Annotated in this window: 176 protein-coding genes and 2 tRNA genes (2 of these 178 running past the window's edge); 97 read left to right on the top strand and 81 right to left on the bottom strand. The window is 43.3% G+C overall.

Going from position 1 to position 230,686, the window contains the following annotated elements; translation table 11 throughout:
• Positions 1–200: the 3' end of a MipA/OmpV family protein gene (locus OCU77_RS23090; protein WP_048897335.1), read on the top strand. Its footprint begins 532 nt before the window's first position; only the last 200 of its 732 coding nucleotides appear in the window; its start codon lies beyond the left edge, outside the window; its stop codon occupies positions 198–200.
• 108 nt (positions 201–308) lie between these two features.
• Complete coding sequence (locus tag OCU77_RS23085) at positions 309–1,241, top strand: dienelactone hydrolase family protein (RefSeq protein ID WP_084711687.1); 933 nt, start codon at positions 309–311, stop codon at positions 1,239–1,241.
• A gap of 98 nt (positions 1,242–1,339) precedes the next feature.
• Here OCU77_RS23085 and OCU77_RS23080 read toward each other — a convergent pair whose 3' ends face one another.
• The 3 genes from OCU77_RS23080 to OCU77_RS23070 form a co-directional block, all read right to left on the bottom strand.
• Positions 1,340–2,218 (bottom strand): 6-carboxytetrahydropterin synthase, encoded by an 879-nt coding sequence (locus tag OCU77_RS23080; RefSeq protein ID WP_048897639.1) that lies wholly within the window; start codon positions 2,216–2,218, stop codon positions 1,340–1,342.
• 242 nt (positions 2,219–2,460) lie between these two features.
• Complete coding sequence (locus tag OCU77_RS23075) at positions 2,461–2,844, bottom strand: SpoIIAA family protein (protein ID WP_048897337.1); 384 nt, start codon at positions 2,842–2,844, stop codon at positions 2,461–2,463.
• 125 nt (positions 2,845–2,969) lie between these two features.
• Positions 2,970–4,115: a multidrug effflux MFS transporter gene (locus tag OCU77_RS23070; protein WP_048897338.1), complete on the bottom strand. Its 1,146-nt coding sequence runs from the start codon at positions 4,113–4,115 to the stop codon at positions 2,970–2,972.
• A 109-nt stretch (positions 4,116–4,224) separates the two neighbouring features.
• On the opposite strand from OCU77_RS23070, the gene OCU77_RS23065 reads away from it, so the two are divergent.
• Both OCU77_RS23065 and OCU77_RS23060 read left to right on the top strand, forming a co-directional pair.
• Positions 4,225–5,007, top strand: coding sequence for an AraC family transcriptional regulator (locus OCU77_RS23065; protein WP_048897339.1), 783 nt, complete (start codon positions 4,225–4,227; stop codon positions 5,005–5,007).
• A 198-nt stretch (positions 5,008–5,205) separates the two neighbouring features.
• Positions 5,206–5,562 carry a YibL family ribosome-associated protein gene (locus tag OCU77_RS23060; protein ID WP_107302542.1) on the top strand — a complete coding sequence of 119 codons (357 nt, stop codon included), beginning with the start codon at positions 5,206–5,208 and terminating at the stop codon, positions 5,560–5,562.
• 87 nt (positions 5,563–5,649) lie between these two features.
• Here the strand turns inward: OCU77_RS23060 and OCU77_RS23055 are convergent, their stop codons facing one another.
• Positions 5,650–7,212, bottom strand: a complete 1,563-nt coding sequence (locus OCU77_RS23055) for a long-chain-fatty-acid--CoA ligase (RefSeq protein WP_048897341.1) — start codon at positions 7,210–7,212, stop codon at positions 5,650–5,652.
• Between the two features lie 717 nt (positions 7,213–7,929).
• Between OCU77_RS23055 and OCU77_RS23050 the strand changes: the two genes are divergently transcribed.
• Positions 7,930–9,621 (top strand): L-lactate permease, encoded by a 1,692-nt coding sequence (locus tag OCU77_RS23050; RefSeq protein ID WP_107302543.1) that lies wholly within the window; start codon positions 7,930–7,932, stop codon positions 9,619–9,621.
• Positions 9,622–9,740: 119 nt separating this feature from the next.
• Here OCU77_RS23050 and OCU77_RS23045 read toward each other — a convergent pair whose 3' ends face one another.
• Entirely contained in the window at positions 9,741–10,643 is a 903-nt protein-coding gene (locus tag OCU77_RS23045; protein ID WP_048897641.1) for a LysR family transcriptional regulator, read from the bottom strand.
• A 200-nt stretch (positions 10,644–10,843) separates the two neighbouring features.
• On the opposite strand from OCU77_RS23045, the gene OCU77_RS23040 reads away from it, so the two are divergent.
• Positions 10,844–13,693: an FAD-binding and (Fe-S)-binding domain-containing protein gene (locus OCU77_RS23040; RefSeq protein ID WP_107302544.1), complete on the top strand. Its 2,850-nt coding sequence runs from the start codon at positions 10,844–10,846 to the stop codon at positions 13,691–13,693.
• A gap of 1,148 nt (positions 13,694–14,841) precedes the next feature.
• Here the strand turns inward: OCU77_RS23040 and OCU77_RS23035 are convergent.
• On the bottom strand, positions 14,842–15,189 hold the full coding sequence (locus OCU77_RS23035; protein ID WP_146156696.1) for a hypothetical protein: 348 nt from the start codon (positions 15,187–15,189) through the stop codon (positions 14,842–14,844).
• 103 nt (positions 15,190–15,292) lie between these two features.
• Positions 15,293–16,606 carry an anaerobic C4-dicarboxylate transporter family protein gene (locus tag OCU77_RS23030; protein ID WP_048897642.1) on the bottom strand — a complete coding sequence of 438 codons (1,314 nt, stop codon included), beginning with the start codon at positions 16,604–16,606 and terminating at the stop codon, positions 15,293–15,295.
• A gap of 370 nt (positions 16,607–16,976) precedes the next feature.
• Between OCU77_RS23030 and OCU77_RS23025 the strand changes: the two genes are divergently transcribed.
• The 5 genes from OCU77_RS23025 (at position 16,977) to OCU77_RS23005 (ending at position 25,948) form a co-directional block, all read left to right on the top strand.
• Positions 16,977–19,169, top strand: coding sequence for a prolyl oligopeptidase family serine peptidase (locus OCU77_RS23025; RefSeq protein WP_107302546.1), 2,193 nt, complete (start codon positions 16,977–16,979; stop codon positions 19,167–19,169).
• Positions 19,170–19,252: 83 nt separating this feature from the next.
• Positions 19,253–21,457 carry a TonB-dependent hemoglobin/transferrin/lactoferrin family receptor gene (locus tag OCU77_RS23020; RefSeq protein ID WP_107302547.1) on the top strand — a complete coding sequence of 735 codons (2,205 nt, stop codon included), beginning with the start codon at positions 19,253–19,255 and terminating at the stop codon, positions 21,455–21,457.
• Positions 21,458–21,470: 13 nt separating this feature from the next.
• Positions 21,471–23,876, top strand: coding sequence for a proprotein convertase P-domain-containing protein (locus OCU77_RS23015; RefSeq protein WP_107302548.1), 2,406 nt, complete (start codon positions 21,471–21,473; stop codon positions 23,874–23,876).
• Between the two features lie 27 nt (positions 23,877–23,903).
• The gene (locus tag OCU77_RS23010; protein WP_048897350.1) at positions 23,904–25,358 is read left to right on the top strand and encodes an Lcl C-terminal domain-containing protein; all 1,455 of its coding nucleotides are present in this window, start codon (positions 23,904–23,906) and stop codon (positions 25,356–25,358) included.
• A gap of 2 nt (positions 25,359–25,360) precedes the next feature.
• Positions 25,361–25,948: an Lcl C-terminal domain-containing protein gene (locus tag OCU77_RS23005; RefSeq protein WP_053111739.1), complete on the top strand. Its 588-nt coding sequence runs from the start codon at positions 25,361–25,363 to the stop codon at positions 25,946–25,948.
• Positions 25,949–26,106: 158 nt separating this feature from the next.
• Here the strand turns inward: OCU77_RS23005 and OCU77_RS23000 are convergent, their stop codons facing one another.
• Both OCU77_RS23000 and OCU77_RS22995 read right to left on the bottom strand, forming a co-directional pair.
• Positions 26,107–26,973 carry a helix-turn-helix domain-containing protein gene (locus OCU77_RS23000; RefSeq protein WP_107302549.1) on the bottom strand — a complete coding sequence of 289 codons (867 nt, stop codon included), beginning with the start codon at positions 26,971–26,973 and terminating at the stop codon, positions 26,107–26,109.
• Positions 26,966–28,978: an alkaline phosphatase D family protein gene (locus OCU77_RS22995; RefSeq protein WP_048897351.1), complete on the bottom strand. Its 2,013-nt coding sequence runs from the start codon at positions 28,976–28,978 to the stop codon at positions 26,966–26,968. Before OCU77_RS22995 ends, OCU77_RS23000 begins: the two co-directional genes overlap by 8 nt.
• 607 nt (positions 28,979–29,585) lie before the next feature.
• Here OCU77_RS22995 and OCU77_RS22990 point away from each other — a divergent pair.
• The 3 genes from OCU77_RS22990 (at position 29,586) to OCU77_RS22980 (ending at position 31,589) form a co-directional block, all read left to right on the top strand.
• A complete protein-coding gene (locus OCU77_RS22990) occupies positions 29,586–30,200 on the top strand; it encodes a porin family protein (protein WP_048897352.1) in 615 nt (204 codons plus the stop codon).
• A 210-nt stretch (positions 30,201–30,410) separates the two neighbouring features.
• Complete coding sequence (locus OCU77_RS22985) at positions 30,411–30,872, top strand: TetR/AcrR family transcriptional regulator (RefSeq protein WP_048897353.1); 462 nt, start codon at positions 30,411–30,413, stop codon at positions 30,870–30,872.
• Between the two features lie 183 nt (positions 30,873–31,055).
• Positions 31,056–31,589: a chorismate mutase gene (locus tag OCU77_RS22980; RefSeq protein WP_048897354.1), complete on the top strand. Its 534-nt coding sequence runs from the start codon at positions 31,056–31,058 to the stop codon at positions 31,587–31,589.
• Positions 31,590–31,678: 89 nt separating this feature from the next.
• On the opposite strand, the gene OCU77_RS22975 is transcribed toward OCU77_RS22980, so the two are convergent.
• Complete coding sequence (locus tag OCU77_RS22975; RefSeq protein WP_048897355.1) at positions 31,679–32,719, bottom strand: porin; 1,041 nt, start codon at positions 32,717–32,719, stop codon at positions 31,679–31,681.
• A 646-nt stretch (positions 32,720–33,365) separates the two neighbouring features.
• Here OCU77_RS22975 and OCU77_RS22970 point away from each other — a divergent pair.
• Positions 33,366–33,722 carry a RidA family protein gene (locus tag OCU77_RS22970; RefSeq protein ID WP_048897356.1) on the top strand — a complete coding sequence of 119 codons (357 nt, stop codon included), beginning with the start codon at positions 33,366–33,368 and terminating at the stop codon, positions 33,720–33,722.
• An 86-nt stretch (positions 33,723–33,808) separates the two neighbouring features.
• Here the strand turns inward: OCU77_RS22970 and OCU77_RS22965 are convergent, their stop codons facing one another.
• The 3 genes from OCU77_RS22965 to OCU77_RS22955 form a co-directional block, all read right to left on the bottom strand.
• Positions 33,809–34,366, bottom strand: a complete 558-nt coding sequence (locus OCU77_RS22965) for a 3'-5' exonuclease (RefSeq protein WP_048897357.1) — start codon at positions 34,364–34,366, stop codon at positions 33,809–33,811.
• Between the two features lie 191 nt (positions 34,367–34,557).
• A complete protein-coding gene (locus OCU77_RS22960) occupies positions 34,558–35,103 on the bottom strand; it encodes a hypothetical protein (protein WP_048897358.1) in 546 nt (181 codons plus the stop codon).
• A 366-nt stretch (positions 35,104–35,469) separates the two neighbouring features.
• Positions 35,470–35,823, bottom strand: a complete 354-nt coding sequence (locus OCU77_RS22955) for a hypothetical protein (protein ID WP_107302550.1) — start codon at positions 35,821–35,823, stop codon at positions 35,470–35,472.
• A gap of 300 nt (positions 35,824–36,123) precedes the next feature.
• On the opposite strand from OCU77_RS22955, the gene OCU77_RS22950 reads away from it, so the two are divergent.
• Positions 36,124–36,381 carry a hypothetical protein gene (locus OCU77_RS22950; RefSeq protein ID WP_048897361.1) on the top strand — a complete coding sequence of 86 codons (258 nt, stop codon included), beginning with the start codon at positions 36,124–36,126 and terminating at the stop codon, positions 36,379–36,381.
• A 296-nt stretch (positions 36,382–36,677) separates the two neighbouring features.
• Here OCU77_RS22950 and OCU77_RS22945 read toward each other — a convergent pair whose 3' ends face one another.
• From OCU77_RS22945 to OCU77_RS22935, 3 genes are all read right to left on the bottom strand, one after another.
• The gene (locus OCU77_RS22945) at positions 36,678–37,244 is read right to left on the bottom strand and encodes a sugar O-acetyltransferase (protein ID WP_048897362.1); all 567 of its coding nucleotides are present in this window, start codon (positions 37,242–37,244) and stop codon (positions 36,678–36,680) included.
• Positions 37,245–37,521: 277 nt separating this feature from the next.
• Positions 37,522–39,792 carry a patatin-like phospholipase family protein gene (locus OCU77_RS22940; protein ID WP_053111742.1) on the bottom strand — a complete coding sequence of 757 codons (2,271 nt, stop codon included), beginning with the start codon at positions 39,790–39,792 and terminating at the stop codon, positions 37,522–37,524.
• 15 nt (positions 39,793–39,807) lie between these two features.
• Complete coding sequence (locus tag OCU77_RS22935) at positions 39,808–41,808, bottom strand: replication initiator protein RctB domain-containing protein (RefSeq protein ID WP_048897363.1); 2,001 nt, start codon at positions 41,806–41,808, stop codon at positions 39,808–39,810.
• A gap of 1,321 nt (positions 41,809–43,129) precedes the next feature.
• Here OCU77_RS22935 and OCU77_RS22930 point away from each other — a divergent pair.
• The 6 genes from OCU77_RS22930 (at position 43,130) to OCU77_RS22905 (ending at position 51,181) form a co-directional block, all read left to right on the top strand.
• The gene (locus tag OCU77_RS22930) at positions 43,130–44,347 is read left to right on the top strand and encodes an AAA family ATPase (protein ID WP_048897364.1); all 1,218 of its coding nucleotides are present in this window, start codon (positions 43,130–43,132) and stop codon (positions 44,345–44,347) included.
• 4 nt (positions 44,348–44,351) lie between these two features.
• Positions 44,352–45,326 (top strand): ParB/RepB/Spo0J family partition protein, encoded by a 975-nt coding sequence (locus OCU77_RS22925; RefSeq protein WP_048897365.1) that lies wholly within the window; start codon positions 44,352–44,354, stop codon positions 45,324–45,326.
• Between the two features lie 102 nt (positions 45,327–45,428).
• Complete coding sequence (locus OCU77_RS22920) at positions 45,429–47,699, top strand: tRNA(Met) cytidine acetyltransferase TmcA (RefSeq protein WP_107302551.1); 2,271 nt, start codon at positions 45,429–45,431, stop codon at positions 47,697–47,699.
• Between the two features lie 11 nt (positions 47,700–47,710).
• Positions 47,711–48,454: a phosphatase gene (locus OCU77_RS22915; protein ID WP_048897369.1), complete on the top strand. Its 744-nt coding sequence runs from the start codon at positions 47,711–47,713 to the stop codon at positions 48,452–48,454.
• Between the two features lie 202 nt (positions 48,455–48,656).
• Complete coding sequence (locus OCU77_RS22910) at positions 48,657–49,028, top strand: hypothetical protein (protein WP_048897370.1); 372 nt, start codon at positions 48,657–48,659, stop codon at positions 49,026–49,028.
• A 506-nt stretch (positions 49,029–49,534) separates the two neighbouring features.
• Complete coding sequence (locus OCU77_RS22905; RefSeq protein ID WP_107302552.1) at positions 49,535–51,181, top strand: DUF342 domain-containing protein; 1,647 nt, start codon at positions 49,535–49,537, stop codon at positions 51,179–51,181.
• 129 nt (positions 51,182–51,310) lie between these two features.
• Here OCU77_RS22905 and OCU77_RS22900 read toward each other — a convergent pair whose 3' ends face one another.
• The 3 genes from OCU77_RS22900 to OCU77_RS22890 all read right to left on the bottom strand — a co-directional run bounded on the left by OCU77_RS22900 (position 51,311) and on the right by OCU77_RS22890 (position 56,637).
• The gene (locus OCU77_RS22900; protein WP_048897373.1) at positions 51,311–53,254 is read right to left on the bottom strand and encodes an EAL domain-containing protein; all 1,944 of its coding nucleotides are present in this window, start codon (positions 53,252–53,254) and stop codon (positions 51,311–51,313) included.
• Positions 53,255–53,470: 216 nt separating this feature from the next.
• Positions 53,471–54,823 (bottom strand): sigma-54-dependent transcriptional regulator, encoded by a 1,353-nt coding sequence (locus OCU77_RS22895; RefSeq protein ID WP_048897374.1) that lies wholly within the window; start codon positions 54,821–54,823, stop codon positions 53,471–53,473.
• Complete coding sequence (locus tag OCU77_RS22890) at positions 54,820–56,637, bottom strand: sensor histidine kinase (RefSeq protein WP_239685814.1); 1,818 nt, start codon at positions 56,635–56,637, stop codon at positions 54,820–54,822. The genes OCU77_RS22895 and OCU77_RS22890 overlap by 4 nt, the downstream gene beginning before the upstream one ends.
• 241 nt (positions 56,638–56,878) lie before the next feature.
• On the opposite strand from OCU77_RS22890, the gene pdxH reads away from it, so the two are divergent.
• Positions 56,879–57,523, top strand: a complete 645-nt coding sequence (gene pdxH / locus OCU77_RS22885) for a pyridoxamine 5'-phosphate oxidase (RefSeq protein WP_107302553.1) — start codon at positions 56,879–56,881, stop codon at positions 57,521–57,523.
• A gap of 165 nt (positions 57,524–57,688) precedes the next feature.
• Here pdxH and OCU77_RS22880 read toward each other — a convergent pair whose 3' ends face one another.
• The 3 genes from OCU77_RS22880 to OCU77_RS22870 all read right to left on the bottom strand — a co-directional run bounded on the left by OCU77_RS22880 (position 57,689) and on the right by OCU77_RS22870 (position 61,166).
• Positions 57,689–58,366, bottom strand: a complete 678-nt coding sequence (locus tag OCU77_RS22880; protein WP_048897645.1) for a helix-turn-helix transcriptional regulator — start codon at positions 58,364–58,366, stop codon at positions 57,689–57,691.
• 566 nt (positions 58,367–58,932) lie between these two features.
• Positions 58,933–60,123 (bottom strand): putative manganese transporter, encoded by a 1,191-nt coding sequence (locus OCU77_RS22875; RefSeq protein WP_048897376.1) that lies wholly within the window; start codon positions 60,121–60,123, stop codon positions 58,933–58,935.
• 89 nt (positions 60,124–60,212) lie between these two features.
• Positions 60,213–61,166 carry an AEC family transporter gene (locus OCU77_RS22870; protein ID WP_048897377.1) on the bottom strand — a complete coding sequence of 318 codons (954 nt, stop codon included), beginning with the start codon at positions 61,164–61,166 and terminating at the stop codon, positions 60,213–60,215.
• A gap of 762 nt (positions 61,167–61,928) precedes the next feature.
• Here OCU77_RS22870 and OCU77_RS22865 point away from each other — a divergent pair.
• The 4 genes from OCU77_RS22865 (at position 61,929) to putP (ending at position 68,640) form a co-directional block, all read left to right on the top strand.
• Entirely contained in the window at positions 61,929–62,696 is a 768-nt protein-coding gene (locus OCU77_RS22865; RefSeq protein ID WP_048897646.1) for an AraC family transcriptional regulator, read from the top strand.
• Positions 62,697–63,092: 396 nt separating this feature from the next.
• Positions 63,093–66,233, top strand: a complete 3,141-nt coding sequence (putA, locus tag OCU77_RS22860) for a bifunctional proline dehydrogenase/L-glutamate gamma-semialdehyde dehydrogenase PutA (RefSeq protein WP_048897378.1) — start codon at positions 63,093–63,095, stop codon at positions 66,231–66,233.
• A gap of 36 nt (positions 66,234–66,269) precedes the next feature.
• Positions 66,270–66,968 (top strand): aldehyde dehydrogenase family protein, encoded by a 699-nt coding sequence (locus OCU77_RS22855; RefSeq protein ID WP_048897379.1) that lies wholly within the window; start codon positions 66,270–66,272, stop codon positions 66,966–66,968.
• Positions 66,969–67,143: 175 nt separating this feature from the next.
• A complete protein-coding gene (gene putP, locus OCU77_RS22850) occupies positions 67,144–68,640 on the top strand; it encodes a sodium/proline symporter PutP (RefSeq protein WP_048897380.1) in 1,497 nt (498 codons plus the stop codon).
• An 87-nt stretch (positions 68,641–68,727) separates the two neighbouring features.
• Here the strand turns inward: putP and OCU77_RS22845 are convergent, their stop codons facing one another.
• Positions 68,728–70,026: a serine hydrolase domain-containing protein gene (locus OCU77_RS22845; RefSeq protein ID WP_048897381.1), complete on the bottom strand. Its 1,299-nt coding sequence runs from the start codon at positions 70,024–70,026 to the stop codon at positions 68,728–68,730.
• Positions 70,027–70,716: 690 nt separating this feature from the next.
• On the opposite strand from OCU77_RS22845, the gene OCU77_RS22840 reads away from it, so the two are divergent.
• Together OCU77_RS22840 and OCU77_RS22835 are read left to right on the top strand one after the other, a co-directional pair.
• The gene (locus OCU77_RS22840; RefSeq protein WP_144414878.1) at positions 70,717–70,971 is read left to right on the top strand and encodes a helix-turn-helix domain-containing protein; all 255 of its coding nucleotides are present in this window, start codon (positions 70,717–70,719) and stop codon (positions 70,969–70,971) included.
• Between the two features lie 147 nt (positions 70,972–71,118).
• Entirely contained in the window at positions 71,119–72,450 is a 1,332-nt protein-coding gene (locus OCU77_RS22835; RefSeq protein ID WP_107302554.1) for a tetratricopeptide repeat protein, read from the top strand.
• Positions 72,451–72,538: 88 nt separating this feature from the next.
• On the opposite strand, the gene OCU77_RS22830 is transcribed toward OCU77_RS22835, so the two are convergent.
• Positions 72,539–73,237 (bottom strand): HAD-IA family hydrolase, encoded by a 699-nt coding sequence (locus tag OCU77_RS22830; protein WP_107302555.1) that lies wholly within the window; start codon positions 73,235–73,237, stop codon positions 72,539–72,541.
• Between the two features lie 425 nt (positions 73,238–73,662).
• Between OCU77_RS22830 and OCU77_RS22825 the strand changes: the two genes are divergently transcribed.
• Complete coding sequence (locus OCU77_RS22825; RefSeq protein WP_048897383.1) at positions 73,663–74,331, top strand: CatB-related O-acetyltransferase; 669 nt, start codon at positions 73,663–73,665, stop codon at positions 74,329–74,331.
• Positions 74,332–74,413: 82 nt separating this feature from the next.
• Here OCU77_RS22825 and OCU77_RS22820 read toward each other — a convergent pair whose 3' ends face one another.
• On the bottom strand, positions 74,414–74,611 hold the full coding sequence (locus OCU77_RS22820) for a hypothetical protein (protein WP_048897384.1): 198 nt from the start codon (positions 74,609–74,611) through the stop codon (positions 74,414–74,416).
• Positions 74,612–75,224: 613 nt separating this feature from the next.
• On the opposite strand from OCU77_RS22820, the gene OCU77_RS22815 reads away from it, so the two are divergent.
• Positions 75,225–75,315: transfer RNA gene (locus tag OCU77_RS22815), tRNA-Ser, on the top strand.
• A gap of 108 nt (positions 75,316–75,423) precedes the next feature.
• Here the strand turns inward: OCU77_RS22815 and OCU77_RS22810 are convergent.
• Positions 75,424–76,470 (bottom strand): lactonase family protein, encoded by a 1,047-nt coding sequence (locus OCU77_RS22810; protein ID WP_107302616.1) that lies wholly within the window; start codon positions 76,468–76,470, stop codon positions 75,424–75,426.
• A 428-nt stretch (positions 76,471–76,898) separates the two neighbouring features.
• Positions 76,899–77,450 (bottom strand): hypothetical protein, encoded by a 552-nt coding sequence (locus tag OCU77_RS22805; protein ID WP_048897386.1) that lies wholly within the window; start codon positions 77,448–77,450, stop codon positions 76,899–76,901.
• 269 nt (positions 77,451–77,719) lie between these two features.
• Here OCU77_RS22805 and OCU77_RS22800 point away from each other — a divergent pair, with 269 nt between their 5' ends.
• A complete protein-coding gene (locus tag OCU77_RS22800; RefSeq protein ID WP_107302556.1) occupies positions 77,720–78,202 on the top strand; it encodes a glutathione peroxidase in 483 nt (160 codons plus the stop codon).
• Here the strand turns inward: OCU77_RS22800 and OCU77_RS22795 are convergent.
• Entirely contained in the window at positions 78,191–79,189 is a 999-nt protein-coding gene (locus OCU77_RS22795) for a CHAD domain-containing protein (RefSeq protein ID WP_048897387.1), read from the bottom strand. The two genes, OCU77_RS22800 and OCU77_RS22795, sit on opposite strands and share 12 nt — an antisense overlap.
• Positions 79,190–79,424: 235 nt before the next feature.
• On the opposite strand from OCU77_RS22795, the gene hppD reads away from it, so the two are divergent.
• The gene (gene hppD, locus OCU77_RS22790; RefSeq protein ID WP_048897388.1) at positions 79,425–80,495 is read left to right on the top strand and encodes a 4-hydroxyphenylpyruvate dioxygenase; all 1,071 of its coding nucleotides are present in this window, start codon (positions 79,425–79,427) and stop codon (positions 80,493–80,495) included.
• Between the two features lie 77 nt (positions 80,496–80,572).
• On the opposite strand, the gene OCU77_RS22785 is transcribed toward hppD, so the two are convergent.
• The 3 genes from OCU77_RS22785 to OCU77_RS22775 form a co-directional block, all read right to left on the bottom strand.
• The gene (locus tag OCU77_RS22785) at positions 80,573–82,108 is read right to left on the bottom strand and encodes a phospholipase D family protein (RefSeq protein WP_107302557.1); all 1,536 of its coding nucleotides are present in this window, start codon (positions 82,106–82,108) and stop codon (positions 80,573–80,575) included.
• A gap of 161 nt (positions 82,109–82,269) precedes the next feature.
• Positions 82,270–82,518, bottom strand: coding sequence for a hypothetical protein (locus tag OCU77_RS22780; protein ID WP_048897389.1), 249 nt, complete (start codon positions 82,516–82,518; stop codon positions 82,270–82,272).
• 125 nt (positions 82,519–82,643) lie between these two features.
• Complete coding sequence (locus OCU77_RS22775) at positions 82,644–83,654, bottom strand: Preprotein translocase subunit SecY (RefSeq protein WP_204375134.1); 1,011 nt, start codon at positions 83,652–83,654, stop codon at positions 82,644–82,646.
• Positions 83,655–84,074: 420 nt separating this feature from the next.
• On the opposite strand from OCU77_RS22775, the gene OCU77_RS22770 reads away from it, so the two are divergent.
• Complete coding sequence (locus OCU77_RS22770) at positions 84,075–85,487, top strand: aminotransferase-like domain-containing protein (RefSeq protein WP_211320079.1); 1,413 nt, start codon at positions 84,075–84,077, stop codon at positions 85,485–85,487.
• A gap of 36 nt (positions 85,488–85,523) precedes the next feature.
• Here the strand turns inward: OCU77_RS22770 and OCU77_RS22765 are convergent, their stop codons facing one another.
• Positions 85,524–85,757 carry a hypothetical protein gene (locus tag OCU77_RS22765; protein WP_048897391.1) on the bottom strand — a complete coding sequence of 78 codons (234 nt, stop codon included), beginning with the start codon at positions 85,755–85,757 and terminating at the stop codon, positions 85,524–85,526.
• Positions 85,758–86,071: 314 nt separating this feature from the next.
• On the opposite strand from OCU77_RS22765, the gene OCU77_RS22760 reads away from it, so the two are divergent.
• The 5 genes from OCU77_RS22760 (at position 86,072) to OCU77_RS22740 (ending at position 92,468) form a co-directional block, all read left to right on the top strand.
• Positions 86,072–88,609, top strand: a complete 2,538-nt coding sequence (locus OCU77_RS22760; RefSeq protein WP_107302558.1) for an FG-GAP repeat domain-containing protein — start codon at positions 86,072–86,074, stop codon at positions 88,607–88,609.
• A gap of 207 nt (positions 88,610–88,816) precedes the next feature.
• A complete protein-coding gene (locus tag OCU77_RS22755) occupies positions 88,817–89,263 on the top strand; it encodes an acyl-CoA thioesterase (RefSeq protein ID WP_048897394.1) in 447 nt (148 codons plus the stop codon).
• A 108-nt stretch (positions 89,264–89,371) separates the two neighbouring features.
• Positions 89,372–89,462: transfer RNA gene (locus tag OCU77_RS22750), tRNA-Ser, on the top strand.
• A gap of 370 nt (positions 89,463–89,832) precedes the next feature.
• Entirely contained in the window at positions 89,833–91,926 is a 2,094-nt protein-coding gene (gene fusA / locus OCU77_RS22745) for an elongation factor G (protein WP_048897395.1), read from the top strand.
• Between the two features lie 293 nt (positions 91,927–92,219).
• Entirely contained in the window at positions 92,220–92,468 is a 249-nt protein-coding gene (locus OCU77_RS22740) for a hypothetical protein (protein ID WP_048897396.1), read from the top strand.
• 131 nt (positions 92,469–92,599) lie between these two features.
• Here the strand turns inward: OCU77_RS22740 and OCU77_RS22735 are convergent, their stop codons facing one another.
• The 8 genes from OCU77_RS22735 to OCU77_RS22700 form a co-directional block, all read right to left on the bottom strand.
• On the bottom strand, positions 92,600–93,943 hold the full coding sequence (locus OCU77_RS22735; protein WP_048897397.1) for a TldD/PmbA family protein: 1,344 nt from the start codon (positions 93,941–93,943) through the stop codon (positions 92,600–92,602).
• A complete protein-coding gene (locus OCU77_RS22730; RefSeq protein ID WP_107302559.1) occupies positions 93,943–95,328 on the bottom strand; it encodes a TldD/PmbA family protein in 1,386 nt (461 codons plus the stop codon). The genes OCU77_RS22735 and OCU77_RS22730 overlap by 1 nt, the downstream gene beginning before the upstream one ends.
• A gap of 264 nt (positions 95,329–95,592) precedes the next feature.
• On the bottom strand, positions 95,593–96,573 hold the full coding sequence (locus OCU77_RS22725) for a CobW family GTP-binding protein (protein ID WP_107302560.1): 981 nt from the start codon (positions 96,571–96,573) through the stop codon (positions 95,593–95,595).
• A 136-nt stretch (positions 96,574–96,709) separates the two neighbouring features.
• The gene (locus OCU77_RS22720; protein WP_048897398.1) at positions 96,710–98,080 is read right to left on the bottom strand and encodes an L-serine ammonia-lyase; all 1,371 of its coding nucleotides are present in this window, start codon (positions 98,078–98,080) and stop codon (positions 96,710–96,712) included.
• 173 nt (positions 98,081–98,253) lie between these two features.
• Positions 98,254–100,332, bottom strand: a complete 2,079-nt coding sequence (locus tag OCU77_RS22715; protein WP_048897399.1) for an acetoacetate--CoA ligase — start codon at positions 100,330–100,332, stop codon at positions 98,254–98,256.
• A gap of 2 nt (positions 100,333–100,334) precedes the next feature.
• Complete coding sequence (gene maiA, locus OCU77_RS22710; protein ID WP_107302561.1) at positions 100,335–100,970, bottom strand: maleylacetoacetate isomerase; 636 nt, start codon at positions 100,968–100,970, stop codon at positions 100,335–100,337.
• Between the two features lie 32 nt (positions 100,971–101,002).
• Entirely contained in the window at positions 101,003–102,040 is a 1,038-nt protein-coding gene (locus OCU77_RS22705; protein WP_048897400.1) for a fumarylacetoacetate hydrolase family protein, read from the bottom strand.
• Between the two features lie 61 nt (positions 102,041–102,101).
• Complete coding sequence (locus OCU77_RS22700; protein ID WP_048897401.1) at positions 102,102–103,232, bottom strand: homogentisate 1,2-dioxygenase; 1,131 nt, start codon at positions 103,230–103,232, stop codon at positions 102,102–102,104.
• A gap of 401 nt (positions 103,233–103,633) precedes the next feature.
• Between OCU77_RS22700 and phhA the strand changes: the two genes are divergently transcribed.
• Together phhA and OCU77_RS22690 are read left to right on the top strand one after the other, a co-directional pair.
• Positions 103,634–104,470, top strand: coding sequence for a phenylalanine 4-monooxygenase (gene phhA, locus OCU77_RS22695; protein WP_048897402.1), 837 nt, complete (start codon positions 103,634–103,636; stop codon positions 104,468–104,470).
• Positions 104,471–104,539: 69 nt separating this feature from the next.
• A complete protein-coding gene (locus tag OCU77_RS22690) occupies positions 104,540–104,884 on the top strand; it encodes a 4a-hydroxytetrahydrobiopterin dehydratase (RefSeq protein WP_048897403.1) in 345 nt (114 codons plus the stop codon).
• A gap of 121 nt (positions 104,885–105,005) precedes the next feature.
• Here the strand turns inward: OCU77_RS22690 and OCU77_RS22685 are convergent, their stop codons facing one another.
• On the bottom strand, positions 105,006–107,072 hold the full coding sequence (locus OCU77_RS22685) for a serine/threonine-protein kinase (RefSeq protein WP_048897404.1): 2,067 nt from the start codon (positions 107,070–107,072) through the stop codon (positions 105,006–105,008).
• A gap of 261 nt (positions 107,073–107,333) precedes the next feature.
• Between OCU77_RS22685 and tagH the strand changes: the two genes are divergently transcribed.
• From tagH to OCU77_RS22580, 21 genes are all read left to right on the top strand, one after another.
• The gene (tagH, locus tag OCU77_RS22680; RefSeq protein ID WP_048897405.1) at positions 107,334–108,728 is read left to right on the top strand and encodes a type VI secretion system-associated FHA domain protein TagH; all 1,395 of its coding nucleotides are present in this window, start codon (positions 107,334–107,336) and stop codon (positions 108,726–108,728) included.
• A 2-nt stretch (positions 108,729–108,730) separates the two neighbouring features.
• Entirely contained in the window at positions 108,731–109,198 is a 468-nt protein-coding gene (gene tssJ, locus OCU77_RS22675; protein ID WP_048897406.1) for a type VI secretion system lipoprotein TssJ, read from the top strand.
• Positions 109,199–109,323: 125 nt separating this feature from the next.
• Entirely contained in the window at positions 109,324–110,649 is a 1,326-nt protein-coding gene (tssK, locus tag OCU77_RS22670) for a type VI secretion system baseplate subunit TssK (protein WP_048897407.1), read from the top strand.
• A gap of 20 nt (positions 110,650–110,669) precedes the next feature.
• Positions 110,670–111,989, top strand: coding sequence for a type VI secretion system protein TssL, long form (tssL, locus tag OCU77_RS22665; protein WP_048897408.1), 1,320 nt, complete (start codon positions 110,670–110,672; stop codon positions 111,987–111,989).
• Positions 111,989–115,534 carry a type VI secretion system membrane subunit TssM gene (gene tssM / locus OCU77_RS22660; RefSeq protein WP_107302562.1) on the top strand — a complete coding sequence of 1,182 codons (3,546 nt, stop codon included), beginning with the start codon at positions 111,989–111,991 and terminating at the stop codon, positions 115,532–115,534. Before tssL ends, tssM begins: the two co-directional genes overlap by 1 nt.
• The gene (gene tagF / locus OCU77_RS22655) at positions 115,516–116,202 is read left to right on the top strand and encodes a type VI secretion system-associated protein TagF (RefSeq protein WP_048897409.1); all 687 of its coding nucleotides are present in this window, start codon (positions 115,516–115,518) and stop codon (positions 116,200–116,202) included. Before tssM ends, tagF begins: the two co-directional genes overlap by 19 nt.
• The gene (locus tag OCU77_RS22650; RefSeq protein WP_048897648.1) at positions 116,202–117,026 is read left to right on the top strand and encodes a PP2C family protein-serine/threonine phosphatase; all 825 of its coding nucleotides are present in this window, start codon (positions 116,202–116,204) and stop codon (positions 117,024–117,026) included. Before tagF ends, OCU77_RS22650 begins: the two co-directional genes overlap by 1 nt.
• A complete protein-coding gene (gene tssA / locus OCU77_RS22645; protein ID WP_239685820.1) occupies positions 117,023–118,165 on the top strand; it encodes a type VI secretion system protein TssA in 1,143 nt (380 codons plus the stop codon). The genes OCU77_RS22650 and tssA overlap by 4 nt, the downstream gene beginning before the upstream one ends.
• Before the next feature lie 36 nt (positions 118,166–118,201).
• Positions 118,202–118,741: a type VI secretion system contractile sheath small subunit gene (gene tssB / locus OCU77_RS22640; protein ID WP_048897411.1), complete on the top strand. Its 540-nt coding sequence runs from the start codon at positions 118,202–118,204 to the stop codon at positions 118,739–118,741.
• Entirely contained in the window at positions 118,741–120,231 is a 1,491-nt protein-coding gene (gene tssC / locus OCU77_RS22635) for a type VI secretion system contractile sheath large subunit (protein ID WP_048897412.1), read from the top strand. The genes tssB and tssC (OCU77_RS22635) overlap by 1 nt, the downstream gene beginning before the upstream one ends.
• A 123-nt stretch (positions 120,232–120,354) precedes the next feature.
• Positions 120,355–121,887, top strand: a complete 1,533-nt coding sequence (gene tssC, locus OCU77_RS22630) for a type VI secretion system contractile sheath large subunit (RefSeq protein ID WP_048897413.1) — start codon at positions 120,355–120,357, stop codon at positions 121,885–121,887.
• Between the two features lie 13 nt (positions 121,888–121,900).
• Positions 121,901–122,689 carry a type VI secretion system accessory protein TagJ gene (locus OCU77_RS22625; RefSeq protein WP_048897414.1) on the top strand — a complete coding sequence of 263 codons (789 nt, stop codon included), beginning with the start codon at positions 121,901–121,903 and terminating at the stop codon, positions 122,687–122,689.
• A 20-nt stretch (positions 122,690–122,709) separates the two neighbouring features.
• A complete protein-coding gene (tssE, locus tag OCU77_RS22620; protein WP_048897415.1) occupies positions 122,710–123,177 on the top strand; it encodes a type VI secretion system baseplate subunit TssE in 468 nt (155 codons plus the stop codon).
• A 1-nt stretch (position 123,178) separates the two neighbouring features.
• Positions 123,179–125,008: a type VI secretion system baseplate subunit TssF gene (gene tssF, locus OCU77_RS22615; protein ID WP_048897416.1), complete on the top strand. Its 1,830-nt coding sequence runs from the start codon at positions 123,179–123,181 to the stop codon at positions 125,006–125,008.
• Positions 125,005–125,976, top strand: coding sequence for a type VI secretion system baseplate subunit TssG (tssG, locus tag OCU77_RS22610; RefSeq protein WP_162845612.1), 972 nt, complete (start codon positions 125,005–125,007; stop codon positions 125,974–125,976). Before tssF ends, tssG begins: the two co-directional genes overlap by 4 nt.
• A 19-nt stretch (positions 125,977–125,995) precedes the next feature.
• Positions 125,996–128,572: a type VI secretion system ATPase TssH gene (tssH, locus tag OCU77_RS22605; RefSeq protein WP_107302565.1), complete on the top strand. Its 2,577-nt coding sequence runs from the start codon at positions 125,996–125,998 to the stop codon at positions 128,570–128,572.
• 218 nt (positions 128,573–128,790) lie between these two features.
• Positions 128,791–129,273 carry an Hcp family type VI secretion system effector gene (locus OCU77_RS22600; protein ID WP_048897419.1) on the top strand — a complete coding sequence of 161 codons (483 nt, stop codon included), beginning with the start codon at positions 128,791–128,793 and terminating at the stop codon, positions 129,271–129,273.
• Between the two features lie 50 nt (positions 129,274–129,323).
• A complete protein-coding gene (gene tssI, locus OCU77_RS22595; protein WP_048897420.1) occupies positions 129,324–131,174 on the top strand; it encodes a type VI secretion system tip protein TssI/VgrG in 1,851 nt (616 codons plus the stop codon).
• Positions 131,175–131,284: 110 nt separating this feature from the next.
• The gene (locus OCU77_RS22590; protein WP_048897421.1) at positions 131,285–132,235 is read left to right on the top strand and encodes a hypothetical protein; all 951 of its coding nucleotides are present in this window, start codon (positions 131,285–131,287) and stop codon (positions 132,233–132,235) included.
• Positions 132,235–136,305, top strand: coding sequence for an RHS repeat-associated core domain-containing protein (locus OCU77_RS22585; RefSeq protein WP_107302566.1), 4,071 nt, complete (start codon positions 132,235–132,237; stop codon positions 136,303–136,305). The genes OCU77_RS22590 and OCU77_RS22585 overlap by 1 nt, the downstream gene beginning before the upstream one ends.
• 1 nt (position 136,306) lies before the next feature.
• On the top strand, positions 136,307–136,936 hold the full coding sequence (locus OCU77_RS22580) for a HEAT repeat domain-containing protein (RefSeq protein WP_048897424.1): 630 nt from the start codon (positions 136,307–136,309) through the stop codon (positions 136,934–136,936).
• A 53-nt stretch (positions 136,937–136,989) separates the two neighbouring features.
• Here OCU77_RS22580 and OCU77_RS22575 read toward each other — a convergent pair whose 3' ends face one another.
• Both OCU77_RS22575 and OCU77_RS22570 read right to left on the bottom strand, forming a co-directional pair.
• Positions 136,990–138,975 carry a bifunctional metallophosphatase/5'-nucleotidase gene (locus OCU77_RS22575; protein ID WP_107302567.1) on the bottom strand — a complete coding sequence of 662 codons (1,986 nt, stop codon included), beginning with the start codon at positions 138,973–138,975 and terminating at the stop codon, positions 136,990–136,992.
• Between the two features lie 312 nt (positions 138,976–139,287).
• Entirely contained in the window at positions 139,288–141,933 is a 2,646-nt protein-coding gene (locus OCU77_RS22570) for a beta-N-acetylhexosaminidase (RefSeq protein ID WP_048897425.1), read from the bottom strand.
• Positions 141,934–142,820: 887 nt separating this feature from the next.
• Between OCU77_RS22570 and OCU77_RS22565 the strand changes: the two genes are divergently transcribed.
• On the top strand, positions 142,821–143,309 hold the full coding sequence (locus OCU77_RS22565; RefSeq protein ID WP_048897426.1) for a hypothetical protein: 489 nt from the start codon (positions 142,821–142,823) through the stop codon (positions 143,307–143,309).
• Positions 143,310–143,427: 118 nt separating this feature from the next.
• On the opposite strand, the gene OCU77_RS22560 is transcribed toward OCU77_RS22565, so the two are convergent.
• Positions 143,428–144,048 (bottom strand): hypothetical protein, encoded by a 621-nt coding sequence (locus OCU77_RS22560; RefSeq protein WP_048897427.1) that lies wholly within the window; start codon positions 144,046–144,048, stop codon positions 143,428–143,430.
• Positions 144,049–144,385: 337 nt separating this feature from the next.
• Here OCU77_RS22560 and OCU77_RS22555 point away from each other — a divergent pair, with 337 nt between their 5' ends.
• The 3 genes from OCU77_RS22555 to OCU77_RS22545 are packed head-to-tail and all read left to right on the top strand — an operon-like array spanning position 144,386 to position 148,006.
• A complete protein-coding gene (locus OCU77_RS22555) occupies positions 144,386–145,768 on the top strand; it encodes a paraquat-inducible protein A (RefSeq protein ID WP_048897428.1) in 1,383 nt (460 codons plus the stop codon).
• The gene (gene pqiB / locus OCU77_RS22550) at positions 145,761–147,410 is read left to right on the top strand and encodes an intermembrane transport protein PqiB (RefSeq protein WP_048897429.1); all 1,650 of its coding nucleotides are present in this window, start codon (positions 145,761–145,763) and stop codon (positions 147,408–147,410) included. The genes OCU77_RS22555 and pqiB overlap by 8 nt, the downstream gene beginning before the upstream one ends.
• Positions 147,410–148,006 carry a PqiC family protein gene (locus OCU77_RS22545; protein ID WP_048897430.1) on the top strand — a complete coding sequence of 199 codons (597 nt, stop codon included), beginning with the start codon at positions 147,410–147,412 and terminating at the stop codon, positions 148,004–148,006. Before pqiB ends, OCU77_RS22545 begins: the two co-directional genes overlap by 1 nt.
• A 53-nt stretch (positions 148,007–148,059) precedes the next feature.
• Here OCU77_RS22545 and OCU77_RS22540 read toward each other — a convergent pair whose 3' ends face one another.
• Positions 148,060–148,272: a hypothetical protein gene (locus OCU77_RS22540; protein WP_048897431.1), complete on the bottom strand. Its 213-nt coding sequence runs from the start codon at positions 148,270–148,272 to the stop codon at positions 148,060–148,062.
• Between the two features lie 417 nt (positions 148,273–148,689).
• Between OCU77_RS22540 and OCU77_RS22535 the strand changes: the two genes are divergently transcribed.
• Positions 148,690–149,616: an ROK family protein gene (locus OCU77_RS22535; protein WP_239685821.1), complete on the top strand. Its 927-nt coding sequence runs from the start codon at positions 148,690–148,692 to the stop codon at positions 149,614–149,616.
• 75 nt (positions 149,617–149,691) lie between these two features.
• On the opposite strand, the gene OCU77_RS22530 is transcribed toward OCU77_RS22535, so the two are convergent.
• The gene (locus OCU77_RS22530) at positions 149,692–150,069 is read right to left on the bottom strand and encodes a hypothetical protein (RefSeq protein ID WP_048897432.1); all 378 of its coding nucleotides are present in this window, start codon (positions 150,067–150,069) and stop codon (positions 149,692–149,694) included.
• A gap of 196 nt (positions 150,070–150,265) precedes the next feature.
• On the bottom strand, positions 150,266–151,498 hold the full coding sequence (locus tag OCU77_RS22525; RefSeq protein WP_048897433.1) for a serine/threonine protein kinase: 1,233 nt from the start codon (positions 151,496–151,498) through the stop codon (positions 150,266–150,268).
• 541 nt (positions 151,499–152,039) lie between these two features.
• Between OCU77_RS22525 and OCU77_RS22520 the strand changes: the two genes are divergently transcribed.
• Complete coding sequence (locus OCU77_RS22520) at positions 152,040–152,918, top strand: AraC family transcriptional regulator (RefSeq protein ID WP_239685822.1); 879 nt, start codon at positions 152,040–152,042, stop codon at positions 152,916–152,918.
• A gap of 104 nt (positions 152,919–153,022) precedes the next feature.
• Here the strand turns inward: OCU77_RS22520 and OCU77_RS22515 are convergent, their stop codons facing one another.
• Together OCU77_RS22515 and OCU77_RS22510 are read right to left on the bottom strand one after the other, a co-directional pair.
• Positions 153,023–154,483, bottom strand: coding sequence for a sodium:solute symporter family protein (locus OCU77_RS22515; RefSeq protein ID WP_107302568.1), 1,461 nt, complete (start codon positions 154,481–154,483; stop codon positions 153,023–153,025).
• A gap of 11 nt (positions 154,484–154,494) precedes the next feature.
• Positions 154,495–155,430: a DMT family transporter gene (locus OCU77_RS22510; protein WP_048897435.1), complete on the bottom strand. Its 936-nt coding sequence runs from the start codon at positions 155,428–155,430 to the stop codon at positions 154,495–154,497.
• A 522-nt stretch (positions 155,431–155,952) separates the two neighbouring features.
• Here OCU77_RS22510 and OCU77_RS22505 point away from each other — a divergent pair.
• Genes OCU77_RS22505 through OCU77_RS22495 form a run of 3 tightly spaced genes read left to right on the top strand, consistent with a single transcriptional unit; the run spans position 155,953 to position 158,905 of the window.
• Positions 155,953–157,101, top strand: a complete 1,149-nt coding sequence (locus OCU77_RS22505) for an ABC transporter substrate-binding protein (protein ID WP_107302618.1) — start codon at positions 155,953–155,955, stop codon at positions 157,099–157,101.
• A 5-nt stretch (positions 157,102–157,106) separates the two neighbouring features.
• The gene (locus OCU77_RS22500) at positions 157,107–158,147 is read left to right on the top strand and encodes a FecCD family ABC transporter permease (protein WP_390624776.1); all 1,041 of its coding nucleotides are present in this window, start codon (positions 157,107–157,109) and stop codon (positions 158,145–158,147) included.
• Positions 158,144–158,905, top strand: coding sequence for an ABC transporter ATP-binding protein (locus OCU77_RS22495; RefSeq protein WP_048897436.1), 762 nt, complete (start codon positions 158,144–158,146; stop codon positions 158,903–158,905). Before OCU77_RS22500 ends, OCU77_RS22495 begins: the two co-directional genes overlap by 4 nt.
• Before the next feature lie 52 nt (positions 158,906–158,957).
• Here the strand turns inward: OCU77_RS22495 and OCU77_RS22490 are convergent, their stop codons facing one another.
• A complete protein-coding gene (locus tag OCU77_RS22490; RefSeq protein ID WP_048897437.1) occupies positions 158,958–159,407 on the bottom strand; it encodes a MarR family winged helix-turn-helix transcriptional regulator in 450 nt (149 codons plus the stop codon).
• Positions 159,408–159,543: 136 nt separating this feature from the next.
• Here OCU77_RS22490 and OCU77_RS22485 point away from each other — a divergent pair, with 136 nt between their 5' ends.
• Complete coding sequence (locus OCU77_RS22485) at positions 159,544–159,972, top strand: organic hydroperoxide resistance protein (protein ID WP_048897438.1); 429 nt, start codon at positions 159,544–159,546, stop codon at positions 159,970–159,972.
• Between the two features lie 100 nt (positions 159,973–160,072).
• Here the strand turns inward: OCU77_RS22485 and OCU77_RS22480 are convergent, their stop codons facing one another.
• Positions 160,073–161,113 carry a porin gene (locus OCU77_RS22480; RefSeq protein ID WP_048897439.1) on the bottom strand — a complete coding sequence of 347 codons (1,041 nt, stop codon included), beginning with the start codon at positions 161,111–161,113 and terminating at the stop codon, positions 160,073–160,075.
• Between the two features lie 2 nt (positions 161,114–161,115).
• Positions 161,116–161,598 (bottom strand): hypothetical protein, encoded by a 483-nt coding sequence (locus OCU77_RS22475; RefSeq protein WP_048897440.1) that lies wholly within the window; start codon positions 161,596–161,598, stop codon positions 161,116–161,118.
• Positions 161,599–161,711: 113 nt separating this feature from the next.
• Here OCU77_RS22475 and OCU77_RS22470 point away from each other — a divergent pair, with 113 nt between their 5' ends.
• Positions 161,712–164,381: a hybrid sensor histidine kinase/response regulator gene (locus tag OCU77_RS22470; RefSeq protein WP_107302570.1), complete on the top strand. Its 2,670-nt coding sequence runs from the start codon at positions 161,712–161,714 to the stop codon at positions 164,379–164,381.
• 171 nt (positions 164,382–164,552) lie between these two features.
• Here OCU77_RS22470 and OCU77_RS22465 read toward each other — a convergent pair whose 3' ends face one another.
• Positions 164,553–167,441, bottom strand: coding sequence for a PAS domain-containing hybrid sensor histidine kinase/response regulator (locus OCU77_RS22465; RefSeq protein ID WP_048897442.1), 2,889 nt, complete (start codon positions 167,439–167,441; stop codon positions 164,553–164,555).
• Positions 167,438–168,469, bottom strand: a complete 1,032-nt coding sequence (locus OCU77_RS22460) for a cytochrome-c peroxidase (RefSeq protein ID WP_244915161.1) — start codon at positions 168,467–168,469, stop codon at positions 167,438–167,440. Before OCU77_RS22460 ends, OCU77_RS22465 begins: the two co-directional genes overlap by 4 nt.
• A gap of 465 nt (positions 168,470–168,934) precedes the next feature.
• Between OCU77_RS22460 and OCU77_RS22455 the strand changes: the two genes are divergently transcribed.
• The 4 genes from OCU77_RS22455 to OCU77_RS22440 all read left to right on the top strand — a co-directional run bounded on the left by OCU77_RS22455 (position 168,935) and on the right by OCU77_RS22440 (position 174,015).
• Positions 168,935–169,711 (top strand): efflux RND transporter periplasmic adaptor subunit, encoded by a 777-nt coding sequence (locus tag OCU77_RS22455; RefSeq protein ID WP_048897443.1) that lies wholly within the window; start codon positions 168,935–168,937, stop codon positions 169,709–169,711.
• Between the two features lie 2 nt (positions 169,712–169,713).
• Positions 169,714–172,725, top strand: coding sequence for an efflux RND transporter permease subunit (locus OCU77_RS22450; RefSeq protein WP_048897444.1), 3,012 nt, complete (start codon positions 169,714–169,716; stop codon positions 172,723–172,725).
• Positions 172,726–172,946: 221 nt separating this feature from the next.
• Positions 172,947–173,567 carry a LysE family translocator gene (locus OCU77_RS22445; RefSeq protein ID WP_107302572.1) on the top strand — a complete coding sequence of 207 codons (621 nt, stop codon included), beginning with the start codon at positions 172,947–172,949 and terminating at the stop codon, positions 173,565–173,567.
• Positions 173,568–173,637: 70 nt separating this feature from the next.
• Positions 173,638–174,015 carry a VOC family protein gene (locus OCU77_RS22440; protein ID WP_048897445.1) on the top strand — a complete coding sequence of 126 codons (378 nt, stop codon included), beginning with the start codon at positions 173,638–173,640 and terminating at the stop codon, positions 174,013–174,015.
• A 126-nt stretch (positions 174,016–174,141) separates the two neighbouring features.
• Here OCU77_RS22440 and OCU77_RS22435 read toward each other — a convergent pair whose 3' ends face one another.
• From OCU77_RS22435 to OCU77_RS22410, 6 genes are all read right to left on the bottom strand, one after another.
• On the bottom strand, positions 174,142–176,283 hold the full coding sequence (locus OCU77_RS22435; RefSeq protein ID WP_107302573.1) for an ATP-binding cassette domain-containing protein: 2,142 nt from the start codon (positions 176,281–176,283) through the stop codon (positions 174,142–174,144).
• Positions 176,280–178,007 carry an ATP-binding cassette domain-containing protein gene (locus tag OCU77_RS22430; RefSeq protein ID WP_244915162.1) on the bottom strand — a complete coding sequence of 576 codons (1,728 nt, stop codon included), beginning with the start codon at positions 178,005–178,007 and terminating at the stop codon, positions 176,280–176,282. Before OCU77_RS22430 ends, OCU77_RS22435 begins: the two co-directional genes overlap by 4 nt.
• A gap of 11 nt (positions 178,008–178,018) precedes the next feature.
• A complete protein-coding gene (locus OCU77_RS22425; RefSeq protein ID WP_048897448.1) occupies positions 178,019–179,491 on the bottom strand; it encodes a TolC family protein in 1,473 nt (490 codons plus the stop codon).
• Positions 179,412–181,676: an ATP-binding response regulator gene (locus OCU77_RS22420; protein WP_048897449.1), complete on the bottom strand. Its 2,265-nt coding sequence runs from the start codon at positions 181,674–181,676 to the stop codon at positions 179,412–179,414. The genes OCU77_RS22425 and OCU77_RS22420 overlap by 80 nt, the downstream gene beginning before the upstream one ends.
• A 6-nt stretch (positions 181,677–181,682) precedes the next feature.
• Complete coding sequence (locus OCU77_RS22415) at positions 181,683–183,020, bottom strand: HlyD family type I secretion periplasmic adaptor subunit (protein WP_048897450.1); 1,338 nt, start codon at positions 183,018–183,020, stop codon at positions 181,683–181,685.
• Positions 183,021–183,138: 118 nt separating this feature from the next.
• A complete protein-coding gene (locus OCU77_RS22410) occupies positions 183,139–183,471 on the bottom strand; it encodes an Hpt domain-containing protein (RefSeq protein WP_048897451.1) in 333 nt (110 codons plus the stop codon).
• Between the two features lie 308 nt (positions 183,472–183,779).
• On the opposite strand from OCU77_RS22410, the gene OCU77_RS22405 reads away from it, so the two are divergent.
• Positions 183,780–190,862: a tandem-95 repeat protein gene (locus OCU77_RS22405; protein ID WP_107302574.1), complete on the top strand. Its 7,083-nt coding sequence runs from the start codon at positions 183,780–183,782 to the stop codon at positions 190,860–190,862.
• Positions 190,863–191,693: 831 nt separating this feature from the next.
• Here OCU77_RS22405 and OCU77_RS22400 read toward each other — a convergent pair.
• Both OCU77_RS22400 and OCU77_RS22395 read right to left on the bottom strand, forming a co-directional pair.
• A complete protein-coding gene (locus tag OCU77_RS22400) occupies positions 191,694–191,981 on the bottom strand; it encodes a putative quinol monooxygenase (protein WP_048897453.1) in 288 nt (95 codons plus the stop codon).
• 224 nt (positions 191,982–192,205) lie between these two features.
• Positions 192,206–192,385: a MerR family transcriptional regulator gene (locus OCU77_RS22395; protein WP_048897454.1), complete on the bottom strand. Its 180-nt coding sequence runs from the start codon at positions 192,383–192,385 to the stop codon at positions 192,206–192,208.
• Positions 192,386–192,767: 382 nt separating this feature from the next.
• On the opposite strand from OCU77_RS22395, the gene OCU77_RS22390 reads away from it, so the two are divergent.
• Positions 192,768–193,262: a hypothetical protein gene (locus OCU77_RS22390; protein ID WP_048897455.1), complete on the top strand. Its 495-nt coding sequence runs from the start codon at positions 192,768–192,770 to the stop codon at positions 193,260–193,262.
• A gap of 308 nt (positions 193,263–193,570) precedes the next feature.
• On the opposite strand, the gene OCU77_RS22385 is transcribed toward OCU77_RS22390, so the two are convergent.
• Positions 193,571–194,107: a zinc-ribbon domain-containing protein gene (locus OCU77_RS22385; RefSeq protein WP_048897456.1), complete on the bottom strand. Its 537-nt coding sequence runs from the start codon at positions 194,105–194,107 to the stop codon at positions 193,571–193,573.
• A 357-nt stretch (positions 194,108–194,464) separates the two neighbouring features.
• Here OCU77_RS22385 and OCU77_RS22380 point away from each other — a divergent pair, with 357 nt between their 5' ends.
• The 4 genes from OCU77_RS22380 to OCU77_RS22365 all read left to right on the top strand — a co-directional run bounded on the left by OCU77_RS22380 (position 194,465) and on the right by OCU77_RS22365 (position 197,752).
• Positions 194,465–195,124, top strand: coding sequence for a hypothetical protein (locus tag OCU77_RS22380; RefSeq protein ID WP_048897457.1), 660 nt, complete (start codon positions 194,465–194,467; stop codon positions 195,122–195,124).
• A 167-nt stretch (positions 195,125–195,291) separates the two neighbouring features.
• Positions 195,292–195,765, top strand: coding sequence for a hypothetical protein (locus OCU77_RS22375; protein ID WP_048897458.1), 474 nt, complete (start codon positions 195,292–195,294; stop codon positions 195,763–195,765).
• A 182-nt stretch (positions 195,766–195,947) separates the two neighbouring features.
• Positions 195,948–196,889, top strand: coding sequence for a lipase family alpha/beta hydrolase (locus OCU77_RS22370; RefSeq protein WP_107302577.1), 942 nt, complete (start codon positions 195,948–195,950; stop codon positions 196,887–196,889).
• Between the two features lie 5 nt (positions 196,890–196,894).
• Positions 196,895–197,752, top strand: a complete 858-nt coding sequence (locus tag OCU77_RS22365) for a lipase secretion chaperone (RefSeq protein WP_107302578.1) — start codon at positions 196,895–196,897, stop codon at positions 197,750–197,752.
• A 16-nt stretch (positions 197,753–197,768) separates the two neighbouring features.
• On the opposite strand, the gene OCU77_RS22360 is transcribed toward OCU77_RS22365, so the two are convergent.
• The 3 genes from OCU77_RS22360 to OCU77_RS22350 all read right to left on the bottom strand — a co-directional run bounded on the left by OCU77_RS22360 (position 197,769) and on the right by OCU77_RS22350 (position 200,827).
• A complete protein-coding gene (locus OCU77_RS22360; protein ID WP_107302579.1) occupies positions 197,769–198,470 on the bottom strand; it encodes a lipoate--protein ligase family protein in 702 nt (233 codons plus the stop codon).
• Positions 198,457–199,767, bottom strand: coding sequence for a lipopolysaccharide biosynthesis protein (locus tag OCU77_RS22355; RefSeq protein ID WP_048897461.1), 1,311 nt, complete (start codon positions 199,765–199,767; stop codon positions 198,457–198,459). Before OCU77_RS22355 ends, OCU77_RS22360 begins: the two co-directional genes overlap by 14 nt.
• Before the next feature lie 160 nt (positions 199,768–199,927).
• Positions 199,928–200,827: a LysR family transcriptional regulator gene (locus tag OCU77_RS22350; protein WP_048897462.1), complete on the bottom strand. Its 900-nt coding sequence runs from the start codon at positions 200,825–200,827 to the stop codon at positions 199,928–199,930.
• A gap of 266 nt (positions 200,828–201,093) precedes the next feature.
• Between OCU77_RS22350 and OCU77_RS22345 the strand changes: the two genes are divergently transcribed.
• Positions 201,094–201,981: a DMT family transporter gene (locus tag OCU77_RS22345; RefSeq protein WP_048897463.1), complete on the top strand. Its 888-nt coding sequence runs from the start codon at positions 201,094–201,096 to the stop codon at positions 201,979–201,981.
• The gene (locus tag OCU77_RS22340) at positions 201,974–202,828 is read left to right on the top strand and encodes a bifunctional helix-turn-helix domain-containing protein/methylated-DNA--[protein]-cysteine S-methyltransferase (RefSeq protein ID WP_048897464.1); all 855 of its coding nucleotides are present in this window, start codon (positions 201,974–201,976) and stop codon (positions 202,826–202,828) included. The genes OCU77_RS22345 and OCU77_RS22340 overlap by 8 nt, the downstream gene beginning before the upstream one ends.
• A 44-nt stretch (positions 202,829–202,872) precedes the next feature.
• Here the strand turns inward: OCU77_RS22340 and OCU77_RS22335 are convergent, their stop codons facing one another.
• On the bottom strand, positions 202,873–203,748 hold the full coding sequence (locus OCU77_RS22335) for a LysR family transcriptional regulator (protein WP_048897465.1): 876 nt from the start codon (positions 203,746–203,748) through the stop codon (positions 202,873–202,875).
• Positions 203,749–203,891: 143 nt separating this feature from the next.
• On the opposite strand from OCU77_RS22335, the gene OCU77_RS22330 reads away from it, so the two are divergent.
• Complete coding sequence (locus OCU77_RS22330; RefSeq protein WP_048897466.1) at positions 203,892–204,968, top strand: linear amide C-N hydrolase; 1,077 nt, start codon at positions 203,892–203,894, stop codon at positions 204,966–204,968.
• A 97-nt stretch (positions 204,969–205,065) separates the two neighbouring features.
• Here OCU77_RS22330 and OCU77_RS22325 read toward each other — a convergent pair whose 3' ends face one another.
• Both OCU77_RS22325 and OCU77_RS22320 read right to left on the bottom strand, forming a co-directional pair.
• Positions 205,066–206,208 (bottom strand): PcfJ domain-containing protein, encoded by a 1,143-nt coding sequence (locus tag OCU77_RS22325; RefSeq protein WP_048897467.1) that lies wholly within the window; start codon positions 206,206–206,208, stop codon positions 205,066–205,068.
• Positions 206,209–206,217: 9 nt separating this feature from the next.
• Positions 206,218–206,457 (bottom strand): hypothetical protein, encoded by a 240-nt coding sequence (locus OCU77_RS22320; protein WP_146156697.1) that lies wholly within the window; start codon positions 206,455–206,457, stop codon positions 206,218–206,220.
• Positions 206,458–206,606: 149 nt separating this feature from the next.
• Between OCU77_RS22320 and OCU77_RS22315 the strand changes: the two genes are divergently transcribed.
• The 9 genes from OCU77_RS22315 to OCU77_RS22275 all read left to right on the top strand — a co-directional run bounded on the left by OCU77_RS22315 (position 206,607) and on the right by OCU77_RS22275 (position 215,682).
• A complete protein-coding gene (locus tag OCU77_RS22315) occupies positions 206,607–207,323 on the top strand; it encodes a FadR/GntR family transcriptional regulator (RefSeq protein ID WP_084711695.1) in 717 nt (238 codons plus the stop codon).
• Positions 207,324–207,425: 102 nt separating this feature from the next.
• The gene (locus tag OCU77_RS22310) at positions 207,426–208,325 is read left to right on the top strand and encodes a 2-dehydro-3-deoxygalactonokinase (protein WP_048897468.1); all 900 of its coding nucleotides are present in this window, start codon (positions 207,426–207,428) and stop codon (positions 208,323–208,325) included.
• Positions 208,315–208,956 (top strand): 2-dehydro-3-deoxy-6-phosphogalactonate aldolase, encoded by a 642-nt coding sequence (locus OCU77_RS22305; protein WP_107302580.1) that lies wholly within the window; start codon positions 208,315–208,317, stop codon positions 208,954–208,956. The genes OCU77_RS22310 and OCU77_RS22305 overlap by 11 nt, the downstream gene beginning before the upstream one ends.
• A gap of 24 nt (positions 208,957–208,980) precedes the next feature.
• A complete protein-coding gene (locus OCU77_RS22300; protein WP_048897469.1) occupies positions 208,981–209,964 on the top strand; it encodes a TRAP transporter substrate-binding protein in 984 nt (327 codons plus the stop codon).
• Positions 209,965–210,018: 54 nt separating this feature from the next.
• A complete protein-coding gene (locus tag OCU77_RS22295; protein WP_048897470.1) occupies positions 210,019–210,564 on the top strand; it encodes a TRAP transporter small permease in 546 nt (181 codons plus the stop codon).
• Positions 210,564–211,844 (top strand): TRAP transporter large permease, encoded by a 1,281-nt coding sequence (locus tag OCU77_RS22290; RefSeq protein WP_048897471.1) that lies wholly within the window; start codon positions 210,564–210,566, stop codon positions 211,842–211,844. The genes OCU77_RS22295 and OCU77_RS22290 overlap by 1 nt, the downstream gene beginning before the upstream one ends.
• A 9-nt stretch (positions 211,845–211,853) precedes the next feature.
• A complete protein-coding gene (gene dgoD / locus OCU77_RS22285) occupies positions 211,854–213,011 on the top strand; it encodes a galactonate dehydratase (RefSeq protein WP_107302581.1) in 1,158 nt (385 codons plus the stop codon).
• Between the two features lie 2 nt (positions 213,012–213,013).
• A complete protein-coding gene (ilvD, locus tag OCU77_RS22280; RefSeq protein WP_048897472.1) occupies positions 213,014–214,717 on the top strand; it encodes a dihydroxy-acid dehydratase in 1,704 nt (567 codons plus the stop codon).
• Positions 214,714–215,682: a dihydrodipicolinate synthase family protein gene (locus tag OCU77_RS22275; protein WP_084711696.1), complete on the top strand. Its 969-nt coding sequence runs from the start codon at positions 214,714–214,716 to the stop codon at positions 215,680–215,682. The genes ilvD and OCU77_RS22275 overlap by 4 nt, the downstream gene beginning before the upstream one ends.
• Positions 215,683–215,831: 149 nt before the next feature.
• Here the strand turns inward: OCU77_RS22275 and OCU77_RS22270 are convergent, their stop codons facing one another.
• From OCU77_RS22270 to OCU77_RS22245, 6 genes are all read right to left on the bottom strand, one after another.
• On the bottom strand, positions 215,832–216,668 hold the full coding sequence (locus OCU77_RS22270) for an SDR family oxidoreductase (protein ID WP_048897473.1): 837 nt from the start codon (positions 216,666–216,668) through the stop codon (positions 215,832–215,834).
• A 137-nt stretch (positions 216,669–216,805) separates the two neighbouring features.
• A complete protein-coding gene (locus OCU77_RS22265; RefSeq protein WP_048897474.1) occupies positions 216,806–217,441 on the bottom strand; it encodes an alternative oxidase in 636 nt (211 codons plus the stop codon).
• Between the two features lie 178 nt (positions 217,442–217,619).
• On the bottom strand, positions 217,620–218,414 hold the full coding sequence (locus tag OCU77_RS22260) for an endonuclease I family protein (RefSeq protein ID WP_048897475.1): 795 nt from the start codon (positions 218,412–218,414) through the stop codon (positions 217,620–217,622).
• 419 nt (positions 218,415–218,833) lie between these two features.
• Positions 218,834–219,124, bottom strand: coding sequence for a nitrogenase-stabilizing/protective protein NifW (locus tag OCU77_RS22255; RefSeq protein ID WP_048897476.1), 291 nt, complete (start codon positions 219,122–219,124; stop codon positions 218,834–218,836).
• Between the two features lie 167 nt (positions 219,125–219,291).
• Complete coding sequence (locus tag OCU77_RS22250) at positions 219,292–221,061, bottom strand: polysaccharide deacetylase family protein (RefSeq protein ID WP_107302582.1); 1,770 nt, start codon at positions 221,059–221,061, stop codon at positions 219,292–219,294.
• 354 nt (positions 221,062–221,415) lie between these two features.
• Positions 221,416–222,879, bottom strand: coding sequence for a pyridoxal phosphate-dependent decarboxylase family protein (locus tag OCU77_RS22245; protein WP_048897477.1), 1,464 nt, complete (start codon positions 222,877–222,879; stop codon positions 221,416–221,418).
• A gap of 113 nt (positions 222,880–222,992) precedes the next feature.
• Here OCU77_RS22245 and OCU77_RS22240 point away from each other — a divergent pair, with 113 nt between their 5' ends.
• Positions 222,993–224,003 carry a helix-turn-helix domain-containing protein gene (locus OCU77_RS22240; protein ID WP_239685827.1) on the top strand — a complete coding sequence of 337 codons (1,011 nt, stop codon included), beginning with the start codon at positions 222,993–222,995 and terminating at the stop codon, positions 224,001–224,003.
• 97 nt (positions 224,004–224,100) lie between these two features.
• Positions 224,101–225,360 carry a metal-dependent hydrolase family protein gene (locus tag OCU77_RS22235; RefSeq protein ID WP_048897478.1) on the top strand — a complete coding sequence of 420 codons (1,260 nt, stop codon included), beginning with the start codon at positions 224,101–224,103 and terminating at the stop codon, positions 225,358–225,360.
• A gap of 72 nt (positions 225,361–225,432) precedes the next feature.
• On the opposite strand, the gene OCU77_RS22230 is transcribed toward OCU77_RS22235, so the two are convergent.
• From OCU77_RS22230 to OCU77_RS22205, 6 genes are all read right to left on the bottom strand, one after another.
• The gene (locus tag OCU77_RS22230) at positions 225,433–225,897 is read right to left on the bottom strand and encodes a GNAT family N-acetyltransferase (protein WP_048897479.1); all 465 of its coding nucleotides are present in this window, start codon (positions 225,895–225,897) and stop codon (positions 225,433–225,435) included.
• Positions 225,898–226,128: 231 nt separating this feature from the next.
• On the bottom strand, positions 226,129–228,126 hold the full coding sequence (gene fhuB, locus OCU77_RS22225) for a Fe(3+)-hydroxamate ABC transporter permease FhuB (protein WP_048897480.1): 1,998 nt from the start codon (positions 228,124–228,126) through the stop codon (positions 226,129–226,131).
• Positions 228,123–229,073 (bottom strand): ABC transporter substrate-binding protein, encoded by a 951-nt coding sequence (locus tag OCU77_RS22220; RefSeq protein ID WP_204375135.1) that lies wholly within the window; start codon positions 229,071–229,073, stop codon positions 228,123–228,125. Before OCU77_RS22220 ends, fhuB begins: the two co-directional genes overlap by 4 nt.
• A 23-nt stretch (positions 229,074–229,096) precedes the next feature.
• The gene (locus tag OCU77_RS22215; protein WP_048897655.1) at positions 229,097–229,864 is read right to left on the bottom strand and encodes an ABC transporter ATP-binding protein; all 768 of its coding nucleotides are present in this window, start codon (positions 229,862–229,864) and stop codon (positions 229,097–229,099) included.
• Between the two features lie 40 nt (positions 229,865–229,904).
• Positions 229,905–230,609 carry a siderophore ferric iron reductase gene (locus OCU77_RS22210; protein ID WP_048897481.1) on the bottom strand — a complete coding sequence of 235 codons (705 nt, stop codon included), beginning with the start codon at positions 230,607–230,609 and terminating at the stop codon, positions 229,905–229,907.
• Positions 230,610–230,661: 52 nt separating this feature from the next.
• Positions 230,662–230,686, bottom strand: partial view of a TonB-dependent siderophore receptor gene (locus OCU77_RS22205; RefSeq protein WP_048897482.1) — the 3' end only. 2,108 nt of this gene lie beyond the right edge of the window; only the last 25 of its 2,133 coding nucleotides appear in the window; the start codon falls outside the window, past its right edge; the stop codon is at positions 230,662–230,664.

The raw sequence follows: 230,686 nt of genomic DNA, 5'->3' as shown, positions 1-230,686 counted from the left end.
AATCGAATGCATCAGGGCTAACCCAGTTTGATGCCAAGGCATCTTGGGTCTACAAAACGGGGGTCATAGGGTTATATGACTTTTCTGAAAAATTCTTAGGGATCTCTAAGCTAGAACTTGAACACCATGCCAGCAATAGCCCGTTAGTACAAAACAATCTTGGCTGGAAATGGAGTTTGGGAGCGGCATACAAATTTTAATCTTGGTCGGTTACCCCTCGCAAAATGGAATTTGTCTTGCTGTGGTTATCTTGCTTGCACTAACCCTAAAATTTGTAGCTATGCTTTATTAAAATCTGTCGGGGATTCATGATGAACGCACAAGATAAACACAAAAATCAAACAGTCGACTCGCAGCCGCTTCAGCCTATCCCGCAGGAAGCATTCGATTGGTACGATGAATATGCCCATGGTTTGATCGATCGTCGGGAGTTTCTGGCACGGCTGTCAGGTTTAGCCATAGTAGGGATGAACCTGACCTTACTCACGAAGGCATTACTCCCTGACTATGCGCATGCCGAGCAAGTCTCGTTTAATGACCCAGAGATTGTAGCCAGTTATGCAACCTTCGACTCGCCTAAGGGTCACGGCGAAGGGCGTGGCTACCTTGTTATGCCAAACCCGTTACCTGACAGTGCACCTGTGGTGCTAGTGATACATGAAAACCGAGGCCTAAACCCTTATATCAAAGACGTTGCTCGACGCGCAGCAAAGCGTGGCTTTATTGCGTTTGCCCCCGATGCGTTATATCCATTAGGTGGTTACCCAGGCAATGATGATAAAGGTAGAGAGATGCAAAAAAGCCTCGATAAGGCCAAGATCGAGCAAGACTTTATCGCTGCAGCTCAATATCTCAAAGAACATGCAAACAGCAATGGGAAATTAGGTGCTGTCGGCTTTTGCTTTGGGGGCTATGTGGTCAATATGCTTGCAGCAACATTGGCCGATGATTTGAATGCGGGAGTGCCTTTTTATGGCACGCCACCAGAGAAAACGCTGCGTCAGCAAATTAAAGCGCCACTGCAATTTCACTTTGCCAGCTTAGATAAACGTGTGAATGCAACGTGGCCAGACTACGAAGCCGATCTTAAAGCTATCAAGGCGCAGTATCATGCCTATCTATACCAAAATGTGAACCATGGTTTTCACAATGATTCCACAGCACGATACGCCGAACCAGACGCTGAGCGTGCATGGCAACGAACCATGGATTTCTTTCATAAGCACCTCGCAGCCAGTTAAACTCACGAACTAACATCGTATAAACAAAACCCCCACCACTTTCGTGATGGGGATTTCAATATTTATACGTTTATAAGTACAGCTTACAGTGAAGCTATTTACAATGAAGCCATAGCGCCTTTACCGACACCTTCGTAAGCCACGACATCCAGAGTATCATCCTCGTTCAAGGTCGCTTTCACGTGCTGTGCTATATAGCCTGCAAGTAATTCTACGGTTGTGTCTGTATCGAGGATTTCTGTTTCACTGCGAGCAATCGCCAATTCAAACTCACCTTGTGGAGCTGTGTAACGGAAGCCAAAATGGGTATCATCGGTGACTGTCTGAGCATGCTGACTTAACGCAAGTGCATCTACACTGATCTGATCTTCGATTGACCCTAGGTAGATATCTTGCCAGCGCTGAGCCCATTGCAGTTCACGCTCAGCATCACGCTTGCCATTCACCAATAGCTCAACAGGAGAACGGTGACCGTGCGCAATACGTTGGCAGTTACCATCATGCTTTTTCAAACCATGCGTATAGTGATAGAAAGCACCGTCAATATTTTCATGGCGCAAAGTAATTTCTAGCCCTTGCACGTTAGCAGGCAACTCATCTTTTAGCACTTGATAAACATGCTCTGTCACGGTTTCTACTGTGATGGTTTCTGTATCTACCAAGCAGTAGGCTTCATCTGGACAATGTAAATGGATACCCTTTTCGCCACGTAACATATCAAGCGTTGAGTAACCTTCTTTCGTTGTCGCAAGGTGAACAGAAGGATCACGCATTGGCACTAACAGGCGATGATCAACATACTCATCAACCAACTGTTTGATTTGCTTTTTCACACGGCTGAAATCTAACACCATGCTCATTTCATTTAGCTCACCAGACATCACCACATCCAGAATCCAGCTTTCCCCTACCATACCGCGCGTTGCGCAGAGGTACGAGGCATCGATAACGGTAAGATCTTTAACGAATAGCTTCAAACTGAAGTCCTTATTGATAATGGTTGTCGTTTTGCTGAGAGCAGGCATTATACGCGCCAAATACAGTGAGTAAACCATGTAAACATTGTGATGCCCGTCATTCGCTTAGCAACAGGGCTATCATAGGTTGAATGATGGTTAATTCGACTATTTATCGTGCTTATATAACTCATCACATGCAATAAAAAAACGCTAATGCTTACTCTTACAAGTTCAACACAGTTATCACGACAGCTATGCGGCTATGTCGCACCTCGTAACCACGCCAATGCATCAAGCGGATCATCAAAATAGCGAACCTCCCCAGCCACAAACCAGCCCCCCACTTTCGCCATGATCTCTTGCCAATGCTGATTGCCGTAAATAGCAATACGATGAAATTTCTTACCGTGTTTCAGCCCCAACCGTAAATCATCCCATGCGGCTTGGAGCTCCCAACCTTCAAATTCAGTCCCGTCAAAATAGGCGTCGACGATTGGCTTTTCCACTTCAGCCAAGGCTTCATCCAAAATAGGGACTATTTTTTCATAATCGGCATGAGTCAGCGTGCCTGTGGCTTTTAACTCAATAAAAAAAGAATCATCTTTACGTTCGATATCCATTGCTAAACCGTGAACAACCGACATAGCAACCTCCTTCGTGTTGGCAATCGTTTATTTTTCTCTACCTGAGTGTAGCGGCTTTATCGGCACCTGAAAGGAGATTAAAGCATCAAAATAAACCACAAGCGCTAGTAAAACAGCACCCAAGATTAACGGCGTACCTGATAGGCCAAGCAGCAAGCGACAGCACTTGCGAGACATAGCACACTCCCCAAATGTTGCCACCAACCAGAAAGTGCTAACCCTAAACCTAATAATAAATAGTAACTCAAGCCAAAGAGTGCCCCCGCTGTTCCTGCTACTTGCTTATAATTCACTAAGGCTTGACTTAAAATATTAGGAATTGCGATACCAAAACTTATCACCACCAGCATCATTGGTAGTAAGAAGCCAATGCTATCTTGCAACAGCCACACACCGCATCCACCAGCTAAAGCGGCAACGGAAGCCATAAAAACTAATTGTTCCGCTGCGACTTTTTTAGCATGAAGTCGCTTATTTAAAAGGCTGCCAATAAAACAGCCAACGGCCAACACAATCCCACTATAGCCAAAGTCAACAGAAGTAAAACCAAGACGCTGAAAAGCAAAGGGCGCTAATGAGTAATAGCTGAACAGCATGATATTAAATAGCGCGATCAATGCTGAATTCAACCAAAGTCGCTTATCAACAACCATCGTTTTAGCAATATCGAGCAAGCTCAAGCGCGCCCCCACCTCCGGCTCTGAAACCGCTTGCTGCACTTGCGTTTCTGGCAAAAATATTGCGCTGAGCGTCAATAAGACAACGGCAAGCCCCAATAGAGAGCCAAACACCAAAACATGTCCCCCTAGAGTGGCGAGCCAGCCACCACTAAACAAGCCAATCACAGGGCTTACTGCGATTCCTGCCCCCATAATTGAGAATAGCTTGGCTAGATCAGCCCCATCATAGCTATCACGTAGCATAGTTTGAGCCACAACAGAGCCAACAGCAGCCCCAAAAGCAGAGACCACACGTGCCCCTAATAACACTTCAAAGTTAGGTGCAATAATGGCCAATCCTGCGCCTACACCATAGGTTACCAAACCGAGTAACATCGCTGAACGGCGTCCAATCAGGTCCGCTAATATCCCCCAGCACAGTACACCCAAAGCAAACGCAATAAAGTAAACTGATAATGTTTGTGCCGCTGTCGTTTGCGCCACGGAAAAAGTCGCCGCTATATGTGGCAGTACTGGGCTATAGATAGTTTCGATTACTTGAGGAAACATCATGAGTAGCACCATTAACCATGTGCTAGGTTTACTTGTCATTAGTTTGTACCGTTTCATTTGCTCATCTGATGGTTATCACTATAGCTAACACCTAAATGTCTAGTTACAATCATTAGAACAAAATACATCAAAATAAGGACATCCTCTTATGGCGTTAATTACAGGTAATGTCCCCTTCAACCCCGACACATTAGCTGCAAGTGTTGTGGGTATCGCTGCGGATGTTGGTCAACATGATTCAGGTCACCACCAGCACCAAATGGCGCAACTCTTGTTTGCCCCCAAAGGCTGCATGACCATTAACCTAGAACAACAACAAAGTGTATTACCCCCAACGCGCGCAGCATGGATCCCACCAGGTATTCGCCACCGTGCGGTTATGCGCAATGTTGTTTCTTACCGCTCGATCTATTTCTCTCCCGATCTTTATGTCGATCTTTGCCAGATCGAGGATCTCGATCATATTAAGATCGTGAGTGTGAATAACTTACTGGCCGCGTTAATTGAGCGGATGGCTTTTTGGCCATGGGATATGCCAAGCCAAGATCAATCCACGCTACTAGCACTTTTTTGGCAAGAGCTCCAATCCGCTCCACCAGAGCACTTATCTCTGCCGATCCCGAAAGATGCTCGGCTCGTACCTTGGTGGCAACACTTAAGTAGTCAGCATGTGCCGCCACCGCCATTAAACATCATGGCGAAAAACATAGGCGCGAGTGAGAAAACCATCAGCCGTATTTTTAGTCGTGACACGGGGATGCCTTACCAGCAATGGCGGCAACAATGGCGGTTGCTTGCTGCTATCGAATATTTAGCCGAAGGTAAATCTGTCTCTGACACAGCTTCTTTATTGGATTTTTCGAGTGACAGTGCTTTTATCAGCTTTTTCCGCCAACACATCGGCGAAACGCCAAGCCAGTTCATACGCTAAATTGATGATAGTGAGAGAGCCGTAAGTGATAAGGCACTAGCCAATAAGCAGGCGCGATAGCACGCATGGCTATAAATATGTGATTTATTTAGCAGCATGTTTGCTCTAGCTGTTATACTTTGCGCAATAACACACAACAGCCATGGTCTTATCACCAACTGTTGGGCTGTATCGCTATGTACACCTAAAGGTAACAAGATGAATTTAAAGCAAGAACTTCAAAATTTGAATAACCGACTAGACAAGTGCCGCAATAAACTAGCAGCAGCAAAAAGTCGTAACGATCAGCCAGTCGTGAATCAATTCAAAAATGAAGTTGCTAAGCTTGAAAAACAACGTGACAGCATCAAGAACATCCAGTCACGTCAAGCAAACGACAAAGGTAACGACATTAAATCAATGCCATTTAACCGCGCTTTGACCAAAGCAGAACAAGCGGATATGGGTAAACTAAAGAAATCTGTCAAAGGTTTAGTTGTCGTTCACCCTATGACGGCAATTGGTCGTGAAATGAAAATTAAAGAAGTGACTGGTTTTGCAAATAAACCATTCTAAGCCTCTTTAGATCCCATTAAAAAAACGCGGCGCATTAAAGTGCGCCGCGTTTTTTATTGCCTGTGTATATCACCTAACGATTAAACCTTAATCGCAAGTCGCTTTCTGCTGTTGTGCCGCCACTTCTGCTTTAAGGTCTTTTTTCAGAATTTTGCCAGTTGCACTCATAGGCAGTTGCTGGCGGATCTCGACGCTACGTGGATATTTAAACGCCGCAAACTGTTCTTTACCCCACTCATACAAAGCTGTTTCTTCAGCATAGGCATCTTCTTTCAATACCACGTATGCCTTGATTTCTTCGCCATACTCCGCATTTGGAATACCAATCACAGCAACCATAGCGATAGCAGGATGGGTCATAAAGACTTCTTCAATCTCACGAGGATAAACATTAAACCCACCGCGAATAATTAAGTCTTTAACACGATCGACAATGTACATATTGCCATTATCATCGAAACGGCCGATATCACCGGTATGGAACCAACCATCACGCATCGCTTCGTCTGTTGCCTCTGGGCGGTTCAAATACCCTTTCATCACATTATGGCCCCGAATCACCACTTCGCCTTCTTTACCCACAGGAACAGGCTGACCGCTAATATCGACTAGACGGACTTCGACACCTTGGATAGGTTGGCCAACAGACCCCGGAATACGCGGTTGATCAAGGTGATTAAAACAAGCAACAGGGCTGGTTTCCGACAAGCCATATCCCTCTAAAATTGGCACATCGAAACGACTTTCAAAGGTATGAATAACTTCTTTTGGTAACGAGGCACCACCACTAATCGCAATACGTAATGTCGATGTGTCTTCATCGCTTTGGCAATGGTTCAAACCAATATACATAGTAGGGACGCCCGCAAAGGCAGTCACTTTATGTTTAGCAATCAGTGACAGAACTACACTTGGTTCAAAACGAGGCACAAGCACCATACTTGCCCCCATTAAGACCGAAGCATTCATCTGTACTGTTTGACCAAAGGTATGGAACAAAGGCAAGGTCACTAACTGAACATCATCACCTTGGCATCCCATCAATGTTTGCGCCACTAAAGCATTACATACCATGTTACTTTGGCTTAATTCGGCCCCTTTAGGTAACCCTGTGGTCCCTGAAGTATAAAGGACAACGCAAGTGTCACCTTCCTGCCGTGGCACATAATCAGCAAGCGGTGCTTGCTTGGCAATAAAGCTGCTAAGTGTCGGTATACCGTTATAGACCTGCTGGTTTTGCTCAAGCGTCATGACCACCATATCTTCACATTCCGCCACTTGATTGAACGCTGCAATGCCTTCTTGCGCCATAGGCAGATCAGGGGTGCCTTCAAAACAGAAGAAAAATTTAGCTTGTGAGTCTTCAAGGTGATATTTAATTTCTCGTTGACGTAATAGCACGTTAAGCGGCACCACCACACCACCCGCTTTCTGGATGCCGTAATACACAATAGGAAAGAAAGGTACATTGGGGCAGCTCAAAGCAACACGATCACCTGCTTGCAAGCCTTTAGCTACTAATCCATTCGCGACTTGGCCAGCCAACGCATCAAACTGCGCATAGGTAAGCTGGGTATCGCCACAAATAATGGCCGTTTTATTCGGTTTACATTGCGCATTTCGCTGTAGGGCGGCAGCAAGACTCATCATAACGTTACACCTTCATCCTTGATTGCATTATGTTTAGTAGCAATTAAACACTCGTTTAATACCTGCGTTTAATCCCATGCTCAATAGATAGTCAGTCGCAGATTCAAAGTCAATCTACCCTCAATAAATGTTAATTATTTGTGATCAACATTCGCTATTCGCTCTTTCAACCATAAGTAACCCTTTCTACTCGTTATTCACCCCTTAATAAGCGCTGTAATTAAATTACAAAAACAACCCTTTAAATCATATTTCCACGGAATAAGTTGTTAAGTTACGCCAAAAATAAAATCAATTAGCTTTGTACTATCAAGTGATTAGCCATCTTTGGCCCGCACACCATCAAATTCACTTACTTTATTAATGGATATATCGAAAATCACTGTTTCCTGCCATCGCATAATCCCCGCCTTACAATATCGATTAATCAGTTGTTACACCCTTGTTTTATATGGCTTCGTAAGCGTGATCATATTTTAAAACATTCATTAACATTAAACCTTATCGCTCATAAGGTAATTACCCAGCAAAAAAGAGGCATAGCCATACGTTTTTTCAGCCGTAGAATGTCTTCCCCACAAAAAACAGCTAACAGAAAATTACTTTTCTAAATACAGCCTGTAACCCAAACAACATAATTATAAATAAGGCCGCTACACCAAGGCATTTATCTATCCGCTAGGTAATCCGCTGGCCAAGCACATGGAGTGTAAAAACATGACATCCCTATTTTTATCCGTTATGCCCATCGTCATTTTGATATGGATGATGACCAAGAAAAACGGCTTACCCTCGCACATTGCCCTGCCTATCACCGCTTTGATGGTTGGCTTGTTGCAATTGTTTTATTTCAATACTGATTTCACATTAATTAGCGCCAACATCATTGCTGGTATCCTTTCTGCTATCACCCCAATTTCCATTGTTGCTGGCGCTATTCTATTAAACCGAATGATTTACCTATCTGGCTCTGAAGACATTATTCGTCGTTGGCTGGAAGGGATCAGTAAAAACCAAGTTGCACAGTTGATGATCATTGGCTGGGCATTCGCTTTCATGATTGAAGGGGCGTCAGGCTTTGGTACCCCAGCCGCGATTGCTGCGCCTATTTTAGTTGGCTTAGGTTTTAACCCATTGAAAGTTGCTATGCTCGCCTTGGTGATGAACTCGGTTCCCGTCTCATTTGGCGCGGTTGGCACTCCAACTTGGTTTGGCTTCTCTAACCTTGGCTTAGATGATGCTACCCTGCTTGAAACCGGAAAAATTACTGCGCTTATTCACTTTGTCGCAGCATTCATTATTCCACCTATGGCCCTACGCTTTATCGTGAGTTGGGGGGAAATTCGTAAGAACTACCTATTCGTGCTGATCAGTACTTTGTCATGTACAGTGCCTTATTTCCTATTGGCACAGTGGAATTACGAGTTCCCAGCGTTAGTCGGTGGTGCGATAGGCCTTATCATGTCTGTGGTGGTGGCACGCTTTGGGCTCGGACTCGCAACAGCAGAGCAGAAGGTGGCAAAAACGGCAGTCGCCGGTGAAGCAGCAGCACTGGGTGACGCTGTCTCAATGAACATGACATCAATGTCGTCACAAGCAACAACCTCAGGGACTAGCAAGCAATCACAACCAGACAATCAAGCTGTTTCTACAGGCCAAATATTGAAAGCAATGACGCCGACGATCCTGCTGATTGCCATTCTTATCGTGACGCGCATTAAGCAACTCGGTATTAAATCCATGCTGACTGATAGCACTGAACTCTTTACCGTATCATTCGGACCTTTGGGGGATTTCAGTTTAAGTAAAGCGTTAATTCTAAAACTCAGCCATATCCTAGGCACTGATGTTACTTGGGCGTATAAAACGCTTTATGTACCCGCGTTGATCCCTTTCTTATTAGTGGTGTTAATTTCAATTCCATTGTTCAAACTACAAGGTAATATCGTTAAGCAGATGTTTTCTGAAACCGCCAGCCGTATCAAGATGCCATTTATCGCCTTGGTTGGTGCGCTAATCATGGTGAAATTGATGATGACGGGTGGTGAAAACTCGCCAATCATGACAACGGGTCAAGCCTTCTCTGATTTAATGGGCACAAGCTGGCAGTATGTGGGAGCGTATTTGGGGGCTCTTGGCGCATTCTTCTCAGGCTCAGCAACCGTTTCTAACCTGACTTTCGGTGCAATCCAGCAAACAATTGCCTTGAATGTGGGGCTGCCTCAAACAACGATTCTAGCTCTGCAATCTGTGGGGGGCGCTATGGGTAACATGGTGTGTATTAACAATATTATCGCGGTTTCGACTATTTTAGGTATCGCCAATAAAGAAGGCTATATCATTAAACGTACCGTTATCCCTATGATTGCCTACGGGATTGTCGCTGCCATTATGAGTACAGTGGTTTAACGGACAAGGTGAGTACCTTAACCAGGCCGTAAACCCCGCCACATAAAAAAGCGAAATGGGCTGATTCATGATCAGGTTACCCATTTCGCTTTTTGCTTTTCTGCCTGTCTTTTACAGCACTAAAACTTTTCGAGGTGCTTTTGATAACACTGGTATAAATGCTCAATAAATAGCTTAACCTTAATAGGTTGGTGGCGTGTATACGGATAAATCGCATAAATCCCTAAGCACTTCGCAACCTGTTCCTGCAACACTTCAATCAAAGTACCGGCTTTTAAATCTTCCGCCACTAGCACTTTCGGAACATACACCAAGCCTTGACCAAAGAGAGCTGCTCGACGCAGAGCTGATGCATTATTGGTGGTGAAATTACCATTCACCTTAACCGTACAGGGCTTATCAGCACCTTTGAACAACCATTCTTGAGCGCCCGTTTCTTGGTAGCTATACGCTAAACAATTATGCTGTATGAGCTCAGAAGGGGCTTTAGGAATGCCACAACGCGCAAAATAATCGGGGGCACCGCAGATCACCCAGTGAGCATCGACTAACCGCCGCGCAATAAAACTGGAGTCAGGCAGAGCCCCCGTACGAATCGCTAAATCAAATCCTTCCGCCACAATATCAACAAAGCGGTTGTCCAAGTCCATATCAATATGAATGTCAGGGTACTTAGCGCTAAACTCAGCAATAGCCTTTGGCAGTATCAACTCCCCTGAAATAGTCGGCACGCTGATCCTAATCGTCCCCGTCAGGCTTTCTCCTAACCCACTCATGGCTTGCTCAGCATTCTGTACCGAGTAATACACCTCTCTAGCGTGGCTGAAAAACACCTCTCCTGCTTCGGTTAATGTCAGCTTTCGGGTGGTTCGATAAATGAGCTGCACGCCAAGCTCTTGCTCTAATCGAGTTATCCGCTTACTGACCACCGACTTGGTCAAACCAACAAGATCCGCTGCTTTACTGAACGAGCCTTGCTCAATTAAATGGAAAAAAATCAGGAAATCATCTGTGCTTCGCATCATTAGTACACTTTTTGCAACAAACTTATGTATTGGTAGCAGTATATCAACCAAAGGAATGCTATTAAAATGTTAAATATGATAGTAAGTCGATCTTTCGCTAAATAAGAAGCCTTAAAGGGCCAAGCGGACCATAATTAATCCCACTCGCATTTCCTGTCAGTCTGTTTAAGGCAGTTAAGGCCATGGAGCAATAGAACATGCAACATCCCTACACAACACTCATAGAACAATTAAAAGATACCGTTGACGCGCAGCGGATAATTACCGATCCAACCCTGACTTTGGCATATGGTACTGATGCCAGTTTTTACCGCTTAGTGCCAAAAATCATTTTGCAGCTAGACTCACTCGATGAAGTCGTTGCGGCGATCAAAGCCTGCTATGCACTCACTATTCCTGTCACCTTTCGCGCAGCAGGCACCAGCCTATCGGGCCAAGCATTATCAGATTCCGTCTTAATTACGCTGACCAATAACTGGCGTAATTATAAAATCAGTGAAGATGCCCACCAAATCACGTTGCAGCCCGGTATTATAGGAGCGGAAGCCAATAAACTTCTCGCGCCACATGGTCGTAAAATCGGGCCAGATCCCGCTTCTATCAATACCTGTAAAATTGGCGGTATTGCAGCAAATAACGCATCAGGTATGTGCTGTGGTACCGCACAAAACAGCTATAAAACCTTAGCGGGCATGACAGTAGTATTAGCCGACGGTACAGTATTAGATACCCTCAATGCTGATAGCCGCCATGCCTTCCAACACTCTCATGCTGAGTTACTTAACGATTTAGCTGAATTGGCCTCAGTTTGCCAAGAAAATAAAGAGCTGGCCGATAAAATCCGCCATAAGTATCGCTTAAAAAATACCACAGGCTATAGCCTTAACTCGTTAACCGATTACAGCGATCCGATTGATATTTTGCAGCACCTCTTTATCGGTTCGGAAGGTACACTCGGCTTCATTGCCGACATCACCTACAACACAGTGATTGATCACGCCCACAAGGCGTCAGGCCTGTATGTATTCAAAGATATTGAAACCACCTGCCGTGCGGTGAGTGAGCTAAGTAAAACCACCGCAGCAGCTGTTGAGCTAATGGATAGCCGCGCATTAGCATCGGTAGCCAATGAACCCGGCATGCCTGATTTCATCGCCCAGCTAGGGCAAGAAGGCAATACCGAAGCTGCCGCATTATTAGTTGAAATCCACGGAGAAGATAACACCGACCTTGCACAACAAGATGCTGAAATTACTGCACTAATTAATCAATTTTCTCCAATGCACCAAGTGGCATTCAGTACCGATACCACGGTATGTGCACAGCTTTGGGCTATTCGTAAAGGCTTATTCCCAGCTGTCGGTGCCGTCCGTGAAACAGGTACCACGGTGATCATTGAAGATGTCGCATTCCCAATCGAGCAACTGGCGCCCGCAGTACGTGAGCTCCAACAATTATTTACCCGTTATCACTATCACGAAGCCATCATCTTTGGCCATGCCCTAGCGGGCAACTTACACTTTGTCTTTACACAAGCATTCGATAGCCAAGAAGAGATTCAGCGCTACAGCGACTTTATGGATGCCGTTGCCCAATTAGTTGCCGTGGATTACCAAGGCTCACTAAAAGCTGAGCATGGTACTGGCCGTAACATGGCTCCCTACGTTGAATTAGAGTGGGGACAAGCTGGCTTTGCACTGATGCAACGTATTAAGCAGATTTTTGATGTGACGGGTATTTTAAACCCAGGAGTGATCATTAATGACGATCACCAAGCCCACGTCAAAGACCTCAAAGCTATGCCTGCGGCAGATACCCTGATCGACAAATGCATTGAATGTGGCTTTTGTGAACCCGTGTGTCCATCGCGCAACCTGTCGCTGACGCCTCGCCAGCGTAATACCGTGTTCCGTGAAATCAGTCGATTACGTCGCACTGAAGAAGATCCAGCCCGACTGGCTGAAATGGAAAAAGCCTTCCAATATCAAGGGGTCGATACATGCGCAGCGACAGGGCTTTGTGCCGACCGCTGCCCTGTCGGCATCAATACGGGCGACCTAATGCGCAAACTGCGCCAGCAGCACTCGCCAATGGCTAAGTCTATTGCGCGTTGGACTGCCGAGCATTTCTCGACCATCACCAAAACAACCAAAATGAGCTTGGGTGTGGTGAATAGTGTCCACTCTGTGATTGGCACCAAAGGCATGAAAGCAATGAGCAAAACCGCACATAAGTTAAGTGGTGAAAAACTGCCATTGTGGACAGAGCACATGCCACGTTCAGCAGGGAAAATGAAAGCACCGACCATCTTTGCAATTGGTAAAGAGAAAGTCGTCTACTTCCCTAGCTGTGCCTCACGTAACATGGGCACCGAGAAAAATGCAGCCGATGCGCGTCCATTAGCGGAAGTGACCATTTCACTACTAGAAAAAGCAGGTTACGAGGTTGTATTACCGAATAAACTCGACAACTTGTGCTGTGGTATGCCGTATAAGAGCAAAGGCTTTGTCGACACAGCAGCCAATAAAGCGCAAGAGCTAGAAAACAGTTTATGGCAAATCTCAGAGCAAGGTAAGCTGCCGGTATTAATGGATACCAGCCCGTGCGCCAGCCTGAGTAAAGAAACCATGCGCCAAGGCATTACCATTCTAGAACCATTTAAGTTTGTGGCAGATTTTGTGCTGCCTAAGCTCGACATTACGCCACAAGATGAACCGGTAATGCTGCATATTACCTGTACATCTCGCCGTAGTGGCTTAGCCGGTGTGATGCAAAAGGTGACAGAAGCTTGTGCTAAACAAGTGATTATTCCCGAAGATATTCTGTGTTGTGGCTTTGCCGGTGATAAAGGTTTTACCACGCCAGAGCTCAATGCCTCAGCCCTTGCGCCGTTGAAAGCCCAAGTACCAAGAAACTGCAATGAAGGCTATTCAAACAGCCGTACCTGTGAGATAGGCTTATCAGAACACAGTGGCATTGAATACCGCTCGATATTGTATTTAGTGGATAAGGTAAGCCAAGCATCTGCAGTTAGCCAAACAGACTAAAATTTAGCGCTTACTACGTAAGCAAACATCCGCAACAAACCAAAACGCTCAGCAAGGCTAACAGCCCCTGAGCGTTTTTATTTACAGTGTAAAGTGCGCAAGTTGGTAAACTACTATCAGGAAGATTTCAATTGAAAAAGTATGCCTTGTAAAGCTCCCCCTAACACAATCTACAAGATCACAATGTCTAAAGAGAAATAAGCCAGAAAACCACTCAATAGAATTATTTTTTCGTAAAAAACCAACAAATAAAAACAAAACCACAATATAGTTAACCATAAAAAGGTTAACTATATTAGCAAGCAAAAAAATTAGTCACTCATATCATCTCTATGATACTTTTCCAGTCTTTTTATTCTGAAAAAATGCTTAAAAAACATATGTATCACCCATGAGAACGTTCCGAATATTGCTAATACAGACAAAATAACATACAAATTAACATAATATTCAAATGGCTTAGCTTCCTCTAATGTAACAAAGTCAATCAAAGTAAAAGCCATAACCGCAAAAAACAAAATAACGAGAATCCTGAATGACATGGAAAAAGCATTGTAAATAAAAAATAAAAAATCTCTAAATAAACTCATAATTTCTCGCGTAAAATTACTAATCACTTAAAATATGCCCACTAAGACCCAGTGTAGTTTGTTCTCGATCCCCCAATGACTACGAAAAACATAATAGTGAGGAACAGCACATCAAATAATAAATAACTAACTAATCTTGACTAATTAACGGGTGTCTTCGATGGTAGAAAAACGCAGGGTGAAAACGTTGCTGATAACTGTATGACTCCACAAAAGGGAGTGTAAGATCATAAACAGATCTACGGGACAAATCGATTTGAATTGTTCATTAAACGTTCGCGATCTTACCCGCCGCCGTAAAAGAGTGCATACGTATAGGATGTGAAACTACTTTAAATTCACATCATAGTCACAATATAATATTTTGAACCTTGGAGTCAGACCACCAATAGAAGACTTAATGTTTTCACACCTATCAATTAATAGAGTTGCTGGCACTACATCAATATTTTTCACATCAGTAAATAACATTACATTCTCTCCTTTTTCACCTAGGCTACTTCAGTGTACTTTTCTTCATTATAATTAGCACCAACAATTGCATTATTAAGATCAAACTTAGAGCCATAAACTAAATCTTTCATTATTATAAAAGCTTGCAGCATTAACATTTAAAATACCAAGCATAGGCTTTAATGTTTCTCTAATATGCTCTTTCATATTCATTAAGTCTGAGTCTGAGTCTGAGTCTGAGTCTGAGTCTGAGTCTGAGTCTTTCACTTTCATTGAAAAATTGAATATGTAAATATCATATTCTGAATATAATTCAGCACCAATAAAACAAACACTCTTATTTTTGTCATTACAATTAAAGGTTTTCTTTAGTAATCCTTGATTAATAATAACGATATTAGAACTAACTGTAAAAGAAGTTAAACAAAGCAATAAACACATCAACCTTACCATTTATAAATCATCTCACTAGCAAAATTTTGAGTTTTAAGATATAGCAAAAAGCCCCGCAATAGCGGGGCTGATTTGTATATATTGCCTGTGTATTAGTAAAAGTTTACATCACGATACCAGCAAAAATGAAACCAAAGATGATACTGAAAATCATGCTCAGCAAACCTGGGATCATAAAGCTGTGGTTAAAGATATATTTACCAATGTTAGTGGTACCTGTACGGTCAAAGTCGATAGATGCGATGATTGGGCCGTAGTTTGGAATGAAGAAGTAACCGTTAACCGCAACGAAAGTTGCAATGATCACTGATGGTGGAAGGCCTAATGCAATCGCGACCGGTACTAATACCGCTGTGGTTGCACCTTGACTGTTTACCATCACAGATAAACCAAAGAGTGCAAATGCGAACGTCCATGGCGCAACTTCCACTAAACCTGATACTGCTTCTTTTACCATGTCGCCGTGACCACCGATTAAGGTGTCGCCTAACCATGCGATACCAAAGATAGCGACGATAGCGCGCATACCAGCATGGAACACAGAACCTTGCGTAATCGCGTAGCCGTCTGGTTTACAAATCAAAATAATCAAGGCCGCAATCGATAGCATCACGATTTCAATCGTGTGTGCCATGCCCATAACCTGACCATCGAAACTTGGACGTAATGACGGGAAGGCACCCATGATTACCACAGCCAAAGAACCAAATAAGAACAGTGATACCGCGCGCGTTGCTTCTGGTTTGATTTCAAGCTCTTCAACTTTTACTTCCTGTTCCATTTCAGCACGGAATGCAGGATCTTGAAGACGACGTTGATATTCTGGATCGTCTTTAAGCTCTTTACCTAGCTTATTAACAATCACACACGCTGCTGCTAACCCAAGGAAAGTCGCAGGGATAGTTACCATCAATACATTAGCAAGTGTAATACCTTGTGGTTCAAGGAAAGCCACCAAAGCAACAACGGCTGCCGCAATTGGGCTAGCAACAATCGCAAATTGTGATGCGATAACCGCCATGCCAAGTGGACGTTCAGGACGAATACCACTACGACGACTCACTTCAGCAATAACAGGTAATACTGAATAAGCAACATGCCCTGTCCCTGCCATCATGGTGAAAACATAAGTCACTAATGGTGCAATGAAGGTAATTTGGCGAGGGTTTTTACGTAAAATGTTTGAAGCAATTTTGATTAAGTAATCTAAACCGCCTGCTGCTTGCATAGATGCCGCCGCCGCCACTACCGCCATGATCATTAACATTACGTCAATCGGTGGACTTGTTGGCTGCATACCAAACACAAAGCTCAGTATTGCTAGGCCGACACCACCCATGACACCCAGACCAATCCCCCCGATGCGCGCACCGATCAAAATACAGCCAAGTACAATTAAAAATTCAACTAAAAACACATCAATCTCCCTGATGATAAAATTTAAACCAGTACAAAATTCTGCGGGCATGATACTGATTTCATCACAGCGACAATTTAGCATTCATCACACAAATAGTTATTCAACCATGCTATTTGCATGGTTATTGAGCACTATCAAATTAAGCGCATTAAAATTAATTGAATACATACATTTGTGTGCTTCAACAGCGAGGGGGCAGCGCCATATAGCAGCAAAAAAGGATTAAATTGGTTGAAAATACTACACAAGTCATAAAAACATACAAATTAATAGAAATGATAATTGATCTCATTTCTATTTGAGCGCATTATTCCCTCCTTTTCACGTAGCGACTTTCTGCTACATCCAAAATGCAAGAAGACAAACAATGAAGCGTAGTGCCCTGTATCTCCTTATTTCGAGCTTTTCTGTGTCTGCTTTTTCAACACCAGAAACAGCACAACATCCTGAATCCAGAGCGAATGCAGCGAGTTCAACACAACAAGGCTCCACTTTATTGCCTCAGTCTACAGATGCATTTTCGTGGTTGAGAGATGACTCTCGTCAGTCTGAAAAAGTGCGACATTTTCTCACGGAACACAATCAACAAGCCGCTCGCTTTCTAACAAAACAAACGGCGCTGCAACAACAACTCTTGAATGAGTGGCAGAATAATGCCCCTCAAAAGGCGGAAAAACCTTGGCTTATTCGCGGCGATGTAAAATATCGATTTGAGACACGTGACAATTCACGCGTGTTGGTTGAACAGCCAATCCATCAAGCTGCTGAAGATTCAAAAGAACGGATTGTCTTCAACCTGACTCAGCGTGCAGCTCAATCTGATTACTACTCTCTAGGTAGCTGGTTACTTAGCCCAAATAAACGCTTCATTGCTGTTACAGAAGATGTGCGTGGTGATCGTAATTACACTGTGACCGTAATTGACACTCACACCCAGCAGGCTTATGCCCTTATCAATCATGTAAGTACAGAGCTGATCTGGGGAGATGACAATGACACCCTCTATGCCATCGCAAATGAAGCAGGTACATACCGTCCTTATCAACTCGTCAAAACCCAATTATCCGCTCCTCAAAAAGTAGATGTGTTACTCGAAGAAACGGATCCGGCGTGGTTACTATCAAGTTATCAAACCAGCAATAAAAAATACGCGATTATTCAAAGTAATAATCACAATACCAGCCAGCAACAACTACTAAACACCCATACAGGTGAACTACAGACCAGCTTGCAAAAGCGTACTCCTGGTAATGAGTACTATAGCGATATCCAGGGTCAACAAATCCTCAGTCTGAGCAATCATCAAGGTCGTTTTGGTTTATACCAAGGAAAGCTGGGCTCGAACATTCAATCACTTGCACCTTTGTTCATCCCAGAGCCGCAAACAGAAATCAAAAACTGGTATGTTTTTGAAGCCGGTATTGCGCTGGTTCTGACCCAGCAAGGCAAAGACACTTTGCTGGTAATTAACAATGATGGCGATGAAACATTCCGCCGTCCATTATCTGCGAATGGCAAAGTCGCGTGGTTATCCAACAATGGCGACGCAGCCAGTAACCTCGTTCGTATCCGCTCGATGTCGATGACAACCCCACCAAGGTGGTCGGAATTTAATATCGAAACAGGTAAAGAACGATTGCTATCGCAAGACAGCTACCCGACGATCACGCCTAGCAACTACACCTCAACCCAAATTACGGTGAGTGCCAATGGTGTTAGTGTGCCAGTCTCATTAGCCTACCGAAACGATAAAGTGAGCCCTGATAGCCCAGTGTTTCTTTATGGTTATGGCGCATACGGCACGCCAATGAAACCTTACTTTATGCCACAGGTGATTAGCCTACTGGATCAAGGAGCGATTTATGCGATAGCACACGTTCGTGGCGGTGGGTACTTGGGTGATGCTTGGTATCAAGCGGGCAAGGGAATAAATAAACCCAATGGCATTAAAGATTTCCTTGCCACCGCGGAAGTGATGCAACGCTATGTGCCAAGTCGTGACACATCGCGAACAAGCTCCTACGGTGCTTCGCCAGCACAGGCGAAAACATCTATTAAGCGCGACATTTTGACTATCGGGGGCAGTGCTGGTGGCACGCTGGTGGCAGCGGCGATCAATGCTCAACCCTCACTTTTCCGCGGCGCGGTACTACAGGCGCCCTTTGTTGATGTGATCAATACCATGGCAGATCCCTCGCTTCCCCTTACTCAGCAAGAGTATCAAGAATGGGGTAACCCCGCCAAAGCCAGTGATCGCAAAGTCATGGAAACCTACAGCCCGTACGACAATGTTAGTGCACAAGCTTACCCACCAATGTTAGTGCGAATAGGCTTGCACGACAGCCAAGTTCCTTATTGGGAAGGGGCTAAATTTGTGGCCAAACTACAACAACAAAGCACGGTGAATAATCCTTATTTACTCACGACTGATTTTAATGCGGGTCATCAAAAAAATCGGCGCACCGCACAGGCAGCCCAAGCGATGGAGTATGCATTTTTATTAGGGCTCAGCGAGCAAGCATTATCGTCAACAGACACTCATCGATCGAAACAAGAATAATCGCTCGGTAGTCACCGATTTAAATACACGATCTCGTTAGACCATTACACCAATAAAACTACGCCTAGTTAGAGAATAACAACATGAAACTACATCCCATTGCCTTCGCTGTCCTCAGCGGATTGGCTTCGCACGCCTATGCTTCAGATTCAGCGGCAGAATCGGTTGAAAATCCACCCATTCACGCTAATGAAAATAACATGTCGACGGACATCACCCAGATGGAAACCGTCATAGTGACAGCGACAAAAATCGAACAGCCGCTATCAAAAACCAGCGGTTCGGTAGCCGTTATCACCAATGATCAAATAAAGCGAGAAGGCGCAACTGAACTGTATGATGCACTGAACCATGAGCCAGGTGTCAGCGTAACAGGCGGTGCAGGACGACCACAAAATATTACCATTCGAGGTATGACTGGTAACCGTATTGCGATCATCAAAAATGGTGTCAAAGTCGGTGATGGCTATGGGGCAGCAGACTTAAATGACATCGCAGGCCGTAATAGTTTTGACCTCTCTAACGTCAAGCAGATTGAAGTGATTAAAGGTGCCGGCTCCTCACTTTACGGCTCTGGCGCTATTGGTGGCGTGGTAGTGGTAACCACAAAACAACCGGGCGATTATTTAGGCACGAAAGACAGCCATTATGAGGCAAGTGCAAGCTATGCCGGGATCAGCGATAAGCAAAAACTCAGCACAACGATAGCGCAACGTTTTGGCGATCATGAAAGTTTGCTGCTGCTATCAGGCTGGCGAGGCGGTGAAACACGTAACTATAATCGCGACCTCTACGATCGTGAACTTGAAGGCTACAGCACTGACTTTACCCACAACTACTTCTTAAACGATCTCGTGATGCTTAAAGGCACAGTGTCTTACTACAAAGAGACAATGAAACGTGACGATGGTATGGCACCCGTGCAAGAAGATGGGCGCTGGGAAGCGAAGCAGTATTACGAAAATGGTAAAAGCACCAGTTTTGATGCGCAAGTGGGCACAGAAATCGATAGTCTGAATAACCGCTTGTTTGATCATGCCGATATAAAAGCCTACTACCGAGAAACAACCAGTGACACTTATAAAGATGTCTTTATGCAACGTGAACATCAAGGCATTACTGAGAAGCGTCGTCAGGTTGAACAGCGCCTCTACAAAGACACCTTATTAGGTTTCTCTGCCGATCAAACCAAAGATTTTCAACTGTCTGATAACACCGAGCACCAAGTCGCTTGGGGGGTACAGTTTGAACAAAATAAATATAAGCGCCCGATCAACAAAAACATCTACGACTGGCGAGGTACAACTGGCTTAATCAAAGATTCTTTTGCTGATGCCACCATGCTGACTGCTGCCGTATTTATTCACGATCAAATTAAGTGGCAAGACTGGACTATCACGCCAGGGGTTCGCTATGACCGCCAACAGCTAAGCCCAACAGGTGATGCCAATATAGGTGGCATGCAGATCTATGAAAATAATAGCAGTGAAGTATCTCCTAGCCTCTCAGTGGCTTATCAATTTACGCCTGCACTCAACAGCTACCTGAGCTACTCACACGGCTTTAGAGCACCAGCGTACGACAAAACCTATGGTTATGTGCCGCACCTGTTTAACCCGTTGAAACCTTTTATCATCATCCCGAACTCGGAGCTTAAACAAGAAACGAGCGATAACATTGAACTAGGCAGTAAATATGATGACGGTCGATTCTCGCTGTATGCCGCTGTCTTCTACACCAAATTTAAAAACTTCATTGAACAAAAAATGATTGGCCAAGCCGCGGATAAAACGCACTGGCTATTCCAATACCAAAACTTAGAAGGGGTGAAAACCTACGGTTTTGAGCTGTCGTCAGCTTACCAGCTAACAGAAGCATTCAAGCTGTCTGGCAAGCTAGGCCTCGTCGATGGTAAAGACGGTAATGGCGAGCCAATTCGTACCCTGACCCCATTAGAAGGCAACATCCAGCTTGATTATAGCGTAGAAAATATTACCGCTTTCTCACGCTTGAATTTCGCCGCAGCAATGCCAATGGATCGCACCCCTAAATGTTACAACAACGTCGAGATGCAAATCCCATGTGCGACGACCGGTAACTGGGCTTCGCTGGATCTCGGCGCGAGCTACCAAGTCGGCGACAACTTCACCTTATATGCCACCTTGATCAATGCATTCAACAAAGAATACATCCGCTACCAAGATGTGGCAGGCATTGGCGAAGACTCTAAGTCCTATTCAACCGAGCCAGGACGTTATTTCAACATCAATGCTACTTATCAATTCTAAGGATGGATGACTGATGAAAGCGCTTCGATTCAACAAAACCACATTATGCTTATTCACCTTGTTGGCCGCGAGCCAACAAGGTGTTGCCGCAGAGCTTATCTACCCAGCCAATGAAACTATCGTTAGTGATAGTGTTCAAGCGAAACAATTCTTGCTTAATTATTTCCAAGATAAGCCCAACACAGTTATCAGCGATCTATCGGCTCGCTATCAACGCACCAGCTTGATGGCAACGCACTACAATTTTGATGTTATCGACAATCAAGGTAAAAACTGCCACAAGACCTTGGTACTGACCGTAGATAAAGATCAAAAAGTGCAACGCGTCTACGCACAGCTCGATGCATTAACGGGCCAATGTGATGGCACGATCGAGCAACCTCGTACCAATTTTGATATCACTAAACCCGCTATTCCTGCACACGCGAAAACGGTGCCAGTGACAACCCAAGTCTACAATCCCGATCCGCGTACGATGAACCAAGCACCGATCCCAACAGACGGTGATTTTGAACATTACACCTTACCAGCGACCTATCAGACAGTGACTATGCCTGTGCTGTGTAGTACTACGGCTAACCCACAGTGTGTATTGGCCAACGACAAGGTTGTTGCTGTCGACATCGTGAACTTACCCGAAGGGATAGCAGATAAGGCAGAGCAGCAGCCGCAGCAAGGCCACCTCAGTTTTGCACCAGACGCACTCACCAATATTGATGTCACACAAGCATCAACGGCGGATAAATCAGCGGTGCATAACTACTTTTACGATGTGATGGCGTTCTACCATATTGATCACTCACTACGCTATGTAGAAGGGCTTGGCTTTAACCATCTATTCAACCAAACGGTTCAATTTGATGCGCAAGGCTCGAATGAGAATAACTCTAAGTACTTAAACGATATCAACCTACTGTCATTGGGTATGGGGGGATCTCCCGATAGCCTTGATGCTGACGTGATCCTGCATGAGTTCGGCCACACGATAAATTACTTTATCGTGCCTGACTGGGCGTATGGAGACACCAGTGGGATTGGTGAAGGTTTTGGCGATTACTGGGCAGGCATGTCGACTTACCGTACTCAATATCAGCAAGGTACAAGCTTTGAACTAGACACAGTATTCAACTTTGATGGTCATTTTGGCGGCAAAAGTGGCGGGACTCGTTCTCTCAATGACAAAGCGGCTCGCTACTACCCATCCGCTGAATACCAAGCGCATATTTCTGTTAATGGCACCTTGTCTGATCAGCTCTGGTCAACGCCACTATTCCAAGCCCTGAAAGAAGCTGTCGCGACCTACAATGCCGATGCGTTCGAGGCAATGAACAGGATTATTCTTGAAGGCCTCTATGGTTTAGGCCGTGGCGCTAAAATGCACCATGCCGCGCAAAGTATTTTAGATGCGGCGCAAAGCCTCTACCCAAATCATGAATATAGCGCGATTTTGCGTCGTCATTTCAATCACCACAACTTGCTTCCAACCGCACTGATCCTAGCGCCAAACCCGCAATTCATCGATACAGGGTTAGCAACAACAGCAACCCCCAATAACGCCACCAGCAAAGGGCAAGTAAACGCTGTCATCTACAACCCAACCACACGGGATATGACACTGAGCGGACATGTATCGGTTTCGGGGCAATCAGGGTCACAAACCTTGGCTACAGCCGATCAACCATCAAGCCTAAAAGCAGGAAAAAGCCAAACCGTTAACTTCCCTCTTAACGCTCAACCACAATGCGGCCAGCGTATTAACTTAACACTTGATGCTTCCTTCAGCTTCGACAAAAAGCAACGGATGCAACACGTTAGTTTTGAACAAGGTTTCGTATTTGGTCTACCTAAGTTTGCCGAAGCCCCTAAAACACTGAATCAAGAAGTTCTTGACGCTAAAAAAGGCACAAGCCCCCTGCAACCTATGCGCAAAGGGCTTACCTATGCCACTTACTTTAATACAGGCGATCAAGAGTCTGTCGGCAATGATTTCGCCGTTATCACTCACATTTCACACCCTGATCACCGCGAATTGAAAGTCACGCTGATCGCACCAGATGGCCAGCAAGTGATTTTGCACGATCACCAAGCTTATTACCAAAACAGCAAACAAACCGTGTATCGCTTAGCCGATTACCCACAACTTAAACCACTACTGGGCAGTCGGATGGCAGGTGCTTGGCGACTAGAAATTAGTGATATCGCCGTGGGTAATAGCGGCCAATTGATCGATTTTGGCGTCACGCACATTCAGAACTATCAGTGTAAAGCTTCACCAAATAAACCAGATCCAAAGCCACAACCACAACCTAATAACAATAGTGGCGGAGGGGGCAGTGCCCTTTGGCTAACCCTACTTGCAATGCTGCAATTGGGATACACCAAAGCAAGATCAGCTAAACGTCGTTCATTTAAGCGTTAATTCAATTTTTATAGAGAAACTATTATCATGAAAAAAACCTTACTCACACTCACCATAGCGACGTTACTTGCTGGTTGTAATGGTGGCTCAGACAATAAAGCCAGCAACACAACGGGTCCCGATTCGAAGCTGAATTACACACTGAGTGGCGAGGTACAATCCAACTATCTAGCGCAAGATATCACTGTATGTGTCGACTTAACGGAAGACTGGATCTGTAACCCCAGTGAACCAACCACAACAGCCAAAAGTGGTTTGTTTAACATCGCTAGCATGAACAAAGATATTTTGCATGCGCGTATTCTTGCTGTCTCAACCCTCAACGCGGCAGATAACCAAAGTAAAGCCTATACCAACAACACCGTAGTATTAGCAGCGCCACCACTGCAAAAAGAAAGTGGCCACATTATTAACGGTATCAGCACCTTGATCAGTGCGAATATGGGTCATGGTTTAAACCCTCATGAAGCTGCACGTGATGTGAAAGCCAAGTTAGAAAAAATCGGTGTTACCACCAGCAGTGATTTGTTAGCCAACCTTGGTGATCCTCGCTTGGCGACGATTGATAAGAACATCCAGTTACTGTCTGCCAGTGCCAAAGCTGATCAACGTAGCCGTGTGATCGCAACGCTAGCAAAAGAACTGCCACAGCAAAAAGCGTTTATTCAGGCAGAAAATCTCACCGAGCAAACACTCGCAGACACAGTGAATCAGCTGGAACAGAAAAGCATGCCGCGCTTAGTGGGCAATGATACCGGTGTCACGCAATTTTTTAATGGTGCAGTACTTACCGATACCCCAGCTGCAGGCTTCCCATTGCAAGATGCCAATATTGGCTTTGATGCCACAGACAAAAATAGCCACTCTGGCAATGGTTTTAAATTGACTAAGCTAGATGCCAAAGGTAAGGCATTACCCGATAATGCAACCGAATGGAGCTGTGTTCGTGATGAGCGCACTAAGCTTGTTTGGGAAGTGAAATCCAACGACCCTAAATCACCTCGCTGGAAGAAAAATGAATTCGCCTTACAGATCAAAGGGGGCGTTCAACCGCACAGTGAAGACATCAAATACGCCCAGAAGACCAATAAATCAGGTATCAATACCACAGAGCAATATCAGGACATGGTCAACAAAGAACAACTTTGTGGCATCAACACATGGCGCTTGCCGACGCTCAACGAACAATTTGATTTGCTCGACTTTGGCTCAACCGCAAAAGATGCCGATGGCAATCTTATTGGGTTAAATACCCATTACTTCCCTAATACTGAAGCAGGTTATGAAGGCTATGGCTGGTACTGGTCTTCCAGCTTTATGCACGCTGCTTACCAACCTAAAGACATGCATGTGTACAACTATTTGGATCAAGTTAGCGATAGTTTAGGCGACTCAGGCGTTCAAAACCTGTGTAAGCAAGCAAACGCCGAGTGTGATTACCCAACAAAAATGAACGTACGTATGGTTAGCCAAGGAAAATAACAATGAAAAAGACAATGACCAAAAAAGCATTAAGCCATACCCTAATCACTGCGCTTTTTGCGTTAACAGCATCAAGTGCAATCGCTGCAACACAAGAGTGTGATATCAACTTAACCAAATCTGCGCCCGATGTTCGCTTTAAAGACAACCAAGATGGCACAGTTACCGATTTACGTACCGATTTAGTATGGAATCGCTGTACCCTAGGCCAAACATGGAACAAAACCAATAATATTTGCGACGGCAAACCGACAGGGATGTACTGGCAAGCTGCGCTACAGCGAACGGAGATTATTAATAATGATAAATCCGATCCACTGCACCAGTTCGGTGGCCGTCAAGAGTGGCGCTTACCGAATATTAAAGAACTGCAGTCACTGCGTGAATCCAGTTGTATATCACCAGCGTTAAATAAACGCTTTTTCCCACTTAATTTTAATTTCGAATCGATAGAAAGTACCGCGTGGAGTTCAACACCAGCACGAGCATCAATAGGGAATGTATTTGCTTTGGGACTCGCTGATGGCCTTACCAATAAATTCGGCTCAACCGACTATAAGCTTGGCGTGATCTTAGTGAGCGATAAATAATAGGGTAGGTATAGTCTCTGCGCTATTGTCGGTTCAAATCATCAGGTTGATTTGAACCGACCTTATCATCTTTAGATAAGTCGTAATTAGATCAGTCGCATAAGCGAAAGTGCATTGAAAGTCTGAACAAATAAAAGCCGTAACTCACACTGAATAGCTTAGGAATATTCTACCCCACCATAAATATCTATGGTCAAATCACGCACCTTCGCATACTCCCCAGGCGTCTTCCCTATCGTGCTTTTTAAATAACGGATCAAATGCGGTTGATCGCTAAAACCAAATTCCAGTGCCACTTCCGCCCAGTCTATATCAGCATTGCCTCGACGGTATAAAGACTCAAGTAGCAAATCAAGCCGATTCATCGACTGATACTGTTTCAGTGTTAAGCCTGTAACACGAACAAAGCTACGCTCTAATGTACGCTGTGAGCAATGCAGTTGCGCCCCTAATTGTGAAATTGGCATCGTTGGCAACAGTGGTAACGCTTTACACGTCAGTAGGCTGTGCTTATCTGAATGCGCTTGATTTAGCCAAGACAGTAGTACACCTTCTAGCGCATCGCAGCATGTTTCAGGTGCGTCTTTCGCTAATCGTAAAAGTTCGTGTGAGAAATCCTGCCCTTTCGCATCAGAAACACACTCATGACGGTTCAAGTCGAGAAATCTACTGATATCTACTTCCATAACATGCTCTAACTCAACCTGATGCGGCGACATATCCAACGCATACAAAGCCCCAGTATGAAACTTAACCCCTAGCAAAATAAATGCATCCGTGTGATCAACTTGGAATGTCTGGCAATGAGGAAACAACCAGTGGCTTCCCTGCCCCTCAAAAGACACCGATTCATTTGCATACTGATACCCCTGCAACACCGGCGCTATGATCAAATGCGCCGTCGGATCTGGGGTTAACTTTGGAAAGGGATGACTATCATCACCTTGTTTTTTTTCAATACACCAATAACACTCAACATACTGAGCAGCTAATGAACGCTTTGGTGGATATTTCCAATTAATCATATTGCTGATGACTCGATAGACTTGATGGCACTAATTTCTCTATAGGGGGAAAAGCAATCACCTCACCTTTCGCGGTAAGGATCGAAATATGACTTGGACTACCGTCTTCAGCTAACCGCAACTCACCAATCGCGCTACGATTAATCAAACGATCATGGCCATGGGTATCGGGATCACGTTTAAAGATCTTAAGACGCTTCCGCTTTGTTAACCAATTTAGGGGCGATCTTGGACTATAGAGTAGGCGATCCATCGTATCGCAGACCCGCAGTAACCGATTAGGAAACTCATTTTTAATTCCGCTAGAGGTGATCTGAAAAATATTCGGACTCGAACGACGAAAACGGAGCTTGATGTCGTAAGCAAATGAGTAATGGACATCACCCGACAAGATCACAAAATTGGTGGGGGTTTTAGTATGAGTGAAAATACTCAATAAAGTATTTGCCGAACCGGGGTGCGCCATCCAGTTTTCAGCATCAATTAGCAAAGGTTGGCCAAGCCAGGTCATACCGCGTTGCAGTGTCTCAATAAACTTCACCCCAAACATAGGTGCTGCAGAGACAATGATCACCGCAGGTTCATTCAGCATCGCTTGTTGCATCTCTATCAAGGCTTCCCAATCCATTAAGCCCGACGGTTTATTCATTCTCGATTCCGAACGCCAACGCCGTGTACGCGTGTCTAACACCAACATTTTAGGCTGGGTTTCTATGGTGTAATGCCATTGTTCAAAGCGATAAAGATGAGCGATGAACGCATCTTGGTGTGCGGCAGATGGCTGGGAAAAATAGCACCTTGCTAACGCAATGAAACTATCATCAAAATGCTCAGGGGCATTCCCCCAGCCCTGACATAACCAATAACTTATCAGCCCATTACCAATCACACGTCGGGCCAGCAAGCTATCAAAAGCCGCTTTTTCCCAGCCAACGGTTAAATTCCAATCATCAGTGACATCATGATCATCAAAAATCATATAAGTAGGAATATGGGCCATTAAGCGCTGAACTTGCGGTAAACCCGCGACAAACGCATCAAGGTGTTTTTTCTCTTCATGCCAGACTTGCTGCCATTTCGCACTAAGCGTTTGACCATTAACTTTAAAATTTTGTTCTGCTAAACGGTTAGTATTAACCAAGCGCCAGAGCTGTGGTGACCATACCAATAAATACATCGCAAAATATTCAGCAAAGGTGATCAAGTGGTTTTCACTTTCACGAGAGCTAAAAACAGGTAACTGACGCTTAGGTAGTCGCGCTTTCAGACGCCTAAAAAATGAATCCGTCTGATCGACACTATCAAGATCACTGGTATAGTGAGGCAGTAACTTATCGCGACCATAAAAATGGTGAGGGCTGTTAAAAATATCTTGCGCCGTCACAAATTCACTTTCGCAGCCAGCAGGAAGACGCTCATTCGATAAACCCAATAGCTTAATCACTTGCTCTATCGCATCAAGCGTTGGTCCAGCAACATGATCTGCATATATTTGATCACCGCTCATCATTAAGAGCGAAGGACGCTCGCTAACGGCTTGCGCTGCCACTTTGTCATCGGCCGCTACTAAGCTGTCTTGACTTGGGTGGTGAGGGTTGCGACAAGAGCCATGCAAAACATAATCTGCACGTGGTTTAATGCTAAATGTCAGCGCTGATTCATCACGATACAGTAAAGAAGGCATTAAGGCTGTAATATCACCTTGCTGGGTGGCCAGCTGGTATTGCAATGCGGTGTCGGTTGGAAAACACCCTGAAAACTGTGCATGCACCACCCACGCATTGCTGCCAATTTGAATTTGATGCTCAGCAAGCACATCAGCCTGAAAAAAAGACTCAGAAGCTCCCTTGATAGATAGCGAAAATCTAGCCTCCAACGCTTCAGAACTCACCAACCAAATAGAAATATGTGAGGCTGTTACCTTACGTAAGATCGGTCCTGCCAGTAGTAATGGTAATTCTGTCTCCAGATCCTTAGAAAAAAAACCATCAATAACCTGAACCATAGTTTTCACCTTCACTCACTCTTTTCATTGTTATATTTCATTTACTATCGCACCCAATACACTGAGCATCATAGCTTTTATTGCCTCGAATATCAGTGTCATCATTGTATTCTCATCGTTATCGCACACCGCCACGATCAGTGCGCACAAAAAAATAAAAGATACTATCTTTTATTTTTCAAATTAGGTTGATAGAATCCATTGACCAGCAGAATATGATGGTGAGTTCTAACGATGAAAACGGAATCAAACTCACAATCAGATTAGATATGATAATCTCAATATAACGCTGCTGATAATGATAAAAAGAAGTACATAAGCAAGGTATTAACCGAGGAAAAACCGTCGCATTCATGGCGCTAAGTTAAGCCAATAGCTTCAATTCAAAGACAATAAAATCAGATGGATAGCCATACATACAACAGGGTTTAAATGTCATGGTGCAAAAAAAACCTTATCAATGTGACAACATTCACTTATTTAAAAAAGCGTGTTTTTTCATTCTCTCTGATTAATGCTACAACTAATATATTGAAAAATAATAATTATCCGAAAACACAATATGAACGCTTAGCGAGTTGTGTCTTTTAAGGAATAAGGTTAATTCATGAAAAAGCAATTTTTAGCAGCCACTTTACCATTATTAATGTCGTTTTCAGTTGCCGCAGAAAGCACAGCAACTGACACTATAGCGACACAAAGCGAAAGCCACCCAGCAACACTCTCCAACGCTGATATTTCAGGGTTTCGAGTGGGCGCCGGCGTACTAAATCACGACTCAGATGATCTACTTGACGACGCAACAGGCTATGTCATTGAAGCAGGGTACGACATCAACAAGATTTTTGGCGTATCAGCTCGCTACTCGAATGCAACCTTCGATAACGACAATATTCAGAACCCATCAAAACTTCCTGGTGACGTTGAAATTTCAACATGGGGGCTATACTCAGATATCGGTTATACCCTGATTGGTAAAAACAACTTTGCTATAAAACCCTATGGTCTCGTTGGTGTTGAACGCATTAATGTTGTTACCGACTTAGGGAACGAAAACTTTGATGAGAGTGAATATGCATTTGCCATTGGTACAGGTGTTAGAGCAACATTTAATAAGCACTTTGTACTAGCAGCAGAATACAAATTTTCGTCGGTGGATGTACCTGAGTACCAAGATCTCGATCTCGATACCTTCTCACTCATCGTTAACTACAAGTTCTGATAACAGCGACAGCGCTGTGTGTTCAGCTTCTTCCGTTGAACACATCTGCGCTGTAATACCTCGATAAGTAAATCTTCAGGCAGGTTAAGAAACAAGATCGCTTAGCAGCCTACCCTATTGAAGTAATTGTATCTAAAGCATTCTTCATTTCGCACCTACCCTATACTTTCGTGTAGAATTGCGCTCTTAGCTTGTTAGAGGAGGATAATTATGCCACGCGTTAGCCAGGAAGTTGCGGCACAGACCCGCCAAAAAATCATCGATGCATCTTTTTCGTTATTAGTTGAACAGGGTAATGATGCGTTAACCTTCACTAAAATAGCCCAAGCCGCCAAAGTGAGTCGCTCTGGTATCAATGCCCATTTCAAGAAGAAATCAGAATTACTTGATGCACTCAAGCCGATGCTGAAAAAAGTGATTACAGATAAGCTCGACTTCACCAGTGGTAAGAAATTCTTTGATAGTTGGAAAGACGCCATCGATAACGATAGCTATTTTCGGAACGTGATCGCACACGCCAATGCCTTATGCAACGAAAAAGAAGGCGTTGCCGGATTAATTGAGCTAATTGGTGGGGATGATGAAAACCCAGAAGATCATATTTTAATGGCCATAGGCTACGCCGTTGTACATTGCGCAAAGTCAGGCGGTAAATCTGGCTGTTGCTCGTGATAGTTAACACCATTTATCTATAACACCCATATAGGGTGTATTTGATATTTATTCAATTAATATCAAAGATTTAAAAAGTGTGACCTGTAGCAAAAAACACCGAACCACGCTAAATAACAGGTTCAACACCAAACACAGCATGTTAAAACGTACTCCTTTATCCCCCCTATTGGAGTCATTACCATGCGTAAGTTAATCACCTTACTTTGTTTTACATTTATTTCCATGACAGCACACGCAAGCCCAACCTCCCAAGACCTTTTTAATACTATCAATCAACGATTAAGTTACATGGAAGATGTTGCCTTATTCAAAGCCTTGAACCACAAAGCCATTGAAGATTCCGCTCGTGAAGTCATGGTTGTCGATAAAGCCAAGGCAGCAGCTGCAGAAAAAGGACTGAAACCCGAGCAAGTAGAAAGCTTTTTTAAAGCACAAATTGCTGTCGCAAAAGCAATCCAATACCGCCATCGTGCAGACTGGCTATCACAACCAGCAGAGCGCCATCCCCGCGATCTTCAAACTGAAATTCGCCCAGCCTTAATCACACTCGGGGCTAAAATCACCCAGCAACTAGCAGATTATGTAAAAGAAAATGGCGAATTCACGCCTGATGATTTCGACACATTCAATAGCGCGATTACCGTAAAATACGTTACCGCTCGTGACAAGCAAATGCTTTTCCTTTCGTTAATGGAAATTAAGAACAACAGCTAGTTACAATCGTTTAATAATTTTCAGCATTAAAAAACCCAGCCTAAATTATCAGGCTGGGTAAAAAGAAAAGACTCAGTGGTTGCTACATATTACCAGTAAACACGAGCACCAATTGCATAGCGGCTCTCACCGTCTGCTGATGCAATACCGACGAAAGAATCAGATGCTTTGTTAGTGAAACCTAACGTATCACCGTCTGCATAGCTGTATTCAGCATAAACGCGTGCCCAGCTATTTAGGTGGTAATCAGAGCCTAGGTAGAAGTTTTTACCTTTACCATCTTCAAGCGTACTGTCATCAGCTTTCTGCGTAACATATTCAAAGCCAGTGTATGCTGTCGCATTATCAGCCCAACCGTATGTCGCACCTAAGCTATAAGCGTTTTCTTTAATTTTGTCTGCAGTATCTTTTTCATCAAGCGTTGCATTGTAATAAGTAAAGCCGATTAGTGCTGCGCCAAATGTGTACTCAACAGTACCTTCAAAGTAAGTATTTTGAAGATCATGCTTAGATTTTGATTTGTCTGCCAATGTCACTTCAAATGACTTATCGCGGTTTTGACCACCACCTACGTGTAGGTTAAAACCAGCAATGCTAGTACCCGCGTACAATTCAGCCAGCTCTTGATTTGAATCATCTTGATCAAGGCCGTAGTTGGCAGCAACCCAGAAGCTTTCACCGTCGTAGTTATATTTGATTAGTGAGTCGTGACGTGCGCCAGATAGTGTTGCATGGCGAAGACCTGTACCACCGAAGAAGTAAGAGTAATCAGCACCCCATACATCATCCGATACTACCCATTGGCGACCAAAAGAGAACTTACCAAAATCTGTTGCTACACCTGCAATGTGTAGGCGGTTTTTCATTACGTAGTCGCCTTTGCCTTGTAGGCCAAATTCAACTTTACCAAATACATCAACGCCTTCAGCGACTGTGTACTGTGCCGAAACACCTGCACGAGAAGAGCCAGCCCCAAGCGTGACTTCTTTATCTTCACTTTTTTTCAATTCGGTACGTAGTTGACCGTAAAAGTCGACGGATCCTTCGTCTGACTTATAAATTTCTGCCGCTGATGCCATGTTTGCAACAAGAAGAGAAGGGATTGCTACTGCTAGTAGTGTTTTTTTCATCATACTATCCTGTATTATTATTGTCCTTAATTGCACATTCTTTCCTGAATCTGCTGACAAAAAACTATCAGGAAAAAAATGCTGAGACAACAGCAAACAGCACAACAAAATCACAGATTATTAACAAACCAAAATATAAACTGAACAAAATGTACAGTTTCACCAACACTAAACTCGCAACATTTATTCAGCAATAATGAACAATAAACACACAAAAAAATAAGAATTCAAAGCACAAAACCCCATAAAACAAGACTTCAACCAAGCACATAAAAAACAACAACAAAGAATATAAAACCACAAAATAACACATAATAATTCATGGTGGTCTAATTGCTTTTTATAAAATAAAAGCCCTTCGATATGCTTTTTTGTTCTAGATAATTAACAAAATTTTTGAACTTTTTATTTTCGTTAAACTATGAAGCTCACATATCTATTCAACAAATATTCCAAATTAGCTTACTTTATCCCTTTTTAGATCGAGACGGTCCGTCCTTAGCAAGAAGCTAAACACGAGGACAGAGGTCACATTAGCATTGCAACAAGCTGCTCTACTGGTATAACATCAAACAAACAATTGACGACGATACGAATTTATATCGTTGTTACAGTAGCAATATACGAAAAGAATAAAGGCAAAATAATGACAACAATTCAACGTGAACAAACTAACCAACGCATGAGCAAGATTGTTAAACATGGCGATACGGTTTATTTATGTGGTCAAGTTGGTATTGCGGGTGAGAGCGTAGCAGATCAAACAAAAGAAGCACTACGCCGTGTTGAGACCTTATTAAATGAAGCAGGCAGTGATAAACACCACATGCTACAAGTGATTGTTTGGCTAGCTGATATGGCCGACTTCCAAGAAATGAATGAAGTATGGGACAACTGGATGCCTGAAGGCGATGCACCAGCACGTGCTTGCGGTGAAGCAAAACTTGCTCGCCCAGAATTAAAAGTAGAGTTGATTGTGACTGCAGCGCTTAAAGCAGAGTAATCTTCTCGATTTAGCATAAAAAAGAGGCCACTGATACAATATCAGTGGCCTCTTTTTTGAGTTTGGTAGCACTCGCTAAACAAGTATTACTCTGTATCTGTATCTTGACCCGGTATGAAGAGTGTTTTAGTTAAGCGTGCTAAATTGAACGCATCGACATAACCAGAATGCTGGCGACCTTCCCATTCAATACCTGCAATTTCCATCGCGGTACGCTGTCCACAGCGCTTTTTCTTTACATGTGGCTGCATGCGAAATAGCGTCGCAATATTGAGGTACTCTTCGAAAGGCACTTTCAACCCTTTCGCTTCACATTCCGCCCGCAAAATCTGATCGTCATGGCCCCAAGCGGCGTAAATTTTATGACGCCCACCAAACTTCTGTTCAATTGACTTTAATATTGTGGCCAATGGCTTACCATTTTTGGCAATCACCTCTGGTTTAATGCCTGTCAATTCGGTGCAGAAATAAGAGACTTCATCATGCTCAGGCAAAACGTAATGCTGGGCACGGCGCACAATATCGCCACTCTGGAGATCTAATTCAGCGACACCGATCTCTATGATTTCACCTGTTCGGGCTTTACGCTCATCATTCCAGCAACACATTTCAAGGTCAAAACAAACGATTCGGTTATAATTCATTATCTTTCCAGCATGGAGCAACTAACAGCCCGCTAGCATACCATTTTATGCATTTAACATCAGCTTACCGATAGCGAATACTCGTACCATTAAAAAGTGCCTGTGGGTTAGATAACCTAAGCAAGAGCAAACAGCGGCCTGCTTTATTCTTCTTTGGTGTGTTGAACAGAGAAAATGCACCTTATACGCCATTACTCTAGCCGTTCAGCCTTAATACAGCGTAGTCCATAGACAGCGTTGATCTGGCTTGAGGCTCGTGTGACAGCCATGTCATAGCATACGTCTTTTCTTACAAAGTCTAGATAAAGCTCTCCATATATCACGCCTATGGTTACGTCATCGCAGCCATATTCAATTAATATCTCCGAAATTCTTATCAGTTCTTGATCCGTATTCTCATTAAAATTTACCACTACTATTTGAAACTTATATGTCTCATATTCTTCATCATTAACAATCATCGTTTTTCCACAAACGAGCTCAACCGATCTTATGAACATACCAGGGTCATCATTCAAGAACATAGTATGAAAGTAGCCATCAATATTCAGTGAGTATTCTCCGCATAAATCATCATATACGAGCTTATAGTCAGTAAGATCTTCGTAGCACCTGATTATCTTATTGCACTCTAGTATAGAAAGAGAAAATGCATCCATTATATTATTGCGTTTCACTTTCCCATATTTTTTAATCATTGCCTCGATGAGTTTAAATGCCGATATATTCGTTCTCATTGTATCTCCATACCTAAGTAGATGCAGGCAGTCAGTAACTACAGGCTCTCTCTGATTTAGATTGATAGTAAGGTGTTTATTGACGAACAATATTTATTTTTGAGTGGTTACAACTCCAACTTCATCCGTATTAAGTTCTTCTATAACCATTCCAATTTTATTTTTTAAATCGCTCTCGTTCAGTAATATAGAAAGTGAACATAAAGCCGTTATTACAAGCATCAAAAGGTATATTGACTTCAATATAAAGTGCCTTTTCTTATTGAAATTTAAGAACATATTTTTGAAGAATAATCCCATAGCGACTCTAAAAAATATGTTCTTTTGTCTTTTACTCGACAGACGTTCATAACAAGGGCTTTTAGCTTAATGGATGATTACCATAGGCATTTTTGCGATCGTATCGTTAATAAAGCTATCTCTATCATGCTTGAGGTTGAAGTGAACAAAAGTCGTTTCAAAATTATCATCGTAGGTCAGTCTTTTAGCTAACCCCACAGCACCATAAGTGTTGAAGACAATCCAGTACTCAAGACGGCCATCAAGATCGTTATTGAATGCCGCTTTGTACTTAATGCTCTTACTTCCAATAGGCATATTACATTCAACGAACCCTAAGTTTTCATAGATCTCGGGCAAGTCTTGCTCAATGAAGTAGGCAATGAACGCCTTGGCCTCACCTGATAGCCCTTTTAAGTCAGAAATATGTGTGAATTCCATATTTTTAAACCTCTTAAATATATTGTTATAGTAAATAAATTTAATGGGATAAATATATAATCCTTTTAAACCAAAAATAATTCAACCATTGATTTTAAATAATATAGATTTCAGTTAAATTTGTTTATTGAATAAATAACAAAGATAGATACAATGTAGCTTTATTATTCAGCACGATGAGGCGTATAAGTTAAATTCATTAATTATATTGTTATTTAAACAATGATAACAAAGCAAAAATTAAACAAATCACATTTTTAATCAAAACATGAATTTTCTCGTTTAATAAAAGGCGGTTATATGGCTATTTATCATGATAAATTTATAGAAGCAATAATAGATAAATCAGGAAAAATAAGCACTTATGATATTATGAGCGTTTTTCCATTAGATGTAAAAAGAGCGAGTGAAATATTAAAGTTCTATTCGTTAAGAAATAGCGGGAGCATTGAATACAATGATATTGAACGATTATATAAAAAATCTGAAACATTCAAACCTTTATACCTAAATTGCCAACCTGATGAGGTCATTTACGCGGTTGAGTTATTATTCTAATCCTCCCCCTCTTTTCCTTGTCATGCTACAAGCATCGACAAGGAGTATCAGTGCAGAGAAACAACAGGCTATATTACAGGCTCCCCCATAATTTACTGCGTTATCGTTTTGTACTTAGACATAACAGTGGCATCTAAACAAGCAAAGCAGGATCACCGCTGTCACTAAGCCGGTCCAATCTGAAACAATAGCCACTAGCAACGGAAAGATGATCAAGGCAGTGATCAATCCCTCCGCTTTTGAATCACAGCATGGAAACGGGAGTGCTCATCGGGACGCTCTTCCAATACTATTCATCAGTCAATAGCACGTACAGGCTTAGCGGGTGCACCAACACACACGGTATTTGCTGGTAAATCTTTCGTAACAACGCTCCCAGCGCCAACCACCACATTGTCACCAATCGTTACACCAGGGCACACAGTAACGTTCGCACCTAACCAAACACAGTTACCTATAGTGATCGCCTTAGCAAACTCATCACCACTGGCACGCTCGGTTGGATTAAGTGGATGCCCAGCGGTTGCAATTACGACACTCGGTGCTAATAAGCAATCATCACCAAAGGTGACTGGCGCGCCATCAAGTATGGTGCAACCATGATTCGCGTAAAAACCTTTCCCTACTTTGATGTTATAGCCATAGTCACAATTAAATGGCGATTCTATCCACGCATCGGTTTCAACTGTTTCTTCTAAGGCAAGTAGCTGGTGGATCAGGGTTTGACGCCCTTCCCGATCAGTAGGACACGTTTGGTTTAATGTGAAGCAAATTGCTTTTGCACGCTCACGCTCAGCGACTAATTCAGGCTCAAATGCTTGATAAATATCACCCGTGAGCATTTTTTCTTTTTCAGTTTTCATTGCATCTCTGTCTTGTTAAAGGTGTAACTCACGCATTATCAAGTGTTTCCAGCTAAACGGAAGTGATCAGCAGAATAAAGAACAAAAATAGCTGTAAGAGTCACACTTGGTGTGAAGGTGAAGCGTACTAGCGCAGTAGAAAACCTAAATAGGCTAGGGAAAAGCCTTGAGAAGATACTTCATCTTGAGGGAAAGAGAAGAAGAAACGGAAATTAAAGGAAATAAAAAAGCTAAGCATAGCTTGCTTAGCTTTTCATTTATTTGGCGCTGTATCTAATCATTGTTGAATCACGCTTCCTAGGGTTAAATACACCGAGCTCTCACCACCTTCAGCATTGCCGTAAGCAAGGTAGACAGGCCCTAACACTGAATCAACCCCCACAAAGACGCTCCCTGCTGTGATCATACTGCTTGCTGAAATTTGGCTGTACTCATTCCAAACCCCACCTTTTTCAAAAGAACCGCCAATGTAAACTGGCGTCGAAAACGCGCCAAAATCATTGTCGAGCAACTGATAACGGTAAATTAACGCCCCTAGCGCACTGTAACGCCCGTTCAACTCATACTTGTGGTAACCCGATAAGTTAAATAGACCGCCAAGGTCTTGCGCAAAGACAGGTAAAAATTCTTTTGAATCAGCACCACCAATTTTCCCTAACCCAACCAGTGTATGACGATCGATATTAAACGGCTTTATCAAGCTCATGTTATAAACAAAAACATCATCTTCCGTGCTGTTGCCTTCAAACTGGCTCTCCGTCTGCATCACACTAAAATAAGCCGACACTTGCGTGCCACTTGTAGGAAAATACTGATTATCCAAATTATCTAAGTCGAATCGGGTATAAGGACCATGAGCATTGAAATCTTCCGTTAAGCCAAACGAGGATAAGGTAATATCCCCCGTTTGCCCCATGTATCCAAGGCTTAGCGCGCTCCACGGTGCTAAGTTAACCCCTAGCTCTGCCGATAGAATAGAACGCTGATACAGGCCATCTAGGCTACTGATACTAGGATCGATACTAAAATCAACATCAAGCTGTTCAGGTTTAAAACCACGCAGCTGACTATTAAATTCTAGTGCGACACTCGAAAAGTAGCGTTGCTCATAATCGAGCGGTAAATAAATTTCAGTTTTAAACGCTTTCCAGCTCCCCAATTCAGCCTCAAATACCCACTCTCCCCCTTTATCCGTGAGGTTGGTGTAGAGATACTGTGCACCAAAAGTGAAGTCTGAACGCTGAGAAAAATCATCTTCAAACGCAAATTTAAAGTTTAAATACCCCGGTCCCCATGACTTTTCAGTCACATCAACCACTAAAACAGTCTCATCATCTTGCTGTTTAATCTCGTAGGTGATTCGGGAAAAAATATCTTGCGTATTCAACCGATTAACAGCTTGCTCAAGCTCTTGGTTAGTCAATACACGCTTGGTATCAAGATCTAATAACGTCAGCAGGGCTTTATCACTTCGACCCGTTTGGTTTTTAAGCACAATGTTATCAATGTAATATGCCGATCTTGCCACCATTTGACTTCGACGATCTTGCTTGCGCCGCACATACTCCGCGTAATCCGCTTCGGATAATTGATGTGGTAGTAATTGAGGTAGTGCATCCGTTGCCACCTTACGACCCGCAAGGTAGGCACGAGTCATCTTGTCAAAATCAGGAGCTGTCATGAATGTCAGTGCAGGCTGAAGGTAAATATCATCTTCTGACATCAAGGCTTTCTGACGATCGGCACTGCTATTGGTCATGAAGGTAGTTAGCTGCGAGATAATCGTTAACGCACTGCCAAGCTTGTCATCTTCCATCAGAGGATCACGCAAATCGACCGCAATAATGACATCTGCCCCCATTTGCTGTGCAATATCCACAGGCATGTTGTTCACCACACCACCATCAACCAACCGATGCCCTTGCCACTCAATAGGCGTTAATGCACCAGGTACCGTCATTGAGGCTTGCATGGCCGTCGCTAGATTTCCAGAATCGATAACAACAGGCTCAACTTTCGCGATGTCTGTCGCCACACTGCGATAAGGGATCACTAAGTCATCAAAAGAAGATAAAACAGGCAAGTTATTGGTTAAGCCACGAAGCAGTATTGCCATGCCTTGCCCTTGGAAAGCCCCTGGCTTAACACGAAACTCCCCTTGTGGCGTCACCCCTAAATCGGTATGTAATTGAAAATTATCATTTTGCTGTTTACGCCGTAACACCAATTCGTTGCGAGTAGCACGATCGACATAACCGGATTGCCAGTTCGCAGCTAAGGTTTTTTGTTTCACCTCTTGCGCTGTCAGCCCTGTTGCGTACATGCCACCTACATAAGCGCCCATACTGGTGCCTGTGATCATGTCAACAGGGATGCGATTGGCTTCTAATACTTCAAGTACGCCAATATGAGCAGCGCCTTTCGCTCCCCCTCCACTGAGCACTAAACCGATTTGTTCTCGCTCAGCGGCCCAGCCCGTGCTACTAACCGCCAGTAACACAGCACAGGCTGCAAAATTAACTCGTTGTCGTATTGTATTATCCTTCACACTATCCCTTAGTGATTATACACCTTTAGCAACATCATCGAGGGCCATCAGCACTTGCTCGTTAATATGCCCTTCATGCACCAATTTACAGACTTTTCGGCGGACAGCCAGCCCTGAAATTAAACGTTCGATAGAAAGATGACGATCTTCTTGCTGGCTATTGTAAAGCTCTACGGTTTTACTCAACGTTTCATAGCTAACCACTTGATCAGACACACGTAGCCAATCAAGCTTCTCTAATAGCTCATGGCATTCATCAGAAACACTCGAAGCTGAGTGTCCAGTCATTGCAGATAATGCCGTGATACTGCGCTGGAGGGCTTCTGGTGAGGTGTACTTGGATAAGATGATCGTCAGCTCGTCTGCATTGATCTCAACTAAGTGTTTACGTAGCTTCACACGTCGACCTAAGCGGCCCTTAGTGCGCCCTTCTTTGCGTTGGATCGGTTCAAATTCACCATCGATGATCTGGGATAGCTGATCAAGTTCACGCTTGGGCAAGATCTCATTTCGCAATGGGTTTGGCATCGTAGGCGCCATGTTGCGCTTACCTTCATTGGTCGTCTTCGCACGCGAGTAACGGATCACTTCATCCGCATCACAGCGAATATCAATCTGATAATCGGTATAACGCTGATTGGCATCTTCCGGAAGGATCGTTAAGTGATAACCCCATAAATTGACAGCAAACACGCTATCGCTGACTTTATCATCTGCTAATTTACGTAACTCACGGATCAAATCAGATGAGAAACGGCGCCATTCAATATTGCGAGCTAATTTCTGATTCAGCTCACTCAGTAGCATCGAATCATTGACGCGACGCGACATGCGGCTTCGGAAGAAAGTGTACAGCTGGAATACCAAGGTATGCTGTCGCAAGATCTCTGGTGGGAACAAGAAGAAATAATCGCGCGTGAGCAGTTCATCGAAGAAAGACGGCTCCCACACTAAAATGTACAGATTGGGCTTGATCTTAATCTCACCGTTTTCACCTTCTTGCGGAGCTTCTTCTGATGCGGTGATCGTACGAGCAATAAAGCGAAAACGATCACTTTTAAACCCTTCTGGCATATTTTCACTGAGCCAACGTCCCGTTAGTTCATGTAACTGAAAATCAGTAAATTCAATACGATCAATACTTTCGCGAATAGAGTCGCGTGCAGGTCCACTGTCTTTTTTACCGCGTAAAGCCAAAATATCAGTGATATAAACTGGGGTCTTATTGCTTAAACTACGCGATTGGATCTCATAATCATCGATATGATGATCATGATATTGCACCGTCAGAGTAAACAAGGCAAATAAAGTCATAAGATCATCAACAGTCATGATCGACTTAGACGATCGAGTTTCAATGATCGCTTTAGTACCACTGATCGCAACCATCGCTTTTTGATAGCTTTTCTTCGTACGCGGTGGGGCAAGCGCCTGATCAATGATCCCGGCCCAGCTGGTGGGTGAAACAACAATTTGATCCGCTTCGTCAGGCATACTTGGTGGTGTACCAAGACCATGCTCAGTCAGTAAGCGACGATTAACATGATTCTGCGCCAATGCTTTTGAGCGTTTTTGTTTTTCTTGTTCTTTGCTTTGTTGCGAATGAAGACTACCCGTACCAAGCTGAGAAATTAACAAGGCTGGGTTAACAAAATGATGCAACATAGTCTTGCCTGCAAGCCCCTCTTCGAAGCGTACAGGTTGTTGTTTAAAAAGCCCAATACCAACAGCTGCGCGTAATCGTTGCTGAATCGCGGCTCGAGTTAATTGTCCTTCTGTCGCTTCAACTAACTCTGTGGTTGATACCATACCATCTTGGCAAGACAAGCCTCGAAGTGAAATGAGATTGAGCAGCTCAACAATACTTTTTGTGACCCCTTTGAAATGTTGATATTGAGGTAACCAATCGACAAGCCCTGCAGGGATCGCAAAAAGATGACCATCTTTGTGTGATCGTGGCAAAGAGATCAACACCTTCTCAACGGGATCGTTATTGTTGCCTGTTACGATTTTCATTTATCACTAGCCGTATATTCATCATTTTTCCGAAAGATTAATAGAAAAAGATTAAGAAAGAAAGTTCTTTTTATTGAAGCTCTTAAAATATGATCTTTATGTTTAAAAGTGATCTTTATGATTAAATGATTATATGATCAGGGCGCTGAAAAATCGCTAAAGCATTGAAAGTTAGGTATAAAAAAAAGGAGCCCAATGGAACGATGATCAAGATTTTCTAGGAAGTATGATCAAATAGAGCCAAGAACGATGATCATTGAGCACTTGGAGCGATGATCATGATTAGATTGAAAGCATGATCAATATCTAATTGAAACGATGATCATGGTTAAATAACAGTTTATCCACAGCTTATTATTCAGGGGCTGTTTAAAAAGCAACCACTTTCTTGTTGTTATCTCATTTTAGTCTTTAATTTCGCTTGGAAGCATGATCACCGTACTGCTTTTTGACTCTAAATTCACTTTTATTGCCAAAATAGGATTGGTCACGGGAGCTTTCCAATCTCAAAATACACAAATTGAATTTACACTGGCCGTAATTATTGGCTGGTATCCCATGTGTCCGCGCTCGGAGCCATGATCAAGTGATGAAATTTGTATTTCAATTTTCACTTTCTGGTCGCGAACGCCATTTTATTGTCTTTTTTAACATCTATTGAGACGCACAAAGCCTTATAGAAACTACACTGGCCGTAGTTCTGCCTCGATTTAGCATGCTTCCGTAGTTGAGCGGTAATTGAATTCGTTAACTTGATCATTGATCCGATCTTTTTTGCCGTTTTGTGATGGTATTCTGGTGCTTAAATGGCAATTTACAGCCTTGATCATCGTTGCGGTTATTTTGCTTGATCACTGGAACTATGATCAAGTGACTTTCATTTTACTTCCTGTATAGGTTAGCCCTCCCCTCTTTATTATTCTGTGAGCTCATTTACTTGGTGCTGATCAGTCTGAAATTAGTCTCTTTTACCAAAAACAGACTAATTTCATGCTGATTGTTGCAGTGATATAAATCGAACTGACACTCGCCGTAATTTCAACATCATTTATCACGCTTCCGAGTTTTTTTCTTATTTTGACCATATAAGCGTAATTTACATTGTAAAGGTGTGACGCTGTAACATTTTAATTGGTGCCCTAAAAGAGGGTGATTACGCAGTAGATTAAAATGAATGACGGTATTGATTGACGGGTTTTTACGAGTAAGACTGCTTTTTGACCTTAATAGAGTATTTGTTGGTAATGTTCAGCTTTTTATTGTTTGAGCTAAGTTTTGTTGTACAATAGAGGCAATGATATTTGATGGTGATTAAGTGATAATGAACAGGGAACAAACAATTCAAAACTTGCTCAATATTGCAGAGCAAACAAAACAGGTTCAAGCTGACCGTATTGAAATCGTTTTAGAAGAGCGTCGCGAAGAACATTTTCCGCCGATGTCAAAAGCATTAATGGAAACACGTTCTGGTCTGACTCGACGTAAGTTAGATGATGCAATTTCTAGAATGGAAGCGACGGGTCATCAATTTACCAAAAATAATGCTAACCACTACTCTATTACACTAGAAGAAGCGCATAAGTTAATGGATGCGGCGAAAAAGCCAGCATTTTATGAGCGTGAAGGTGCCGGTCGCAAACCTTGGGTTGTTAATGTACAAAACCAAAAAGGGGGAACTGGTAAGTCAATGACTGCGGTACATCTAGCGGCTTGTCTTGCATTAGATTTAGATAAGCGTTACCGCATTTGTTTAATTGACTTAGATCCACAGGGTTCACTGCGCCTCTTTCTTAACCCTCAGATCAGTGTTGGTCAACAGGAGACCATTTATTCCGCTGTTGATGTGATGTTAAACAATGTACCTGAAGGTCAAGAAATGGATAAAGATTTCTTGATGGATAATGTGGTGATGCCAACCCAATATCCAAACCTTAAGACAATTGCTGCTTTCCCTGAAGATGCTATGTTCAATGCAGATGCATGGCAAGACCTGGCGGTTAATCAAGATCTAGATATTGTTCGTTTGCTAAAAGAGCGTGTAATTGATCCGATCGCCGACGAATTTGACATGATCATGATAGATACTGGTCCACACATTGACCCGTTAGTTTGGAATGCAATGTACGCATCGAACGCGCTGATCATTCCATGTGCAGCGAAGCGTCTTGACTGGGCTTCAACGGTTAACTTCTTCCAGCATTTACCAACCGTCTATGAAATGTTCCCAGAAGAATGGCATGGCCTTGAGTTTATTCGTTTGATGCCAACCATGTTTGAAGATGATAATAAAAAACAAGTCTCGGTGCTTACTGAAATGAATTACTTACTTCGTGAGCAGGTCATGATGGCGACAGTACCGCGTAGCCGTGCCTTTGAGACTTGTGCGGATACTTACAGTACTGTTTTTGACCTTACAGCGGCTGAATTCGAAGGTGGCAAGAAAACATTGTCTACTGCCCAAGATGCGATTCAACGTGTCGGCTTAGAGCTAGAACGTGTGATGCACAGCCACTGGGCAAACCTGAATAAGGAGGCATAGTCGAATGGCTATAAAAACAACAGATTTAAATGCCCGTTTATTTGGTAAAGCAGATAAACGTCGTGCAACCAATGTTGTTGAAGCGCAAAAAGCGGCACAGGATAAAGCTGCTGTCATTGAGTTAGCCGTTGCGGGTGAGGATACCGTCGCCTTTGAGTTGATCAAAGTGAATGCTGACAAGGTGCGCCAACAGACGCAAGTTTTCGCTGAAAATGCGCGTGAACAAGCATTCCTTAATGAGCATGCGCTGGCTGATATTTTGACGACATTGAAAGATCGTGGTCAGCAATATCCTGCGGTCGGGCGTTGGTTAGATGATGGTCGTATTGAAGTTTTAGACGGTAGTCGCCGTCGCATGTCATGTATTTTGGCGGAAAAAGACTTCTTAATTTATGTTGCAAAAGGCATTAACAGTGAACACGCGAAATTCCTGTCTGATGTTGCGAATGCGCATAAACCATTATCTTTATATGAGCGTGGCAAAGAGATGCAACTCTTGCTAGAGCAAGGCAAAGTTGATGATCAAAAGGAACTTGCTAAATACTGTCAGTGCAGTGAAGCTTTGGTCAGTGGTGCGTTAAAAGCGGCGAGTTTACCGATGGAATTATTGATGGCTTACCCAAGCGTCAGTGAACTCGGTCGCCCGACCATAGTTAAACTACATCGCTTGTATTACGGCCTTGCTCAGGCTGATCAAGAGCAGTTGATTAACCAACTTGCAGCGAACGATGCCCCATTATGGCAAACCATGGACGTGCAAGGTATTGCGCGAATTACCCGTGAAGTGACCATGGTATTAGAGGGAATGGGCGAGACCATTAAGCCTCGTGTTGTGGTTGAAAAGCCTAAGCAGCAAGAGCTGATCAAAGGCAAAGTCAGCTTTTTGCGCGATGAAGATAAGCTGCAGTTAAAAATGAAAAAATTATCGAGTAAGCAAGTGGATGATATCTTGGCTTACATCGGTGACTACTTGAAGTAGTAAAGCAAGATTGCATTTTTGAACCACGCTTTTTAGCGTGGTTTTTTTTGATTTGAAGTTAGCGTGCTATGATCGACAGGTTCATATTTACTGAGTGTTATCATGGCCAAGCCGCAACATTATTCTACCCGAATCATCTCTGTTCTTCACCGTTGTCATCACCGTGCCCTTGTTGTATTGGAAGGTGATCTCACTTGGCAGCTTAGCCAAGTGAGTAGCTTTGCTGAACATTATCACGCACCTTTGTGGCTGGGTAATCAAGCTGAGCTAGGCATTACATCTGTGAATGCAAAAAAAGCGAAAAACTGGTTAGGCCAAGAAGTTGATTGCTTAGTTGTCGATGCCAACCAAGACTTTTTCCCTGATGCATTCGGCATGCTTTCTGGCACAGTTGTTGGTGGTGGGGTGGTGCTTTTATTAGTTGCACCTCCAGGAGAGGATGAAGATAAACCATCTTGGCAGTGGCTTCGTCATCAGTTTGTGCGCAATGACTGCTTTCATATCAAGCAAGCTGAGTGTCTGTCTCTTGCTACAGTGAATGACGATAAAACGGGTTGTCCACAGCACAGTGGATTGGCCAATCTTCCGCTGCAATTGGAGCATCAAGTAAAGCGTTTTGAAGACATTGCTGCCGACTCGGTTGTTCAACGTGAGAGTCATGGCTTAACTTTTGGCTGTATCACACAAGATCAAGTTTGCGCCGTTGAAGCAATCAGAAAAGTGGTACTAGGTCACCGCAAACGCCCTTTAGTTTTAACGGCTGATAGAGGACGCGGAAAATCTTCGGCGTTAGGATTGGCTGCCGCCAGCTTAATGCTTGAGCGTGATATTAAGATTGTGGTGACAGCTCCGAGTTTTGCAACGGTTGATACCCTGTTCGCACATACTCGAAATCAACTCAATCTCCAAGGTGGTGCGCTTCAATCTTCTTCTGCAATGGCGTTAATTTGGAACAAAAGCTCACTCCAATTTGTGGCTCCGGATCGCTTACTTGAACAAGAGATTGAGTGCGACTTTCTCATCGTTGATGAAGCTGCCGCTATTCCATCGCCCTTACTTGTTGGGCTACTTTCTCGTTATAACCGCATTGCTTTTGCCAGTACTATACATGGCTATGAAGGCACGGGGCGAGGTTTTGCCATCAAGTTTCGCGGTTACCTTGATAAATTAATGCCACAATGGCGAGAGCTTCATATTAAACAAGCCGTTCGGTGGGCCGAGTTAGATCCGCTCGAGTGTTGGGTCTTTGAGACGTTGTTATTAAATGCTGAGATGACGCCACTCGCCATTACTGACACATCATTGAGTGTGAACAGTGAAGCCAGAAAATGCAGCCAAATGCTGACGAATACGATCAGCTATCATTTAGTTACTACGGCAGAATTATTAGCAAATCCAAGCCAGTTAATCCAAATTTTTGGTTTGTTGATTAACGCACACTACCAAACATCGCCAGCTGATTTTTTTCAAATACTTGATGATGATGCACTGCTTGTGTGGGTCGCTCGTTATGAGAATAAAGTGGTTGGTTGTTGTTTGCTGTCAGTGGAAGGTCAATTTTCATCTGAGCTGGCGCAGCAAGTGATGTTAGGGCAACGTCGTCCAAAAGGACATTTATTACCACAATCAATTGCGGCCCATATTGGGTTAGCGAAAGCAGCTGCTCAGCTAGCCGGTCGTATTCAGCGTATTGCGGTTCACCCTTCATTATGGCGCAATAAAGTTGGCCAGCAATTATTAGTGCAGGTGGCGGACTGGGCCAATGAGCAGAACTTTGATTATCTAGGCACGAGTTTTGGTGTTGCTCAGGAGTTAGTTGGTTTTTGGCAGTATTCAGGTTTTTCAGTTATCCGTCTTGGTGTCACTAAAGATGCAGCCAGTGGCTGTTATTCTGCTTTGGCTGTAAAGCCATTATCGCCGTTGTCGCAGTCTTGGTTCCGAGATGCTCAAGTATTATTTAGTCTTAATTTTCATGCCCAGTGCCAAGAACAATTTTCTGATCTGGATGTCGCAACATTGAGGGCCTTGTATCGCGTTGCCGATCCGTTATCTAGTTCGAATCGAGTGACGAATGAGGCGTTGGTTTTTCAGCAGCTCTCAACCTATGTTAGTGGTGGACTTGGATATGATACTGCGGTTGGTAGTTTAGAGTGGTTAGTAAAACGTTGGTTGACACATACTATGCACGATTCCGCTATCCAAGAGGAAGCACGTATAGACGAGGTACTTGTGATTAATAAAATTATTCAAAAGCATACTTGGTCAAGCATCATTAACGAGCATCATTTTGTTGGGCGTAAGCAAGCTGAAGCAGCCCTGCGTGAACAGGTTTCGAGATTGCTGCGTTCATTTCATTTACCAGATAACACTTAAAGAAGGAATTTATGAAATTATCGGTTGATACACATACCCATACTATTTCAAGTGGTCATGCTTACAGTACGGTATTAGAAAATGCATACGCAGCAGCACAGCGTGGCTTGTCGCTAATGTGTGTAACAGATCATGCACCAACAATGCCTGGTGCTCCGCACTTTTGGCATTTTGCTAACCAACGGGTGCTGCCTCGATTTTTGCATGGTGTTGGCGTGATTCGCGGCGTTGAAACCAACATCCTCAATACCGATGGTGAGATTGATATGGATGTGCGCATTCTTGATATGTTGGATTGGGTGATTGCTAGCTTCCATGAGCCGATTTTCCACCCAGCAGATAAGCAGCAACATACGTTAGCTTTGGTGAAGGCCATCGAGTCGGGCCGCATTGATGCTGTTGGTCACCCTGGAAACCCTAATTTTGACTTTGATTATGAAACGGTTGTCCGTACGGCGGCAAAACATAACGTAGTGTTAGAAATTAATAACTCATCACTCTGTGGTTCACGCGCGGGCAGCGAAAAGCGTTGTGAAGATATTGCTGCTTGTATTAAGGAATTTGGCGGGCGTATAACAACGGGGTCTGATGCACATTTCGCGTATGATGTCGGAAATTTTGAGCATGTGAAGCAGTTACTTAATAAAGTCGCTTTTCCTACTGAGCAAGTCGTAACCCACACTCCTGCTACCTTCCTTCGTTTTCTCCAAGAACGAGGTCGTCAACCGATTGAAGCCTTCGCTGCCCTCTACTAATTTTGATATTTACAGTGTAAATTCGACGATTGATTTACACTGTAAATAACCAACCAAAGCTCCACCTCATTATTCAAATTATTCTCTTCAGCAACTTTGGTCTAGAGTTAACAATACTCGATTATGATTCGTACATAAATAAAACCGCTGAATGACTTTCAACGGTTGCTGACCTTTTTAATTATAAAGCAGGGGGAGGAGGATGAGCTTAATTAGGATAACGAGCAAAGCCGTTGCGCTGTTTGTAACATCCCCATACCGTCAGATATCAGATGATATGTTATTGCTTGAGCCTACAGGCTGTGTGGCGAGGCTAATCAAAGAGCCATCAACCGCTGGTGAGCTTGGTAGGCTTGGATTAAGGGTGCGAGTGACCCAAGTCGGTAAGGCGTGCTTAGCAATTGAATCTGTCATTCCTGTTGATCTGAATGCTGAGTATCAACTCTCGTTATTTAAACTGGGCCAAATTTATGGAATGATTGCCGAGCTGATTCAAAGCCCGTCTGGTAGTTATTGCTATTTATTTAAAATGAATAAAATGTTTGATGAAGTCCAATTACGTGACTTTTATTAATGCTTTAATTTATAACGAGAATGATTATTATTTAATGTTTAGAGTAAAAAAAAGCCTCTCAATATGAGAGGCAATAAATAGGACAAAGTGACGGCCGTAATCGGGGGAATGCCATCACTTTACTCAGAAGTTAGCCCTAGATTAGATAACTTATACATTGCCATTTACATGCCAACTTTTAGAATCTAACGATATAAAAATATAACCCTTTATTTTTAGGTGGTTACGAATTTACTCTGTAGCTGTTAATACAGGTGTTTGTTTTATCATGGGTATAATCCCACCCATAATGTGACTTTGTGTGTGGGGGAATACACCCAAAAAAGGGTGGTGACATAGAGGGATTGCCGGGGTAAGAACATAAACCTTAACATTTATTTGATGAGACCTAGACGACGTTCTTTAAGGATATCGCTATTAACCTGATCCCAAATAAGTAAAATGAACTATGAATGATAATCAGCGATAAATGATTGTTTTTACGGGTAGAGTAAAAGGAGTTCTCTATGTCCCAATCGCTCCTGAAGCTGAGCAAAGATAATAATGCGATTTCTATTCATGCCCACCCCTTGCTTGAAGTGACTTCACTTGTTGAGCGTACCGACATATATCAAGAACTTTCTTCGCAACATGGCAACGACCTTTTTTTGTTTGAAAGTGCCATAGACTCTGCCATCGCAATCCTGAATGCTGATAAACACCTTAGCCCGCAATCTATTGTGATTGCTGAGCGCAGAGATGCATCCCTTATTGTTAAAACTGCAAAAAATAACATGTCAGCTTCAATTACAGTGATTGGTGCTTATGGCGGGCAAGATATTGATGGTGCAGCATTAATATCAGCACTAAAGCAAAATAATATTGTAAAAGGTGTGCGTAAAAACTTACTTCAAACCTTACTGACTAAATCACATCTGCTTGGCCCTGGTGAAAAAATCACAATGCAGGTAGCTTTAGGACGGCTACCACAGCATGGTGATGATAGCGCTTTTGAGCCTTTGGTTGATGACATGAGCTTGCGCGTTTTGACGCCTCGTAAGCTTGACCATGACAAAGTTGATATGCGTGACTTAGGTGAATTGTGTAGTGTTGCGCAGGGACAGTCTCTGATGCGCCGCATTCGAGCCACAGCTGGTGTCGACGGTTATAGCGTGTTGGGTGAAGTGCTTCCTGCCAAGGCGGGCGAGGATAAGCCATTTTCACTCTACGATGGTGCTGCAATCAGTGATTACGATGAGGATATACTCATTGCAACGCAATCTGGTGTACCTATTATCAAAAAAAATGGTGTCCAAGTTGATGATGCACTTGTCGTTAAAGATGTCAGTCCGACAACTGGGCATGTGAATTTTGATGGCAGTGTTGTTATTCAAGGTGATGTTAAACCGGGTATGAAGGTGACAGTATCGGGATCTGTGACTGTATTAGGTTTTGTTGAGCTTGCTGAGTTAGAGGCTGGAGCTGACATTATCGTAGCTAAAGGCATTTTGGGTAAGCAATCAGCAGCAGATTCTGAATTTGCTTGCACCATTAGAGCAGGTGGAAAAATAACAAGTAAGTTTGCTCAATATACGTTACTTGATGCAAAAGATGATATCAGCCTGAGCCACCATGCTTTGCATTGCCATATTACAACTCGAGGCAAGTTGTCTGTGGTTGATGAGACTAAGCGTTATGGCACATTGAGCGGAGGGTATGCTTCGGTTGGTTATAGCGTCCATGCATTGAATATCGGGGCGCTGGCAGGAACGGCGACATCGATATGCGCCTTTACTAATTTTGAGCATTTGAGAAAGCAAATCAGCGAGACCAGTCGTCTATGGGAAGAAGAAAAGGACCATTTATCTCAGATGCGTGAAGCGCAAATTAAGCTACTTAAAATCCCAACCCATAAGCGCCCCCCCGAACTTGTTAATAAAGTGATAGAGAGCCATCGTCTTCACAGTGCTAATCTAATCAAGCACAAAGCCAGCTACGATAAGTTCAAAGAAGAATACCTTGATGTGTTGTCACAGGTTAGCATCACGGCTATTAAGTGCATCAATGCTGGGGTGAATTGCCAACTAGAAAAATACGCTTTGCCAGTTTCACAGGAACACGGACCGACCGTAATCCGAATTCGAGAGCAAGGTATTGAGTTGAAGCCTCTATAACTTTACATTGTAAATAGCTCGTTAGCGGGTTTTGGATTGTTGGTTCAACGAAATTTACACTGTAAATAAATGCCCTTTCTTTCTGCTCTTCATAACATGCCTCTTCGCTTTACACTGTAAATGTGATTCTTAATCATGGTGCTGAGCCAAATTTTTAGCCCGAGTTACTTGGCGCTCGATAATAAATCCTTGAAAACCACTCACGAAAAGTTCGGACAATCGCTCTAGCTGCGTTTCAGTTTCGACTCGTGTTGCGATCGTTTCGATGCCCAGACTGTGTGCTGTCCGCGAAATAGAAGTCAGCACTGCTGATTGTGCAGGATTATTTAATTGCATCGTAAAAGCAAAATCGATTTTTACGTAAGCGGGTTTGAAATCATTCAGATATTCAAGTGACTTAAAATGGCGGCCAAAGTTATCGATGCCAAAGCGAACATCAAACCGCTTGAGTAACTGACAGAGCAGCTGCGTCATATCCGTTCCTTCGATAAAACATCCTTCTTGGATCTCAAAAAATAAACGTTTACAGATAAGCGGGTGGTAGGGAAGCAATTCATGTAGCCAGCGGTGAAACGCGGGATCTTGCACGCTGCTCCGCGTTAGGTTGATGGCCAGTGGCGGAAGCTGGCGGTCTGCTTGCAGTTGTTTTACACAAGCCGTAATTACATGTTTATCAAATTGTGCCCCTTGGCTGAGTTCGTCTAAAGCACCAACAAACTGGTTTGCAGTGATAAGGTCATCATGGCGCTGGATAGTACTAAAAACTTCTTGGTGATAGACCTGGTTGTTTTGCATTAATACGGGTTGATAATGGAAATGGATCTGCTGATTGCGTATTGCTGAAAGCACTAGCTCTTTCCAATATTGTTTGCCTTTATTATGAATGCTGCCTTCACCCTCAGATTGAGCGATAGGCTTGGCAGGCGATTGCGCTGCTGCTATGACTGCATTGTCTAATTGCGCTAATAGCTGGCTAGCAGACGCCGTATTCTCTGAAATCGCTAATCCAATCGTGATACCAAGCGGTGTATTAAAAGGCTTAGTTAAAGGCATGAGCGCCCCCAGAATCCGTTCTGCCAAAGCGTGCAATTTCTCTTGTTGTATTTGCGGTAACAATACAGCGAACTCTGTTTTCGATATGCGACCTAGCGTGCTGTTACTGTGAGTGATTGTTTGGTTTAGCGCCTGTGCTATTTCTCTGATCAGGTGGTCACCCTGTTGATAATTTTTGTAGCGATAACTATGGTTAATCACTCTGGCTTGAATCAGGATTAAACCCCCTTGCTCTTCTTTTGTTAGCCAAGCATCTAATTGATTTAAAAAATACTCTCTATTACCAAGCTGTGAGATAGGATCTCGGTAAGCCTTCTCTCGTAAATGAGCGGCTTCTTTTGCTTGAATGCGAAAATGACTCTCAAGTTGATGCGCGAGAGAGCTGTAGCTTGCATGGAGCTGGTTGAGATCTTGATAGCGTGTACGGGATGGTGGGTTAGCTTGATGATTTTTCTCGAGTTGCTGAGCATGTACGACTAAGCGTTGAAAAGGCGCGAAAGCCAGTCGTAGTAAGAAAAAAATCACAAGGGTATAGCCAGTAAATATGGCACTCGCTTCGATAAAAAGCTGTTTAGTGTAGAGCCATAATTTGTCTGATAGCCATTTCTCATTATTCGATATGGTCACGACCACAGTGTCTGTGGCTAAGTTGATGCTATGAGTTTGCGAATAACTGTCATCGCCAAAGATTGCTATAAACCAAGCAGGGGCGGTTGATTTTGTTTGCGATGTCGAGATTGTTAAAGATTGCTGTTGTGTGTTGGTCGGTGCAATGACAATAGTTTGGTAATCATAAGGGTGTAGCTGCATGGTTAAAAAGGCAGAAAGCGCGACAAGGCTTGTATCGTAATGCTGGCGAGGCAGCAGTGAAAAGTCCTGAGAAAGGGCATGTTTGATATGCTGCTGCTGGGCATGCTTTGTCCCATTTTGTAAGGCGAGGAAACGTGTTACAGACATCAAGATAACCAAAGATAGACCTGTGATTATGGTGATGCGAAATAAATTCTTAAATAGTGTCATAGCACGCGCCTGACCGAGAAGTTGAGTAAAGATAGACGTAAACAAAAATCTATCAGAGCAACGCCATTAAGCAGATAGAGGCTTGGCCTAGGAGTACTAATTTGCGAGGTGGGTAGAGGTGGATTCTGAAAACGCCACCGTGTTTACACCATTTAACAGGTGATAGTCACGGTGGCGAAATGAAGTGAAATGTGAGCTAGAGATAAGGCATTGGTGCTAATGCGTTGTTTTAAAGTCATCCTTATCGATATTGTGCTTTTTCATCTTGTCATACAGGGTCTTACGAGCAAGTCCTAATTCTTCTTGTGCTTCTTTTAAACGGCCGTTATGGCGCTTAAGCGCATCACATAGCAGGGTAAATTCAAACTGATTAACACGCTCACTCAGGCTTAATAAGGTTTGATCTGAATGAATGTTCTCACCATCATTAAAGCCCGAAGCATCCCCCATCAGAACCAATCTTTCGGCTAAATTCCTTAACTCACGAACATTGCCCGGCCAATCATGTTCAAGCAACTTTTGTTGTTGATCTAATGTAATGGCAGTGGGTTCAATGCTGTAACGGGTTGATGCTGAGCGAACGAAGTTCTGAAATAACATCGGGATGTCATCTTTTCGCTCGCGCAATGGTGGGATCTCGACTGAGACAACATTCAGGCGGTAATACAGATCATCCCTAAACTCGCCCTTATCACTCTTAATTTTTAGGTTTTCTTTGGTTGCCGCAATAATACGTACATCAAGGTCGACACATTGGTTGGTTCCAAGAGGTTCTACTTTTCGCTCTTCAAGCACGCGCAGCATTTTTATTTGTAACGCCATTGGCATTGACTCTATTTCATCAAGAAACAGTGTGCCGCCGTTGGCGTGAGCAATTTTACCCACGCGTTTCTTTTGGGCTCCAGTGAAGGCGCCTGACTCAAAACCAAATAATTCGCTTTCGATCATGGTCTCGGGAATAGCACCACAATTGATGGCGACAAAAGGTTTATCATGGCGAATACTGTGGTCATGTAAAAAGCGAGCCACTAATTCTTTCCCTGTGCCTGTTTCACCATGGATCATGACATCGGCAGGGGTGTCTTTTATGTGGGTTAAGATGCGGCGAAGCTGTTTTATCTTGGGGTTATTTCCTAAAATTCGAGGGCCAGGGCCGCTTTGTGCTTCAAGCTCACGTCGTAACTCTCGGTTTTCTAAAATCAACTCACGCTTATCGCCAGCACGTTTAACGACATCCAGCAGATTATCTGTTGAGAATGGTTTCTCAAGAAAATCATAAGCGCCAAGGCGCATCGCTTCGACAGCCATAGAGATATCACCATGGCCAGTTAGTAAAATAATCGATAATTCAGGATCGATAGCTAATGCACGCTTTAGAAAGGTGATCCCATCAATTTCAGGCATGTTGATGTCTGAAATGATCACACCATCAAAATGGTTATTTAATTCAGCTAAGACGGGTTTCGCACTCGCGAATAAGCTAACGTCATAGTCTTCTATTTCAAGTGTCTGACCCAAAGCATCACGAATCGATTTTTCATCATCAATAAATATGACTTTCTTACTCATAGTCCATCCTCGGTACTACGTGGCAATGTGATAATAAACTCACACCCTCCGCCACTGTGATCTTTGACTGTTAATGTGCCAGAAAAAGCATCGATAATTCGTCGTGAAATGGTCAATCCTAGCCCTAAGCCATCAGGCTTCGAGGTGTAAAAAGGATTGAAGATTTTGTATTTTTGTTCGTCATCTAGCCCCGGACCATTATCCCAAATATGAATCGCGACGTTATTGTCTTCGGCGGCAAAGTGCACCCCGATCTGTGGTGGGTGTGCGTGTTCCAGTGCTTGGATGGCATTGTGAAGCAAGTTGATGAGTACCTGCTCAAATTGCACCGCATCTATGTTAACGACAAGGTGTGGGGGGAGCTCTTCAACGCGTAATATCACGCCGTGTTTAATCAGCTTATTGCGTAATAAACTGGTGGCCGATCGAATCGAATCGGCTACGGCAGTACGGGTATTATTCTCGGTGGTTTTACGGGCAAAAACTTTGAAGCGAGCAATAATGTCAGCGATCATTTTATTGAGGCTGATGATTTCCTCAATATTGTTTGCTACTGCATCATAGCGTTCTTTAGCGAGCAATTTACGAGAGTTTTCGGCGTAAGTACGCATTGCTGCTAAAGGCTGGTTAATTTCGTGGTTAATACTGGCTGACAATTCGCCGAGCATGGCGAGTTTTGCAGCTTGTACCAATTCGCTATGGGCTTGTTTCAGTTCAGCTTGTGACAGTTCGTATTGATGGATAGTGTCGCGCAACTCTTGGTTAGTCTCCATTAGGTTTCGCGTGCGTTCAATAACTAGTTGTTCGAGCTTGTCATTGAGCAGGGCAAGCTGCTTCTGCGCAAAACTGGTTTGTAGCCAAGAAACGATCGCCAAACACAGCATTAAGTAAAACACACTAAAGATAAATACGGCTTGGAAAACATATTGATAAGCAGCGTTGATTGGTGAAAACCCATATATAGCCCAACCTACTTTGTCCATTTCCCGATAGGTTGTCAGCATTTTAGCCGAGATATTGCTACCAGGCAGTTGGATTTCGGTGATATCTTGTTGTTGGAAATCCTTAAGAAGTGAGTGCTTACTAATGGTATCTAGTTTGGCATTACCATATTGGCGCGACGTAATCACTTTTTGGCGAAGCGATTCAGGCAAGGCGATAAGGGAGTGGTAAAGCCAAGCATCTTCCGAACTGTAAAAAACAATGCCATGTTGGTCAGCGATGGCGTAATCCACTTGATCGTAATCCCATATGTCTTCAATGACAGAGAGATCAACCTTGAGTGCGAGTACGCCTATAATTTCATTTTGTTTGTATACAGGGGCTGAAAAGTAATAGCCGCGCTTATCTGAACTCGCACCGAGTGCGAAATATTGCCCTATATTGCCAGCCAGTGCGTGCGTAAAGTACGGACGATAACCATAGTTTTGACCAACGAAGCTGGTTTCAGATTGCCAGTTACTGGCAGCAAGGGTATCACCTTGGCGGTTGATCAAGTACAGGGTGTCAGCCCGTAGCGTGTCAGCCCAGGACTCAAGTAATAAACTTGTTTGTTGGTATTGGTGATTAATAGCACTCGCACTCGTTTCGTCAGTGACTAAGGCGTCGAGCAGCCGTGGATCGCTTGCCAGCACTTTGGGGAGCTGGCTGTAGCGTGATAATTGCGCATCTAATTTTTCACCGAGCTGATTAACATCATTGATGATTTTTTCAGAAAGGTGCTGTTTGACTTGCTGATAAGTAATGGCACTGACGAGGCCACATAGCAAAGCCCCCATCAGGGTTAAGGCAACAAGGGTATTCTTTCTGTTCACTGTGAACATTCCTGCAAGATCGTATGCGGAAATGATACCAATCAAACTGTGAATACCACATCAGCGGTGCATAAGGTGTGACTGCTCTTGCAAAGTTTCCTACCCTAATCATTAGTGAGGGAGTAAATTTTTGTCTGGCTGGGATTAATTGATCATTTGCGAGGGGAATTATCGTATTATAACCGCCAGTTAGTGTGATTGTAGTAATCACTAGGTATCCAGTTAATCAATGGAGATAACAATGGATTTGTCTGATATTCGTCGAGAATACACCCGAGGTGGGTTACGCCGTAACGATTTACCTACGTCACCTGTTCCTCTATTTCGTAAGTGGCTTGATCAGGCGATTGATGCCAAGTTGACGGATCCTACGGCAATGACAGTTGCTACCGTTGATAAAGAGGGGCAACCCTTTCAGCGTATCGTTCTGCTAAAGCACTTTGATGATGATGGCTTTATTTTCTATACCAACCTTGGTAGCCGCAAGGCACTGCATTTGGCGGATAATGCGAAAATCAGTTTACATTTCCCTTGGCACGGTATTGAACGCCAAGTTCATGTGACGGGGATTGCCGAAAAGTTGTCAGCCTTTGAAGTGATGAAATATTTTTCTTCTCGTCCAAAGGAAAGCCAAATAGCGGCATGGGCAAGCAAGCAAAGTAGTCGTCTGACTGCTAGACAGGCCTTAGAAGGCAAATATATGGAATTAAAGCAGAAGTTTTCACAAGGCGAAGTACCTGTCCCTACGTTTTGGGGAGGCTATCGAGTCAAATTGACTTCTGTTGAGTTTTGGCAGGGCGGTGAGCATCGCCTGCATGATCGCTTTTTATTCTCGCAAAGCGAGGATGATAATAGCTCATGGGATATTGAGCGATTAGCACCTTAAATAAAAAAAGCGCCTATTGGGCGCTTTTTTTTATTCAACCTGTTTATATACAAGCAGTGGCTATGAGTATATATAAAAGAGACTTACAATATTTTGAAAATATGTAATAAGTTTTGCTTTATTATAAATTCCACGCAAAGAAAAACATTACAAAATAAGTGGGAATTACTCTTTTAAAATAACAGAGAGTTGCCTATTCAGCATACTTTCTGGAATATGTGATCCGAAACCATTATCGAGTGCTAAATCAATCAGCTCATTTTTAGAGTTGGCATTAAACTTCTCTCGAAGCTTTAATACATAGTTTTCAACTGTTTTTACTGAAACATTGAGCACACGAGAAATATATTGCGGTTTTTTGCCATACAGCAGTAAAAACAACACTTCAGACTCTCGTGTGTTTAATGTTATATGATGATGGCTCAAGTCTAGGCTAAACGAGGCCTGACTTTCCTTACTTAACCCTGCAGCACGGCAAATCCAATGGCCGACTTCTAAAATTGCCGTATCTTTTAATTCTATGCCCGAAAAGATAGTACCAATAATATTTTGATCATCATCTTTCCATGGGGTTTTCGTAAATAAATGAGCTCGCCAGTTACCATCTGAATAAGGGTGAATATCAAGGATTTTCATTCTTTTTCCAGAATCTATAACTTGTTGGTCTTGAATAATAAAAGATTCTGCACATTCAGCGGTAGGGCTTGGCATATCAAAGTCAGTTCTGCCAATACAATCTAAATGGTGGTCTACGCCAATAATATTGCCATATTCTTGATTCGCAAATACAAAAATAGAGTCATTATCTTTACAGCCCCAACAACCGGGAAGCTGACTGAACATATTAAGTAGGGATGGATTTAATTTATCTGTCACGCGGCATGCCTAGATCGGGCTATTAGTCATAGATCAACTGTGAGTTTAATCACTTTCGTAAATGATACAAGGCTACCATGACGGATTTTTAGACAAAATTGTAAATAAATTAAAAAAAAGCCGGCCTATGAGGCCGGCAAAGACAAGAGTTTGACTCCGAAGAGCACAATCCGGTACGACGTGTAGAAGAGGTATCCAATGAAGCTCATATAGATCAGTATGAGGGTTTATACTGATATGTACTCTATTGGAGAGCATCCTAAAAGAATGCAGTAAGTAACAACGCATATCCACGTTGCTGCCTACAGGATGAAATATAACGAACCGTACGCAGTACAGATAGGGGGGAATTCACCTATTGACATTAAAGACACTTTGTGGGTTGGTGTTGTTGTGTGATCTGGATCTATAAAAGGGTAGGAAGTTGTGCTTTTTATCGCCAATTTACGGTTTATCACCGAAATAAAAAAACGCCTTTAATATACATAAAGGCGTCTTAAAATAAATAAAACTTAAGCTGACGATTAATTGGCTTACTCAAAGAGGAAAAAGTAACCGTACGCGGCAATGATCGCGGGTAGTGTTGAGTAGAGTGTCGCGATAAGTGCCGCTTTTGGAGCAAGGGCAATAGCAGGGAAGAGAGCGTCACCATCATTACTAATTGCATTGCCTATCTGTGCTGACATTGGGATCGCCCCAGACAGGTAGAGGCTGGTGACGATGATCTGCGGCCCACAGCCAGGAAGTAGACCTATCATCACGCCCATCAAGGGAATAAGTAGCGCCCAGTTAGAGAACAATCCTTGCAGATCGACCCCAGTCCAAAAAATGGTGAGTTCAAAAATTAAAAATGCACCAATTACCCAGCTTGTAACAAAGTTAGTGTCCTGAGCTATTCGTTGATACATGTGGCTAGAGGCGAGTTTAGGATCTTCTGAAACCGCAGATTCATAATCAGTGATGTCACGCGATGTCGCCCACAGTAGTAAAGCCATGATAACGGCAATGGTACCAATAATGTCAATGGATCCTTCACTGAGCATAAAGGTCTGATCGATATCGATTTGGAGTGATCCCATGATTGCGATCACTATGGCAGGTGCTAGCACCCATTTCCAAAATTGTCCTTGAAGTTTTAAAACCGTTGGCGAAGTGATTGTTGATTGCTGGCAGCACACAGATGTGTGTTCTTGCTTAACCTCAGGTCGCATGAAATTACTGCCATGGGTTGCATCCACAATCCAGCCAGATATAAGGCCAACAGCACAACCGATAGCCATCATTAACAGCCCTGTACTAGGCTCGGCTGCTAACAGTAAAAAAGCCGCATCACCCATGGTTGCGGTTAACACTGCAACAACAGCGCCGAAGCTAAGCTGGCCGCGGACATATTGCGTGATCACAACAATAGCACCACCGCAGCCAGGGAGAGCCCCCATTAGTGCAGCAAAAACAACTTGATAGCGTGAATGACTATCGAGCAGTGATTTTAGTTTGCTCTGCTGGTTCATCTTGCTGGCGATGATATGGTACAGGGTTAATGTGGCTGCAACATAAGCGGCAACTTGCCAAAAAGCATCTGACAGCACAGTAACGGTGAGCGCGCGCGTTGATGGAACAGCGAGTAATGCAAATAAGATCACTGGGAGGATCAGGCGTTTGTTTGCGATACGCCAATGATGTATTTGAAGCTGGTTATATAATGCTTTTTGTAAAGATGCCATTAAGAAGACTCCACTGCGCCAGTTGTGGCATTAATTTCGTTGAGTCTATTAAACTGTAACTGAGAATCATTATCAATTGGTTTTTGCTGTTATTTTGTCCACACATTAAGTAATGTGATCCCAAGACTGCAAGTAAAGGTGGATGCTATGGTTGTCAAGGCAATGATATTCGCTGCTAATTTGGCATTTGCTCCCATAGAGTGTGCCATGACATAGCTTGCCGCCGCCGTTGGCGCTGCAGACATTAAAAATATAATCCCTAGTTCGATATCTCTGAAACCAAGCAGATATCCTGTGCTTGTTAAAATGGCTGGCGCTATTACTAACCGTCCTATACTTGCCACATTAGCACTGGTTGATTCTTGCTTGAGCTGTCTGAAATCCAAACTGGCACCTGTGCACAATAGAGCGAGAGGTAAAGTCATATCGGCAAAGTAGCGCCCCGATTGCAGTAGAATTGCGGGTAATTCTATGTGCAAGTAAGAGATAGGTATTGCTACGACAATACTAATAATAAGGGGGTTGCGGATAATGGATCGCAATAGCTGACGAAGGTTTAACTGGGTATTGGTTTCAGAATGGCGAGTGAGCGTGATCACCGCCAAAATATTATAAAGTACTGTAATAGCAGCCACATATAATGAACCGATCACTAACCCCGCTTCACCATACGCATTTGCAGCATAAGCAAGGCCGATAATGCCAGTATTGGCACGAAACGATCCTTGTACTACGACCCCAATATCGGATCGCTTCTTGATCATCGTTCCGCTTAATAGTTCGAATAACCCAAATAACATCAAGTTGCCAATCAGCGCAAAAGTAACCATTTGAAAGTGACCGGCTTGTTGTAGATCGGCTTTGACTACACTGAGGAAAAGTAAAGCTGGAAGGGTGACATTGAAGACTAGGCGTGAGCCGCTTTCGGTAAACTTTTCATCGATTAAGCCTTTTGATTTTAGGATCACCCCGAGCGCTAGCATGATAAAAATAGGGCCGGTTACTGAAATAGAAAATAATAGCTGATCGATAAATGCGTACATGGTCACTCCTTGCGCCTTCTTGGTTGTTGTACCACAGAATGTAAGAGCAAATGTATGACTTATTGATAAATATATGGGCCATAGCAGGAGTGTTGGTGATCTTATTTCGATCTCCTGAGTTCTATGCCAAGGACTGAAGTGGAACAATTATCAGAATATTAAAGGTGTAACTCAGCTTAGTGGCTTTGCAGCCCTTTAAAATCAACAGAACGATGATCAAGAGCGACCAGTTAACGGAAGGTGTAGATTCGACTGGAACTATGATCAAGTGAGATCTTGATGTTGATCCCTGTGCTTTTAGGAAAGATGATCAAGCTGGTGTAAATGTATTTAGATCTTCGAATAGCTAGCTTTGGAGGCATGACTAAATATAAGGAACGATGATCAAGGCTGTAATTATGATAAGTAGTTGATTTTTAATTGCTTGTTGTTGATTGGCTGTGATTGAGGACTGTGGAACGATAAAAGCCATGATAAGCGTAAACTTCGTGAATCCCTATGTTATCAAGGCAGAATCGAGACTTGTTAAAATTGAAATAACACTTCCCGTAACATTGGCTTCTCTTGATCATTGTTCCATTATTAATAGAGAGATATACAGGGTAATATCAGTCAGGGGGGGCAATTAGGCCGTGATACTGGCTGTGAGTGTAACAATGCAGCAGAGTTCGTTGCACTCGGCACTGCTTTTTCGCTTTTGCTGCATTATGTAGTAATCTTTGCTTCCTCAACAAAGCCAATTAGATGAATGACCTGAATATTATGGCTGAAAAATATAAACCCTCTGAAATTGTCATGTTGCCAGAACAAATGGCGCATCATAATCATGGCTACAACCAAGTCGTGATTGGATTGTCTGGTCAGACTGAATTTGATATTGAAGGCTATGGCAATTTGGTCGGTCCAGGTCAAGGCTGCTTAGTGAGTGCTGACTCAGAACACGCTTTTTCTGGGTTGGGTAAAAATGAAATTTTAGTACTGAATGTGCCTGAAGTCGTCGCGCCGCATGAGTATGCGACTGAAAGAGTCGAACGCTTATTTACGCAGTCAAGTTATTTCCATCTTGATACGCAAGTTCAAACGCTGATCAAAGCGCTGACGGCTGAAATGATGGCAAGCCCTGATGATTTATTACTAAGTAGAGCTTGTACAGATACTTTGATGTGTGTGTTACAGCGTCACTTTAAGCCTGTTGCATCAGACCGCCATTTACCGCGTTTGAATATGGATATTGTTGATCAGTATATCCTTCAGCATATCACACGGAAAATATCTGTTATGCAGCTTGCTGGTTTGGTTTACCTTGGCGAAAGTCAATTCCATTTGTTGTTTAAAGCGCAAACGGGTATGACACCTCATCACTATGTTTTGCAAAAAAGGCTCGATTTGGCCAAACAGCTACTCACTGAATCCAGCTTGAGCTTGGCGCAGGTTGCTCAGTCGTGTGGCTTTGGTAGCCAGAGTAGTTTTACTCAAGCATTTTCTCGTTGTTACGGTATGCCACCAGCTAAATACCGTAAGGCACTGTGAGTTGTACCCACTTATAACCGCCCTCATTCATTAGCAAACCATTTTTGCTGATTAATTAAAGGGACTGGAAGTAGACGCCCTTCTTTTTATATACACCTTCTGCATACCTAGTTTTTCCCCTCTTTATATTCATGCTTATACGGCATTTTACTACCAAGGACTGGTTTATTTTCATTTTGTACGCTGTGCAAGTGAGCGTTTTAAGAGTTATTTATTAAAAAACAGCATAAAAAGCTGCTGTTCTGTGTCTGATTTTGTTAAAAAACGGACTTTTTCTAAAAAATATCGGAGAATATAGCAAGACTAAGTGAGTGGCTGAAAATATGATCCCTCAATAGTAACACTGGTGTAACATTTATTGTGGTTATATCAAGAACCATTATTGAGGGAATGATTATGTTTAATGCGGCAGATGCACTTCAGCCATCTTTTATTGATAAGCCGTTATCAGAGCTGTGGCAGTTAATTTCTCCATTATATTCAGTGGATGAATCGCAGTGGTTAGCCCAATTACTTCCTATGGCTGAGCCATCTGAGCAAGAACGTAAACAGACTACAGATAGTGCTGCTGAGCTTATTGAACGAGTACGTGCAGACAAAACTGCGGTACAAATGATTGATGCTTTGCTGCTTGAATACAGCCTAGATACAAAAGAAGGCATTTTATTGATGTGTTTGGCTGAAGCGCTCATGCGTATTCCAGATGCAGCAACGGCGGATGCACTTATTCGTGACAAACTCAGCGTAGCGGATTGGAAGTCTCACCTGAAAAATTCAGAGTCCTTGTTTGTGAATGCGTCCACATGGGGACTAATGCTAACGGGAAAAGTGGTCACTATGGATGCGAAGGCTGATGGTCAGCCAAGTCATGCGATCAATCGCCTCGTTAATAAAATGTCTGAGCCTGTGATCCGTCAAGCCATGAATCAGGCAATGAAGATCATGGGACACCAATTTGTATTGGGCCGCAGCATTACCGAAGCAATGAAGAACGGAAAAGACAAACGCGATCTGGGCTTTACATACTCCTTTGATATGTTGGGTGAGGCGGCGCTTACTCAACAAGATGCTCATAAATATTACAAAGACTACATCATGGCGATCGAGGCGGTGGGCCGAGACAGCTATCGTAATTCTAAATCTCCTGATCCTACGGTATCGATTAAATTGTCGGCGTTGCACCCGCGCTACGATGTTGCGAATGAAGAACGCGTACTCAGCGAGATGTATCAATCAGTACTCTCGCTATTAGCCCGTGCGCGTGAATTGAATGTCGGTATCACGATTGATGCTGAAGAAGCAGATCGCCTAGAGCTATCGTTGAAACTGTTTGAAAAGCTGTACCGTTCTGACGACGTGAAGGGGTGGGGACGTTTTGGTTTGGTTGTGCAGTCTTATTCTAAGCGCGCACTTCCTGTCCTTGCTTGGTTAGCCGCGCTAAGTAAGCAGCAAGGTGACGTGATCCCATTGCGCTTAGTGAAAGGGGCGTACTGGGATAGCGAACTGAAGATGTCACAGCAAAGTGGGTATGCTGGTTACCCTGTCTTTACGCGCAAAGAAGGAACGGATACTTCATACCTTGCTTGTGCGCGTTTACTGCTGGCACCTCACCTTCGTGGCCTGATTTACCCGCAGTTTGCAAGTCATAATGCCCATACTGTCTCTGCTATTGTTGCCATGGCTGCACATAAAGATTTTGAATTTCAACGTCTGCATGGCATGGGGGATGCACTTTATAACCATGCGATGGACATGTACCAAACCAATGTTCGCATTTATGCCCCAGTAGGGAGTCATAAAGATCTACTGCCGTATTTAGTGCGTCGTTTACTTGAAAACGGGGCTAACAGTTCTTTTGTCCACCGTCTTGTTGATGCTGATTGCCCGATTGAGACCTTGACTGAACACCCTGTCGATATTCTTCAATCACGCCCTAGTTTACACAATGGTTTGATTGCGTTACCGCCTGCAATTTTTGGTGAGTCTCGTCAAAACTCAGCAGGGATCAATATCGATATTGAATCGGAATGGACCCCATTTAAAGCGTCGATTGATGCGTTTGCTGAGACCCAATGGCAAGCGGGCCCACTTGTTAACGGTGAGCGCGTAATGGGTGCTCCCGCCACGAGTGAATTAAGAATCAGTGAGACGCAAGCGATCACAGCACCTTATGATCGCCGTGAATCTGTGGGTGAAGTGAGTTTTGCGTCGCGCGATTTGGTGATTGAAGCGATTGATCTTGCATCGAATGCCTACCCGGCATGGTCACAAACACCTGTCGCAGAGCGTGCTGCTTGTTTAGATCGTTTAGCTGACTTACTAGAAGCTAACACGGGTGAACTGATTGCACTTTGCCACCGTGAAGCTGGTAAGACGATTCAAGATGGCATTGATGAAATTCGTGAAGCGGTTGATTTCTGCCGTTTTTATGCCCATCAAGCGGCCACTGAATTTGCGCAACCTCATGTTATCGAAGCCTATGATGGATCAACGAAACAGCTGACTTACCAAGGCCGTGGTGTGTTTGCCTGTATCAGCCCATGGAACTTCCCACTGGCGATTTTCTTAGGCCAAGTCTCTGCGGCATTAGTCGCGGGTAATACTGTGGTGGCAAAACCTGCTGAGCAAACATCGATCATTGCGTTTAGAGCTATCGAAATGATGCTTGAAGCCGGGGTTCCTAGCGGAGTGATTCAATTACTACCAGGTACAGGCGCCGAAGTGGGGACGGCATTAACGTCGGATATTCGTATCGCTGGTGTGGCTTTTACAGGCTCGACAGAAACAGCACAGCGTATTAACCGCACTTTAGTTGCCCGTGATTGTGAGCCTGTTCCGTTTGTGGCTGAGACTGGCGGACAAAATGCCATGATCGTCGATAGTACGGCACTGCCAGAGCAAGTGGTGCGTGATGTGGTTCGCTCAGCGTTTGCCTCTGCAGGTCAGCGTTGTTCAGCTCTGCGCGTACTCTTTGTTCAACAAGATATCGCCGATCGCATTGTTGGCTTGATCAAAGGCGCGATGGCGGAATTGTCAGTGGGTCGTCCTGAGTTGCACAGCACGGATGTTGGTCCTGTGATTGACAAAACGGCGCGCAATAAGCTTGTTACCCATATCCAATCATTGAAAAACCGCGCGACATTAATTGCTCAAGCAGAGTTACCAGATGCTTGTCAGTTTGGGGATTTCGTTGCGCCGACCGCCTTTGAAATAAGCAATATTGATGTATTAGAAAACGAAAACTTTGGACCGATTTTGCACGTGGTGCGATTTGAAGCAGGCAAACTCGACCAAGTCATTGATCAAATAAACCATACAGGATTTGGCTTAACGCTGGGTGTACACAGTCGTAATGAGCGCACGTATAGCTACATAGAACAACGTATGCGTGTGGGTAACTGTTATATCAACCGTGATCAAGTTGGTGCTGTGGTTGGCGTACAACCGTTTGGTGGACAGGGGTTATCAGGTACAGGTCCTAAAGCCGGTGGACCACACTACTTGTATCGTTTCACACAAGATGTTTACGCCGTGTAATACGTGTCAAGCCAATAACCGATCAAGGACATAGAAATGAAGAATCAAATTCAAACGTTGGTAAACAATAGCGCAGCCGCGTGGGAAAACTGGAATGCACTTGGCTACGAGCAACGCACGCGTATTTTGACGACATGGGCAAACAGCCTTAATGAAAACAGCCAGAAAATGGTTGCCTTTCAATGCTTGAATGCACAAGAGCATGTTGGCGAAACCTTACTAATGCCAGGCCCTACGGGGGAAACCAATGAGCTTTATAGCGCAGGTCGCGGCACCTTGGTCGTCACTGGCGATGAGGATGCGACTGAGGTGGCCATTATCGGGCAACTTTCAGCTGCATTAGTGAATGGTAACAGTGTCATTTTATGCCTACCCATTAATGCGAGCTTACAAGCTGGCAATGTCATTAATCAGCTGACACTCGCAGGATGTCCACTGAATGTTGTGCAAAGTGCCGAGCATGAACAGTTAACAGCACTGGTGGCGAATACCGAGGTTGCAGGTATTACTTTTGCTGGACAGGCAAGTACGGCTCAGTGTTTGGCTCGTCAATTAGCGGAACGTAATGGTTTATTGGCGCAGTTGATTGCTGAAACCGATTGTACGCAGTTGCCTGTAATTGGTAGCCCAACTTATTCCATGCGTTTTATTACTGAACGCACTCGTACCATTAATATCACTGCTGTCGGCGGGAATGCCACCTTGTTGGAGCTTGGCAGCGGGGAAGAACACTAACAACCACTTTCACGTGCCCTGCAATTTATGACCGTTTTGGTGTTATTAACCATGGCGTATGAAACGGATGAATGGCAGTGACACGTGGGTTGCAAGATACCTATTGATGAAAAGCATCAAAGGTTATAACCAAAGTCCCAGCTATGACTGGGACTATCAGTGAGGGAACTCTAGAATGATAGAAAACAGCTTTGCGATAACAGGTACGTTTATTACTTACCTGATCGCTATGATGGCCATTGGCTATATTGCTTATAAGCGAACATCAAACTCCGCCGATTACTTCTTAGGTGGGCGCACACTTGGGCCTTGGCCTGCAGCTTTATCTGCTGGTGCGTCAGACATGAGTGGTTGGTTGCTATTGGGGCTACCCGGTTATGCATATGCGGCGGGTATCGAGTCATTTTGGCTCGCAGGTGGCCTACTCTTGGGGACTTGGCTAAACTGGCTTATCTGTGCAAAACGGTTACGTACGTACAGTATTACAACCGACAACGCGCTGACATTACCTGAGTTTTTAGCTCGTCGTTTTGATGATAAATCGAAACTGATCCAAACCATTTCAGCTTTCTTCATTTTGCTCTTCTTCCTTTTCTACACCAGTTCAGGTTTAGTTGCAGGCGGTAAACTTTTTGAAACTGTGTTTGGTCTTGATTACACCATTGCCGTTATTGTTGGTACTGTGTGTGTCGTGTCTTACACCTTATTTGGTGGTTTCTTAGCGGTATCGTGGACAGACTTGGTGCAAGGACTATTAATGTCGGCCGCTCTGTTAATCGTGCCGATTGCAGCAATGAATGGTGGTGTGGGCGACTTAACGGCTGCGCTTGAGCTGAAAAACCCAGAACTGATGACGCTGTTTAATGATGTGAAAGGTGAGCCTTTATCTGCGATTGCGATCATTTCATTGGCTGCATGGGGGCTAGGTTACTTTGGTCAGCCGCACATCCTTGCCCGTTTTAAAGCAACACGTTCAAATGCTGATATTGCAACGGCGCGTCGTATTGCCGTGGTATGGACTGCGTTGTCTATGGCGGGAGCAATTCTTGTTGGCTTAGTAGGGATCTTATATGTAGATAACCAACTGGCGGGTGATTTGGCGGATGGCGAGAAAATCTTCATGCTATTGGTTAACTCTATGTTCCACCCTGTTATCGCTGGTATTTTACTTGCGGCTATCTTGGCGGCGATCATGAGTACGGCTGATTCACAGCTATTGGTATCGTCATCAGCATTGGCTGAAGATTTTTATAAGCAAGTATTCCGTCCACAAGCCTCTCAAGATGAAATCGTAACGGTTGGACGTGCTGCTGTGATTATCCTTTCTATTGTGGCATTGGTACTTGCCATGAACCCAGATAGCTCAGTACTGGGCCTAGTGTCTTATGCATGGGCGGGCTTTGGTGCTGCGTTTGGTCCTGCTCTGCTATTAAGCCTTTACTGGAAAGGCATGAACCGTAATGGCGCGTTGGCTGGTATTGTCGTGGGTGCGATGACAGTTGTGATTTGGAAGCAACTTAACGGTGGTATTTTCGACCTTTACGAAATTGTACCTGGATTCATCTTGGCGACAATCTCTATTATTGCGATAAGCTCACTGACGGGTAATGCTTCAAGTGAAGTGGAAGCGCAGTTTGATCAATATGAGAAGAACTTGGTTGAGTTTGATTAGTATTGGCTAAATTAAGATGTGACTTTAGGTCATAGAGAACAGCCCATCAATACTCAGTACTGATGGGCTTTTTTACAGCTAGATTTTTCACTGCTTTGCTGTGGCGTCCAAAATTGCAGGAATCACCTTATTGAAAAGCATGTTAGCCATGCGGGGTGTTTCGGTTTGTGGGTAGCCGCCATTCATTGCAATGACTGTGCCGCTTGCTTTGTCCATTGCGACAACTTGACCGTGGATCCCTACCATCGCAAGGATAGTGTGTCCTGACACTTCAAGTACGCGGAACTGATCTTTGTACCATCCATTCATTAGCTTGGCTTCTTTGCTTTTTTTCCATGCATCTTTCACTTTATCGTTGCCCGCCCAAATATTGTCGATAAAGGCTTTTGGAATAACCTGCTCACCAATGTAGTTCTTACCGTCGTTAAGGAGCATACGGCCAACGCGAGCTAAATCCTTAGTCGCTATGTTTAAACCGCCAGAGGCAACAGGGAAACCCGTTGCATCAGACATGTAAAATGCATCATTTTCAGCACCAATACGCGTCCAGATTTTTTCTTCCAGTAGATTTGCTAGGTTTTCACCAGTTGCGCTTTCAACAACTTTGCCTAGTACTTCAGTATTGATGCATTGGTAAGTATATGTCGTTCCCATTGGTTCAATAATGTCTGTTACAAACGGTATATAGTCTGCAATACCATTTGGATAAGCAACGGCACCTTTGTCGCCATGCCAGCCTTGCGAGCTTGTCATGCGTTCATCCCACGATTTATGTGGTGAAGTCGTTATCTTTAATGATGTTCGCATATCGGCCACTTCTTGCACGGTTGCCTCTTTCCAAGCGGTATTCTTGAGTTCTGGCAGGTAGAAAGTCACAGGCTTTGACATGTCGAGCTTACCTTCGGCTACCGCAATGCCTGCTAGCATAGCAGTGAAAGACTTGGTCACTGACATATCAAGGTGAGTGGAGTGTTCATTCATACCATTCCAGTAATGCTCATGGACTAGCTGATCGCCTTTTAATACGACCATAGTATGGTTCTTTAAACGATCGCGCAGAAAGGAATTTAAGGGCATGTCGCCATCCATCGCAGCGATCGTGATGCTATTAAAATCAAGGGGGATCCCAGATTTGAACTGCTCACTCATCAGGACTCCAGATTTTCCGCCGAGCAAACCATAGCTTATACGATAGTGGTGGGTAAATTTGTAAGCATAAGGAAAGCTGGATGCGGCATTTTCAGCACTGTCCCAGTTTTCTTGGGTGACATTCATTTGCGCTGCTTTTTTTATAAACGCTTGATCGGGCGCTTGAAATGTAGCAGCTGAAGCTGTTAGTGAAAGCCCTAAACCGAGTAATGTCATCGCAATTAAATTCTTTTTCATAACATCTCCTATGACTGAAAGAGGCAATAAATCAGGTCATTGCCTGTTAACGCTTTGGGTCTGAAAAATTCACATTTAGAAGTAGTAAGAGACGCCGGCTTTAACATGCTTATCTGGATTTAGGTTCAGGTTTGTTTGCCATCAGTGTGGTTGTGGCTCTGCAGTGGCAGGGAAACTCGCCAGCGTAATGAGAAAGTAAGCTGTAATATTCATATTCGCTCTAGCCAAAGATAGATTTAAGTGATCATATATCCTGTAGATATAGTTTAATGTTGAATGACAAGCTTTGGTTTTGATCTTGATCATTATTATTATGTTTGATGTTAAAATTACAACTGCGGTGATTAAGTGGTGTGTAATTTACGTGCCATAAGCTTTGACTTTGCATTAGAGCTGGGTAAACGTCAGCTCATATCGTGGATAGCTAGAGTTAAAAATCGCGTTAATTAGCGTATTGATAGAAATGTATGATGGTTATTTATGATGAGAACAGTAATAAAGTCGCGCTTTAATTTGACATCAAACTTGATGGTGTTAGTATATTCGACGTCACAGTTGCTTTGTAAGCTAACTGTCTTTTTCATGAAAATCCTATTTTGGTTCAAGTGTATTTTGAATTACTTACCAATAAGTATTTGCTTGCCAGCCCTGATGGGCTGGTTTTTTTTCGCTTGAAATAGGGTGATGTTATTGAATCACGATATAAAGTCGACCATGGCCATGACCAAGAATAATGTAAAACAGCTACGAGAAGATCTAGGCTGTACTCAGCAAGAAATGAGTGAAAAACTACGCATGACATTACGCAATTATCAGTATTTAGAAGGTGGTAAAACGCCTTCGACACAAACTGCGGCTTTGATCGATATTATTGATGTCATCCGTAATGGCAATAGCAATAAATTACATCAAATTAAAGCTATCTTGATGCTGCCAAAGAGTTAGCGGGTATCATTTCACCTGCTTGGTAAGAATGTTGGGTTGATCGAGACTATTTACGCAGATAAGTATGCTTTTTACTGATGTATTTGCAAAAAAAGGCAAAAATAACGGTATCATACCGACTCAGTATGCGTAAAAAAGGTAATAACTTTGTTTTCATGGGATCAACTTTCCACTATTTCTCTTGGTATTGGTGCTTTAACGGTACCACTTGCTTGGTTTGTGCATCGCTATTTCAAAGCGGCGGGGCGCAAAGAGCAGGAAAGCCGTGATCAAGTGCTGAAAGCTGAAAAGTATCAGTTGGTGCTAGAAAAAGCCAAAGCTGCTGAACATGAAGAAAAAGTATTTAAAGCGCAAACAGGCCATATTCCAAGCCTGCTTTCGTTAGCAAAAGAAGCGGAAGTAAATAACGTCGCAATAGCCGTTCGCTGGTATCAGAAAGCGGCGGACTTAGGCAGTGAGATAGCACAACATGCGTTAGCGAGGTTGTGCAAGTTAGATGTGGAAGATCCAAACGGTGAGGCTCGCTCACTCTATTGGGAGTCTTTCATTAAAGCCAAACACCGTAATCAAGATGCACTCTTTGATTTAGGCCGTTACCAAATTCGTGGCTATGGTACTGACGTTAATATCGATGCGGGTGTTGATAATATCCAAATCGCAGCGGCGATGAATTATGTGCCCGCGCAATTGTTTCTGGGTGATTGGTTTGTCTCTGAAATGAACCCCCACAATAACCCAAGAGAAGCCTTTCGCTGGCGCTTACGCGCCTCAATCAATCATGATGTAAAAGCTTTCGTTAAGTTAGCCTATTGCTACCAGAGTGGGTTGGGCACCATGAAAGATAAAGCGCGCGCTGTGTATTGGCTTGAGCGAGCGGCAGAACAAGGAAACACTGAAGCTCAGTATCTTGCTGCCAAGATGCATTTAGGCTCGACAGCAACTGATGCTGCTATTGCTTATATTTGGTTGTCTTTGGCTTATGCGGGGGGAATTAAAGAGGCAAAGAAAGAGCGTGATGAGGTTGTTCAAGTGGTCGGAATTACCTCTATTCTTGAAGTACAGCGTTTAACCAAGACGATTTACCGACGTTTAGCTGAGCCGACAGTACCAGAAAACGCCATCATTCACTTGATCGACAAAGTGTACTCTCGTGATGGGTATCGTCCAACCGTTGAGCAATTAGAGCATTTAGCATCGGATGATATGTTGATAGACGGTGAAGAATTTATTTTTGTTGATTCGCCGCTGACGGGAGTAGCGAAAGTCGATGAAGTTGATCAGCTTGATGATCTTAGTGACGATGCTTTCCCACAGGTTGCGATAGCAGCATCTGATGATGCAGCGTTAGGGACGGAAGATGAAGTGAACCATGCCGGATCGCAACAATACCAAGCCATGAATTGGTCTTCATCGTGGGATTCATTGAATAATGACATCGCTAAAAACACCTCGGTAACCACCTCAAAGACACCATCCTAATTGGCTATGGAAGCCTTCCTCACCTTTGAGGTAGGCTTCCTAGATGAGTAACTAGCCCATGATCAATGATGTTATTAGGATATCGAATTTACGCTGGGCATGAGTTTTTTGCCTGTGTTTCGACAGACGGCATCAGGTAGCTGAGTAACTCCGTCATATTATTGAGTGGCGTCACGTTAGGGTGCTCAATTTTTTGAGCGCCAGGTGTTGAAAGCAAATGGAATGTTTGGATGTTGGCATTGATACCTGCTTCAACTCCTCGTACGGTATCATCAATAAAGACACACCTGTTTAATGGCATACCCATCAGCATGGCTGCATAGTGAATAACATCGGGTTCAGGTTTCCAGCTATTGGCGTCAAACCCACTAAAGATCTTCCCCTTAAAGTAATGATATAACCCAGTGAGCTCTAGCGTATGTTTGATCTTTTCATTCGGCGCATTAGACGCTATACACATTTCGTAGCCTTGCCGATTTAACGTATCAAGCAGTTCAGGCACCCCAGCAATAGGCTTAACGCCTTGTAAAAATAAGCGCTCACAAGCCTTACGGTATATTGGCTCAAGATCATCAACGCGGACTCTTAGCCCTACGCGCGCACAGGTTTCAGCAAGGATGTCTGACATTTTTCCCCCTTTAAAGTGCTGCCAATAACTTGCTGCATCTAGGGTGATGCCGAATTGAGCAAAAGTTTCAGTCAGGGCTTGTTGGCTGATTTTTTCGCTATCGACTAAGGTGCCATCACAGTCAAAAATGATGCACTGAATATCTGTTGTTTTTTTCATTCTTGCTCCTGTGTGCGCATTGAGCGTCATTCTTCTTTTTGTATAGATAGGGATAATACGAGCGACAAATGACTACAATCGCATTTGAATACTTTTGCTAACTTAATCATATGTCTCTGGTGTATAGATGCGATAAATGGGAGACAGCGCAAGGTTAAAAAGAGACAGGGCGTTCTCAGTCGTGAGAGTCATGAAGGGAGATTGCGGGTGAGGTGCATAGACGTTCTATACTGATAAACAGTATTTCGCACTGAAAACGCGGCTTTAGAAAGCGTATAGTGTGAAATGCGACAAAGCAGTGACAAATAAATGATACCAAGTCTATCAATGTTTAAAGCAGCCAAGCGGGTTAAAACTTCTTAGGGTTGCGCACTATTTAGCTTCGTGATTGATGGGGTTGGCATAACAATCATAAGGATACTTTTATGGCATCTTCTATTTTTCCTACTTGGTTAAGTGGGCATGAGATCCGCCACCATATAACGAACCCTAATATTGAAGTGGGGGAGTACAGTTATTATTCGGGTTATTACCACGAGAAACATTTTGAAGATCAGTGTGTGCGCTATCTGATGGGTGACAAACCCAGTCGAGAAGTGTGGGAGTCAGGGATGTTTCCTGATATTGATAAACTGATTATAGGTAAATTTTGTTCTATCGCTTCGGGAGTGACCTTGATGCTGGCGGGTAATCAAGGGCATCGACATGATTGGGTGTCAGCCTTCCCTTTTGATTACAAAGTCTTTGGCGATAAAGTGAAATCTGGTTTTGAACGGGCGGGCGACACGCTAATCGGCAATGATGTTTGGTTAGGTACCGAGTGTGTCATTATGCCTGGTGTAACGATAGGTAATGGCGCTGTGATTGGAGCAAGAGCTGTCGTGACTAAAGACGTAGAGCCTTATTCCGTTGTGGTTGGTAACCCTGGTCAAGCCGTGAAAAACCGTTTTACGGATAACGAAATTACTATGCTACTGGATATGTGCTGGTGGGATTGGCCATTAGAGCGACTACAAGAGAACATGGATTTGATGTGTAGCGGTGACATTACTGCCTTGTACGAGCGCTACCTAGGGTGGCATACAAAGCGTTAGCACAGTGTTCGTGGTGCTCGTTAATTATCGATAGGGGCGCAAGACTAAGCGCCCCTTATTGACGATCTGATTTACTGTACTTTCAGTGGAGTAAACCGAGATCTCTTGCTTCTTCTAGGGTTAAACCACTTTCGCGGATTTCTCGCATCATCTCGATCTTCCTGCGTGCTTCAGCTTGTTGCTTTTTGTAATCAGTTAAATTTGAAGCTGTTTCATCTTTGAAGTCCCACTTTGAAGAGACATCAGACATTTCTGCATGGTTCAATGAATTGATAGACACAATGACCTCCTAAAGACTGAATGCGTCGCCATCGGTGATATGTTTATCAGAGGAATATGGCAGTTATAAGACAAGATGATCAGGTCTGTGACTCGCTGCAAAAATGTAATAATTAACGTCGAAAATGATAGCTCCGACGAATAAATGAGGGTAGTCTCGATCATTCCTCTCTGCATAAAATCCCCAGCAAATTGCGTTATTTTTATCCAGTTGTATTTTCGCCAATCTCGTAGACTTTCGTCGCAGACTGATAACCTTTTTAATCTTTATATAACAACTGTTTAGCTTTGCTTGTTGCTTCTCTACTAGGTGCATATTGGCGCTAAGATAGCACCTAACTCACTAGGTGAGTACGACATTGGTATGCGGAAATGTCTTGCCTGTTTTATTTAGCGTTTTAGTGCAAAGTTCTTGGTTATTGTGTCGCTCTCGGTGAAATTTTTCCCATACTAAGCAGTTTGAAAAGCTTACCCATGGGCTAGCAATTATATTAATTTAATCAACCTTGATGAACTTTTGCCTGTTATCGTTAGGACTTGATTGTTTTGTCATCACTTGGTTTTTTAAGGGGTTTACAGCTCCCGAGTAGAAGGCTATTATTCGCCGCACTTACGGAGAGATGGCTGAGTGGTTGAAAGCACCGGTCTTGAAAACCGGCATACGTTTGTAGCGTATCTAGGGTTCAAATCCCTATCTCTCCGCCACATTCAAAAAAACCGCTGAACATTCAGCGGTTTTTTTTCGTCTAAATTTTATGACTATAGATAGGCCGCCCCCTAGAACAAGAGTCAGCTAGACGTTGTTCAACGTTTTCATTCTGACTTGTATTCTCTCACTGGCTGTAGACATACTGGCACACTGACAGTGCACTGGTATCCTGTTGGGGTTAGTTCACCTGTTTCTCTATTCCTGCGAAAGCTCACGATATTGTCTGAATGTTGGTTCGCAACAAGTAACCACAGCCCATCGCAAGACAGGGTGAAGTCCCTCGGGAAAGCCCCTCCACTATCATATTCAGCTATCTTAATCGGTTCTATGGCTGAAACGTCGAACAAACAGATCTTATTCTGGGCGCGGCAAGAGACATATAAGAACCTGTCATCATCGCTTAGTTGAATTGCTGATGCCGCTTCTTCACTTTTAACATTTTTCAGCAAGTCACATTGGTGAACGATATGCCATTTATTCTGCTCTTTTAAAAGCGTGATGACAGTTTCGGATAGTTCGCATACCAGATAAGCCAGCGTTTCACTTTTATTGAAAACGAGGTGCCGAGGTCCTGAGCCAGCTGGCATGGGGATCGTTTGTGTCAGTGTGAATTTATGCCCTGGCGCATTAACACGGTAGTCATAGATATGGATCTGATCTGCTCCAAGATCAACGACGGCCAGTTGGTTCGAGTGAGCGAAAAAGCAGACTTGATGCGCGTGCGGTGATCGTTGGCGATCTGGGTTAGTACCCCTCCCAGCAATGTATAGCTCAGACAGAGCGCGTTGCGGCTGACCTTTTTCATCCAGCAGAAAAAGACTGGTGTTTCCCGAGCCATAATTGGCAACGGCAAGGTAAGGGGGCTTGATAGCCAAATGACAGGGGGAATCCCCAGCGATTGCTAACTGACGACTGCTCAATGGAGAGGTAAATTGCACCAGAGCGCCTTCATCACGGGATACTTCACTGACACTATAAAGCCCCACCTGAGTCACTGTGAGATAGGAAGGGTTACGTAAAGCCGTAACATCCTCTAAGCGGGTTAATTCGCCAGAATCAGGGTTTAGCGTAATGCGCGCGATCCCAGTACTTGTGCTGGGTGAGTCGGTGTAGGTACCAACGTAATAATGCAAACAATGAGAGGTCATAATAGCCTTAGTCAAGAAAAGTCTGTTATTACCATGCCGTTTGTGACTGAAGGGGACAATCTTTACTGGGCCTGAAGTGGCTAAAGTGTGAACTCGTTTCCGCACCACAACGGCATTTTAGGTGGAATTTTAGGCAAAAAAAAGCCTGTCATAAGGAGTGACAGGCTGGGAAATAAAGTAAGTAAATACTTAAGGAACAACATACTTGGTTAAAGCTTGACCAGAAGTATATCGGTGTTCAAAAAACGCACAAGGATCAAATTTGTAAAACTTGTATACGTGAATGTTAAAAGACTTTGGTGTTAAAAACTTAGCTTTAGAATTAATTTTATATTGAGTGGGTTAAAAGATAGCGTGTTGGCCTCACTGCCTTATTTCACCTATGCTGTAGTGAAGGTTCTTATACTTCACCTTGAATTTAAGACGCGGTATTAAGGGTTAAAAAATGACTTTATCTGCTGAAGGATTGAAGATTTACGATGAGTTGATGCTTTTTCACCTTTCTTTGTTTTTCCAGCGTAAAAAGCCGCTAAAAATTCACTGCGCAGTGCGTGTTCTGGCTGGGCAAGGCTAATTGTCAGTAGCGAGGCGATATGCTCGGCGTGTTCGTTGGCGTAACTAAAATCAATGCCGCAGTAACCCTGTACGAGCAGCCATAAGCGCGTTTCTAGCGCGAGTCTGTGGCTATCTGTTGCGACAAACCGGTTTTGTTGATTACCTATTGTATCGCTAAATACTTGGTGCATGCTCTCGATGGCAGACTGTTTATTTTGGTAGTTTGCAGTGGTTTCTTGTTGTACTTTTGTCATTAAGCCTAGCAATAAATCAATGGGATCTTTATCGGCTTTTTGTTGGCAAACACTGTCGTAGAATCGAGCGTGATCCTTAATAAATGCGGCTAACTCTTTTTGTTCAAGGTGACTTAACGCCAGCTGATCGAGACCTATGGTTGTGAAGGTTTGGTGTAATGCAGTGGCCGTCATAGTGTGCTCTGTGTTATCGGTAATGAAATTGTATTATACGCATTATCTGATTTTGGTGCTTCAGAGTTACTGTGTTGCTGAAAGTGAATGAGCCACTTGATGGCGGTGACGATATTGACAACTATCACAACAACTTAGCTGTTTATTCTGTCTTTTGAGTAATAACTCCAATCTTCATCAATTTGCTGCTACATTTTAGGTAAACCCGATCTGAATTGGTATAAATGTTCAGGTGATGGCTATAACACGTCGATCGAAAGGAAATACGAATGACAACATTTTATGACTTATCTGCCCAAAACATCCGTGGTGAAAACATTGCGATGGCCGATTTTGCAGGGAAGGTGGTATTGGTTGTTAATACCGCAAGTGAGTGTGGCTTCACACCACAATACCAAGGTTTACAAGATCTTTACGCTAAATATCATGATGAAGGGTTAGTGATCCTTGGTTTTCCGTGTAATCAATTTGGTGGGCAAGAGCCTGGTGAGAATGACACGATAGAACAGGCTTGCCAGATCAATTATGGCGTTGAATTTCCAATGTTCGCGAAGGTGGATGTGAACGGTGCGAATAGCCATGAAGTCTTTCAATACTTAACTAAAGCGTTGCCAGGAACATTTGGGCGTAAAGTGAAGTGGAACTTTACTAAATTCCTAATTGGTCGTGATGGGAAGCCTTTAAAGCGCTTTGCGCCGACCAAAAGGCCTGAATCAATGGACGCTGATATAGCGCGCGTACTAGCGAAATAACGCACTGTGTTGCTCTAGTAACGTCAGCTGAAAGCCAGCAAGCTGTTTTAGGATGCGCTTGCGGCTGTGCTTGTGTTGTTGCTCTGTTATTTCAATCAGGGCTGAAATTGCTCGGTAGCGGTGGCTACTGGGCTTTTTATTCGCTCGATAAGTGAGTAAAAACTGATGTTGTACCGAGGCATCATTGAAATCACCGAGCGTGGTTTGTAGGCTTTTCAGTAAGACGAGTTGCTCTTTCAGCATCCCCTTTTTCATTAAGGGGGTAAAGTATTCAAGGTTATACCGTAATCGCTTACAAGCAATACGTAGCCGATGGATCTGGCTGTCATCACTATTCTTGCTTTTCGCATCGGTACGAGTATGAACACTGATAATTAAATTGGTATGTTGTTTTACCGCCTGTGTGGCTTGGTCGATGACTTTTTGCGCGGCAGCTTGGCACAGGTGTTTTTCTGCACTCTCTGCTTTCTCTTTTTGCCGCTCCCAATCTTGGCTAAGTATGTCTTCTAAATGCAAACTCTGTTGCTTATAGTCATCACTTTTTAGCCTGCGTTTAACCACTTTAAAACTGTTTTTACGGGCATCTTGTAGATCATCAAAAAAACGAGCAAGTCCTTGGTGGTGAATGTGTTCTAGGCAATCAAAGTAGTCGTCCATTTTTAACAGATAAACATCGAGATCCCTCAGTTGATTAGTTGTGATCATCATCGTCTTGATCTGTGCTGTGATGGCAGAATAGATCTTATTGCTATACAGATACTTGAGTTGCTTCATCAGACTTCGAATTCGCCGCAATGAGACGCGATATTGGTGTAAAAACTCCAGATTGTCGTCTCGAATGATACCTACCTCATGTTGGCGAGCATACTGAAATTCGTCTAAAAGGTAGCGCTGGAATAAAGGTAGCAGCGGCAAGTCTGGCTGGAGTTTGATTGTTAGTGATTGACGCTTTGGCAGCTTTAAGGTGTCTCGCGTTGTCACATTCATCGTTTGCTCCTGCATTATGCTAACTACTTCAACACTGGCTCAATATGGAGCCGACAAGCATGCCAAATATAAATTTAGCGTGTCTACGCGTGTTTTGTGGATTTCTTGGTTGGCAACTTGTGTTTACGTCTGGTGTTTACAAATAAGAAGCGGGGTTTTCACCGTAAACTTCTCATCTTTTTATAACAACTGCTAACTCTATTAATAAGGTTTTTTCGCCAAAATAGGGTTAATGATGGAAATGGAACATGGCAATCCACTGGGAACCGATGGGTTTGAATTTGTGGAATATACAGCGCCAACGCCTGAAGGGATCACACAGCTAAAGCAGCTTTTTGGGTTAATGGGTTTTGCTGAGATAGCCCAGCACAAACACAAAGATGTGTGGTTATACCGTCAAGGTGATATTAATTTTATTATCAATGGTGAACCGTCATCGCAAGCTGCTGGTTTTGCCGGAGTGCACGGGGCGAGTGTGAATGCGATGGCCTTTCGTGTTCATGATTCAGCCAAAGCGCTGGCGTATGCAGTTGGAAAAGGGGCGACGGCGTGTGCGGCTCAGGCTGGGCCTATGGAACTGAATATTCCAGCAATATACGGCATTGGCGAGTCTTTGATATACCTTGTTGACCGCTACGGTGAGCAAGATATTTACGGGATAGATTTCGACTTTTACCCAGACTATGTTACCCGTTTGGCACATGCTAACGCTGGCCTGGAAGTGATCGATCACCTAACCCACAATGTGAAGCAAGGTAATATGAATCTGTGGGCGAGTTTCTACGAAAAAATTGCTAACTTTCGTGAAATTCGTCACTTTGACATTAAAGGGCAGTTGACCGGGTTAGTGTCGCGCGCGATGACAGCACCGTGCGGTAAAATTCGCATTCCAATCAATGAATCGAGTGATGATAAATCACAGATAGCAGAATATTTAGAGCAATATAATGGCGAAGGTATCCAACATATTGCGCTGAGCACACCTGATATTTACGCCACGGTTGCCCAGTTAAAAGCAGGGGGATTGGCCTTTATGCAAACGCCAGAAACCTATTACGAAGGCATTAATGCGCGGGTGAGTGGGCATGAAGAAGATATCGCGAAATTGCAGTCGTTGAATATCCTCATTGATGGGGACGAAACGGGGATTTTATTGCAAATTTTCACCGATACCGTTATTGGTCCTGTTTTCTTTGAGATTATTCAACGAAAAGGCAATGAAGGTTTTGGTGAAGGTAATTTCCAAGCACTGTTTGAATCAATAGAGCTGGATCAAATTCGCCGAGGCGTACTGAGTAAGTCTTAGTACTGTGCGTTTGTCGCAAATGGCAATGCGATAACATCTGTTTTACGGCGATAAAACGGTGTTATCGATGGCTAGCGTTAGAGCAGATTTTCAATGGGAAGCATGCCAGAGAACCAAGCTCCCATGCGTAGCATTAAGCTGGCATCTGGCTCGCTGGTGTAGCGTTTTTGGTTATGATCATCGAACCAAACGATGTTGCCATCTTCATCGAGAGCCAGCCGGTATGTGTTTTTCTTTAACGCATTACCTAGCCTTTGATAAATCCTTTCTGCAAACAAAGGTGAATGAACGACGACACCCATTTCAGTATTGTATTGCGCTGAGCGCGGATCGAAATTGAACGATCCGACAAACAGTTGTTCACGATCTAATATGTAGGTTTTGGCATGTAAGCTAGTGCGTGAGCTACCAATCCAAGAATGTTGCTGTGTGATATGTGGGTCGACCTGCGTTTCATAAATGCGTACACCACTTTCGAGCAGCATCTGACGACGCTTTGCATACCAACCATGAACGGCAAATACATCATTAGAGGCCAAAGAATTAGTAATAATCGTAATTTGTTTACCTTCACGTGAAGCCTTTGCCAGTGCGAGAGCCCCAGCTTTAGTTGGTACAAAGTAAGGTGAAATCAGCAGTAACTCTTGCTTGGTATGATCGAGCAGTGCTGAAATTTGGTGGAGTAAGGGATTTTCTTGGCTCGGAGTTGATAGCTTAGACGGTAAATCGTAATACAGTTCTGCATCGCCCCAGTAGAAGGGGATTTTCTTGGTTTTTAGCTTCTCGATAATAGGTAAGCGAGCAAGGGTATAGAAATACTCTGAGGTGGCAATGTCTTGGTACTGCTCATTATACCATTGCGCAAGTTCAAGATGCGGGATCTTGCTACCTTGACCTTGTAGGTGTTCAATCGGGATTGCAGCATTACTGTTCCAATACACATCAAACTGTGTGGCAATAGGGGCGATAATATCACCGACCATCAATAAGTCGAAATCACCAAACTCGACGGAGCTGTCAGCAGAAAAGTATTCGTCGCCAATATTACGTCCTCCTGCAATCGAGAATGTACCGTCAACAGTGAGTGATTTATTGTGCATACGGCGGTTGAGTCGATCAAAGTCGCTGACTAGGCCGATAGCACGTGCTTTACGCTGTTCAAAAGGGTTAAAGAGCCTGACTTCAATATTGGGGTGTGCCGCAATATTGGCCATGTCTTCATCGTTACGGCTTTGCATATCATCCAAGAGTAGCCGAACACGTACACCTCGCTCTGCGGCCTGATAAAGATACATCGAGATAACGGTACTGGTGAGATCATCTCGGAAAATATAGTACTGGACATCAATAGAGTGCTCGGCGCTTTGAATGATCGCTAAGCGCGCAATAAAGGCATCTTTGCCATCTGCTAAGGGATAAAACCCAGTTTGATTTGGGTGAGCGCTAAGCTCAGGGGCTATGTAGCGTGCGAGCTTAGTCTTCGGGTGCGCTGCAATGGCGTAGCTGGCTGTTTTAGGTTCGGAAAATGCTGTCTGCGCGCACCCAGATAAAAGGAGTAATCCACAAAATAAGAGAAACTGAGCAAGGTATTGTCGAGGTAATGAAGCGTGCATTCATTGTGCTAATTGAGGGGCAATAGTGCAAAGTGTAGCACTTATAGAATTGATAATATAAACATGAATTCGTTAGTTAGTACGCCAATAAAGTTAATAATCACTCAGATGGATATTAAACATAAATACCAAGCTAAAAACACTTAACGTCAATGAATGTTTTATAACAAAGGACGAGCAGGCTTCACTCTTAATTGTTTCTTTTGGCGGCTTAAAAGTTCATGTTCAATTTGGCCTATTCGGTCATGAAAGGCTTTGCTCGCTTGCGAATATTGAAGATGATGTTCTTGCTCTGACAGACTTTCTTTCTCTAGCTTTAATTTAGCTTGTTGGGCGCGCCACCAAATTTCAGCTTTTCTTTTAGCATCGCGTAATTGGGAGTTGGTGAGTGTGTTGATTGAAATAGTCAATGTTGTGCCTTAGTCAGTATTATTGGTTTGATATTCTATCATTTAGTTTTATTTCTACATAAATTGAATAGTATGAGAGAAAAAAAGCCTGCTATATAGCAGGCTTAGTGAAGTCAAGGGAGTGGTTAGCTTTCTTGTAAACCATGCCATTGATAGTGGTTATTCGGTTTTTTGCTGACGATACCTTCTTCCATAAATTGTTTGAAAATATCATCCACTTCTTCACTGCTCATTTTCAAAAAGCGAGTAATTGCACGCTTGGTGCAGTTAACCTTATTTTCGTTGAGTGCGTTGAATACTTGCTCGTAAGGTGTAAGCGGCTCAGCAGCTACTTCTGGTTCACTATTGCCTGATGCACTGACTGTTGATGCTTTGTCCGCAGTGTCGCTACGCATGTCTGTTAGAAGCTCTGGTTGCTTGTGGGGCTCGTTATCAAAGGCATCGATAGTGATAGGGTTCATGCGACGGAACTGATGACGGAAGCGTTGTTCTTCCCCAATTAAACCGACAAAAAAGGCGGCAAAGAAATCGAGCAGTACAGAAAGAAAAACAACTAAACCAAGCTGAGCGGTTTGGGTCTGAACATTGAGTGATTTTGCTAAACTATCAATTAAGCCCAATACTGAACCTTGGCTCACCACTGGAAGACTGTCGCGTTGCATCGCGAGTTCTTGTTGCTGGTGGCGCAATTTATCATTTTCTTTCTGAATGCGTGTTACGCCTGTCGCGATACGCTCCATTTGGATGTACTTCTCTGCTGCAACATTATTAAGAGCGATTTGCTGTTCAATCGCGTCAATCTGCATGTTGAAGGCGGTCACTTTACTTTGTTGTACATTAACATGGCTCTGTGCTTGATTCGTCGCACTGTTGATACCACCAATAGAGCCGCCAATCGAGATAGCGGCTAACACAGTGTAAAAGGCGAAAGCGGAGAATGCTCCTGTGTAATTGCGGCGGGAGCGACGCTCGCCAAACTCATACCATGCAAAGAACTTACCCAGTTCGAAGATAACCGCTAAGCCACCAAACAGGAATTGCATCAATGGGTCTTCATCTATCGACAAGAATAGTAATAGCGAAAAAATAATAGACGCTAAAATTGAAGCGCTGGTAAAGCTATACACCGTCCACATTGCGAACGGACCTTTTGGGTACCTTACTGGTAGTGTGTCATTGTAAATCATAGTTATCGTATCTATAGCGTAGGTCGTTAAACCTGTACGACGGAGAGCCCATCGCACTCAAATTTGAAGGTGCGAAAGGATACCTTAAAAAGCAGCGCTATCCCTTATAAATCAGCCCTTACGGCCTTTTTCAGCCGTAAATTCACACACGGCTTTCATAACTGTTTAAATCTTAAACGATGACTTTATGTAGCAAGGTTATTTTGTGCTAGTGGGTGTGAGTAACCAAAATGGCGACGTGAGGCAAAAAGGGTTATTAGGCAAAGGTGAGTGCACACTTTTCTGCATCAAAAATGTATTTAAAGAATCGCAGCGATACACTGCTTGATTGACAAGGTATCCATGGATTATATGAATGTGACGAGTTCTATCAAGCGCTATCAACGAGTGATTGCTGAGATTGAAAACCAAATTTCGCAGCGTATTTGGTTGCCTGGCGAACGTATTCCCTCTATTCGTGCTATGAGCAAACAGCACGGCGTCAGCCCTATGACGGTGATCCGAGCGTATGAACAGCTTGAAGCGGATGGATTGATCCATGCTAAGCCCAAATCCGGGTACTTTGTTGCAGCTCACTTAAATCAAATAACGGTTAACCAGCCTGATAAACCGCAAATTGAAAACCGATCGATTGCGATTAACGCGCATGTGTTTGATGTATTAAGTGCATGTAAAAAGCCGAATGTGATCCCATTTGGATCGGCCTTTCCTGATCCCGAACTTTTACCGATTAATGCCTTAGGGCGTGCGATGGGGCAGGTGATGAAAACCATGTCGCCGCAAATGATGCTGACGGAATTACCTCCGGGCAATATGGCACTGCGCCGTGCTATTGCGAAGCGTTATTTACGAGATGGTATTGATGTTGCTGTCGATGACATTGTTATTACATCGGGCGCGATGGAATCGCTTGGATTGAGTTTAATGGCGGTTACCCAGCCTGGTGATACTGTGGCGATTGAGTCGCCTGCTTTTTATGGGGCCTTACAAACGATTGAACGCTTAAAGTTAAAAGCCATTGAAATACCCACCCACCCGAATGATGGTATCGATGTAACTCAGCTGAAATTAGCCATCGAAAACCATGATGTCAAAGCATGCTGGGTGATGAGCGCATTTCAAAATCCGCTGGGGGCGAGTATGCCTGATGAGAACAAGCACAGCCTGATAGCCTTGCTGAATCACCATCAAATCCCCTTGATCGAAGATGATGTGTACGGTGAGCTGTATTTTTCAGACAAGAAGCCTAAACCAATTAAAGCATTTGATCATCAGGGGCGGGTATTACATTGCAGCTCGTTCTCTAAAAGTTTAGCGATGGGCTTTAGAGTGGGTTGGGTTGTTGCTGGGCAATATGCGCAGCAAGTGGAACGATTACAATTAATGTCGACATTGTCTGCGGCTATTCCGAATCAACTGGCGATTGCTCATTACTTACAGCACGGTAATTATGATGCTCACTTGCGACGATTACGTGCTGAATTAGAAAAACGTATGGCATCAACACTTAGTGCTATTCAGTCTTACCTGCCACCTGATACAAGGGTATCAAAACCGTCTGGTGGTTATTTCCTATGGCTCGAACTGCCAAAAACGTTAAATAGCGCTCAGCTACTACCCATACTATTGGATCAGCATGATATTAGTATTGCGCCAGGAACCTTGTTTGCCAGTGATGATCGTTTTAAGCATTGTATTCGGCTAAATTGTGCTTATGAATGGACTCAAACCGCTGAACAAGCAATCAAAACCATGGCGCAAGTGATCAAAGACAATCGTTAGGGTGAATGCTGTACACGAGTGCGTGATGAATCAACCTTACTGAGAAGAGTCTATATTGTTTTTGGTTTCGAGTTTTATGGTGTATTTAACAGCCGCAACAGCAATAACAAAGAGGATGAATGGAATGGCTGCGGCTATGTATTCACTCCACATTAAATAAGCGAAGCTCTTCGCGAGAATCACATGGCCAGCAATGAGCAAAAAAGCACAAACAACTGCTACGACAATAAGTTTAACCTCAGTATTCAATGAACCTTCTTCCCTTTTCATCTTCGTCGTTCTCCCATGCAAAATGTCTCACCAGTAGAGCATTTATTTCGCGTGTGGGAGTAGTACAGACGATGAGAAAACAGCCTGTAACAGTTAGCGTTTTATTGCCGGAGAGGGGCAATAAGTCGAGGTGAACTATACCGATAACTGATATGTAAATACCCAAAAGGAATGCTATTAAATTATTGATTTAAAATGATTAAATATTGGTCTGTTGATGTGTGCAATTTTGTTATTACTCCTTTTGGGATGTAATATTCGTCCAGTTTATGGGTATATGCTCAGTTATTCACACATAGAGAACACATATAATAATGAATCACAAAAAAATAGCGCCATGGTTGGTCAGCGTTCTGGTTGGTTTAAACGTTGCGGGATGTAACAGTGATAGTGAGGACGTCGCGCCTAAAAAGGAAGCTCAAACGGTTGTAAAAGCACAATTTGCAGCGACTTATTTACAAACGATCCAGCCACCTGAGTTCAGTGGTTACTCCCTTCAACATGATTATTCTAAATCCACCGTCAAGGCAGTGTCTAAAGCTGCACAAGATATTTCTTATAAAGGTACATTGCGAATCACCAATCGCGCTACCCCTTCAGAGCATACAGACTATGACTGGCCTGTCACGCAGCGCGCTGATGGAAGTGTTGAATCACACCGTGTCTTGTCTTTAAAGCCGGGTACTTACGACTTTTTACTTATCGTTGAAGACAGTAAAGGTCATCAATATTTAGCTGAGTCCCTTGGCCAAGAAATTGTTGATAATACGCAGCCTGAACTGGAGTTTGTGCTAAAGCCAAACCTTGGTGAAACCATTACTGATCTTGATTTTGTCGCTTACGTTACTAACTTGAAGTTCTCATTTACCGCCGAAGAATTAGCGGCGTTAGTTGAGCCTCAGTTTGGCTTGAAAATTAACGATGAGAAAGAGCGTATCTTCAACATCAACAAAGAAACAGGTTTGTCAGAAATTGTTCTGAACGTTCAGCCGGGCGAATACACCATGGATCTGAAGCTGTATGACGGTGATCTGATGGTTGGCAAGAACGAGAATGAAACCAAGCTCAATATCGTTGAAGGCTCAGATGCCAAGATGGACGTGATCCCGCTACAAGCTGATGTCACGGTGAAACTGGATGAGCTAAAAGATCTGGGTGAGTTTACTTTCAATGTGCCACCAGAGATTGTTGCTGAGGTTGGTGATGAAAGCAAAGTTTCACTGATTGTTCGCCTTTCATCTAACAGTACTGATGCGCTAATTCATGAAAAAGTGCTTACTGTTGTGAGTGATAGCAAAGGTGGCTTTGTTGCGAGTGATATTTTTGAAACTCAAGGTGAAAGTGCAGTAACTGTAAGCTTGGCATTTCACCATATTGATGAAGCCGCGGATGGGTATCAAAAAGCACCTTATGCTCAGTGTTTAACTGCGATCAATATCGACCTTAACCAAGGCTCGGGTTGTAAATTAAGCTTAAAGCGCGAAGGTATCATTACAGGCCACATCAAAGGCACGGTGCACTTTAATATTATCGATCAACAGCAACAAGCGGCCAGTGGTGCCAAGGTTTATCTGAACGATGAATTAGTTGGCATTACAGGTAAAGAGCTAAGCGCTGGTTCATTAAAGCTAAACTTGATTGCTGGCGACTACATGGTGAAAGCTTCTCAAGGTACCATGATTGCGAAAGAGACTATTGAAGTAAAACCACTCGATGTCCTGAACAAAGCTTTGTATTTGAAACGAAACCCAGACTTAGGTACGGGTAATTTCGTTGAGCAGAGCCAGATTTATGACTCAAGTTATGTCGCTCCAAATTCGATTAGCAGTGGTGATATTAATGGTGATGGTTTAGTTGATTTAGTGATGGGGGGATATCGAGGCTATCAGGTAGAAATCGCTCAACCTGACGGCAGCTATAAGTCGGTAAAGAAAGAAATTCTACCTGCAACTTATCGACAAGTCGCAGTAGGTGATGTGAATGGTGACGGTGATCTGGATTTCATTCTTAGCGCTGATCAAGGTGGAACGATTGATTATTATCAAAATGATGGCTTGGGGAATTTCACTAAATACAGTGAAGTGATGGCGCAAAGCGATGATTACTCCATTAGAACGATAAAATTAGCAGATATCGACAATGATGGTGATTTAGATATTGTTGCCATGGTTTCAGGGAATAAAAATGTTAGTGGCGACCAAACTCGAATATTTGTCAATCAAGGTGGCGGCCGGTTTGTGGATTCAGGCCAGCGCCTAGCTACGAAAACAAACCGACCTACGATTGCACTTGCCGTTGGTGACATGAATGGTGATAAGAGCATTGATATAGTAGTGGGTGAATCGGGCACTGGGAGTAAAGGATTAATTTACCTAAACAATGGTAAAGGTATGTTTGAGCGTTCGACAGTTATCTGGGACGATAACAATGAGTCTTCAACTTCCGTCGTATTAGCGGATGTAGATGATAACGGTAAGCTGGATGTATTTGTAACAGATGAAGATAACCGAAATCGTTTATACCTCAATGAAGGCGATGCTACGTTTAGTCAGTCTAGTTCAAGCTTCGGTATTAAAGGTCAACGCGCTGTTTTTTCCGATATTAATACGAATGGTAAGCCAGATATATTAATACTCGATGCTAATAGCTTAGTTACCGCCTATTTAAATAATGGTAATGGTACTTATGCTTTATCACACACAGTGGTTGGTGCTTCTGATTTCGGAACAACGGATGACTTTCATAGTACTGACCTTGATAAAGATGGTGATCAAGATTTAGTGGTCTTGGGCTATAAAAGTGAAACATCAAAACCTGTCTATGGGCGTATTTACCACAACACCCCACATTAATCGAGTGTAGATACGCGTTATAAACAAGTGAGCGGCAGTTATTCTGCCGCTTTTTTGTCTCTGCTCATTCAATAAGCTAGCGTGTGACGGCTATCAATAATTCTAATTTTGCCATTCACTTTTGTTGTAAAAATGTTAATCCACTTCTAGTGTTAAGACTCTATTCAAACAAGTGTTTAGATCTATAGCTTTATTGAGGAGCAAAACATGGAAGCGATGCTAAAGGGTTACCCTGTTATCACTGAAATCCCCGTTGCATGGGGTGAGATGGATGCACTTAATCATGTGAATAATGTGGTTTATTTCCGCTATTTTGAAACTGCCCGCATTGATTACTTTTTACAGCTCTCATTAATGGATGACCTGCAAAAGACAGGGATCGGCCCTGTACTGAAAGAAACACAGTGTAGCTATAAAATTCCTGTGACCTTCCCTGATACTTTATATATAGGATCCAAAATTCGTGAAATGGGAGACGATCGTTTTACGATGGAGTACAGCGTATATAGTAAGAAGCTAGGGAAGATCACGACAACAGGCAGTGCAGAAGTGGTGATGTTTAACTTTAAAACCAATAAGAAAGCCACGATCTCTGCTGAAATACGTACGCGAATCGAAGAAATTCAAGCGGAAACTGATGCAATGCCAGTATAGAAAGGCTGGTATAGCACTTTTTTATGATTTTTTGCTGAATTTATGCTCATTTAAAGCGTCTGGGGGTTTACAGCTTGCTCATGCATCGCTAATATACGCCGCAATTACGGAGAGATGGCTGAGTGGTTGAAAGCACCGGTCTTGAAAACCGGCATACGTTTGTAGCGTATCTAGGGTTCAAATCCCTATCTCTCCGCCACATTTTAAAACCCGCCTTGAGGCGGGTTTTTTCGTATGTAGCACGTGTTTATGGGCTGAGTGAATGACTTGGCTGATGAAGACGGTTAACTAGGCGTCCTGATAGCGTAGATGCATAAATTTAGGGGCGAGGAAGCGTGAGTATTACTCAGACAGTGCTATATTTTAGCAAGCTATACTCACCCCTTTATTACAGCATGTTGTCAGGTTATTTTAGGTGAGCGAGTAAATTGATGCTGATGTGAACAAAACAATCAATACTATATGCAGCGATTCCTGTAATTGACGCTATAGCTATGTTTCGTTTATTACAATAAGTGTTATACTCCCCATCCTTGAATAGTGACAGTAATTGTTTATAGAGAAAAACAATGACAGATTTATCTAAATACAGAAACATTGGTATTTTCGCGCACGTTGATGCGGGTAAAACTACTACTACTGAGCGTATCCTTAAGCTTACCGGTGAAATCCACAAAATCGGTGACACACACGATGGCTCAACAACTACTGACTTCATGGAACAGGAAGCTGAGCGCGGTATTACTATCCAGTCTGCAGCAGTAAGCTGTTTCTGGAATGGTCACCGCCTAAACGTTATCGATACTCCAGGACACGTTGACTTCACAGTTGAAGTTTACCGTTCACTTAAAGTACTTGATGGCGGTGTTGGTGTATTCTGTGGTTCTGGTGGTGTTGAACCTCAGTCAGAAACTAACTGGCGTTACGCGAACGAATCAGAAGTTGCTCGTCTGATCTTCGTAAACAAACTAGACCGTATGGGTGCTGACTTCTTTAACGTTGTTGACCAAGTTAAGAGCGTTCTAGGTGCAACTCCTCTTGTTATGACTCTACCAATCGGTCGTGAAGATGACTTCGTTGGTGTTGTAGACGTTCTAAGCCGTAAAGCATACGTTTGGGATGACACAGGTCTTCCTGAAAACTACGAAATCCAAGAAATCCCTGCGGATATGGTTGATGACGTAGAAGCTTACCGTGAAGAAATGATCGAATCTGCTGTTGAGCAAGACGACGATCTAATGGAAGCTTACATGGAAGGTGAAGAGCCTTCTATCGAACAAATCAAGGCTTGTATCCGTAAAGGTACACGTAACCTAGCGTTCTTCCCAACGTACTGTGGTTCTGCGTACAAAAACAAAGGTATGCAACTTATCCTTGATGCTGTTGTAGATTACCTACCTGCTCCAACTGAAGTTGACCCACAACCTCTTACTGATAAAGAGACTGGCGAACCAACTGGTGAAGTAGCGACAGTATCTGCTGATGAGCCACTACGTGCTCTAGCGTTCAAAATCATGGACGACCGTTTCGGCGCCCTAACATTCATCCGTATCTACTCTGGCCGCATGAAGAAGGGTGACACTATCCTTAACGCAGCTACGGGTAAAACAGAGCGTATCGGCCGTATGGTTGAGATGCAAGCTGATGACCGTAACGAGCTAACTGAAGCTCAAGCTGGTGACATCATCGCTGTTGTTGGTATGAAGAACGTTCAAACTGGTCACACTCTATGTGATGTTAAGCACGAGTGTACGCTTGAGCCTATGATCTTCCCAGTTCCAGTAATCTCAATTGCTGTTACGCCTAAAGATAAAGGCGGTTCTGAGAAAATGGGTATCGCGATCGGTAAAATGGTTGCAGAAGATCCATCTTTCCAAGTTGAAACTGACGAAGAAACTGGCGAAACCATCCTTAAAGGTATGGGTGAGCTTCACCTAGATATCAAAGTAGATATCCTTAAGCGTACTTACGGCGTAGACCTAATCGTTGGTCAACCACAAGTTGCTTACCGTGAAACTATCACTCAACCTGTTGAAGATAGCTACACGCACAAGAAACAGTCTGGTGGTTCTGGTCAATTCGGTAAGATCGATTACCGTATCAAGCCTGGCGAAGTTGGTTCTGGCTTCAAGTTCAGCTCTGTTGTTGTTGGTGGTAACGTACCTAAAGAATTCTGGCCTGCAATCGAAAAAGGTTTTGCTGGCATGATGGATACTGGTGTACTAGCTGGCTTCCCAGTTCTTGACGTTGAAGTTGAACTATTCGACGGTGGTTTCCACGCAGTCGATTCATCTGCAGTAGCTTTCGAAATCGCAGCGAAAGGCGCATTCCGCCAATCTATGCCTAAAGCTGGCGCTCAACTTCTAGAGCCAATCATGCACGTTGACGTGTTCACTCCAGAAGATCACGTTGGTGATGTTATCGGTGACCTTAACCGTCGTCGTGGTATGATCAAAGACCAAATGGCTGGTGCAACTGGCGTACGTATTAAAGCGGACGTTCCACTATCAGAAATGTTTGGTTACATCGGTTCTCTACGTACAATGACATCTGGTCGTGGTCAGTTCTCTATGGAGTTCGCACACTACGCACCATGTCCTGCTAACGTAGCAGAAGCGGTAATCGCTGAAGTTAAAGAACGCGAAGCAGCTGCTAAGAAATAATTTAGCACCTTTCGTTAATTAACTTTATAACCCCGATAGTGAAAGCTGTCGGGGTTATTTTTTATCTGTACCTCAAGAAATGACACCCCCTCCGCAAGAGCAAAGGGATGTATTCAGCGATGAAAACCTAAAGTGGCTTACAATCTCATAGATGTTCGTAATATTGCGGTTAATGTCTGCGCTAGCTCTCTATTACCTTGACAGCGAGATCGAATCAAACTTGAGGCAGTGGCTTTGATCGTTTTGCCGTGTATCTCTTCTATACTTAGCAATAAAAGAGAGAGGAGTTGGGAATGTTTGTTGCCGTTGAGCATGAGATTTTAGACCCTGAGCTTTTTCAAAAAAAGGCGGGAGAGAAGCTGCGCAACCCTCCTTCAGGCATGCATGTGATGACTGCAATGTTTGATCGCCATGAAGCGGTCTGTCAGTGTATTTGGCAGGCGGAGTCATTAGATATTGTCTTAGATTTTATAGATAGCGAGTTTTCTGAGTGTGCCGTTAATCGTTATTTTGAAGTTGATCCTGACATTGCCATTGGTTAAGGCTATAAAGTCGTATTACTAACGCGGCTGAGAGATAGGCTGTATTTTTGATACAAAAACGCCCCGCAAAATAGAGTAAATTGCGAGGCGTTGTTTTATATGGCTATTGCCATTTAGGGGAGTAAAGGCGTTTAATTACCAGCAATACTCAAACGTGCAAAACGGATTTTAGGCGCGAAGAAATCACGTTCGTAATCGTTTTGCAGTGTACTACCCACCGCATCGATCTCTTTCAACATTTGGTAGAAATTACCTGCTACCGTAATTCCTCTGACGGGTTGGATTCGTTGTCCATCACGGCATAGGAAACCACTCGCACCAAATGAGAAATCACCACTGACTGCGTCAGCGCCTGAATGCACCCCTTGCAGTTCAACAAGTTCTAAGTATTCACCTGCCGAGACTTCAGCATCCGAGCTTGTACCTGTCGCGATAACGGTATGGCGACTAGAAACACCAAGGCCACCTTTGGCAGAGCGCGAACCATTGGCGGTATTTTCAATGCCAAAGTAGCTTGCCGTGTGGCTATTGTGTAATAGACTTTGCAGCTGACCTTCACCAATCAGAATTGTATCTTTGGTTGCGAAGCCTTCACTGTCAAAGGCTTTAATCGCCGAACCACCCTCAACCAGCGCAATATCTGACACCGTTAGCAGGGAGCTAGCAACCTGAGTGTTCAGCGCTTCTCGCCATGGGTTAATGCCTTTCATTGCCGCTTGACCCGATAGACACATGCCAAAGGCGCCAAACAAGCTGCTTAAACAACTTAGCTCAAACATGACACTGTAGTTGTTGGTAGCGATAGGCTTACCTTCTAACAAGGCAAAGGCTGTCTCATAGCCATGATCAATACAGTATTGTGGGTTGAGTTGATCAAAACGGCGACCTGAAGACATGCCACCGTGCATGGCTTGTAGGCCATCTTTTTCAATCAGGCTATAGGCGTAGCAATAGGTTGAGCGCTCTTGGTGTTGACACAAGCTGCCTTGGGTATTGGCCAAAATGATCTGGCTGTCTGATTCGCCAAAGCCATTGTACGGTGCGCTTTTAGCGTGAGGCTTAGCGACGACACCACTTTCAAGCGCCAATGCTAGGGCGATTTTCTCATCAGTGGTTGTATCATCTTGCTGATAAATTTCTGCGACATCAGTGGTTAATTGGCTACCGACACAACTTATGGTTTGGTGCTCATCAGCTTGAGTGAATTTAGCATTGGTGAGCGCTTGCGCTACCATGGCATCTAAACTTGCAGGTTCAAGTGACTCTGAATAGCTGGTTGCAACATGGGAATCTTTAACTACCCGAACACCAATCACTTGGCTTGAGGTGACTTTGTATTCGTCTAGCTCGCCCGCGTTAGCCTTGAGTGAGAAGTTATTGCTACGGTTAGCAATAACATCGGCTTGAGCGCCAGCGGCTTGAACCCGCTCTAGTACGTGCTCGATGGCGTGTTGTAGTGCGTTTGAATCAGCCATTAGTTACCCCCTCCAACCAGAATGTTATCCACTTTTAGTGCTGCTTGTCCGACAGTGGTTGGTACTGAACCACTGACTGAGCCACACATACCTGCAGCGAGAGCGAAGTCTTGGCCTATCATGCTAATTTCTTGCAGCACTTTAGGACCTGTACTGATCAAGGTTGCTGTTTTCAACGGTTTCGTGATTTTGCCGTTTTCAATCAGGTAGGCTTCTTGTACTGCGAAGTTGAACTCACCAGTTCCCGGCTGTACTGAGCCGCCTCCCATCTTCTGCGCATAAATCCCATGTTCAACACTCGATACCATGTCATCCAGACTGCTATCGCCCGCCTCGATGAAGGTATTACGCATACGTGAAGTTGGGGCATATTTATAAGACTCGCGGCGACCTGAACCTGTTGGCGCATACCCCGTTTTTAATGAGCCCATGTGATCGACCATAAAGCTGGTGAGCTTACCGTCTTTAATCAGTTGAGTGCGTTGGGTTTCCATACCTTCATCATCGATGTTAATGGAACCCCATTCGTTGCTCATGGTGCCATCATCAACGGCGTTAACCACAGGGTTAGCAATCATTTCGCCCATCTTATCGTGGAAGACAGAGGCCTTTTTGGCAACAGAGGTGGTTTCAAGTAAGTGGCCGCAGGCTTCGTGGAAGATAACACCGCCAAAGCCGTTCCCTATGATCACTGGCATTTCGCCTGATGGACAAGGATCTGCATACAGCTTAACCATGGCTTGTTTCGCGACATCTTGACCAAGCTGCTCGGCGTTGAGTGTATCTAAGAACTCCCAACCCGTTAGTGCGCCCGGTGCTTCAAAACCTGTAGATTGCTCTTGACCGTTCTGGGCAATTGCGGTTGCTGCTACGCGAGAGTAGTGACGTGTATCGCCAATGTGTAGGCCTTTAGAGTTAAAAATCTCAATTTGTTGTTCGCGTTGTAAAATGCGGCCAATAAATTGTGAAATCTTGTCATCTTCGTGGCGAGCGGCATGATCCACCTGACGCAGAAAGGCAATTTTGCCTTCAAGGTTGGCATCTTGTGCCAGTGGATGTTGGCAGTGATGTTGGCTCGTGTAGCGGTTTAGATTCAGTGAGCCAGCTTGGGCAATTTGCTCGCGTTTATCCTTGGCGGCAAGCAGCCCTGTGACGCGCTTAAGCTCATCCTCTTCGGTACTGTTGGTGTAGCCATAAAGCACTTTGTGGCCAAAGAACAGGCGAATACCGATACCAAAATCGATACCTGAGTTAATTTTATCTACGTTACCGGAAATGAGTTCAACAGAGCTGGATTGATGGTGTTCAACAAACAATTCTGCGAAGTCTGCGCCAAGAAACAGCGCGTGATCAATCACCGCTTTGGCGATAGCAGGGTTTAGCATAGGTGCTCCTTGCTGTAATAAATGCGATTGTACTCCCTTGCGAAGCTACTTTGGCTTCGTGGCATAGGGAATGAGCTTCTCGCACGCGCTTATCTTCACGTGTAAAAAAGAAGCTCTTTCTTCAATCATAGACTTAACTTTTGAATATGATTCAGTGATAACTAAGTATCTTATACCAATCTCGCTAAGTAACTGCTGGTTTTGCTATGCAAGGATCAGAGTCGGCGCTTATCCGAATTGGTATTGAGTTATATGACAACCCAATTATGACTTTTGCACAATTGATAGCAAGATAGTTTCAAGCTCATCCCACGGCAGAAGGTCTTTATCTATCACTTCAACGCGTGATTCGAAACCATCCAATGATAACTCACTCACTGAGACTACTTGATTCACGGCATTAAACACAAAACAACCACGCTCAGTATTCACAACGGCTTTTACACGCATAGCGTTAATGTTTGAAAGCAGTTTAAACATTTGCGAAAAATCAAAGACTTGGTCAGCGGCAAAGAACCAACCACAGCTTCGGTAGCCTTGGCCGTTATTCTCTTTACGCACATAGGTTTGCCCTGGAGCAAGTTCAAACCCCGGCAGTGGCACTGCATTGTCGCTATGATGATGGTAGTGGCTATGTGTGGCAGGGCGTTCGATGCGATCCAGCTCTAGCCACTCTAATGCAAGTTGGCCTTGTTCTACTTTACCAATCGCCGCTTTGGCAGGTTGGCATGCTTGGGCAAAGGTATCGAAAGCGACAAGGTCGTATTCGACACACTCATCAACTTTGTTAGCGACTAATACATCAGCGAGACCAATTTGGTCTTGGAAGTTGTCATTATCTGTGTACAAGGTATCGGATAAATGACGAGGGTCAACCAGCGTGATGGTGGCTTTTAAGTCGATGTAATTGGCGAATGATTCGGTGGTCAGTTTATTGATGATTTCTTTTGGGTGGCCTAAGCCTGTTGGTTCAAGCAGCAAGCGATCAGGTTTTTCTGCTAAGAGCGCATTGATGCCAACTGACATAGGTAAACCAGCTACACAACACATGCAGCCCCCTGGTACTTCTTGTACTAATGCGCCTTGTTGATCCAAGATGGCGCCATCAACACCTATGTTTCCGAATTCATTGATTAGAATTGCCCACTTTTCATTTTCTGGTTTGCGAGCAAGTAAAGAGAGAATCGAGGTTGTTTTACCGGCACCTAAAAAGCCAGTGATGATATTAGTAGGAATGCGCTTCATAAGGTCCGTACTGAATGAAAGAAAATAAACGTTATAGTATAACAAAAATAACAGGGTGTGGATGGTGCGAGCTTAGAAGGGCTAAAAAAAGGAAAGACAGCGCCTTTCCTTCTAAAGGAGACGAAAACAGTGCGTATTATTCACAAGGTGGTGCGAGGTGAATCACAGCTAACCCACCTAAAGAGGTTTCGCGGTACTTCTTATTCATATCTTTACCCGTTTGATACATGGTCTCAATGACTTTATCGAGCGAAATGAGGGATTTGCTGTTACGTTTTAAGGCCATTCGTGATGCGTTGATCGCTTTCATTGCCCCCATCGCATTGCGTTCTATACACGGGATCTGGACTAAGCCTCCGATAGGATCACAGGTCATGCCGAGTGAATGCTCCATCGCAATTTCAGCCGCCATACAAATTTGTTCGTTACTACCCCCACGTAGCGCAGTTAACCCAGCTGCCGCCATCGATGAAGAAACGCCTACCTCGCCCTGACACCCCACTTCAGCGCCAGAGATAGACGCATTGGTTTTGTAGAGCATTCCAATTGCCGCAGATACGGCAAGGAAGTCTTTGACTTGCTTGGTGTCTAATGGCGCGATGAACTTGTTGTAGTACATCAGGACGGCTGGGATCACCCCAGCGGCGCCATTAGTCGGAGAAGTCACTACTTGGCCTCCCGCGGCATTTTCTTCACTTACCGCAAAAGCGAATAGATTAACCCAATCAAGAATGGTCATAGGGTCATTATCTATGTGCTGGTTCGATTCGAGTTGTTTGAGTAGTGCTGGTGCACGGCGGGTGACGTGTAGTCCACCTTCGAGAATACCTTCATGCTGGAACCCACGTTGCATACAGTCTGACATAATTTGCCAGATTTGAGCAGCACGCTGATCGAGACTTTTAGCATCATTAAATGCTATCTCGTTGGCTTGGACTAGCGCCCCTAAGCTGAGCCCATCACGTTCAGCCATTTTTAACATCTCATCGGCCGTTTTGAAGGGATATGCCACCGATTCTTCATTGGTTGACGCGGGGCTAGACATTTCAGCTGCTGTCGCAATGAAGCCGCCTCCGATGGAGTAATAGGTTTCTTCGCTTATGGTTTTGCCTTGAGCATCAAGGGCGGTAATTGTCATGCCGTTTTCATGCAAAGGCAGGTTCGTGGTATGAAAAACAATGTCGTTTTCAAACTCAAAAGGTACCCGCTTTTGTGCACAAACCAGCAAGGTATTGTTCTTTTTTGCTGCAGCCATTTCACTGTTGGCTGCCTCAATATCAATGTTATCGGGCCTATTGCCCATTAAACCGAGAAAGACTGCGCGGTCAGTATGGTGCCCTTTACCTGTTAAGGATAATGAGCCATAAAGATCGACCCGCACTGTGTGAATGCTCTCAAGTAAAGGCAGGATTTTTTGACAGAATTGATAGCCCGCAATCATAGGGCCATTGGTATGTGAGCTGGATGGGCCAACACCAATTTTGTAAATATCAAAAATAGACAACATAATGATTTTCCATATATTTTATTATGTCTGTGATTAACAGGCTGGGGGATGCAAAAGGCGCATAGGCACTTTATTAACAATAAACTCACCTAAAGCTTAGTGCGATTGTTATGGCATACCAAAAGAAGCCTAGTGACTTCTGTGACCTTTACAGTATTTTATTGATCTGATTGTTATTTACTTAACTCTGGTCGATCTCTAAATTCTGCCAGCGCTGCTGGATTTGCCAACGCCCCAAGGTTATTAACTTTTCTGTTTTCAACTACCTCTTTGACGGCCAGTTCGACTAACTTACCGGATTTGGTGCGGGGAATATCGGTAACGGCAAGAATGACAGCAGGTATATGACGGGGTGAACAATGTTGACGGAGCCTCGCATTAATTGTTTGCCTGAGGGCATCATCTAGTACCTGATCTGCTTGTAGCTGAACAAAGAGTACCACCCGAACATCATTACCCCATTGTTGGCCAATCACGATAGAGTCAACGATTTCAGCTAGCGGGTTCACTTGGCGGTAAATTTCTGCGGTGCCAATGCGGACACCTCCGGGGTTAAGCACGGCATCTGAGCGGCCAAAAAAGGTAAACCCGCCCTGCGAGTGAGTATGTTGGCACACGAAATCACCGTGATGCCATACATTTGGGTAGGTATCCCAGTAAGCATGATGATAACGCTCACCTGTTGGATCATCCCAAAAGCCAATGGGTTGATTGGGGAAACTATTGGTGCACACTAATTCTCCTTGCTGATTTAGAACGCCATCGCCATTGCCATCAAAAACTTCGACGGCCATACCGAGTGCGGCACCTTGGCATTCTCCGCGGTAAACAGGGGTGAGCGGGTTGCCAATCACAAAGCAGCCACAAATGTCGGTCCCGCCTGAAATTGATGCCAGTTGTAGGTCGGGTTTGATAGCGCTATAGACGAAATCAAATTGTTCAGGCGCAAGCCCCGAGCCTGTTGAGCATAGGGTCTGTAACGAGGATAAGTCATACTGGTGGCGAGGTTGATAACCTTGCTTCTCTAAGGCTTCCAAATATTTCGCCGAGGTGCCAAATAAGCTGATGTTCTCGTCGTCAACCAGTTGCCAAAGCCTGTTGCCATTAGGGTAAAAGGGCGACCCGTCATACAGAATAATCGTGGCGTTAGAGGCTAATCCAGTTACCAACCAGTTCCACATCATCCAGCCACATGTAGTGAAATAAAAAAGGCGATCAAGCGGCTTTATATTGCAATGAAGTTGGTGTTCTTTGAGGTGATTTAACAAGGTACCACCACAGCTATGAACAATGCACTTGGGCTTACCTGTGGTCCCTGAGGAATACAAAATATACAAAGGGTGGTTGAAAGGCACAGGAGTAAATTCAAGCTGGTACGGGGTGGCTTCAGTGCCTTGTTGAATGATCTGTGCCCAAGACATTAGCGTGATAGTGGGTGGTGTTACTACTGGCATCTCGGTGGAAAGGTAGGGGATGATAATAAGCAGTTCAACACTGGGTAGCTGTGCGAGACATTGCTGAATCGGCTTGATACAGCTGTGTTCTTTTCCACTGTAACGATAACTATCGGCAGCCAATAAGACTTTTGGTTTGGTTTGACCAAATCGTTCGACCACGCTCTCGACCCCAAAGTCGGGGGAGGTTGAGGTCCAAATCGCGCCAAGTGAGGCAGTGGCGAGCATGGCAATCACGGTTTGAGGAATATTGGGCATATAGCCAGCGACGACATCACCTTGTTGGACACCTTGCTCTGTAAGATATTGAGCCAATAAGGCGGTGTGTTGGTATAGCTGTTGCCAACTTACCCGCTGCGTTAATGCATCGTTATCTTCACAATAAAAGACAACCGCGTCTTCCTGTGGTTGTTGCTGCCAACCTTGTAATAAGTTCTCGGCAAAATTAAGGCGAGCATTGGGAAACCAGATGGTGTCTTTTGCTGGCATGGAGGAAGAGGGATCACACTGACTGATGGGTAAATGCAGTTTTGCTTCAGTGCCATCAGTATTTGTTTCAATATCGATCTCAAGATCAGCACTTACCACATTGCAAAAATCCCAGACGGTTGCCCAAAATTGTTCACTGTCAGCCACAGACCAGTGATGGAGTTGATGATAGTCGTGAAAGAGCCTGTTTTGACGGCGACTGACATCCACCATGAATTGATACAGCAAGCTAGTTTGTATTCGCGCTTTGCTTGGTTGCCAGCTTATTACGCCCTCGTCTTTTGGTGTTTTTGCATCTGATGCCGCCATAACTACTCCTTATCTAGGTGGTCAGGATGAGCCAGCTGAAAAGCGGGTAACAATTGGCAAGTGCTATCTATGTCGTTAATGAGTGGAAAGGGATCTAAATCAAAATTGAATCGTCGCGCGTTGTAAATTTGCGGGATCAGGCATAGATCGGCAAGGGTCGGTTGATCACCACAACAAAAATTCGTTGGCGTCGTGCGTTGCATCAATAGGTGTTCAAATGCCGTTAAACCGCGGTTGAGCCAATAGTGATACCACACCATTTTTTCGTTTTGGCGAACCCCTAATTCGGTATTGAGGTAGTTGAGCACTTGTAAGTTGTTTAATGGATGAATATCGCAAGCAATAAGCATTGCGAGTGAGCGACACTGGGCTTTTTGCCAAGGGTTATTGGGGAGCAGTTTGGGGACTGGATAGATTTCGTCAAGGTACTCAATGATCGCAAGGGATTGCCCTAATGGCCCATGTTCATTTTCTAGGCTCGGTACGCGTTGATTCGGATTGGTATGGCGATAATCATCGCCTTGGTGTTCGCCATCAATCAAAGAGATAGGCACAGTCTCATAACTCAGCCCCTTGAGGTGAAGTGCGATACGTACCCGATAAGACGCTGACGATCGGTAGTAATCATAGAGTTTCATCAATCTTCCCACTGATAATCGAGTAATACGGTTTAACGTTTGGTGGATGAATGCACTGCGTGATGGTTTAAGTCTTCATCAAGATAGGTGTGCTGATAACGAACAACACGTTGCTCAATGGCGCCAAAAATGGATTCGTTCGCCTCGTTGAACATCTCGATACGCACCGTGTCGCCAAAGTGCATAAAGTCGGTTTGTGCTTCACCGTGTTCTAGGGTTTCCAACATCCGTTTTTCTGCAATACAACATGAGCCTTGTGAGCGGTCTTTATTCGAAACCGTGCCCGAACCGATAATAGAACCAGCACTCACATGACGCGTTTTTGCTATGTGTTGGAGTAGTTCGGCAAAGTTGAATGTCATGTCAGTACCAGCATGCGGCTGACCGAATAATTGACCATTAAGATGTACGTGCAAGCGGTGGTGAAGTTTGTAGTCGTGCCATGCTTCTCCAAGTTCGTCAGGGGTGACAGCCACAGGGGAGAAGCTAGAGGCGGGTTTGGACTGAAAAAAACCAAAACTTTTCGCCAGTTCATTAGGGATTAAGTTTCTTAGCGAGACATCATTTACCAGCATCAATAGCCGAATATGGTCGTGGGCTTCTTCAGTCCGCAGCCCCATAGGAACATCGTCGGTCACTATCGCTATCTCGCCTTCAAAATCGATCCCCCATGCTTCGTCTGCCGCTTCTATGTCATCGGTTGGTCCTAAGAATCGGTCAGACATGCCTTGGTACATTAAAGGATCAGTCCAAAAGCTTTCAGGCATGGCTGCTCCTCGGGCTTGGCGCACTAACTCGACATGATTGACATACGCGCTGCCATCGGCCCACTGATACGCACGTGGTAATGGAGAGGCGCAGCGTTCGGGGTTAAATGCAAAGCTGTCCGCTGCATCGCCATTATTCAGGTTGCGATATAAATGGGCTAAATCAGCTTCAACATGGGGCCAATTATCGAGTGCAAATTGTAGAGTTGGTGCAATATCATGTGCATGTATGGCACGGGTTAAATCGCGGGATACGACGATAAGTTGACCATCACGACCTTGCTTGAGAGAGGCTAATTTCACAATAAGTTCCTCGTATCGGTTTACATTGTAAATGGTAGCGAAAACGGTTGATGAGAGGCCGTTAACCTTGTTGCTGCCATGAGTGGACGTAGTCCTTGTTTTCAGCACCTTGCGGCAACTCGGCGACATCGAGCGGAAACCGCGCATCTATCATGACAGCGACTTCATCGGTTTGTGTTTTGGGGTGTTCGACGCTTGCTTTTAAAGCCTTGGGGTGAGGGCCATGTGAAAAGCCGCAAGGATGGTGTGTGATCATCCCAGCTTCGATATTGTCTCGGCTGAAAAAGTTACCTTTGTGGTAGAAAAGCACTTCGTCGTAATCATCATTATTATGAAAAAACGGCACCTTTAAGGCGTGAGGGTCGCTCTCTATGGGGCGAGGGACAAAGGTACAAATCACAAATCCATTGGCAACAAAAGTGGTATGTGCAGAGGGGGGTAAGTGATAGCGGTGGCTCATCAATGGCCTAATGTCACGCCAATTAAGTTTGAACGCGGTTAGATTCCCTTTCCAGCCTTGGGCATCCAATGGATTAAATGGGTAGGTGATAGTATTTAAGCCTTGGCGTGCCTTGAGCTTGACTTGCCACTGCTGGTGACTGTTTTGTTGCGCTAAAAATGCGTCATCAATCCGCGCATACTCCAGCATTGCAGGATCATAAATCGCGTGTTGCCCCACTAATCCTCGCTCAGCCATTTGATAGCCACTGTTACTGGCTTCAATCATCAGCATCGCGACGGGCTCATTGACTTCTATTCGCCAGCTGGTGGCTCTGGGCAGTACGATGTAATCACCGTCTCTAAAGGGTAAGTGACCATAATCACAATATAAATGCCCGCTGCCTTGATGAATAAATAGCACCTCATCACCATCACCATTACGTACTAAGTGATCCATGTGCGTTTGGGTTCGCCATATGCGCATTTTTAGTTGTTCGTTATAGAGCAGTAATGCAGCATCCCACGGTGTCTGACTTTCAACGGCGATCTTATTGGTGTCTATTGCTCGTGGGCGTAATTCGCCCTCCCATTCGATCCAGCCCGTAGGTGGGTGCTTGTGATACATGTGGCTGGCTGGGCCAAAGAACCCTTCTTTACCGCATTCACGTTCATACGTTTCTGGCGGTAAATCGCAGTGTGCTTGGTGTGACGCATCGCCTTCAACGATGGGAAATTGGAACCATTGGCGCATTCCGTGATCCTCACAAATATTTGAATGCCTGTCTTAACTTTGGTTGAGAGTCTGCAAACAGGCAAGGTTAGCAAGCGTGTCTACGTGGGGTTATGAACTGTATTGAAAGGCATATAGGGCGGCTTGTTGTGCGAATAGATTTACAGGAGGGTGCCTTTTGTTTGGGAACGCGAGTCGATTGGACGTCATTTACAGGCTTAACAAGGCAAAATGTTTGAGTAAAACAGTTTTCATTGATAAAAAGAAGATTGTAAATAAAATGTTACATGCTGTGCATTGGCTTTCTTAATTCTGGCTTTTCTAACTGCGCTGAAACTTCCTACCCTTTACTTATAGAAATAATAATAAATGCATATTAGCCAGTGCGAATATGTGCCGCACTATGTTCAAAAAGGTATTTTATGGGAAGTTTAACTCAGTATGTTTCTAAGCAACCTGATGCCAAGGGTGTGATTCATTGGAGTGATGATGAAAATCGGATCTGGCATGATTTGATTACTCGTCAACTTCGCTGCATACAAGGGCGAGCGTGTGATGAGTACTGCGCGGGGTTGGCTTTGCTTGATCTTCCACAAGCTTGTGTGCCTCAGTTGCATGATATTAACCAAGTCTTGCTTGCAACGACGGGCTGGCAATGTGTTGAAGTGCCTGCGCTGATTAATTTTGACCGTTTTTTTACCATGCTTGCCAATAAGCAGTTTCCTGTTGCGACTTTTCTACGGCGTCGGGAAGAGTTCGATTATTTGCAAGAACCTGACTTTTTCCATGAAATCTTTGGGCATTGTGCCATGTTAACTAATCCTGCGTTTGCGGCTTTTACACATACCTATGGTCAACTTGGCGCTGCGGCATCGAGTCAAGATCGGGTTTATTTAGCGCGATTATATTGGTTTACAGTGGAGTTTGGTTTATTGCAAGCACCGCAAGGGCTACGGATCTATGGTGGAGGGATCTTATCTTCTCCGGCAGAGACGAAATATGCAATGGCAAGTGATGCGACAACAGAGAAAGCGCAGATAAGCGCCTTTGATCCTATTGAGGTAATGCGAACACCTTATCGAATCGATATTATGCAGCCTATATATTTCAAATTGTCTTCTATTTCGCAACTGTATGATCTTGCACAGCAAGATATTATGGCCATGGTTCATCAAGCCAAACAGCTTGGACTACATTCGCCACTTTACCCACCTAAGCTACCCTCAGAGAAACAAGACCCGCATTTGAAATCAGCCTAATCTACAAGGCGTTTCTATACTTATGAAATTAGCTAGAACCCAGTATGTATTTACACAAGGAATGTTTTCATGACGTCTAAACTACATCAATTGAAATGTGAAGCGTGTCAGGTGGATGCTCAGCCTGTCGATGATGCCGAAATAGCAAAACTGAGAGTGAATATTCCTGATTGGAAAGTGATGGATCGTGACGGGATTTTGCAGTTAGAGCGTGAATACCGGTTTAAAAACTTCAGATTAGCTTGGGCGTTCAGTAATCAAGTTGCTGAAATTGCAGAGGCCGAGTTTCATCACCCCACAATAACGCTAGAGTGGGGAAAGGTGACTGTTTGCTGGTGGAGTCACTCTATCAAAGGTTTGCATCGTAATGATTTCATTTGTGCAGCGAAAACAGATCAATGTGTAGAGGGGTAATCGTCACTTGTTGGTGTTAGGCAACCAGTTTACAGTCTGACGTGATCAAGAACTACTCATGCGGCGGCTGGCTCTCACTGCTGTTGCATTTAATAGACCAGCCTTTTGACTGGTCTATTAATCAGGAATTTGAGCGCGCCTTTTCAACTAAATTAAACTGATGTGTCGCTTTTTTCATCGCATCGCGAGCAGCACGCTGTTTACGTTTTTGCTGCCACTTTTCAGAAAAATCTAAGTATTGATTTGCACTTGCTAGCCGTAAACTAATTAATGATGAGAAATCGGCAGGCAGTTCTGATGCGACTTTATCAACTTGTTTTAAAAGAGCATCAAGCTTTGACTCAGATCTGATTTTACTTAGCTGCTGCTTGAATGTTGCAAATTTAGGTGCATATAAAAGCTCTGCTGATTCATAAGGGAAAGGAGCGGGTAGCCCTTGCTCTTTTGCTGTCCTGTACATATCTAGATGTGTTATGGCTTGTTTAAGTAATTTAGCTTGCTGGATTTGTTCTTGTGTTTCTTCTCGGTAAGCAAAGAAGGTATCAGCAACTTTGATCAAATCCTCTAAACTTTGGACATCATGCATTTTCATTGCCTGACTAAACTGTGTCGCGAACGTTTCTTCCGCTAGTGATGTCGGCATGAATATTGCGTCATGACGTAATGTTTGCAACTGAGTCAGTAATTGGTAAATGTTAGCTTCTTCAGTTTCTGTGTAGTGTCCTTTTTCTAGCGCTATGTTGATCCGGTTTGTGATGACATCAAGTGTCGATTGCCAGCTGGTTGAAATGTCAGTACTCAAAATATTTAAGGCATGTGAATCAGGGTAGAGTGCATGCGCTTGTGCCAGCTCAGCCTCAATAGCGTAGTAATTGGGATAATGGTTAGTGCGTGCATTAAAAATCTGATCAATCTTATGCTCATACAATGCCAAAATTGCCTTTTGTTTATCGCGCAGTAGACCTTGAGCTATGATTGGATGCTGCTTTGTGAGCTCAGGGAGTTGCTCGACTATTTCTTTTGGCCTCAAGTGTGTTAGCTGTTTTTGATTCTGAATGCTGGCCTGGAGTTGGCCTATGGTCGAGCTTAAATCTGATATCGTTTCTTTCTGTTGGTAGAATACATAACCGAGTACAGTGCTTAAGCCTAGAATCGCGGTAGCCATCACTGCGACAGGCTTATGTTGTTTATGAAGCTGCTTTTTGATCAATTCAATATTATCAAGCCGCTTGTCAGCATCTAAAGCTAAGCCTTGTTGAATAGTATGCCACTTAGATGGACTTAAATGTTTAGGGCGGGAAGGCTGAATACTTTCCTTTAATGCAACATCTGCTGGTTTACGGTGATAAGGGTGCTTACTTGAACAAAGTTCATAGCAAATACAGCTGAGTGCAAAGATGTCATCTTTGATACTGGGTGGATTGCCGTTTAAGAGCTCAACCGAGGCGTAGTTAGGTGTATAGCCACCAAATTCAACATCGTCTTCTTGCTGAGTTGCAGCATATTGATCGTGGTTAAAGGCCGTTTTTTTTGCGATTCCAAAGTCAAAAACCTTAATATCGCCATCACGTGTCAGCATGATGTTACTTGGTTTGAGATCGGCGTGAACAACACCATTTTTATGTGCATAACTGAGTGCTGACATCATTTGATCGAGTAACGAAATAGCACGTTGATAAGGTAAACCATGGGGGCGGGAACGTTGGATGACAACATCCAGTGTTTCACCATCAAGGTATTCCATCACAATATAGTAAGTTTTTTTATCGATGCCGAAGTCGTATACGCGAATGATATTAGGATGACTTAATTTCTGAGTGGTTTGTGCTTCATGAATTAATACTTTTGCGGCATCTGGTTGATTAACAAATTCATTTTGTAACGCTTTTATTGCAACAAAAGGATTGCTTACCCCTGCTGCCTCAAGCAAGAGATCGGTTGCACGATAAACATTACACATACCGCCATGGCCAATGCGAGATTCGATGCGATAGCGACCTTTTATTACGGTATTAATTAAATCAGATTCATGACTATTTGATGTGATTTCATCTGGAACTTTTTTGCATGTTTTAGGTTCATGCTGACTTCTCACAATTGTTTTATTGTTTAAATTATCATTATTTATTGTCTCATGGGATGGCTTTTCTTGGGGCTGCACTTTATTTGATTTTGTTTTTTTTACCATGAGATGTCTCCAATTCTGATTGGTGACGATAATATATTTAGGGGATAGGAGTGCAATCACTATTTTCTCTTTATTTGTTATAACTCCGAGCTGAAATTGAAATCAATGTAACTGATAAAATTAAAAATAAAAGTTGACTCTCAATTATTTACAATAGAAAGCGAAAGATATTGATGGGATACTACTAATATACATAATTAAATACTCTTCGTGTTCTGTTATTAATCTTTAAGTTGATAAACTTAAGGGTATGGGTTTATTATGGATTTTCAACTTTCAATTATTAGCTATCACCGCTATACCTCTCAATTAGATGCCATTAAGCCTCTAGATAGCATTAAAGAAAATACCGCTATCTATATCGGTCGTTCTGAGTTATGTGATTGGATCCTACCCGACCCTGAGCGAGTTATTTCAAGTCGACATGCTGTGATTGAAAAAAAAGAGGGTAGTTTAGTAATAAAAGACTTATCAACAAATGGTTTGTTTATTAATCGTGGTGTTGAGCCATTAGGTAAAAATAACCATCATCAGTTATCGTTGGGAGACGTTTTCTCTCTGAGTGATTATGAAATTGAAGTTCAAAAATTAAATGTAAATGAACCTGTGCCTAGTGAATGCCAGATGGAAATTGACAAGAGTAATACGGATGATTACGGCATTTCATCGAAAGATTTAATGAATGAACCTATAGAAAAAGAAACAACAATTTCAGATGTTAACAATGAGGTTTATATAGGAGATGTGAATGATAATTTTACATCGCCTAGTAATGAAAATATCGATCTCATGCAGTTTAATGACAGTATTCCTGAAGATTGGAGTGTGCTATTTAACGAGGGTGCCGCTGTAGAAACGCCCCCTCAGAAATCGCCTTCGTCGTCACCGATTTTCGATGAAATCGAGCAACAAGGCGTTGAAGTGAAACATAAATACGCTGAAGCAGCCACTGTTGAAGACGCTAAAAAACAAGCGATAAGGAAAGAGGTGAATGTATCGGTGGTTTCTCAACCTAGTCAGTCAAAGGTGTCACCCGTTGAGACACTGAACCTCGCGGTTAAGGGAGATGAAGCGAAACTCTTACAAGCTTTTATAGAGGGTATGAAGGTAAAAGGGCATCAAATTCACCCAGAGATGGATGAAAAGTGGTGGTTCGAAATGGGTGAAAGTATGTGCTTACTATTGACTGGGCTTATGTCTACGCTACAAAAGCGTGCAGACTTCAAACAAACGAATCGTTTAATGCATACATCATTTAAGCGCCAAGAGAATAATCCCTTAAAGTTTTCAGCCAATTTTGAAGATGCAATTCACAATTTATACCATAGGAAATCACCAAGTTTCTTATCAGCTCCTCGGGCGATCCAGGAAGCCTTTGCTGATATTGATCTGCATGAGAAGGCTATGGTTTATGGGACGAAAGGTGCTGTAAAAGGGGTTATGTCTGCTTTAGAACCTAATAAAATCAACAGTATAGAAAGCCATGAAGGGTTGTTAGCAAGTTGGTTTGGTTCTAAGCATAGAGCGAATAGTTGGCAGCGTTATGAATCATTGTTTTATGAACTAGAAGATGATTTGCGCCAAGAGCAGCCGTTTTATTTGGATGACTTTGTAAAGCATTATGAAGCTAGCTTGAAGGGAATAGGAGAAAAGTAATCATGCTTAACACTATTAAAATTTTTGTCTTTTCTATATTGATGGCAGTTTCATTAAATGGCTGTAGTGTCGCTAATCTTGTTGTTGATCCTTACGCGACATTAAAGTTTAACGTAAGCAATAAAGTTAATCCTGATTTAAATGGTCGAGCCTCTCCTGTTGTTGTTAAAGTTTATGAGTTGCAATCGAAAACAATATTTGAAAATCAAGATTTCTTCATGATATATGATGAAGCAGATAATATTTTTGGCCCAGATTTGGTTTCTAAAGATACACTTTCTTTATCACCTGGCGAGTCTTTTTCTTATGATATTAAAATGGCACCTGGTAGCCGATATGTAGGTATTGTTGTTGCTTATAGGGATTTAGAAAACTCTAAATGGCGTGAAGTGATTGAAATTGATCATAAAGGATACAATACCTATAAGCTGATCATAGATAAATTATCAATACATATAGAGAAGCCGTAATAAAATCTGAGAACTGAACCCAGTAAACTCATATTGGGTTTTTCGTTAATTAATCGACTTGTATATTATAAAATTAATTGATTTATTAACTATCTGCGTCGTTGTTTTATAAAGTAAGGTTATTTATGAGTAACTGGGAACGTGTTGCTTGGTGTGAAGGAATGTTTTTAAGGCCGCAGCACTTTCAACAGCAAGAACGCTATATATTAAATGAAAGTTCAACTTTTTCGAGTCACTTAGCAACATACCCTTGGGGGGTTGTTGAATTGCTAATTGACGAGGCATTGTTAGCTCAGGGGGCATTTTCGTTAAAAAAAGCTAATGCTGTCATGCCTGACAGTCGCGTTTTACTATCCCCTCAACGTGATCAATTACCAGAACCTCTTTATATAGATAAAAACACAAAAGATCGAATTATTGTTATTGCTGTACCTATCGAACAAGTAAATAACACGACAATTTCACCTTTGGGTGATAATCAGGTGACTCGTTATTATTTCAAAGATAAAACAATTGTTGATACGAGTGGCAATTTAGGTGAAGAAGTTCTGCAGTTAGCGGCCTTGTCCGTTGAACTAAAGCTCGATAGTGAACGGTTGACAGGCTTTTATACCTTACCTATCGCTCGTGTTGTTGAAGTGACAGATGAAGGCAATGTTATTTTAGATAAGCGCTTTATCCCGCCAACACTGAATGCACAGTTAAACCCTAATATTCAAAGTCTGCTATCAAGTTTAGTTGGCAAAATTAAATTACGGGCAGATACCTTAGCTGGTCGTTTGAATCATTCGCAAGGTAATGCGACGTCAATTGCTGACTTCTTAATGTTGCAAACACTCAATCGCTATGAACCCGTGTTGAAACATTACTCAACAATCAAAGGCACACACCCGGAAGCGCTTTGTCAGTTGCTGTACGGTATGGCAGGTGAACTCTCAACCTATGCCAGTAGTCGAAAGCGTCCTTCAGAGTTGCCAACTTATACACATAAAGGGCTTACAGAAGTTTTCAGTCAGTTATCTGATGCACTAAATCAGTGCCTCAGTACGGTACTGGAACAAACTGCTGCCCAGATACCTATTGAAACAACAAAATTTGGCATTCACATCGCCTCGGTGCCAGATAAAAAGCTATTGTCTACAAGCCAGTTTGTCTTGGCAGTCAAAGCGGATATTGAGCCCGAGGAGCTACGTAAGCGTTTCCCCGCGCAAGTCAAAATTGGCCCCGTTGAGCATATTCGCGATTTAGTGAATAACCAATTGCAGGGGATTTCAGTCGATGTATTGCCTGTCGCACCGCGACAAATTCCATACCATGCTGGTTTTCATTATTTCCAATTGGATAAGAGTAATGATTATTGGGCGCGCTTGGCTGCGAGTGGCGGTATCGCGATTCATTTATCTGGGAATTATCCCTCATTGAGCCTGCAATGCTGGTCTGTGAGTCAATAAGTTAGCAAGTGGTATTGAATATGTCCGATCAAACCGTTTTGAAGCCTCAGCCAGGTAAACGTAAGAAGAGTGCCGCTCAGAATAAGTCAGAAGCCGTTAAAGAGGCTGATTTAAATCAAACGGTACTTGTAATGCAGGCAAGTAAAGGGGCTAACACTCGTCGTTTGCCTTCTCTAGGCGAGAATCCTCTTGTTGATCACGCGAGTGGTATTTTGTCATTAATTGGTCAGATTCGTTCTACACATGATCATAGTGATGTGGCGTTTTTACGTCAGACATGTATTGAAAAAATTCGTGAGTATGAAAATCAACTACGTGGGTTAGCGGTTGTGAGTGACGATATTGAGGCAGCTCGTTACTGTTTGTGTTCGTTTCTGGATGAAACTGTACTAAATACGGCCTGGGGAGAGCAGTCGGTATGGCGTTCAGAAAGTTTATTGTCGGTTTTTCATGCTGAGACATGGGGAGGAGAATACTTTTACTCTTTACTCGATAACGCATTGTTACAACCCCATCAATATTACCAACGCCTTGAATTGCAAAACCTTTGTTTAGCATTAGGGTTTACAGGAAAACTGCGCATCGCTGAACGAGGTGAAGAAAAGCTCCAAGTATATCGTTCACAAGTTTCTGAAGCCTTAGCGCAAGTGAAAGGAAAGCATCAGCCGCTTTTGTCTCCCGATTGGCAAGCGAATGTGTTAGCGGGAAGTGAAACACACAGTGGGATCCCTTTGTGGGTGACGGGATCTTTTTTTGGTCTGTTGATGCTCTCTATGTATATGGGGTTTAACTACCATATAAATGCTTATTCTAACCCAGCTTTTCAATCATTAAGTAGCTTAGTACCTGCTCATATTGACGAATCATCGGTGCAATATTATCAAGATCCTGCGGCATTAAAACTGCAACAGTTGCTGCAATCAGAGGTTGAGCGGGAGCTGATCGAGTTTGAAAAACATCCGGATCGTATCCGACTGATCATTAAATCAAGCGAGTTATTTGCTTCAGGTAGTAATGAAATTCAAGCCTCAGTGATGCCTGTTCTCTCTAAGATAGCCCATGCGCTCGAATCGACAACTGGTCGAGTCATGATAGTTGGTCATACCGATGACCAGCCGATTTTTACAAGTAAATACCCCTCTAACTGGCACCTTTCACTTGCACGTGCCACCTCTGTTGCCAATGTGCTTGCGATGGGAACGGAGCTTCGCGGTCGTCTATGGCCGGAAGGTCAAGGCGATGCCAATCCTCGCCAACCCAATACCAGTGATGCAAATCGCGCGAGTAACCGCCGCGTCGAAATCGATCTTCTATATCAACAACGCAGGGCTGAAAAATAATGATGTTTATTAAGCGGATGTGTAGTGCCTTGATTGATATTTTCCGTAAGAAGTGGGTGATCACTTTGCTCGGGCTTGTTGCGCTATCTTTGTTAATTTGGTTCGGAGGGCCACTGGTTGCTATTGCAGGCTCTGAACCTCTAAGTAGCCCAGTTTCTCGTTTAGTTGTGCTACTTGCTTTTGCTCTGCTGTGGGGCTTTTACAACATTATTCATCAGGCGAAAAGCAAAAAGCAGAATGAGCAAACCGTTAAAACTTTACTGGATGGTGATGAAGCCACCCCAGCCGATGCTGCGTCACAGCAGGAGATAGAAACATTACGCTCTCGCATCGTGCAGGCACTTGATGTAATGAGTAAAACATCAGGAAAGCGCGGACGCGGTGCTTATCAATTGCCTTGGTATATTTTAATTGGTCCTCCTGGTACGGGTAAGACCACTGCACTACAAAATTCAGGGTTGGAATTTCCACTGCAAGAAAGCCTAGGTAATGACCCGTTAGCTGGCATAGGTGGAACGCGTTATTGTGATTGGTGGTTTACCAATAAAGCGGTGTTGATTGATACCGCAGGGCGTTATACCACCCAAGATAGTAATACCGATCTAGATTCACGTGCTTGGTTTGGCTTTTTGGGGTTACTGAAAAAGCATCGTACACGTCGGCCCATTAATGGTGCGATCATCACAGTGAGTCTTGCCAATTTACTCACACAGACTCGAACAGAGCGTAACCTACACGCTCGGGCGATCAAACAGCGCATACTGGAGCTCAAAAATCAGCTAGGGATGCAATTTCCAGTTTATGTGATTTTGACCAAAGCCGATTTGATTGCTGGTTTTAATGAGTTTTTTGCTGATTTAACGCCTGAAGAAAGAGAGCAAATTTGGGGAGTAACTTTCCCTGAATCGGCACCTGATTCAGAAAAGGGTGTTGTGGGGTTATTCAATAAAGAATTTCACCATTTATTAACGCACTTGCTTGAAAAGATGAATGCACGATTAAGTGCTGAACGCGACATAGATAAACGTACTCTGATTTACGAGTTTCCTAAACAGCTACGTCTACTTCAAGCGGCTGCGGATGATTTTTTGAAAGAAATTTTTGCCGCCAATGCATTCGAAGAACCGCCCTTACTACGCGGTGTCTTTATCGCGAGTGCAACCCAAGAAGGGATGCCGATTGATCGTGTAATGAAAGAGACATCGGGGGGGCTTGGATTGAGCCAAGTGCCGCTACGTCAAGCGGGTGGAGAGGCGAAAGGCTTCTTTATTAAACGCTTATTTGAAGATGTGATCATCAAAGAGCAGTTTCTTGGCACAGTTAATCGCGTGCATCAAAAGCAAAATCGGTGGCTACAGCGCGCAGTCGTTGGGGGCAGTTGTGTGGCCATTGCTGTCATGGGCGGTATTTGGGCACAGAGTTATCAGTGGAATAAGTCATTGGTAGATAACTCGCTGACGGGTATTGAACGTTACCAAGCCATTATTGATGAGGGGCTAAGTGCTGATTTAGATGTCGTGAGCTTAGTTGATGCATTGAATGAGCTGAAACAACTGCCTGCTGGCTTTGATCAGTACATGCTTGATGACGATAAGATTAAACATTTTGGATTATACCAAGGTGAAAAATTAGGTCAGCCTGCGGTAACGGCGTACTACCAAGCATTGCAAGGTGTCTTCGCGCAGTTCCTGACTGCTGGGCTTGAAAAAGAAATGCGTGACAACGTGCAATATCGCGAATACTTGTACGAAACGTTGAAGACGTATCTGATGTTGTTCCAGCCGCAACATTACGATGAGACACAGGTTACAAGCTGGCTGGAAGCTTATTTTGATCGTACTTACCCAGGCGAAATCAACGAGCTCTTACGTTCATCATTAATTGTTCATAGTAATAATCTGCAAAAAGCCGGTGTGTTGAATGTGGCCATGAATGAGGATGCGGTAAGCAGTGCTCGTCATGTATTAACAGCGATGCCTTTATCTGAACGTGCATATCAGCGTTTGAAATTGGAATACATAGATAGCCATGTTCCTTCGTTTCGCTTAACAGATGTGTTTGGTTCGCAAAGCCTGACCATTTTTGAGCGAAAAAGTGGGAAACCGCTCAGCATGGGGATCCCTGGCTTGTATACCTACAATGGTTTCCATGGTGTCTTCCAACTGGAAAGTAACCGGATGGTGAAACGTCTGATGGAGGATAGCTGGGTGTACGGTGATGAATTGGTACTGCAAGACAGCAATATCGATCATGTCGTTAAGGATGTCAGATTCAAATACTACCGTGATTATATTTATGAATGGACACAACTGCTGAACGACCTGCAATTGAAATCCTATCAAACGGCTGAACGTGGGTTGTCACAGGCTAAGATTTTAGCTGGCCCAGAACGACCGGTTGAATCCTTAATTGCCGCGGCACAAAAACAACTGCGTCTTACCAAAATACAAGTCAGTGAAGAAGCTGAAGCTGCGGGGAAAGTCGCCTCAAGTGTGGCTAACGCGGCATTGCATAATCAGAAACAACGTATTAAACGCTTTTTACCCTCCGATCTTGGTAAGGCTGAAATTTCGCTGCCGGGTAAAGAAGTGGAAGATGCGTTTGGTGAGCTGCTAAGTGTGTCAGAAGCTCAACTTGAAGTTGTTCATGAATCCTTTGTTCATTTAAACAACTATCTGGCTGAGCTGACAAGTTCAGGTAATAACGAGCGTATTGCCTACAAAAGCCTATTGGGTGAAAGCAATAATAGAACGATAGGGGCTGCGATGAAAACCGCACGCGCCAATCTGCCTTATCCATTCTCTAGCTGGCTCGGGAATATCTCATCACAAACGTCTAAGCTTGCGAAAAAAGGGTCACAGCTGCACGTCAATGATGTTTGGAAGTCGACGGTTTTAAAAGAATATCAGACGTTAATTAAAGGGAAATACCCGTTTGATCCTAAGTCATCTCAAGATTTACCACTTAAAGATTTTGAACGTTTCTTTGGCTATAACGGCACACTTGATAGCTTCTTTAATCAGTATTTAGCACCGTTTGTCGATAAGTCTAAGCATCAATGGCGGTTTGATAAATCGATTGGCTTGAATGAAGAAAGCCTACAGGTTTTTGCACAAGCAGAAACGATTCGTAAAGCCTTCTTTGATGCTGGCAGCCAAAAAGCAAAAGTCAGTTTTGGTATTAAACCGATTTATTTAGATCAACATATTAGCCACTTCAAATTGGAAGTCGGGCGACAGGCTGTGACATACCAACATGGTCCAACTCGTGCCAAAACCTTGTACTGGCCAGGTGTTGGTCAGACGCGAGTGGTATTTACGCCCCCTCAAACAGGTCATGTTGTTACTGAATCTTATGGGGGGAGTTGGGGCTTATTCCGATTACTGGATAAGTCGCTCAAAGCCAGACCAAAATCACGCAAAGACAATATTTTAATGGTGGATCTTAAAGGGAATAAAGCGCAGTTAGAGTTAATTCCAAACAGCGCCATTAATCCTTTTTGGTCACGTGATATGGAGCGCTTTTCATGCCCAGTCACACTGTAAAACCGGGGTTTGGTTATTTTGGCAAAGTGCCGCAACGAGGTGATTTCATTCAAGCTGGGTTGGCGACAGGGTTTGCTAACGGATGGAGTGAATGGTTGCAAGCGGCGATGGCGGTGAGTCGTGAGCAGCTTGAAGAGTCATGGCTTGAATACTATATGACAGGCCCTATTTGGCACTTTGCTTTTTCTGCAAATGTTTGTGGTGAACACGCCATGATCGGCAGTTTGATGCCAAGCGTTGATAGCGTAGGTCGACAATTTTATTTTTCGCTCGCGACACCAATAGAGCATAGTCCAATCAACTTTATGCTCAACCGAAAATGGAGCATGAAAGCTGAAGAGCATATTTTGCAGGTGCTTGATGATGAAGTGGATCTCTCTGCTTGGGTCGAGGCGACAGGGCAAGCGTGTTGGCACCAAGATGCTATTCAGCCAGACGCCTCTCTGCAAGTGCTGATGAACGGTGATCGTCATACGATAGTGGCTGAACCTGCTAGTGCTACCCAATTACTTCATCACGCATATCAGCAACGGTTTGGTCGTTATTGCGTATGGTGGACGAATGGCTCAGAGCATGTGCCGGAATGTTGCGTTATTTCAAGTGGACTGCCTTTAGTCAGTCAGTTTTCAGCTTTATTAGATGGGTGTTGGGAAGAATGGGGATGGTAATGCAACAAGCAAAATGGAATTACTTTTCATTCACACAATCACATCCAGGAAAAGTACGGACTTATAACGAAGATGCCTGCTTAGCGATGCAAAAAGAAGGTGTATGGGTTGTGGCTGATGGCATGGGAGGCCATACCGCCGGCGATATTGCGAGCCAAATGTTGGTTGATATTATTGAGCAAAAAGTCTCGAGTATTGGGCAGCCCTTTCTCATGCTGGAACATTTACATGAGGCATTAACCGAGGCGAACACGCGCATTTATCAGTACGGTTATCACGATCTTGCTAAGTCAATTATGGGGACAACTGCCATTGTACTGTTTGTTAAAGATGCACAATTTCATTGTCTTTGGGTCGGAGATAGTCGGTTGTATTTATACCGAAATGGGCAACTGATTCAGCAATCAAGAGATCATAGTCAAGTGATGGAAATGGTCGAAAAAGGCTTGCTGAATGAGGACGAAGCTGAACAGCACCCTATGGCGAATGTGATAACACGTGCAGTTGGTGTTGATGAAAAAATCGATATCGATCAGCTATCTGGTTCATTACAGAGTGGTGACCAGTTTTTACTGTGCTCTGATGGACTAACCAAGGAATTGACCGAACACGAAATGACAGCGTGTTTTCAAGCAACCAGCGTGAATGAAGTCGGACAAGCATTGATCCACTCAGCGTTAGTTCGTGGGGCTTCGGATAATGTGACTTGTGCTGTTGTGAAAGCCGCTCAGCACACAGCATCTGAGTATCACTTACCTCCAAGTTATAGCGATGCCACAGTCCCTGTTTTTAATAATCAACGTATCAGCTTGCTGGGGGAATGATGGCGCTACTTCCTTTTGAGCAAGCTGCACAGATAGATCTTACCGCTTTAGCGACAGCGATTACGTCAGAACAGCCTTGCGGCGTAGATCCAAGGCACGATACCTCACCTTCTTCTGTTTACTACCAGCTGAAGAATGTGCGCAACAATGCACGTACGCTGGAGCGTAATGCTTTGATAGATGGTGAGCCATTATTGAGCTTTTCGAATCAGTGGCAACCCTTGATCGATCAAGTCCCGACTTTGTTAGTGAATGAGACGAAGGATCTTGAATTTACAGCTTGGTATATCGAAGCACTGACGCGTACTTACGGCTATGCCGGCTTGAACCTTGGATTTCGGGTGGCCACGTTACTGATCGAACAGTTTTGGGATGGTTTGTATCCTTGGCCTGATGAAGATGGTGTTGAAACCCGTGTTGCACCTCTGATTGGGCTTAATGGTGTAGAAGGTGAAGGTACCTTACTTATGCCGATCTCATGTATTCCGATCACTGAGTTTGATGGTGATAGAGCCTATGCGCTTTGGGAGTATGAACAAGCCTGTGAAGTGGATCGGTTGGAAACGGATAAAAAGCGCCATCGAATCGATCAAGGCGCGGTTGAATTGAGCCTATTTGAATCAGCGGTTAATCAATCTAGCGGTGCTTTCTATACAGAACTGGTCAGTGATATTGAAGATTGTATTTCATCTTATCAGCAACTTGTGAGCGTGATGGATCAGGCATCAGGTCTCTCACTACCCACATCTCATATATCTAAGCGACTGCAAGCAGCTCTTGATGCCGTGAAGCATATAGCGGCAGTGCAGTTACAACAGGTGGATGAAGCCATACAGTTGGAGCAAGAGAGTATATCTCCATCTGATACGGGCACCAGTGAACATCCCCAAGTTAGTGTGAATCCAGCGGAACAACAGCTGCGTACGCGACAAGACGCGATTATACAGCTGAAAACCATTTCAGATTTTTTTAGAAAAACAGAACCACATTCACCGATGTCGTATGCCATCGATCAAGTTGTGAGGTGGAGTGATTTAGCCTTACCAGATTTACTAGCTGAACTCATTGATGATGGTTCAGCACGGCAAGGTTATTTCAGGTTAGTTGGCATTTCTTCTGAGAATGACACCTCATCTTAACATTTATAACACCAGCTAGAGAGAAGGAATATAAATATGGAAAGTATCCACGGGAAGCTGTCTCGGGTACGAAAGCCACGTGTTCACATTACTTATGATGTTGAAACGGAAGGATTAACCGTTAAAAAGGAATTGGCATTTGTTGTTGGTGTTATGGGGGACTTTGCCGGTCATAACACTGAAGATCTGAAGCCATTAAAAGATCGTCGTTTTATTCAAATAGACCGTGACAATTTTGATGATGTTATGAAGCGTATGAGTCCTTCGTTGAACTTTAAAGTGGACAATACATTGGCGAATGATGGTACAGAATTAGCCGTTAATCTGGCTTTCTCTTCAATGACAGATTTTGAGCCCGCCGCGGTTGTTAATCAGGTTGAGCCGTTGAAAAAGCTGCTTGAAACGCGTAATAAATTGCGTGATCTAATGACCAAGATTGATCGCTCAGAAGATTTAGAAAATGTACTTGAAGCTGTACTTAATAATACCGAGAACCTGAATAAGTTAGCTGGTGAGTTAAACCTTGGCGACGATGCTAAAACAGCAGCAAAGCAGCCTGAAGGAGAAGGGGCGTAATGAATATGCAAACTCAGGAGTTACTTGATCCCACGGTGGAAGAAACCAGCCAATCATTTTTGGAGCAGGCGCTTGTTGCGACTAAGCAAACAGAATCGTCTCGTGCGGAAGAGTTACTGCGTACACTAACAGAAGAAGCGCTTAAAGGTACGGTAACGTGGAATAAAAACTTAACAGTGACATTCAACGAAGCCATTAAATCAATAGACAGCATTATTTCCAAGCAACTCGCTGAAATCATGCATCGTGATGAATTTCAGAAGCTGGAAGGTAGTTGGCGAGGACTTCATCATTTAACCATGAATTCAGATACTGGCCAGACGTTGAAGATCCGCATGTTTAACATGAGTAAGAAAGAATTACATAAGGATTTGAGTAAGGCCGTTGAATTTGATCAAAGCCAGATTTTCAAAAAAGTCTATGAGGCTGAATTTGGTATCGCTGGTGGTGAGCCCTATGGCGCTTTAGTGGGTGATTATGAATTTACCAACCACCCAGAAGATATTGAAATGTTAAGCCTGATGTCGAATGTTGCAGCAGCAGGTTTCTCGCCATTCTTGTCTGCAGCATCGCCAGGATTATTTGGTTTTAGCGAGTGGGAAGAACTCAATAAACCGCGTGATTTAGAAAAAGTGTTCGAATCACTCGAATATGCGCAATGGCGCTCGTTCCGTGAAAGCCCTGATTCGCGCTTTGTTACGTTAACCATGCCTCGTGTACTTTCACGCTTACCTTATGGTAAGGCAACATTGCCAACGGAAGAGTTTGGTTATGAAGAGTTCTCTATTGATGAAGAGAGCGGTTTAGCTGTGAATGTGAAGCATGAGGAATATTGCTGGATGAATGCGGCGTATTCACTTGCGACTAAAATGACACATGCCTTTGCTGAATCTGGGTTCTGTACGGCGATTCGTGGTGCAGAAGGTGGGGGTAAGGTTGATTTCTTACCTGCCCATAGCTATTTGAGTCACGAGGGTGATCCAACATTGAAATGCCCGACTGAAGTGGGAATTACCGATCGCCGTGAAGCTGAACTGGGCAAGCTTGGCTTTTTACCCCTATGTCATTATAAAAATACCAATTATGCTGCTTTCTTTGGTGGGCAAACTTGTCAAAAACCGACTAAGTACGATACGCCAGATGCATCTGCAAATGCAGAAATATCAGCCCGCTTACCTTACATCATGGCAACGTCTCGCTTCGCACACTATTTGAAAGTGATGGCGCGCGATAAGATCGGTAGTTTTATGGAAGCAGATGATGTCGAACGTTGGTTAAATCGTTGGATCTCATCCTACGTTAACGCGTCCGAAGGTGCGGGCCAAGAAAGCCGAGCTAAGTATCCGCTAGCAAGTGCAAAAGTAAAAGTGCAGGAAATCCCTGGCCAGCCTGGTGCGTATAATGCGGTTGCATGGCTTCGCCCTTGGTTACAAATGGAAGAGTTAACAACTTCCTTGCGGTTAGTCGCAAAAATCCCGGATGTGGGTTGATAGTCATAATTCCAACTTTATTGAAGTAGATAACTATATATGGTGATTATATAAATCATCATAAGGTTGTTGTATTTAGAGCTGGTGAGTTACCAGCTCTAATGTTTTAAGTAAGGGTCACCCTTGGTTAATGAAAATATTTCATTTGTATCTGAGTTATTTTTATCTTCAGGTAGTCCAAAGCAACAAGAAATACACGACTTATACTCTAAGAGTCAGTTGGTTGATGCCTTTTTAGATACAAAGGACGATGCGTTATCACTAAGAATGTGGCTGGATATACATACTTGTTTTAATAAAGGGGAATGTAATAAGCAATCTTTAACTGCGATGTTGCTAGCAGCGATTACTGCAATAGATGAAAAGATTTCACAACAACTTGATGCAATATTACATAATGATAGTTTAAAAAAACTTGAAGCAAGTTGGCGTGGTCTCGCATACTTAGTTGAGCAAGAGAATGAATATGACACAGAGCAAAAGTGTAGAGTTAAATTATTACACCTTACTTGGAGTGAATTGACGAGGGATAGTGCTAAAGCTATTGATTTTGATCAGAGTGATTTCTTTCGCGTTATTTATAACAATGAATTTAATATGCCTGGAGGAGAGCCTTTTGGTTTACTGATTGGCGATTATAAAATAACGCATCGCTTGCAGGGGAACCAACATGCGAATGATGTAGATACGTTACGGAAAATATCGCAAACGGCCGCTGCTTCTTTTGCACCATTTATTACATCGGCAGATCCCAGCTTTTTTGGAGTCGATAAATTTTCAGAGCTAGCATCTGTCGCTCATATTGAAACACAATTTTCTCAGCCAGAGTATATTGAATGGCAGAGTGTTAGAGCGATGGAAGATGCCAAATTTTTAGGTATTACTTTACCTGATATACTTTTACGTTCGCCTTATACCCCTGATGGGTCTAGAAGAGAGCAGTTTTCTTACCGAGAGTCGCTTTCACATTCAGAGTCTGATTATTTGTGGGGGAATGCTGCTTATGCTTTTGCTGCTGTTACTGTTCGTGCTTTTTGTGAGTCTGGCTGGTTTTCCCACATTCGCGGTGTACAAGCAGGGAAATATCGCCAAGGTCTAGTGGTTAAAGTTCCACAAAGCCATTTTTGCGTCACGCGTCGATTAAAAAAGAATAAGATGTCAGTCAACTTGCAGGTCGGTGATAGACTGGAAAAACAATTATCTGATAGTGGGTTTATTCCGGTATCTTCAGTTTACGAGACGGGTTTTTTATCTTTTTACAGTAATTCATCTGTAAATGAATCCAAACAGTTTTCATCAGAGTCTGATGCAGTTAATGCGCGTCTGGCATCTATGCTGCAATATATATTGTGTGTGTCTAGATTTGCACATTATATAAAGGTAATCGGTCGCGATAAAATAGGGTCATTTGAAACTGCAGATCAAATAGAGCGGTATTTTCAAAAGTGGTTAATGCAGTACACCACTTCATCTGATTCCTTGTCCGAAGAAATGCGATCTAAATACCCTCTTCATGAAGCAAGAATAAGGGTTAAAGAAAAACTAGGCAATCGAGGGTGCTTTTACTCAGTCATTCATTTACGGCCGCATTTTCAACTGGATCAGATGGTGTCTAATATTCGATTAATTACAGAACTATCACCAATATCAAATTAAAATGGATAAAGTTATGGAAAGCTTAAATATTCGCTTACAGCAGGAAAGTATCAAAGATATTCTTTGTGATTATATGGATAAGCTGAAAGCGAAACCAAAAGACAGTGATTTACGCAGTAACTTTATTGAGCTTCTATGTATTGATGGTCAACTTGAACGTGCCGATCAGCAGCTTTCGTTGTTGATCAAACAATACCCTGAATATTTAGTGGGTGGTAATAACCTGCGCCAACTGATTCATGCTGCACAAGCCAGAGCGGACTTTTTTGCAGGCAATGCCACCGTGCAATTATTGAAAGGTGATAGGCAAGAATTTGAAAATCTAGTGGCGCTCAATATTGCTCGATGCCAAAAGAGCGAAGCTGACATTCAGCAATATGCAGGGCAATTAGAATCTTGTCGTCGCCAGTCTGCTTTTATGATTAACCAGCACAAATCTGACGACTGCCGAGATTTAGACGATAGTTTGGCGGGTTACATCGAATTATTTGGTACTGACGGGCAATATTATTTAGTGCCTTTTACTGACGTTGATCGTATTCAATTTATGCCTGTCACATCCCTTGTTGAGCACATTTGGCGTAAAGTGAATATTGAGGTGATTGATGGACCGAGCGGAGATGCATTTATTCCAATGACATACGTTGACAGTTTGACCGATGCCCAAAAATTAGCGCGTGAGACTGACTGGGTCGAGATTTCGGGCACCTCTGTTGTCGTGGGGCAAGGGCAAAAAATGTGGCTGGCTGGTGATAGTGCCCTTCCTCTCGCTCAGTGTGAGCTGATGGAAAACGTCGCTTAACATTTTCGAGATGCGTAATCATGTATGTACCGCTAAAACCATCATTGCTCGATAACCTAATTGATGATGCCCCCGAAGCTATTACGGAGCAGCCCGTTTCTTATAGTTTGCAAGCGCTAAAAAACAGTGTTCGGCGAGATATTGAATTACTTTTGAATTCTCGACGGTCTTGGCTGACCTGGTCTAAGCGTTTAACTGAACTTGATGTTTCAGTGATGAATTATGGCTTACCTGATTTTTCATCAATGCCCTTTAGCAGTAGCGACGGTCGTAGCTATTTATGTCGTATTGTTGAAGAAACAATTACTCGGTTTGAACCAAGATTTGATGCTGTTTATGTTTCTGTATTAGAAGAAGGATCACCTGAAGATCGAGTTTTAAGATTACGTATTCAAGCGATATTTCGTGTTGGGACAGAACAAGAAGAGCTTGTTTTTGATTCCGAAGTTGAGCCCGTGAGTTTAGGTATCAAGGTTGAGGAGTCATAACATGAGTGATGATCTATTAAAATATTATAATCGTGAACTGGCTTATATGCGCAAGATGGGGGCGGAATATGCGGAAAAGCACCCTAAAATTGCGGGACGGTTGCGACTAAGTGATAGCCAGGTCGAAGACCCACACGCTTCGCGAATGATGGAAGGTTTTGCGTTATTAACAGCACAAATTCGACGTAACTTAGATGATAGCTACCCGCAATTAACCGAAGCGCTGATTGGCCAGCTTTATCCTGATTACCATGCCACGATCCCATCAATGAGTGTGATTCAGATGTCGACGAAAGACAATGTGAGTGTTGGCTTTACTGTGGACAAAGGGGAGTCAGTCGAACTCGTCGCTGATCATTTCAAACGCTGCCATTTTCAGACGTGTTCTTCTACTCAATTGTGGCCTTTTGACTTGGACAATGTGAGTTTTGAAAACTCTCCATTTCACGCGCCTGACCCTCATTTTAACCGCGCTGCTCGATCCGTGCTTAAGTTGCAATTGGCAGGAACGGATAGTGAACACCGATTTAGTCACTATGCATTCTCATCACTAAGGCTTCATTTAGGTGGTTTGCCACATGTCAGTTATCAGCTTTATTTGTATCTGTTGCGCTATGCAGTCGGCATTGCCATTGTGCCTAAAAATCATCCGCAGGCTGTGAAGTATATTAGTGCGAAGCACATTAAAGCGACTGGATTTGAAGAGCAACAGGCTGTTATTCCGTATCGTCAGCAGAGTTTTTCTGGTTATCGATTGTTGGTGGAATATTTTTTATTACCCGAAAAATTCTTATTTATCGATTTGGTTGATCTTGACCCTAATTGGTTCGGTGAAGGCGATGAGGCTGAGGTGTACATTTACTTTGATGAGCCTTCAGATCTTATGGTTAAGCAGCTAGCAAAAGAGAATGTTTTGCTGGGCTGTGTGCCTGTGATCAATCTTTTCAACAAACAGGTTGAACCGATCGCCCTTGATCATGTTAGCCATGAATATCCGATAGTACCGTCATATAATCAATCGGAAGCCAATGAAGTGATCAGCGTTGAGCGTGTTACTGCCCATAATTGGCATAATACCGAGGTTGAGGTTATGCCGTTCTATGGCGGTGAACATCCAAATTATTTATCTGATAGTGAGCTGTATTGGAATATTCGCCGAGAAGATGTGAATTGGGCTGGAGGCTTTGATGAGCCGGGTCGTGAAACCTTTATTTCTGTCGTTGATCGTTATTCAAAACATCTCGATCCTGATGAAAAAGACCGCTGGAGTTTAAAAATAGAGACGCAGTGTAGTAACCGAAACTTAGCTTCTCGGTTGCCGTTTGGGGGCGGTCAACCAAAAGTATTTTTAACGCAGCAAGGTGATGTATTCGAACGGGTACGTTGCTTATTTCCACCCACGGAACCCATACGTCCACGTTTGCATGACAGCACGCGTTGGCAGCTTGCAAAACTATTAACCCTTAACAGCTTTACCGATGGTAATAGTTTAGCCACGCTAAAAGAAACGCTAAGACTCTATGATTTTAAAGCCTCACCGCAAACCAAAGTATTGATTGATGCCATCGTCGGATTGAAAGTGACGGCGGCTACCGCACGAGTAAATCAAAATGGACGTGTAGGTTTTTGCCATGGTTCTGATGTTGACCTGACGTTTTCTATCAATGACGTACAAGAACCTATGATCTTCTTGTTCAGTAATGTACTAGCCCACTTTTTCGCACAATATGCTGCTGTTAATAGCTTTACGCGGTTACGCGTTTGGTTACATGGGCAAGAGCAAGCATTCCATGAATGGCCAGCCACTGCTGGTGGGAAGGTATTACTGTGAACGAAGCTGTCGATTTTACAAGGTTCCAAGGGCAAGATTTATATGAGGTCGTGTATGCATTATATTGCCACTATATCCGTTCGACAGGGCATTTTGAAATAGGGACTGATGCTTTTGTCGATAATGAAACAATACGCTTTGTCGCAGCCCAGCACCTTGGCTTCGCTGCGAGCGAAGTGACTATTCAACCGGAAAAAGTGGGGAAGCCCTTAACGTTAGAAGTGAGTTCTTTTGGCCTTACTGGTGTTTCAGGTGTGCTGCCTCAACATTATACGGAACTGATCTTACAGCGCGTAAAGCAGAAAGATTACGCATTGCGAGATTTTTTAGATTTGTTTAATCATCGACTTATATCACTTTATTACAGGGCATGGGAAAAGTATCAGTACGGTGTTCATCATCAGCGTTATTTATGGGGACAACCAACAGATATCCATCAAGCGCTGCATTCATTGACCGGTGCGAGTGATGATAAGGATATTTACTGGGGAGGCTTGCTTGCCAAAACAGTACGAAATACCGCCTCATTGAGAGCCATTCTTTCACATACGCTGCAATGTGATGTTGACGTTGATGAATTTGTGGGGCGATGGGTCCCACTGCAGGCGAATGAGCAAACCGCTTTATGTTCGCACGCTGAGCCTGAAGGACTGCATGCTCAGTTAGGGCAAACAACCGTGCTAGGCAAGCAAGTATGGAATGTTAATGCTGCGATTCGGATCGTTCTCTATGTAAAGGATGCACAGTTAACACGTCGACTTATTCAAAAAAGTGACTTAATGGTGCGCCTCAATCATCTTGCCCAGCATTTTGTGCCTCAATCCACGCAAGTTGATTGGGAAGTGCAAACACACTACGCCGATTTACCACAGGCATCGTTAGGTCATGAAACTCAACTCGGGTTGAGTGCCATGCTTGGGATGCCGTCTTTGCTTGCAGCTCAGCCGGTAAAAATTTCAATTAATTAGTCTTAGTTAAAGGTAATTTATGTCGACAATGACATTGAAGTCGTTGGTGGAAAAACTCACCCCTGACGCAAAAAGGACACTAGAGTCAAGCGCCGCCCTGGCTAATTCACGTAGCCATGCCAGTGTGGAAGTATTGCATTGGTTATGCTGTATTTTAGATGCGCAAATAAGTGATTATCAGGCCATTAGTCAATTTTTTGAAATTGATGATGCAAGATTAAAAAATGATTTGCTGATCAGGCTGGAGCGCCTTCAAACTGGCTGTGAGGATGCACCAGGTTTGGCTATTCATACCGTTACTCTACTTCGACAGGCATGGCTTGCTGCAACCATTGAATTTGGTGATGAGTGCTTAGGTATCGTCCATTTATTCTATGCGCTCTCAGCTGATGAAAGTTTGTCGTCTTTTGTGAGTTTATACAGTAACGAAATCACGAAAGTAGAACCGACTAAGTTGTTGCACATTTGGCCTGAGATAGCTCAAAACGCCGTGCATACAACATCTGCCGTTAGTTCGTCTGCTGCAACGCCTGCGCTTGATCAATTTACTATTGATCTTACTCACCAAGCTCGCAGTGGTGAGATTGATCCCATTGTGGGGCGAGATAATGAGATTCGACAGATGATCGATATCTTATCCCGCCGTCGTCAAAATAACCCAATCTTAACGGGTGAAGCTGGTGTTGGGAAAACGGCGGTTGTTGAAGGCTTAGCATTACGCATAGCGGCAGATGATGTACCTGATAGCTTAAAAAGCGTGACTATACGTTCCCTTGACCTTGCGCTACTTCAAGCTGGTGCTGGGATGAAAGGGGAGTTTGAGAATAGGCTAAAGTCTGTTATTCAGGAAGTGAAGTCTTCCCCCATACCTATCATTATTTTCATTGATGAAGCACATGCCATGGTCGGTAGTGGGGGGCAAGCAGGGCAAAGTGATGCCGCAAATATATTAAAGCCAGCACTCGCTCGTGGTGAGCTGCGCACTATAGCAGCAACGACTTGGGCCGAGTACAAAAAGTACTTTGAGAAAGATGCGGCACTCGCTCGCCGTTTTCAGGTGGTTAAAGTAGAGGAGCCAAGTGAAGATTTGGCCGTCGTTATGCTGCGCGGTTTATTACCTGTTATGGAAAAGCATCACGGGGTGAATATTACCGATCAGGCTTTGCAAGCTGCCGTAAAACTATCTAATCGATACATCAGTGGTAGGCAACTGCCAGATAAAGCGGTGGGGTTATTAGATACAGCTTGTGCTCGTGTGGCGATGAGTCAAGCAACGATACCAGCGAAAGTCGAGCGATTACAAAAAGCGCTTGAACAACAGTTGATAGAAATTAAACAGTTGGAAAAAGAGCAAGTTACAGGCTCATCCCATCATGATCACATCGTTGAATTGAAGCGATTGTATGACGAAAAAGAAACTGAGCTACAGGTTTATCGCCATCATTGGCAGCATGAAAAATCACAAGTTGAACAAGCTCGTACCTTGGTGACAGCATTGCTTGAAGGTGATGAGCAGCCGCAGACTCATGATGAATTAGTCGAAATTAAGCAGTCTTTAGCCAATAATAATGAGCCCATGGTTTTTTTTGAGGTTGATGAGTACCTAATCGCAGAAGTGGTTGCTGACTGGACGGGGATTCCCGTTGGTCGAATGCAGTCGGACGAGATCGAACAAATTCTGTCACTTGAACAGCACTTAAAACAGCGTGTAATAGGGCAAGATCACGCACTTAATCATCTCGCAGAAGTCGTAAAAATTTCACGCGCTAACCTTAATGACGAAAATAAGCCTGATGGTGTCTTTTTATTAGCTGGCCCAAGTGGTGTCGGTAAAACTGAATCAGCCCTAGCACTGGCAGAACAGATTTATGGCAGTGAAGCGCATATCACCACAATTAACATGTCTGAATATAAAGAAGAACATAAAGTTTCATTGTTGTTGGGTTCTCCTCCTGGTTATGTTGGATTTGGTGAGGGTGGAGTGCTTACCGAGGCTGTAAGACGGAAACCTTATAGTGTAGTTCTGCTTGATGAAATTGAAAAAGCCCACCCAGGTGTTCAAGATATATTTTACCAGGTGTTTGATAAAGGAACGATTAAAGATGGTGAAGGACGGGATATCGACTTTAAAAATACCATTATCATTTTGACGTCAAATATTGGTACAGATTTGATCATGCAACTGTGTGATGATCCTGAAATGATGCCGAGCCCTGAAGGACTAGCTGATGCTTTGCAAGATGAGTTATTGAAAGTATTTAAACCCGCGTTTATTGGACGAATGAATGTCATTCCATTTTTTCCGTTAACGCAAAGTGTTTTAAAACAAATTGCAGAATTACAGTTGAATCGATTAGTGAAGCGGTTTGAACAAAACTATGGTGCGTGCTTTGAATATAATAATGAAATCATCAATTATTTAATTGATTTGTCTCATGAACCTAATTCTGGGGCGCGTATTATTCAACAAAATATACAAAAAACATTATTGCCATTATTATCAACCAGTATATTAAATAGTCTTTCTGTCAATAGTCCAATTGATAGTATTCGCCTTAATTTTAAAGATGATAATTTCACCGTAGATATAGAATAAACAACATTCTTTATCATATGGTTTTGTGAAGCATTTTCAAAAAAATATAAATGGAAATTGCGCAATTTACAATATATGTAATTATCCACCCGTCAATATAATTACCTGACTGTTAAGTGGTTATTTATGGATATTGCTGTCAATAAAATGATAGCGGTATCTTTAATGCGAAAGTTATTAATAAACGCAAAACAAATGAATGCTAATAGGAGATTTGCATGCAAGCGAATACTTACCTGAAATATGGTGATATTAAAGGCGAAGCAACAGCTGAAGCTTATAAAGATATGATTACTCTTCTTTCGGTTGATTGGAGTGTGGGTCGTGAAATCACATCATTTACAGGTACTGCTCAAGACCGTGAAGCAAGTGCTGCACGTTTATATGATATGACTATCACTAAATTACAGGACTCTGCGTCTACCGCGCTATTTAAAGAAGCAACAATTGGAATGGGGGTTCCTGCTATATTTCATATGACTAAGCAGGGTAAAGATGGTGTGGAAGACATCATGAATATCACCCTTACAGATGCAATGATTTCATCTTATGCAGTGTCTGTTCAAGATGACCGTCCAATTGAAACTATTACCATTTCCTACACACAAATGGAAATGAATGTAATGCCATCTGATGATACGAATAAGAAAGGCGATACCTTACGTTACGCTTACAGCGGAACAAAAGGTCAGTCAATGTAATTTCTGCGGGGTGGTTTACCACCCCATAGTTAATATGGTTAAGAATCTACATGCAGAAAACTTTACAAGAAAAAAACAGTATTAAGATATCGACATTACTTGGTCAAGATTCACTGATATTAACAAGTTTTGATTATAATGAATCTTTTTCTGAATTGTATTCATTAAAAGCAAATGCATTTGCTAATGGCGTATTAATTGAACGGGATTCACTTATAGGATCTAAGGTAACAATAGAGTTTAAATATAATGTTGATAAGCAAACAATTACGCGTTACTTCAACGGCATTGTTGCACAATTAGAGTGTGTGGGCAGTCGTGTACCTGATAGCGCTGACGGTAAGTTGTATCAAGATTATATTTTAACTATTCGTCCTGATTTTTATCTCGCCAGCTTTAAAAATCACTACAAGATCTACCAAGATAAAACGCTTGAAGAAATTATTGGTGATGTATTGGGAAGGCATGCGATTGCTTTTAAAGATGATCGAGTGAAGTCATACCCGACTTATGGTTATAAAGTGCAATACCATGAGACGGATTTAGAGTTTGTAATGCGGCTATTACAAGATGAAGGGATCTTTTTCTTTTTTGAACATAGTGAAGATTCACATCAACTTGTGCTCGCGGACTCTATCGAGAGTTACGTACAATGTGAAGAAGCTGACGTCTGCCACATGACGGGGTCATATAATAAGCCTCATATTCATCATTGGACTACAGGGCTACAGCTAGCAATTGGCTCAAGTGCTGTATCAGGGTTTAGTGTTGATAGCCCTAGCAATCCCCCTTCAGCAATGCATAGCCAGTGTATACAAGGGATTACACCTCTTGAAAGTGAACTCTATCAGTATCAGGCTGAATCTGGTTTTAATCCTAGAGTTGATTTTAGCAGCAGTAATATTCTCGAAGCGCTTCAACGCGATACCTTGTCATGCAGTGGCTCCAGCAATTGCCGCTCTTTTACTGTGGGTAAAACATTTTCTTTCTCTGAGCATGAAGATCCAACGCAAGTAGGTAAAAGTTACGTTATTACTCAACAGCACCTACACGTTGCGATTCACTCGCAGATGGGAGCACAGAAAGAATCGCAGCAAGTTATTCATAATCAATTTAGTTGTGTGCCTGATACTGTTGCTTACCGACCGCATAATATTATCACCAAGCCAAGGATTCATGGTGTTCAAACCGCAATTGTTTCAGGTAAGGAAGGTGAAGAGGTTTACTTGGATGAGCTTGGTCGCGTTAAAGTGAAGTTTCACTGGGATCGAGAGGGTGAATATCACGAAAACAGTTCGTGTTGGATTCGCGTTGCTCAAGCATGGGCTGGTTCGGGGTGGGGGAGTTTCTTTACGCCGCGAGTTGGGCAAGAAGTGCTTGTTGATTTTGTTAATGGTGATCCAGAGCAACCGGTCATTTGTGGATCACTCTATAACGCAAGTCAAGTGCCGCCTTATACACGCGGTGCTGTTAACGGTATTAGAACCCGATCATTGGAAGGCAAAGGTAAGAACTTTAGCGAAATACGGTTTGATGATACTAAAGATAATGAACATTTAGCGATTCATGCAGAGAAAAACCATTATGTAACTGTGGAAAATGATCATGTTGAGCAAGTTGATAATAATCATCAATTGTCAGTGAAAAATGATCGAATGATCATTGTTGAAAACAACCAACAACTGACAGTAAAGAATGATCATATTATTGATGTGAAGAATAACCAATCGAATAAAGCAGGAAAACAAATCGTCATTGAGGCGGGAAGTGAAATTACTCTCAAATCAGGCTCTGCATCTATTACTTTATCGAGTGGTGGTGATATCAGTATTAAAGGTTCCAATATTAATATAAATGGGCAAGCAATTACCTTAAAAGCAGGACAAATTGCACTCAATTAACTGTTTAAAATGCAATAAACAGTGTGGGGGCTTTAGCTGATAGAAAACAAAATAAAGTTCGTTAGTGCTAAGGCTTAGTTTTATTTGATACAAGTGTTGGTTAGGGTGTTATGCCGTTATTGTTATCGCCATTAGTGCTTAAAGTTGGCACTGAGTCAGATAAAGAAAAATTATTTGGCCGTGAGAATATAGCACCAGAGTGGATTGAGTCAGACTCTTATACTGGGCGAGCACATTTAACTCTTACTGACCTAGCGCTAAATTATATAACACGCCTAAGTTACCTCTTTAAAGAATGTGTTGGTTGTCTACCAGATGGTTGGCAGTCTCAGCCTATTTTATTTCTTACCCCCGCATTTAGCTCAAAAGAACAAACTAAAGCGCTATTTAGTGCATATTGTAAAGTGTTACCTCAACTTTCAAATCATAATAAACTCTACTTCTACCCTTATGGCCGCGCAGCTTGCTTACTTGCACTTAAACAAATTGAACAGCTTTTGTCTGATGATATTTCGCAAGTATTAATCATTGCTGTAGATTGCCATCATAGTTTATGTGCACCCACTCAAGGAGGGGCTTCGGGCCATCATAGTGAAGAGTCACACCTAACCGCTTGTGACAGCATTGCGCTTGTTCAAGCACAATCGTCAGATATAGGTTTGATACTTAATTGGCATGGAAAATCGGCACAAGCGAGTGTGAATGAAGCGGGGCAGGGCGTCGCTAATTTATTCTATTTATACTGTAAGCAATCGAATGCTGCGATTGATGCAATGCATCTTCCTTTAAACAATACATTGAAAATAGCGAATGAGTGGCTAGGCCAATTATCTGGTATTGCTTCAGTGCTAAACAGTGATTTTAAATGCTTATTTAATGGTATTCGAGTGGGGGATCTCGGGGCAACGATGGGGATTTTTAATTTATTGCACACTCAAAGCTTGTACCAAAGTGGTGAATTAGACACTGATCAAGCAATATTGCAATTAGATCTTTCTGATGGCTTGTACCAAAGTGCAGTTCTATTTGGCTGGCAAAACGAAAATAGTGATGCAGCATAATGAGTTTGATTGTAGGTATTAAACTCAAGGCTATTGATGGTCTCGTCTATCATTTTGTAACCAATCCTCAGCAGCAAGATAACTTTGATGCTGTGACTTTTAATCACTCTTCGGCTGCTGATCTGCTATTGAAGATGTTTGAGCCTCTCTATGATGGTGTTCATGGCAGAGACTTATTGTCTGTTGCTGAGTTAGTGGAGCCTGCATTAGCTCGACGAGCTCGATTAGAAGCATCTGCATATAAAACAGAAATCTTTCAAGTGCTAAGCCATGCGTTAATGAACAAACGTTTGTCTTGTTTAAGGATGCCAGAGACAAAATCTGTTATCGCGCATGAAGAACAACCCACAGTGTCTGCGGTCGAAAATCAGACCTCACTTCCTAAAGCAGGCCAAGTCTCCCGACCTACAGAGTGCGTTGGGAAAGATGCCGTTCGAAGCGACATCCCAGCTGTACCTTTGAGTGAAACGGCGTTTTGTGGGGACCCTGTTTCTATGGTGACGGGTGAAGAAGTTCTCTTACTGACAGATGTGACTATAACGGGCGGCCACTCGCTGGAATGGGGGCGTATTTATCGTTCTGGGCAATGTGATATCGATGTCGGTATGGGCTTTGGCTGGCGAAGCGTATATCAATACGAACTTGCCAAAATAGCGATAAAGGCTGGGGAAGGAACGACTCACCAGTGGTGCTTTACGGATAATGAAGGCAGTACGCTTCACTTTGATACAATAGAGATCGGCGCTGTTAGCTATCAGGTGCGGGCAGGGGCTAGCCTGTATCACCATCCGGAGAACTATCATTTATTGCGTTTGAAAGATGGTCGCCAACTGCGCTTTAGCTGGCTTCATGGCGCTTGGCGGATGGATAAGCTTCGCATAAGCCAAACTGTTCAATATGGGTTTCAGTATTCCACTGCAGGCAGAATGACAGGCATTGATATTAATGGCCATCTCGCTATGGTACTTAGGTACGATCGCAGTGGTCATCTGATTTCAGTTGAAGTCCCTCAAGCTGCTGAAAATGATCCGATCCTTGTACTTGCCTCTTACCAATATGATGAAAGTGGCCATCAAGTATCAGCAACAAATCGTCATCAACAAACAGAGCATTATCAATACCGCGCTGACCATTTACTCACTAGCCGGACGCGTGCTTCTGGGTTTTGCCATTATTTTGAGTGGATAGGCGAAAGTAAAAATGCAAAATGCTGTGTACAGTATGGTGATAATGGTAATTATCACTACCAATTTGATTATGATGAACAAAGTAAGGTTACGGTAAGTACCGATAGCCGCGGTCATCAGTGGCAGCATAGGCATAACGAACAAGGCTTGCTGATAGAGAAAGTAAGCCCTAAAGGTGCGCGTTGGCAATATCGATATAATCAGCTGGGCCTTAAAGTTGCCGAGGAAACACCGAATGGTGGTGTTACTCATTATCGCTACAATCACCAAGGGCTATTAGCCGAATTAGAAGCCCCTAATGGCGAGCTAACCTCTTTTCGTTATAACCGCTTCGGGCAATGTGTCGAACAAAAGAACGCGTTGGGGCAGGTAACATCCCATCGATTCAATAGCCTTGGGCTGCTTCTTGCTACCTGTCACCCAGATGGGCGAGAAGATGAATATCACTATGATCATCAAGGTCGCTTGGTTAAACATCATTCGGCAAGCGGTGAGTTATTTCAGTATTGGTGGAATGCGAACGGCTTGCTTGATGCTATAAAAGTGAATAACGCACTTACACGCTATAGCTATGATAACGCCAGTGAAATAAATGGTATTGCCTATCCCGATGGACAGGTTCTTGCCCTTCACCGCGATGGTAGTGGCAATATCAGCAAAACGAGCCAATACCATCCCGACTCTGATGAACCTACGGTCACTCAGTCGTATGAATATGATCAAGCGGGTCGGCTTATCAGCTATACCGATCCTATTGGTCGTACATTAGGTGTTATTTGGGGCGGGTTATCTCAACCAGAAATGGTTATTCAAGCTGATGGTAGTCAGATTGATTTTCAGTATGACAATGAAAGAAATTTAGTTGGTATCAAACGAAGCGATGGCTGTCACTATCAGCTTGAGTGGGACGAAGAAGAGCGCTTGAGTCGGACTGTCGGCTTTGATGGGCGAGATCAGCATTACCGCTACAATGACAACGGAGAGTTAATCGCACTCCAAGAAGCCGACAGAAATGTTCGTATACAGCGAGATATTGTTGGGCGTGTGACGACTATGTTTGCCGTGTCTGCAAGCGGGACACGAGACAGCATTCAGTTCCACTATGATGATGCTAATCGCCTCATTAATGCCAATACCGCGACAAGAAAATTACGTCAAGAGTGGCTGTTGCATTCGCATCCTGTTGCTATTTGGCAAGATCATCATCAGTTTCAATATGGTTTTAACCGCCAAGGGTTACGTCAGCAGCTAGTACTGGCTGATAGCCAAAATATCACTTACCAGTATGACGCTAATCAGCAATTGAGTCAGATCTTACTTAATGGTGAGGTGATCTTTGATATATCACGTGATGATCAAGGCAGGGAGTGTCAACGCCAGCAAGGAAATGGGTTCAATCTGGGTACTCACTATGACGAACAAGGTCGTTTGTCTCATCAGCAATGGAATACGCCATTAAGCGATAAAAAAAGTAGCCACGAGCGCCACTATTTTTATGATCAGGCCAGTCAACTCACCCGTATTCATGATCGCCACCTAGGTGAACAAGCCTTTAGTTTTGATGCATTAAATCAACTGCAATCACACCGTGTTGGTTTAGATATTCATCGCTATCAGTTTGATAGCTTTGGTAATCCGGTCTCTGAATCAAGTGTGGTCGAGCAAGATCGACTATTGGCGAACAAGGATACTGCGTTTAATTATGATCGCTACGGTAACCAGATCCTCTCGCGCTCCCAGAGTGCGACCCAGCATCGCCAATTCAATGGGTTTAATCAACTTGTTCAAGTTAACCATCAGGGTCGAACAAGTTTTTATGAATACGATGCGCAAGGGCGTCGCAGCCGTAAAGTAACCGAGCAAGAAACGGTTGATTTTCTGTGGGATGGTGATCAGCTCATTGGCGAATATCAGCAAGGTCAGTACCGCTGGTATATCTATGCACCGAATGATTTCACCCCACTGGCTTTAATTGACAACGGTGAAGTCTACTACTTCCATACCGATCACCAAGGCACCCCCCTGACGATTACCGATAGTTGCGGAGAAACGGTATGGCAAGCCAATTACCGTACTTTTGGCTTTGCTGATATCACCATAGAAAAAATCAAAAACCCGCTACGCTACCAAGGGCAGTATTTTGATGACGAGTCAGGCCTGCACTACAACCGCTTCCGTTATTACGATCCAAACACTGGTCGTTTTATCCATCAAGATCCGATTGGCTTATTGGGGGGGATCAACCACTACCGCTATGCGCCCAATCCCGTGCAATGGGTGGATCCATTGGGGTTGAGCTGTAAGGAAAATGAATTTAAGAATATTGAAAAGATTTATTTAGACCATATTCTCTCTGATTTCGAATTGTGTCTTGCAGATGGTAAAATTCCAGTTGATTTTGGAGGATGGAATGATAATGAAATTACGAAAATCCCATCTGCATTATTTAATAATATTGGTAGTGAAAAATATACAGAGATATTATATCAGACAGTTTCAGAGTCTAGTTTTAACGTTAGTGGCTTTAGGAATTGGCGCTTTTCCCCTACACCATTTGCAGGCGGTATTCCAGGCAGTTTTACTGATGCGAGAGGAGCACCTGCTGCTGGTGTTGAGCTAGTTGGTGATGCTTACTGGTACCAATTTTCTGAAAGGGAAGTACAAAAAATGAGTACGACTATTGAGATTAACAAATATAATAAGACATCAAAATGGATCAGTGACAGTGGAGAGATTAAAACTAATATGTCTAAATGCATTTCGTATACAGTTACGTCAGAAGACATTGATGATACTTTCATTGAAAAAAGCAAAAAATCAGGGCTGTTAGGAGAAATGAAGATGGCTCTCCCTTCACCAGCATTTAATTTCAGAATAAAATAGAATGATAAAATTAAATACTTCATTATTATTGCTTGTTTTGTTGTTCTCATTTGGAGCTAGAACAGAAGACAGTAATGAAAGGCTTGTGGTACAGATTCCGGATCTAAGTTTCTGTTTAAATAAAAAAGGTCATTACTATGACAGTGATGAGTGTCTAAAGTTAATATATGGATTTAATAATGATTTAAACCATTATTGGGGAAATAGTGATGATAAAAAAGATGCTATTATACTTTTTCATGAGATGTGGGAAAATAAATTCAATGAGGAAATATATACTTTACCCATAGTAAAATTGAATTTAGTTTATCTGCTTGGTCAAGCAAAATGGTTTGATTATGATGTAGTACCTAATGATGAACTTCGTACATATGCACTTCTTCAGCTAGCAAGCCAAGATTTAATGACGGTATCAGCGGCAATCAGTGCATTAAGCATTGTTGGGGAAGCTCAAGATACGGATATACTCAGAGAAATTGTTTTAACTGAAAGAAAAGGAGTTTCTGAGAAATCTTTATCGGCCATTGTTATGTTATTAAAGCATCACAATAAAGTATCGCCTTTTATGGTGGAGCTTCTTCCTCATATAAAGCGGGGTTCTTTGAGAACGATTATAAAATCATACATATGAGTAATAAAAAAGGGCCTATCACTAGACCCTTAATATAATGGCTTACTCAGAAATTACATTGCGCGTTTGAATGTAACTACTTCATAGCTTTGCGGTGTGATCACTGGCATCTCATTGGCGATGTAGTCGATCATTGCTTGTGCATCAGTATTACAGCGGGTGTTTGCTGCTTTACAGTTCGGTGCTTTACCTTCGTAGCGAACTTTGTATTTACCGTTCACTTCGTCAATATTCTTCACTTTAAAGCCCGTTAGCTTGCCATCAACATAGGCAAGGTCAACACGACCAGAGTTCTTCTGTTGTGCTTTAAACAGTGGAGTCCAGCCATCGTTACCTGTTGCATTGTAGTTGTTCACTGCAATGTTGTAGGTTTTGTTATCTTGTAATGGCGTCCATGTTGGGTTACTTGCTGTACCTGTCATTACTTCAACGAAATCTAACTTACCGCTTAGGTTCGCTTTCGTTTCAGTGAATTGGTAACGAATGTGGCCACCGTATGGGAATTTACCAGCGTGCGCACCTGCAGGAAGAGTTGCTGTAATAGTGCCTTCAATTAATGCTTTAATGTCTTTACCTTTAACAGGTAGTACTGACATAAAGTTAGAGAATGGTAGCATCTCAAGGGCAACGTTACCTTCACGGTACTCACCGGCTTCAATATTCGTACGGATACCACCAGCACCAATTAATGCGAAATCAACGTCCATACCTGTCACAGCTTTTACTTCTGGTGTGTTTGCCCAGTAGTATTGGCCTGCTGCAATTAAGACAGCCACATCAGAACCATGTTCGTCTGTGCCTTTGTCACCAGGGCGGCGTTCGTGGTTAATTTCTTCTGGTACTTGTGCAATCACTTTACCGTAAGCTTTATCAACTGCTGGTTTGTATTTGGTATCGATCAGTGAACGCATAGAGGTTTCTTCATCGGTGATAGTGATGTTGTCTTCACCTTCGATGAAATCGACAACTTTTGCACTGTCAGCCGCGTTAAATTTACTCTCAGCTTCACGCATTGGCGAGTGGTAGTACTCGTCGTTACTTAATAGGGTATTTAAGCCTGCACATGAGGTTACGTCACCTTGCTTGTCAAAGCTTACTTCAAGTTGACCGATTGCTTGCGCGTATTGGCCCGCTTGAACAACACATGTTTGACTCGTACCGTTCGGGTTAGTCACCATTTGTGCGTAAGTGCCGGTGTGGTCGTGGCCAATGTTAGTAAAGTCGCCCAGTAGGGTATGTGAGTGACCACCAACAATCAGGTCGATGCCATTTACTTTTGATGCAACATCTAGATCAACCGCGTTACCAATGTGCGTAACCGCGACGATATTGTTGATGCCTTTTGCTTTTAGCATATCAACCGTTGCTTGTGATGACTCCACCATGTTGTGGAATTCAACCTTACCTGTGTTTGGTGACAGGTTTGGCATGTCGTCAAGTGCGATACCAAATACAGCAACTAAGTCTTTGTCTGTTGGTAGATTAGACAGATCTTTAACTTCGACCTTATCGTTACCATCAAAGGCAAATACCACAAAAGGTTTAAGGTTTGTTTGGCCTTTAAGATCTGGGTCTTTACTGATATCTACGTTTGCAGCCAAAACAGGGAAGTTAATATCGCTAATGAATTTATTCAGTTTCGCGTTATTAAGGTCAAATTCGTGGTTACCTAGTGCCATTGCATCTAAGCCCATGCGGCTTAGTAGCTCAGCGTTCATCGCACCTTCATTTAATTTGAAGTATGCGCTGCCTTGCCATGCATCACCGCCGTGTAAGAACAAGAAACTTTCATCTTTTTCAGCGGCTGCTTGTTTGTACTCTTCTGCCATTGTTTGAAGGCGAGGGTAGCCACCAAATTCGTTGTAAACCAGTGTATCGTTTGCTTTAAAGCTGGATTTAACAGGGTCGAAATTTGAGTGGGTGTCGTTGATATGAGCAACGGTTAGAGTGAAAGCATCATCAGATGGTGCAGAACTAAGAGAGCAGCCTGTAAGTGCCAATGTGATAGACATCGCGATAAGAGGCTTGGAGAACGTCATGTTGATACCTTTTTATAGTTATCTGCAAAATGGATAGCCAGGAAGCGTTAACTGCCACTGCTTGAAGGTGTATCCGCGGAAATATGGGCGAGGGCACTATATAGAAGTTAAAATGGGCAAGCAATTACAGGAAAGTCAAACTGAGATCACGGTTAACACTTAATGTTAATATATTCACAAAAATGCTAGCAAGAGCGCAGTATCACATCCAATGAGGAGACTCAGTAAGGTTTTATGTGAATCAGTGGATTAGAAAAAAAACGGCACTTATAAAAAAGTACCGTTTAACGATTGAGCGTTTTTTTATGTTAATTAGTTAACACTAGTTACTCGACTAACACGTTCGCCAGTGAAAGACGCAGAGCGAATTTGCACTTCACCCGTTACTTTTGGTTTGTTCGCATTATTGTATTCAACCCATGTTTTACCGCCATCGACAGAGTATTGTAGCGTTACGCCTGGGAATGAAATGTTCATGCTGAGTTCACCGTTCGCAACTTCTGCGCCTGGGATTGGTAGACGGTAATCAATGCCTGCTCTTTCAAGCTTAGCGAGTTCACGCTGACCCATAGCGCTTGCGAACTTCGTCCAATCAGACAGTTGCGCTTGTTTATTCACTCGGTTGGTTTCTTGCGAGTACTTAATACCTGCTTTGTATTCATTTTCCCAAGACGCTTGGTGCCATGCGCGCTCAGCAGCAGCTATTACACGTGGGAACACCATGTACTCGTATTGTTCATCGGTACGGACTGTTTCAGACCAAAGTTGTGCGGATAGCCCATAGAAAGGTTTCTTCGGTGTAACTGTGCCTGCACTTTCAAAGCCATTACCGTCACGATCTACTGATGTTTCCGCATTTTGAGGTAAATTTTCAGGTGCAAACCCGAACATTTTACGGGTATCAGTTGCACGAGTTGCCCAGTAGTAACCACGCTCTTTCGCATCAACTTCGTATGGGAAGTCCATGTAAACGTAGTCTGGGTTGGAGATAACAACATCGTAGCCTTTATCTGCCCATTCGTAAGCTGACGCACCACCGCCCCAGTACAATGTATCCCAGAAGTTAGCTCGCACTGACTCTGTTGCAAATGCATCTGCATCTTTCGAGTGTTTCAGACCATCTTGCCATGCTTGGAAGTGTGGGATGCCTTTATCCGCAACAATCTTAGAGACTTGCTCTGCAAAATGGCTTGGTAGATGTTCGAAATCCGCCACTTCACCGCTTGCGATCAGCGACTGACATTGTGGTGATTTAGCAAACGGAAAATCTTGTTTCGACAGGTCTAAATCACCTTTCCAAGCGATTTTCTCTTTGTCATTAATATCTTGGAAACCCGCATGAAGCTTGATGTTTTTCGCTTCATCACCACCGAAGTGCCATGTGGATAGCGGTACACCAGCGGCTTTGTGCATGGCCGCGACTTCAGTGATCACTTTATCTACAAAGGTTGCAGATGAATCTAGGCAGGGGTTGATGAAACTTTGCTTATTGTAGAACTGAACCGTGGTGACGTTTGATTCGTCTTTTGGATCCATCAAGCGGTATTGGTTCGCTTCATCCATTCTACCTTCTGCAGCAAGACGCGCGTAACGCGCTTCCATTGACATAACAGCGGCGCGTGAGTGAGCGGGCATATCAATTTCAGGGATCACTTCAATGCTACGGTTTTTGGCGTAAGTTAGGATTTCAACGTAATCTTCTGTCGTGAAGAATCCCGAACCAAAGTTATTCGAGTCTGCGCCAGAGCCTAATTGTGGCAACAAACAACGTGTTTCTGACTCATCAAAGCAGCGCTTGCCCCCAATATCGGTTAGCTCAGGAAGCCCAGGGATTTCTAAACGCCAGCCTTCATCATCAGTTAGATGAAGGTGTAGCTTGTTTAGTTTGTAGGCGGCCATTTGATCAATAGTCGCTAAAATTGCTGCTTTTGAGTGGAAATTACGTGCCACATCAACCATGACACCACGGTATTCAAAACGTGGAGCATCTTCAATATTTAGGGTTGGGATCTCAGTGGTATCTAAATTGACGAGCGCAAGTAAGGATTGAACACCGTAGAATGCCCCTGCTGTATCAAATGCTACAACGCTTGTTTTATTCTGCGTGATATCGAGCTTATAAGCACCTGATACACCGTCTTTAAATTGGTGCTTATCGACAGTGACGGATACAGGGTATTCACCAGCTGTCTCTATCCCTAGTAATTCCGCACGCTGGTTTAACGCTGCAATTTGGTCTGCATCAATACCACTTGCAGTAATAGAGATTCCGTTCGCTAAATCAACTTTCTTATACGTTCGTGTGGTTTTTAAAGGCGTTGGAATAATATGAGCCGTTGCATCAACAGCTGTTACGTCAGCATTTTTTTCAAAACGAGTATTAGCAGTGGCGACGACGTTATTATCAGCAAGCGTACGTTTTAATTGAACACCGATAATTTCATCTACGTATTCACCCGTATCTTGTGTATCTAAAGAGATAATATTACGTACTTCTGCGCCAGGGGCAGTGACGAAAGCCCCTGGCATAAAGTCAGTTTCAAAGAGTTGCCAGTATTCAGCCACTAGAGGGATCACGACTTCTTCGCCTGCCGCAAAACCATCAAATTTATCTGTCGGTTCTAGTTTATGTAAATCACCAGTAACGCGGGTAATTTTAAATTGGTCATTTTCAACATCCAAGATCAAACGGATACTGTGGAAGTAGATTGTCCAATCAGTTGAATTAACGGCTTCACCTGTATTTGTTAGCGTCATGTTTACTTTGTTGCATGATGCCCATTCAGCTTGAAGTTCTTTACAAGCAAGGCCGTCATCTGCGCCTTGGTTGGTAATCACTGTGTAATTTATATCAAGATTTTCAGCCAGTTGATTAACACTTGATTGTGCTGGCGATATAGAGGAACAAGCCGTTAGGCTCGCTATAACAACACAAGAAAGCAGACTTCTTTTCAACATGATTCCATTCCTAACAAATAAAGAAATTAAATTTCAAAACTGGAATTAGAATACGGAAGTTTTTTAATATTAAAAATTAAGATAAATGAGATTTATGCTTCGCATCACAAATACCTATAGGTTTATGTGGGTTTATATCAAGTATTTAGACTTACATCACTCTATTGGTGTTGGCTATTTTTAGCCGAGTTTCGTTAATTATGCGACGTGTGTCTCATTGATGGCTGGTTTGATAGGGTTTAAATAAAATTTATCGACGTGAATCATATTTTTGATGCTGGCTAACTTAATTTTCATGTAAATTAAGTTTTTGCGTTGTTCTGAAATTAACTATCAGTAGGGGCTATATTGATTACGACTTTATGTATCTTCCCTTTCTGGAGTTGTACTAGCTTGCTTAGCTTCAACAAGATTTTGTTTTGTGAATATTTTTACAAAATTGGTTGCTGTCACCTTGTTGTCGAAGGTAAGGGGCACCTTTTTGTTGGTCTGATTGCCCTGGAGACAATGGACTTTCTCTTGTGGGAGTGAGAAGAGGCCAGGGTTCAACACGATTAACAGGGGATTTAAATTATATGATTGCGGCTGTAAGCACCGAGTGATAGGTGTTGTGCTGACGATGGCAAGTATCGATCTTAACATGAATGCGTATGGCTGGACCCGACAGTTTACTAGCTGTCACTGACTGATAATTTGTTGGTCGGCATTTATAGGCGGTGAGGTCTTTTTTTCTGGGGTTTTATGCAGCAATAAAGATGCGCTAGTTGCCAAACCTTGAAGCTCGTCACTCAATTTAACGTAAAAATTGATTAATCGCATGGTTATTGGCGCATTGAGTGCATACTGTGGCCAGTGAAAGCATTTATAGAAGTAATAAGGTTACGAATATGTCTGATGTACCAGTATCTGTAGTTAGTGCAGCTGAAGCAATCCAACCCGTAGCGGAGTCTTCAGGTTCAATTTGGGGATATGTAGCAGGCGGTGTTGCCCTACTTGTCCTAGCTGGTTTCTTTGGCTATAAAAAAATTAACAAGCCAGCATTCATTATCAGTCAGGTACGTAAAAGAAACCTGAAAGAAATGAAGAAACAAGGTGTGGAGAGTTCTGAGTTTTCTATCGATCTAGATAAGCTACTTGATTCAGTTCTTAACTACGCGAACGCGAACAATAAAACCGGTAATGATGTTGTTAAAATCATTAGTCCGCTGAACGATTCTGATCGTATTAAAAATCCAAGCGATATGTACAAAGCAATGATTCATATTGCAAATGAAATGAATGATGTTTCGCTTGCACGTGAGTTTAAGAACAAGTCTAAAATGGTAAAAGCAAGTTCACCATTAATGGCGGGTCTGCTAAAACGCGCAGGTATCTAAATATTCAGTATCGAGCAAACTAGACTGTTTGTTCGTTCAGAATTAGAGATTAAAAACCACTGCTTTCATGCAGTGGTTTTTTTTATGCTTTTAGTATGCTACCAATAGTTAATTGGTTTTATTTAGTGAGCACATGAAAATGCTTCATTTCTTCTACTGACATCCAGTGCATGTTATCTGCAGGGGCAGCCTCTAGGGTGTACCAATAAAAGTCAGGGTTGATATTGATTTCTTGATAATAGTCTAAGTAATTTTGATGTTCTTCGTCATCATGTGGAATTGTATTGCCATTACGTCCATCAGATGATGCCCAGCTATGGACGCCGATTTTGGGGTGGTTATCGCTAGATGTTCTTTCCACACCAGCTAAAAATAGATCTGTGCCGCCACTGGCAACCATACCACCAGACAAAATATGTGTTGTAATGCCATTTGCATGGATGACCGTTGATAAGGCTAAATTTGTTTCATCGTCGGCACTACCTGGAATAGTTTTTATCTTAAAGGTATTCACGGAAGGGAAGTGCTCTAGCATATTCTCAAATGCATCGAGCGAACCTGAGCAAATAACACCATCAAGTACTGCTTCATTTACGCCTGTGACGGTAAAGGTTAACGGAGGATCGCTTTGCAGCTCAGAATAGCTGCACTGTGAAGTAAAGGTATTTGGATCGCTTGACGTCGTATTACAGCCCGCCATAAAGAAACTGAGGCAAAGCGCTAAGGTTATTTTCTTCATACTATCCCTGTTATTTTGGTCACTTAGTGTTTTTCGTTAGTTTATGAGCAAGTAAATGCTATGCGAAAGATTTTAATTGAAAGGTGTTTTTTTGCAAGCGTAGCTTGTGTATTCTGATAAAATTCGCTTCATTTAAGAATGCGTTATTTTGATAGGTGATTTACCTATTAGCTGATACATTCGTCAAAATTTATGGATAGGCGGTAGCGGCGAGGATGCTGTGAGAATCAAACTTCACAGCCCCTGAAAGGGGAAAGTCGTTATCGTAAATTGCTACAAATACACTGAACAAATCTTTTCTATAATAAGATCACTTATTTATCATATAGGTTAAGTCATGGCGCATCGTTTTTCGACAAAGGCCAAACTCGCTTGCGAAGAGTGTGGGCTTGTCATGTCTGTTCCCGAGCTTCATGAAGGCGATAAAGCATCATGCCCACGTTGTCATCATGGCGTGGTTAAACAGATCGAGCAGCCGTTCCAGCGGCCGATTGCTTTTGGTATAGCGACCTTGGTGATGTTAGCGCTTAGCGTTAGCTTTCCATTCATGTCGTTTAGTGTGCAAGGGCTAAATCAAAATATTACCTTGTTCCATGCTGCACAAATGCTTCAACATTTTGAAAATAGCTTATTGGCTCTTTTGTTATTGCTGACAGTGATTGTTTTACCGGGCTGTTTTATTGTGATGGTGATGTATTTATATCGTCAGGCTCAGCTTATTCAGCAGAGCACAGTTGCTAGAGGAAATATCAAAACAGTGAAACGTGTCGCTAGATTCGTTTTTCATATTGAACCTTGGTTGATGGTTGATGTTTTCCTGATTGGCGTTCTTGTGAGCTTAATAAAGATAGCTTCGTTAGCGGATGTTGGCTTAGGGATGTCGTTTTGGGCGTTTTGTATTTATACCGGTTTAGTGGTTAAGTTTGTGTCTATGGTGGATCGCACATGGTTATGGCACCACATCGATCCTTTACAACCATTAAAAGGGGTGGAAGCTGGAGACAGCCATGCCTCAGGCAATCATGAAAGTTGCCATGTCTGCGCACAACTTAACCCGCCTGTTGTGGCGTCAGAAACGCATAAGCACACCCAATGCTTTCGGTGTGGGAGTCGGTTGCATCCTTATAATCCCGCCAGTAGTTTACAGCGGGCATGGGCGTTATTACTGACATCCATGGTGTTTTATATTCCCGCTAATTTATACCCCATGATGTACACCGTGAGCTTAGGACAAACCGAAGGCTCAACGATTATGGGCGGCGTTGTTCTATTGTGGAAATTGGGATCTTACCCGATTGCGTTCGTGATATTTTTTGCCAGTGTGATTATTCCACTTGCTAAAATGATGGCGCTTGTGTGGCTGTTTATTCATGCTAAACGGGGTAACCAAAGTTCAGCGCAGCAATCTATACAAAGCTTAAAGATTTACCGAATGACGGAATTTATCGGTCGTTGGTCCATGATTGATATTTTCGTGGTCGCTATTTTGGTGGCGTTGGTGCAGTTACAAAACCTGATGGCGATTTTCCCCGGCCCTGCAGCGCTATCTTTTGCCGCTGTCGTAGTATTTACCATGTTATCTGCCATGAGTTTTGATCCTCGTGTGTTTTGGACTCAGCACACCAAGGCAAGGGGACCATTAACATCAACTTCTGATATACAAAGCAATGGCAATAATGATGTGTTATTGCCTTTTAATGAGAACAAGCACTATGAGTGATAACAAGCCAGCGCAGGCTGAAGTACAAAAAGCGAAGCAGTTTTCAACCATCTGGCTTGTGCCATTAGTGGCTGTTGCTATTGGTATTTGGATGCTAATCCAGTTCGTTGGAAGCAAAGGCCCAACGGTAACCCTGACGTTAAAAACCGCCGAGGGGATCGAGGTCGGTAAAACTGAGATTAAGTCTTTGAACGTGAAGGTTGGGGTGATAACGGGTGTGAAGTTGAGTGATGATTACACCTACATTACAGCAACAGCGCAGATGAACAAAGACGCAGCCCGTATGCTAAAAGAAGATACCCTATTTTGGGTTGTGAAGCCGCGTATTGGCAAAGAGGGGATTTCAGGTTTGGACACCTTGCTGTCTGGTGCGTATTTAGAGCTTCAACCTGGGCGTGCCGAAAAAGAAAAGTTGGACTTCACCGTGTTGGAGACTCCGCCTGTCGCACCGCCTGATGCAAAGGGACTGCGTATTGTATTAACGCATCGCGAAGCGGGTAAGCTAAGCATTACTGATCCTGTACTGTATGAAGGGTTTACCGTTGGTCGAGTGGAGAAAGTCAGCTTTGATCCTGAAACTAAAAAGGCTAACTATCAGCTCTTTATCTTTCAGCCATACGATAGCTTGATCCGTAAGCACACTAAGTTTTGGTTGAGTTCGGGGGTTGATCTGCAAATGTCTGCCGAAGGCTTCAATTTGAAAATTGGCTCGGTAGAGTCTCTGATCACTGGCGGGGTGAGTTTTCGGGTTCCTAAAGGGGCTGAGCCAGGCGAACAGGTGACGAAACAACAAACGCACTTCAAGCTATACAGTAATTTCAAACAAGTACGAGAGCGTGTCTTCGATCAGTATTTAGAATACGTGATGATGTTTGATGAATCTGTACGAGGGTTAAATGTCGGTGCGCCTGTTGAGTACCGCGGTATTCGTATCGGAACCGTGAAGAAAGTGCCGCTACATTTACCCTCGAAAGAGCAGGGGTTTTCGACCAAGCAAATTCCCGTTCTTGTCCGTATTGAGTTAGGCCGAGTTTATAAAAATATTGATTCTGCTGATCTGCAAGCACTCAAACACAGCTTATCAAATGAATTTGCGAAAGGCTTACGTGCAACATTGAAAACAGGCAGCTTTTTAACTGGTGCCTTGTTTATCGATACTGAAGTATACGAAAAAGCGGATAGCTACCCGATTAAGCATTACGAGCAATATGATATTTTCCCAACCCAAGCGGGCGGTTTTGCTGAAATTCAAAAGCAAGTCACCACCTTGTTGGATAAGTTTAATGATCTGCCCTTAGAGGAAACATTAGGTTCACTCAATAACAGCTTGATTGCGTCCCAAAAGACATTGCGTTCGGCACAGGCTGTGGCTGATTCACTCAATAAGATTCTGGAGCAAAAAGATACACAAGCGATTCCATCGGACGTGCGCAAGAGCTTGCAAGAGATCCAAACGACGCTAAATGGATTTGGTCCAGATGCTGCGCCTTATCAGAATTTAGAGCAGGCGATTGCTCGATTTGAAAATGTGCTCGCAGAACTTGAACCTGTTTTACGACAAGTTAACGAAAAACCAAACGCATTGATTTTCAGTGGTGAACAAGCGAAAGATCCTGTTCCAGTAGCAAAAGGACAAGAATAATGAAAACATGGTTAGTCGGTGGATTGACGGCGATCACATTGCTCACTGGGTGCAGCAGTCAGCCTGAAGTGACGCGTGCTACATACTTACTGCCATCAATATCCAATTCAATGGTGGCAACGCACTCCACTCCGCTAGGGCAATCCCAAGCCTTGCTGGTGGTACGTCCTGTTGAAATGGCCGCACATTTAGCGGGGATGGGATTGGTGTACCAAGTCAGTGAGACTGAGATAGTTCAAGCCCAGCAAAACACATGGGCGGACAGTATTACTCAGCAATTGACTCGCCGTATTACTGCGGACTTACGTGCTAAGCAAAAACGTTATTGGCCTAGTGAATTAACGCCTGCAATGTCATCAGCTGGACAAGCCAAGTTACAAGTCAAGTTCACTCAGTTTAATGGGCGCTATACCGGCAATGCTGTGCTCAGTGGTGAGTATTTGGTGATTGATAGAGACGGTAAACTACAGGGCGTTTATCCGTTCCAGTTACAAGTGCCGTTGGCGCAATCTGGTTACGATGCGCAGGTTAGCGCGCTTTCTCAAGGTGTTGATCAGTTAACAACACAGATTGCTCAACGGTTAATGGCTCAGTAAACACACATTGTTTAGTTCTTAGCCCAGCCTTTGCTTGCATTGTGTCATATGGGCTAAGGTTTCACCCGATAGTAACCATTTATCCAGCACTCTGGCAGATCTTCACCAGAAGGAAACGCCAGTTGCTGTTTATCAATCGCCACAGGATCTGCGAGATCTTCTCCTGATTGATATTGCACAGTAACGTGCTGGGTAAATGGATTGACCAGCGACGACATATCAACCACATCGACTAAATCCCCACTACGCATTTCTTTCAGAAACATAACATTGCCCCTTTATTGCAGACAGTTAAACGCTATGGCGAGAACCCGATTGTGGAGATAGAGGTTATCGCATCGCGTTGTATCCCTAATTATGGTTGATATTTGTCTAACCGCGACTTCTTGTCTTTTTAGGTGTAATAGCCTGTTTAGTTTATGCATGGTACTGGTGTAATACCAATCTAACTAAGTAACTGATCGTTCTTGCTGGTTAAAATCAATGATAACTGCGTTATAGATTTTGTAGATAGAACAACTAGCTATCTGCAATCTACGCCTTGTTTTCAGTGCTTTTTCCTACGCAATCACCTGAACATTTACTTACCCAGATTGGTATAAGTTCACGGTTTTCATCGTCCCTTTTCGTTTATTGTTCGTAGTTGCTTATGCTATGTAAATCAGTGAACTATAGCGTTATAGATGGGTGACGATCGTATGGAGAAATTCAACTGGGGTATCGATCTTGGTGGTACTAAAATAGAGTGTGCTGTCCTCGATAAAGCCACAGGAAAGTGTGTGTTAAGGGAGCGGATAGCAACAGAGCGCGAGCAAGGCTATCAACATATCTTGATGCAAATTCAGCGCCTTGTGCTGCGGTGTGCCGAGAGTATAGGTAGTTACCCAGAGAAAATTGGTTTTGGAACGCCAGGCACCTTAGACCCGAATACGCAGGTGATGAAAAATTGTAATTCTACCGAGCTTAATGGTCAGCCATTGGATGTCGATTTACAGCAATTACTTAATGTTAGTGTGGTACTTGCTAATGATGCGAATTGCTTTGCGTTAGCAGAATCACGGTTAGGTGTTGTACAGGCTATTAACCCAGATGCTGAAGTAGTGTTTGGGATTATTATGGGCACAGGTGTTGGGTCGGGCATTGTTGTTAATGGCAGAGTGCTACAGGGTTGTCATGGTATTGCTGGCGAGTGGGGGCACAATGTCTTGGAGCCCACTGGCACTCCTTGTTATTGCGGTAAACGAGGTTGTGTTGAAACCGTATTATCAGGGCCAAGCTTAGAAGCTTATTATCACCAACTGTCAGGTATTGAGTGTGGTTTAGCTGATATTGTGAAGCGAGCTGAACTGCAAGAACCAGCCGCACTACACACTTTAGAACGGTTAGTGGCGCAATTTGGTGTGGCGGTTGCCACAATCATTAATGTGTTGGATCCTGAAGTGATCGTGGTGGGAGGTGGGGTAGGTAACATTGATTATCTGTATGAGCAGGCAGAAATGGCGATATTACCGCACTTGTTTAACTCGACGCTGACAACTCAGATTGTGAAGCCCACACTGGGGGATAGCGCAGGGGTCTTTGGTGCCGCTATGCTCGTTATGGATGCCTAGCGTAACGGAAAAACGTTGATGGCATTACTCGATGCGAGGGAGCGGGAATAGACTGGCTCTCTCAAGTCACCAATATTAGCTACATGAAAATGAACAAGCGATTCGCCCTTTCTTAGCTGATACCTCGATATTAAAGCGTTGTTTTTCAGGTTGAACATGACAGACGCCGCTACCTTCGGTGAAATCTATACCGGTAAGTGTACAAGACTTGAATTTATCTTCAGGCAAAGAGGATAAACACCGATAAAGATTTTTTTTATTTTGCGTCTTATTAATACTGCTCATAATGATTTTTCTTTGTTTGTTATTCTTATAAAAAAAATCACATTTCTTCTGTTTGTAGTCACTTAAAAAAGTGATGTGTGAGCTTTCAGCTTCCTCGGCATAGCTTGGAAATAACAAGCTCGGAAATGACAAAAACCAAACAATGAAACAACGCCAAAAAAGATTCATGCTACTCCGCCATGATTTAATTTTCATACTGTAATAGTATGCTCTAGTTCTCATATTGTTTGTTTTTCTTCCCAGACTTGTAACTGGGTCACATTGGTGAACTTTTCGCGGAGTTGTACACTCGCGTATATAGCTATTAATAAAAAATGGCTTCCGAAGAAGCCATTAACACCACGTTTTAACTAGTAAATGACGACTAGTATTCCCAGTGCTCAATACTATGAGCGCCAGTGAATTGGTTAGCGAAGTAATCTTCACATGTACCTTCACGCCATACATCGGCTGTTGCACAGTGTAGACCACCACCAAATGCGTAAGCATCACGAAGATCCACTGGAATAACATCAAAGCCAAGCTTATCAAATTGTTCCATTTGTCCTGTTTCAGATGCTTCGACACACACAGTTTTATGATCAAGGATCAAGGTGTTCATTGATAACCATGTGCTTGAGTAACATAGCGGTGGAGGGTTATCCCATGCAGGGCTAACAGCTTCAACGATTTCCCAGTCATTTTTCTCAAAGATCTCACGTTGGCCTTTGAATAGTGGGCGGTGAGGGTTAAGCAGCATCAGCCCTGGACGAAGTGGACAGAAGGTTGCATCGATATGGATAGGGTGGTTATCTTCAAAGCTTAGTGTGTGAACACGGTAGCCTTGAGGTTCATATTTACGTTTAATCCAACGGATACCAGCAAGGTTGGTGGTTAAGCCGTGTTGAACGAAGATATCTTTACCTAAGCGCATTACGTCCGCAGCATCAAACAGTATGTCTGTTTCTTTGGTGCTGTATTCTTTACGGAGTGAACGCTCCATGGTTTCTTCGTCAGAAAGGTATTCGTAAGCGGCAACATAGTCCATGCGGAAACTATCATCAGATAGACGAGGACGTGGCGCTTGTTCAATCATACATTCGTTGTCTGATTCGAAGTATTCACGTAGTAGATCAACGTAGGCTAGATATTCGAAGTAGCGGCTGCGGAAGCTCATTGGCGCCATCAGGATGCTTTTACCCATAGTTAATAGGCAATCACGAGGTGGCATAACACCAAAGCCTGAGCTGATAGAGAAATCAGGGGTAGTGATGCGCTCGTGCCAATCGACAGCTCCTGGGCGGTCAACGATAATACCGCGGTTTTCGAGTATTTTTGCAAAGCCATTTAGGCATTCATTTGCGCGGTCGATAGACTCTTGAGTACGACGGCCCGCTTTACTACCACGCATTGGAGAATCAGCAGGAATTTTTTCATTACTTGCTGGGCAAGCCTCTGGAATATGTTGGTTATCGGCAATACCAACAATCACATGACGTAGTGGATCGAAATCGTTGTACGATTCAACATGAAGGCCTTGGCGAACATAAGGCACACCAGAATCTTTTCTTTCTAGTGGTTGGGAGGCATTTGGATATAGATCGTTGGAAACACTCATTGCAAAATCTCCAATAACATAATAATGAAATTATATTTTTATCGCTGGTAAATAGTCCTTTAGGCAGAGCGAAATCAATAAATCAAATAAGCCTTAAGGTATTCAATTAGATGGAACTTTTAAGTTGATGAGCTATTTAGTGTTGCTCTTCAATGACATTAATATCTCGCGAAATAGACTCGCATAATAGTGAATTGATGCCGAAGAATGACGTTTTTATGCCGAGTTCAAAATTGTTTAATTTAATTGGCTGCATATTGATACTTCTAATAACAAAAATGCACATGTTGACGACATGCACTTTTTGTTAAAGACTTTGAATGTCTAAAAATCTAAAAAAAGGTTGTTGAGCAAAATATTACTCCAATAATTTTTTTTAATAATTATCTAATGTAGCGCAAGGTAGAGATAATCTGGTTGAATATCACATTTCTTATCGCGATGCCTTGGTGTTTATTTATCTCTTGAGTAAATATGAAGAGTACAACGAGGAGGTACGAACATGTGTCAACGTGTTATAGCGAATACGCCAAAGTTCCTGATGTTTGATTTACAAAAAGTAGAAGAAACCGAACATATGATTTTTGGCGCAGATTACATACTTATCCGGCCTAAAACCTCTGGCTGCACATTGCATTTAGCGAATACTCACTATCGTTTAAGGGCTTGTCAATTGGTGCTTTTGGCGCCGTTCAACCCGTTTAGGTTAACGTTAGAAACGACTCGTCAGCATGGCGCAACAGATTGTGATGTCTTACATTTTCGTTTAAATGCGCTAGGACAAACTTTTGTTGATAGCGTACAGTTTAAAACGATCAAAAATATGCTTGATGAATCACGCAGAGGTTTATTATTTGAAGGCTGTCAGAATAATGAAATTCATGCGTTACTTAACAATATGGAGAATACCTTTGAGTTTTCTCAAGTGTTGAATTTATTAAGGTTATTAGAAAATCTATCGCAACTCTCGCCTCAACGCTACCTTATTGATAATTCATTTGAAGTCAGTAATATCAAACGAACAGAAAATCGCGTTCAAATGGTACAGGACTATATTGCAGAAAATTTAGCTGAATCTATATCGGTGACGGTATTAGCTGAAAAGTTGCATATGGCTGACAGTACTTTTTCTCGATTTTTCCATGCTAACTTAGGTATAACGTTTCGTCAGTATTTAATCGAACAACGAGTGCGGCAAGCTGCACGTTATTTAGTGTCGACGGATTGGACGATTGCACGAATTGGGTCTGAGGTGGGTTTTTCATCGCTGTCTAATTTTAATTCTAAATTTAAAAGTTTATTAGGGATGACACCACGCCAATATCGCTCTAATCATATTGATATGCGAAAAGATATTGAAAGTAGTCGTGCCGTTGAGGGGCAATTACAGAAGCAATTAGCGGATGTTACGCTTGACTAGCCAGTTAATACGTTAGCTAAATATTATAATTAATGACGAGATTAATAAAATGAAAAACGCTATCAGAAGTGATAGCGTTTTATTTTAATACCATGCGTTTTATATCAATGGCTAGACACTGACACTGTGTCTTCTTGGTAACTGAACACTTTTGCTACCAGCCAGTAGGTTGCACAAGCCAGCACGGATGAATATAGCGGGGCTTCAACCCAACCTAAATCAAATTGTAAGAAGAAGATAAAGCCTGTGATAAAGCCAACAATCATCGAAGACAGTGCGGCATAAATATTAGCAGGAATAAAATGGGCTAATAAAGTCGGTGCAACCAGAGCGGCCATTAAAGTGCCAGACCCTAAAATAGCGAGCATAGAGAGCATAAAGGGGGGCGCATAAACCATCGCAAAAAAGCCCGTTGCCCCTAATACCCACACTGAAGAGCGGTTCAGGATTAGCAAGGATTTATCAGACAAGCGACATTGAGGCCAAATAGCTTGGCGTAAATCATGCGAAACCGAGCCTGCAATCGCATGAAGAACTGAATTTGCCGTGGATTTCATCGCAAATAAAATAAAGAGAGTCACAACCGCAGAAACGGAAGGAGATAGGAACTGCGCCAAGAAAACAGGCATAGCTTGATCGGGATTTTCAAGACCTGGTACTTTTAAGCGAGTGTATAAGCCAGCAAGTGGTACAAGGCTGAGCAAACACGCAATGGGTGTCATGTAGGCGGCGACATGGTGCAATTTGGTTGTTTTGGCGAGAGCCATAAAGCGGACTGACATATAAGGAAGGGTGGCGCTATAAATGAAGGCGTAAGGTAATACCATAAAGACATGCCATGGGGTTGACCCATAGGGCCCTGAGTTGTCGGGCGCTAACAGGTGCGGGTCTATGGCATTCAGACCTGTAATGATTTCGCTGGGCGATAGGTCTGCAAAAATAGTCACGACAATAATCAAAGCTGAGATACACATGCCTATCACCATGAAGGCATCGGTAAAGGCAACAGCGGCCAGTCCGCCAATCGAGGTGTAAAGAATGATGATGCCCACCATCAAGAGTGATGCACTTTGATTATCAATCCCAAGCCATTGGCCAGCCAGTAATCCTAACGCTTTGATTTGACCAACCAGAAATACCATCAGTAGTAATATTGTGATGCCAGCCGCGAAGGCTTGTGTCAGACGTTTTACCGAGTCAGGTCCTTGATGACTACGAGCAATGTATTCAGGAATAGTTAAACTGCCCATAGTTTGTGCTTTTTGGTGAAGAAAGCGCGCACAGAACAGTACAGCAAACACCATGGCGGGGGCGAAGAAAAAGTTACCTAGTAATTCAATCGCACCGTATTTGTAAGCAACGCCAGGGGAACCCATAAAGCCCCACCCAGAAAAACCAGTTGCGACAATGGTGGCTGCGCCAATGAAAGGACCTAGGCAGTTGGCGGCCAATAAAAAACCGCCTTCGCCTTTACGTGTTTTCATGATGCGATTACTAAACAGTGCGAGTCCAACCATGATGATCACCGTCACCAAGAGCAGTACCCAATTCAATGAGGTGATCATAGTCGTTATCCTTAACCGTTAACTGATGCGTTTTTCATGGAAGCACGTTTTTTTGCCATGCTTATGACGATTTCGCCCATACCCCCACCAATGACTAAGATGCCACCGATTGTTTGCAGTACAGTGAGTGATTCACCAAACATAGCGATACCAATACCAGCACCAACAACTGTTTCAAGGTAAGACACACAAGCGAGTTCTGCCGCTTTTAAGTGCTTAGCCGCAATGGTGAGTAGCGTGAGGGCACCAAAGCCAATGAAAAAGCCCATAGCAAGTAACCATACCCAAGAAGATGCATCCATCTCTGCGAGTGATGGTGGGTTGATCATGAAGCAAACTGCGATAGCAAGCGCACCAGAAGTAAAGTTGAAGAAAGAGCGTGAATCAGAACTGACATCGGTGCGGTAGCGGCTAAAGAACAGGTATAAACCGTAACCAAAACCAGACGCTAACCCGAGCATATCGCCAATGAAGGTTTCTTTAGAGAAAGATAACGACATGGTTAAACCGCTGGTTGCATCGTAACTGATGATCCCTATGATAAATAAACACCCAATGAAGACGGCGGTAAGTAAGCCGCCAGTGAGCGCCGATATTTTTTCTTTGAGGAACACAGCCGCTAGAATGGTGGAAAAGACGGGACCTGTGTAGATAAGGAAAACGGCATTAGCGAGAGTGGTGTATTGGGTTGATGATACATATGCCGCTAAACATAGCCCCAAGCAAGCGCCACTAAGAACAACAGTGGGTGACAGTTTGGTGGCTTTAATTAGGTGGATTTTGCCTTGATGGTACATGAGGGCAAAAATACAGATTGCCCCAACTGTCATTCTGGTAAAAGCGATAACATCGCCGCTGGTGTTGATGTTCCTTGCAAAAAGCCCCACACAGCCCATGAGTGCTGCAGAGACTATCATGGTTGTGTAGCCCAATGTTTTGGTGTTCATGACTTGCTCCTTTGATTGATATCATTAGGCTGGTCACAAAGCATTCCACCACCGGTGATCTGGTAATAGCCATAAATCACAGCTACCACCACACATAGTACAAGATTTGCCACTATAAACGCATCGACTGACCAATATCCTGTTAGCATTTTCGTTCCCTTTTCAAAGTCTTATAGCAACATCTAACCTGTTATACAGGCTTGCATGTTGTGACTGCATTCAATACTGATTGATAGAAAGGATGATAACTAGCCGAAACCTGCCGTTAACTTGCTAATTGCTGCTCGACAGAATAAAAGTGTGAACAAGCATAGATGCGGAATGAGACATGCTTATATGCAATTGTTTTATGCATTGGGTGTAGTCGGGATGTTATTAGAAAGTGTATCGCGTGTGTCAAAAAGGAGTGAGAGGGGATCTTTTACGTAGACTAACATTGCAATAAATGGCATTTATAACAATAACTGTTCTCATTAGTATTCGTGAGTAAAATTCCCTAGAAGGATATTCACTTTGCTCAACATAACTAAAACAATCATCACTATCGCGGTTGGCTCGCTCTTTTCTGCTTCAACTTTCGCTGCTGATTACCCAATAACCGTTACTGACGTTGCGGGAAGAACGGTCACTTTCGAGCAGCAGCCTGAACATATCGCGCTATCATCCGCTCGGGTATTTCCATTATTAGAGATTATCTATCAGCAAGATGCCGCGAAGCACCTAGTAGCTGCACGTGATGATATGCGCATGTCTGCCCCAAGCATGTATGCTAATTACCTTAAGCAATACCCATCATTAGATACTGTGCCTGTTATTGGCAAAATTAAATCAGGGGAATTTGATACCGAGCGTTTCATTAACCTGAAACCCAAACCTGATCTTTTTATTGTTGATGTTTCCAATATCAAGTTGGCACAAGAGAAAGGGTTATTAGAAAAACTCGATCACGCGGGTATTAAAACTCTTGCAATTGATTTTCGTGAAAACCCTCTAGAAAATACAGTTAAATCGGTTGAAGTGGTTGCGAATGCGGTTAATCGTGCAGAAAAAGGTAATGATTTTGCCAATTATTACAACCAGCATGTCGCCGCAATAACAAGTACATTGGCTCAGCATCCAGAAGCAACAACGAAGCGTGTTTTCATTGAGCGTGCTGCAGGTTATGAAGCATCGTGTTGCCGTACATTTGCAACGGGCAACATGGGTGCATACATTCCTTTCTTAAAGGCAACCAATATTGCGATCAAGCCGTTGAAAGGCGCGAATACTGGTCAAATGTCGCCAGAAACTGTGATTACAGCGCAGCCTGATGTTTATATCATGCAGACAACAGGCTGGATCAATAAAGATGGCCAACCTACTCACGGGATTCCATTGGGTTATCAGCCAAATGAAAAAGCGATTCAGAAAGCGACTCAAGGTTTAATGGATCGTAGTTGGCTGAAAGCGCTAACGGCTTATCAAAATAACCATGTGTATTCTATTTACATGCCCTTTTATAACTCGCCATACAACTTGGTTGCTATGGAATACTTTGCTAAGTGGCTACACCCTGAAGTTTTCACTGCTTTAGATCCAGAAAAGACATTTGAAGAGATGAACCAAAAATTTGGTGATCGCCACGTTAGTGGCCTGTTTGGTCAAAATAACGCAGAGGCAATGACAAAGTGAATGCCTTGCAACTTGAGTTAAACGCTCATCTTGCTCGCAATAACAAAAAGAAGGTTGCGCTCGCAGCCTTTTTTATTTTGAGCATAGTATGTGTCGTCGCTGATGTTTTTATCGGCTCCCAAGGATTGACTTTCGCAGCCGTCATCCAAGCCATTTTCGATCCAAGTCATAGTACGATCGCCAGCAAAATTATTGTTTGGGATATTCGTATGCCAATGTCGCTGATGGCCCCTTTTGTTGGTGGTGCATTGGCGTTGGCTGGTGCCCAGATGCAGACGACGCTGAATAACCCATTGGCGGATCCTTATACGTTTGGTGTTTCTGCGGCGGCTGGTTTTGGGGCATCGTTAGTGATCACTAATGTTGTGGCGATCCCTTTTATCCCCGAGCAATACCAAATTGCAGTCATGGCATTTGTGATGTGCCTTCTGACAACCTTACTTATCGCAGGTATATCGTCAGCCAAACGAGTGTCGATTGAAGGAGTGATGCTGTTCGGGGTTGCTGTGATGTTTGCCTATGACAGTTTGTTGACCATGATGCAGTACATTGCGAGCGAAACACAGCTTCAAACTTTGGTCTTTTGGCAGATGGGATCATTAGATCGAGGGAGTTGGGAGAAGATAGGGGTATTAGCCATTGTGCTACCGATTGTTTTGATCATCATGATGAAGGATGCATGGCGCTTATCCAGTCTAAAAATAGGCACAGAGCGTGCGGAAGCCATGGGGATCAATGTTAAGTTTCTTAGAATGAAGACCTTGTTGTTGGTGTCTGTTATCACGTCTTTATCTGTGTCTTTTGTTGGTGCGGTTGGCTTTGTCGGTTTGGTTGCACCTCATATTGCTCGTATGGTCTTGGGGGAAGATCAACGCTTCTTCTTACCAGCCTCTTTTTTGGTCGGCGCGGTCTTGCTGGAATTAGCGTCCATTGCCAGTAAAGCCATTATGCCTGGGATTATTTTGCCGCTGACAGTCGTGATGTCGATAGTAGGCATCCCGTTCTTTATTTTCTTGATTATTAAGAAGGGAGGGCGTTTCGGATGAGCTTAACGATTAGCCAGGTATCAGTATCCTTTGGTAAGCAAATCGTCTTAAATAACCTCACTATTCCCACCATTATGGCTGGGGAAATGGTGGCTTTAATTGGTAAGAACGGGGCTGGGAAATCGACCTTATTACGTCAAATGACCACCTTACTTCGTCAACAGTCGGTTCATCAGCCGCAACAGATCCACTATTGTGATCGGGCTTTAACCTTGGATGATATTGGCTACCTACCACAGGATCACCGCATTAGCGCCAGTATTACCGTGATTGAATTATTGATCACGACATTGAATATTGACTCGACATCGCTAATGGCGAAAAAAGACAGCGCGCGGCAGGGATTATTGTTACTTGAGGAAATGGGGATCCTGCATTTAGCCAATAAAAACTGTGTTGACTTATCAGGGGGTGAAAGCCAAATGGTAGGGCTTGCACAAGCGATTATTAACCAGCCTAAAGTACTCTTGCTTGATGAACCCACATCGGCATTGGATATGCAAAACCAGTTACGTTTGCTTAACTATGTCCAGCACTATGCTAAAACCAGCAATGCCTGTGTACTCATGGTGATCCACGATTTGAACCTTGCGATTCAATACGCAGATAAAATTGCTGCGTTGCATCGAGGAGAGTTGTTCGCGTTTGATAACCCGAGCAATGCTATTACATCGCAATTGATTTGGGATCTTTTTGATGTTGACTCACACATTATCACAGTTGATAAGCGCCCCGTGGTTGTCATGAAAAGCCACTGATTTTTCTAATAGAAAATAAAGCACGCCCCATTATTGATGCGTGCTTTTTTGTTTATTTTGATAGTTGTTGATACAACTTATCGCAAATTTCTTTAAGTGCGGCCAGTTCTTCTAATGGTAATTGGCTCTTACACATCATCGTTTGTGGGATCGATTCTGCCTGCTGTTTCAGTGCTTCCCCTGCCTCAGTAAGAAACATGACTCGTGCTCGTTCGTCGTGTTCACAGCGTTGACGCACAACCAATCCTTTACTTTCTAAGCGCTTTAGCAAGGGGGTTAGTGTGCCTGAATCCAAATGAAGCTGATCACCCAGTGCTTTTACATTAATGCCATTATTTTCCCACAGCACGAGCATGGCGAGATACTGAGAGTAAGTAAGATCAAGCTTATCAAGTAGCGGGCGATAAGCGCGTGTCATGGCATTTGTCGCACTATACAGCGAAAAACACACTTGCTTTTCAAGTTGTAAATCAGAGTTGTTGGTGGTGTTTTTCATTGTCATGCCATCATGGAAGAAAAAGATTGTGCACAATATACTTGCATTGAAGGAGAAGATCGAGTTTAATAAATGCAAATCAATTGCGCGCAATCTAATTGCTGGCAATTAACAATAACAATATTTATCAAAAGGTGCTGATATGAAAACGCTTTACACAACTACCGCAACAGCAATGGCTGGTCGTAACGGCCAAGTAGTAACAGATGATGGTAAATTAGATCTTGCCCTGAGTTACCCTAAAGAAATGGGTGGAAGTGGCGAAGCGACTAACCCTGAACAACTTTTTGCTGCAGGTTATTCGGCATGTTTCTCAAATGCTATTTTACATGTGGCAAATATGGCAAAGCAGCCGCTTAAATCTGCGCCAGTGTCTGCAGAAGTTGGTATCGGTGCGAATGAAGCGGGTGGTTTTGCGCTAACTGTTAAGCTTGCAGTTGAATTGGATATGCCACAAGCCGCGGCACAGCAATTGGTCAAAACAGCGCATCAAGTTTGCCCATACTCAAATGCTGTGCGTGGCAATATTGATGTTGAAGTGACTGTTAATGGTGAAGCACTTATCGCATAAAGTGACAGGACAGTTTGATTCAGCGTAAACAAAGCCCAGTCTTACTGGGCGTTGTCGTATCTATACAATTGCTCTATTTGTACTACGAGTTATTGAACATTTAGAAGACGAAGTTGATCATGAGTGTGTAGGCTTGTACATCTTTATCTTCTTGTAGGGCAATTGGGGGCATTACAAATTGCCCATCTTTACCTTGGTCGTAGCGTTCTTGGGGTAAGTAGACGCCTTGCCATTCAGCATTAAGGGATATTTGCGGCGTGACATCGTAACGTACTCCAGCCGTCACGCTCTTAGAATACCGACGCTCATGGCTTTGTCCATAAGTGACATAGGGCGTAAAGGCATCAAATGAATAACCTGCTGACACGTACCAGTTAGTCTGTAGCTTATCGTTCTCTAACTCTGCCATGAATAACCACTGGTCGAGTGAATACTCCCCGCCCAAAGTGAAGATATTCATATTTTCAGGGTCCCCACCATTTTGCTTAAACTTGGTGTGCATATACGCAGAGTGGATACGATAATTAAACCCACTGATTTCGGCCGACAATCCTGCCATATAATCCGTTTCAAACATCAATTCATAAGAGCCAAGCTTGGTCTTATTTTCACGCCCAAATCCATAGAATGGCATCACAGAGGCCGTTAGTTCATCAGATATTGATGTTTGCCAACGCACAGAGAAGCCATCATAAAAGGTAAAACCAAGAATACTGTCATAGACCTCTTGAGGAGGGCGTGCCCATGTATATGCTTGGCCAACATAGTAATATTCTGATGCAAGAAATAATGGTAAGCGTAAACGCCCCCCATTCACGGTTAGTTCATTAATTTCATAGCTTAAGTAAGCCCACTCAATTTCTGGATCTGACCACTTATCCTGCGGACGCTTTACGACTTGTAAAGAGGCGTTTAATGCTTCTGTAATGGTATAGTCGGCTTGGATACCAAAAATAGTGTCGCAGTCGTAGCAAGTTTCATCTGTAATTTCGCGGTGAATAAATAGCGGTGTTGAGTTATTTGATTTCGCAATAGAGGTTGAACCGAAGCCACTGATTGAAAAGTTATCGGTAATATCTATGGCAGCAAGTGAAGTTAGTGGCATTGCTGCTGCTACAAGAAGGGGATATCTTATGTTCATGCTTACTCTCCTTGTAAGACGGTAATCAGAATATTGGCATTTTCAGGTACAGTACTAATTGGCGCGTAGGCAATCCCATTTGGATTTTTGTTCAGCCACTCAAGAATGTCCTTTATATCATCGCTATTTAATTCTGCTGGTGGCTTCCCCTTGCCAGAGAAAGATAATGATGCCCAATATCCATTCATTTGTGATACCGACTTGCCAAGCAGCATATCGTAAAATTCTTCTCGGTGAATCGAGTTTTCTGGCAAATCAACCAGAACGATTTTGATGCTGCCATTTAATTTTTTGGTTCTACCTTTATATAGCATTCTTGCTTTGCTTTTACTGAGCTGCGGAATGTCTTTGTTCATCGAAAAAACGGCAAACTCGACATCTTCAACGGCTTCATTTTTGGCAAATGCAGAAAGAGATAACCCTAGGGAAAAGCTAGCAATTAAGAGCTTAGTCACAATAGGTTTTAGGTTAAGTCCGTTATTCATTAATTATTTACCATTCATCCTGAATTAGTCCTAATATTGATGATAGTTGACACTTGTGTAACTACAAATAGACATTCAAAAAAGGTGTCAAGGTTCACGTTCAAGGAGAAGATATGAGCCTACTGAATCGCATTTCGATTAAATCGAGGCTGCTCGTACTGGTTATTCTACCGCTTGGTTTTATGAGTTTTTTCGCAGGGTTAGAGATCCAAAGCCTCTATCAAAACGTTAGTACGTTAAACATGCTTAATACGCGTGTGAGTCTATTGGGTGAGACTTCTGCGTTCATATCTGATGCGCATTTAATGAAAATTAAAATGCAAAATGAGACTTTGAGTCCAAATAGTGATTCTATGTCAAATGATCTTAATGAAAGTATCACTAAGATACGGTTACTCATCCCTGATGCTTTTACAGATAAAGAAGCAAAGTCGGTTAATATCGTGCTGGATGATTTGTCCGATGCTGTTTCTGAGTTTTCAGAAACACAAAAAGAAGACTTGTTAGATTGGTCAACATGGATAGATGAAACGCTAATCAGCATTTTAACCAGCCTAGAAAAGTCCCCCCTGGCAATCAATAATGAAAAAGTGGAACAAAACCTCGGCGTTTTATATCAACTTAATTGGTTATCGATGTGGTCTCAGCAAGAGAATTGGTATATTCGCCAGCTATTACTCATGCCGGATATGACCGATGAACTCAAACCTGAGTTAGTCAGTGTGATTCAAAATCAGCAGCTTTATATCGATCGCTTTATTTCTATTAATGCTGATCCTCAGCAAATTGAATTACTGAAAAAGACATTTTCTGATCCCGCTTTTGCCAACAGTTATATTTTACGGGAAGGTCTACTCGGTGATGGTGTGTCTCAAGATATGGTGAGCCTTGGATTAAAAGCACTGGATGAACGCTATAACTTGATTCAATTTGTTGTTGGAAAAGTGAGTCAGCAATTAGTGTCTGAGATCCATACAACAATCGCTGATGCCAAAGTGAAAATGGGGATCCTTGCGAGTGCCATTTTGCTGGCATTGATAGTGTTGACTATTTTAGGGGTGAATTTAGCGAAACGCATCATTCAATATTTGGGACGCGTTATTAAAACCATGTCGAAAATTGAAGAGTCGAGCGATACCGTGGTAAAAGTGATGGAAGATGGGCGCGATGAGTTCACCATTTTCACCCAAAAGTTGAACCTATTGATAGATGAGCGATACCACAATCAAGCCAGAATGCTGCAAGCAAAAGATGAAGCTGAGAAAGCCAATGTGGCTAAAAGTGCCTTCCTTGCCAATATGTCCCATGAGATCCGAACGCCTCTTAATGGCATTATTGGGATGTCGTCAATTTTATCAGATACCGACCTTAATCCTTCTCAGTCTGAATACCTGCAAATTATCGAAACGTCTTCACAAACCTTATTGTTACTGATTAACGATATTTTGGACCTGTCCAAAATTGAATCAGGTAATCTGGTTATCGCCCCAACAGAATGTAATGTACGCGAAGTCGCTTACGACACCATGTCGATTGTGATGGCAAAAGCGTCGGAGCAGAACTTAGCCCTGAAAGTGGATATTGCACCTGATGTCGCGGCGCTAACCATGATTGATGAACACCGATTGCGTCAGGTATTGATGAACCTGATGTCGAATGCAGTAAAGTTTACATTATCAGGTTCAGTGACCTTATCTGTTACGCAGCAAATGAAAGAGAACGGCCAAGCAGCGATTCGATTTGCAATCATAGATACAGGTATCGGTATTGCGAAAGACAAGCAAGCTCAAGTGTTTGCACCATTTACACAAGAAGATGGATCAATTACTCGTCAGTTTGGTGGTACAGGCCTAGGCTTGGCCATTTGTCGCCAGCTTGTTGAATTAATGGATGGTGACTTAGCGTTAGATTCTGAAAAAGGTAAGGGCAGTACTTTCCATTTCACGATAGATGTTGATGTCGTGAAAGCACAAGCACCTAAAGTTGCAAGTTTACAAAATGTGAAGACGTTAATTGTGACTAATGAGGTGGAGTACGCAGATGCGTTGAGAGTGCAGTGTGTTGAGCATGGTTTAGCCGTCGATGTTGAAACTGTGATGAGTAATGCTGAGCGGGCTTCAAATTACTATGACTTAATCTTGTTCTGTCAGGGATCACTGATCCGTACAATTGACACCATTGCTGAAATAAAAGCCGTAAAATCACCGGCTGCCGTGGTGGTATGTACCAGCCACAGTGATGAACAATACGATTTTGGTACTCATATTGATGGTGTCATTAGTGCGCCGTTATTTGGGCGACGTTTGATTAAAGCAACCAGCCAAGCCTTGAAGAAAGTGCAAGAGTACCACAAGAAAATTCAAGCAGAGCAAGGTGTGCTCTCAGACGAAGAAGTCAGTGTGAAAGATGTTGTATTGGTTGTTGAAGATAACCTTGTTAACCAGAAAGTTGCCTCACTGTTTTTGAAGAAGGCGGGTTATGATTTTGAACTCGCCAATAACGGTCAGGAAGCTGTTGATGCGATAACACAAGGGAAGCAGTTCAAAGCTATTTTGATGGATTGCATGATGCCGGTGATGGATGGTTTCTCGGCAACAGAAGCTATTCGTGCTTGGGAAGGCAAAAATGAAAAAGATCGCTTACCGATTATAGCGTTAACTGCGAGTGTGCTCGATCAAGACATCGACAAGTGCTTTGAAGCGGGTATGGATGATTATGTGGCTAAGCCATTTAAGAAAGAGATCTTGTTAGATAAGCTCGATAAATTGAATGAAGTTGCATAGTTGAGTGTGATGCCATAAGCCTCCGCCGTGATAACACGCAGCGGAGGCTTTTTGCTTTCATTGTCCAGCCGAAAGAATGAATGTTCATAGACCCCTCCCCATTTAGAAAACTAAGAATGCCGAATTGACTGCTTAAATCAGTAGGAGCTATGGCCTGTTATTCATGAAAATTCAGTTATTGTTCTTTTGAGTGTCCTTACTTATTTCACTATGCATTAATCGAGAAGCTTGGTGAATATTCACCTCAAGCAAGTTAATCAGTTGCTGTAAGGCATGAATGTTTGGGAGCTGATTGTTATTGGTCTGCTTCGTGATCTCTGTTGCTGAAGTGATTAAACGAAGTATAGAGAAGTTTATGCCTAACGTTTTAATTGATAGAACGTGCGAGTGAATAAGCTCAATATTGTGCGCACTATAAGCAATAATAAGCGAACTAATACTTTCTTCGGCGCACTCGATAAAGTGCTGTAAGTTGTCATTGATGCTTGTGTGACCGCATGGTTGGTTCATAGTTACAAGGTTAATCTCAGCTTCTGTTGTAGCAAGTTCTGTGATCGCAGCTTGCGTATGTCGAGTGAGTGCGATTACTTTGGTGTTCGTTGTCGATGTGGGTGTTTGGTTTTCCATTATTGTCGGTAAATGTTGTTGAATAGCATCAATGAAACCTTGTTCTTGAATCGGTTTAGTTAAAACGTAATTAGCCCCTGCTTGAATGAAATTGTCGTGTGCTTCTTGGAATATATCAGCGGTACAAGCAAAAATAACCGTAGAGAGTCTTAGCTGTTGACGTATAGCTTGAGTGGCGGTGACCCCGTCCATGACGGGCATGTGGTTGTCCATCAGTATTAAATCAAAGCTATCTTCTTTCAATCGCTCTAAGGCAAGCTGTCCATTTTCCGTAACGCTGGCTCGGTGCCCTTGGCGCTCACAAAATGTTTTAGCGACTAATGCATTAATTTTGTTGTCCTCGACAATCAATATGTTGAGCGCTTGCTGTTGGTGGCGACTTTCAGTGTTGTTATGGCTGACTTTTCCACTGAGTCGCTGGTGGGCCTCTTTGTTTGTATCATGCTCACGATTGTTAGAGGAATGATTATGGCTCTCGTTATCGAATGGCAAAGGCTGTGACGAGGCATGCTCAATAGTTGTTTCCAACGCAATGGTCACTGTAAATTCAGTGCCTTTACCTAATTCGCTGTAGGCCGAGATATGTCCGTTCATCATCTCAACGAGTTGCTTAACTATGGCTAAGCCAAGGCCAGTTCCACCGTACTGTCGGGTAGTGGAAGACTCTGCTTGCGTAAATGGGTCAAAAATATTCGCAAGGCGTTCTTCGCGAATACCGATACCGGAATCTTTTATTTTCATGACGACACCTTGTTGGCTGTTTGCCGTTAAAGTGTGTTTAAAAGATAGGTTGATACTGCCTTGGTGAGTAAATTTTACCGCATTGCTAATAAGGTTGAAGATGATCTGTCTGATCCGTGACTTATCACCAGTAAAAAGTGCATTGTGGTTGAGCTCGTTTTCAATAATTAATTCGAGACCTTGGTCGGTACAAATTTGATTGTAGGTGTGAGCGATAGGGTTGATAACATCGTTAAATTTAAATTGAGCACATTCTAATTCCAGCTTATTTTCTTCAATTTTTGAGAAGTCCAAGATGTCATTGAGCAACGAGAGAAGATGTTCGCCAGATTCGAGTAACACTTGGATCTGCTTATGATGTTCTTGGTTTTGAATGTTGCTCTCGATGATTTGTGCCATACCAAGTATGCCATTAAGGGGAGTACGTAACTCATGGCTCATGGTGGCAAGGAAAGTGGATTTTGCTTTATTTGAGACCTCAGCAAGCTCAGCTGCAGCAGCGAGATCTTGTTCAAGCGCTTTACGCTTAGTACTATCGCGTTCGACAGCAATAAAGCTCTGTAGGTTACCATTGGCATCGAACGTTGGGTTTATTGCGATATCTATCCAGTATGGGGTGCCATCTTTGTGATAATTAATCAGTTCAGACTCGATGGATTCTCCTTTTTTGAGTGCATCAGAAATTCTGGTGACTTCATCTTGGCTTGTATCTTTTCCCTGTAAAATATTCCCTGGTTTTTGGCCTATAACTTCTGTGATAGCGTACCCTGATAGTGCTAAAAAACTGTTATTGACCCAAGTGGTGTAGCCATCTTTATCTGTAATAACGATAGCATCTTGGGCGTGTTCAGCCACTAAAGCCAGTGTCGACTTTTCTTTTTCGGATGCAGCGAGCTCCTGCTTGATGGCTAAGGTTTGCAATAAGCGCTCGCGTAACTGTAAATAAAAATAAGCAGCAATGCTTAGAGCAAATAACAACATGGTGATGAAGGCATGTTGCTTAATTGTTTCCGACTCTTCTAGCCAGTATCTGTTTTGTTTCGCTAGCTCTTCTTTCACTCCGTTGGTAGAAATGTCTTTTTCTTTTTGAGTACTTTCATCTTTGATCCGTTCGCGAAAAGAGATGTAGTTTACAAGGCTGCGGAAGGTCAGGTTATTTTGGAGTGCTTCACTGGGTGCTCTTGTTAGTGCCCCTTTAAGCGTGAGCTCTGAAACATACAGTTTGTCTTCTGCACTTACTAGGCTATCTAATAGCGTTTCTTCTAACAGTAATGTCGTTAATGTTGAGTATTCATTAGATACTTTTAATCGCAGTAAAGTTTCAAGATCAGCGACAAAAGTTGAAATACTGGTATTAATTTCTTTTGCTTGGTTGATAACATCATTGGTACTGATCACCATACGTTTGAGCCAATGACTTCGGTTAGATTGTAGCCCCGTGTAGAGGGCATTGGCTTCCACTTCGGCATGAACTAGCTGCAAAGAATAGCGGTCATAGGCTTTATGATCTTGATGATTAAAGTAATAGAGCTCTTCCTGAGCTTTGATGACATCGTTGGTGAGTGACAAATAGGCGCGTTGATATTGATCGACTTGATGGCTTTTAGTGATGATGAATACCAAGTAAAGAGCAAGGCTAGTGACAGTAATAATGATAAGCAGGCTGAGTTTATGATTTGCTGTTTTTGTCATTGAATTAACTCCTCAAGCACTGCGGGCTTCGGGGCGGTTAAAGCGTTTAAAAAAGCACTGATTTCTACGATTGTCATCGGGCTTAACTCTTGCCCTAGCTGTACCCGCGCCATCACAATGATGGCCTCTTCAAGTGTTGTTGTATTTCCATCATGGAAATAGGGTGCTGTGATTGCCACGTTTCGAAGGCTTGGAACCCGAAAAACATGACGATCATTTTCATCACCCGTAATTTCGAATCGCCCTAAGTCGGCATTGGCAAGTGATCCAAATTGTGCTTCGAGCGAGGTGATATTGCCGAATTTCTGGAAAAGATTGCCGCCTATATTTTGCCCTTGGTGGCAGTAAACACAGCCGAGTTGTTGGAATTTTTTCCAACCATGTTGAGCAACTTGCGAAATGGCTTGGCTATCTCCTTTTAAGTAACGATCAAAAGGGGCATCGGGTGTAACTAAGGTGTTCATGAAAGAGATGAGTGCATGTTTGACACTTTGTTCAGAGATATTGCCGTTATAGGCTTGGGAAAAGCGTGTTTGGTAGTATTCAGACTGGCTAAGAAAATGAATAATGTCGGGCCAATTGCTATCCATTTCGAGAGGATGATGAATTGGACCATCAATTTGTTGTTCTAAACTCGCTGCTCGTCCATCCCAAAAAAAACGAGAATTGAGGCTGATATTAAACACGGTTGGAGAATTACGTTTTCCTTCACCGTTGACCCCAATGGATGTGGGAATAGTTTCAGCACCATTGGTAAAAATATGATGGCAAGATTCACAGCTGACTTCACCGTTTGATGACAATCTCGGTTCAAGAAAAAGTTCAAGTCCGAGTTTAGCTTTATCTTTATCTTTTATTTCAACGTGTTCAATAGCACTAATCGCAGTAGAAAGGAAAGCGACTTCTTTGTTGAAGTGGGATGAGGGCTGCTCACTGAAGATGGGCTCTCGGAAAGTGAAGAACAGATATAGGCTACTGATGATGACAATAAAACACGGTATGATCCAACGTAATGATACATATTGCACAGCAAATCCCTTTATAACTAACACTTCCTATTTTTAGTGTAGCAAGTGAAAGCAGTTGCATTGTTTTTTTGGCTTGTTTTCTAGCCCCCTGCTCACAAGAAGTATGCATAACGTCAGGGAGAGAGCTAAAACGAATGAATAAGTGCTAGATGTTTAACCTTTAATGGAAGTTAATTCATTGCTTAACTAATAATATTCCGTATTTTGTTTTTTATGAATGGTATTTGTAATGTCATAAAATAAGATAGGTGTTAATTATCTTTATGTTAATTAACTTTATCTGCGAAATATTGAAAAGCACTGTATTTTAAAGCTGCTTCAACTCTCATAATTATACTTTATTGCAATGTAATAAATTCGAACGAGTGTTAGTTCATATTGCGTTCATTTTACATACGGTACCCTATTCTGAAAGTTTGTTTTTATTGATTTTTTCAATTTACCAAGGAAGACTAGGAAATTGTCATGAATAAATATCTAAAATATTTAGGGGTTATTACTTTATTTGTCATTAGTCCATTTGCAGCGTCTGAAGACTATGCAATGGGCAGCCTTGTACCCGTTAGAAGTGTTACTGTGAGCAGTGAAGTAACAGGTGTTGTTGATAAATTTGAGAAGGAGGTAGGTGATAGCATTGCGCTAGGCGAAGTGCTTGTTAAATTGTCAATTGAAGATAACGCATTGAATGTTAAGCTTGCTAAAGCTGAGCTTGGAGTAAGTCAGCATGAATTGACTACGCAAGAGAAGCAACTTCAACGCTTTTCATCGCTATATAAAACTAAGGGTATTTCGGCGAGTGACTACGATGAACAGCATCGTAAAACGCGGCTAAGCCGAGCGCAGGTAGAAGTTGATAAAATAAAACTTGCAATGGTGCAACGAGAAAAAGAAAAATCTGAAGTTAAGGCTCCATTTTCGGGGGTTATTTTAAAAAGAAATATTGAACTGGGCCAATATATTCCATCAGGAGAAAAACTCTACACGCTAGTGGATATGAGTCAGGTCAAAGTACAGTTTTATTTATTAGAGTCAGATGTTATGAGTACGCAAAAGGGGGATAGCGTTAACGTTATTATTCCTGCTCTCAATAATAAATCAGTGAAAGGGTATGTTGATATTTTATCGCCAGCATTTGAAGCGGATGACCCAGGGTTTTTAGTTGAAGTAATTATTGATAATACTCAAAGTGAACTTAAACCGGGTATGCAGGCGCGTGTTGAAATTGCTGAACAAGGAGTATAGCAATGCAATATTTGTTAACGCTGCTTAGCCAGCGTCGTTTGGCCGCAAAACTGTTAACGTTAGTGCTGATTGTGTTGGGATTATTTGCACTGACTCAGCTGCCTCTAGCTGAAAAGCCTCGTTTTGATATGGGGGAAGGCTTAATCATAACCGAGTACCCAGGTGCATCTGCGTCAGACGTTGAAAGTAATGTCACCAGTAAACTGGAGAAAGAGTTACTGTCTATTTCTGGTATCAAAGAGTTTCATTCCGTATCGGAAGCGGGCCTATCTGAAATTGAATTTCGATTAAATACCGGTATCGCCGATCCAAATGTCGTATATCAAGATGTCCGTGATGCGCTGGCAAGGGTCTCAGATCTTCCTCTTGGTGTGACTGAATCACCAAAGTTGTCAGTAGAGAAATCATACAGTTTAGACTTTATGGTCGTCGGTATCAGTAGTGACTTGCCCTATGAGCAGCTGCGCGCTCGTGCGAAAAGCGTAGAGCTTGCACTTAGACGGGTTGAAGGGATTGGTCAGGTTTATCCTATTGATTTACGTGAGCCCGAATTTTTAATTAATTTAGAGCCGACTCAGTTACAGCGCTATGGCCTGACGGTTGATGAAATCGCGCAGTTGATCGCAGAAAGAAATGTGCTGATAAGTGGTGGACGGTTAGCGCTTTTACAGGATAACCCAGAGCTGATTACCGTTGCTGAGTTGGATAATATTGAGAAGCTGGCGGACATGTTCATTGGCTTCAAACCCAACATTCAGCTTAAAGATGTTTCAGGGGAAATAACCAGTGCATTTGAAAAAGCATCAGCGTATGGCTCTTTAAATGGTCAGAAAAGTATTCTTTTCGATCTTCGGACTGATCAGCAAGCGGATGTTTTAAAAACCTCCAACGATGTCCGTAACTTATTAGCAGGAATGGAACGTCAGTTTGGTGCTGATTTTTCGCTTGATGTTGGGTTTGATCTTGCGAATGAAATTCAGGCGAAGTCTGATATTGTTCGTAATAATGGGTTAGTTGGTTTAATTCTAGTCTTGGTTGTGCTCGCTCTGTTTCTTGAAAAGCGCATTGCTTTTTGGGTCGCAGTGTCTATTCCTGTGTGTTTACTCGGCACCTTAGCGGTGTTACCTGCGTTAGGACAAATTCTTGATGCCTATACATTATCAGCTCTGATTTTGATTATCGGGATCATCGTTGATGATGCTGTTGTCGTCAGTGACAAGATCATTGCGTTTGTTGAAGAAGGTTTTCCAATTGAAGAAGCGGTTGTGAAGGGGATCAAAGCCGTATTTCCTGCTATCACTGCCAGTATTCTCAGTACCATGATTGCCTTTATTCCTTTGTTGTTCTTGCCTGGGGACAGCGGTCAAATGATGTATGTCATTCCACTGACCGTTATTGTTGCTTTGTGTTTCTCCTTTGTGGATGCCTTGTTTTTTATACCTGCTCATTTGCAAGGTGTATTGACGAATAACACGCAATGGGTGAGTAAACGCAAAGAAAACTTCCGCCATGTGAATCATGCGATTGAATGGGTACTTACCCAGCGCAAGCGAGTGCTGAGTATTGCCGTAATATTGTGTGTGGGTGTGGGGGGCTTTTCTTATCAGCAACTTAGCTATTTATTTTTCCCTGAAGATGGCGCCTATTTAATTGAAGTGTCTGCAGAAACCGACCCTGAATTATCCTTGGATCAAGCGTGGCAACGCACTCAACAACTAGAAGCCTTAATCGGTGAAACCGAAGAAGTTTCGAGCTGGTACGGCGAAGTGGGGACTCCCAATAGTTATTGGATTATCTCATTAACGCCTGTTAATGATCGTGACAGAACGGCGGATGACATTGTTGAAGAGTGGGAAGCGGCGGGGGAAGGAATTGCAGGCCTTGCTCAAATTGAATTTGATATTGACGGTGGTGGACCACCTGCGGGACGACCTGTTGATATCAAAGTGGTTGGTGGGAGTGATGAGGGACGCAATGCGTTGGCTGATGATCTTGTCGCTTTCCTTGAAACTGTCCCTGGGACGAAACGGGTGAACCGCGATTTGCACGATAGCCAGCCGCGGGTAGAAGCTCAGTTGGAATACCAGTGGCTAAATTATTACGGTATTACAGCCGCTCAAGTTGGTGGTGTGATCAAGTACGCTGTTGAAGGTGAACGGGTCTCGCGTATTTTTAACGGTGAAGAGGAAGTCTTTTTTCGCGTTAGCTTAGAAGAAGACGATAAAACGTTAGACGAGCTTAATAACCTGATGGTGCGTGCTAGTGATGGATCGCTAGTGCCGCTAAGTAAGTTGATCCGTTGGGTAGACACCACATCGGCATCGCAAATCACACACTATAACGGTGAGCGAGTGATACGAGTGTCATCGGGGGTTGATGCAGCATTGACGGATCCAAGCTCAGTATTTGAACAGGTTGAAATACAATTTGCGGGTAAAGACTATGAAGGCGCTCGTTTAGTGGCGGCAGGTCAAATCTTTGAAACCGCACAAGCTGAGCAAGGGTTCGCTGTGGCAATCTTAATGGCATTAGCAGGGATCAGCGTATTATTGTTGTTACTGTTTGACCGAGTGATCGAAGGGTTGTTAGTGCTTTTAGTTGTGCCTTTTGGTGTCAGTGGGGCATTGTTTATTTTGTTCTTGCATAATCAAGTGCTCAGCTTTTTCTCTATCATTGGGATGATTGCGCTGATTGGGGTGATGGTGAATAACAGTCTAGTGCTTATTTGGCATTTTCGTTCCACTCTTGCAGAGCTGGACCACGATAATGTCATGGCATTCATTATTAAAGGCACGAAAAGTCGTGTAAGACCAATCATATTAACGACTATCACAACTGTCGTGGGTTTGGTTCCCTTGGCTTATGGACTTGGCGGTTATGATAATTTCATGTCACCGATGGCCTTGGTTGTTGGTTGGGGCTGTGTGATTTCAATGTTGGTGACGCTGCTCATTATTCCTGCGCTGTATGGTTATGTGCTTGAATGGAAGATTCGCCATAACCGTTCTTTATAATAACGGCCATTATAAAAGACGCCTCTTATTGTAAGACGCGTAACGAGAAAGTGCCGCTTTATACTGCATGTGTAAAGCGGCATTTTTACAGGCGTTTTTCCCCTGCTGATTTCCCCCTGCGTGTTATAAGGCTGTGTATTGATATACCTCTTAGCTATTGGTTAACAAGTGAAATATGGTTACAGTGGTGCTAGTAACTCGTTACTTGCAGGAGCATAAGATTGGAATATGGCGTGTTGTTGGTGTTTATACCAACCTTCTTTTTTGTGTCGATAACCCCCGGCATGTGCATGACATTGGCTCTAGGTTTGGGCATGAGTATTGGATTTCGCAGAACCCTGTGGATGATGCTTGGTGAGGTAGTGGGTGTTGCCCTTGTTGCTATTAGCGCAGTATTGGGTATTGCGGCTGTTATGATCAAAATGCCTTGGCTGTTTGTGGTGTTTAAAACCGTTGGCGCTATGTATCTGGCCTATCTTGGTCTACAAATGTGGCAGTCGAAAGGCAAAATGGCACTGAGTGATGATAATTTACAGACATCACAATCATCGAATTTAGGGTTAGTAGCCCAAGGCTTTATTACAGCGATAGCCAACCCGAAAGGGTGGGCATTTATGATTTCATTATTACCCCCTTTCATTAATTCAAAGCTAGATTTTGCGCCGCAGTTGGCGTTGCTTGTTGGCATTATTATGATCTCTGAGTTTGTTTGTATGTCGATTTATGCCAGTGGTGGAAAGGCATTACGGCGATTATTGATGAATCAACAAAACGTCAAAACCATGAACAGAATCGCGGGAAGTTTGATGTTTGGTGTCGCAATTTGGCTACTCATGAGCTAACAAAATATAGTTTAGCCGCTGAGTCGTGAATATTTAGTGTGTTTGTAATCAGTTTCACAAGGAGAGTTCTATGTTCAGTCACGTAATGATAGGTACCAATGATATGGAAAAGTCGAAGGCATTTTATGATGCGACTTTTGCTGCATTAGGGTATGAGCCAGGGGTGATGGATGAAAAAGGCCGTTGCTTCTATGTGACAGAAACAGGCATTTTTTCAATCACTAAACCAATTAATGGTGAGCCAGCGACCCATGGCAATGGCAGTACTATCGGTTTCTCAGTAAAAAGTGCCGATATCGCCGATGCGTGGCATACAGCGGGCATTGAAAATGGGGGGACAACATGTGAAGAGCCTCCTGGTGAACGAGAAGGCAGCCTGATGAAATTGTATCTTGCGTACCTCCGTGATCCCGCGGGTAACAAGATCTGTGCAGTACACCGCATGTAGTGCGTTTTAGCCTCCAGTATATAGCTCAGTCGCCATAAGGTGGATGGAACAAAGCTAACAGTAAAAAGACCGCTGAATTCGCGGTCTTTTTTATGGGCATGACCCGTCATAGTATGATTAGTCGTTTTACCCCTTAATGGTTTGAATAACCTTATCTGGGAAACCAAAATACTTTTGGGAACCATCATGATCGAGTAACAGACAGTTGCTGGAAGCGGCAATGTAGGATTTGTCGTTGGTGGTGAAAATGACCGTTGCATTGGCCAGTTTCTCGGTAAAGAGTTTGTTGATGTATTTTACGTATTCTTTTTCACATCCCACAAAGGGTTCATCAATAATGATCACACCTTGATCGCAGCACCCCAGCCCCAGTGCCATACGTAGTAGTTGTTGTACGCCGTTAGGAAGTTGTTCGACATATTCCGATGACATCGGTGTTTCAAGTCCTTGAGGAAGCCAAGGGTGTAAATCGAAGAAGTCGATGATCTCTTCCATTTGATGGCGCGCGATTACGCCATCATGAATAATGAAGTTTGATGCTAGCGTTCCTTCAAAAATATGCAGATTAAAAGGGATATAGTTGATGGCTTTACGGTAACGGAAGTTATTGAACTGCTTGATATTATAGCCATCTAGCAACACATTGCCTTGATAGCGTTCCTCTAACCCCGCTAAGATACTCAGTAATGTGGTTTTCCCTGCGCCTGACATGCCTGAAATAGAGATCTTATCACCAGCCGATACCGTAAAGGCCAAGTTTGTTAGTCCTGTTGGTGAGCCTTGGTAACGATGGGTAAGACCACTGACGGTGATGTTACCTTTGAAACGACGAATTGGAGGGCTACTCTCTTGTTGTGTTCTATCGTCATTTAAAGACATCAAGGCATTGATTTGCGCACTCGCGGCTTTAATTGTTTTGAATTTGGTAATGGAGTTATAAATTCCCATAATAGGGCCAAGTGCTTTCCAAACCAAAATGATGATTGCCAGCATAGCGCCCGCATCGGTTTTACCAGCCATTACCCCTAATACTGCTGTAACGATACTGGCAGTTCCTATCGCCTGAATGAGCCCTTGTCCCATGGCTTGTATTCTACCGTTGGTGACCGATACCCCCTTGGCATCTTCTAGGCTTTGATTGTGCGCTGCGTGAAAACGTGAGCGGATCACTCGCACTAATGGCAAACCTTGAATGGTGCTGATGCTACGGAGTAACTCATTCCATTGATAAGATACCATGGCATTGGCCCGCGAGCTTTTTGAGGTTGCCTGCGTATAGATGTAGCGTGAATAGACACAAAACAGCAGCATTAACGCAATCCCTGCTAACACAGTGAGTGCTGCGGTACCTGAAATAATCGTGATTGCCAAGATGAAGATAATCACAAAGGGCATGTCAAAGTAGCTAAGCGTGGATTCGGCAGTAACCAGTTTCCGCAGTTGGTCGATGTCTTTGAGTCGCGCTAGCTGAGACGATACGCCCGCAGAAGAGGTCATGGAATAGGGTAACCACAGCAACTTACTGATGACATTTTTCGAAATATGGGTCGCTAGATCTTTGCCCGAGGTAGCAAGGATATTCATGCGAATACGCTTAAAACCATATTCAGAAGCGGCTAAGAAAAGGGCGAGAGTTGTGAGCCAAAAGAGGGTGGTTTCCGATCCCGATGTGAGGGCAAAGCTGTATACCCCCATGATAAAAAATGGTTGCATCGCCCCAAGAATATTGATGATTAAGCTAAGAATCATCAAGCTTTTCACTTCATTGTTATAACGATAAAACGCGTATTTTATCCAGTTCGATTTATCCTGAGATTCAGGTGGTGGCTCTCGGAAAATTTTTGAGTACTCGGAGATTTCGCAAACCGTGCAGGCGTCGTTGGTTAGAGCATGTTCAATTAAGACATTATTGCGATAGTCAAAGAGTTTGGCTAAGCCATTTTCAACGCCAAGGAAAATAGTGCAGACATTATTGAATTCAACAAAGGCGGGCACTGAAATACGCTCCAGCTTCGTCATGGTGTCAAGTTGATGGGTTTTACATTCGTAATCTAACCGCGTTAAGGTGCAGGCAAAGCTGTCGATGTCTTTAGCCTGAGGCACAAAAGCATCGGTTAAAATATCGGGCGTCCCCTCCCATTGCAGCGTGATCAAGGTATAGGCGATCCCCAGAATGGTGGGCGAGCCATTGTAACGTTCTTTAAATTTGGCTGAACCAAAGTCGCTTAGCCGTTCTTCGGTATTGCTAAAGTCAATCAATACACTCATGCAGCCACCTTTTTCTCAAATTTATGCTTCACCAAACGGCTGTCGAGTTGCCCTAGTTTGTTGCTCACAATGACACAGATAAAATTGTTTGCTTTTGGCGCGATGCACGCCAGTAAAAGGCGACCAAATTGTTCGTCGTACACCATATCAATATCGTCAATCATTAAGACTGACTTGTTACTGAGCAGTGCACGAACTACCAATAAAGCGAATAAAACCTGACGCGAGAAAGGCAGCTGAGAATGGCTAGATATTTGGGTATAAAAACCATTCTTTAAGCCATCGATCTTGTCTTTAATGGCGAGGTTTTCACAAAGTGAAAAGGCCGCGCTGTTCAGGTGTGATTGAAAGCAGGTTAGGTTATCAATGATAGATCCTTCAACCAGTGAGGTGTTTTTATCAACTTTGATGATGTGATTACGCCATTGTGCGTAGCCGATGTCATCAAACGTGTGCTGGTTCACATTAATGGTGAGATTGTCATTGTGAGTATCACGTGTCAGACAGCGTAAAAGATGACTTTTTCCGCTCCCGCTCGGCCCTGTGAGTAGGTGGATATGTCCTGTTGTCAGCTGAAGCTGTTCTGCTGAAACAGAAGGTTGCTGGAGTGAGTTGGCATGATCCTCTGCGATGTGATTTTCTATTACCATCGTATCGGCAGTACCAACTGTGATAATACTGATTGGCAGGGGGAGATCGGATTCTTTGTTTGCATCTGTCGTAAGGACATCATCATGAACCTGATTGTCAGCACGCTGGTGGCTTGAATCTAATGGGGGATGAGTCGATGCTAAATCGAGAAGCTCTGCGATGCGGGCAATATTAAGTTGATTGACGCGCCAACGGCTGAGTGTTCGCATCACTTGTTGATAGGGCGCGAAGTAGCGGTTAGTCAGCAAAATAACGGCGGCCATCACCCCTTGGCTGATCTCTAGGTTGATCACTGCGCGCGCACAAAGTACGACAACAATAGCGACTGACAGCTGCTGGATCAGGTTCAGTGTGAGATTAAATGAGGATTCAAGTCGTTCATAAGCAATGCTTTGGGTTTCGCGTTCACGGATCATTTCGACCATGACACTTTCGACACGGTATTCCATGGTGCGGCTTTTAATATCTAGAGGGTTGGAAACAATCTCAATGATCTTAGAGTTAGTTAATCCTTCTATATCCGAACGTTGCGATAAGATTGTGACGCGTTTCTGGGCGAGAAATTTAGCAGTAACGAATAAGATACCTGAGGCGAGAATAAGTGCTAATCCCGCCCACATGTTAATCAGAAAGATGATCAAAATGGTGATAATACTGGTGCCAGCATTGATCATTGCCTTGACTGATTCGCCCCCGAAGAATTGTTTTATATCTGGAATTGTGGCGATGCGTTCTAGGTATTCTCCCATCTCTAAGCGATTGAAACGTTCGATATTAGCGGCACAAATAGCCATAAAAACACGATTAGTGAGCTGGCTTTCAAAGCGCTTCATGATCACCGAGACCAGATGTTCTTCTTGCCGCTTTAATTGGTAATCAAGAAAAATGGCCGTCAGGATAATCCCAAATAACAGCATTAACGAATTGGTCGACTGGTTGGGCAGAATACGATCAAAGATGATCAGAATCGAAAACGGTAAAACAAGTCCAAGTAAGGTTGTCATTACAGTTGAAAAAATCAGGTATAGCTTATCTAACGGGCTAATTTTTCGTGTAAATAAAGGATTTTTCATGTGTTATTCCTTTATTGAGCCAAGAGGTGAAGAGGAATTGGCGAATCGGTTTTGCTATCACTGGTCGGCGACATTTGCGCCGCAATCTTGCCTATGGTGCTTAGGTTTAAATTGCCAATTAATTCGTTGAGTTGCACCAAGGCGATGATGTAATCGTATCGCGCGTTTTCATAGTCACGGATACTACTAAAGAGTTTGCTCTCGGCGGATAGTAAGTCGGTAATAGTGCGCGTTCCGAGTTTATGGGCTTTCTGAATACCTTTATACGAGGCGTAATTAGCTTGAATGATGGTTGTGAGGCTACGTAGCGAAGCGGAGTAATCGTTAATGTCGTAAATAAAGGTATCAAAGGCTTGTTGGCTTTGTTGCTTGCTGTCTTGCAGGTCAATTTCAGCGCGCTCGATATTGACCTTGTTTTGTTCATAGCGGTAATAGTCTTTTCCGCCATTAAAAATAGGCACATCCAAGGTTAGGGTGTAAACCGCTTCTTCTGTGGTGCCGTTATTGGGAAACACATTGGCTGAAGCATCATTGGTGTTGTCGTAGGTATAACCCACACTGCCTTTTAATGATGGTGCGAAGGTGGCTCCAGTTTCTTTTAATGACTGACGATTTCTTTTTACCTCTTGTTGGGCAATCAGTAAATCATAGCCTGAGGTGTACATGATTTCGTTAAGTTGGCGTTGGCGAGTGGCCGTGATTTCATTGAATTGAATCGTTGATTGTAAATCATAGTCAGGATTGAGCGGCTGCTGAACAATATTTTCAAGCTTAGTTAATATGACACGCTGGTCTTTTTTTAAGCTGCGCAGGGTGTTCGCGGTTTTTTCTTTTTGCGCCATGACTTCATATTTTTCTGTGCCTGCGACATTGCCGAGTTCGACATTGCGGGTAATGAATGTCAGACGGGCGGCTGATGAGTCGTATTCTGCTTGGGTGGCACGAATTTGTGCATTGTTCTTTAGGTATTCGAAATAGGTGGTGGAGGCATCTCGAATAATCGATTGACGAGTTTGCTCTGTGCGGAGTGTTTCAGTATCCACACTTACCTGTGTGCTAGCTTGCGAGTAGAGATCACCAAGGTCAAACAGGGTTTGCGAGAGCGTCACATTAACGCCGTGATTATTGTAGCGGTTATTGGCTTCGCCGCCTGTTTCTTGGTGAGTCGCACTGTCGTTCCATCGTGTATTGGCTGACAGGTCGAGTGAGGGTAAAAATTTGCCTCGGTTAATGTCTAAATCATATTGCGATGATTTCAAGCGCGTTTCAGCACTGCTCAAAGACAGGTTTTGTTGTAACGCGCTATCGACTACCTCCAGTAAGTCGGCGGCTTGCGAATAGGAGGAAACCCCAAAGCTCAAGAGAGTTAGGCTAACAAGCGCACAAGATAGAGCTGATGTGGTGTTAACAGATCTTTTGAATGGCCATGTATTTTTTAATAACTTTGATGATTTCATCACTTTTGTACGGCTTACTGATGACATAGTCCATCCCTGCTTCAATACATGACTTGTGTTCACTCGCACTGGTAAGTGCGGTTGCACCAATGATGGTGGCGGGTTGATGGATATCCATTTCATCTTCCCGTTGACGGATAAGTTTGGTAGCTTCGATACCGCCCATGCCCGGCATGATACAGTCCATAAAGACGATGTCTGCACCGTGCTCTTTCATATACTCAACGGCTTGGGCACCATCACTGACGGTGTGAGCCTCATACCCTTGCTTGCTTAATAGTTTTTTCAATAGGAACTGTTGAACGCGGTCATCTTCAACAATCAGGAAGGTGTTTTGCGTTTGAACATTGGCTTCCTCCGCAACCTGCATGGCTTCGGTCAAGTTCGGGATCAGTTCATACGGGATCAGTGGGGTGTAGAACACACGATCAACATACTCGTGGGTGTCTTGCACTGTGCTAGATTCAGAAGCGGCCAAGAAGAGTTTGGTTTTGGCGGCTTTTTTAAGGCGCGAATGGAGTGTCTTACAAAATGATTTAAGCTGAATGCCTTTTAAGGTGTCGGTAATAATAATGGCATCGTATTCACCTATGGTTGGTAACGATTTGAAAATGTCGTTAGCTGCTCGAACAACTTGTACTTTTGCCCCATATTGCTCGAGCATGCGCGTCATAATATCAATCTGCAAGGAAGAGTCGGTACACACCATGACGCGCTTATTGTCTAGCGAACGCTCTATGCGATAGAAACTCTTTGGTGTGATATCTATGCCGATATGCAGTTTTTGAAAGGGCGGCAAGGTTGGGCTTATACCCTCGCCATCGGCTGGTAAATTCGGGGCTGGCGCTTGAAACCACGAGGATGCAAAGCGATTTACTTTAGTTAGAATCGCTTTTGACCACTCATCGTTAATGCCACTTTTTTCGTCAACAGCTTCCCACTGCGCCTCTTGAATATCGGCTAGGTTCACAGCATTGGTTGGCAAGAATACTATTTCAAATACCAAGCGTGTTTGTTCGACTTCTTCTGCCGCTTCGGTGCGAATATTCAGTAATAAGTATTTATCGTTTTGGGCCGAAATGGCATTGGAAAGTTGCAGGAAAAGGACCCAAAACAGACTAGTGGCATTGCCTTCAATCACTTCAGGTAAATTATCGTGCAAACGGCATTCAAAGGTGCGCTGTGAGTGCTGTGTTTTAGCGGTTAGGTGCACAATAAGTTCAGACATAAAAGGCAAGAAATTAACATTGCCGGTTTGTGCTTTGTTCCCACCCGAGATAAGGCGGTTATAGTTATCCGCTAAATCTGACAGTGTATTGGTTGCGAGGGTAATATCGCGCGCCATCACAGCACCGTTTTCGCCAGCGTCCTGGGCGATTAAGCGCACCCCGCCTTGAATGGTGTTGGTCATGCCACGAATTTCATAGCCGATGAGCGCGTAAAGCTGACGATATAAATCAGCATTGCGTTTTTGAAATTCAACATCTTGGTACATAGAAGCCAAGTTGGCGAAAATACGTCGCTCAGCAGGGGTAGTATTGAGGTTATTGAGCTTAGCTTGGATGCCTTGTGCATCGATATTTTCCAGTTGAGTCGCAAGCTGAAGAATATCGTGATCGACCTGGACGGCATGATGACTCGCTTGCTTGCTGTGCCGCAGTAAGAAGAGCAGACCGAGCGCAGTCACCACGGCAAGTGCAAAAACAAAGAGCGCCTGATGAAATAGTTGCTGTTGGCGAGACTGATAGCCCGATAAGACTACGGCGAGTAAGTTTTTCTGGGCCATTTGCAGTGTGCTATAGCTGGCTAATAACCCTTGTTGAAATTGAATGGTATCTTCTGTCGCAATAAAGCGTTCTAGCGTAATTGCGAGCTGTGGATATACCACATTACCAACCAAACTTATTTGCGATTTTTCTGCGGCGGCCAGTTGTTTAAAAGTGGTAATGTCACTTTGTAATGTGCGAATTAAAGGTTGCATGGGCGGTTGTGAGGGGGAACACATTTGGCCTTTGCACACTAAGGATGCATGCATTAATAGCTCAGATTGTGAGACTAATTTATCCGAACTCTGCAATAGCGGAGATTGCATTGCATGTGACTGCGCTTTGTTATTCGTTACCCATTGCCAACCAATAAATGCTTGAGCACTAACAAATCCAAGAAGTAAAACGATGGATAAACGCGTGATTGTTGTTTTAGCGATCTTCACTCTGTGTTACCTCTCATCAAATGCGTCTTCCATGGCGCTCATTACTGGTTTTAGGGCGTAATCAATCGCGTAGCGAGAGCCGGTTTTGATATCGGCAGTAAATTCCATGTATGGCGATAAGGTGTAAGTTGCTCCAGACTTTTCGAGAAAATCTTGCTGAATTGAAATCTTGGCAATGTAGAACTCGTTTTCTTCTTCTTTGTACGATGAGCGGCTGATGGAATCGATTGTGCCTGTGATAAAGCCGTACTTAGCGAAGTTATAGGTATCGAATTTCAATTTGACCTCTTGGCCTATTTCGACAAACCCCATGTCTTTTTTGGGTATTTTAGCTTCGCCGTGCAAGCTATTTCGAATAGGCGCAATATCAGCAATGCTTTCGTTGGGGGGAATAACGGCGGATTTGAAATTGAAATGTACCTTGTCCACGACGCCATCAACGGGCGAGTAAACGGTGAGACGATCAACTTTATCGGCATGTTGAGGCAGTTGTGCTTGTTTGAGTGAACGATCTTTTTCTAGTTGATTAATTTGGGCTTGATAACCCGCATTTCGACTGGCAATCGTGTCGTTGAGTTGCTTTTCTAACCGAGCTGATTGGAACTGCTCTGTCATAACGGCTTCATCTAGGTTTTCTATCTCGCGCAACATATTGGTTTCTTGTACCTGCATGTTAAGCACATCGACATACGAGGCCATTTCTTCTTTGTACAAAGTTTCTTTGATTGAAAGCTGTTTTCGGATCAAGCCAAGCTGTTTGCGTGAACTGCTGATCCGCTTTTTCATCGAATCAATCAAGCGCTGTTTATGATCTATGTCTAATTCGATGAGCTCTTGATTTGAGGTGTTCTTTTGGAATTCTTTGTACCAAGACTCAAGGTGTTGAGACACGAGCTCTGGGTAGGCTGTAAAAGCAGTATAGTCTGGTTTCGTTTGCTCCATTAGCCCTTGGTATCGGGCGATGTCCATTTCTAAACCGACAATATCTAATGTGGCCGATTGAAACTGTGTATCACGATCGACCGATTTTAAGCGCGCAATAGGCTGCCCTGCATACACATAATCCCCTGTTTTGACTAACAAGGTATCTAAAATCCCGCCTTCTAAATGCTGGACACGTTCAATATCTGAATCAAGTAACATCTCGCCACGGGATGAAACCACAATGTCTATTTGTGCCCGCGAGGCTAAAACAATCAGTAATAGCAGGGCGATGAACAAGAACAATAAAGACTTATGTACTGTTGTCATTGCACTTTTGATGTAGATCGAATTATCGGCATCCTGCGCCTTGTTATGTTTCGATTCGATCAGTGCCTTTTTGATGTGATTTTCAATGCCCACGCAATCGCTCCTTGTATCACGCCTCCGTTATAACCACGCGCCGATAAGATGCTGAGGACAATTTATCGATTTTGGTTTCGTGCTGTAGCTGGTCTTGTGCTGTAACAGGGTAACGATGTTAGTTTGCTAGGCCGTGGTCGGCGATTTGTTGATTCACTCTGACCATCTCACTCAATACATCCTCAATCAGCTGCGCATCGGGCTTCTCTCCCTGTTTACAGAGGCGTTCGATTGTTTCAAATTGCTCGCTAGCATTTTCTTCACATAAAGTGAGCAGTACGCCTTTGAGAGAATGCACGGTATGAAATAAACCGTCCATGTCGCTGTTGGCATACTTTTCCTGAATCATTTGGATATCGTTGCCATGCTCTTCGTTATACAGCTCTATAATCATCGACATCATGTCGTCATCACCGTCCATCGAGTCGCTAAATGCATCAAAGTTAATCATAGTGCCATTCCTTTTGGTCTTTTATCTATTCAGTTTTAGAGCGATAAACGGGTTTCTCTATTCATAATGTATGGTTGAGGTTTGACCATAATTCAAGACAAATCCTGTGATCGATTTGCCATTTATTGATCAATATCTCATCTGTAAAAGTGTCGTTTTATTGACGGTAAGTGTGCGTAACTTCTAGCTTTTATCATTTATCATATTTTTGCTGTGTAGATATTTGCCAAAGCAATAAGGCTGTTCTTAATTTTATAAAGGGAAATTTACTTTGTATGCGAACACTGACATGAGCACGGAGGCCAGTGATGGCAAAGAACAAACATCAAGACCAGCATGACGCAAAAGACAACACGCTCAATGATGCGGTTGAACATAATGCGACGCCAGATGAAAGCACCGATGAACACCGTGCTCAGGACAGGCAAAATCAGCAAAGCACCATGGCTTCAACAACGGCGACGGGAGCAGAATCAGCTGATCAAAATACCCAAGCAAACATGGCTTCTGATGATGGTGCGGGGGCTGCTAAACAGAGTGGCCGAAGTGGGCAGCGTCGCGCAGAAGAGAGCCAGTCTAAAGAGGAAGAGCAAAGCGGGCCGCGCGGTGGTGAAAAGCAAGGTGACACGTCACCGTTAGATAATGGCCGAGATGGCGAAGAGACTGGTGGTGGCGGTGGAGTGGGGGCGCAGGCTGTTGGAGGCGGCAGTTCGCGTGGTGAACGGGCGAAGAGTGATGAATCATCATCAGAACAAAATCAAGCCTCGCAACAAGGTGCAGAGCAGCAATCGGGGGCGGGTGGTGGCGTAAGTCCTGCTGCTGCAGAATCGAAGGCTGAAGATTTTGATACGGCAACAACCAGTGAAACCTTCCAAGTTGATGTCGCCAATGCGCAGACGAAAGAGCTTGCCGTTGAAGATGATTTCGATACTGAAACCGTATCGCAAACCTTCGAAGTTCAAGTTGAGAATGTGAACGATGCGGCGGTGGTGACGGATACCCTGATTGAAGGCACAGAAGATACTAGCATCGTATTTACCCAAGACATGTTGTTAGAAAATGCCACTGACATTGATAGTGATCAGTTAACGGCGGTGAACCTGACTATTGATCCCGCCTTTGGTGATGTTGTTGATAATAAAGACGGTACATTTACTTTCACACCGGCCGATGATTATAACGGCGAAGTGCCATTTACCTTCGATGTGGATGACAACGATGGTGCTATCACTCCTGCTGCTGGCAAGGTCGATCTTGCCGCCGTCAATGATGCCGCCACCGTGTCTGAGACCGTGATTGAGGGTGACGAAGATAATACGGTTCACTTCACGCAAGCGATGCTGCTGCAAAATGCATCGGATGTCGATAGTACAAATCTGACGGCACTAAATCTCCAGATTGATGAGCAATACGGTAGCTTAGTTGATAATAAAGATGGCACCTTTACCTTTACGCCAACCGCAGATTACAACGGTGATGTGCCCTTCACTTTTGATGTTGATGATAACGATGGGGCTGTTACCTCGGCGACGGGGAACGTTAATCTTGCAGCGGTTAATGATGCCCCTGTATTAACCGAAACATCCTATGTGGTGAATGAAGATGGCTCGATTAAAATTACCGAAGCTTCTTTACTTGATAATGCCACCGATGTTGATGGCGATGCGTTATCTGTCGTTAAGATCACCGCAGATGAAAACGGCAGCATAGAGCAAAACGTAGACGGTGATTGGATCTATACGCCTAACCCAGATTATAGCGGTGATGCCAACCTCACAATAGTGATTAACGATGGCACCGTTGATGCTGAGTTTACGGCACCAGTGGCCATCACCCCAGATGCCGATGAGCCCTCTCTTACCGTTTCTTTAACCGACATGACGTTAGCGGAATACGGGCAAGGGCATGATAGTGCATTAATTGGTTGGCATACTGATAACGTCAATAATGTTATCGAAATTCATCAAGACTATGTCTACGGCGTGGGCGATAACCGTGGCGGCGTGATTGAGTTAGAAGCCAATCGCGGTGATGAATCGAATTTATATACCAACCTTGATGTGAAAGCTGGCGATCTTGTCACGTTAGACTTTGATATGTCGGCGCGTTTGCACTTTGAAGGTGCTGATTCTCAGATTGATGTGTATTTTGAAGGTCAGCTGGTGGATACTTTGATTGAAGCTGATACGGGATGGCACCACCATAGTTATCAATTTACTGCGACAGAAGATAACCCACGATTGGAGTTTGATTCGCCAGATGATAACAGTTTGGGTGGCTTGCTTGATGCAATACGCATAGAGAAGGTGATCAGCGAAGATCAAGCTGTACCGATTAACCTTGATGCGTCACTCACCGATACTGACGGTTCTGAATCTTTACAATCATTGGTGATCGAGGGCTTGCCTTATGGCGCAATGCTGACTGATGGGGTGAATAGCTTTACGGCCAATGAAGACGGCGATAGTGCTGATGTGGCTGGTTGGGATTTGAGTCAACTGACGTTTCAAGGTGCAGAACACTTTAATGGCGATGTTGCTCTAACTATTTCAGCGACATCGGTTGAAGACAGTACATTAAAATCTGATTCTCCAGAAACAGCGACGACAACCACGACGCTTGATTTTCATGTCACAGCAGTCAACGACCCTGTCGTTATTGATGAAATGAGTCCGCTGCAATTTAATACGCTTGAAGACAGTGAAATTATCATTACTGAAGCAGCGCTACTGGCTAATGCGAGTGATCTTGATGGTGATACCTTGATGGTCACCAACTTACAGATTGACAATGCCAGCTTCAAGACGGTGATAGACAGCGACACAGGCGACAAATCTTTCGTTGTTACACCAAATGCTGATGTGAATGGTGATTTGGCGATCAGCTTTAATGTCAGTGATGACAACGGCAGCGTGGTGTCATCAGATGCGAATTTGGTTGTTACCGCGGTGAACGATGCTGCCGAGGTGGATGATCAAGCCTTTACCATGAATGAAGATGGTACGTTAACCTTTACCGATAACGATCTACTAGCCGGTGCGACAGACGTTGATGGTGACGATCTAACGGTTGAATCTGTGAGTTACAGCGGCGCTGATGGTGTCTTTACTGATCATGGCAACGGCAGCTATACCTTTGCCCCTAAAGAGAATTTTAACGGCGAGGTGGATTTAAGCTTTACTGTGAATGATGGCACGGTTTCTACGCCTGCTAATATCGACATTACCGTCGATGCGGTTAACGATATCCCTGTCGCTGGGGTGACGACCTATTCGGTTGATGAAGACGGTATTTTAACCTTCAATGACAAGCAACTATTAGCTAACAGCAGTGATGTCGAAGGTGAGGTCACTATCGCTGATGTGAGTTATAGCGGCGAAGATGGCATCCTGACTAATCATGGTGATGGCAGTTATTCGTTTGCACCCAATGCCAATTTTGATGGTGACGTTGCGATTGATGTGACCGTCAAAGATGAAGAGGGGGCAACGGCGACAACAACAGCGAATGTTGATGTATTGGCGATAAACGACAGCCCTGTAGTCAGCAACAATGTGGCTTATAGTGTGGATGAAGATGGTTCTATCACTTTAAGCCAAGCCCAGCTCTTAATGCATACAACGGATGTTGATAGTAGCGAAACCTTAGTGGCTGAGAACCTACAGCTAGAGGCCTTTGGTCAGGTTACGGCGAATGAAGACGGTTCATTTACCATAGTGCCTGCTGAGAACTTTAATGGCGATTTAGAGCTGACGTTTGACGTTACCGATGGTGAATACACGGTTTCGACAGGCTTAGATCTGACGGTTAATCCAGTTAACGATCCTGTTGTCGCGCAAGACGATAGTCGCCTTGATGGCTCAGATCCTATGATCCGCTTAGATGCCGCCCCAGAGCATGGTTCGGTCCAGTATCAAACTGAAGAGGGTGATTGGGCTGACATGGTAGTCGGTATTGAATATCCAGCCGATACCCAAGTGCAGTTCACGCCCAATACCGAAGAGATCCAAGCTGATACCCGCGATATTCGTATTGGTAGCTTTGATAGCAATACCGACACCAAAGTCTTTGATGGTAAAGCCAAAGTAGAAGATTGGGGGACTGTCGATGGCGATACCGCGGTTTATCAAGAAGATGGTGTGACTGTTACCACCCAAGTGAATACAGGTGAATTAGCCGCATGGAATGGAGCGGGTAGCCATGTGGGGGCAGGAATCGGTAATCAAAGCCGCCAAGGGTTAGATACTAATGAAATGCTCACTGTTACAGTCGAAGGGGAAGACGTTAACCAAATTACTTTCCAACTGGATGGTCTGGGTGGTTATTTCGATGAAACCAGCCGCCATGCCACGGAAGTGATGATTAAGGCCTATGATGCTGATGGCAATATCATAGATGCACAAGGGGGTTATCGTGAGTCGGGTGAATACCAAGATGAATACGTATTTACCACAGATGTGCCAGTGCATCACTTTACACTAGGAACAACAGGCAGTAATGGCACCTATGTGGTGCAGAATATGACGGTGTCTCGTACTATGTCTGAAGAAATTCAGATGACGACGATTCAAGCTGATGGCAGTGAAGTGACACATGCCATGAATTTGGATCTAAATTACAGTACCGCAGATCAAACTCTGGATGTGACCGACCAGCTTGTTGAAGTTAAAGAGGGCATTAATTCTCGCGCCATTGAAGTTGAAGAAGATGGTCAATTGGTGATCGATCCTGCTGATCTTTTACTTAATGACACTGATGTTGATGGTGATACCTTAACGATCGTGAGTGTTGAAGCGACGGATGACACCCACGGTAAGGTACACCTTGATGAAGATGGCAATGTCGTCTTTACACCAGAACCTGATTACAACGGTCCAGCTTCGTTCACTTACACTGTTTCTGATGGTAATGGCTCGACGGATACAGCGACAGTGTCTGTCGATGTCACTCCTGTGGAAGACGAACCTGTTGCCCCTTGCTTGAACTTCAATGTCGATGAAGATCAAGTGTTAGTGATTGACCCTGCTTATATCCTCAAACAAGCCAGCGATGCTGATGGCGACAAACTGACGTTAGAAGATCTGTCCTTAAAGCAGCCGCCCAATGGTCAATTACAACTTCAGCAAGATGGGATGTACCATCTTATTACACCGCCTGATTTTAATGGCCTAATAGAGCTAAATTACACCATCTCTGATGGTGATGATAAAACTGAAGGCGCAATGAAGGTGGATGTGCTGCCTGTTAATGATGCGCCATTTAGCAGCGGTAATGCTCACCTAACGACCCACGAAGATGGTGCTTTTACCTTTAATGCTAACGATATGCTGGATCTCTTTGGTGATATTGACGGTGATGATCTGGTGATCTCTCGCATTATTACAGCCGAAGGAGAAGAAGGTGGAAAGGTTGAACAAAATGAAGATGGTAGTTGGACCTTTACTCCCGCAGAAGATTATTCAGGTACGGCTGAGCTGCAAGTTGAAGTAAAAGACCCTGATGGTTTAACGACCATGTTGGAGATGCCTGTTTATGTTCGTCCTGTCGCTGACGGTGCGGTGATCACGACGGATCATCAAGGGCCACTTGTTTTTGATGAAGATTCCTCGGGGTTACTTGGCTTAAATGTTGAGATGATCGATGTGTCTGAACAACTGAGTCACTTAGTCATAACTGGCTTCCCTGTTGGTTTTGAAGTGTCTGATGGTGTGAATACCATAGTGATTACAGAAGAAAACCAAGTGCTTGATGTCACAACATGGAGCATGGACGACTTATCACTTACTCCGCCTCAAGACTTTACAGGCAGCTTCTTTATCACAGTATCAGCGACAACGGCCGATTATGGTGAAGAGTCCTCCAGCCAGATCTCGCAACCAACCGAGTCGTATGCTGATTTTGATGCCACAGCAGGTGACACCTTGGTGCTATCCATGGCTGATTTACTGGCTATGGCTGAGGGTATAGAAGCGGGCAAAGGAGATGAGGTTGAGGGCGTTCATTTAATTGATCGCAGCCAGGGCGAACTGGTGGATAACAATGATGGTACTTGGTCGTTTACACCTGCTGAAGGCTTTACGGGGGATGTCGATTTTGCCTATCAGGTGCTAAATGATGGCAATACGATTGATGTGCAAAGTACCATCGCTGTAGCGGATCAAAAGGAGGATAAGCCAAGCAAAGATGAGGGAGGAAAAGGGCCAGATAATGAATCACCACAGGTAGACAGTATCGCCACAACAGACCTTGATGTAGGCAATACCTTAACCTTTGATGACCGAGATCTATTGGCGCAACTGTCTGATGCTGATGGCGATACGTTGAGCATAGAGTCTGTGCAGCTAATCTCAGGGCAAGGCATATTAGAAACAAAGGGTGAGGGAGAGTACAGTTTCTCGCCAGCTGAGGGATTCAGCGGTGAAGCGCAAATTGCCTTTATCGCCTCTGATGGACAAGAAAGTATTCGCAGCCACTTTAATGTGAATGTCGCTGAACCTGAATCGTCATTGATGCTCAATGAACATGGAGCGCTTGAGTTAACCTCAAGTGATATTTTGGCCTCGCTGGGACTTGATGGCAGCCTTGATGTGGCTGCCGTGGATTACCATGGTGAAGCTGGCACCTTAATCGAAGACGGTGAGGGTGGCTGGATGTTCTGGACGGATGAAGAGTTTGATGGAAACCTTGAACTCGATGTCACCACCTCTGATGGCGAAAGTAAAACACAGCATGATTTAACCCTGACGGTGGATGAGTATCGCGATCCTGACGCTGCCCCTGCCCCTGCCCCTGAAGTCCCTTTGACCGAGCCCGAAGCAAAAGATGTCGATACGCAAACGCGAACCGCTGAGGGTGATCAAACCGAAGCTGCAGCAGAAGAGAGTCAGCCAGAAGACGCAGATGTGACTGCAGCACCAGGTAGTACGATACGGGTCGATATCCCTGATGAGGTTGCTGATAATCCCGATGTTGATCAAGTTGAAATTAGTCAGTTGCCAGAAGGGGCCACCATATCAAACGGTATTATGAATGATGATGGTTCATATACCGTGAGTGGCGATTTATCACGTCCTGTAACCATGACACTTTCCGATGAGCATGAAGGGACAACGACGGTAACTTTCGAAGGCCAGACAGATATCGGAGAGCCTGTTGATGGCGCGACGGGCGAGATAGTTATTGATGTTGATGACGCGCACGCCATGCAGTCAGGTCAAAAAGCGCAAGATAACCCTCATGGGATGCCGGGTGAGGATAGCCAAGGCGGTGACTGGACGCAGGGTGACAACAGAGATAGCGGCATAGATGTGATGGATGATAGCTCATCCTATGACAATGATGATCACTCCGCTCAACAAGATGACCATAGCTTAGTTGACGATAATGTGTAGAAATTGTCTTTGAGAAAATAAATGAAAAGAGCGCAGAGATTATTCTGCGCTCTTTTTGGTCTCATTATACTAAATGAACAAAGCACTAAACTCGGTCACAACATTTTTGCTGTCGTGCTCTTAACTTGCTGATGAAAAGTGGTCATTAGAGAGTATCAGCAAGGGGCTGTTCGCTATTTACTTGGCCTTTGGTTTGACGTAAAGCAATATGCGTGCGGTTTATAATTTAAATAATTTTCCGCATTGTTGGCACTGATGAATCGAGGTATAGATTAAACGTTGCCAGAAGTTGCGACGAATACGTTTCACTTGAGTACAGTTACATTTCATTTGGGGTATCCATTCCATATATGTTGATGCATCTAGTTTCAATTATACTTGCTGAATAGGGCTTGAATACTATAACCCTAAAGTATTAATTGCCAGTTAATTCTCTATAATATCAATGCATTGCTGATTGCTTTATAAATAGGCGATAGAGTAAACAATAATAGATGGTTAATTAATCTGAAGCACTTGGTTATATTGAAGTAAAAAACTAATGTCGCACCTAGAGTAAGGGTATTTCGTTGAGTATTGTGTTTTTTATATGAATAAAAGTGATTGTAGAGTGTAGTTAGAAAGCTATTTTCTACTCTGAAAAGTGCTTGGGAGTCGTCACTATAATTGGGTGTATTCAGTAGGATGAGATAGAAATGAGGTAAGGTATTTCAATCTCATAAAATGTACCGACTACAGTTTCATCTAAACTATAATCGATACAAATCACATTTGATTTAATGTCACCCCTTTGTGGCGCTTGGCTCATTATTTAGCGAGATGACGGTTTGGTTAGCTGATTTTAGTCATTTCATTTAACGTAAATGATGCGACGCAACCTTCGGTTGCGGCCATGTAGTCGGCAAGGTGGTTGTTAGCCATATGTGTTTGCCACAACTCACGTGAACTCCAATTTTCATAGAAGGTAAAGTGTGTTGGATTTTCATTGTCTTGGTGTAAGTCGTAATTGATACACCCCTCTTCTGCGCGTGTTGTGTTGATGAGTTTTACCAGTTCTGTTTTAACCAGCTCGATATGGTCATCTTTAGCAACAATATTCGCAATTATGGTAAGGGTCATGCTGATATCCTTCTGTGGTGCCTGTATTTACTTATGCTGACTGTTAAAGTAAATAATAGGAGGTATTTTTTATGTGATAAATAGCGCTAGATTTGAATGTTTATCAAAAAATAATGGAGAATATAAGCTGTGTTATGACCAAGCAGTTAATAGCTCGATACCTTTATGCTTAGACCAACTGTGTCGGGTACAGTGCGGCTCAATGGTTGAACCGCACGTTAGTATTAAGCTTTTGCCCAGTGACGAATAGTTTTGATTTCCTCAGCATCAATATTTAGTGACTCTAAAAATGCTTGGTGTGCCTCTGGCTCCATTGCTTCGAATTGTTGATGCCAATTCTTCATGTTTTCATCTGTAAGACCAGCAGCTTTCATGATTTCTACCCAGCGTGTTTTATTTAACATGTGTTACTCCGATATAGTGATTTTAGTTTATAAGTGCATCGGTCATAGAAACAAAATTATTGAATGAAGTGATTGCTTCTCAACCGAGTTCTGTATTCTCAACCCTTACCTCATAGACGGGTCAACAGCTATTTCCGCATTTTCCACTTATTTATTGTCTGTGATTTTTTCTGGCGTAGTTAATGGTTTTAGACATTTGGTTTTAGTATTAATGTAATTTATCTAATAGAGAACCTCGATCTAGACGATATGTTAAAAAAGCATGCTGGATGACAGATAAAAGCCTACCATTTCACGATAATTAAATTCATTCAATATATTGATATATCAATGAAACCTTCATAAATAGTAATGAAGGCTTCATTTTGAGTAGAGGAAGAAAGTGAAAAGAGCGATAAAGAAATCTATCCCTATTTTTATTGTTGTGATGACATTTTTTACTATTGCTAGTGAAGAGGAAAGTGCCGAACGTTCCAGTTTTGGTGAGCCATTTACGTCATTATCGTTAACCAAAAGTATCGATCATAAGGGGCAAGTGCGTTTGTATAGTGCTGAAATAAATAAGACGAAGGATAACCAACAAACCATTTTTATTGGATACATGGAAAGTAAAGTGGATGTCTGCGAGTTAGATAAACCGATGGAAGATGAAATTTACATGGTTAACGGTATGCCTGTTGAAATGATTGTTTATTGCCACGCAGCTCCCCAAGGAAATGAATCGTTAGCTGAACCAAAAAATCAGCAGGGTAGGGATTATTTATATGGGCAGTTTCAATTGGAAAGCTTAGTGCTAATTGATTTTTCTGGCGGCACGACAACACTCAATGCGAAAGGGTTTCTTAAATCGTGGCAATTGCCTGATCGTAGAAAATAAGATCAATATCTTCTTGTATATGATCCATCCTGTTTATTAATTTACCTATCTTTTGAGTTATCTCTCTTACTATTACACTGCTTATTTATAATGTGTTAATTTTTATGAGTTAATACATTAACTTTTGTATTATCAGTTATTTAATGAATAAAAAATCCCAGGAAGCATAAGCAACCTGGGAGTGGTCTCATCATGATTTAAGATGAAAAAGTATATGATTAACAAAGTGTTGTGCTAGAGCATGTATCATGTTGCGTCCATAGGACAGAACTCAATTTACTTTATAAAGTGTCATCTAGGTAGCTTCTTTAAGTATCTAAATTGCGTTTCCTCCAAATACTTTGACCTAGTTTACTTTGGGAACGGCACCCAGGGCACCCTCCTGCATGTCGGATATTTCCGATTGTTACCCGCCATTGGTGACCACACTTTATGCATTCATGCAAAATGGCAGAGCCAGAACCTCGGTAGTCTTCAAGAGGGCGAACGGAAAGTTCTAGACAGTTTTTTATATACTGCTCTTGACTATGACGACAGCTACGATTACTGCGCTGTCGAGCACACCGTGGACAACCGTGTCCACCGCTGGTGATATTATTGGGCTTGGTTAAAAACTCATGATCACAAATAAGACACTGATGTTTCGTTTTCTCATCACCGCCTACAAACGACCCTAGACGTATTATTTTGCGTTCTTTTAGTCGAAAGTCATGAATTTCACGCTTCATGCGTATGGGTGTACATGCTTTTACTTTCCCATTGCCAGTGGCCCATTCAGGCCAACGCTTAGACCATCCATTTCCATATTCTTGCATTGCAATTTCGAGTTGACGTGAAAAATCCATAGATACCTTAATCTAATTTGAGTGAAGATTTACTCCTATACAAAAAATAGCTCTCTGCTATATAGATTAAATATTACCCAATGAAATAAAGAAGGGCGAAATAGGACCTATTAGTCAGACTTAACATAGAGTGCAATCACGTTAATTTTGATTAAGCGCGGCAGTACATTATAAGTGGTAGCAGTAGCAGAGTGATCCTAAATAAGGGCTATTAGCCTTACTTATAGGTTCTTATTTACGTATTTAAAAATCATTATGCATAATTTAGGGCTATTGAGGCGAATACCAAGCACTGTATTTACGCTGTGTAAGCATAGGTGTTATTTGCTGTTGAGTTAAAATAAATTTGTAGGGTATATGAATAAATCTAAATCAGTATTGCTTATTGTAGCGGCTATATTTTCTGGTAGTGTTTTAGCTGATAATAAATTAAGTGGATTATTAGAGTTTGACCATAAGTTTAATACAAGCGGTTTAGCTGAACCTGCTGTGACGGGGTATAAAGTTGGTGTGGGTTATGATGGTTTTAATGCCTCTTTCAAAAGTCTATCCCAAAGTACCGAAACCAATCTAAGCTACCAGTTTAATAAAGATGGCTTAGTTCAGTTTACTCCTGAACTTGAATATGAGCAGAAAAACAATGCTGTTAATGTTGTTAAAGGCGGTTTAACGGTATCAGGTAGCCCGTTTAATGGTTTGTTTGATAATGGTTTCCGTGTTCGAGCAGATATTGAAATTGAAAAAACAAATAATGAGCGCTCGAAACAGATTCGTTTAGATTATTATGCAGGTAAGCAACTTGATGCATTCTATGCTCAAGCAAAAGTTATCGGTGTAAAAGAAATGAATAACACCCTAGGCAAGAATTTACACAAGGATCAGTGGGTAAACTTAGAAGCTCGCGTAACAATGACTGAATATGATTTTATGCCGTTTGTGGAACTTTCAAGTGAATATTCACAAGTAACAAAAGGTTATGAAACTTATGCTAAGCTCGGGGCAAGCTATAATTTCTAATTTCTAATTTCTATTCTAGCTAAAAGTCGGCCATGGTTGGCCGACTTAACGTTTTTGTTGAAAATACATGATCTCATGATGCTAGAAGTCAATAGTTGCATCTATTCTTAGAATTACTATATAAACACTGTACGTTTGTTAAAGATATTAATTGTTTGTGGTGAGTAATGAGTAATAAAGGATTGTTAGCGCTGTCATTTGTACTTTGTACGACTAATAGTTGGGCTTCAAGCTTGTGTCGCACTGGAGAGATTGAATCTTTTTCTTGTCGCATCAAAAGTAAAACCGTTTCAGTGTGTGCAGCTAAGAATGATCAATTGATTTATCGCTATGGAAAATTAGGTGCCATAGAGTTAACTTTAGTTTCACCAGTTCACTTTAGTGCAACCAGCTATAGTGGTGGTGGGGAGGGACATTTAACATTTAAAAATAACGCTTATAAATATGTCATATATTCAGGAATCATGAATGGCGAATGGATAGATGAAGAGTTGGGGAAGCGAGAAAAAATTGAAGTTGCGGGTGTTTACGTAATAAAGGATGACGATGTGTTGGCTGATTTAAAATGTACCGGATCGGATGACGACAAAGCTATTCGCTACCTCCCTCCCCATGAACGAGAAGAGTTCATGTATTATTAAAATAATACCTATTCAATGAAGTGATTATTTAATAGCAAGTATCTATTGTCATATTGTTAGTGGCACAGCAGTTACGCATTAAAAGTATTTGTTTGATCACATTTATGTCACTTAATCATATATGCATCAAATCACATGCTAACGTTATTTTACTCATCGGATCTCTTACAGGGAGAGTAAAAGTGAAACGTTTATTAATTACCTTCATTCTTTGCATATTATCAATATCAAGCTACGCAAGTAGCAGTGCTACGGCAGCCAGCCAAAAAGGTTATACCGAAACTAAATATCCCATTGTATTGGTACATGGTTTATTTGGTTTCGATACCCTTGCTGGTATTGATTATTTTTATGGCATTCCTCAGGCCTTAAGCAAAAGCGGCGCAAAAGTTTATGTCGCACAAATTTCGGCAACGAATAGTACGGAATTGCGTGGCGAGCAATTATTGGCGCAAGTGCAAAATGTACTCGCAATAACAGGGGCGGAGAAAGTCAATTTAATTGGGCATAGTCATGGCGGGCCGACAGCGCGTTATGTTGCGTCTGTATCACCTGAACTCGTAGCATCGGTAACAAGTATTGGCGGCGTCAATAAAGGCTCACGTATTGCGGATATAGCGCGAGGAACTATTCCCGAAGGTTCTATTTCGGAAGGTGTAGCCGTGAAATTAGCTGAAGGGTTAGTGTCGCTGATTAACTTGCTTTCGGGTGGAGGGGATTTACCGCAAGATCCTCTTGCCTCATTAGCCGCATTAACGACAGAAGGTTCGTTGAAATTCAACCAGAAATACCCTGAAGGCGTGCCATTAACCGAGTGTGGTGAGGGAGATTATGTTGCGTCTAATGGTGTTTATTATTATTCGTGGACGGGTACTCGTAACTTCACCAATGCACTAGATCCAACTGATGCGGCTATGGTAGTGCTAGGTTTAGCGTTTGATGAACCTAATGATGGTCTTGTTGGGCAGTGTAGTACGCATCTAGGAAAAGTGATTCGTAACGATTATAAAATGAATCACCTTGATGAAATAAACGGCTTATTGGGTGTTACCCATTTGTTCGAGACAGCACCAACGACTTTGTATCGCCAGCACGCTAACCGCTTACAACTTCAGGGGCTCTAATCACAATGAAAAAGACCGTACTGTCACTATTATGTATTGTTGGAGTTGCCTGTGCGGTCTATTTCAACCTTGATGCATCTTCTGAAATCACGGAAGTTCAGGTTCAGTCGCAACGAGATACCAATATCGATAAAGATTCGGCGCGAGAGACGTTTGATTACTTTCTCGCAGGGTTGGGTGAGGAAGACTTGATGACATTACAAGCAAACTTTTTGCGCTTCAATCAAGAACAAGCAGAGAGTTATCAGCTTGATGAGGATTTATTTAAACGCTTTATTGAATATCGTGCTTCCTTAGCCGATCTTGAATCAGGCGCTTTTCAAAGCCTCGATTTGAACGTCTTGCAGCAACTTGATGATCAGTTACTTGCTTTACAGTTGAGGTATTTTTCAATAGCCGAGCAGCAGACTTTGTTTGCAAATGAAAATGCGATGCGCCAACTTGCGCTTACACAGTTGAGATTAAAAGAGCAATTTAAAGATAAAGAGACTTATCAACAAGCGTGGCAACAAGAGCTTGATCAGCTCTCACCAGATTTACAGCAAGGCTATCGTAATGCCAGCCTGCTAACAGAACTTCATGATACGCAAGCCTTAGATGACCAAGACCGATACCTGCAGCAACAAGCTCTAGTGGGGACTGCCGCTGCAGATAGGCTGGAACAGCTTCGTCTTGATCGCAAAGCTTTTCAACACAAGCTGGACAATTACTTAGCGCAGCGTGCGGACATTGCTGCGGATCTGACTCTAGATGCTGATGCGCAGTTAATAGCTATTGACGAGTTACGCCGCCAGACGTTTTCTGAAAATCAACAGCGTCGAGTACGCGCCCTAGAGTCGATGGAGAACCTTCCGAAGAGTTAGCTTGCGTGTCCTGTTTTCAGGCATGCCTGATGAAGGCTTGGCTTAGCTGTTGAAATAGTGAATCAACACTGGGAAGTGTTGGTAAATGTGCGTACAAAGGCGTATGCACTTTCGCATCAATCACGGTTGAATTCCCGCAAACTTGGTTATAAAAGTTCACGGGGGTAACAATGTCTTCTAGGTCGACATCGAGCAGGATACAGGCTTGAGACAGCACAATCTGGCCACCGCCTTTTTTGAGTAAAACACGCTGGGCGGTTCCTACTACCTTTTGTTTATTGATATTGAGGTTGTAGTCACCATCACAGTACGAACCCGGCGTGGCGTGAATATCTACGTCGACACCAAGCCCTTCAAAAAACAGGCTTAGAACATGACACAACTGCAAGTAAGCTTTCTGAATATTGTAAGGCTCTTTGCCGGGCCAATGATAAATGTGCGACAGGTTAATGATCCCCGGCAATTGGGGAACTGGCGCGCCACCTGTTTTGCGTGATGTGAGTTGCCAACCTTGTGCCGCTAAGCTTTGTTTAGATTGCTCTGTAACTGGCCATTTATTTCCCGCGGGTAAAACAAGTGTGGGCGTTTTTGCTTGCCAAAGCATCAAGGCCTGCGCAATCTCACCTGCCTGTATTTGCTGCAATAATTCATCTTCTTTTTCAAAAGCGCGGTCAGCATCAATATGTGGATAGCGTACGAGTTTGTTAGTTAACGTCAATGCACTTTTCCTCTACCGTTTGCTGTTGACATAATATTTGACGTTCAGCAAGGGTTGATAAGATAAACATCATCATATACCCCAGTCCTAATGCAGCAATGATAGCCACCACATTATTGGTAAATAGCGATAAACCGTAATAGCCAATGACTAAGCTGACAATACCACTTAAGCGAATAACGAGGCTCTGTGTAAAGTGCCCATGTGCTTTAATATAAGCCAGTTGGTAGGCATTGAGCATCATGAAAATAAAGAAAATAGAGAAGTGGAATAATACTGGAATAGCTCCCTCGTACTCTGCAGGAAATACCCAAAGTACAATCGGTTTCGCCCACATTAGCATGATGCAAAAAAAGAGCGCGGAGACGATAAAAGAGAGCTTAAAAACCCAACGACGGATTAACTTTATTTGTTCATGCTGTTTTTTACGTACGCATACAGCAAGTTCCGGTAAGACAAAGCGGTAAATAGGGAAGACAAACAACATGGTCATATAGGTAAAAATAGGGCGAACCACGACCTGAAAATCACCGAGTTCATCAATACTGAAATGGCTAATGGTAAGTAGTACCGTGATATATATCATTAAGATGCTCGCCCCTGCTTCCAGTGAGGCTGTAAAGCTCTTCTTAACATAATTGATCAGTGTTGGATCTAGTTGAACGGTTGAAAGTGGCTTGGTTGCTATCTCTTTTCGGCGACGAATATACATAAACCCTGCGACGGCAAGGGAGGATAACGTCATGCTATAGAACAGTGATGAAAGAGGGGGTAATTCGATCACATAGAAGCAGAATAGGAAAAGTACGGCATTCGCTAATGGATCTAGCCAAGTCACTTTGTTTGAAATACTGTAAAGCCGATACATGGCAACAAGGTTGGTGAAATACACCTTGAGCCCCATACTGAATATGATCCCAACCAACTGATAATAGCTAACGTTGATATTCAGTTCATGCTTGATATAGGGAATGACCAGCCCCCAAGTAATTAAGACCATAATGATCAAACTAAATCGGAAAATATTGATGATATCGCGATCATTCTTTGTTTGGCTGTAGCTGACGACCATGGATGAGCGAAAGCCTGTCATTAGGATCAGTGACAAAGAAATGATATCCACCACACTATGAAATAGTGCCAGATCTTCTTTAGCGACCCACTGCGCTAGCCAAATTTTGAAGATAAACCCAATGGATATACTGGCGAGCGTTGCAAAAATGCCAGTGATAAATGCTTTTTTAAGCCGCGTGAGTGTGTCTTCTTGTGGTGAGTTTTGAGCGTCTATCTTTTCCATGGTACTGACAACATAACTGATGATGGTTAGATACTACTTGATTCATCATGCTAGGTACTACAGAAGCAAGAATAAAACTGAAAAATAATTATTCGCATTTGGTGGTCGGTGCGAGCAAATCCCCAATATGCGTTTTAGTGTATGCGTAATAATTTTAAGCTTATACAGTCGTGTTATCAGCAAGCTGGTGGTGATGTTTAAACGCATCAATCACCTTGGCGCCATGATGAGAGTGGGTCAGTCCATTACGCCAGCACAGCTCGATGCGGCGATCGATACTATTGGGTTCAAAATCGCAATGGAGAGTGGTTAATTGGTGTTGCTCAATGTCGGTAGCCACACATTCTGCGGGTAAGAAGGCAAAGCCTTTGCTGTATTTTAACATAGCAACTAAGGGCTGAATGTCTGAGAAAACGCTATAGAGTGGGCTAAACCCATGACTATTTGTATCATCTTGTAGGCTGCCTGCCTCCCCCCAAATTAACTCGCGGTACTGACTTAAATCCTTGGTTGTCACTGACATCAAGCTGGCCAGTGGGTGAGCGGGACTACAGGCTAATACTTCGTTATAAAAACCTAAGCGGCAGTATTCGAAATGGAGATGATGCAGTGTATCGGATTCATTAATGATAATGATGTCGGTATTGCCTTGGGTTAAGTCAGCCTCAAGTTGATGTTTTTCTTCGCGATAAACTTCAACACTGAGATGTGGAAGGTCGAGTGCGAGTGCCAGTGGCTGCGTGAAAGCATGCTCAGGGATATAGTTCTCGATGCCTATGGTCAATACCGTAGGTTCATTATGAGCGATCATTTCTGCGTGTTGGACGAATTGATCAAATTGACTCATGGTATGAGTGAGAAAAGGCAGTAAACGCTCTCCTTCTATGCTCAAGCGTGTCTTGTTGCCTGTCCGCTCAAAAATCGTTACTCCAAGATCTATCTCTAAATCTGAAATCCATTGGCTTACCTGAGGTTGCTTTTTCCCCAGTTTTCTCGCTGCTGAGGAAATAGAACCTGTTTCGATGGCCAACAGTAGCGCTTTCAAATGGAGAGAGTTCATTGGTAGTGCCGCTCTTTTGTTAGTGGTTTTATCTATAGGGTAAGGGATTTATTTTAAGAGTCACTCGGTGAATGGAAAAAAGCATTTAATTATTTGAGCTATTTTGAATTTGAGGGAGCTATCTGTAGTGGTACGGACTCTTGTAAAGAGGCACCGCAAAGAGCCGCTACGAAGATAAGGCGAGTAGGCAATTGCGCAAGAATCGGGTTGAGGAATGAAAGGGCTTCATTCACAGTTAATGATAACGTTACGAATGGAAAATACACATGAACAGCTTTTTTCGATTAATCATGTTAGCGGCAATATGGGGTGGGTCTTTTCTCTTTATGCGCATTTCAGCCACCCCTTTAGGCCCTGCCGTGCTGATTGAAGCACGTGTCGGATTCGCTGCGGTGACATTATTGATTATTGCTTTCTATTTGAAAAAACAGCTCAACATGGTGGAGAACGCCAAACATTATTTTACTTTGGGGCTGTTTAATACCGCCTTGCCTTTTTTGTTGTTTGCTTATGCTGCGCAGTCTTTGAATGCGTCGACTTTGTCGATATTTAATTCCACAGCACCGATTTGGGGGGCCATTATTGGGGCGATTTGGACTCGTACAGCACTTACCAAACCTGTGTTATTGGGGCTTGGACTTGGTGTTATTGGTGTCAGTGTTTTAGTGGGCTGGGAAGCCATGAGCATAGGGGAGAATGCCATTCTTCCTATGATGGCAGCCATCGGTGCGGCGGTCAGTTATGGTATTGCCACTAACTACGCGAAACATGCACCAAGTGTTGAAGCCTTTAATAATGCGCATGGCAGTATGTGGGCATCGGTGGTGCTGGTATTACCGCTCATTTTCTTCTTACCAGCCCGAGAAGCGCCAACGTCAGAAATTGCGATGGCGGTTATTTTATTGGGCGTGGTTTGTACGGGGTTAGCGTATTTATTGTATTTCCGTTTAGTCAGTGATTTAGGACCATCCTCTGCGTTGTCGGTAACATTTCTTATCCCTGTTTTTGGTATCTTATGGGGACATCTTTTCTTAGATGAAGCGATTGGTTTTAATACTGTTATCGGGTCAATTTTTGTCATTACAGGCACTATGTTAGTGACGGGCTTTTCACCACGTCAATTTTTCCAACAGAAGGCGGTACAAGGTGAGTAATTCAGAGAGTCATCGTCATTATCATGTCGTTGAGCAAGCGATAAACTTTATTCATCGCAATTTTGAACATCAGCCAACCTTGGCTGAAATTGCACAATCTGTTCATATGAGCGAGCATCATTTACAACGGGTATTTTCTGAATGGGCGGGGATCTCGCCTAAGCGTTTTTTGCAGGTTGTGACCAAGCAAGCGGCATTGGATGCATTAAAACAAACCCGAAATTTAATGGAAGCAAGCCAATCAGTAGGCCTATCGGGTACCAGTCGATTGCATGATTTGATGGTGACGTGTGAAGCCATGACACCGGGTGAAATTAAAAAAGGTGGGCAAGGGGTCAGTATTCAATATGGTGTTGTCGTCACCCCCTTTGATGAGGCTGTGATTGCGTGGACAGACCGTGGTATTTGTTTTCTTCAATTTGCCGATAACCATGAAAAAAACATGATTGATGAATTATACCGCCAATGGCCAAACGGGACGTTCAAGATTAATAGTGAACAAGCACAGGCATATAGCGATACCATATTTTCTGTTGAACCGGATAAAAAGTTGGCAAGAGGCAAAATTCATTTAGTGCTGAAAGGCACGAACTTCCAAGTGAAAGTATGGGAGGCGATGATCAATACCCATTCGGGGCAACGATTGTCTTACTCTCAAGTCGCGCAATTAATGGGCTCACCTAAGGCGTCACGAGCCGTCGGAACGGCATTGGCCACTAACACGATTGGTTATTTGATCCCGTGTCATCGGGTGATCAAAAGTAATGGCGAACTGGGGAACTACCGTTGGCGACCTAACAGAAAAGCGGCTATTTTGGCATGGGAGAACGTCGCGAAAGATAAATAAAATCGAGGCTTTTATTCATTTTATCTTTATTAAATTTAGCATTTCTAATGCACAGGCAACGCGCGTACACCGTCGATAAACATCTGCATAGCTGGATTCATCGCTTTTTCTTTTAGCCAAGTGAGATCTGCATGCCAGTTTGCGTAGGTGTCACCTTGTTCTTGGTTCTGAATAACGTCTCCTTTCGCTAAGGCTTCTTCACAAACAAATTTGGGTAAGTGTCCCCAACCTACGCCTGCTTTAATCAAGTTGAGCAATTGGGGAGCATTGTTACAAAGCATATAGCGGTGACTGAGCACATCAGCATCACGCATGCCGATATCGTGTAAAAAGGTGAAAGTCAGTTGTAACTTATCAGCGAGATCGCGTTGTGACGCATGTGGTATGAGTGACCATTGTGGGGGAACGACACGGATCACTTCAAAATTATACCCTTTGCTAACGACCATTTCTGCCGGCATATTTATGGTACTAAACATCAACCCAATATCCGCTTGTCCTGAAAGTACCCACCCCCTAACTTGCAAGGTATCACCATTTAGCACTTTTAAAGTGAGATATGGGTATGCCTTAAGAATATCGGCCATCAGATTATCTAAGGCGGGTTCTACCAAGCTTGTATCTATCGCGAGAGTGAGTTTATCGGGGATCCCTTGCAACAAACTATCGACCTTAGCGTCAAAATGCGCCGATTCTCGTAACATTGAAAGGGCAAAGGTATAAAGCTGCTTTCCCTCATGAGTTACCTCTATCGATTTGGCATGACGAGTAAATAAGGTTAAACCAGTATCAATTTCTAGGTTATTGATTTGCTCTCGTAATGTTGAAACGTGTTTACCGATATGGCGCGCCGCTTGTGCCATGCTTTTTTGCTCAACGGTAGCAACAAACGCTTGGAGTTGGTCTAACGAGATAGCCATGCTAATCCTCATATACGGTAATATTAAAGGGGGTTCCCCTATGCTTAGCTGCTTTTAGATTAGAGTAACTTGGCGATAATAGCTACATTGAAAGGGCATGAACGTCCTTACTGAATAAGGCTATTACTGTTGAGGGTTAAGTTATGAAAAACTTCAAACTGAATAAATTCGCCACTATTTTTATTGCTGCGACGGCATTTGCAACTGTAACGTCAACGGCACATGCTTGCTCGAGAATTACACTTGATACGCCACACGGTGTCTCGACAGTGCGTTCACTTGATTGGGGTGATCAACTTGGCAATGTAACTCAAGTCAACCCTGTCGGTATTGAGCGAATGAGCGCAGAAACACCGAGTTATGAGAAAACCATGCAGTGGGAAACAAAATATCACAGCGTTGCACAGCGTGAATATGATGTTTTCCATGGTGTCACATCTGATGCCATCAATGAAAAAGGCTTAGCAGCATCATTACTTTATATGTATGACTCACAGCAATTTATCAAAGACTATAAAGACTCTGGTGCACCAGCGGTTAGCTTTCTTAATGTAATTGATTATCTGGTTGAGAACTATGCAAGCGTTGATGAAGTTGCCGCAGCTTTTAATGACAACGCATTCCAAATTGCTTGGGCCGATGGTTTACATGGTACGCAGCACGGTTTGCATATTTCGGTTCAAGATAAAGCGGGTAACATTGCACTTTTCCAATTGAACAAGGGCGGCAAGATGGTGATGCACCGTGGTGATGTCAAATCAGATCTTCGTGTCATGGCCAACGCGCCGCTGCAGCAAGAACACCGTGCGTATGTGGAAAAGGTAGATTTAACCGATTTAGCAGCGAAAGACATTCCATCATCAATTTCATCGCTTGATCGTAACTTACGCGGCTTGTTTAACACCAGTCACATAACACTAGAAGAAGGCAAAAGCTGGGCACAAACGCGCGGTAAATTATTGAGCACTTTTAATGCGGGCAACCTTGTGCCACAAGACTTGATTGACCCTGTGAATGGTGAAACTTACGCGAGCTGGACCCAGTTTGTTTATAACCATGATAACGGTGATTTCTTGTTCACCAATTATGATACTCGTGAGCAAATTGGCTACAACTTTAACGATACGCTCGCTTTTACAGAAACCATGTGTGCAGACACGGTAAAGCAAGCATCTGAAGGTTTGAATACGGTCATGTTTAGTAAGTGTAAGTCGATGTAGGTATCTGTTAATTTTAAAGAAAGCAATCCCCATGAACTGATATGCCGTTCATGGGGATTGCGCGCTGAAAGCAGATAAACAGCCATACCTGAAAGGTTTATGCACTGTTTTTCTTTGAATACCAACTTTGACGGCAGTGGCTAAACCAAGCGTGAACAAGCTGTCGACTTTCTTCCGATGGCAGGGCATTTTTAACCCCTGATATTTGGTCTATCTCAAATGGGAAATGTCCCCGAGGAAGGCGGCGTATCCCTATGGTGAGGCGTTCAGGGTGCAGCATACGAAATGCGCAATATTGTCCAGAGGTAATGCGGCTGTGATAGACCGAAATACAATGGCGCTGCTTTTGCCCTTCTTCGACTAACGCTGCATAGTCTTTGATGGGAATAATGTGACTTGTTCCTTTGAGTGGTAGATCGTAGAGCACTTCATGATCTATGGGTCTTAATCGCTTACTATAAATTCGTTGATTGCGCTGATCTGTCCAATTGTCATGCAGTTGCTCTAACGCAGCTAATGATGGCTGTCGAACAATATGAGCTATCGGGTCATGAATGCCAAGATCGCGCCCGAGCATTAATACATCTTGAAAAGTGGCTAAGCCACAAGTGCGGTAACCTCGCTGCTCATCGGCAACGGCAAGTCCTAAGCGACTTCCGGTAAGGAAGGGATGGATTTGGTCGAGCACCAGATTGTTGTACTCAATTGATGCGTAATGTTTAAATTTTAGGTAGCGCTGTTCTTTGGCATTAAGTAAACGAATGATGTGTTCTAGCTCGTTACCTTGAGAGAAGTTGATATTCAGGCGATCTAAAAATTTAAGCGATGCTTTTCGCCCATCAAACCCTAACGCTTGTAGGATGCAGCGTTGCCCTAATTGACACAATCGCAGTGCACTCTCATTATCCACGCGAAAGCGATGGCATACCAAGACTAAGATAAGAGGGCGGCTTTCTAATATTTGCGCTGCAGCCGTTGAATTGGCGGCTAACCACAGTAATTGATATTGGTATTCAGGAAAGGGGTCGGTGATCGTTAAATAATGCTGTGGGATTTGTGAAAGCCATGCACCATCAAGGTCATATTGCGCCACAAAATTAAAGCCAATTCCTAAGCCACCGTCTAACGGTGTTTTTTTATTTGGGAACACGCGATAGCCACAAAGCTTGTCATGCCAACTGCTTAATTCGATATCAAAGTCATAGCCAAGTTCGGTGGTTGATATAGTTAATGCTGTCATGTTGAGCCCTTATTTCCGTTTCGCTTTTTTAGCCAGTGTACGTTTACGCTTTTGTTTATCTTTATTGGTGGCGTTTTTTTCATGCTGCCCCCATGATTGAAAACCACAGCGCTTCATGATGGCTTTGCCTTTCGCACTGTTGATGAATGCCCTTGCTTTTTCTCTATATCCACAGCCTGCATGACTTCCCCCTGATGCGTTGCGAACAAGTGCTATATTAACCACCGAAGCGACATAATGTGTCGTCATGGTGTTTGATTGCAAACTGGCTGGTTTGATTAAATGATAAGCTTGTAGGTTAATTTTTTGTTGTATTTATGAAGCTGAAGATAGATCACAGAAGCTGGTTAATTTTCGTTCTACCATGTATTACAAGATAGAGGTGAATGAATACAAGAATGACAAAGTCGAAATCAACCTTAGCGATAAATCAGATTGTCTGTGACATTTTAAAAGAGCGAACACCTGCTGGTGCATATTTAAAAGGTGAAAATGAACTCGCTCTCTCATTAGGTGTTTCAAGAACATCAGTACGGAGTGCTTTGCAGACATTAGCTAGCAAAGGCCTAATAACCATAACGCCAAAAGTGGGCAGCATTGCAAATACGCCTGATCAGTGGAATTGGTTGGATCATGATGTGCTACGTTGGGTAACGGAATATAAAGCATCCGATACGTTTATCCCGCACTTACTTGAAGTGCGTTTGATGGTGGAACCCAACGCCGCGGCACTGGCAGCTTTAAATGCAACTGGGGACAACCTTGCCGCGCTTGAGCGAAGCTACAATATGATGGCCGCAGGGCTGGAACATAATGACAGAGTGCAGATTAATACGGGTGATATTGAGTTTCATAAGCAGCTTTTGCTGGCGACAAAGAATCCGTTTTTGATTTCTCTAGGTGATGCCTTAACAACGACCATGGAAGTGTCATTTTCCCGTACCTTAGAGAAAGATGTACTGCTCAGTAAACCCGCGCTGGATGATCACTATTATGTGATGGACGCGGTGAGAATGCGTAAGCCTGAAGATGCCAGAGAAAAGATGCGTGAAATTATCATGGGGGCCATAGCTAAAACGGTTAAAACCATGAAAGGTACTGATTTAATACGTTAGTGTCACAACCACACTAATGCATTTGAGCACTGCAAGGTGTTCTCCTCTACATGGAACACCTTGTATTACAAGATTGCAATCATAGTAACACATGGAGGCGGGATGAAAGCGAGTTGGATTGCAGTAGATTGGGGAACGACAAATTTTAGGGCGTTTCTAATGTCCGATACGGGGGAGTGTCTAGATAAAATCCAACAAGCAAAGGGACTGTTATCTGTCGCGCAAGATCAGTTCCCCCAAGTGTTTGATGAGTTAATCAGTCGGTGGAACGGCATATATGGCCATTTACCCGTGATAATGGCCGGTATGGTCGGATCGCAGCAAGGCTGGCGGGAAGTGCCTTACGTCCATGCGCCAGCATCTGCACAAGATTTAGCGAATCACATACACAGTGTGGATCTTCTTTCTGGTAACAAAGCAAAAATAGTCTCTGGTGTTCGTTGTGTTAATGCGTTTGGTAACCCTGAAGTCATGCGAGGGGAAGAAATACAACTTATTGGCTTAGGCGAAATAATAAAGTGTGACTTCAACGCTATTCTATTTGGTACTCATAGCAAAAATGCTTATTGGTGTGATGGGAAAATAGAAAATTACTCAACGGTAATGACGGGGGAATTGTATTCTCTTTTGGTTAACCACAGTATATTAGGAAAATCATTACCTGAGCAGGAATTTAATAAAGACGCATTTATTAAAGGGGTCGAAATTGGTAATAAACACCCACTGAATCATGTGTTATTTAGTGCCAGAACTTTCAAGCTATTTGAGGGTGTCCAGGATTCTAATATACATGCTTATATATCTGGGCTACTTATTGGGCATGAGTTTATATTATCAAACAGGTTGAATAAGTTATATTTAGTCGGTTCACAAAAGTTAGCATCCAATTATGCGTTGGCATTAGAACACCTTAATATCGAGTTTGATGTTATTGATGGTGATGAATGCTTTTTGAAAGGCATGACAAAAATCTATAGCAAGGGCGAAATCAATGAATACTGAAGAGTTAAGAAATAATGTATGGTTTAAAGAATTACCATTAATAGCAATATTACGCGGTGTTGAACCAAGTGAAGTTTTGGATATTGCTAATGTCTTAATTGATAACGGATTTAGATTTATTGAAGTGCCATTAAATTCCCCTGACGCAGTGTTAAGTATAAAAATGCTCGTAGATACTTATGGTGAGCAAGCCATTATTGGTGCAGGCACTGTGACTAATATTGATAAATTAATGCCAGTGCTTGAAGTGGGAGCGCGATTAATTGTGACACCGAATATGAACCCAGAAGTGATTCGTGCAGCTCGTGCTCATCATTGTGTGGTGTTCTCTGGTGTACAAACCGCAACAGAAGCGTTTACCGCTGTAGATTGTGGAGTTACTGCATTGAAGTTTTTCCCGGCAGAACTTATTCAGCCTGTAGGGGTGAAGGCAATCAAATCAGTGTTACCTCCTGAAATGATTTGCTGCCCTACTGGCGGTATAGAGGCAGATGTCGAGCAAATGAAGTCTTACGTTGATGTTGGCGTAGACGGCTTTGGCTTGGGGTCTGGCTTGTATAAGAAGGGCATAAAGCCCTCAGAGCTAAGCGTACGCGCGAAGGCGTATCGTGACAGTTGGATGTCCATTTAATATACGAAAAGCAAAAGGTATCTTATGAAACTAAGTAAAATTGCTGCTCTAGCTGCTGTACCCCTAATGGCAATGTCATTACATGTTCAGGGAAAATCTATGCGTATTGGTATTGGGGTACCTGAATCTCACTTTGAATTTGCAGCAATGCAAAAGTTTGAGAAATACGTAGAAGATAATACTGATATTTCAGTAACTATTTACCCGAGTAATCAGTTAGGTAATGACCAAGAAGCATTAGAGCAAATTAAATTTAATGCGGTTCAAATGAATTTACCATCACCGGCTGTACTTGGTAATATTGTGAAAGATTTCAATATATTAACCTTGCCTTTTATCTTTCCTAATGACGATGTAGCAAACCAAGTTGTTGATGGCGAATGGGGACAGGAATTATCCTCTAAGCTAGAAAAAGCCGGTTATGTAGGGTTAGGTTACGGTAACTTCGGTTTCCGTCACGTTACTAACAATGTTCGCCCAATTAAAACGATTGCAGATATGGATGGCTTAAAACTGCGTACTATGCAGAATAAAGCGCACCTCGATGCTTTCCGTTCGCTTGGCGCTAACCCAACCCCTATGGCTTTTTCTGAACTATTCTCATCACTGCAACAAGGTGTGGTAGATGGCCAGGAAAACCCGTATACCAATATCTACTCGCAGCGTTTATACGAAGTTCAAAAGTATGTGTCTGATACTGGGCATGTGTATTCTTGGGTTGTCTTTGTCGTTGGCAAAAAGTTCTACGATGGTCTTACTGCTGATGAGCAAGCCACCATGCAACAAGCAGCCCGTGTAGCCATTGATCACATGCGTGTGTCGGTTAAAGCGCAAGATGAGAAGTCGTTGCAAGGTATGATCGATGCTGGTTTGATTTACACGCCTCTTTCACCAGAAGTAAAAGCAGAGATGCATGAGAAAGTCGCACCTGTTGTTCAAAAATACGCCGATAGAATTAACCCTGATTTATATAAAAAGCTGACAGAAGAAGTCACTAAGTTACAGTAAATTATCGCGAAAGGGCTGTGCAATGCAGCCCTATAATTAAAATATGGTGCTGTTATGAATGATAAGAAAACTTCATTCTTAGACAATATTGAAGAGTACATAAGTACGTTTCTTTTTATTGCTCTAATTATTCTGTGCTTTTTGCAAATATTATTTAGATTTGTTTTTAATTTTTCTCTGTCTTGGACTGAAGAGTTATCCCGTTATGTGTTTATTGCGTTAGTTTATTTTTCGGCAAGTTTAGCCGTTGTTCGCGGAGCGCATGTTCGAGTTGAAGTCATTGATGGTTTTGTAAAAGGCAAAAATAAAAAAGTATTAGATTCTATTATTGATTTATCTTTTGCCGGTTTTATGGGTTGGGTTGGTTATTATGGTTTGGAATTGTCGGTAGATGCATTAGCTATCGAACAAACAACACCAGCATTAGAATGGCAAGCTGGTTGGGTATACGCAATTATTCCATTCACCTTTTATTTAATCGCATTGAGATTAGTTCAGCGAGTATATCGAAGAGTCACAGGTAAACTCGAACAAGAATATGCGCCAAGTGAAGCAGAAGAAGCCTTACAAAAAATTAAAGATGAGCGAGGAGACAAATAATGGACGTGTTTCTAATGACAATGTTTGTCTTTGTTGTATTACTTGCCGTTGGTATGCCCATAGCCATTAGTATTGGTATGTGTACCGCCTTTGCCTTAATGCTGGCAGATATTCCAATTTCGTTTATTGCTCAAATTGCTTTTACTTCGCTGGATTCATTTACATACCTTGCCATTCCAATGTTTATTATGGCTGGTTTTGTGATGGAGAAAGGTGGCCTTTCTAAGCGAATCGTTAACTTTGCTGCCAGTTTAGTTGGGCGAACGGCTGGTGGACTTGGTATTGTCACTGTCGTGGCATGCATGTTCTTTGCTGCTATCTCTGGTTCATCACCCGCTACGGTTGCCGCGATTGGCTCCATGATGGTGCCTTCGATGATAGAAAAGGGGTATAACCGCCACTTCGCGGGGGCGCTAACCGCATCTGCGGGTTCGCTTGGGATCCTTATTCCACCGTCGATTCCGATGATCATCTATGCGGTCACTGCTGAAATTTCGATTGGCGATATGTTCTTGGCGGGATTTATTCCGGGCGGCATGATTGGTTTTGGTTTGATTTTAGCAGTTTACATCATTGCTAAGAGGCGTGGTTATAAAGGCCAAGATGAAGATTTTTCACTTTCAAAAGTAAAAGAAACTTTTCTTGAAGCTAAATGGGCACTACTGACCCCTGTCATCATCTTGGGGGGCATTTACTCTGGTATTTTCACTGCCACAGAAGCCGCGTGTATTACGGTTATTTACACCTTGATAGTCAGTTTCTTTATTCATAAAGAAATGACCTTTAAAGATTTAATACCAACAGTTTCACGGGCAGCGTTAACCACGGGCTGTGTCATTATTATCCTTGGCTTTGCGACTGCTTTTGCGCGTTATTTAACGATCAGTATGATCCCGCAAATGATCGGTGAGGCGATTTTACAATTTACTGATAGCCCTACACTGATTCTGTTGATCTTTGTTGCCTTAATCATGTTTACCGGTCTGTTTATCGAAACAGCTGCTCAAATCTTAATTTATACCCCCTTGTTCTTACCTATTTTGGTCGAGCTTGGTGTGAGTCCATTCCACTTCGGCATCATCCTGATTGTGGGTACTGAGCTGGCATTGATTACGCCACCTGTCGGGGTGAATTTATTTGTTGCTAAAGGGATCACCGGCTCGTCAATGGTTCAGCTAACTCGTGCTGTTATTCCATTTTTAATCAGTATGTTGCTTGTGCAAATAGCATTGGTGTTTATGCCTGGCGTTATTACTTTCCTACCCGATCTATTTAAGTAAGGCTGAATTATGAAGATTATTGGCTACGAAAAATTCATTGTTGCTCCACGCTGGGGCTTTCTGAAAATCATCACAGATGAAGGCATTGTTGGGTGGGGGGAACCGAGCTTAGAAGGGCGCACTCATACGGTACATACCTGTGTCGATGAGTTGATGGAATACCTGATAGGGAAAGACCCGCGTGATATTGAATTGCATTGGAACTATTTATATCGCTCGACGTTTTACCGCGGCGGTCCAGTGATGATGAGTGCGTTATCAGGCATAGATCAAGCCCTGTGGGATATCAAAGGTAAAGCATTAGATGTACCTGCCTACCAGCTGCTAGGAGGAAAATGCCGTGACAAAATACAAACTTATTCATGGATAGGTGGCGATAGGCCAGATGATGTCGTTCGTATGGCAAAGGAGCGTAAAGAATTAGGTTTTAACGCGATTAAGATGAACGGCACTGAAGAGCTGAATTTTATTGATGATTTTAGCAAAGTTGATGCCTTGCTGGATCGTGTTCAAGGCTTACGCGATGCCATGGGTAATGATTTTGGTATCGGGATTGATTTTCATGGTCGAGTGCATAAGGCCATGGCAAAAATCATGATGAAAGAACTAGAGCCGATGCGCCCTATGTTTGTGGAAGAACCGGTACTGGCTGAGCACTTTGACTGTATCCATGAAATTGCACAATACGGTGCAATCCCGATTGCGACAGGCGAACGCCTTCATTCGCGCTGGGAGTTCAAAAAACTACTCGAACATGGTGGTGTTGATATTATTCAGCCTGATGTGTGCCATTGCGGTGGACTGACGGAGCTCAAGAAGATTGCTTCTATGGCTGAAACTTACGATGTGGCCTTGGCGCCACACTGTCCTTTAGGCGCGATTGCGTTGGCCTCTTCTGTGCACATTGATACCACTTGTCAGAACGCCATCATTCAAGAGCAAAGTATTGGTATTCATTACAACAAAGGTAATGACGTACTGGATTATATCAAGAACAAAGACGTTTTTGATTTTGACCATGGTTACTGTTTGAACCTTGAAGGGGCAGGGCTTGGCATTGAAATCGACGAAGATTTCATGCGAGCTCAACACGATAAAGCGTTGACGCAACCGAAATGGCGTAACCCCCACTGGACTAATAAAGACGGTTCGTTTGCGGAGTGGTAACTATGAGTAATTGTGGCTCGTGCGGTTCATGTGGCGGAGGGGCGTGTGTGCCTCACCACAATGAAATACTGAAAGACGATGATGGTGCGTTAAAACGCGCTTTGTATAAATCAATGGGGCACAGTGACAGTGCCTTACGACAGCCCATTATTGCGGTAGTGAATAGCTACACCAATGCCACGGCTGGGCATGCGAATCTTGATGTTGTTGGTGCCGAAGTGATCCGAGGGATTGAAGAGGCGGGGGGAACCGCTATGACGTTTGGTACGATTGCCCCCTGTGATGGCATTGCTGAAGGGCACATAGGGATGCGCTATATCTTAGCGGGGCGAGAGGTGATCACCGCTTCGATCGAGGTTATGGTCAGAGCGCATAACTTTGATGCTATGGTGTTGCTTGGCTCGTGCGACAAAATTGTTCCAGCCATGCTAATGGCAGCTGCAAGGTTGGATATTCCCGCCATTTTGGTTAATGGTGGGCCTATGTACCCTGCAGAGTATGCAGGTAAGCATTGGGATGGCAATATCGTTACCGAAGCGATTGGCTGGAAAAATAAAGGGCAGATCGACGAGCAAGAGTTTCGAAAAATTGAAGATCTGGCCGAGCCAACTATTGGATCCTGCACCATGTATGGCACAGCGAATACCATGTGCTGTTTGTCGGAATCTCTGGGTATGACCTTGCCGCAAACCGCCACTATTCCAGCTATTCACCCACAACGCTTACAAGTGGGCTACCAGAGCGGGAAACGCATTGTTGGCATGCTGGAAGAGGGGTTAACCGCGCGAAAAATTATTACCAAGCAAGGGATCCATAATGCCATTTGCACCTTGTTAGCCACGGGCGGTTCGACTAATGCCATTATTCACTTACAAGCGATCCACTATGAAGCGGGCTTAGGTGAGCTAGATTTAGATGTGTTTGATCAAATGAGCCGTAAGGTGCCTTTGCTCGCGTCAATCTACCCAGCTTCTGAATACGACATGGTTGATTTCTTTGAAGCTGGTGGCGTGGCTGCGGTCGAAAAAGAGCTTGCGCCATTATTAGAACTCGATGCATTAACCGTTGCAGGTACCAAGCGAGACTGTCTGTCTGCTGTGGCCACGACTGACAACCGTGCGTTGATCCGTCCGATTGATGATCCTTTTATGTTGGAATCGGGGGTGGGGGTATTGAAAGGCAACTTGTCGCCTTGGGGTTCCGTCGCCAAACCAGCAGCCGTGCCCAAAGACATGTTTCATTTTACTGGCAAAGCCGTGGTATTTGATTCTGAACAAGCCGCGATTGAAGCCATTATGCAGGGAGCCATTAAAGAAAAATCTGTCATTGTCATTCGGTATGAAGGCACCACAGGTGGCGCAGGTTTACCTGAAATGTATAAACCCATGAAGCTGTTGGAAGGGATGGGACTTTCTGAACGTTGTGCTTTGATCACCGACGGTCGTTTTTCGGGCTCGAATCGTGGGCTGTTTGTCGGGCATATTTCGCCAGAAGCTTATGAAGGAGGCTTGATTGGTGTCGTGCAAGATGGTGATGATATAACGATTGATCTCACGACACGCGAAATCACGTTGGAGTTAGATGAGGGAGCGATTGCAACCCGAAGGGCGGCGTGGACAAGGCTACATAAAGAAGTGCCCAAAGGCTTCCTGCGTTTGTATCGGGATCGTGTTTCATCGGCAGCACATGGAGCGATTTTGAAATGATTAGCTCACAAACAGATACCTTAATAGCGTCTTGTACTGCACAAGCGTCCCAATTAATCCCAGCAGATATTTTTGGCGTTAATCCGATCGTTGCGATGCCATTTGCTGATAATGGCGCTGTTGATATAGAAAGCTTTAAACAATTGGTCGCGCACTTGATCCGCACTGGATGTCATGGCTTAACTTTATTTGGGATTGCGAGTGAGTTTTATAAGCTCAACCAAGATGAGAAGCGGATGCTTGCGGGCTGGTTTCAGGCGCTGACATCTGAATCTCAGGTGTTTAGTTGTGTCTCAATTACAGAACACGCCACTGAACTAGCGGTGCAACAAGCCAAAGAATATCAACAACAAGGCTTTGATAGCTTAATGCTATTGCCACCGTTTTTCTTGAACCCAAGTAACGAGCATATTATTTATCATATTCAACGTGTGCTGAGTGCGGTTGATATTCCAGTCTTGATCCAATACGCGCCAACAGAAACGGGGATTCCGATCACACCGCAAGACATGAAAGCCATCACCGATAATTATCCTAATGCGGTGTTTAAAATTGAGTGTAACCCGCCGGTGGAATATGCTCAGCAGCTGCTTACGTTATTGCCCGATGCGGTGATCATGAACGGTTACGCCGGCTTATATATGCTGGATATGCTTGAAGTGGGAGGAAAGGGGGTGATGCCGGGCTGCTCTTTCACTGAGATCTACAATGCGATATATCAGTTATGGCAGGATGGAGAGAAGCAAAAAGCACAGGCACTGCATACCCTGCTGTTTCGATATATCAGCAAATGGATGACCCACTGTGAGTACATCATCGCAGTAGAAAAGGAAATACTGGTCAGGCGCGGTATTATTGCGACTAACTATTGCCGAAAGCCGGATTACCCTTTAAGTGAATTGGATCGTCAGGATATAGACGCATTCTTGAATGAGTTTGCTTTTATTTTGGATACGACCGAATAACAACGAGTGGTAAGTGAGCCTCGTAATCTGTTTTACATTGAATGAAAGCCTTGGTCATGCACCAAGGCTTTATTTTCATAGATAGCTAATTTTTTAAGTATCTATAGTAGTTTCTATATCAGTCTCTATGCCAGTATTTAGGTACTAAGTTATAGTCCAAGTTGCTCTCGTACACTGGCTTCAAAAGCTTCTTGAGATAGGCTGTCAGCAAGGTTACTGAAGAACGTTGAATCATCACCAGCAGGCGTTCGAGCTGGAGCGTTTTGATCTAATAGAACCTCTAACACAGATTGTGCGACTGCATCGGGGGTAGGGCCGTTATTAACCTTGTCACTTACAATTGGGAGTAAGGTACTCGCTTGCGACGCATAAGGTGACGATTCAGCAAGGGTTGCGCTATTAGCGCTAAGACCGTGCTTAACAAACCCTGTTTTAAATAATCCAGGAGCGACTGTGTGGACTTTGATATTGAAAGGGTGTAACTCGTAGCGAAGTGAGTCTGTGATACCTTCGACTGCATATTTAGTGGCATTATAGTGAGTCAGAAGTGGCAGCCCCATTTTACCTAAAAATGAACTGATATTTATGATGGTACCTGCGTTTTGTTGGCGCATCATAGGAATAACTTCACGGCAAGTACGCAACACACCAAATACGTTCACATCAAATTGGTTGATAAACTCCTCATCGGTTCCCTCTTCAACACTGGCGACTAGGCCATAGCCTGCGTTATTGACTAGCACATCAAGTTGACCTTCCTTGCGGGCGATCGTGTTAATAGCAAGTTTGATGCTCTCATTGTCAGTAACATCGAGATGAACGGGAAAGATAGGAAGGTTCAGAGCGCTGGCCGTTTCATTCATCAATGTAGCAGCTTCTGATCTACGTACTCCAGCATACACAATGTAGCCGCTCTCAGACAGTAATCGCGTTGTCGCAAACCCCATACCTGAGTTAGCACCAGTTACAAGAGCTATTTTTTTCATGGTATATCCTATTTTTGGCTGACGTTATTGCACCACTGATCCTTGTTACTTTTCGTAAGTAATCGTTATATTTCACAGTGTGCAGGGGATGTCACTTCGGCATTGAGCTGTTGTTTGCCAAAGTGACAAGAGAGGCATTAATGTTGATGAGCGGGTAAATCGTTATTCTCATAAGCATCGGCAAAAGAATGATTACGATCCCTGTGTTTCGCTTCGTCTTCGCGGATCTGTAAGATCACATCGCGCAGTAAGGCATCTTGTGGCAGTTGGTAGTAATCAATGGCGATTTGAGGCGCTGGAACATTATCGACTTCACCCGAATCAATTTTGGCTAAGTACTCGGTATAACTTTTACAGGCTTCTTCTTCGAAATACCCCACTACGCGATGGGCGACTTTAGAAGAAAGTAGATAAATGAAGCTATAAACCACAATGAATACAGCTTGCCCGAGAAGAACCAGCGCGCGTTCAACCCAGCTAGGTTTGGCGATATCTAAAAAGATCATTAAGTGCATCCGCTCGTTCTCGGCTTCACTCAATAACTCACGGATCCAGCCTTCATCATCTTTCATTCTGCGCAGGGCTTTTAGATGGTTAAACATGCCTGCAACCATGCCCGGTACAGCGGCAATTGTTTCTAAAATCACCGCGCGTTTGGCGTATTTAGTGCCATAGAAAATGTTGAGCATAAACTTGAGAAATTGCGTGATTTTATATGCGATATGCTCAGAGAGCTTGCAGGCGTTTTTGTGCTTTAATTCAAAATCTGACATGGTGTTGAGCCTTTATATTTTTAAAGTTGCAAATAAAATACAACTTTAAAAATATGGATTCAACTCCTTTTGATATTTTAATTTTTCTATGTGTAACAATGGCTGAGGCAGGCGTGATAGTTGGTTAAATCTAACAGGTGAGTACGAGTTAGCCAGCTTGGCTAACTCGCTTTGAGGCTTATTGACACTTACTGTCGTAGATAGCATTTACCCAGGTTGGATTATCGATAAATGGGTTGCGGTTGCCTTGCCACTTCACGACTTTCTCGTGACGTTGTTGCTCCCAGTCATCGACAGGATCGGCATTGTGCCATTGAAGCAGGGTACAGAGTTTACCTATTTTAGGTTGACCCGAGGTGCTGGATGTATCATCGACGATATAGAGATCTGGCATGTTGGCATCGTCACCTTGGTAGCGAACAGCCATATAAAAGATGGAGCGGGCGGTATCCCCTTTTACTGCATCTCTTGGTTCAAAAGTGGTTGTAGTGGTTTTATTAAAGGGGGATTTAGCAATAGGTTGGCCACCATAGCCGAAGTCTTTGTTTGATCTAATCGAGTTTATTTTGGCATCGGTCGGTTGTAAGTGGTGGATATCAGTATATCCCCATTGATTTTTACGCTTAAAGCCAAATGATTTTGGCCAAATGTGTTCACGGTTCCACGCATCTTGATTATTGGTTGTTGATGAATTGAAATCTTTTGATTGTGATCGACCGCTATAATACAAAATGACATTGTTGCTGTTATTTGGATCTTCGTTGGTATCTTTTAATGCTGACCAAACTTGACCATAGCTTAGCTGATGTTGTCCGCGTGCTGCAATAATGCCAAGCATGTCTTTGAGTGCTTCACCGGATAATCCCTGTGCCTCAATGTAATACCCACCTGGAGCACTGTTTGTGATGGTTGAAGGAGAAGCAAAAGCTACTGATGAAAGTAAGCAGAGATTAATTGCGAGGAGTTTTTTCATACGTCATCCGTTGATTATTACTCGTTGCAGATTTATTCAGTGTCAGTAATTTAACGTCAGCATTATAAATATTGAGCATTTAAGTGCTAGAGGAATTAAATGCATAAATTAAAGTGCAATTAAATTTATAGAGTGCCGATTTTAAGTAAATGATTGGATAAAAATGCAATTGATTTTAGTGATATTAATTGCTTATTTATTAGATGATAATAATAAAAATAAAGCAAATAAAAGCAACTAAAGTGTGAAAGACTTAATACTCTAAATTGCATTATCAGCAGGTAAGGAATATAGGGGGAAATGTGGTGTCAAAATGGATGTTTTAATGTATTGCTTTTTATAAAAGAAATCGATTTCACTTCCGTGTGTAAATATTTTCATTTGATATAGAAAATAAAATCGCGGTATGAAAGTTAAGCTTAGCGTCGTTGGCACGAAGTACAGCCGCGACAGGCTGAGCGTGTATGGCGGTCTAGCTTGCTTCGTTGCACCTTACAGTAAGCATTTTTTAGGGCGCGTCGACCAGAGAACCAATCGTCGGGTTTAGAGAGTAATAAGTAGCCGTTGAAACGCTTGGTTAATTCGATGCGGTTGGCATCAATAAAGCGGCTATCAAAACCGATATCAAAATACTCGAGCGCTTGTTCGATAGACGTAAAACTAGCGATGGTTTGCTGGATGGTATTTGCTGGAGTAGTGGCTTGGCTCATAATCGGAACTGGTGGAAAGTTTTCACTAGTTTAACTGATTTAGCGTATCAGGTATCGATGTATTACTGATTAGCCATCGTTCTATGAGTACTTGAAAGTTTGTTGGTATGCGTGGAAAGCAAACTAAGCTACTGATAAACAGCAGCTTAGTCTATTTGGTTATGCGATTAGGCTTTTATTTTTCTAAATAAATAGTTTCCACGCACCTTGCGCCATAGCCCAAAGACATCCGTTCGAGGGAAAATGCCAATTCGGCGGATCTCGTAAGGGTCCTGATGGAAATGGAGTGGGCCAGAGTTGGTTGCGACAGCAAATTGATAGCCATTATCTCTAACTATTTCTTTTGTATCTTGGTTACAAAGGCCAAATGGATAAGCAAAAGAGGTTAAAGGTTTACCAATCAACTCTTCAAGTTGCTGTTTATTTTGAGTGATCTCATCATATTGTTGATCGCGCGAAAGCGAGTCCAACTTAGGGTGAGTCATGGTATGCCCTGCAATCTCAATGACACCAGACTCTGCGAGGGCTTTAACTTGCTCTGCCGACATCAGATTAACTTTATTTTCAGGGTTCTCTGGATTCTCAACATCCCAGCGGTTAAAGCTCTCACCAGTTACCACATAAACGACTGCTTTGAAGCCGTATTTTTTCAATAAGGGCAACATTAAATGGTAGTTATCTGCATAGCCATCATCGACGGTGATCATGATGTGGCGCTTGCCCGGATCTAATCGGCGAATGACATTATCTTTGGCTAAATCTTCAAAGGTGAGTGACTCAAATCCCATGCGTTTTAATAGTTTAAGGTGTTTCTCAAACATTTTTATATGCATGTAAGTTGAGTGAACCCCTTTTTCGGTATCATCTTGTATAAAGCGATGATACATAATCACAGGCATTTCACGGCGGAGCTTATCAATGTAAACGTCTTGGTAAATTTGCTCGATATGATCAACAACAGAAGAAAGGTCATAGCTGGCTTTGACCATGTCAGTGACAGCGATTTCACAGCTTTTTTGTTGCAAGCCTAATTCAACTTCATTGGCAATGGCGTCAAAGTTAATATCGAGATCGGTTGGGCCAATATCACCAAAGTTGTTTGCCATCGCTTGTTGGACGTTGTCTGACGTAACAATACCAATGCAGCTTGCTTCGCCTATTGCTAACGTTGGTCTGCCACACATAAGTGATTCAATGGCAACACGACCTGCCCCAATCACTAAATCGGCTTCGCTGAGCATTTTAGGTACATCTTGGGTATAACCCGTAAATGTCACTTTGTCGGTGAATTTATCAAAACGAGGTTCTACTTTCGATCCCGATACAACGCGAACATCGTATTTGGTTAAATCTAAACATGTATCAAGTAAGCGATAACACAATTCCCCTTTAGGCCCTGTGAGTCGGCCTATGATAGTAATGACAGGGCGCGCATTTTGAGGCGGAGGCACAATTTGAAAGCGCTCAGTTTCAATGCCGTTACGGCTAACAACTAACTGCTCTTGTGCGACACCAAGATCTTGCATTAACTGTTCTTCAATGGCTTTACAAACAGGTAGTGCTTTGTTTCCCATTGCATGAAATTTTTTGCGCGATGCGTGCACGGGCTGGCGGCCATGCACAGTTGTCACCATAGGGGTTCCTGTTAATTTACACGCAATATGACAGCTCCAGCTCGATGCTCGAGAGTGCGCATGAACTAATTGAATATTGTGTTTTTTAATGAGGTAAATCAGGTAACCGACATGATAAAAACGTCGTGGAATACTGCGTTTATTAAAACGTAATTTAAAAAATGACCCTTGATGCGGTTTTGTTAGAGTATCAGAGATATAAAAAACTTGATGGCCACGCTGTGTTAATTCATTGCCGACTGTTGTTGCATAAACTTCAGCCCCTGTAACTTCTCGTTGCGATAAAGCCATTAAAATATTCATATTCTTCAATTCTAAATTACATTCAGGTCGGCGAAGTAAAGCAAAATTTAGCTATAAAAACAACGTTTTCTATTGTGTGGTTAATACTTTTATATTAATTAATCCACATAGGATTGCGATTGTAATCCTATGTGGATTATTTGTTTTTCGGTGGGTAATAATGAAAGGTGGTGGTGTTTAATGATTATTGCTGGGGTACCTTGCTCATTTTTAACTGTGGGTGATAGACGGTGAGATAACAGAATGTCGTGTGTTTTATTATATATTTAGTGAAATGAAGTGTTAGCTTATATATAGAAAAGAACGCGTTAACGTTAAGTTTTACGCGCTCTTTTCTTATGGGGTGACTAGTGATTATTTAATACATTCAACCTGATCTTTTTCATTTTCCATTAAGGCTAATTCGTAGTGGTACGCCTCAATGATCTTCTGGGTTGATGTGATGACATCTTCTTCATTGGTATGGCAACTCAGAATGGAAATGAGCATGGTTTTTAGCCCTTTATAACCTGAAGTTGACGGGTATAAATAGCCTTCACTTTGTAGTCGGTGAACAACACGTGCGGTCAGTTCATTACGGTAACTTTCGTCGCCACAACCAAATTGTGCTGAAAAGCGATTTGAAACCACCTCGTTAAGAATAGTGACTCCTTCTACAGCTGCCAGCTTTTCAGCCATGAGTTTTGCTAGGGCAGAGCAATTATCAAGGTGAGCAACGATGCCAGCTTTACCTAGCGATTTAAATGCAGCGTACACGGGAACACCACGTGCGCGGCGTGATGCCGAAATACCAAAGTTGATGGCATTGCGATCGGGTTTGTCCATCGCATCATTCAGGTAATCACCCATATTATTTCCGCCCATCGCGGTAGTGATGGTGTTTGGATCTTTAACAATCACCATGCCGCAGTCGTAAGGCATGTTGAACCATTTATGGCCATCGGTATCAATAGAATCGACACGCTCGATGCCTTTAAGCAGGTGTTTTTGTTTATCACTTGCCGCCGCCCATAAGCCGATAGCACCATCAACGTGAAGCCATGCATTACTATGTGCTTCTACGCAATCGGCAATCTGATCAAAGGGGTCAAATGCACCTGAGTCAATACAGCCTGCTTGTGCACATACCAAGGTTGGTCCTTCAATTTGCTTCATCACTTGTTCTAGTGCTTCGGGGATCAACCTTAGGTTGTCATCTGTTGGTACTTTAACGATGTCCTCTAAACCTATCCCTATCATGGATAAGGCGCGCTTAATTGTAGAGTGAATCTGATCACTAATAACCACTTGAATACGGGGGGCGCCATACATGCCACGTGCTGCAACATCCCAGCCTTCACGTTGTAATAAGGTATTTCTTGCTGTGATCAGCGAGGTGTAGATTGCTTCTTGTGCGCCAGAAGTAAAGCCGACAGCCGAGCCTTTTGTTAAGCCAAGCAGTTCAACCATCCATTCTGCAGCGGTTTCTTCAACTACAGCCATGGCAGGGCTGGAGACAAAATATGGCACGTTTTGATCCCAAGCACTCACCATCCAATCAGCGGCTAACGAGGCAGGGAAAGCACCGCCTATCGCATACCCAAAGAAACGAGGGCCACCCGATGCAATTAATCCAGCATCAACATTTTTAACCATTTCATCGATAACAGCGGCTGGGTCGCTGGGATGAAGAGGTAAGGGACCGGCAAGCGTTTGACGTAGCTCTTGAGATGTCGGTGCATGATCAATCTTACGATCAGGCAGTGACTCAATGTACGAAACGGCATGCTTAAACGACTGCTGTAGCGGTGATTTATACTGGTTGAATTGGTGCGACATAATGATATACCTCGATGACTAAGTGTTATGCCATATTACCCGTCGAGGTTGGAAATTCTTGCCATTTGGTGACAATGCTGTTTTTATCTTATGAGGCAGATATAGAGGTTGATATGACAGTGGATAACCGTGAGATAGCCTTGGTGCATCGTAAGGACGTAGCTTTTTTTTCAGAGCTATTTAAAACCTTAGATCATGATATGTATGCATTGTTTCGTGAATCCAGAATTCCTAATGACCTGCATGATACAGAAAAAAAATATGACTATTTACCTGAAAAAGCACTAAAAAATCTGATTCAAATTTTAGGTAGCCAGACAACCCCCGATCAGTTTGGCTTATTAGTGTGGAGTGTTTGCCATGATGTGTATATTCCACGTTTGATTCAAAATTTGACCCAAACAACCAATTTAAAATCTGCGTTGGATGAATGCTGTGAGCTACTACAGCAAACATCGACGGGGAGTCAGGTGAAAACGGAGCTAAGGCGTGGTAAGTGGTGGATCGTAAGAGAAAAGCCATTTAGCGACGATTTGTGGTTTCAATATGCTGAGATGTTCTCGGTCATTTTTATCCATGAGTTATTAACTGTTTTAACGGCTGGTAAATGGCAAGCCACAGAGGTTGCCTTGCAATCTTATAATGCCGAACTCTTTCAAGCCTTCTCACCATTGAAAAATAAACAGCTGTATACCGCCAGAGCAGTGATGGCAGTCGCAATCCCTGATGCGTTGATGCTTGGTCCACTGTCCCTTCCTCGCCACATCTCGCCAACGCGTCGTCATTTACCCGATGCGACGGAAGATACTTTTTTGTCGGTGTTTAAAGTCGCGATCAAGCCTTACTTATCGATGGGGAAATTATCGATTAAGTGGGCTGCTGATATCTTAGGGTTGAATGTTCGTACACTGCAACGGCGATTAGAGAAAGAAGGCGCGGTCTATAGCGATATTATTGAGGAAATGGTGTTTGAGCAGATCATTGAGTTAATTTGCCATTCCGATCTTTCGCTTACTGAGATTGCGGGCAAGATGGGGTATTCAGATTCCGCACATTTCACACGAGCATTCAAGCGCCAAATGAAGATGACCCCTTCTCAATACAGGAAAGTGAATAAAAGATAGTCATAGCTGTCATCAAATGGCAATTTTAAAGCAAGCTTATTTCTTATGATACGACCATACCAACGAGTCATATCACGAAAATAGAGAGAGTCTTGCCATGAAAATTGCCATTATTAACGCCAATGTATTTAACGGTATTGATGAACAACTACAGCGCAATACGAGTCTACTTATTGAAGACAATGTGATTACGCAAATCGGCAATGTTAATCCAGTAAACGCTGATAAAATTATTAATGCTCATGGTCAAACTGTCATGCCTGGTTTGATGGATGCACATGTTCATATCACCATGTCTGCTCCCTTCCATGAGCTAGATAAAATGACCCGTGAAGAGATTGCCATTCGTTCCGCCAAAATTGCAGAAGGCATGCTGATGCGTGGTTTTACGACGGTGCGTGATGTGGCGGGTAATACACTTGGCTTAAAGAACAGCATTGATCAAGGTTATGCAACGGGGCCTCGTATATTGCCTTCACAAGCTGCTATTTCACAAACCTGTGGCCACTCAGATTATCGTCAAAGTCAGGCTCAGCAGCGTATTGGTGCACACGAAGACTCTCCGTTGATGAAAACCGGTGCGTTTACCGTTGCAGATGGGCGTTCAGGTGTACTGAAAGCAGTACGTGAACAGCTATTTATGGGCGCATCGCAAATTAAAATCATGGCTGGTGGCGGTGCATCCTCTACCTTTGACCCGCTCGATACTTTGCAATACACCTTGGATGAAATGAAAGCGGCAGTCGAAGCTGCTGCTGATTACGGTACTTATGTCGCAGCACATATTCATACAGCTGATGCGATGCGTCGTGCCGCAGAAGCGGGGGTTATGTCGTTTGAGCACGCAACCATCATGGATGACGATATTGCGAAAATCATTAAAGATAAAGGCATCTATGTGATCCCTTCGTATTTCACATCCTCATTGATTGCGGAAAGAAAGATCCCATTGGGTGATGAAGTGCTGTATCAAAAGACTGAGCGTGTTGGGAAAGCGATGTTCAAGTCGGCAGAGCTCATTAAAAAGTATGATATTCAAAATGTGTGTTTTGGTACTGACTGTGTCGGTACGCTAGATGTCCATAAAACACAATCGAATGAGCTACAAGCCATCGAAAAAGTCTTTGATTCGATAACAGCACTGCGGATGGTGACGTCAAACTGTGGCCGCCTATTTGAAATGTCGACCTATCAGCATCCGTATCAGCAAGGTAAGCTGGGTGTAATTGCTGAGGGCGCCTATGCCGACTTGTTGATTATTGATGGCAATCCGTTAGAAGGTGTTGAGTGCGTAACAAACAGTGAAAAGCAAAAACTGATCATGAAAGATGGTGTGGTGTATAAAAACACGCTGTAACTAACGCATAGCTAGCATAATACAGTAGACGGGTTTGCATGTTAGTGCAGACCCGTTTCACTATATAGAGCGTTAACGCGAGAGGTATTTCAGCTCAATCTCATCATCAAGTCGTCTGCCCGTAGGTTCAAATCCGTGCTTTAAATATAAAGGGAGCGCGTTGCCTTTTTCTTGATCCATTGTGGTTAAACTCACGCCTTTGAGCCCCACTAATTTTGCGTAATCTTTGACAAATGAAAGGGTACGTTTACTTAACCCTTTTCCTTGATGCTTGTTATCGATCATGAAACGCCAAACATATAAACAATCAGGCTGAAAGTGATCATCAGGTTGAACAACGCGTGGATCGATCAGTGAAATGAGACCCGCGGGTTGATCATCATAGTAGATCCCATAGTCAACACTGCCACAATTGCTGGCCGCTTGAAGTAGCCACCTTGTGTTATCTGAAATGAGGTGATCTTGTTCTTCTCCCACGCTCAGACCAATGATCTCCTCAGTATTAAACTGACTGACTTTGCGAAAGCTTACATCCATGTATTAGACCCTGTTATCTGTTGTTATGTTTAATTTTTCACTGACGACTTAAAAAGTCAATTATGCAGAGGTATAGATTTAGACTTGTGTGCCGTTTAACGAGCCTTAGTTATTCGTAAGAGTTGGGTTAAATCGAATATTTACTTTCTTTCAATAATATAAGAGGCAATGGTGAATTGCCTCTTAGTGACTGTTGCTAGCGTCATGTTATATGTGTCGAAGCGAGTTGGCTTAATTCATGCGGCCACGGATTAACAATAAAATAAAGTAAATACCGCCAATGACAGAGACTAAAGTGCCTGCTGCAATTTGGCTTGGATAAACGATATTTTGACCTAACCAATCCGCGAAGATCATTAAGTTTGCGCCAATTAAAGCGGCAGTCGCTAGCTGTATTTTTACCGTTTTAGCACCCATCATGACAGCGATGTGCGGTGCTAATAATCCAATAAAAGCAACGGGTCCCATTGTTGTTGTGACCATAGCGCACAATAGCGCGACACAAGCCAGTAGCAAGGCAAAACTTGGTGAGACATTTAAGCCTCGTGCTTTGGCAAAAGCTTGGCCGGCAGAGATTAAAGTCAGCCAGCGGGAGGTTGCGAAAATGATACCTATGACAATGCTAACACCTATAAATAAGGTTATCGCACCGGTAGGCGTTGCTCGATAAGTTGAGCCTGCTAACCAGCCAAGAATCGTGTAAATATCATCTGTGCCACGTGATAGTGCAAACTGTACTAAGGCTTCGATGAACGCTGTAAGTGCTATCCCCGTTAAAATTAACATTGATGGCGCAAACTGATGACGGCGACCCAGCAATAAAATAATAGCCAGAACAAGCATCGCGCCAAGGAAAGCGATGCCGTTACCTGCGTCAAAAATGGTTGTGCCAAATGCTAAGCTTGAGCCAACTAACATGAAGGTACTGCCTGCAGATATCCCGAGAATATCAGGGCTCGCAAGTGGGTTATAGATTAATCGCTGTAGTACAGTCCCTGAAACGGCAAGGCCAGCACCCGCCGACAGTGCTGTAAGTAATCGTGGCCAGCGAACATCCCAGCTGAACGCCGTTGGTAAGCTTGCCTGCCAGTTGCTATCGGTTTGGGTGAGCAAAAGTGTAAGTGCACTCAAGGCTGCTATCAAAAAAACAAGGCTTGGCATTGTCCACCTTGTCAGCTTATCTCGGCTGGGTGGCAGTTGGATTGCGAGTTGGTCTTGTGCTTGTAGTTTTCTACGGGTGAACCATATGAGAGCGGGGGCTCCAATTGCGGCGGCGGCAGTACCACTTGGAATCATATCTGCTGAAAGCTGACTTAGCCCTATAGCTAGGCTATCGGTTAGTATTAGCATTAAAGCACCGAGCAACATGCTGAAATACAACTCATCTTTGGGCGTACGAGCGCCAAGGGTACGAGCGATATTCGGTGCAAGGAGGCCAATAAAACTAATGACACCAACAGCAGTAATGGATGATGCAATTAGCCATAAGCCACCCATTATCAGCAGTAAAAAGAAAGGAATAACATTTAGCCCGCGTGCTGCGGCTCCTTGGTGGCCAAGGCGCAGTAACGCAAGTACACGTGGTGCAATAGCGAGCACTAGAATGCTGACTGTTAGCCGAGGAAGTAGCCATTGTACTTGTTCCCATCCATTTTGAGTTAAATCGCCAGCTCCCCATATAAACAAGTTTTTAGCGTATTGATCGTTCAGCAAGATAATCGCGGTCGCGACTGCGCCAAGCAGAATGTTGACTGCCATTCCAGATAAGACGATAGGTAAGCCACTTAGATTTCTGATACCAGCAATCAGAAGAACCAACCCCATAGTCAATGTTGCTCCTACCATCGCAGCCATCGCACTGTAGTCAGCAATGAGCTCAGGGAACCAAATATTCACAATGACTAAGGCTAACCAAGCCCCTGATGATGTTCCCAAAGTGAGTGGTGACATCATTGGGTTTTGGGTGAGTTGTTGCATTAAGCTGCCAACTAACCCTAACATTGCGCCGATCATTAGCGTAATAGCCAGCCGAGGCAGTTGCGCGTAACTGAATAGGTAGCCGGCAAAAGCGTCGGGTTGCTCTCCAAGCAGCAGGCTAGGGACTAACTCCCATTGTTGAGTGAGCGTTAGATCTGTGCCTAGCTGTAGGCTACAAAGCGCTGTAAAGATGAGTAGCAAAGTGGTGATAAAGTACTTGTGTAACGTATTCTTTTTACTTGTGGTACTCATGATGTTGGCGCTATCTCAATTAGGCTTTCGGTTAAGGCCTCTGCCATATATAGAATCGACAGGGCACCACCATAGCTCCAAGTTGCCGCTACACTGTTTACTCTATGCTGGCGAATAAATGGCATTGCTTGCCACATCACTGATTGTTTGAGTTGTGCTTCTTGTTCTAAAGGTAAAAAGTACAGCACAGTACCCGAGCCGATCGTGTGCAAGTCGCTAATGCGTTTTTGCGTGACTCCCCACTGTGTTGAGGCGAGTGGCATTGCAGGTTCAATGCCCAGTTTGGATAAGGCGAATTGCGAGATTGAGTTATCGCCATAAACAAAAGCGGCCGTTTTGCTGGCAAAACGGAGTGTTGTGACTTTTGGCACTTGGTTGTTATAAGCATGGTTTAGTGCTGCTTTTAACTCAGACAAACGGTTTTCCATACGTTGTAATTGCTGCTCAGCGTAGTCAGTTTTATTGACAAGCTGTGCCAGTAAGCGGTAGTTGTCGATTGCTGCTTGGGCGTTGCTATGGCTTGCGCTGTAGGTCTGATAGAACATGACTGGCGCGATACGTTCGAGTTGAGGTATTAGGTCTCGCTGTGGTGACGCGACAATGATCATGTCAGGCTTCAAGCGAGCAATTTTTTCATAGTTCGGCTCTACGCGAGTACCGATATCTTCAATGCTTGTAGGCAATTGTGGTTTAACAACCCATTGTTCATACCCCGCTTTATCAGGCATCGCAATAGGGGTCACCCCAAGCTCTATCAGCTGTTCGGTAATGTCCCAGTTAAGTGCCACAATACGAGAAGGATGAGCCGCGATCTGATGGGTGCCACGGCTATCTGTAACCGTAATTTTATTGTCGGCAATCGCTTGGGTTGGGACCAGACCAATAAGTACGCTCGCCATAAAAGCCACAAGGGCTGTCGATTTAAAATAATTAAAAGAGCGATTCATGTTTGGCCTCGATTGAGTTTGAATTAGCATACGATAGCCACCTTACTGGCTTGCTGCGGGTGATCGATAAGTTGTATTTGAGCACCGTAGAGTTGGCTAAGAGCAGGCTCGTTGTGTAGTACATCGGTTGGTCCAGTGAAAGCCACCTTACCTTGATGAAGGGCGATGATTTGGGTGGCATAGCGCAGAGCGAGGTTTAAATCATGCAATATCACGATTATGCCTTTACCTGTGGCTTGGTTTAGCTCACTTAATAGCGTCATTAATTGATATTGGTGTCCGACATCAAGTGCAGAGGTCGGTTCATCTAATATCAGTACGGGAGATTGCTGCGCCAGTAGCATAGATACCCAAGCTCGCTGACGTTCACCGCCTGAAAGTCTATCTGCAAGGTGATCAGCATATTTTGCAGTGTCGGTTTGTTGCATCGCATGTTCGATGATCTGTTGATCTTCATTTTTCCAGCGACCAAATGTACCGCGCCAAGGAAAACGTCCCAGTCGCACTAATTCTTGTACGGTTAACCCAGCAACATCGGGCAATTTTTGCGGTAAAAAAGCGATTTGCTGTGCTAGTTTTTTCGCAGATAAGGACGAAAGTGCCTCACCGTTCAAGGTTATCGAGCCTGTGTCGGGTGTTGTTTGCCCTGCAAGTAAGTTCACCATGGTTGATTTCCCAGAGCCGTTGTGGCCGAGGACAACCGTAAACGCTTGGCTGTCGATCTTTAATTCATCGATAGTGAGGATGTCTCGTCCACCACGGTTTACGCGAATATTGTTTAGTTCAAACATAATGTTTTTGATGTCATGCTCAGGAAGAAATGGATTGTTGTTATTGCCTTGGGCAGTTATCACATAGAGTGCCGTCATGTCGTCGGTAGTGCATACAGCAACTGATACGGTGAAGCTCCCAATAACCTGTTTGCGAGTTGTGTTTCAGTGCTTGTAAATGGCTCTTCGGTAATCCTAAGTGATCGAACCATAACTGCGCCTGTTCCTGAATGTCATTTGTGCTTGATTCATGCTCTGCTAACAGCGCTTGCCGCTGTACTAAAGCTTCTAATACGGCATCCGCAATCAAAGGACGTGTCAGACCGGGGCGCATACGTTGGAACTGATTAAATTGCGATTGTAGGCCATCTAAAATGATTGCAAGTTCGGTGCATGCGTATTTGATGAGGGCTGAGCGCTCGCCCGTGAACCAGTTATCACCACAGAGATGAAATCCGGCAACGACTCCCTCTTTGTAATCTAAAGCCATTTTGCTCATTGGCGGCACGCTATTTAATGCATAGACGCTAATGAAGGCAATATACAGTGGTTGCCAAGCAAGCATGGTCCAACTGCGCGTAAGCCAGTAAGGCATTCCAGCCTCTGGGTGGGCTTTTTTCCAGTGAAGATATAACGCATTCAGCAGCTCAGGATCACCGTGAGCTGCTGATATATGTTGATGATCGGCTGCACCAATTTTGCCTTTAAGGTACGGCGTTAATTGTTCAGCATAATGGAATAGTTGCTGGTACTTAGCGGTTGTCATAATGCCTCTGTAAACAACGCGGGCAGTAATGACAGCCCGCGTGTTTGGCCTATTAGAAGTTGTACTTCACAGTGGCT

It is taken from the genome of Photobacterium swingsii (assembly GCF_024346715.1).
Classification (GTDB): domain Bacteria; phylum Pseudomonadota; class Gammaproteobacteria; order Enterobacterales; family Vibrionaceae; genus Photobacterium; species Photobacterium swingsii.
This window is presented reverse-complemented; position numbering and strand designations above follow the sequence as displayed.

What these genes read in the sequence shown, in the direction of transcription:
- tssA (WP_239685820.1), top strand. Translation starts at nt 117,023, where the DNA reads ATGATGGCGCTACTTCCTTTTGAGCAAGCTGCACAGATAGATCTTACC.
- tagF (WP_048897409.1), top strand. Translation starts at nt 115,516, where the DNA reads ATGCCCAGTCACACTGTAAAACCGGGGTTTGGTTATTTTGGCAAAGTG.
- OCU77_RS22740 (WP_048897396.1), top strand. Translation starts at nt 92,220, where the DNA reads ATGTTTGTTGCCGTTGAGCATGAGATTTTAGACCCTGAGCTTTTTCAA.
- OCU77_RS22240 (WP_239685827.1), top strand. Translation starts at nt 222,993, where the DNA reads ATGACAGTGGATAACCGTGAGATAGCCTTGGTGCATCGTAAGGACGTA.
- OCU77_RS22300 (WP_048897469.1), top strand. Translation starts at nt 208,981, where the DNA reads ATGAAACTAAGTAAAATTGCTGCTCTAGCTGCTGTACCCCTAATGGCA.
- OCU77_RS22515 (WP_107302568.1), bottom strand. Translation starts at nt 154,483, where the DNA reads ATGATCACCTCATTGAATTGGGTACTGCTCTTGGTGACGGTGATCATC.
- OCU77_RS22295 (WP_048897470.1), top strand. Translation starts at nt 210,019, where the DNA reads ATGAATGATAAGAAAACTTCATTCTTAGACAATATTGAAGAGTACATA.
- OCU77_RS22990 (WP_048897352.1), top strand. Translation starts at nt 29,586, where the DNA reads ATGAAAAAGCAATTTTTAGCAGCCACTTTACCATTATTAATGTCGTTT.
- OCU77_RS22795 (WP_048897387.1), bottom strand. Translation starts at nt 79,189, where the DNA reads ATGAATGTGACAACGCGAGACACCTTAAAGCTGCCAAAGCGTCAATCA.
- OCU77_RS22405 (WP_107302574.1), top strand. Translation starts at nt 183,780, where the DNA reads ATGGCAAAGAACAAACATCAAGACCAGCATGACGCAAAAGACAACACG.
- OCU77_RS22720 (WP_048897398.1), bottom strand. Translation starts at nt 98,080, where the DNA reads ATGTTGTCTATTTTTGATATTTACAAAATTGGTGTTGGCCCATCCAGC.
- tssB (WP_048897411.1), top strand. Translation starts at nt 118,202, where the DNA reads ATGGAAAGTATCCACGGGAAGCTGTCTCGGGTACGAAAGCCACGTGTT.
- OCU77_RS22575 (WP_107302567.1), bottom strand. Translation starts at nt 138,975, where the DNA reads ATGACGTTCTCCAAGCCTCTTATCGCGATGTCTATCACATTGGCACTT.
- OCU77_RS22685 (WP_048897404.1), bottom strand. Translation starts at nt 107,072, where the DNA reads ATGGTAAAAAAAACAAAATCAAATAAAGTGCAGCCCCAAGAAAAGCCA.
- ilvD (WP_048897472.1), top strand. Translation starts at nt 213,014, where the DNA reads ATGAGTAATTGTGGCTCGTGCGGTTCATGTGGCGGAGGGGCGTGTGTG.
- OCU77_RS22335 (WP_048897465.1), bottom strand. Translation starts at nt 203,748, where the DNA reads ATGGCTATCTCGTTAGACCAACTCCAAGCGTTTGTTGCTACCGTTGAG.
- OCU77_RS22465 (WP_048897442.1), bottom strand. Translation starts at nt 167,441, where the DNA reads ATGACAAAAACAGCAAATCATAAACTCAGCCTGCTTATCATTATTACT.
- OCU77_RS22265 (WP_048897474.1), bottom strand. Translation starts at nt 217,441, where the DNA reads ATGTCAGATTTTGAATTAAAGCACAAAAACGCCTGCAAGCTCTCTGAG.
- OCU77_RS23075 (WP_048897337.1), bottom strand. Translation starts at nt 2,844, where the DNA reads ATGTCGGTTGTTCACGGTTTAGCAATGGATATCGAACGTAAAGATGAT.
- tssI (WP_048897420.1), top strand. Translation starts at nt 129,324, where the DNA reads ATGCAGAAAACTTTACAAGAAAAAAACAGTATTAAGATATCGACATTA.
- OCU77_RS22980 (WP_048897354.1), top strand. Translation starts at nt 31,056, where the DNA reads ATGCGTAAGTTAATCACCTTACTTTGTTTTACATTTATTTCCATGACA.
- OCU77_RS22900 (WP_048897373.1), bottom strand. Translation starts at nt 53,254, where the DNA reads ATGACACTATTTAAGAATTTATTTCGCATCACCATAATCACAGGTCTA.
- OCU77_RS22315 (WP_084711695.1), top strand. Translation starts at nt 206,607, where the DNA reads ATGACAAAGTCGAAATCAACCTTAGCGATAAATCAGATTGTCTGTGAC.
- OCU77_RS22210 (WP_048897481.1), bottom strand. Translation starts at nt 230,609, where the DNA reads ATGACAACCGCTAAGTACCAGCAACTATTCCATTATGCTGAACAATTA.
- OCU77_RS22690 (WP_048897403.1), top strand. Translation starts at nt 104,540, where the DNA reads ATGACGTCTAAACTACATCAATTGAAATGTGAAGCGTGTCAGGTGGAT.
- OCU77_RS22725 (WP_107302560.1), bottom strand. Translation starts at nt 96,573, where the DNA reads ATGAAGCGCATTCCTACTAATATCATCACTGGCTTTTTAGGTGCCGGT.
- OCU77_RS22220 (WP_204375135.1), bottom strand. Translation starts at nt 229,073, where the DNA reads ATGAATCGCTCTTTTAATTATTTTAAATCGACAGCCCTTGTGGCTTTT.
- OCU77_RS22380 (WP_048897457.1), top strand. Translation starts at nt 194,465, where the DNA reads ATGAATAAATCTAAATCAGTATTGCTTATTGTAGCGGCTATATTTTCT.
- OCU77_RS22715 (WP_048897399.1), bottom strand. Translation starts at nt 100,332, where the DNA reads ATGGCGGCATCAGATGCAAAAACACCAAAAGACGAGGGCGTAATAAGC.
- OCU77_RS22625 (WP_048897414.1), top strand. Translation starts at nt 121,901, where the DNA reads ATGGAAAGCTTAAATATTCGCTTACAGCAGGAAAGTATCAAAGATATT.
- OCU77_RS23035 (WP_146156696.1), bottom strand. Translation starts at nt 15,189, where the DNA reads ATGGTAAGGTTGATGTGTTTATTGCTTTGTTTAACTTCTTTTACAGTT.
- OCU77_RS22410 (WP_048897451.1), bottom strand. Translation starts at nt 183,471, where the DNA reads ATGATTAACTTTGATGCATTTAGCGACTCGATGGACGGTGATGACGAC.
- putP (WP_048897380.1), top strand. Translation starts at nt 67,144, where the DNA reads ATGATAGAAAACAGCTTTGCGATAACAGGTACGTTTATTACTTACCTG.
- OCU77_RS22475 (WP_048897440.1), bottom strand. Translation starts at nt 161,598, where the DNA reads ATGAATAACGGACTTAACCTAAAACCTATTGTGACTAAGCTCTTAATT.
- OCU77_RS22540 (WP_048897431.1), bottom strand. Translation starts at nt 148,272, where the DNA reads ATGTTTCTGAAAGAAATGCGTAGTGGGGATTTAGTCGATGTGGTTGAT.
- OCU77_RS22450 (WP_048897444.1), top strand. Translation starts at nt 169,714, where the DNA reads ATGCAATATTTGTTAACGCTGCTTAGCCAGCGTCGTTTGGCCGCAAAA.
- OCU77_RS22765 (WP_048897391.1), bottom strand. Translation starts at nt 85,757, where the DNA reads ATGAAAAGGGAAGAAGGTTCATTGAATACTGAGGTTAAACTTATTGTC.
- OCU77_RS22215 (WP_048897655.1), bottom strand. Translation starts at nt 229,864, where the DNA reads ATGTTTGAACTAAACAATATTCGCGTAAACCGTGGTGGACGAGACATC.
- OCU77_RS22400 (WP_048897453.1), bottom strand. Translation starts at nt 191,981, where the DNA reads ATGACCCTTACCATAATTGCGAATATTGTTGCTAAAGATGACCATATC.
- OCU77_RS22490 (WP_048897437.1), bottom strand. Translation starts at nt 159,407, where the DNA reads ATGACAATGAAAAACACCACCAACAACTCTGATTTACAACTTGAAAAG.
- OCU77_RS23020 (WP_107302547.1), top strand. Translation starts at nt 19,253, where the DNA reads ATGAAACTACATCCCATTGCCTTCGCTGTCCTCAGCGGATTGGCTTCG.
- OCU77_RS22230 (WP_048897479.1), bottom strand. Translation starts at nt 225,897, where the DNA reads ATGGATGTAAGCTTTCGCAAAGTCAGTCAGTTTAATACTGAGGAGATC.
- fhuB (WP_048897480.1), bottom strand. Translation starts at nt 228,126, where the DNA reads ATGAGTACCACAAGTAAAAAGAATACGTTACACAAGTACTTTATCACC.
- tssH (WP_107302565.1), top strand. Translation starts at nt 125,996, where the DNA reads ATGTCGACAATGACATTGAAGTCGTTGGTGGAAAAACTCACCCCTGAC.
- tssC (WP_048897412.1), top strand. Translation starts at nt 118,741, where the DNA reads ATGAATATGCAAACTCAGGAGTTACTTGATCCCACGGTGGAAGAAACC.
- OCU77_RS22760 (WP_107302558.1), top strand. Translation starts at nt 86,072, where the DNA reads ATGAATCACAAAAAAATAGCGCCATGGTTGGTCAGCGTTCTGGTTGGT.
- OCU77_RS23065 (WP_048897339.1), top strand. Translation starts at nt 4,225, where the DNA reads ATGGCGTTAATTACAGGTAATGTCCCCTTCAACCCCGACACATTAGCT.
- OCU77_RS22355 (WP_048897461.1), bottom strand. Translation starts at nt 199,767, where the DNA reads ATGGAAAAGATAGACGCTCAAAACTCACCACAAGAAGACACACTCACG.
- OCU77_RS22805 (WP_048897386.1), bottom strand. Translation starts at nt 77,450, where the DNA reads ATGACGGCCACTGCATTACACCAAACCTTCACAACCATAGGTCTCGAT.
- OCU77_RS22960 (WP_048897358.1), bottom strand. Translation starts at nt 35,103, where the DNA reads ATGAGAACGAATATATCGGCATTTAAACTCATCGAGGCAATGATTAAA.
- OCU77_RS22455 (WP_048897443.1), top strand. Translation starts at nt 168,935, where the DNA reads ATGAATAAATATCTAAAATATTTAGGGGTTATTACTTTATTTGTCATT.
- OCU77_RS22310 (WP_048897468.1), top strand. Translation starts at nt 207,426, where the DNA reads ATGAAAGCGAGTTGGATTGCAGTAGATTGGGGAACGACAAATTTTAGG.
- dgoD (WP_107302581.1), top strand. Translation starts at nt 211,854, where the DNA reads ATGAAGATTATTGGCTACGAAAAATTCATTGTTGCTCCACGCTGGGGC.
- OCU77_RS22535 (WP_239685821.1), top strand. Translation starts at nt 148,690, where the DNA reads ATGGGTGACGATCGTATGGAGAAATTCAACTGGGGTATCGATCTTGGT.
- OCU77_RS22430 (WP_244915162.1), bottom strand. Translation starts at nt 178,007, where the DNA reads ATGAAAAATCCTTTATTTACACGAAAAATTAGCCCGTTAGATAAGCTA.
- OCU77_RS22525 (WP_048897433.1), bottom strand. Translation starts at nt 151,498, where the DNA reads ATGAGTGTTTCCAACGATCTATATCCAAATGCCTCCCAACCACTAGAA.
- OCU77_RS22350 (WP_048897462.1), bottom strand. Translation starts at nt 200,827, where the DNA reads ATGAACTCTCTCCATTTGAAAGCGCTACTGTTGGCCATCGAAACAGGT.
- OCU77_RS22325 (WP_048897467.1), bottom strand. Translation starts at nt 206,208, where the DNA reads ATGACAGCATTAACTATATCAACCACCGAACTTGGCTATGACTTTGAT.
- OCU77_RS22905 (WP_107302552.1), top strand. Translation starts at nt 49,535, where the DNA reads ATGTCCCAATCGCTCCTGAAGCTGAGCAAAGATAATAATGCGATTTCT.
- OCU77_RS22330 (WP_048897466.1), top strand. Translation starts at nt 203,892, where the DNA reads ATGAAAAACTTCAAACTGAATAAATTCGCCACTATTTTTATTGCTGCG.
- OCU77_RS22320 (WP_146156697.1), bottom strand. Translation starts at nt 206,457, where the DNA reads ATGACGACACATTATGTCGCTTCGGTGGTTAATATAGCACTTGTTCGC.
- OCU77_RS22365 (WP_107302578.1), top strand. Translation starts at nt 196,895, where the DNA reads ATGAAAAAGACCGTACTGTCACTATTATGTATTGTTGGAGTTGCCTGT.
- OCU77_RS22590 (WP_048897421.1), top strand. Translation starts at nt 131,285, where the DNA reads ATGCCGTTATTGTTATCGCCATTAGTGCTTAAAGTTGGCACTGAGTCA.
- OCU77_RS22585 (WP_107302566.1), top strand. Translation starts at nt 132,235, where the DNA reads ATGAGTTTGATTGTAGGTATTAAACTCAAGGCTATTGATGGTCTCGTC.
- OCU77_RS22545 (WP_048897430.1), top strand. Translation starts at nt 147,410, where the DNA reads ATGAAAACATGGTTAGTCGGTGGATTGACGGCGATCACATTGCTCACT.
- OCU77_RS22735 (WP_048897397.1), bottom strand. Translation starts at nt 93,943, where the DNA reads ATGGCTGATTCAAACGCACTACAACACGCCATCGAGCACGTACTAGAG.
- OCU77_RS22915 (WP_048897369.1), top strand. Translation starts at nt 47,711, where the DNA reads ATGAAATTATCGGTTGATACACATACCCATACTATTTCAAGTGGTCAT.
- putA (WP_048897378.1), top strand. Translation starts at nt 63,093, where the DNA reads ATGTTTAATGCGGCAGATGCACTTCAGCCATCTTTTATTGATAAGCCG.
- OCU77_RS22925 (WP_048897365.1), top strand. Translation starts at nt 44,352, where the DNA reads ATGGCTATAAAAACAACAGATTTAAATGCCCGTTTATTTGGTAAAGCA.
- OCU77_RS22435 (WP_107302573.1), bottom strand. Translation starts at nt 176,283, where the DNA reads ATGAGTGTATTGATTGACTTTAGCAATACCGAAGAACGGCTAAGCGAC.
- OCU77_RS22495 (WP_048897436.1), top strand. Translation starts at nt 158,144, where the DNA reads ATGAGCTTAACGATTAGCCAGGTATCAGTATCCTTTGGTAAGCAAATC.
- OCU77_RS22830 (WP_107302555.1), bottom strand. Translation starts at nt 73,237, where the DNA reads ATGAAAAAAACAACAGATATTCAGTGCATCATTTTTGACTGTGATGGC.
- OCU77_RS22245 (WP_048897477.1), bottom strand. Translation starts at nt 222,879, where the DNA reads ATGTCGCACCAATTCAACCAGTATAAATCACCGCTACAGCAGTCGTTT.
- OCU77_RS22930 (WP_048897364.1), top strand. Translation starts at nt 43,130, where the DNA reads ATGAACAGGGAACAAACAATTCAAAACTTGCTCAATATTGCAGAGCAA.
- OCU77_RS23060 (WP_107302542.1), top strand. Translation starts at nt 5,206, where the DNA reads ATGAATTTAAAGCAAGAACTTCAAAATTTGAATAACCGACTAGACAAG.
- OCU77_RS23040 (WP_107302544.1), top strand. Translation starts at nt 10,844, where the DNA reads ATGCAACATCCCTACACAACACTCATAGAACAATTAAAAGATACCGTT.
- OCU77_RS23070 (WP_048897338.1), bottom strand. Translation starts at nt 4,115, where the DNA reads ATGACAAGTAAACCTAGCACATGGTTAATGGTGCTACTCATGATGTTT.
- OCU77_RS22955 (WP_107302550.1), bottom strand. Translation starts at nt 35,823, where the DNA reads ATGGAATTCACACATATTTCTGACTTAAAAGGGCTATCAGGTGAGGCC.
- OCU77_RS22775 (WP_204375134.1), bottom strand. Translation starts at nt 83,654, where the DNA reads ATGTGGACGGTGTATAGCTTTACCAGCGCTTCAATTTTAGCGTCTATT.
- OCU77_RS23010 (WP_048897350.1), top strand. Translation starts at nt 23,904, where the DNA reads ATGAAAAAAACCTTACTCACACTCACCATAGCGACGTTACTTGCTGGT.
- OCU77_RS22600 (WP_048897419.1), top strand. Translation starts at nt 128,791, where the DNA reads ATGCAAGCGAATACTTACCTGAAATATGGTGATATTAAAGGCGAAGCA.
- OCU77_RS22855 (WP_048897379.1), top strand. Translation starts at nt 66,270, where the DNA reads ATGAAGAATCAAATTCAAACGTTGGTAAACAATAGCGCAGCCGCGTGG.
- OCU77_RS22800 (WP_107302556.1), top strand. Translation starts at nt 77,720, where the DNA reads ATGACAACATTTTATGACTTATCTGCCCAAAACATCCGTGGTGAAAAC.
- OCU77_RS23050 (WP_107302543.1), top strand. Translation starts at nt 7,930, where the DNA reads ATGACATCCCTATTTTTATCCGTTATGCCCATCGTCATTTTGATATGG.
- OCU77_RS22290 (WP_048897471.1), top strand. Translation starts at nt 210,564, where the DNA reads ATGGACGTGTTTCTAATGACAATGTTTGTCTTTGTTGTATTACTTGCC.
- pdxH (WP_107302553.1), top strand. Translation starts at nt 56,879, where the DNA reads ATGGATTTGTCTGATATTCGTCGAGAATACACCCGAGGTGGGTTACGC.
- OCU77_RS22845 (WP_048897381.1), bottom strand. Translation starts at nt 70,026, where the DNA reads ATGAAAAAGAATTTAATTGCGATGACATTACTCGGTTTAGGGCTTTCA.
- OCU77_RS22255 (WP_048897476.1), bottom strand. Translation starts at nt 219,124, where the DNA reads ATGAGCCAAGCCACTACTCCAGCAAATACCATCCAGCAAACCATCGCT.
- OCU77_RS22530 (WP_048897432.1), bottom strand. Translation starts at nt 150,069, where the DNA reads ATGAATCTTTTTTGGCGTTGTTTCATTGTTTGGTTTTTGTCATTTCCG.
- tssF (WP_048897416.1), top strand. Translation starts at nt 123,179, where the DNA reads ATGAGTGATGATCTATTAAAATATTATAATCGTGAACTGGCTTATATG.
- tssJ (WP_048897406.1), top strand. Translation starts at nt 108,731, where the DNA reads ATGCTTAACACTATTAAAATTTTTGTCTTTTCTATATTGATGGCAGTT.
- OCU77_RS22755 (WP_048897394.1), top strand. Translation starts at nt 88,817, where the DNA reads ATGGAAGCGATGCTAAAGGGTTACCCTGTTATCACTGAAATCCCCGTT.
- pqiB (WP_048897429.1), top strand. Translation starts at nt 145,761, where the DNA reads ATGAGTGATAACAAGCCAGCGCAGGCTGAAGTACAAAAAGCGAAGCAG.
- tssK (WP_048897407.1), top strand. Translation starts at nt 109,324, where the DNA reads ATGAGTAACTGGGAACGTGTTGCTTGGTGTGAAGGAATGTTTTTAAGG.
- OCU77_RS22485 (WP_048897438.1), top strand. Translation starts at nt 159,544, where the DNA reads ATGAAAACGCTTTACACAACTACCGCAACAGCAATGGCTGGTCGTAAC.
- OCU77_RS23055 (WP_048897341.1), bottom strand. Translation starts at nt 7,212, where the DNA reads ATGATGAGTCTTGCTGCCGCCCTACAGCGAAATGCGCAATGTAAACCG.
- OCU77_RS22965 (WP_048897357.1), bottom strand. Translation starts at nt 34,366, where the DNA reads ATGAATTATAACCGAATCGTTTGTTTTGACCTTGAAATGTGTTGCTGG.
- maiA (WP_107302561.1), bottom strand. Translation starts at nt 100,970, where the DNA reads ATGAAACTCTATGATTACTACCGATCGTCAGCGTCTTATCGGGTACGT.
- OCU77_RS22560 (WP_048897427.1), bottom strand. Translation starts at nt 144,048, where the DNA reads ATGAAGAAAATAACCTTAGCGCTTTGCCTCAGTTTCTTTATGGCGGGC.
- OCU77_RS22995 (WP_048897351.1), bottom strand. Translation starts at nt 28,978, where the DNA reads ATGGTTCAGGTTATTGATGGTTTTTTTTCTAAGGATCTGGAGACAGAA.
- OCU77_RS23025 (WP_107302546.1), top strand. Translation starts at nt 16,977, where the DNA reads ATGAAGCGTAGTGCCCTGTATCTCCTTATTTCGAGCTTTTCTGTGTCT.
- OCU77_RS22565 (WP_048897426.1), top strand. Translation starts at nt 142,821, where the DNA reads ATGTCTGATGTACCAGTATCTGTAGTTAGTGCAGCTGAAGCAATCCAA.
- tssM (WP_107302562.1), top strand. Translation starts at nt 111,989, where the DNA reads ATGATGTTTATTAAGCGGATGTGTAGTGCCTTGATTGATATTTTCCGT.
- OCU77_RS22985 (WP_048897353.1), top strand. Translation starts at nt 30,411, where the DNA reads ATGCCACGCGTTAGCCAGGAAGTTGCGGCACAGACCCGCCAAAAAATC.
- OCU77_RS22945 (WP_048897362.1), bottom strand. Translation starts at nt 37,244, where the DNA reads ATGAAAACTGAAAAAGAAAAAATGCTCACGGGTGATATTTATCAAGCA.
- OCU77_RS22950 (WP_048897361.1), top strand. Translation starts at nt 36,124, where the DNA reads ATGGCTATTTATCATGATAAATTTATAGAAGCAATAATAGATAAATCA.
- OCU77_RS22520 (WP_239685822.1), top strand. Translation starts at nt 152,040, where the DNA reads ATGTTTGATTTACAAAAAGTAGAAGAAACCGAACATATGATTTTTGGC.
- OCU77_RS22270 (WP_048897473.1), bottom strand. Translation starts at nt 216,668, where the DNA reads ATGAAAAAAATAGCTCTTGTAACTGGTGCTAACTCAGGTATGGGGTTT.
- OCU77_RS22570 (WP_048897425.1), bottom strand. Translation starts at nt 141,933, where the DNA reads ATGTTGAAAAGAAGTCTGCTTTCTTGTGTTGTTATAGCGAGCCTAACG.
- OCU77_RS22345 (WP_048897463.1), top strand. Translation starts at nt 201,094, where the DNA reads ATGAACAGCTTTTTTCGATTAATCATGTTAGCGGCAATATGGGGTGGG.
- OCU77_RS23015 (WP_107302548.1), top strand. Translation starts at nt 21,471, where the DNA reads ATGAAAGCGCTTCGATTCAACAAAACCACATTATGCTTATTCACCTTG.
- OCU77_RS23000 (WP_107302549.1), bottom strand. Translation starts at nt 26,973, where the DNA reads ATGATTAATTGGAAATATCCACCAAAGCGTTCATTAGCTGCTCAGTAT.
- fusA (WP_048897395.1), top strand. Translation starts at nt 89,833, where the DNA reads ATGACAGATTTATCTAAATACAGAAACATTGGTATTTTCGCGCACGTT.
- hppD (WP_048897388.1), top strand. Translation starts at nt 79,425, where the DNA reads ATGGAAATGGAACATGGCAATCCACTGGGAACCGATGGGTTTGAATTT.
- OCU77_RS22700 (WP_048897401.1), bottom strand. Translation starts at nt 103,232, where the DNA reads ATGCGCCAATGGTTCCAATTTCCCATCGTTGAAGGCGATGCGTCACAC.
- OCU77_RS22880 (WP_048897645.1), bottom strand. Translation starts at nt 58,366, where the DNA reads ATGTTCAGTCAGCTTCCCGGTTGTTGGGGCTGTAAAGATAATGACTCT.
- phhA (WP_048897402.1), top strand. Translation starts at nt 103,634, where the DNA reads ATGGGAAGTTTAACTCAGTATGTTTCTAAGCAACCTGATGCCAAGGGT.
- OCU77_RS22875 (WP_048897376.1), bottom strand. Translation starts at nt 60,123, where the DNA reads ATGGCATCTTTACAAAAAGCATTATATAACCAGCTTCAAATACATCAT.
- OCU77_RS23005 (WP_053111739.1), top strand. Translation starts at nt 25,361, where the DNA reads ATGAAAAAGACAATGACCAAAAAAGCATTAAGCCATACCCTAATCACT.
- OCU77_RS22920 (WP_107302551.1), top strand. Translation starts at nt 45,429, where the DNA reads ATGGCCAAGCCGCAACATTATTCTACCCGAATCATCTCTGTTCTTCAC.
- OCU77_RS22580 (WP_048897424.1), top strand. Translation starts at nt 136,307, where the DNA reads ATGATAAAATTAAATACTTCATTATTATTGCTTGTTTTGTTGTTCTCA.
- OCU77_RS22470 (WP_107302570.1), top strand. Translation starts at nt 161,712, where the DNA reads ATGAGCCTACTGAATCGCATTTCGATTAAATCGAGGCTGCTCGTACTG.
- OCU77_RS22425 (WP_048897448.1), bottom strand. Translation starts at nt 179,491, where the DNA reads ATGTCATCAGTAAGCCGTACAAAAGTGATGAAATCATCAAAGTTATTA.
- OCU77_RS22305 (WP_107302580.1), top strand. Translation starts at nt 208,315, where the DNA reads ATGAATACTGAAGAGTTAAGAAATAATGTATGGTTTAAAGAATTACCA.
- OCU77_RS22480 (WP_048897439.1), bottom strand. Translation starts at nt 161,113, where the DNA reads ATGAACATAAGATATCCCCTTCTTGTAGCAGCAGCAATGCCACTAACT.
- OCU77_RS23085 (WP_084711687.1), top strand. Translation starts at nt 309, where the DNA reads ATGATGAACGCACAAGATAAACACAAAAATCAAACAGTCGACTCGCAG.
- tagH (WP_048897405.1), top strand. Translation starts at nt 107,334, where the DNA reads ATGGATTTTCAACTTTCAATTATTAGCTATCACCGCTATACCTCTCAA.
- OCU77_RS22440 (WP_048897445.1), top strand. Translation starts at nt 173,638, where the DNA reads ATGTTCAGTCACGTAATGATAGGTACCAATGATATGGAAAAGTCGAAG.
- OCU77_RS22865 (WP_048897646.1), top strand. Translation starts at nt 61,929, where the DNA reads ATGGCTGAAAAATATAAACCCTCTGAAATTGTCATGTTGCCAGAACAA.
- OCU77_RS22375 (WP_048897458.1), top strand. Translation starts at nt 195,292, where the DNA reads ATGAGTAATAAAGGATTGTTAGCGCTGTCATTTGTACTTTGTACGACT.
- OCU77_RS22825 (WP_048897383.1), top strand. Translation starts at nt 73,663, where the DNA reads ATGGCATCTTCTATTTTTCCTACTTGGTTAAGTGGGCATGAGATCCGC.
- OCU77_RS22785 (WP_107302557.1), bottom strand. Translation starts at nt 82,108, where the DNA reads ATGCACGCTTCATTACCTCGACAATACCTTGCTCAGTTTCTCTTATTT.
- OCU77_RS22730 (WP_107302559.1), bottom strand. Translation starts at nt 95,328, where the DNA reads ATGCTAAACCCTGCTATCGCCAAAGCGGTGATTGATCACGCGCTGTTT.
- OCU77_RS22395 (WP_048897454.1), bottom strand. Translation starts at nt 192,385, where the DNA reads ATGTTAAATAAAACACGCTGGGTAGAAATCATGAAAGCTGCTGGTCTT.
- OCU77_RS22970 (WP_048897356.1), top strand. Translation starts at nt 33,366, where the DNA reads ATGACAACAATTCAACGTGAACAAACTAACCAACGCATGAGCAAGATT.
- OCU77_RS22385 (WP_048897456.1), bottom strand. Translation starts at nt 194,107, where the DNA reads ATGGATTTTTCACGTCAACTCGAAATTGCAATGCAAGAATATGGAAAT.
- OCU77_RS22250 (WP_107302582.1), bottom strand. Translation starts at nt 221,061, where the DNA reads ATGAATATTTTAATGGCTTTATCGCAACGAGAAGTTACAGGGGCTGAA.
- tssE (WP_048897415.1), top strand. Translation starts at nt 122,710, where the DNA reads ATGTATGTACCGCTAAAACCATCATTGCTCGATAACCTAATTGATGAT.
- tssL (WP_048897408.1), top strand. Translation starts at nt 110,670, where the DNA reads ATGTCCGATCAAACCGTTTTGAAGCCTCAGCCAGGTAAACGTAAGAAG.
- OCU77_RS22510 (WP_048897435.1), bottom strand. Translation starts at nt 155,430, where the DNA reads ATGAACACCAAAACATTGGGCTACACAACCATGATAGTCTCTGCAGCA.
- OCU77_RS22910 (WP_048897370.1), top strand. Translation starts at nt 48,657, where the DNA reads ATGAGCTTAATTAGGATAACGAGCAAAGCCGTTGCGCTGTTTGTAACA.
- OCU77_RS23045 (WP_048897641.1), bottom strand. Translation starts at nt 10,643, where the DNA reads ATGCGAAGCACAGATGATTTCCTGATTTTTTTCCATTTAATTGAGCAA.
- OCU77_RS22235 (WP_048897478.1), top strand. Translation starts at nt 224,101, where the DNA reads ATGAAAATTGCCATTATTAACGCCAATGTATTTAACGGTATTGATGAA.
- OCU77_RS22555 (WP_048897428.1), top strand. Translation starts at nt 144,386, where the DNA reads ATGGCGCATCGTTTTTCGACAAAGGCCAAACTCGCTTGCGAAGAGTGT.
- OCU77_RS22895 (WP_048897374.1), bottom strand. Translation starts at nt 54,823, where the DNA reads ATGAGTAAGAAAGTCATATTTATTGATGATGAAAAATCGATTCGTGAT.
- OCU77_RS22650 (WP_048897648.1), top strand. Translation starts at nt 116,202, where the DNA reads ATGCAACAAGCAAAATGGAATTACTTTTCATTCACACAATCACATCCA.
- OCU77_RS22275 (WP_084711696.1), top strand. Translation starts at nt 214,714, where the DNA reads ATGATTAGCTCACAAACAGATACCTTAATAGCGTCTTGTACTGCACAA.
- OCU77_RS22870 (WP_048897377.1), bottom strand. Translation starts at nt 61,166, where the DNA reads ATGTACGCATTTATCGATCAGCTATTATTTTCTATTTCAGTAACCGGC.
- OCU77_RS22260 (WP_048897475.1), bottom strand. Translation starts at nt 218,414, where the DNA reads ATGAAAAAACTCCTCGCAATTAATCTCTGCTTACTTTCATCAGTAGCT.
- OCU77_RS22935 (WP_048897363.1), bottom strand. Translation starts at nt 41,808, where the DNA reads ATGAAAATCGTAACAGGCAACAATAACGATCCCGTTGAGAAGGTGTTG.
- OCU77_RS22975 (WP_048897355.1), bottom strand. Translation starts at nt 32,719, where the DNA reads ATGAAAAAAACACTACTAGCAGTAGCAATCCCTTCTCTTCTTGTTGCA.